Source organism: Bradyrhizobium sp. ISRA430, assembly GCF_029909975.1.
In the GTDB taxonomy this organism is placed as follows: Bacteria; Pseudomonadota; Alphaproteobacteria; order Rhizobiales; family Xanthobacteraceae; genus Bradyrhizobium.
In genome coordinates, this window is the sequence record NZ_CP094516.1 from 1,396,186 (window position 1) to 1,618,755 (window position 222,570).

226 protein-coding genes and 6 pseudogenes (2 of these 232 cut by a window edge) are annotated in these 222,570 nt (G+C 64.2%); 120 read left to right on the top strand and 112 right to left on the bottom strand.

Going from position 1 to position 222,570, the window contains the following annotated elements; all coding sequences use genetic code 11:
• On the top strand, window positions 1-1,079 hold the 3' portion of the coding sequence (locus MTX21_RS07170) for a glycosyltransferase family 1 protein (RefSeq protein ID WP_280964119.1). The gene continues 301 nt to the left of window position 1, outside the view; 1,079 of the gene's 1,380 nt are visible here — the last part of the coding sequence; the start codon falls outside the window, past its left edge; its stop codon occupies window positions 1,077-1,079.
• A gap of 10 nt (window positions 1,080-1,089) precedes the next feature.
• On the top strand, window positions 1,090-2,433 hold the full coding sequence (locus MTX21_RS07175) for an O-antigen ligase family protein (RefSeq protein ID WP_280964120.1): 1,344 nt from the start codon (window positions 1,090-1,092) through the stop codon (window positions 2,431-2,433).
• Here the strand turns inward: MTX21_RS07175 and MTX21_RS07180 are convergent.
• The 7 genes from MTX21_RS07180 to MTX21_RS07210 form a co-directional block, all read right to left on the bottom strand.
• The gene (locus MTX21_RS07180) at window positions 2,370-3,608 is read right to left on the bottom strand and encodes an ABC transporter substrate-binding protein (RefSeq protein ID WP_280964121.1); all 1,239 of its coding nucleotides are present in this window, start codon (window positions 3,606-3,608) and stop codon (window positions 2,370-2,372) included. The genes MTX21_RS07175 and MTX21_RS07180 overlap by 64 nt on opposite strands.
• A gap of 112 nt (window positions 3,609-3,720) precedes the next feature.
• Window positions 3,721-4,632, bottom strand: a complete 912-nt coding sequence (locus MTX21_RS07185) for a DMT family transporter (RefSeq protein WP_280964122.1) — start codon at window positions 4,630-4,632, stop codon at window positions 3,721-3,723.
• Window positions 4,633-4,749: 117 nt separating this feature from the next.
• The gene (locus MTX21_RS07190; protein ID WP_280964123.1) at window positions 4,750-5,637 is read right to left on the bottom strand and encodes an NAD(P)-dependent oxidoreductase; all 888 of its coding nucleotides are present in this window, start codon (window positions 5,635-5,637) and stop codon (window positions 4,750-4,752) included.
• A gap of 2 nt (window positions 5,638-5,639) precedes the next feature.
• Window positions 5,640-6,771 (bottom strand): peptide chain release factor 2 gene (gene prfB, locus MTX21_RS07195; protein WP_280964124.1). Its coding sequence is split into 2 segments (ribosomal slippage): window positions 5,640-6,701 and window positions 6,703-6,771, totalling 1,131 coding nucleotides; the frame shifts between segments, so codons are not numbered across the junction.
• A 115-nt stretch (window positions 6,772-6,886) separates the two neighbouring features.
• The gene (locus MTX21_RS07200) at window positions 6,887-9,382 is read right to left on the bottom strand and encodes a penicillin-binding protein 1A (RefSeq protein ID WP_280964125.1); all 2,496 of its coding nucleotides are present in this window, start codon (window positions 9,380-9,382) and stop codon (window positions 6,887-6,889) included.
• A 220-nt stretch (window positions 9,383-9,602) separates the two neighbouring features.
• Window positions 9,603-10,895, bottom strand: a complete 1,293-nt coding sequence (locus tag MTX21_RS07205; RefSeq protein WP_280964126.1) for an N-acetylmuramoyl-L-alanine amidase — start codon at window positions 10,893-10,895, stop codon at window positions 9,603-9,605.
• A gap of 619 nt (window positions 10,896-11,514) precedes the next feature.
• On the bottom strand, window positions 11,515-12,603 hold the full coding sequence (locus MTX21_RS07210) for a hypothetical protein (protein WP_280964127.1): 1,089 nt from the start codon (window positions 12,601-12,603) through the stop codon (window positions 11,515-11,517).
• Between MTX21_RS07210 and MTX21_RS07215 the strand changes: the two genes are divergently transcribed.
• Window positions 12,559-14,703 carry an Rne/Rng family ribonuclease gene (locus MTX21_RS07215; protein WP_280964128.1) on the top strand — a complete coding sequence of 715 codons (2,145 nt, stop codon included), beginning with the start codon at window positions 12,559-12,561 and terminating at the stop codon, window positions 14,701-14,703. The genes MTX21_RS07210 and MTX21_RS07215 overlap by 45 nt on opposite strands.
• 65 nt (window positions 14,704-14,768) lie before the next feature.
• Window positions 14,769-16,001, top strand: coding sequence for an FAD-dependent oxidoreductase (locus MTX21_RS07220; protein WP_280964129.1), 1,233 nt, complete (start codon window positions 14,769-14,771; stop codon window positions 15,999-16,001).
• A gap of 94 nt (window positions 16,002-16,095) precedes the next feature.
• Here the strand turns inward: MTX21_RS07220 and MTX21_RS07225 are convergent, their stop codons facing one another.
• The 3 genes from MTX21_RS07225 to MTX21_RS07235 all read right to left on the bottom strand — a co-directional run bounded on the left by MTX21_RS07225 (window position 16,096) and on the right by MTX21_RS07235 (window position 19,339).
• Window positions 16,096-17,427, bottom strand: a complete 1,332-nt coding sequence (locus MTX21_RS07225; protein WP_280964130.1) for a dicarboxylate/amino acid:cation symporter — start codon at window positions 17,425-17,427, stop codon at window positions 16,096-16,098.
• Between the two features lie 84 nt (window positions 17,428-17,511).
• Window positions 17,512-18,069 carry a biotin transporter BioY gene (locus MTX21_RS07230; RefSeq protein ID WP_280970992.1) on the bottom strand — a complete coding sequence of 186 codons (558 nt, stop codon included), beginning with the start codon at window positions 18,067-18,069 and terminating at the stop codon, window positions 17,512-17,514.
• An 82-nt stretch (window positions 18,070-18,151) separates the two neighbouring features.
• Window positions 18,152-19,339 carry an aminotransferase class I/II-fold pyridoxal phosphate-dependent enzyme gene (locus MTX21_RS07235; RefSeq protein ID WP_280964131.1) on the bottom strand — a complete coding sequence of 396 codons (1,188 nt, stop codon included), beginning with the start codon at window positions 19,337-19,339 and terminating at the stop codon, window positions 18,152-18,154.
• A 190-nt stretch (window positions 19,340-19,529) separates the two neighbouring features.
• Between MTX21_RS07235 and MTX21_RS07240 the strand changes: the two genes are divergently transcribed.
• From MTX21_RS07240 to aat, 10 genes are all read left to right on the top strand, one after another.
• Window positions 19,530-20,933, top strand: coding sequence for a M48 family metalloprotease (locus MTX21_RS07240; RefSeq protein ID WP_280964132.1), 1,404 nt, complete (start codon window positions 19,530-19,532; stop codon window positions 20,931-20,933).
• 100 nt (window positions 20,934-21,033) lie between these two features.
• Complete coding sequence (locus MTX21_RS07245) at window positions 21,034-21,804, top strand: DsbA family protein (protein ID WP_280964133.1); 771 nt, start codon at window positions 21,034-21,036, stop codon at window positions 21,802-21,804.
• 220 nt (window positions 21,805-22,024) lie between these two features.
• Window positions 22,025-22,894, top strand: a complete 870-nt coding sequence (locus MTX21_RS07250; RefSeq protein ID WP_280964134.1) for a DUF1236 domain-containing protein — start codon at window positions 22,025-22,027, stop codon at window positions 22,892-22,894.
• Between the two features lie 231 nt (window positions 22,895-23,125).
• Window positions 23,126-23,593 (top strand): type II 3-dehydroquinate dehydratase, encoded by a 468-nt coding sequence (aroQ, locus tag MTX21_RS07255; RefSeq protein WP_280964135.1) that lies wholly within the window; start codon window positions 23,126-23,128, stop codon window positions 23,591-23,593.
• A gap of 36 nt (window positions 23,594-23,629) precedes the next feature.
• Window positions 23,630-24,124, top strand: coding sequence for an acetyl-CoA carboxylase biotin carboxyl carrier protein (gene accB / locus MTX21_RS07260; RefSeq protein WP_280964136.1), 495 nt, complete (start codon window positions 23,630-23,632; stop codon window positions 24,122-24,124).
• An 82-nt stretch (window positions 24,125-24,206) separates the two neighbouring features.
• Complete coding sequence (accC, locus tag MTX21_RS07265; protein ID WP_280964137.1) at window positions 24,207-25,565, top strand: acetyl-CoA carboxylase biotin carboxylase subunit; 1,359 nt, start codon at window positions 24,207-24,209, stop codon at window positions 25,563-25,565.
• Between the two features lie 107 nt (window positions 25,566-25,672).
• The gene (locus tag MTX21_RS07270) at window positions 25,673-27,199 is read left to right on the top strand and encodes a CHASE3 domain-containing protein (RefSeq protein WP_280964138.1); all 1,527 of its coding nucleotides are present in this window, start codon (window positions 25,673-25,675) and stop codon (window positions 27,197-27,199) included.
• A complete protein-coding gene (locus tag MTX21_RS07275) occupies window positions 27,196-27,636 on the top strand; it encodes a response regulator (RefSeq protein WP_280964139.1) in 441 nt (146 codons plus the stop codon). Before MTX21_RS07270 ends, MTX21_RS07275 begins: the two co-directional genes overlap by 4 nt.
• Complete coding sequence (locus MTX21_RS07280) at window positions 27,633-28,736, top strand: histidine kinase dimerization/phosphoacceptor domain -containing protein (RefSeq protein WP_280964140.1); 1,104 nt, start codon at window positions 27,633-27,635, stop codon at window positions 28,734-28,736. The genes MTX21_RS07275 and MTX21_RS07280 overlap by 4 nt, the downstream gene beginning before the upstream one ends.
• 51 nt (window positions 28,737-28,787) lie before the next feature.
• Window positions 28,788-29,468 (top strand): leucyl/phenylalanyl-tRNA--protein transferase, encoded by a 681-nt coding sequence (gene aat, locus MTX21_RS07285; protein ID WP_280964141.1) that lies wholly within the window; start codon window positions 28,788-28,790, stop codon window positions 29,466-29,468.
• Between the two features lie 13 nt (window positions 29,469-29,481).
• Here aat and MTX21_RS07290 read toward each other — a convergent pair whose 3' ends face one another.
• On the bottom strand, window positions 29,482-30,510 hold the full coding sequence (locus tag MTX21_RS07290; protein ID WP_280964142.1) for a DUF2155 domain-containing protein: 1,029 nt from the start codon (window positions 30,508-30,510) through the stop codon (window positions 29,482-29,484).
• A gap of 189 nt (window positions 30,511-30,699) precedes the next feature.
• Between MTX21_RS07290 and MTX21_RS07295 the strand changes: the two genes are divergently transcribed.
• Both MTX21_RS07295 and MTX21_RS07300 read left to right on the top strand, forming a co-directional pair.
• Complete coding sequence (locus tag MTX21_RS07295) at window positions 30,700-31,647, top strand: alpha/beta hydrolase (protein ID WP_280964143.1); 948 nt, start codon at window positions 30,700-30,702, stop codon at window positions 31,645-31,647.
• Between the two features lie 122 nt (window positions 31,648-31,769).
• Window positions 31,770-32,777 (top strand): Na+-dependent transporter, encoded by a 1,008-nt coding sequence (locus tag MTX21_RS07300; protein WP_280964144.1) that lies wholly within the window; start codon window positions 31,770-31,772, stop codon window positions 32,775-32,777.
• Between the two features lie 47 nt (window positions 32,778-32,824).
• On the opposite strand, the gene MTX21_RS07305 is transcribed toward MTX21_RS07300, so the two are convergent.
• On the bottom strand, window positions 32,825-33,727 hold the full coding sequence (locus MTX21_RS07305) for a LysR family transcriptional regulator (RefSeq protein ID WP_280964145.1): 903 nt from the start codon (window positions 33,725-33,727) through the stop codon (window positions 32,825-32,827).
• Between the two features lie 100 nt (window positions 33,728-33,827).
• Here MTX21_RS07305 and bla point away from each other — a divergent pair, with 100 nt between their 5' ends.
• Window positions 33,828-34,712 carry a class A beta-lactamase gene (gene bla, locus MTX21_RS07310; RefSeq protein ID WP_280964146.1) on the top strand — a complete coding sequence of 295 codons (885 nt, stop codon included), beginning with the start codon at window positions 33,828-33,830 and terminating at the stop codon, window positions 34,710-34,712.
• 34 nt (window positions 34,713-34,746) lie between these two features.
• Here the strand turns inward: bla and MTX21_RS07315 are convergent, their stop codons facing one another.
• Window positions 34,747-35,685 (bottom strand): GlxA family transcriptional regulator, encoded by a 939-nt coding sequence (locus MTX21_RS07315; RefSeq protein WP_280964147.1) that lies wholly within the window; start codon window positions 35,683-35,685, stop codon window positions 34,747-34,749.
• A gap of 95 nt (window positions 35,686-35,780) precedes the next feature.
• On the opposite strand from MTX21_RS07315, the pseudogene MTX21_RS07320 reads away from it, so the two are divergent.
• Window positions 35,781-36,466, top strand: a pseudogene (locus MTX21_RS07320) (DJ-1/PfpI family protein).
• Between the two features lie 81 nt (window positions 36,467-36,547).
• Complete coding sequence (locus tag MTX21_RS07325; RefSeq protein ID WP_280964148.1) at window positions 36,548-37,267, top strand: DUF899 family protein; 720 nt, start codon at window positions 36,548-36,550, stop codon at window positions 37,265-37,267.
• Between the two features lie 352 nt (window positions 37,268-37,619).
• On the opposite strand, the gene MTX21_RS07330 is transcribed toward MTX21_RS07325, so the two are convergent.
• A complete protein-coding gene (locus MTX21_RS07330) occupies window positions 37,620-38,027 on the bottom strand; it encodes an NADH:ubiquinone oxidoreductase subunit NDUFA12 (RefSeq protein ID WP_280964149.1) in 408 nt (135 codons plus the stop codon).
• Between the two features lie 242 nt (window positions 38,028-38,269).
• Between MTX21_RS07330 and MTX21_RS07335 the strand changes: the two genes are divergently transcribed.
• The 3 genes from MTX21_RS07335 (at window position 38,270) to MTX21_RS07345 (ending at window position 41,855) form a co-directional block, all read left to right on the top strand.
• Window positions 38,270-38,959 carry a BA14K family protein gene (locus MTX21_RS07335; RefSeq protein WP_280964150.1) on the top strand — a complete coding sequence of 230 codons (690 nt, stop codon included), beginning with the start codon at window positions 38,270-38,272 and terminating at the stop codon, window positions 38,957-38,959.
• A 218-nt stretch (window positions 38,960-39,177) separates the two neighbouring features.
• Entirely contained in the window at window positions 39,178-39,600 is a 423-nt protein-coding gene (locus MTX21_RS07340) for a response regulator (protein ID WP_280964151.1), read from the top strand.
• Window positions 39,597-41,855 (top strand): CHASE3 domain-containing protein, encoded by a 2,259-nt coding sequence (locus MTX21_RS07345; protein ID WP_280964152.1) that lies wholly within the window; start codon window positions 39,597-39,599, stop codon window positions 41,853-41,855. The genes MTX21_RS07340 and MTX21_RS07345 overlap by 4 nt, the downstream gene beginning before the upstream one ends.
• Here the strand turns inward: MTX21_RS07345 and MTX21_RS07350 are convergent.
• On the bottom strand, window positions 41,852-42,748 hold the full coding sequence (locus tag MTX21_RS07350; protein ID WP_280964153.1) for a DMT family transporter: 897 nt from the start codon (window positions 42,746-42,748) through the stop codon (window positions 41,852-41,854). The two genes, MTX21_RS07345 and MTX21_RS07350, sit on opposite strands and share 4 nt — an antisense overlap.
• Before the next feature lie 769 nt (window positions 42,749-43,517).
• On the opposite strand from MTX21_RS07350, the gene MTX21_RS07355 reads away from it, so the two are divergent.
• The 6 genes and pseudogenes from MTX21_RS07355 to MTX21_RS07380 all read left to right on the top strand — a co-directional run bounded on the left by MTX21_RS07355 (window position 43,518) and on the right by MTX21_RS07380 (window position 51,224).
• Window positions 43,518-47,288 carry a vitamin B12-dependent ribonucleotide reductase gene (locus tag MTX21_RS07355; protein ID WP_280964154.1) on the top strand — a complete coding sequence of 1,257 codons (3,771 nt, stop codon included), beginning with the start codon at window positions 43,518-43,520 and terminating at the stop codon, window positions 47,286-47,288.
• A gap of 414 nt (window positions 47,289-47,702) precedes the next feature.
• The gene (locus MTX21_RS07360) at window positions 47,703-48,032 is read left to right on the top strand and encodes a hypothetical protein (RefSeq protein WP_280964155.1); all 330 of its coding nucleotides are present in this window, start codon (window positions 47,703-47,705) and stop codon (window positions 48,030-48,032) included.
• A 410-nt stretch (window positions 48,033-48,442) separates the two neighbouring features.
• A complete protein-coding gene (locus MTX21_RS07365) occupies window positions 48,443-49,240 on the top strand; it encodes a transglycosylase SLT domain-containing protein (protein WP_280964156.1) in 798 nt (265 codons plus the stop codon).
• Window positions 49,241-49,407: 167 nt separating this feature from the next.
• Complete coding sequence (locus tag MTX21_RS07370; protein ID WP_280964157.1) at window positions 49,408-50,196, top strand: class I SAM-dependent methyltransferase; 789 nt, start codon at window positions 49,408-49,410, stop codon at window positions 50,194-50,196.
• A gap of 70 nt (window positions 50,197-50,266) precedes the next feature.
• Window positions 50,267-50,437 (top strand): annotated as a pseudogene (locus MTX21_RS07375) (lytic transglycosylase domain-containing protein); the annotation flags it as partial.
• Window positions 50,438-51,050: 613 nt separating this feature from the next.
• Window positions 51,051-51,224 (top strand): hypothetical protein, encoded by a 174-nt coding sequence (locus tag MTX21_RS07380; protein WP_018644642.1) that lies wholly within the window; start codon window positions 51,051-51,053, stop codon window positions 51,222-51,224.
• Window positions 51,225-51,443: 219 nt separating this feature from the next.
• Here MTX21_RS07380 and MTX21_RS07385 read toward each other — a convergent pair whose 3' ends face one another.
• Window positions 51,444-51,641 carry a hypothetical protein gene (locus MTX21_RS07385; protein ID WP_280964158.1) on the bottom strand — a complete coding sequence of 66 codons (198 nt, stop codon included), beginning with the start codon at window positions 51,639-51,641 and terminating at the stop codon, window positions 51,444-51,446.
• A 92-nt stretch (window positions 51,642-51,733) separates the two neighbouring features.
• Window positions 51,734-52,030: a cytosolic protein gene (locus tag MTX21_RS07390; protein ID WP_280964159.1), complete on the bottom strand. Its 297-nt coding sequence runs from the start codon at window positions 52,028-52,030 to the stop codon at window positions 51,734-51,736.
• Window positions 52,031-52,317: 287 nt separating this feature from the next.
• Here MTX21_RS07390 and MTX21_RS07395 point away from each other — a divergent pair, with 287 nt between their 5' ends.
• The gene (locus MTX21_RS07395) at window positions 52,318-52,902 is read left to right on the top strand and encodes a hypothetical protein (protein ID WP_280964160.1); all 585 of its coding nucleotides are present in this window, start codon (window positions 52,318-52,320) and stop codon (window positions 52,900-52,902) included.
• Window positions 52,903-53,123: 221 nt separating this feature from the next.
• Here MTX21_RS07395 and MTX21_RS07400 read toward each other — a convergent pair whose 3' ends face one another.
• Complete coding sequence (locus tag MTX21_RS07400) at window positions 53,124-53,309, bottom strand: hypothetical protein (protein ID WP_280964161.1); 186 nt, start codon at window positions 53,307-53,309, stop codon at window positions 53,124-53,126.
• Window positions 53,310-53,620: 311 nt separating this feature from the next.
• On the opposite strand from MTX21_RS07400, the gene MTX21_RS07405 reads away from it, so the two are divergent.
• Entirely contained in the window at window positions 53,621-54,538 is a 918-nt protein-coding gene (locus MTX21_RS07405) for a hypothetical protein (RefSeq protein WP_280964162.1), read from the top strand.
• A 14-nt stretch (window positions 54,539-54,552) separates the two neighbouring features.
• On the opposite strand, the gene MTX21_RS07410 is transcribed toward MTX21_RS07405, so the two are convergent.
• Together MTX21_RS07410 and MTX21_RS07415 are read right to left on the bottom strand one after the other, a co-directional pair.
• Entirely contained in the window at window positions 54,553-54,954 is a 402-nt protein-coding gene (locus MTX21_RS07410; RefSeq protein WP_280964163.1) for a VOC family protein, read from the bottom strand.
• 158 nt (window positions 54,955-55,112) lie between these two features.
• Window positions 55,113-55,586 carry a hypothetical protein gene (locus MTX21_RS07415; RefSeq protein WP_280964164.1) on the bottom strand — a complete coding sequence of 158 codons (474 nt, stop codon included), beginning with the start codon at window positions 55,584-55,586 and terminating at the stop codon, window positions 55,113-55,115.
• A gap of 328 nt (window positions 55,587-55,914) precedes the next feature.
• On the opposite strand from MTX21_RS07415, the gene MTX21_RS07420 reads away from it, so the two are divergent.
• Window positions 55,915-56,505, top strand: a complete 591-nt coding sequence (locus MTX21_RS07420; protein WP_280964165.1) for a phasin family protein — start codon at window positions 55,915-55,917, stop codon at window positions 56,503-56,505.
• Between the two features lie 582 nt (window positions 56,506-57,087).
• Here MTX21_RS07420 and MTX21_RS07425 read toward each other — a convergent pair.
• The gene (locus MTX21_RS07425; RefSeq protein WP_280964166.1) at window positions 57,088-58,494 is read right to left on the bottom strand and encodes an adenylate/guanylate cyclase domain-containing protein; all 1,407 of its coding nucleotides are present in this window, start codon (window positions 58,492-58,494) and stop codon (window positions 57,088-57,090) included.
• 270 nt (window positions 58,495-58,764) lie between these two features.
• On the opposite strand from MTX21_RS07425, the gene MTX21_RS07430 reads away from it, so the two are divergent.
• Entirely contained in the window at window positions 58,765-59,115 is a 351-nt protein-coding gene (locus MTX21_RS07430; RefSeq protein WP_280964167.1) for a zinc ribbon domain-containing protein YjdM, read from the top strand.
• A gap of 91 nt (window positions 59,116-59,206) precedes the next feature.
• Here MTX21_RS07430 and MTX21_RS07435 read toward each other — a convergent pair whose 3' ends face one another.
• The 3 genes from MTX21_RS07435 to MTX21_RS07445 form a co-directional block, all read right to left on the bottom strand.
• The gene (locus tag MTX21_RS07435; protein WP_280964168.1) at window positions 59,207-59,410 is read right to left on the bottom strand and encodes a hypothetical protein; all 204 of its coding nucleotides are present in this window, start codon (window positions 59,408-59,410) and stop codon (window positions 59,207-59,209) included.
• 82 nt (window positions 59,411-59,492) lie between these two features.
• The gene (locus MTX21_RS07440; protein ID WP_280964169.1) at window positions 59,493-59,657 is read right to left on the bottom strand and encodes a Flp family type IVb pilin; all 165 of its coding nucleotides are present in this window, start codon (window positions 59,655-59,657) and stop codon (window positions 59,493-59,495) included.
• Between the two features lie 177 nt (window positions 59,658-59,834).
• Window positions 59,835-60,104, bottom strand: coding sequence for a hypothetical protein (locus tag MTX21_RS07445; protein WP_280964170.1), 270 nt, complete (start codon window positions 60,102-60,104; stop codon window positions 59,835-59,837).
• 294 nt (window positions 60,105-60,398) lie between these two features.
• Here MTX21_RS07445 and MTX21_RS07450 point away from each other — a divergent pair, with 294 nt between their 5' ends.
• Window positions 60,399-61,721 (top strand): hypothetical protein, encoded by a 1,323-nt coding sequence (locus MTX21_RS07450; protein WP_280964171.1) that lies wholly within the window; start codon window positions 60,399-60,401, stop codon window positions 61,719-61,721.
• Window positions 61,722-61,739: 18 nt separating this feature from the next.
• Here MTX21_RS07450 and pdxY read toward each other — a convergent pair whose 3' ends face one another.
• Complete coding sequence (pdxY, locus tag MTX21_RS07455; RefSeq protein WP_280970993.1) at window positions 61,740-62,558, bottom strand: pyridoxal kinase; 819 nt, start codon at window positions 62,556-62,558, stop codon at window positions 61,740-61,742.
• Window positions 62,559-62,723: 165 nt separating this feature from the next.
• Here pdxY and MTX21_RS07460 point away from each other — a divergent pair, with 165 nt between their 5' ends.
• Together MTX21_RS07460 and MTX21_RS07465 are read left to right on the top strand one after the other, a co-directional pair.
• On the top strand, window positions 62,724-63,068 hold the full coding sequence (locus tag MTX21_RS07460) for a multidrug efflux SMR transporter (protein WP_280964172.1): 345 nt from the start codon (window positions 62,724-62,726) through the stop codon (window positions 63,066-63,068).
• Window positions 63,068-63,637, top strand: coding sequence for a TetR family transcriptional regulator (locus MTX21_RS07465; RefSeq protein WP_280964173.1), 570 nt, complete (start codon window positions 63,068-63,070; stop codon window positions 63,635-63,637). Before MTX21_RS07460 ends, MTX21_RS07465 begins: the two co-directional genes overlap by 1 nt.
• A gap of 117 nt (window positions 63,638-63,754) precedes the next feature.
• Here the strand turns inward: MTX21_RS07465 and MTX21_RS07470 are convergent, their stop codons facing one another.
• The 5 genes from MTX21_RS07470 to MTX21_RS07490 all read right to left on the bottom strand — a co-directional run bounded on the left by MTX21_RS07470 (window position 63,755) and on the right by MTX21_RS07490 (window position 68,131).
• The gene (locus MTX21_RS07470) at window positions 63,755-64,072 is read right to left on the bottom strand and encodes a hypothetical protein (protein WP_280970994.1); all 318 of its coding nucleotides are present in this window, start codon (window positions 64,070-64,072) and stop codon (window positions 63,755-63,757) included.
• Window positions 64,073-64,143: 71 nt separating this feature from the next.
• Complete coding sequence (locus MTX21_RS07475; RefSeq protein WP_341510384.1) at window positions 64,144-64,350, bottom strand: hypothetical protein; 207 nt, start codon at window positions 64,348-64,350, stop codon at window positions 64,144-64,146.
• Between the two features lie 208 nt (window positions 64,351-64,558).
• Window positions 64,559-64,837, bottom strand: coding sequence for a hypothetical protein (locus MTX21_RS07480; RefSeq protein ID WP_280964175.1), 279 nt, complete (start codon window positions 64,835-64,837; stop codon window positions 64,559-64,561).
• Window positions 64,838-64,999: 162 nt separating this feature from the next.
• Window positions 65,000-66,046, bottom strand: coding sequence for an SH3 domain-containing protein (locus MTX21_RS07485; protein ID WP_280964176.1), 1,047 nt, complete (start codon window positions 66,044-66,046; stop codon window positions 65,000-65,002).
• 162 nt (window positions 66,047-66,208) lie between these two features.
• The gene (locus MTX21_RS07490) at window positions 66,209-68,131 is read right to left on the bottom strand and encodes an FAD-binding monooxygenase (protein WP_280964177.1); all 1,923 of its coding nucleotides are present in this window, start codon (window positions 68,129-68,131) and stop codon (window positions 66,209-66,211) included.
• A gap of 101 nt (window positions 68,132-68,232) precedes the next feature.
• Between MTX21_RS07490 and MTX21_RS07495 the strand changes: the two genes are divergently transcribed.
• Together MTX21_RS07495 and MTX21_RS07500 are read left to right on the top strand one after the other, a co-directional pair.
• Window positions 68,233-68,697 (top strand): MarR family winged helix-turn-helix transcriptional regulator, encoded by a 465-nt coding sequence (locus tag MTX21_RS07495; protein ID WP_280964178.1) that lies wholly within the window; start codon window positions 68,233-68,235, stop codon window positions 68,695-68,697.
• A gap of 118 nt (window positions 68,698-68,815) precedes the next feature.
• Window positions 68,816-69,250, top strand: a complete 435-nt coding sequence (locus tag MTX21_RS07500) for a hypothetical protein (RefSeq protein ID WP_280964179.1) — start codon at window positions 68,816-68,818, stop codon at window positions 69,248-69,250.
• Between the two features lie 26 nt (window positions 69,251-69,276).
• Here the strand turns inward: MTX21_RS07500 and MTX21_RS07505 are convergent, their stop codons facing one another.
• From MTX21_RS07505 to MTX21_RS07520, 4 genes are all read right to left on the bottom strand, one after another.
• Window positions 69,277-69,474, bottom strand: a complete 198-nt coding sequence (locus MTX21_RS07505; RefSeq protein ID WP_280964180.1) for a hypothetical protein — start codon at window positions 69,472-69,474, stop codon at window positions 69,277-69,279.
• A gap of 92 nt (window positions 69,475-69,566) precedes the next feature.
• Window positions 69,567-69,731: a hypothetical protein gene (locus tag MTX21_RS07510; RefSeq protein ID WP_280964181.1), complete on the bottom strand. Its 165-nt coding sequence runs from the start codon at window positions 69,729-69,731 to the stop codon at window positions 69,567-69,569.
• 16 nt (window positions 69,732-69,747) lie between these two features.
• Entirely contained in the window at window positions 69,748-70,746 is a 999-nt protein-coding gene (locus MTX21_RS07515; RefSeq protein WP_280964182.1) for a hypothetical protein, read from the bottom strand.
• Between the two features lie 104 nt (window positions 70,747-70,850).
• A complete protein-coding gene (locus MTX21_RS07520) occupies window positions 70,851-71,504 on the bottom strand; it encodes a L,D-transpeptidase (RefSeq protein WP_280964183.1) in 654 nt (217 codons plus the stop codon).
• A gap of 285 nt (window positions 71,505-71,789) precedes the next feature.
• Between MTX21_RS07520 and MTX21_RS07525 the strand changes: the two genes are divergently transcribed.
• Window positions 71,790-72,830 carry a hypothetical protein gene (locus MTX21_RS07525; protein WP_280964184.1) on the top strand — a complete coding sequence of 347 codons (1,041 nt, stop codon included), beginning with the start codon at window positions 71,790-71,792 and terminating at the stop codon, window positions 72,828-72,830.
• A 379-nt stretch (window positions 72,831-73,209) separates the two neighbouring features.
• Window positions 73,210-73,440, top strand: coding sequence for a hypothetical protein (locus MTX21_RS07530; protein ID WP_280964185.1), 231 nt, complete (start codon window positions 73,210-73,212; stop codon window positions 73,438-73,440).
• Here the strand turns inward: MTX21_RS07530 and MTX21_RS07535 are convergent, their stop codons facing one another.
• Window positions 73,441-74,226, bottom strand: a complete 786-nt coding sequence (locus MTX21_RS07535) for an SDR family oxidoreductase (RefSeq protein WP_280964186.1) — start codon at window positions 74,224-74,226, stop codon at window positions 73,441-73,443.
• A gap of 130 nt (window positions 74,227-74,356) precedes the next feature.
• Here MTX21_RS07535 and MTX21_RS07540 point away from each other — a divergent pair, with 130 nt between their 5' ends.
• The 3 genes from MTX21_RS07540 (at window position 74,357) to MTX21_RS07550 (ending at window position 75,723) form a co-directional block, all read left to right on the top strand.
• Window positions 74,357-74,737: a hypothetical protein gene (locus MTX21_RS07540; protein WP_280964187.1), complete on the top strand. Its 381-nt coding sequence runs from the start codon at window positions 74,357-74,359 to the stop codon at window positions 74,735-74,737.
• Window positions 74,738-74,846: 109 nt separating this feature from the next.
• Window positions 74,847-75,374: a hypothetical protein gene (locus tag MTX21_RS07545; protein ID WP_280964188.1), complete on the top strand. Its 528-nt coding sequence runs from the start codon at window positions 74,847-74,849 to the stop codon at window positions 75,372-75,374.
• 103 nt (window positions 75,375-75,477) lie between these two features.
• Entirely contained in the window at window positions 75,478-75,723 is a 246-nt protein-coding gene (locus tag MTX21_RS07550) for a hypothetical protein (protein WP_280964189.1), read from the top strand.
• Window positions 75,724-75,745: 22 nt separating this feature from the next.
• Here MTX21_RS07550 and MTX21_RS07555 read toward each other — a convergent pair whose 3' ends face one another.
• From MTX21_RS07555 to MTX21_RS07580, 6 genes are all read right to left on the bottom strand, one after another.
• Window positions 75,746-75,931, bottom strand: a complete 186-nt coding sequence (locus tag MTX21_RS07555) for a hypothetical protein (protein WP_027572193.1) — start codon at window positions 75,929-75,931, stop codon at window positions 75,746-75,748.
• 99 nt (window positions 75,932-76,030) lie between these two features.
• Window positions 76,031-77,104 (bottom strand): linear amide C-N hydrolase, encoded by a 1,074-nt coding sequence (locus MTX21_RS07560; RefSeq protein WP_280964190.1) that lies wholly within the window; start codon window positions 77,102-77,104, stop codon window positions 76,031-76,033.
• Window positions 77,105-77,244: 140 nt separating this feature from the next.
• A complete protein-coding gene (minE, locus tag MTX21_RS07565; protein ID WP_280964191.1) occupies window positions 77,245-77,523 on the bottom strand; it encodes a cell division topological specificity factor MinE in 279 nt (92 codons plus the stop codon).
• Window positions 77,520-78,335, bottom strand: coding sequence for a septum site-determining protein MinD (gene minD, locus MTX21_RS07570; protein ID WP_280964192.1), 816 nt, complete (start codon window positions 78,333-78,335; stop codon window positions 77,520-77,522). The genes minE and minD overlap by 4 nt, the downstream gene beginning before the upstream one ends.
• Before the next feature lie 21 nt (window positions 78,336-78,356).
• A complete protein-coding gene (minC, locus tag MTX21_RS07575; RefSeq protein WP_280964193.1) occupies window positions 78,357-79,046 on the bottom strand; it encodes a septum site-determining protein MinC in 690 nt (229 codons plus the stop codon).
• A gap of 343 nt (window positions 79,047-79,389) precedes the next feature.
• Window positions 79,390-80,409 (bottom strand): ABC transporter substrate-binding protein, encoded by a 1,020-nt coding sequence (locus MTX21_RS07580; protein WP_280964194.1) that lies wholly within the window; start codon window positions 80,407-80,409, stop codon window positions 79,390-79,392.
• A gap of 98 nt (window positions 80,410-80,507) precedes the next feature.
• Here MTX21_RS07580 and MTX21_RS07585 point away from each other — a divergent pair, with 98 nt between their 5' ends.
• The 6 genes from MTX21_RS07585 (at window position 80,508) to MTX21_RS07610 (ending at window position 85,705) form a co-directional block, all read left to right on the top strand.
• On the top strand, window positions 80,508-81,155 hold the full coding sequence (locus tag MTX21_RS07585) for a TetR/AcrR family transcriptional regulator (protein WP_341510358.1): 648 nt from the start codon (window positions 80,508-80,510) through the stop codon (window positions 81,153-81,155).
• Between the two features lie 83 nt (window positions 81,156-81,238).
• Window positions 81,239-82,006: an ABC transporter permease gene (locus tag MTX21_RS07590; RefSeq protein WP_280964196.1), complete on the top strand. Its 768-nt coding sequence runs from the start codon at window positions 81,239-81,241 to the stop codon at window positions 82,004-82,006.
• Window positions 82,007-82,027: 21 nt separating this feature from the next.
• A complete protein-coding gene (locus MTX21_RS07595) occupies window positions 82,028-83,065 on the top strand; it encodes an NAD(P)-dependent oxidoreductase (protein WP_280964197.1) in 1,038 nt (345 codons plus the stop codon).
• Window positions 83,052-83,873, top strand: coding sequence for a GNAT family N-acetyltransferase (locus MTX21_RS07600; RefSeq protein ID WP_280964198.1), 822 nt, complete (start codon window positions 83,052-83,054; stop codon window positions 83,871-83,873). Before MTX21_RS07595 ends, MTX21_RS07600 begins: the two co-directional genes overlap by 14 nt.
• 6 nt (window positions 83,874-83,879) lie before the next feature.
• On the top strand, window positions 83,880-84,935 hold the full coding sequence (locus tag MTX21_RS07605; RefSeq protein ID WP_280964199.1) for a dihydrodipicolinate synthase family protein: 1,056 nt from the start codon (window positions 83,880-83,882) through the stop codon (window positions 84,933-84,935).
• Window positions 84,923-85,705, top strand: a complete 783-nt coding sequence (locus tag MTX21_RS07610; RefSeq protein ID WP_280964200.1) for an ABC transporter ATP-binding protein — start codon at window positions 84,923-84,925, stop codon at window positions 85,703-85,705. The genes MTX21_RS07605 and MTX21_RS07610 overlap by 13 nt, the downstream gene beginning before the upstream one ends.
• Window positions 85,706-85,762: 57 nt before the next feature.
• Here the strand turns inward: MTX21_RS07610 and MTX21_RS07615 are convergent, their stop codons facing one another.
• Window positions 85,763-86,020, bottom strand: a complete 258-nt coding sequence (locus MTX21_RS07615; RefSeq protein ID WP_280964201.1) for a hypothetical protein — start codon at window positions 86,018-86,020, stop codon at window positions 85,763-85,765.
• A 74-nt stretch (window positions 86,021-86,094) separates the two neighbouring features.
• Window positions 86,095-87,045, bottom strand: coding sequence for a DUF2778 domain-containing protein (locus MTX21_RS07620; protein ID WP_280964202.1), 951 nt, complete (start codon window positions 87,043-87,045; stop codon window positions 86,095-86,097).
• A 181-nt stretch (window positions 87,046-87,226) separates the two neighbouring features.
• On the opposite strand from MTX21_RS07620, the gene MTX21_RS07625 reads away from it, so the two are divergent.
• Together MTX21_RS07625 and MTX21_RS07630 are read left to right on the top strand one after the other, a co-directional pair.
• On the top strand, window positions 87,227-87,667 hold the full coding sequence (locus MTX21_RS07625; protein WP_280964203.1) for a DUF1810 domain-containing protein: 441 nt from the start codon (window positions 87,227-87,229) through the stop codon (window positions 87,665-87,667).
• 97 nt (window positions 87,668-87,764) lie between these two features.
• Window positions 87,765-89,846, top strand: a complete 2,082-nt coding sequence (locus MTX21_RS07630; RefSeq protein ID WP_280964204.1) for a HAMP domain-containing methyl-accepting chemotaxis protein — start codon at window positions 87,765-87,767, stop codon at window positions 89,844-89,846.
• Window positions 89,847-89,959: 113 nt separating this feature from the next.
• Here MTX21_RS07630 and MTX21_RS07635 read toward each other — a convergent pair whose 3' ends face one another.
• On the bottom strand, window positions 89,960-90,550 hold the full coding sequence (locus tag MTX21_RS07635; protein ID WP_280964205.1) for an NADPH-dependent FMN reductase: 591 nt from the start codon (window positions 90,548-90,550) through the stop codon (window positions 89,960-89,962).
• Between the two features lie 63 nt (window positions 90,551-90,613).
• Window positions 90,614-91,561: an AraC family transcriptional regulator gene (locus tag MTX21_RS07640; protein WP_280970995.1), complete on the bottom strand. Its 948-nt coding sequence runs from the start codon at window positions 91,559-91,561 to the stop codon at window positions 90,614-90,616.
• Window positions 91,562-91,858: 297 nt separating this feature from the next.
• On the opposite strand from MTX21_RS07640, the gene MTX21_RS07645 reads away from it, so the two are divergent.
• The 3 genes from MTX21_RS07645 (at window position 91,859) to MTX21_RS07655 (ending at window position 94,478) form a co-directional block, all read left to right on the top strand.
• Window positions 91,859-92,980, top strand: coding sequence for a DUF2336 domain-containing protein (locus MTX21_RS07645; RefSeq protein ID WP_280964206.1), 1,122 nt, complete (start codon window positions 91,859-91,861; stop codon window positions 92,978-92,980).
• On the top strand, window positions 92,977-93,309 hold the full coding sequence (locus tag MTX21_RS07650) for a PilZ domain-containing protein (protein ID WP_280964207.1): 333 nt from the start codon (window positions 92,977-92,979) through the stop codon (window positions 93,307-93,309). The genes MTX21_RS07645 and MTX21_RS07650 overlap by 4 nt, the downstream gene beginning before the upstream one ends.
• Before the next feature lie 125 nt (window positions 93,310-93,434).
• Window positions 93,435-94,478 (top strand): HD domain-containing phosphohydrolase, encoded by a 1,044-nt coding sequence (locus MTX21_RS07655; RefSeq protein WP_280964208.1) that lies wholly within the window; start codon window positions 93,435-93,437, stop codon window positions 94,476-94,478.
• Between the two features lie 397 nt (window positions 94,479-94,875).
• On the opposite strand, the gene MTX21_RS07660 is transcribed toward MTX21_RS07655, so the two are convergent.
• Window positions 94,876-95,553 carry a nitroreductase gene (locus MTX21_RS07660; protein WP_280964209.1) on the bottom strand — a complete coding sequence of 226 codons (678 nt, stop codon included), beginning with the start codon at window positions 95,551-95,553 and terminating at the stop codon, window positions 94,876-94,878.
• A 121-nt stretch (window positions 95,554-95,674) separates the two neighbouring features.
• Between MTX21_RS07660 and MTX21_RS07665 the strand changes: the two genes are divergently transcribed.
• The gene (locus MTX21_RS07665) at window positions 95,675-96,646 is read left to right on the top strand and encodes an alpha/beta hydrolase (RefSeq protein ID WP_280964210.1); all 972 of its coding nucleotides are present in this window, start codon (window positions 95,675-95,677) and stop codon (window positions 96,644-96,646) included.
• Here the strand turns inward: MTX21_RS07665 and MTX21_RS07670 are convergent.
• Window positions 96,643-97,101, bottom strand: a complete 459-nt coding sequence (locus MTX21_RS07670) for a cupin domain-containing protein (RefSeq protein ID WP_280964211.1) — start codon at window positions 97,099-97,101, stop codon at window positions 96,643-96,645. The genes MTX21_RS07665 and MTX21_RS07670 overlap by 4 nt on opposite strands.
• A gap of 216 nt (window positions 97,102-97,317) precedes the next feature.
• Here MTX21_RS07670 and MTX21_RS07675 point away from each other — a divergent pair, with 216 nt between their 5' ends.
• The gene (locus MTX21_RS07675) at window positions 97,318-97,563 is read left to right on the top strand and encodes a hypothetical protein (protein WP_280964212.1); all 246 of its coding nucleotides are present in this window, start codon (window positions 97,318-97,320) and stop codon (window positions 97,561-97,563) included.
• 203 nt (window positions 97,564-97,766) lie between these two features.
• Here MTX21_RS07675 and MTX21_RS07680 read toward each other — a convergent pair whose 3' ends face one another.
• The 5 genes from MTX21_RS07680 to MTX21_RS07700 all read right to left on the bottom strand — a co-directional run bounded on the left by MTX21_RS07680 (window position 97,767) and on the right by MTX21_RS07700 (window position 103,079).
• Entirely contained in the window at window positions 97,767-98,642 is an 876-nt protein-coding gene (locus MTX21_RS07680; protein ID WP_280964213.1) for an MBL fold metallo-hydrolase, read from the bottom strand.
• Window positions 98,643-98,660: 18 nt separating this feature from the next.
• On the bottom strand, window positions 98,661-99,596 hold the full coding sequence (locus MTX21_RS07685; protein WP_280964214.1) for a GTP-binding protein: 936 nt from the start codon (window positions 99,594-99,596) through the stop codon (window positions 98,661-98,663).
• A gap of 3 nt (window positions 99,597-99,599) precedes the next feature.
• On the bottom strand, window positions 99,600-101,090 hold the full coding sequence (locus tag MTX21_RS07690; protein ID WP_280964215.1) for an amidohydrolase family protein: 1,491 nt from the start codon (window positions 101,088-101,090) through the stop codon (window positions 99,600-99,602).
• A 112-nt stretch (window positions 101,091-101,202) separates the two neighbouring features.
• Window positions 101,203-102,825: an ABC-F family ATP-binding cassette domain-containing protein gene (locus MTX21_RS07695; protein ID WP_280970996.1), complete on the bottom strand. Its 1,623-nt coding sequence runs from the start codon at window positions 102,823-102,825 to the stop codon at window positions 101,203-101,205.
• Window positions 102,826-102,944: 119 nt separating this feature from the next.
• Window positions 102,945-103,079 carry a multicopper oxidase domain-containing protein gene (locus MTX21_RS07700; RefSeq protein WP_280964216.1) on the bottom strand — a complete coding sequence of 45 codons (135 nt, stop codon included), beginning with the start codon at window positions 103,077-103,079 and terminating at the stop codon, window positions 102,945-102,947.
• 11 nt (window positions 103,080-103,090) lie between these two features.
• On the opposite strand from MTX21_RS07700, the pseudogene MTX21_RS07705 reads away from it, so the two are divergent.
• From MTX21_RS07705 to MTX21_RS07720, 4 genes and pseudogenes are all read left to right on the top strand, one after another.
• Window positions 103,091-103,189: pseudogene (locus MTX21_RS07705) on the top strand (Isoquinoline 1-oxidoreductase subunit); the annotation flags it as partial.
• Between the two features lie 141 nt (window positions 103,190-103,330).
• Window positions 103,331-104,323, top strand: a complete 993-nt coding sequence (locus MTX21_RS07710) for an ABC transporter substrate-binding protein (RefSeq protein ID WP_280964217.1) — start codon at window positions 103,331-103,333, stop codon at window positions 104,321-104,323.
• Between the two features lie 466 nt (window positions 104,324-104,789).
• Window positions 104,790-105,776, top strand: coding sequence for an aldo/keto reductase (locus MTX21_RS07715; RefSeq protein WP_280964218.1), 987 nt, complete (start codon window positions 104,790-104,792; stop codon window positions 105,774-105,776).
• A 37-nt stretch (window positions 105,777-105,813) separates the two neighbouring features.
• Window positions 105,814-106,578 (top strand): SDR family oxidoreductase, encoded by a 765-nt coding sequence (locus MTX21_RS07720; protein ID WP_280964219.1) that lies wholly within the window; start codon window positions 105,814-105,816, stop codon window positions 106,576-106,578.
• Window positions 106,579-106,972: 394 nt separating this feature from the next.
• Here the strand turns inward: MTX21_RS07720 and MTX21_RS07725 are convergent, their stop codons facing one another.
• The 3 genes from MTX21_RS07725 to MTX21_RS07735 form a co-directional block, all read right to left on the bottom strand.
• A complete protein-coding gene (locus MTX21_RS07725) occupies window positions 106,973-108,934 on the bottom strand; it encodes an adenylate/guanylate cyclase domain-containing protein (protein WP_280964220.1) in 1,962 nt (653 codons plus the stop codon).
• Between the two features lie 478 nt (window positions 108,935-109,412).
• On the bottom strand, window positions 109,413-109,874 hold the full coding sequence (locus MTX21_RS07730) for a GNAT family N-acetyltransferase (protein WP_280964221.1): 462 nt from the start codon (window positions 109,872-109,874) through the stop codon (window positions 109,413-109,415).
• 186 nt (window positions 109,875-110,060) lie between these two features.
• Entirely contained in the window at window positions 110,061-110,351 is a 291-nt protein-coding gene (locus tag MTX21_RS07735) for a DUF1127 domain-containing protein (RefSeq protein WP_341510355.1), read from the bottom strand.
• 650 nt (window positions 110,352-111,001) lie between these two features.
• Here MTX21_RS07735 and MTX21_RS40045 point away from each other — a divergent pair.
• Window positions 111,002-111,190, top strand: a pseudogene (locus MTX21_RS40045) (hydrolase); the annotation flags it as partial.
• Window positions 111,191-111,352: 162 nt separating this feature from the next.
• Here MTX21_RS40045 and MTX21_RS07745 read toward each other — a convergent pair.
• Both MTX21_RS07745 and MTX21_RS07750 read right to left on the bottom strand, forming a co-directional pair.
• Complete coding sequence (locus tag MTX21_RS07745; RefSeq protein ID WP_280964222.1) at window positions 111,353-111,550, bottom strand: DUF1127 domain-containing protein; 198 nt, start codon at window positions 111,548-111,550, stop codon at window positions 111,353-111,355.
• Between the two features lie 41 nt (window positions 111,551-111,591).
• Entirely contained in the window at window positions 111,592-113,001 is a 1,410-nt protein-coding gene (locus tag MTX21_RS07750) for an MFS transporter (protein WP_280964223.1), read from the bottom strand.
• A gap of 249 nt (window positions 113,002-113,250) precedes the next feature.
• Here MTX21_RS07750 and MTX21_RS07755 point away from each other — a divergent pair, with 249 nt between their 5' ends.
• From MTX21_RS07755 to MTX21_RS07765, 3 genes and pseudogenes are all read left to right on the top strand, one after another.
• On the top strand, window positions 113,251-114,030 hold the full coding sequence (locus tag MTX21_RS07755; RefSeq protein ID WP_280964224.1) for a helix-turn-helix transcriptional regulator: 780 nt from the start codon (window positions 113,251-113,253) through the stop codon (window positions 114,028-114,030).
• Between the two features lie 148 nt (window positions 114,031-114,178).
• Window positions 114,179-114,685: pseudogene (locus MTX21_RS07760) on the top strand (IS5 family transposase); the annotation flags it as partial.
• Between the two features lie 19 nt (window positions 114,686-114,704).
• Entirely contained in the window at window positions 114,705-114,893 is a 189-nt protein-coding gene (locus MTX21_RS07765; RefSeq protein WP_280970997.1) for a transposase, read from the top strand.
• A 10-nt stretch (window positions 114,894-114,903) separates the two neighbouring features.
• Here the strand turns inward: MTX21_RS07765 and MTX21_RS07770 are convergent, their stop codons facing one another.
• Entirely contained in the window at window positions 114,904-116,013 is a 1,110-nt protein-coding gene (locus MTX21_RS07770) for an IS630 family transposase (protein WP_280964225.1), read from the bottom strand.
• Between the two features lie 140 nt (window positions 116,014-116,153).
• On the opposite strand from MTX21_RS07770, the gene MTX21_RS07775 reads away from it, so the two are divergent.
• Window positions 116,154-116,720, top strand: a complete 567-nt coding sequence (locus MTX21_RS07775; protein WP_280964226.1) for a hypothetical protein — start codon at window positions 116,154-116,156, stop codon at window positions 116,718-116,720.
• A gap of 135 nt (window positions 116,721-116,855) precedes the next feature.
• Here MTX21_RS07775 and MTX21_RS07780 read toward each other — a convergent pair whose 3' ends face one another.
• From MTX21_RS07780 to MTX21_RS07800, 5 genes are all read right to left on the bottom strand, one after another.
• Window positions 116,856-117,560: a GrlR family regulatory protein gene (locus MTX21_RS07780; RefSeq protein ID WP_280970998.1), complete on the bottom strand. Its 705-nt coding sequence runs from the start codon at window positions 117,558-117,560 to the stop codon at window positions 116,856-116,858.
• A gap of 250 nt (window positions 117,561-117,810) precedes the next feature.
• Entirely contained in the window at window positions 117,811-117,960 is a 150-nt protein-coding gene (locus MTX21_RS07785; RefSeq protein WP_007609497.1) for a hypothetical protein, read from the bottom strand.
• A 96-nt stretch (window positions 117,961-118,056) separates the two neighbouring features.
• Window positions 118,057-118,743 carry a substrate-binding domain-containing protein gene (locus tag MTX21_RS07790; RefSeq protein ID WP_280964227.1) on the bottom strand — a complete coding sequence of 229 codons (687 nt, stop codon included), beginning with the start codon at window positions 118,741-118,743 and terminating at the stop codon, window positions 118,057-118,059.
• Between the two features lie 20 nt (window positions 118,744-118,763).
• On the bottom strand, window positions 118,764-119,465 hold the full coding sequence (locus MTX21_RS07795) for a GrlR family regulatory protein (RefSeq protein WP_280964228.1): 702 nt from the start codon (window positions 119,463-119,465) through the stop codon (window positions 118,764-118,766).
• 199 nt (window positions 119,466-119,664) lie between these two features.
• Window positions 119,665-120,699, bottom strand: coding sequence for a glutamine synthetase beta-grasp domain-containing protein (locus tag MTX21_RS07800; RefSeq protein WP_280964229.1), 1,035 nt, complete (start codon window positions 120,697-120,699; stop codon window positions 119,665-119,667).
• Window positions 120,700-121,235: 536 nt separating this feature from the next.
• Between MTX21_RS07800 and MTX21_RS07805 the strand changes: the two genes are divergently transcribed.
• The gene (locus MTX21_RS07805; protein WP_280964230.1) at window positions 121,236-121,439 is read left to right on the top strand and encodes a DUF2735 domain-containing protein; all 204 of its coding nucleotides are present in this window, start codon (window positions 121,236-121,238) and stop codon (window positions 121,437-121,439) included.
• A 123-nt stretch (window positions 121,440-121,562) separates the two neighbouring features.
• On the opposite strand, the gene MTX21_RS07810 is transcribed toward MTX21_RS07805, so the two are convergent.
• Window positions 121,563-121,874: an MliC family protein gene (locus MTX21_RS07810; protein WP_280964231.1), complete on the bottom strand. Its 312-nt coding sequence runs from the start codon at window positions 121,872-121,874 to the stop codon at window positions 121,563-121,565.
• Between the two features lie 86 nt (window positions 121,875-121,960).
• Here MTX21_RS07810 and MTX21_RS07815 point away from each other — a divergent pair, with 86 nt between their 5' ends.
• The 4 genes from MTX21_RS07815 to MTX21_RS07830 all read left to right on the top strand — a co-directional run bounded on the left by MTX21_RS07815 (window position 121,961) and on the right by MTX21_RS07830 (window position 124,728).
• On the top strand, window positions 121,961-122,704 hold the full coding sequence (locus tag MTX21_RS07815; protein WP_280964232.1) for a tyrosine-protein phosphatase: 744 nt from the start codon (window positions 121,961-121,963) through the stop codon (window positions 122,702-122,704).
• 24 nt (window positions 122,705-122,728) lie between these two features.
• Window positions 122,729-123,409, top strand: coding sequence for an SDR family oxidoreductase (locus MTX21_RS07820; protein WP_280964233.1), 681 nt, complete (start codon window positions 122,729-122,731; stop codon window positions 123,407-123,409).
• 222 nt (window positions 123,410-123,631) lie between these two features.
• A complete protein-coding gene (locus MTX21_RS07825) occupies window positions 123,632-124,318 on the top strand; it encodes a DUF2161 family putative PD-(D/E)XK-type phosphodiesterase (protein ID WP_280964234.1) in 687 nt (228 codons plus the stop codon).
• Window positions 124,319-124,422: 104 nt separating this feature from the next.
• Window positions 124,423-124,728: a hypothetical protein gene (locus MTX21_RS07830; RefSeq protein ID WP_279370234.1), complete on the top strand. Its 306-nt coding sequence runs from the start codon at window positions 124,423-124,425 to the stop codon at window positions 124,726-124,728.
• Between the two features lie 74 nt (window positions 124,729-124,802).
• Here MTX21_RS07830 and MTX21_RS07835 read toward each other — a convergent pair whose 3' ends face one another.
• Both MTX21_RS07835 and MTX21_RS07840 read right to left on the bottom strand, forming a co-directional pair.
• Window positions 124,803-125,408, bottom strand: a complete 606-nt coding sequence (locus MTX21_RS07835; RefSeq protein WP_280964235.1) for a GNAT family N-acetyltransferase — start codon at window positions 125,406-125,408, stop codon at window positions 124,803-124,805.
• Window positions 125,409-125,558: 150 nt separating this feature from the next.
• Window positions 125,559-125,960, bottom strand: coding sequence for a PaaI family thioesterase (locus MTX21_RS07840; RefSeq protein ID WP_280964236.1), 402 nt, complete (start codon window positions 125,958-125,960; stop codon window positions 125,559-125,561).
• A gap of 119 nt (window positions 125,961-126,079) precedes the next feature.
• On the opposite strand from MTX21_RS07840, the gene MTX21_RS07845 reads away from it, so the two are divergent.
• Window positions 126,080-126,868 carry a cobalamin-binding protein gene (locus MTX21_RS07845; RefSeq protein WP_280964237.1) on the top strand — a complete coding sequence of 263 codons (789 nt, stop codon included), beginning with the start codon at window positions 126,080-126,082 and terminating at the stop codon, window positions 126,866-126,868.
• A 164-nt stretch (window positions 126,869-127,032) separates the two neighbouring features.
• On the opposite strand, the gene kynU is transcribed toward MTX21_RS07845, so the two are convergent.
• The 5 genes from kynU to MTX21_RS07870 all read right to left on the bottom strand — a co-directional run bounded on the left by kynU (window position 127,033) and on the right by MTX21_RS07870 (window position 132,386).
• A complete protein-coding gene (kynU, locus tag MTX21_RS07850; RefSeq protein WP_280964238.1) occupies window positions 127,033-128,241 on the bottom strand; it encodes a kynureninase in 1,209 nt (402 codons plus the stop codon).
• An 8-nt stretch (window positions 128,242-128,249) separates the two neighbouring features.
• Window positions 128,250-129,089, bottom strand: a complete 840-nt coding sequence (gene kynA, locus MTX21_RS07855; RefSeq protein ID WP_280964239.1) for a tryptophan 2,3-dioxygenase — start codon at window positions 129,087-129,089, stop codon at window positions 128,250-128,252.
• Between the two features lie 31 nt (window positions 129,090-129,120).
• Window positions 129,121-129,930: an alpha/beta hydrolase gene (locus tag MTX21_RS07860; RefSeq protein ID WP_280964240.1), complete on the bottom strand. Its 810-nt coding sequence runs from the start codon at window positions 129,928-129,930 to the stop codon at window positions 129,121-129,123.
• Between the two features lie 385 nt (window positions 129,931-130,315).
• Window positions 130,316-131,593 carry an ArgE/DapE family deacylase gene (locus tag MTX21_RS07865; RefSeq protein ID WP_280964241.1) on the bottom strand — a complete coding sequence of 426 codons (1,278 nt, stop codon included), beginning with the start codon at window positions 131,591-131,593 and terminating at the stop codon, window positions 130,316-130,318.
• A gap of 52 nt (window positions 131,594-131,645) precedes the next feature.
• Window positions 131,646-132,386 carry a pyridoxamine 5'-phosphate oxidase family protein gene (locus MTX21_RS07870; protein WP_280964242.1) on the bottom strand — a complete coding sequence of 247 codons (741 nt, stop codon included), beginning with the start codon at window positions 132,384-132,386 and terminating at the stop codon, window positions 131,646-131,648.
• Between the two features lie 74 nt (window positions 132,387-132,460).
• Here MTX21_RS07870 and MTX21_RS07875 point away from each other — a divergent pair, with 74 nt between their 5' ends.
• Together MTX21_RS07875 and MTX21_RS07880 are read left to right on the top strand one after the other, a co-directional pair.
• Window positions 132,461-133,930 (top strand): PLP-dependent aminotransferase family protein, encoded by a 1,470-nt coding sequence (locus MTX21_RS07875; RefSeq protein WP_280964243.1) that lies wholly within the window; start codon window positions 132,461-132,463, stop codon window positions 133,928-133,930.
• 67 nt (window positions 133,931-133,997) lie between these two features.
• Window positions 133,998-134,243: a DUF6719 family protein gene (locus MTX21_RS07880; RefSeq protein WP_280970999.1), complete on the top strand. Its 246-nt coding sequence runs from the start codon at window positions 133,998-134,000 to the stop codon at window positions 134,241-134,243.
• 79 nt (window positions 134,244-134,322) lie between these two features.
• On the opposite strand, the gene MTX21_RS07885 is transcribed toward MTX21_RS07880, so the two are convergent.
• From MTX21_RS07885 to MTX21_RS07895, 3 genes are all read right to left on the bottom strand, one after another.
• Complete coding sequence (locus tag MTX21_RS07885) at window positions 134,323-134,685, bottom strand: hypothetical protein (RefSeq protein ID WP_280964244.1); 363 nt, start codon at window positions 134,683-134,685, stop codon at window positions 134,323-134,325.
• A 29-nt stretch (window positions 134,686-134,714) separates the two neighbouring features.
• Window positions 134,715-134,876, bottom strand: a complete 162-nt coding sequence (locus MTX21_RS07890) for a hypothetical protein (protein WP_280964245.1) — start codon at window positions 134,874-134,876, stop codon at window positions 134,715-134,717.
• A gap of 408 nt (window positions 134,877-135,284) precedes the next feature.
• A complete protein-coding gene (locus MTX21_RS07895) occupies window positions 135,285-135,833 on the bottom strand; it encodes a CreA family protein (protein ID WP_280964246.1) in 549 nt (182 codons plus the stop codon).
• 207 nt (window positions 135,834-136,040) lie between these two features.
• Here MTX21_RS07895 and MTX21_RS07900 point away from each other — a divergent pair, with 207 nt between their 5' ends.
• The 4 genes from MTX21_RS07900 to MTX21_RS07915 all read left to right on the top strand — a co-directional run bounded on the left by MTX21_RS07900 (window position 136,041) and on the right by MTX21_RS07915 (window position 140,131).
• Window positions 136,041-137,693 (top strand): L,D-transpeptidase, encoded by a 1,653-nt coding sequence (locus MTX21_RS07900; protein ID WP_280964247.1) that lies wholly within the window; start codon window positions 136,041-136,043, stop codon window positions 137,691-137,693.
• Between the two features lie 134 nt (window positions 137,694-137,827).
• Entirely contained in the window at window positions 137,828-138,397 is a 570-nt protein-coding gene (locus tag MTX21_RS07905) for a glutathione peroxidase (RefSeq protein ID WP_280964248.1), read from the top strand.
• Window positions 138,398-138,565: 168 nt separating this feature from the next.
• Complete coding sequence (locus MTX21_RS07910; protein WP_280964249.1) at window positions 138,566-139,567, top strand: polysaccharide deacetylase family protein; 1,002 nt, start codon at window positions 138,566-138,568, stop codon at window positions 139,565-139,567.
• A gap of 9 nt (window positions 139,568-139,576) precedes the next feature.
• Window positions 139,577-140,131, top strand: coding sequence for a dihydrofolate reductase (locus tag MTX21_RS07915; protein WP_280964250.1), 555 nt, complete (start codon window positions 139,577-139,579; stop codon window positions 140,129-140,131).
• Window positions 140,132-140,240: 109 nt separating this feature from the next.
• On the opposite strand, the gene MTX21_RS07920 is transcribed toward MTX21_RS07915, so the two are convergent.
• Together MTX21_RS07920 and MTX21_RS07925 are read right to left on the bottom strand one after the other, a co-directional pair.
• Complete coding sequence (locus tag MTX21_RS07920; RefSeq protein ID WP_280964251.1) at window positions 140,241-140,693, bottom strand: DoxX family membrane protein; 453 nt, start codon at window positions 140,691-140,693, stop codon at window positions 140,241-140,243.
• Between the two features lie 317 nt (window positions 140,694-141,010).
• Window positions 141,011-143,320, bottom strand: a complete 2,310-nt coding sequence (locus MTX21_RS07925) for an NADP-dependent malic enzyme (protein WP_280964252.1) — start codon at window positions 143,318-143,320, stop codon at window positions 141,011-141,013.
• A 252-nt stretch (window positions 143,321-143,572) separates the two neighbouring features.
• Between MTX21_RS07925 and MTX21_RS07930 the strand changes: the two genes are divergently transcribed.
• Complete coding sequence (locus MTX21_RS07930) at window positions 143,573-145,543, top strand: hypothetical protein (protein ID WP_280964253.1); 1,971 nt, start codon at window positions 143,573-143,575, stop codon at window positions 145,541-145,543.
• 232 nt (window positions 145,544-145,775) lie between these two features.
• Here the strand turns inward: MTX21_RS07930 and aspS are convergent, their stop codons facing one another.
• Window positions 145,776-147,548 (bottom strand): aspartate--tRNA ligase, encoded by a 1,773-nt coding sequence (gene aspS, locus MTX21_RS07935; RefSeq protein ID WP_280964254.1) that lies wholly within the window; start codon window positions 147,546-147,548, stop codon window positions 145,776-145,778.
• A 194-nt stretch (window positions 147,549-147,742) separates the two neighbouring features.
• Here aspS and MTX21_RS07940 point away from each other — a divergent pair, with 194 nt between their 5' ends.
• From MTX21_RS07940 to MTX21_RS07960, 5 genes are all read left to right on the top strand, one after another.
• The gene (locus MTX21_RS07940; protein ID WP_280964255.1) at window positions 147,743-149,221 is read left to right on the top strand and encodes a protein adenylyltransferase SelO; all 1,479 of its coding nucleotides are present in this window, start codon (window positions 147,743-147,745) and stop codon (window positions 149,219-149,221) included.
• Between the two features lie 227 nt (window positions 149,222-149,448).
• Window positions 149,449-150,297, top strand: coding sequence for a phosphodiesterase (locus MTX21_RS07945; protein WP_280964256.1), 849 nt, complete (start codon window positions 149,449-149,451; stop codon window positions 150,295-150,297).
• A gap of 1 nt (window position 150,298) precedes the next feature.
• The gene (locus MTX21_RS07950; RefSeq protein WP_280964257.1) at window positions 150,299-151,249 is read left to right on the top strand and encodes a sugar ABC transporter permease; all 951 of its coding nucleotides are present in this window, start codon (window positions 150,299-150,301) and stop codon (window positions 151,247-151,249) included.
• Window positions 151,246-152,115: a carbohydrate ABC transporter permease gene (locus MTX21_RS07955; protein WP_280964258.1), complete on the top strand. Its 870-nt coding sequence runs from the start codon at window positions 151,246-151,248 to the stop codon at window positions 152,113-152,115. The genes MTX21_RS07950 and MTX21_RS07955 overlap by 4 nt, the downstream gene beginning before the upstream one ends.
• An 11-nt stretch (window positions 152,116-152,126) precedes the next feature.
• Window positions 152,127-153,446, top strand: a complete 1,320-nt coding sequence (locus MTX21_RS07960) for an ABC transporter substrate-binding protein (RefSeq protein ID WP_280964259.1) — start codon at window positions 152,127-152,129, stop codon at window positions 153,444-153,446.
• Between the two features lie 77 nt (window positions 153,447-153,523).
• Here the strand turns inward: MTX21_RS07960 and MTX21_RS07965 are convergent, their stop codons facing one another.
• Window positions 153,524-154,513: a zinc-dependent alcohol dehydrogenase family protein gene (locus MTX21_RS07965; protein ID WP_280964260.1), complete on the bottom strand. Its 990-nt coding sequence runs from the start codon at window positions 154,511-154,513 to the stop codon at window positions 153,524-153,526.
• Between the two features lie 104 nt (window positions 154,514-154,617).
• On the opposite strand from MTX21_RS07965, the gene MTX21_RS07970 reads away from it, so the two are divergent.
• Both MTX21_RS07970 and rnd read left to right on the top strand, forming a co-directional pair.
• Entirely contained in the window at window positions 154,618-155,517 is a 900-nt protein-coding gene (locus MTX21_RS07970; RefSeq protein WP_280964261.1) for a LysR family transcriptional regulator, read from the top strand.
• A 355-nt stretch (window positions 155,518-155,872) separates the two neighbouring features.
• Window positions 155,873-157,021, top strand: coding sequence for a ribonuclease D (gene rnd, locus MTX21_RS07975; RefSeq protein WP_280964262.1), 1,149 nt, complete (start codon window positions 155,873-155,875; stop codon window positions 157,019-157,021).
• Window positions 157,022-157,096: 75 nt separating this feature from the next.
• Here the strand turns inward: rnd and MTX21_RS07980 are convergent, their stop codons facing one another.
• From MTX21_RS07980 to MTX21_RS08000, 5 genes are all read right to left on the bottom strand, one after another.
• A complete protein-coding gene (locus MTX21_RS07980; RefSeq protein ID WP_280964263.1) occupies window positions 157,097-158,479 on the bottom strand; it encodes an aspartate aminotransferase family protein in 1,383 nt (460 codons plus the stop codon).
• 139 nt (window positions 158,480-158,618) lie between these two features.
• On the bottom strand, window positions 158,619-158,789 hold the full coding sequence (locus MTX21_RS07985) for a hypothetical protein (protein WP_280964264.1): 171 nt from the start codon (window positions 158,787-158,789) through the stop codon (window positions 158,619-158,621).
• A gap of 28 nt (window positions 158,790-158,817) precedes the next feature.
• Window positions 158,818-159,399, bottom strand: a complete 582-nt coding sequence (locus MTX21_RS07990) for an isochorismatase family protein (RefSeq protein ID WP_280964265.1) — start codon at window positions 159,397-159,399, stop codon at window positions 158,818-158,820.
• 25 nt (window positions 159,400-159,424) lie between these two features.
• Complete coding sequence (locus MTX21_RS07995; protein ID WP_280964266.1) at window positions 159,425-160,045, bottom strand: GNAT family N-acetyltransferase; 621 nt, start codon at window positions 160,043-160,045, stop codon at window positions 159,425-159,427.
• Window positions 160,032-160,649, bottom strand: coding sequence for a hypothetical protein (locus MTX21_RS08000; protein WP_280964267.1), 618 nt, complete (start codon window positions 160,647-160,649; stop codon window positions 160,032-160,034). The genes MTX21_RS07995 and MTX21_RS08000 overlap by 14 nt, the downstream gene beginning before the upstream one ends.
• A gap of 71 nt (window positions 160,650-160,720) precedes the next feature.
• Between MTX21_RS08000 and MTX21_RS08005 the strand changes: the two genes are divergently transcribed.
• Entirely contained in the window at window positions 160,721-161,761 is a 1,041-nt protein-coding gene (locus MTX21_RS08005) for a LysR family transcriptional regulator (RefSeq protein WP_280964268.1), read from the top strand.
• A gap of 19 nt (window positions 161,762-161,780) precedes the next feature.
• Here MTX21_RS08005 and MTX21_RS08010 read toward each other — a convergent pair whose 3' ends face one another.
• The gene (locus tag MTX21_RS08010) at window positions 161,781-162,941 is read right to left on the bottom strand and encodes an autotransporter outer membrane beta-barrel domain-containing protein (RefSeq protein WP_280964269.1); all 1,161 of its coding nucleotides are present in this window, start codon (window positions 162,939-162,941) and stop codon (window positions 161,781-161,783) included.
• 382 nt (window positions 162,942-163,323) lie between these two features.
• Between MTX21_RS08010 and MTX21_RS08015 the strand changes: the two genes are divergently transcribed.
• Window positions 163,324-163,527 carry a cold-shock protein gene (locus MTX21_RS08015; RefSeq protein ID WP_279370272.1) on the top strand — a complete coding sequence of 68 codons (204 nt, stop codon included), beginning with the start codon at window positions 163,324-163,326 and terminating at the stop codon, window positions 163,525-163,527.
• Between the two features lie 93 nt (window positions 163,528-163,620).
• On the opposite strand, the gene purN is transcribed toward MTX21_RS08015, so the two are convergent.
• Window positions 163,621-164,274: a phosphoribosylglycinamide formyltransferase gene (gene purN / locus MTX21_RS08020; protein WP_280964270.1), complete on the bottom strand. Its 654-nt coding sequence runs from the start codon at window positions 164,272-164,274 to the stop codon at window positions 163,621-163,623.
• A 4-nt stretch (window positions 164,275-164,278) separates the two neighbouring features.
• Complete coding sequence (gene purM / locus MTX21_RS08025) at window positions 164,279-165,352, bottom strand: phosphoribosylformylglycinamidine cyclo-ligase (RefSeq protein ID WP_280964271.1); 1,074 nt, start codon at window positions 165,350-165,352, stop codon at window positions 164,279-164,281.
• A gap of 153 nt (window positions 165,353-165,505) precedes the next feature.
• Between purM and MTX21_RS08030 the strand changes: the two genes are divergently transcribed.
• The 4 genes from MTX21_RS08030 (at window position 165,506) to ppx (ending at window position 170,769) form a co-directional block, all read left to right on the top strand.
• Window positions 165,506-166,048: a CDP-alcohol phosphatidyltransferase family protein gene (locus tag MTX21_RS08030; protein WP_280964272.1), complete on the top strand. Its 543-nt coding sequence runs from the start codon at window positions 165,506-165,508 to the stop codon at window positions 166,046-166,048.
• A 111-nt stretch (window positions 166,049-166,159) separates the two neighbouring features.
• A complete protein-coding gene (locus MTX21_RS08035) occupies window positions 166,160-166,837 on the top strand; it encodes a DnaA/Hda family protein (RefSeq protein WP_280964273.1) in 678 nt (225 codons plus the stop codon).
• A gap of 227 nt (window positions 166,838-167,064) precedes the next feature.
• Entirely contained in the window at window positions 167,065-169,254 is a 2,190-nt protein-coding gene (locus MTX21_RS08040; protein ID WP_280971000.1) for an RNA degradosome polyphosphate kinase, read from the top strand.
• A 12-nt stretch (window positions 169,255-169,266) separates the two neighbouring features.
• On the top strand, window positions 169,267-170,769 hold the full coding sequence (gene ppx / locus MTX21_RS08045) for an exopolyphosphatase (protein ID WP_280964274.1): 1,503 nt from the start codon (window positions 169,267-169,269) through the stop codon (window positions 170,767-170,769).
• Between the two features lie 4 nt (window positions 170,770-170,773).
• Here ppx and MTX21_RS08050 read toward each other — a convergent pair whose 3' ends face one another.
• Window positions 170,774-171,634 (bottom strand): TerC family protein, encoded by an 861-nt coding sequence (locus MTX21_RS08050; protein ID WP_280964275.1) that lies wholly within the window; start codon window positions 171,632-171,634, stop codon window positions 170,774-170,776.
• A gap of 130 nt (window positions 171,635-171,764) precedes the next feature.
• Complete coding sequence (ndk, locus tag MTX21_RS08055; RefSeq protein ID WP_280964276.1) at window positions 171,765-172,187, bottom strand: nucleoside-diphosphate kinase; 423 nt, start codon at window positions 172,185-172,187, stop codon at window positions 171,765-171,767.
• Window positions 172,188-172,494: 307 nt separating this feature from the next.
• On the opposite strand from ndk, the gene MTX21_RS08060 reads away from it, so the two are divergent.
• From MTX21_RS08060 to MTX21_RS08070, 3 genes are all read left to right on the top strand, one after another.
• Window positions 172,495-172,749 (top strand): sulfur globule protein precursor, encoded by a 255-nt coding sequence (locus tag MTX21_RS08060; RefSeq protein WP_280964277.1) that lies wholly within the window; start codon window positions 172,495-172,497, stop codon window positions 172,747-172,749.
• A gap of 217 nt (window positions 172,750-172,966) precedes the next feature.
• On the top strand, window positions 172,967-173,146 hold the full coding sequence (locus MTX21_RS08065) for a hypothetical protein (RefSeq protein ID WP_280964278.1): 180 nt from the start codon (window positions 172,967-172,969) through the stop codon (window positions 173,144-173,146).
• A 56-nt stretch (window positions 173,147-173,202) separates the two neighbouring features.
• The gene (locus MTX21_RS08070; RefSeq protein ID WP_280964279.1) at window positions 173,203-175,062 is read left to right on the top strand and encodes an ABC-F family ATP-binding cassette domain-containing protein; all 1,860 of its coding nucleotides are present in this window, start codon (window positions 173,203-173,205) and stop codon (window positions 175,060-175,062) included.
• A 142-nt stretch (window positions 175,063-175,204) separates the two neighbouring features.
• On the opposite strand, the gene MTX21_RS08075 is transcribed toward MTX21_RS08070, so the two are convergent.
• The 3 genes from MTX21_RS08075 to MTX21_RS08085 form a co-directional block, all read right to left on the bottom strand.
• A complete protein-coding gene (locus MTX21_RS08075; protein ID WP_280964280.1) occupies window positions 175,205-175,738 on the bottom strand; it encodes a hypothetical protein in 534 nt (177 codons plus the stop codon).
• Window positions 175,739-175,865: 127 nt separating this feature from the next.
• Entirely contained in the window at window positions 175,866-176,318 is a 453-nt protein-coding gene (locus MTX21_RS08080; protein WP_280964281.1) for a DNA polymerase III subunit chi, read from the bottom strand.
• Window positions 176,315-177,826, bottom strand: a complete 1,512-nt coding sequence (locus MTX21_RS08085; RefSeq protein ID WP_280964282.1) for a leucyl aminopeptidase — start codon at window positions 177,824-177,826, stop codon at window positions 176,315-176,317. Before MTX21_RS08085 ends, MTX21_RS08080 begins: the two co-directional genes overlap by 4 nt.
• A gap of 337 nt (window positions 177,827-178,163) precedes the next feature.
• Here MTX21_RS08085 and lptF point away from each other — a divergent pair, with 337 nt between their 5' ends.
• The 8 genes from lptF (at window position 178,164) to MTX21_RS08125 (ending at window position 187,270) form a co-directional block, all read left to right on the top strand.
• A complete protein-coding gene (gene lptF, locus MTX21_RS08090) occupies window positions 178,164-179,333 on the top strand; it encodes an LPS export ABC transporter permease LptF (protein ID WP_280964283.1) in 1,170 nt (389 codons plus the stop codon).
• Entirely contained in the window at window positions 179,330-180,427 is a 1,098-nt protein-coding gene (gene lptG / locus MTX21_RS08095; RefSeq protein WP_280964284.1) for an LPS export ABC transporter permease LptG, read from the top strand. Before lptF ends, lptG begins: the two co-directional genes overlap by 4 nt.
• Complete coding sequence (locus tag MTX21_RS08100) at window positions 180,427-182,919, top strand: LPS-assembly protein LptD (RefSeq protein WP_280964285.1); 2,493 nt, start codon at window positions 180,427-180,429, stop codon at window positions 182,917-182,919. Before lptG ends, MTX21_RS08100 begins: the two co-directional genes overlap by 1 nt.
• A gap of 71 nt (window positions 182,920-182,990) precedes the next feature.
• Window positions 182,991-183,932, top strand: a complete 942-nt coding sequence (locus MTX21_RS08105) for a SurA N-terminal domain-containing protein (RefSeq protein WP_280964286.1) — start codon at window positions 182,991-182,993, stop codon at window positions 183,930-183,932.
• Window positions 183,932-184,945 carry a 4-hydroxythreonine-4-phosphate dehydrogenase PdxA gene (gene pdxA, locus MTX21_RS08110; RefSeq protein ID WP_280964287.1) on the top strand — a complete coding sequence of 338 codons (1,014 nt, stop codon included), beginning with the start codon at window positions 183,932-183,934 and terminating at the stop codon, window positions 184,943-184,945. The genes MTX21_RS08105 and pdxA overlap by 1 nt, the downstream gene beginning before the upstream one ends.
• Window positions 184,945-185,799 carry a 16S rRNA (adenine(1518)-N(6)/adenine(1519)-N(6))-dimethyltransferase RsmA gene (rsmA, locus tag MTX21_RS08115; protein ID WP_280964288.1) on the top strand — a complete coding sequence of 285 codons (855 nt, stop codon included), beginning with the start codon at window positions 184,945-184,947 and terminating at the stop codon, window positions 185,797-185,799. The genes pdxA and rsmA overlap by 1 nt, the downstream gene beginning before the upstream one ends.
• Window positions 185,800-185,824: 25 nt before the next feature.
• Window positions 185,825-186,883 carry an alcohol dehydrogenase gene (locus MTX21_RS08120; RefSeq protein WP_280964289.1) on the top strand — a complete coding sequence of 353 codons (1,059 nt, stop codon included), beginning with the start codon at window positions 185,825-185,827 and terminating at the stop codon, window positions 186,881-186,883.
• A gap of 150 nt (window positions 186,884-187,033) precedes the next feature.
• The gene (locus tag MTX21_RS08125; RefSeq protein ID WP_280964290.1) at window positions 187,034-187,270 is read left to right on the top strand and encodes a hypothetical protein; all 237 of its coding nucleotides are present in this window, start codon (window positions 187,034-187,036) and stop codon (window positions 187,268-187,270) included.
• A 48-nt stretch (window positions 187,271-187,318) separates the two neighbouring features.
• Here MTX21_RS08125 and MTX21_RS08130 read toward each other — a convergent pair whose 3' ends face one another.
• The 4 genes and pseudogenes from MTX21_RS08130 to MTX21_RS08145 form a co-directional block, all read right to left on the bottom strand.
• Complete coding sequence (locus tag MTX21_RS08130; RefSeq protein ID WP_280964291.1) at window positions 187,319-187,573, bottom strand: hypothetical protein; 255 nt, start codon at window positions 187,571-187,573, stop codon at window positions 187,319-187,321.
• Window positions 187,574-187,630: 57 nt separating this feature from the next.
• Window positions 187,631-187,771 (bottom strand): annotated as a pseudogene (locus MTX21_RS08135) (LysR family transcriptional regulator); the annotation flags it as partial.
• Between the two features lie 192 nt (window positions 187,772-187,963).
• On the bottom strand, window positions 187,964-188,692 hold the full coding sequence (locus tag MTX21_RS08140) for a class I SAM-dependent methyltransferase (protein WP_280964292.1): 729 nt from the start codon (window positions 188,690-188,692) through the stop codon (window positions 187,964-187,966).
• Window positions 188,693-188,894: 202 nt separating this feature from the next.
• Window positions 188,895-189,845 (bottom strand): NADP-dependent oxidoreductase, encoded by a 951-nt coding sequence (locus MTX21_RS08145; protein WP_280971001.1) that lies wholly within the window; start codon window positions 189,843-189,845, stop codon window positions 188,895-188,897.
• A 522-nt stretch (window positions 189,846-190,367) separates the two neighbouring features.
• Between MTX21_RS08145 and MTX21_RS08150 the strand changes: the two genes are divergently transcribed.
• The gene (locus MTX21_RS08150) at window positions 190,368-191,006 is read left to right on the top strand and encodes an HD domain-containing protein (RefSeq protein WP_280964293.1); all 639 of its coding nucleotides are present in this window, start codon (window positions 190,368-190,370) and stop codon (window positions 191,004-191,006) included.
• Window positions 191,007-191,120: 114 nt separating this feature from the next.
• On the opposite strand, the gene MTX21_RS08155 is transcribed toward MTX21_RS08150, so the two are convergent.
• Entirely contained in the window at window positions 191,121-191,420 is a 300-nt protein-coding gene (locus tag MTX21_RS08155; RefSeq protein ID WP_280964294.1) for a hypothetical protein, read from the bottom strand.
• A gap of 721 nt (window positions 191,421-192,141) precedes the next feature.
• On the opposite strand from MTX21_RS08155, the gene MTX21_RS08160 reads away from it, so the two are divergent.
• Window positions 192,142-193,482, top strand: coding sequence for a hypothetical protein (locus MTX21_RS08160; RefSeq protein WP_280964295.1), 1,341 nt, complete (start codon window positions 192,142-192,144; stop codon window positions 193,480-193,482).
• Here the strand turns inward: MTX21_RS08160 and gmk are convergent.
• The 9 genes from gmk to MTX21_RS08205 form a co-directional block, all read right to left on the bottom strand.
• Entirely contained in the window at window positions 193,415-194,074 is a 660-nt protein-coding gene (gene gmk / locus MTX21_RS08165) for a guanylate kinase (RefSeq protein ID WP_280964296.1), read from the bottom strand. The genes MTX21_RS08160 and gmk overlap by 68 nt on opposite strands.
• A gap of 3 nt (window positions 194,075-194,077) precedes the next feature.
• Window positions 194,078-194,965 (bottom strand): YicC/YloC family endoribonuclease, encoded by an 888-nt coding sequence (locus MTX21_RS08170; RefSeq protein ID WP_280964297.1) that lies wholly within the window; start codon window positions 194,963-194,965, stop codon window positions 194,078-194,080.
• 114 nt (window positions 194,966-195,079) lie between these two features.
• Window positions 195,080-196,348 (bottom strand): endolytic transglycosylase MltG, encoded by a 1,269-nt coding sequence (mltG, locus tag MTX21_RS08175; RefSeq protein ID WP_280964298.1) that lies wholly within the window; start codon window positions 196,346-196,348, stop codon window positions 195,080-195,082.
• 126 nt (window positions 196,349-196,474) lie between these two features.
• Window positions 196,475-197,740, bottom strand: a complete 1,266-nt coding sequence (gene fabF, locus MTX21_RS08180; RefSeq protein WP_280964299.1) for a beta-ketoacyl-ACP synthase II — start codon at window positions 197,738-197,740, stop codon at window positions 196,475-196,477.
• A gap of 105 nt (window positions 197,741-197,845) precedes the next feature.
• The gene (locus MTX21_RS08185) at window positions 197,846-198,085 is read right to left on the bottom strand and encodes an acyl carrier protein (RefSeq protein ID WP_008551805.1); all 240 of its coding nucleotides are present in this window, start codon (window positions 198,083-198,085) and stop codon (window positions 197,846-197,848) included.
• A 314-nt stretch (window positions 198,086-198,399) separates the two neighbouring features.
• Window positions 198,400-199,137, bottom strand: a complete 738-nt coding sequence (fabG, locus tag MTX21_RS08190; protein WP_280964300.1) for a 3-oxoacyl-[acyl-carrier-protein] reductase — start codon at window positions 199,135-199,137, stop codon at window positions 198,400-198,402.
• A gap of 11 nt (window positions 199,138-199,148) precedes the next feature.
• Complete coding sequence (fabD, locus tag MTX21_RS08195) at window positions 199,149-200,108, bottom strand: ACP S-malonyltransferase (protein ID WP_280964301.1); 960 nt, start codon at window positions 200,106-200,108, stop codon at window positions 199,149-199,151.
• A 323-nt stretch (window positions 200,109-200,431) separates the two neighbouring features.
• Complete coding sequence (locus MTX21_RS08200) at window positions 200,432-201,457, bottom strand: fatty acid desaturase family protein (protein WP_280964302.1); 1,026 nt, start codon at window positions 201,455-201,457, stop codon at window positions 200,432-200,434.
• Between the two features lie 3 nt (window positions 201,458-201,460).
• Window positions 201,461-202,165 carry a TetR/AcrR family transcriptional regulator C-terminal domain-containing protein gene (locus MTX21_RS08205; RefSeq protein WP_280964303.1) on the bottom strand — a complete coding sequence of 235 codons (705 nt, stop codon included), beginning with the start codon at window positions 202,163-202,165 and terminating at the stop codon, window positions 201,461-201,463.
• A gap of 333 nt (window positions 202,166-202,498) precedes the next feature.
• On the opposite strand from MTX21_RS08205, the gene rpsF reads away from it, so the two are divergent.
• The 4 genes from rpsF (at window position 202,499) to rplI (ending at window position 204,975) form a co-directional block, all read left to right on the top strand.
• The gene (gene rpsF, locus MTX21_RS08210) at window positions 202,499-202,969 is read left to right on the top strand and encodes a 30S ribosomal protein S6 (RefSeq protein WP_280964304.1); all 471 of its coding nucleotides are present in this window, start codon (window positions 202,499-202,501) and stop codon (window positions 202,967-202,969) included.
• A 5-nt stretch (window positions 202,970-202,974) separates the two neighbouring features.
• Window positions 202,975-203,214: a 30S ribosomal protein S18 gene (rpsR, locus tag MTX21_RS08215; RefSeq protein ID WP_011441353.1), complete on the top strand. Its 240-nt coding sequence runs from the start codon at window positions 202,975-202,977 to the stop codon at window positions 203,212-203,214.
• 134 nt (window positions 203,215-203,348) lie between these two features.
• Window positions 203,349-204,320, top strand: coding sequence for a DUF2232 domain-containing protein (locus MTX21_RS08220; RefSeq protein ID WP_280964305.1), 972 nt, complete (start codon window positions 203,349-203,351; stop codon window positions 204,318-204,320).
• Between the two features lie 49 nt (window positions 204,321-204,369).
• The gene (gene rplI, locus MTX21_RS08225) at window positions 204,370-204,975 is read left to right on the top strand and encodes a 50S ribosomal protein L9 (RefSeq protein ID WP_280964306.1); all 606 of its coding nucleotides are present in this window, start codon (window positions 204,370-204,372) and stop codon (window positions 204,973-204,975) included.
• A gap of 121 nt (window positions 204,976-205,096) precedes the next feature.
• Here rplI and MTX21_RS08230 read toward each other — a convergent pair whose 3' ends face one another.
• The 3 genes from MTX21_RS08230 to MTX21_RS08240 form a co-directional block, all read right to left on the bottom strand.
• Complete coding sequence (locus MTX21_RS08230; protein ID WP_280971002.1) at window positions 205,097-205,564, bottom strand: PaaI family thioesterase; 468 nt, start codon at window positions 205,562-205,564, stop codon at window positions 205,097-205,099.
• 14 nt (window positions 205,565-205,578) lie between these two features.
• Entirely contained in the window at window positions 205,579-206,175 is a 597-nt protein-coding gene (locus MTX21_RS08235) for a TetR/AcrR family transcriptional regulator (protein WP_280964307.1), read from the bottom strand.
• Window positions 206,176-206,277: 102 nt separating this feature from the next.
• Window positions 206,278-207,288: a hypothetical protein gene (locus MTX21_RS08240; protein ID WP_280964308.1), complete on the bottom strand. Its 1,011-nt coding sequence runs from the start codon at window positions 207,286-207,288 to the stop codon at window positions 206,278-206,280.
• Between the two features lie 278 nt (window positions 207,289-207,566).
• Between MTX21_RS08240 and MTX21_RS08245 the strand changes: the two genes are divergently transcribed.
• Together MTX21_RS08245 and MTX21_RS08250 are read left to right on the top strand one after the other, a co-directional pair.
• Window positions 207,567-208,817: a cyclopropane-fatty-acyl-phospholipid synthase family protein gene (locus MTX21_RS08245; RefSeq protein WP_280964309.1), complete on the top strand. Its 1,251-nt coding sequence runs from the start codon at window positions 207,567-207,569 to the stop codon at window positions 208,815-208,817.
• Between the two features lie 130 nt (window positions 208,818-208,947).
• A complete protein-coding gene (locus tag MTX21_RS08250; RefSeq protein WP_280964310.1) occupies window positions 208,948-209,121 on the top strand; it encodes a hypothetical protein in 174 nt (57 codons plus the stop codon).
• A gap of 661 nt (window positions 209,122-209,782) precedes the next feature.
• Here the strand turns inward: MTX21_RS08250 and MTX21_RS08255 are convergent.
• A complete protein-coding gene (locus MTX21_RS08255) occupies window positions 209,783-210,964 on the bottom strand; it encodes an IS91 family transposase (RefSeq protein ID WP_280970930.1) in 1,182 nt (393 codons plus the stop codon).
• 6 nt (window positions 210,965-210,970) lie between these two features.
• Complete coding sequence (locus MTX21_RS08260; RefSeq protein ID WP_128943944.1) at window positions 210,971-211,831, bottom strand: site-specific integrase; 861 nt, start codon at window positions 211,829-211,831, stop codon at window positions 210,971-210,973.
• Between the two features lie 319 nt (window positions 211,832-212,150).
• Between MTX21_RS08260 and MTX21_RS08265 the strand changes: the two genes are divergently transcribed.
• Both MTX21_RS08265 and alr read left to right on the top strand, forming a co-directional pair.
• Window positions 212,151-213,656: a replicative DNA helicase gene (locus MTX21_RS08265; RefSeq protein WP_280964311.1), complete on the top strand. Its 1,506-nt coding sequence runs from the start codon at window positions 212,151-212,153 to the stop codon at window positions 213,654-213,656.
• Between the two features lie 46 nt (window positions 213,657-213,702).
• Window positions 213,703-214,953: an alanine racemase gene (alr, locus tag MTX21_RS08270; protein WP_280971003.1), complete on the top strand. Its 1,251-nt coding sequence runs from the start codon at window positions 213,703-213,705 to the stop codon at window positions 214,951-214,953.
• A 12-nt stretch (window positions 214,954-214,965) separates the two neighbouring features.
• On the opposite strand, the gene MTX21_RS08275 is transcribed toward alr, so the two are convergent.
• Window positions 214,966-215,184 carry a cysteine rich repeat-containing protein gene (locus MTX21_RS08275; RefSeq protein ID WP_280964312.1) on the bottom strand — a complete coding sequence of 73 codons (219 nt, stop codon included), beginning with the start codon at window positions 215,182-215,184 and terminating at the stop codon, window positions 214,966-214,968.
• Window positions 215,185-215,229: 45 nt separating this feature from the next.
• Here MTX21_RS08275 and MTX21_RS08280 point away from each other — a divergent pair, with 45 nt between their 5' ends.
• On the top strand, window positions 215,230-216,000 hold the full coding sequence (locus MTX21_RS08280; RefSeq protein ID WP_280964313.1) for an exodeoxyribonuclease III: 771 nt from the start codon (window positions 215,230-215,232) through the stop codon (window positions 215,998-216,000).
• 7 nt (window positions 216,001-216,007) lie between these two features.
• Here MTX21_RS08280 and MTX21_RS08285 read toward each other — a convergent pair whose 3' ends face one another.
• Window positions 216,008-216,376, bottom strand: coding sequence for a GFA family protein (locus MTX21_RS08285; protein ID WP_280964314.1), 369 nt, complete (start codon window positions 216,374-216,376; stop codon window positions 216,008-216,010).
• A gap of 270 nt (window positions 216,377-216,646) precedes the next feature.
• Here MTX21_RS08285 and MTX21_RS08290 point away from each other — a divergent pair, with 270 nt between their 5' ends.
• The 8 genes from MTX21_RS08290 to MTX21_RS08325 form a co-directional block, all read left to right on the top strand.
• Window positions 216,647-217,387: a FadR/GntR family transcriptional regulator gene (locus MTX21_RS08290; RefSeq protein WP_279370326.1), complete on the top strand. Its 741-nt coding sequence runs from the start codon at window positions 216,647-216,649 to the stop codon at window positions 217,385-217,387.
• A gap of 40 nt (window positions 217,388-217,427) precedes the next feature.
• Window positions 217,428-218,327 (top strand): NAD(P)-dependent oxidoreductase, encoded by a 900-nt coding sequence (locus MTX21_RS08295; RefSeq protein ID WP_280964315.1) that lies wholly within the window; start codon window positions 217,428-217,430, stop codon window positions 218,325-218,327.
• Between the two features lie 9 nt (window positions 218,328-218,336).
• On the top strand, window positions 218,337-219,020 hold the full coding sequence (locus tag MTX21_RS08300; RefSeq protein ID WP_280964316.1) for an amino acid ABC transporter permease: 684 nt from the start codon (window positions 218,337-218,339) through the stop codon (window positions 219,018-219,020).
• A 7-nt stretch (window positions 219,021-219,027) separates the two neighbouring features.
• The gene (locus tag MTX21_RS08305) at window positions 219,028-219,696 is read left to right on the top strand and encodes an amino acid ABC transporter permease (RefSeq protein ID WP_280964317.1); all 669 of its coding nucleotides are present in this window, start codon (window positions 219,028-219,030) and stop codon (window positions 219,694-219,696) included.
• Between the two features lies 1 nt (window position 219,697).
• Window positions 219,698-220,456 (top strand): amino acid ABC transporter ATP-binding protein, encoded by a 759-nt coding sequence (locus MTX21_RS08310; protein WP_280971004.1) that lies wholly within the window; start codon window positions 219,698-219,700, stop codon window positions 220,454-220,456.
• Window positions 220,457-220,475: 19 nt separating this feature from the next.
• On the top strand, window positions 220,476-221,270 hold the full coding sequence (locus MTX21_RS08315) for a transporter substrate-binding domain-containing protein (protein WP_280964318.1): 795 nt from the start codon (window positions 220,476-220,478) through the stop codon (window positions 221,268-221,270).
• A gap of 66 nt (window positions 221,271-221,336) precedes the next feature.
• Window positions 221,337-221,783 carry a ribose 5-phosphate isomerase B gene (rpiB, locus tag MTX21_RS08320; RefSeq protein WP_063699988.1) on the top strand — a complete coding sequence of 149 codons (447 nt, stop codon included), beginning with the start codon at window positions 221,337-221,339 and terminating at the stop codon, window positions 221,781-221,783.
• A 20-nt stretch (window positions 221,784-221,803) separates the two neighbouring features.
• Window positions 221,804-222,570, top strand: partial view of a ribokinase gene (locus MTX21_RS08325; RefSeq protein WP_280964319.1) — the 5' portion only. It continues 151 nt past the right edge of the window; the window shows 767 of its 918 coding nt (coding positions 1-767); its start codon is at window positions 221,804-221,806; its stop codon lies beyond the right edge, outside the window.

Genomic DNA, 222,570 nt, shown 5'->3' on the forward strand with positions numbered 1-222,570 from the left:
ATCGCCTCACCATGTCGGTATCGTGGGAATACACGGCCTGCTTCCTGCGCGCGATCGGCATGCGGGCCTTGCGCGCGCGGCTGATCGAGAACCGGACCGCGGCGCTCGAATACATCCCGCCGGACCTGCGCCACCTCGAATTGTTCCGCGACTTCCAGCTCGAGCCCGGGTTCTACAGCTACCAGGACTCCTCGGCCTTCTTCCTGCTGCCGCCGCCCCGGATCGATGCGCGCAACTATGACGTCATCGTGGTGGACACGCCGACCCGCGTCGCGATCAGGCGCAGGCCGGAGGCCAAAGTGATCTGTGTCGTCCACGACCTGTTGCCGCTGACCGACCTCAAGCTGAGCGACGTCGCAACGCGGCTGTTCCTGTCGCGGCTCCTCACCAGCCTGCGTCAGGCCGACGAGCTCGCCTTCGTCTCAAACTACAGCATGATGCGGTTCAGGGAACTGTTGCCGCAATTTGCGCACCTACCGGCGCGGGTGGTGTATCCCCGCACCCGGTTCGACGCCCCGGATGTCCTGCACCTGCCAGCCCCGTCGGGGCGTCCGGGGCGGCCGAGCTTTGTCGTGATCGTCTCGAACGAGCCGCGCAAGAACGTCGCCACCGTCATTCGCGCCTTCCGCAACGTGCCTCAAGCCGATCTGGTGGTGATCGGCTATGCCGGTCATATCAGCCGGATGCGCAACCTTCCGCCGAACGTCCGCTTCGCCGGTTATGTCGACGAGCACGAAAAGGCCGCCCTGATCGCCGAGGCGCACGGCCTGATCATGCCGAGCTTCGCGGAAGGCTTTGGCGTGCCGATCATCGAGGCGCTGGCTGCGAACACGCCGGTGCTGTGCTCCGATATCGCCGTGTTCCGCGAGGTCGCAGGCGACCTCGCGGACTATTTCGATCCATTCTCGACCGAGTCGATTGCCGCCTCCGTGATCCGCATGCTGGCACGGCAGGAGGAATGTCGCGGCAAGATCCGGGCACAGCGCAGCGAGCTTGCAGAGCGCTTCGGCTACCAGACCCAGGCCCGCGACTTCCTCGGCCAGTACGTGCCCGCGGAGAGCCTTATGGCGGCGCAATAGGTCCCTCGCCATGACCGCCGAATCCGCGGCACGGACTGACCCTGCCGATTCATGGCCATGGCGCAGCCGATGGCGGGCCTGGCGCAGCCCGGACGCGCTGATCCGGACCGCCGACCTGCTCGCCGCCATGATCGCGGCCTCGCTCCCATGGTCGACCACGGCGCCGTCGATCTTTGTCGGGCTCTGGCTGCTCGCGGTGACGCCGAGCATCGGCTGGCGCGATTACGCGCGCAGTCTCGCCGAGCCGGCACTTGCCCTGCCCTTTGCGATCCTGCTGCTCGCCCTCGTCGGCATCCTGTGGTCGGACGGCGCATGGGCGGACCGGCTGCATGCAATCAAGCCTGTGGCGAAACTCGTGCTGATCCCGCCACTGCTCTATCACTTCAGGCGATCGGAGCACGGGATGTGGGTGTGCGTCGCCTTTCTTGTCTCCTGCGCCCTGCTTGCGGTCTTCTCCTGGATCGTGCTGCTCCATCCCGCCTGGAAGATCAGCGCGACCGCATCGGCCGGCGTACCCGTCAAGAACTACATCGACCAGAGCCAGGAGTTCACGCTGTGCGCCTTTGCGCTCGCGTTGCCCGCGCTGAGATTCTGGCGGGCGCGGCAAGTCGGAGCGACGATCGCCTGCCTGGCGCTGATCCTGCTGTTCGTCACCAACATGGTGTTCGTCGCGTCAGCGCGCACGGCGCTGCTCTGCATCGTGGTGCTGCTCGGGCTGTTCGCCTGGCGCCATCTGAGCCGGCGGGCAGCCCTATTCCTGCTCACTGGCGCCGTTGCCGCGAGCGCGCTCGCCTGGACGGCATCGCCCTATCTGCGCCAGCGCATCACCGACATTTCAGTCGAATATCAGCACGGCCATGAGGACATCAGCCACGCCTCGACCGCCCAACGCCTGACCTATTGGCGCAAGTCAGCCCTCGCCTTCACCGAAGCGCCGCTGCTCGGGCATGGCACAGGCTCGATCAAGCGGCAGTTCGAGCGCGCCGCCACAGGCCGAAGTGACCTCGACGTCGAGATCGTGAACAACCCGCACAACCAGACGCTCAATGTCGCCGTGCAGTGGGGCCTGGTTGGCGTCGCCCTGCTCTACGCGATGTGGCTCACCCATCTTCGCCTGTTCGCAGACGAAGAGCTTGCGGCCTGGATCGGCCTTGTCGTCGTCGTGCAGAACATCGCGAGCTCGCTCCTGAACTCGCATCTGTTCGATTTCCACGAGGGCTGGATGTATGTCCTCGGGGTCGGCGTTGCCGGCGGCATGGCGCTGCGCGCGAGAACGCCGGCCGGCGATGACTACTGGCTGCGCTCGTGGCCAACCTCGCCGGTGATGACGTCGCCGAACAGCTCCCAGGCCTGACCGTTGAAGCGCATCAACTGCATCTGCTCGATCGGGAAATAATCGTCGGGCGAGGTGTTGACCATGATACCGGGCAGCATCAGATCGGTGTGGAAGTTTTTCAGGTTGGCAGCCTGCTTCATGACGTTCTCGCGCGTAAGATTATCGCCGCATTGTTTCAGGACCTGCGCCATCGCTTCGGCCTGCACATAGCCGTAGATGTTGTTAGCGTTGGCCTTGTCGCCCTCGGGATAATATTTGTCCATGAATTCACGCCATTTCACCACGGCGAGGTCTTTGTCCCAGGTCGGATCGGTTGGGTCTTTCAGATAGACGGTCGAGATGATGTCCTTGGCATATTCGAGACCGGCGGGCTTCAGCACTGATGCAACCGATGTCGCGGTGTTGGCGAGGAAGAATTTGGGCTTCCAGCCGAGCTCGCCGACCTTCCGGATCGCCTGCGCCGAGCCCTTTGGGGCGGCCCAGGAGAAGAAGATATCGGCACCGGAATCGTGCAAGGCCACGATCTGCGAGTCGATCGAGGGATCGCTCACCTCGTAGGACTGGTCGGCGATGATCATGCTGGCCTTGTCGCCGAGCCCGTCCTTCAGGCCCTTGAACTGGTCCTTGCCGGCATCGTCGTTCTGCCAGAACACTGCGATCTTGCCGTTCGGGAAGTGATCGCGAATGTATTTTGCGTAGATCCGCCCCTCGCTCTGGTAGTTCGGCTGGAAGCCCATGGTCCATGGGAAATTCTTCGGGTCCCCGAACTTGGTGCCGCCGGAGGCGACGAAGAGCTGCGGCACTTTCTTCGCGTTCATGTATTTCATGATCGCGGAATTCGAGGGCGTGCCGAGCGGCTGGAAGATCAACAAGACCTCGTCGCTCTCGACAAGCTTGCGTGCCTGCTCGATTGCCTTTGGCGGCGAATACGCATCGTCATAGCTGATGAAATTGATCTTGCGGCCGTTGATGCCGCCCTGATCGTTGATCATCCGGAAGAACGCGGCCTCGGTCTTGCCGATCACGCCATAGGAGGACGCGGGCCCGCTATAGGGCATGATGTTGCCGATCTTGATTTCGGCGTCGGTGGCGCCGGGGTCGTATTTCTTTTGCGCCGAGGCCGGTGAGGCGGCCAACATTCCCGCAGCAATGAGCGTGGCGAGGGCAGCAAGGCTGTTGCGACGACCCGGCATCGTTCTCTCCCCTATTTGTAGTCTTGTTTTGCAGGAAGTGTCGCAAGCAGGCCTGCGGCTGGCAAGCCTCTCCATTTTCCGCGACATGAAACGGCTCGCCGAAATCGGGAACCTACGCAGCGCGCCGCGGCAAACCCGGCACGCGCCCGTCTATCACGAGCAATGCGCTGCCGATGACCATCGCACCTGCGATTTCTCGCGCTGAGATTGGCTCGCCGAGCACCAGCCATCCCAGAAGAATGGCGGTCACAGGGATGAGCGGCGTCACCAGCATGACATTGGTCGCGCCCGAGCGGCGCAGGATCTGAAAGAAAACGATGTAGGCCAATGCCGTCGAAAGACCCGCAAGACCAAGCACCGCAAGCCACGTCGCCACACCCGGCAGCGGCAGCCGCCATGGCTTCTCGATCGCGCCGACGACAATCGCCATCAAAAACGTCGAGGCCATGAGTTGAAACGTTGCCGTCCCGAGCGGAGGCGAGTCCTTCAACAATCGCCGCGCCGCCAGCGCCGCGAGGCCATAGCTGAAGGCGCCGCCAAGGCAGAGTAGGATGCCAAGTGCCTGCCCCGCTCTCGCGTCGGCGCCCCATCCTCTCAGGACAATCACGCCGACGAGCCCCAGCGCGACGCCGGCTACGCGACGCATCTGCAACATCTCTTCGCCCGCAGCCGCCATCACGATCACCGTGAACAGCGGCGTCGTGGCATTGAGGATCGACGCCAGACCGCTCGGAATGAAGGTCTGACCGAGCACGATCAGCGAGAACGGCGCGACGTTGTTGAGCAGTCCGATCGCAAGGAATGCTCGCCAGCCGGCAAAGCCGTTGGGAAATGCGATCCCCTGCGCGCGCAGCAGCGGCAGCAGAATGATCGCGCCAAGAGCGACGCGCAGGAACACCAATGTCAAAGCCGGCAGTTCGCGCAGCGCCGCCCCATTGAAGAAGAACGAGCCGCCCCAGAGGACCGAGAGCACGCAAAGCAGCGACCAATCTCGCGCATCGATCCGGTTGTCGTTGAGCGGCATGGCGTCTCACATGGGCGGCCGAACCTGCCGCTTAGTCGGCCGCCACCGAGATTTCCACCCGATTTCCGAAACGAGCACCGCCAACGAGGCGTTCAGGACCCATGTCAGCTCAACCGGCTAGGAAGTGTTCCTCTTCTTCGGCCTCGACACGAGCTCGATCATCCTGCCTTCATCGTCGTCCGGCATCGCGGCTTTGGCTCGCGCGTAGGACTCGACCGCGGCGCGCGCGACGAGCGGCTTGTCGGCCAGCAAGGTCTCGGCAAGCTTCACGGCATAGGCGGCATCCTTGTGCCGCAGCGCCGATGTAAAAGTTGCGCCGCTGAAGTCGCGGGCGACCATCCGCTTGGAGTGGCGCTGCACCTGGGGACTGGCGGCAACGCCGGCCTGGATCGACTCCAGCACCAGGTTCATGTCGAGCCCGGCCTGCTCGGCAATCGCAAGCCCCTCGGCAAGCCCTGCGATCTGGATCGCGCCCATCAGATTGTTGATGAGCTTGTAGACCGTGCCGGAGCCGACTGCGCCGAAATGGCGGATGGTCGAACCGATCGGCTCCAGATAAGGCCGCGCGCGATCGAGATCGGCGGGGTCGGCCCCGACCAAAAGTGTCAGCTTTCCGCTAGCTGCCGCATCCGGCAATCCGGTGACCGGGCAATCGATGTAGGTGAGGCCGCGGCCGTTCAGCTCGCGGGCCATCTCGCGCGCATGATCATAGGAGACCGTGGAGCATTCGATCGCGATCGTTCCGGCCTTTGCGGTCTTGGCCGCGCCCTTGAGCCCGAGCCAGACCGCACGCGAGGCTTCGTCGTCCGCGACCATGGTGACGACGGCGTCGGCATCGATCGCGGCGTCCTCCGGCGAGGTCGCCCAAAGCGCACCACGCGCGATCAGGTCTTCGGCTTTGGCCTTGCTGCGATTCCACAGCGTCACCGTGAAGCCGGCATCGAGATATCGGCCGGCCATGCCGTGGCCCATCCGCCCCAATCCGATGAAGGCGACGCGGGCCATGATCAGTCCACGTCCTCGATCTCGCCGGTCGTGGTGCCGAAGGCGCGCTGCGCCAGCGTCGCAGCCATGAACTCGTCGAGGTCGCCGCCGAGCACGCCTGACGTGTCGGAGGTCTGCACGCCCGTGCGCAGGTCCTTCACCATCTGGTAGGGCTGCAGCACGTAGGAGCGGATCTGATGGCCCCAGCCGATATCGGTCTTGGCGGCCTGGTCTGCGGCGGCCTTCTCCTCGCGCTTCTTCAGCTCGCTCTCGTAAAGCCGCGCGCGCAGCATGTCCCAGGCCTGCGCCCGGTTCTTGTGCTGGGAGCGGCCGGCCTGGCAGACCACCGCGATGCCGCTCGGAATATGCGTCAGTCGCACCGCGGATTCGGTCTTGTTGACGTGCTGGCCGCCGGCACCGCCCGAACGCATGGTGTCGACGCGGACATCCGATTCCTTGATGTCGATCTTGATGCTGTCGTCGATGACCGGGAAAACCTGCACGCTCGAGAACGAGGTGTGCCGGCGTGCGTTGGAATCGAACGGCGAGATGCGGACCAGCCGGTGCACGCCGGCCTCCGTCTTCAACCAGCCGTAGGCGTTGTGGCCGGAGACCTGGATGGTCGCCGACTTGATGCCGGCCTCTTCGCCGTCGGACTCCTCCAACACCTCGACCTTGAAGCCGTGGGTTTCGGCCCAGCGTGTGTACATGCGCAGCAGCATCTGCGCCCAGTCCTGGCTCTCGGTGCCACCGGCGCCGGCATGGACCTCGAGATAGGAATCGAAGCGATCGGCCTCGCCGGACAGCAACGCTTCGAGCTCGCGCCGTGCGACTTCCTTCTTCAGGTTCTTGAGCGCAGCTTCCGCTTCGGCGACGACGCCCTCATCGCCCTCGGCCTCGCCGAGTTCGATCATGCCGACGTCGTCCTCGAGCTCCTGCTCGACTTTGCCGATACCCGACAGCGCATCCTCGAGCGAGGTGCGTTCCTGCATCAGCTTCTGGGCCTTCTGGGGATCGTTCCAGAGGTTGGGATCTTCAGCGAGCTTGTTCAGCTCAGCAAGGCGCGCCGTCGATTTCTCGACGTCAAAGATGCCTCCTCAGCAGCCCGACTGACTGCTTGATCTCTTCTACCAACCGTTCGATTTCGGCGCGCATGTCGTTCTCTGATCTCGCGGAATTGTTCCCGCGTGCAATTGCAATGGGGATGTAGCGGCGGCGGCTGCAAAGCGCAACCGCCGGAGCTTCAGATCGCGGATCTTATCCTAAGGCCCTAGTACAGCCCGCCGGTGCCCGGACGCATGAAGAAGCCGGTATCGGGCGGCGCCTGCTGCGGCACGCGCCCGTCGGCGTCGGCAACGCCGATGACCGAGTAGTTGTCCGGCGGCGCCGTACCCGGCTTGAAGGCTTCGAGGATGGTTCCACCGGTCTCACCCGGGCCGGCACGCATGCCGGTCTTGGCAACGACGCGGATCAGCTTGATGCCGGCCGGCACCTTGAACGGGACCGCTTGCTTGTCGGCGAGCGCGAGCTTCAGGAAGTCGCGCGCGATGGGCGCTGCCAGATGGCCGCCGGTGGCGGCGTTGCCTCTGCCGAGCGGCCGCGGCTTGTCGTAGCCCATATAGATTGCGACGGCGACGTCGGGCGAGAAGCCGACGAACCAGGCATCCTTGGCCTCGTTGGTCGTGCCCGTCTTGCCGGCGATCGGCTTGCCGACCTCCTTGACGACAGTCGCGGTGCCGGCCTGCACGACGCCTTCCATCAGCTCGGTGATCTGATAGGCCGTCATGGAGTCCAGCACCTGCTCGCGGCGGTCGATCAACAGCGGCTCGTTCTGGTTCTTCCAGCCGCCCGGCGCGTCGCAGCCGCGGCATTCGCGCTGGTCGTGCTTGAAGATGGTGTGGCCGTAGCGGTCCTGGATGCGATCGATCAGCGTCGGCTTCACGCGTCGGCCGCCATTGGCGATCATCGAATAGGCCGTCACCATGCGCATCGCCGTCGTTTCGCCGGCGCCGAGCGCGTAGGAGAGATAGTTCGGCAGCTCGTCATAGACGCCGAAGCGGCGAGCGTATTCGCCGATCAAGGGCATGCCGATGTCCTGTGCGAGCCGCACCGTGACGGTGTTGAGCGACTGCCGCAGCGCGTTGCGCAGCGTCACCGGTCCCTGGAATTTTCCCGAGGAGAAGTTCTCCGGGCGCCACACGCCGGCGCCTTGCCCCTGGTCGATTTCGATCGGCGCGTCGAGCACGACAGTCGAGGGCGTATAGCCATTGTCGAGCGCCGCGGAATAGACGATCGGCTTGAACGACGAACCCGGCTGCCGGTAGGCCTGCGTGGCGCGGTTGAACTGGCTCTGGTCGAACGAGAAGCCGCCGACCATCGCGAGCACGCGGCCGGTCCACGGATCCATCACCACCATGGCGCCGGATACTTCGGGGATCTGCCGCAGGCGGTATTGGCCCTCGACGGGCTGTCCGTCCTTGTAGAGTGGATCGGCATAGATCACGTCGCCGGGCTGGAGCACCTGGGACACCGCAGTCGGCGTCTTGCCTTTGGTACCGCCCTGCGCGGCCCGCGCCCAGCGCACGCCGTCGAGCGTGACGATGCCGGTCTCGCGCTGCTTGCTCACGGCGCCGCCGAGCTCGCGGCTCGGCTGGAAGCCGATGCGTGCCGACTGGTCGCTGGTTTCCAGCACCACCGCCATGCGCCACGGCGAGATGTCGGAGAGCGACTTGATCTCGGCAAGCTTCACGCCCCAGTCGCCTGACGTATCGAGCTTGCTGATCGCGCCGCGATAGCCCTGCTGCTCGTCATAGTTCACGAGGCCCGAGACCATGGTCTTGCGCGCCATGACCTGGATCTTCGGATCGAGCGTGGTGCGGACCGACAGGCCGCCCTCATAGAGCTTCTTCTCGCCATAGCGCTCGAAGATGTCGCGGCGGACTTCCTCGGCGAAATATTCGCCGGCGAAGGTGTGGGCACCGTTGGAACGATTGGTGACGGCCAGCGGCTCCTTGCGCGCCTTGTCGGCGTCGGCCTGCTTGATCCAGCCGTTCTCCTGGAGACGGTCGATCACGTAGTTGCGGCGCTCGATGGCGCGGTCGCGGTTACGCACCGGATGCAGCGTTGCCGGCATCTTCGGCAGCGCCGCCAGATAAGCGGCTTCCGCGATCGTCAGCTCGTTCACCGACTTGTCGAAATAGACCAGCGAAGCCGCCGCGATGCCGTAGGCGCCGAGGCCGAGATAGATTTCGTTGAGGTACAGTTCGAGGATCTTGTCCTTGGAGTAGGTCTTCTCGATCCGCATCGCCAGCAAGGCTTCCTTGATCTTGCGCGAGAACGAGACCTCGTTGGTCAGGAGGAAGTTCTTGGCGACCTGCTGGGTGATCGTCGAAGCACCCTGCGGGCGGCGGTTGGAGCCGTAGTTCTGCAGATAGAGCAATCCGGCGCGGGCCATGCCGGTGTAGTCGATGCCCCCGTGCTCGTAGAAATTCTTGTCCTCGGCCGCCAGGAAGGCGTTGATCACGAGCTTCGGCACCGCCTGGATCGGCAGATAGAGCCGGCGCTCCTTGGCGTATTCGCCGAGCAGCGAACCGTCGACCGCGTGCACGCGGGTCATCACCGGCGGTTCGTAATCCTGAAGCTGAGAGTAATCGGGCAAGTCCTTGGAGAAATGCCAGATCAGGCCTGCCACGGCACCGACACCAACAAGGAACATCACCGTTCCCGCGGCGAACAGGAAGCCCATGAACCGCACCAGCAAGCGCATTATCTGTTTATCCGTTCAATCCCTGGATCAGCCCTTGGCGCCGCCAACAGGCGTCGTCCTTACGTCGCGAATTCACCGGCCTACTCAAATACATCGGCGCCGGGCCTAAAGGCGCTTGCCGAGCGGGATTCTCGTCGATTCCGGAACCCCCTGCGGCTTTTTTATAAAGCGCCCGCTGTGGCCAAACTAGGGCTTAACGGCGGGCTGGAAACTTCCCTCATCAATTCGCAGACCCCGCGGTTGCCATCCGCTTGGCCAGAAATCCGTCGATCGCCTGCGCCATCGAGCCCACGGCACGGGACCGCCAGCCCTCGGAGACGAGGTGCTCGAGGTCTCCCTTGTTGGAGACGTAACCGATCTCGACCAGCACCGACGGCACGTCGGGCGCCTTCAGCACCCGGAAGCCCGCAGACTTCAGGGGATGCTTGTGCATCCGCACCGTAGACTTCATTTCGCCCATCAGCAAACGGGCGAAACGGTTTGAAAACGTGCGTGTTTCCCGCTGAGTGAGGTCGATCAGGATGTCCGCGACATCGGTCGGCTCCTCCGCGAGGTTGAAGCCGGCGATCGCGTCCGCCCGATTTTCCGCGTCCGCCAGGCGCTCGGCTTCGGCGTCGGATGCCTTGTCGGACAGAGTGTAGATCGTGGCGCCTTGCGCATCGCCCTCCGCGCGCGGCAAGGCGTCGGCATGGATCGAGACGAACAGGGCGGCCTTGAGGTTGCGGGCGATTTTGACCCGGTCGTTGAGGGGGATGAAGGTGTCGTCGTCCCGCGTCATCACCACGCGATATTTGCCGCTCTTTTCCAGCCGGTCCCGCAACGCGAGGCCAAAGGCCAGCACCAGGTTCTTTTCGCTCTCGCCGCTCGATTGCGTTCCGTTGTCGATGCCGCCGTGACCGGGATCGATCACCACCACGGCGCGCTCATCCGCCGGCTTCTGCTGCGCCGGCTCCGGAGCCGTGGCCGGAACGGTCGCGGGCGGCGCGTCGGCAATCGCGGGCCGCAGCTCGGGGCGGCTATTCGGGCTGAGCGATTGCACGAAGGAGGCGCGATCGACCTCCTCCAGCTCGAGTACGAGCCGAGCCGGCTGGCCGTTCGCCGCTTCGAGCACGTACGAATTGGCGATCTTGGCCGGTCCCGCCAGGTCGAACACGATTCGCGATCCGCCGGGCATCACGAGCCCATAACGGAAAGCCTTGATCAGGCCACGTCCCACGCCGGTGCCGGACGGAAGCTGGAAATTGATCTGGGGCACATCGACCACGACCCGGTAGGGGTCGGCCAGGGTGAAGGCGCGGAAGGTGACGGTCTGATCGAGGTCGAGAATGAAGCGGGTCTGCTTGGCATCGCCGGCAAGCCGCGCAGCCGAAGCGACCGGGAAATTCGCCGTCGCGACAGCCACTCGCGGCGGGCTTTCGGCGGCACTCAGACGGGAGGAATCGGCACATGGCAATGCTGCGGCGCACAACAGCGCACACCCCAGCAAAACCCGTTGATTTGCGCGGCTCGCCACCGAATCCCGTGCCTCCGAGCAGCTTCCTTATCGCAATAGAACTGCAGGGTTAATCAGGTCTTAATGACAAAAGGCGCGAAACTCGACGACTGTGACCGACGTGCGACGCTCCCTTGCACCGCTGGTCCATTCCTCGTATGTACAGACTGCTGACGGCCAATATATTCGGTTGTGTCGCATTCAGCGCCCGGTGCAGCGCCGGAACTCTCAAGCTTTGGGAATTCCAGCGTTTTCCGTCCCCCTTTGAGGCCAGCGCGGAGCGCGGCAGCGAGGTGGAACGGGGTCGAGCCCCGGCGGCAGGCGGTCCTGGGTTACCTCTCGCGTTCCAGGGACGGTTCTGACAGCGACGTAGCCTCTCGTTACCCGATCCCTTAATCCCAGGGGAGCGGTTGTGATCCTCAGGACGCGCGTTCTCGCGCCAGACCTGGCCAGCAGCAACTGATTAAGGGGCGGCCTCGCCGCCCGAGTTTTCATACGGGCCGACGCTTGATGCGCCAGACTGTGCCGACGAAATCTGAAGGACCATTCGCGACGCTGCGGAGCGAAACTCCCGCGCGCCGCCTTGGCCCCCCAGGCTCCAGTTCGACATGGCGCGAGAGAGGACGTTTCGGCCTTCCCCTCACCCCCGAATCAGGTGGACCGTCGCGTCACCCGGCGGCGCGATTCGCGCCCACGGTGAATCGCGCCCGCCGCCGCCAAGAGCCAAGACATGCCCAACAAGATGTTGATCGATGCCACCCACCCGGAAGAGACCCGGGTCGTCGTGGTCCGCGGCAATCGCGTCGAAGAGTTTGATTTCGAGACCGCGCAACGCAAGCAACTGCGCGGAAATATCTACCTCGCCAAGGTCACCCGGGTCGAACCCTCGCTCCAGGCCGCCTTTGTGGAATATGGCGGCAACCGCCACGGCTTCCTCGCCTTCAGCGAAATCCATCCCGACTACTATCAGATCCCGGTCGCCGACCGGCAGGCGCTGATCGAGGCCGAGGAGCAGGCCCATCGCGAAGCCGAGGAGGAGAACGAGAATCGTTCCCACGGCCGCCGCCGCTCGCGCCATCGCAACGCCCGCCGCCGCGGTCATGGCGAGCGTGTCCAGAGCGACATCGTCGATGGCCTCGAGGCGGGCGCGGATCCCGTTGCCCAGCCGGTCGAGGGCGAGCTGCTGCCCGAGCGCCCCGAGGGCGTCCCGCACGAGGGCGAGCATCTGCACGCCGATGCCGAACATCCCGGTGCGTTCGAGGCCCATGACGACGACCACGATCATGACGAGCATGGGCACGACGAGCATCGTCACGATCATGAGCATCACGCGCATCATCATGACGATTATGAACCCGCGGGCGAGCACGATCAGCAGGCGCGCGACCATGATCACGACGACCAGGCGCCCGCCCCTGTCGCGGCCGTGGGAGCCGAGCCCGTTGTCGCCACCGAACTTGCCGCCCAGCCTCAGGAGCCGACGACTACCGAAGCGCCCGCGGAGGAAGCTCACGCCGAGGCCTTCGCCGAAGCCGTGACCACCGCCGCCGAGCCCGCCGACGCCGTTTATGCGGCCGGCGAGAGCGCCGAGGCGCCGCATGCCGAGGCAACCACTGACGTCGAGGATGGCGAAGACGGCGAGGAAATCGAAGACGAAGTCGTCGAATCCGTCGGCGGCGACGACGTGCTCGAGGAAGTGCCGGAGCGCACCTTCCGTCCGCGCCGCCAATACAAGATCCAGGAAGTCATCAAGCGCCGCCAGGTGATGCTGGTGCAGGTCGTCAAGGAAGAGCGCGGCAACAAGGGCGCGGCGCTGACGACTTATCTGTCGCTCGCCGGCCGCTATGCCGTCTTGATGCCGAACACTGCGCGTGGCGGCGGCATCAGCCGCAAGATCACCAGCGCGCAGGACCGCTCCCGTCTCAAGGAGGTCGTCCAGGATCTCGACGTGCCCGAGGGCATGGGCATCATCCTGCGCACCGCGGGCGCTTCCCGCACCAAGCCCGAGATCAAGCGCGACTTCGAATATCTGATCCGGATGTGGGAGACGGTGCGCGACCTGACGCTGCGGTCGCAGGCGCCGACCCTGGTCTACGAGGAAGGCTCGCTGATCAAGCGCTCGCTGCGCGACCTCTATAACAAGGAGATCGACGAGATCCAGGTCGCGGGCGAATCCGGCTACCGCGAAGCGCGCGACTTCATGAAGATGCTGATGCCGGCCAACGTCAGCGCGGTGAAGCAGTATCGCGACGGCCAGCCGCTGTTCTCGCGCATGGGTGTCGAAAGTCAGCTCGACGCGATGTTCTCGCCGACCGTGCAGTTGCGCTCCGGCGGCTACGTCGTCATCAACCAGACCGAGGCGCTGGTCTCGATCGACGTCAACTCCGGCCGCTCGACGCGCGAGCACCACATCGAGGACACCGCGCTCAAAACCAATCTGGAAGCGGCCGAAGAGGTCGCCCGCCAGCTTCGCCTGCGCGACCTCGCCGGCCTGATCGTCATCGACTTCATCGACATGGACGAGAAGCGCAACAACCGCGCGGTCGAGCGCAAGCTGTCCGATTGCCTCCGGCAGGACCGCGCGCGCATCCAGGTCGGGCGCATCTCGCATTTCGGCCTTTTGGAGATGTCGCGCCAGCGCATCCGCGCCAGCGTGCTGGAATCCTCGACCGACCCCTGCCCGCATTGCGGCGGCACCGGCCATGTCCGCTCGGTATCCTCGGTTGCGCTCCAGCTTCTGCGCGGTCTCGAAGAGATCCTGATGAAGGGCGCGACCCACAATCTGGTGGTCCGCACCCGCACCGACGTCGCGCTGTACGTGCTGAATCACAAGCGCGGCCACCTGCGCGACCTGGAGAACGCCTTCAAGGTCACGCTGTCGATCATCGCCGACGCGAGCGTCAGCGGGCCGCAGGCCTATGTCATCGACCGTGGCGAGCAGGTGCACACGCTGGAGGCCGCCAAGGCGCTGCTCGCGGCGCAGGCCGCCGCAAGCCCGCCGCCGGCGGCTGAAGAGGCCTATGACGAGGACGAGTTCGATTCGGAGCTCGAATCCGAGATCGAGACGGAAGAGACTGAAGGTCTTGCCGAGGAGCAGGCAGCCGGTGAAGGCGCGCCCGAACAGGATGGCCAGCGCCGCAGGCGGCGCCGCCGCCGGCGCGGCCGCGGTGGCCAGCGCGAGGGCGAACTTCGCGAGGACGGCGCGCCGATCGCCCCCGATGCCGCGATGGTTGCCGGTGAGGCCGACGAAGAGACCGAAGCCGCCGAGCAGGACGGCGACGAGGCCGAGGAACAGCAGGCCCGTGGCGAGCAGCAGGGCGGCGGTGAACGCCGGCGCCGGCGCGGTCGCCGCGGTGGACGCCGTCGGCGCGGTGGCGGCGGCGAGGAAGGTCTCGCCGGGTCGATCGGCGATGAGCTTGGCGCCAATCCGCCGTCGGAAGTGAGCGATGCAGTCGCCGATTTCGACCGTGGCAGCAGCGAAGCCGCGCCGTCGATCGCCGATACGGAACCCGCCGAGGCGAGCGCCGAGCTGCAGATCGCCCAGCCCGAGGTGCAGGCAGAAGCACCCAGCCAGCCCGAGCCGACCGCCTCTGCCGCAACGGACGAGCCGGCCTCCGACGACAAGGCCGCGCGACGCCGTTCCACGGTCCGCGAAAAGGTGAGCTTCCTGCTCAACAGCCAGCCCGAGCCGGCAATGCCGGCTGAGCCGGTACCGGAGCAGGCTGCCCCGCCCGCCCCGGCTCCGGAGCCCGCGCAAGAGGCCAGCGAAACGCCGGCCGCACCGCGTCGCGCCGGCTGGTGGTCGCGCCGCTTCGGCGGCGGCGAGTAAAACCAACAATCCAGACGAAACCGCCCGGTCATTCCGGGCGGTTTTGATTTGGCGGGGTCATTCGAATGCGAAGCGCGATCGTTCTCGGCGGCGGCATGGTGGGTGTGGGCGCGGCGCTGCACCTGCAGCGGCGTGGCTGGTCCGTGACCCTCGTCGACCGCAGGGAGCCGGGCCGCGAGACGAGCTATGGCAATGCCGGGATGATCCAGGCGGAAGCCGTCCGGCCCTACCCGGTGCCACGCGACCTTGCGACGCTCCTCAAGATCGCGACCGGCCGCACCAACGATGTGCGCTACAGCCTTTCTTCCCTACACCTCCACATCGAGCCCCTGCTCCGCTACTGGTGGCACTCGGCGCCGAAGCGGCATCGCGAAGCGATCGAAGCCTGGGCGCGCCTGATCGCCTACGCGACGGCAGAGCACGACATCCTCATCCGCGACGCGCATGCCGACAATCTCATCCGCCGCGCCGGCTACCGCATGCTGCATCGCGACCCCGCGTCATTCGACCTTGCGATCAAGGCCGCGGAGGAAGATCGGCACGACTTCGGCGTGAATTTTCGCGTGCTCTCGGGGAGCGAGCTTGCCAAGGCCGAGCCGATCCTGCGCGACGATCTTCCCGGCGCGATCCACTGGCTCGACACCTGGACCGTGTCCGATCCCGGTGCGCTGGTCACCGCCTATGCCAACCTGTTCGAGCGCCTCGGCGGCAGGATCGTACGCGGCGATGCCGAGACCCTGCGGCAGACCGCCACCGGCTGGTCGGTGGACACGGCCGAGGGACGCATCGATGCCGCAGACGTCGTGGTCACGCTCGGGCCGTGGTCGCCCGATCTCTTACACAAATTCGGCTACCGCATTCCGCTGGTGCGCAAGCGCGGCTACCATATGCATTACAGCGGCGGCTCTTCGCTCGATCTGCCGCTGGTCGACAAGGCCGGCGGCTACGCCATGGGCCCGATGGCCAAGGGGATCCGCATCACCACCGGCGCGGAGTTGACGGGCCCGGATGCGCTCGCAACGCCCGTTCAGCTCGCCAGCGCAGAAGCGTCGGCGCGAGAGTTGATCGATCTCGGCACCCGCGTCGAGCCGGAGCCGTGGTTCGGCACCAGGCCCTGCACCCCCGACATGCTGCCCGTGCTCGGCCCCGCGCCGCGCCATCGCGGCCTATGGATGAATTTTGGCCACGGCCACCAGGGCTTTACGCTGGGGCCTGCGACTGGACGCCTGCTCGCGGAGATGATGAACGGCGAGACGCCATCAATTGATCCCGCGCCGTACCGGCCGGACCGCTTCTAGCCGGCGAAAGAAAGAATAAGGGCTGATCGAGGATCTCGACCAGCCCTGCTATTTCAAGGTCTGACGGTACGCGCCATCAGATGCGGCTTGCAGATCAGTCCGTGGTGACGGCGGTTTCCATGTCCGTCGGGTCGATTTGCTGGCTCAGCCGCGCGGTGAGCTTGTCGCGATCGAGCTCGCCCTCCCACCAGGCGACGATCACGCAGGCAACGCCGTTGCCGCAGAGATTGGTCAGCGCGCGGCATTCGCTCATGAACTTGTCGATCCCGAGCACGATCGCCATGCCCGGCACGAGGCGCGGATCGACCACGGCGAGCGTCGCGGCGAGCGTGATGAAGCCCGCGCCGGTGATGCCGGAGGCGCCCTTCGAGGTCAGCATGGCCACGATCAGGATCGTCAACTGCTGACCCAGCGTGAGATCGAAGCCGAGCGCCTGCGCGATGAACAGCGTCGCCAGCGTCATGTAGATGTTGGTGCCGTCGAGGTTGAACGAATAGCCCGTGGGCACCACGAGGCCGACCACCGACTTGGAGCAGCCGAGCCGTTCCAGCTTCTCCATCAAGGACGGCAGCGCGCTTTCCGACGACGAGGTACCGAGCACGATCAGGAGCTCGTCCTTGATGTAGGCCAGGAACTTGAAGATCGAGAAGCCGGCGAACCGCGCGATGATGCCGAGCACGATGAAGACGAACAGCGCAGCAGTGACATAGAAGGTCGCGATCAGACCGATCAGGTTGAGGATCGCGCCGGTGCCGAACTTGCCGATGGTGTAGGCCATCGCGCCGAACGCGCCGATCGGCGCCGCGCGCATCACGATGGAGATGACGCCGAATACCGCATGCGCGGCATCGTCGATGAAGCTGCGGATGGTGTGGCCGCGCTCGCCGAGGCCCATGATGGCGAAGCCGAACAGCACCGAGAACAGCAGCACCTGGAGGATCTCGCCTTGCGCGAAGGCGCCGACCACGGTGTCGGGAATGATGTGCAGGATGAAGTCGACGGACTTCTGGCCCGCAGCCTGCTTCGCATAGTTGGCGACGGCCTGCTCGCTGGCCGCGGCATTGCCGAAGCCCGCACCGGGCCTGACGAGATTGCCTACAATGAGGCCGATCAGGAGTGCGAAGGTCGAGACGACCTCGAAATAGACCAGCGCCTTGACGCCGATGCGGCCGACCTTCTTGGCATCTTGGATATGCGCGATGCCCGAGACCACGGTGCAGAAGATGATCGGCGCGATCACCATCTTGATCAGCTTGATGAAGCCGTCGCCCATCGCCTTGATCCAGTCGTTGGTGGCGACCGACGGCCACAACCAGCCGACGATGGCGCCGAGCACGATGGCAATCAGCACCTGGACGTAGAGAATCTTGTACCACGGCTTGGCGGCCGGTGCTGTCGGCACACCCGCCATCGTTGTCGTCGTCATTTGTCCACTCCCCCTCAAAACTGCGAGCCAGCCAAGAGCAACTTGGCTGGCCCTGTCAATTGGAACTGGTCGGTGTTGCGCGCTTTACCCGCGACGGTCGACCACCCGGCGTGCGGCTGGCATCAAGGTGGCACCAAGCGCATTCTTGACCAGCGACGCGGCGATGAACGGCACGATGCCGACCTGCCAGGCCTTGGGCATGCCAAGACCGAGGCCGAAGGCCAGCCAGCCGAATCCCGCCGCCAGAATAACGATGTGACCGACGGCCATCGCAGCGAACAGCAGCACGATACTGCGATCCCAGCCGCGTTCGGCGAGATAACCCGTCACGAAAGCTGCCGCGACGAAGCCGAACAGATATCCGGCCGTTGGGCCGACCAGCGGCGCGATTCCGCCGACGGGGCCCGCGAACACCGGCAGTCCGATCGCGCCTTCGGCGAGGTAGGCGATCATGGTTGCGCTGCCAAGACGCCAGCCATAGGCCGCACCGATCATCAGCACGACAAGCGTCTGCAAGGTCATCGGCACATAGGGCAGCGGCAGGCTGACTTTCGCTGACAGCGCCATCAATGCGGTGCCGAGCGCAATCAAGACGAATGCGCGCAGCGCCCCGGCGAACTCGCCGCTTTGGACCGGCCACACAATGGCGGCGAGAGGAAAATGCGTGATGGCTGGTGATCTGTCAGACAAGTTGAACTCCGGAAGCTCTGGAAAAACTGGCGGGCTATTTAAGCCAGTGAGCGATCCGGTCAACTGCTTCCCGCATCTCGTCCGCCGATCTCGCGTAGGAGAAGCGGATGAACGAACGGCCGTGAATAGGATCGAAATCGATACCCGGCGTCGCCGCAACATGGGCCTGTTCAAGCATCTGCTTGGCGAAGTCGAAACTGTCGGCGGTGAAATCCGAGACGTCCGTATAGAGGTAGAAGGCGCCGTCGGCGGGCAGGAACCTTGTCAAGCCGGCCTCGGGCAATCCCTCGATCAGGATGCGGCGGTTCTCCTGGTAGCCATGCTTGATCGCATCCATCTCGGCCGTTCCGTCGAATGCAGCTTCGGCCGCGATCTGCGATAGCGCCGGCACCGAGATCGACAGGTTCTGCTGCAGCCGTTCGATCGGCCGCACCAAAATCTCCGGCACGACCATCCAGCCGACGCGCCAGCCCGTCATGCAAAAGTACTTCGAGAACGAGTTGATCACGAGTGCGCGCTCCGACAGCGCTGCCGCCGTCACCGCCGGAAACGCGTAGTCGAGCCCGTGATAGATCTCGTCTGAGATGAAGCGGATGCCAGCATCTTCCGCCGCCGCGATCAGGCCCGACATCGCCTCGCTCGACATCATCGTTCCCGTCGGATTGGCGGGGCTTCCGACCAGCACGCCCTTCAGCGGGGCTTTGCGATGGGCGGCGAGCAAGGCCTCGCCGGTCAAGGCGTGGCGCGTCTCACTCGTGGTCTCGATCAGCACCGGTTCGCAACCGAGCGCAGTGAGGATATGACGGTAAGGCGGATAGCCCGGCACCGTGACGGCGACACGATCGCCGGGCTCGAACATCGACAGGAAGGCCAGGATGAAGCCACCGGACGAGCCCGTTGTCACGACCACCCGCTCCGCGCTGACCGCGCAGCCATAGACGTCGCGATAATGACGCGCGATCCGCTCGCGCAGCGACGGGATGCCGAGCGCCGAAGTATAGTCGATCCGGCCGGTATCGAGCGCAGCATGGGCGGCCGCGATCGCGGTCTTGGGCGCCCCAGCCGACGGCTGGCCGACCTCCATGTGAATGACATGGCCCCCGCCCTCCTCGATTCGGGCCGCCGCGGCCATCACGTCCATCACCATAAACGGGGGAACATCGCTGCGGCGGGACGGCTCGAGCCACGGCGCCAGGCGGTTCCTCAATGTCGCATCGTGCATCGATTTCTGCTATTTCGCTGGCGGCCGGTCCGCTATCGTCCGGAGGACAGGGCGCTTGCGCCCCAGACTGGCCGCATTGTACGGCTCATAAGGGCATATCGCGTATCCGGTCCGCCGCCAATCGCCAAAACCAATCACGGAACTGCGTTCCAAGACCGCTTGACCAAGACCGTTTGACCAAGACCGCTTGATGTTGCTCCAGATCGCTTTGCGCAAGAAAGCCTCCGCCCTCACCTCGCTCGTCACGGCAGCGGCTATCGTGCTGACGCCGCTCGCGGCGGCGCGCGCACAGGCGAAGGGGCCGCCCATTCTGCGCGACACCGAGACCGAGCAGCTCCTGCGTGAATATACGCGTCCGATCCTGCGCGCGGCGGGCCTCGAGAAGCAGAACATCCAGATGGTGATCATCAACGATGCCTCGTTCAACGCGTTCGTCGCCGATGGCCGCCGCATCTTCGTCAATTATGGCGCGATCCTGCAGTCGGAGACGCCGAACCAGCTTATCGGCGTGCTCGCCCACGAGACCGGGCATCTGGCCGGCGGCCATCTCGCCAAGCTGCGCGAGCAGCTAGCAACTGCGCAGACGCAGATGATCATTGCCATGCTGCTCGGCGCTGGCGCGCTCGCCGCAGGCGCAAGCCGCGGCGGCAACTCCGGCAACAACGGTCTTGCAAATGCCGGCGCGGCCGCGATCGCCGGCCCGCAGGAGATGATCCGTCGCACGCTGCTGTCCTACCAGCGCCAGCAGGAAGAGAACGCCGACCGCGCCGGCGTGAAGTTTCTGACCGCAACCCAGCAGTCGCCGAAGGGCATGTACGAGACCTTCAAGCGCTTCACCAGCGAGAGCCTGTTCGCCGCGCGCGGCGCCGATCCCTATCTGCAATCGCATCCGATGCCTGCCGAGCGCGTCGCGGCGCTGCAGGAGTTCGCCCGCACCAGCCCTTATTGGGACAAGAAGGACGATCCGGCGCTCCAGCTTCGCCATGACATGGTCCGCGCCAAGATCTCGGCCTTCATGGAGCGGCCGGAAACCGTCTATCGCCGCTATCCGCAGACCAACGACAGCATGCCGGCACGTTACGCCCGTGCCATCAGCACCTATCTGCACGGGGACCTGCGCAGCGCGCTGGCTCAGATCGATGCGCTGATCCAGGTCCAGCCCAACAACCCGTACTTCTACGAGGTCCGCGGCCAGGCGCTGCTCGAGAGCGGAAAACCGGCAGAGGCCATCCCCGCCCTGCGCAAGGCAGTGCAGCTCTCCAGCAACTCACCGCTCATCGAGATGTTACTTGGGCAGGCTCTGGTCGGATCCGATAATAAGGCCTACACCGACGAAGCCATTCGGATTCTCCGGGCTGCGGTGGCACGCGAGCCCGAGGCGCCGCTTGGTTACACCCAGCTCGCGATGGCCTATGGCCGGAAGGGAGACTATGCCGAGGCCGATCTGGCGTCGGCCCAGGCCGCCTACTTGCGCGGCGACAACAAGACCGCCCGCGAGCTTGCCACGCGCGCGAAAACCCGTTTCGCCGTCGGCACACCCGGTTGGGTCAAGGCCGACGACATCGTGGCGGCGAAGCCGCCGCGTAACAATTGAATGCCTGACACCACAAGGCCCGATACCACGACGTCACGACGACACGCTTGAGCCCGCCGGGACGTTTTCCGAAACCTGCTTTGGATAAGAGGATTTGCCAATGCCTTCGCTGCGCCTGCTCGTTCCCGCGCTGTTTGCGCTCGCCATCGGCTGCGGCGTGACGGGGCCCGCTTCGGCCGACAGCTTCTCGGATGCCCAGCGCACCGAGATCGAGGCGATCGTCAAAAACTATCTGGTCACCCATCCCGAGGTGCTCGAGGAGGCGATGACCGAGCTCAGCAAGCGTCAGGCCGCCGCCGAAGCGCAGAAGCACGAAGCGAGCATCGCGCAGAACGCGGACGCGATCTTCAACTCGCCGCGCCAGGTCGTGCTGGGCAACAAGGACGGCGACGTCACCTTCGTCGAGTTCTTCGACTACAATTGCGGCTATTGCAAACGCGCGATGGCCGACATGCTCGACCTCATCAAGACCGATCCGAAGCTGAAGGTCGTGCTGAAGGAATTCCCGGTCCTGAGCCAAGGTTCGGTCGAAGCCGCGCAAGTCGCGGTCGCCGTGCGCATGCAAGATCCCACCGGCAAGAAGTATCTCGACTTCCACCAGAAGCTACTCGGTGGTCGCGGCCAGGCCGACAAGGCGCACGCGCTTGCCGCGGCCAAGGAGGCCGGCCTCGACGTCGCGAAGATCGAGAAGGACATTGCGAATCCGGAAGTGCGCGCCACCATCGAGGAGAATTTCAAGCTCGCCGAAGCGATGGGCATGAACGGCACGCCGAGCTACGTGATCGGCAAGCAGATCGTCGTCGGCGCCATCGGCCTCGAGGGGTTGAAGGAGAAGATCGGCGTTGCGCGCTGCGGCAAGGCGACCTGCTGACGCAGCTCTCGTTGTTCCGTTCCACATAGCAAGGCCGGCTGAAAAGCCGACCTTTTGCTTTGCGTTTTGCGACCTCGATCGTGTCGCAGTCCCGACGCACGCATTCATTCGGCATTCAACAAACAAATGCCGCGGAACCGGCGGAGTTCCGGAACAACTCAAATCTCCTTTCGTTGTCGGCGCGGGCAATGACGCAAAGAAACACGTGAGGAGAAGTTCAATGTCTAACCGCTTCATGATCTCGGTTGCTGCGCTCGCGTTGATCGCCGGCACCGGACTGGCGAACGCACAGGGCTATAACCGCGAGGGCGGCGGCGGTGCCGGCTCGCAACAGCAACAGATGCAGCACTCGCAGTCGGGCGGCGCGGCTGAGCATGGCGGCACCACGGGCAAGGACTCCATGGGCAAGGAAAAGGGCACCGTTGGACAGGCCGGTGGCTCCATGAAGTCCGGCGCCGAAGAGAAATCCTCGGGCGCTATGAAGGACGAGAAATCCGGCGCCATGAACAAGGATTCGACGGGCAAGGAAAAGGGCACCGTGGGACAATCCAAGTCCGGCGCTGAAGAGAAGTCTTCAGGTGCAATGAAGGACGAGAAGTCCTCGGGCACGATGCACAAGAATCCGACGGCTGAGGAGAAGTCAGGTGCAACAAAGGGGCAGCGCACCGACGAACGCGCCCAAGGCCAGCAGGACAAGTCGAAGGGCATGAGCTCGGAGAGCCAGAGCAAGGCCGGCACGACCACAGGCGAGAGCCGCCAGGGCCAGGGCGGCACTAACGTACAGGGCCAGGCTGGTACCTCGACCCAGACCACCGGTCAGGCCGGCGCCGGCGCCAAGCTCTCGACCGAGCAGCGCACCCAGATCACCTCGGTGATCCACGAGCAGCGCGTCGCCCCGGTGACCAACGTGAACTTCTCGATCTCGGTCGGAACCCGCATTCCGCGCCAAGGCATCGAGCTGCACGCGCTGCCGCCGCGGGTCGCGACGATCTATCCGGAGTGGCGGACTTACAAGTTCATCCTGGTCCGCGAGGAGATCGTGATCATCAATCCGGACACCTACGAGATCGTGGCGGTTCTCAACGCCTAACTAAGGCCGGATCACGGCAACCTTCCGGGGGCGGGCAGCGATGCCCGCCCCTTGGTGTACGGCCGGCAGCCATGCTTTGGCCTGGTTAACAAGCAATTTCCGTAGTTTCCGCACAGGTTTTTGCAAGCCGGATGAGGTGCCTCAAGGCCCCCGGGAGGTCCTTCAAGGCTTCCCCTAAGGCCCTTTGTTACCTATAACCCCCGCCACGCCGAAGCACCTGCCGGGACAAGAATGGCCGAACCAGCAACCGACACGATCCTCGTACTCAACGGGCCGAACCTCAACATGCTGGGGACGCGCGAACCGGAGAAGTACGGCCACGCGACCTTGACCGACGTCGAGAAGCTGTGCCGGGAGACGGTGGCGCAGTTCGGTCTCAAGGCCGACTGCCGGCAGTCCAACCGCGAAGGCGAGCTGATCGACTTCATCCACGAGGCGCACGCCCGCAAGATGAAGGGCATCATCATCAATGCCGGCGGCTATTCTCACACCTCGATCGCGCTGCACGACGCGCTGCTCGCGGTGCAGATCCCGACCGTGGAAGTGCATGTGACCAACATCCACGCGCGCGAGAGTTTTCGCCACCATTCCTACACCGCACGCGCGGCCTTCGCTTCGCTGTGCGGCTTCGGCGTCGAGGGCTACCGCCTCGCGATCCTCGGCCTTGCCGCCAAACTCGGGCTCGAGCCCAAAGCCTGACGCACCCTCATCACACAGAATATTCGGATCAGAATCATGGCGCGCCAGCCAGACGACAAAGCAGCCGCAAAGTTTTCCAGCGACGATTCGGCGCTCGTGCGCGAGCTCGCGCTGCTGCTCGATGAGACCAGCCTCACCGAGATCGAGATCGAGCGCGCAGGCTTCCGCCTGCGCGTCGCGCGCAACATCAGCGTCGCTGCGACCATGCCGATGCCGGTGGCAGCCGCCGCCCCCGCAGTGCCCGTCGCCGCCGCGGCCGTTGCACCTGCGGCCAGTGCGCCGGACATGTCAAAACACCCGGGCGCCGTCATCTCGCCGATGGTCGGCACCGCCTATTGGGCACCCGAGCCGGGCGCCAAGCCTTTCATCGAGGTCGGCACCAAGGTCTCCATCGGGCAGACTCTGTTGATCATCGAAGCGATGAAGACAATGAACCAGATCCCCTCGCCGCGCGCCGGTACCGTGACGCAGATCCTGGTCGAGGACGGCCAGCCGGTCGAGTACGGCGAGCCGCTGGTGATTATTGAATGAGCGAGTGGCGAAAGGCGAGCGGCGAATGGTTACTGTCTTACCATTCACCATTCGCTACTCGCTATTCGCCCGCTGAGGCGCCATGTTCGACAAGATCCTCATAGCCAATCGCGGCGAGATCGCCCTTCGCATCCTCAGGGCCTGCAAGGAGCTCGGGATCGCGACCGTTGCCGTGCATTCGACCGCCGATGCCGACGCCATGCATGTGCGGCTGTCGGACGAGAGCGTGTGCATCGGCCCGCCGCCCTCGAAGGACAGCTATCTCAACGTCCCCAACCTGCTCGCAGCCTGCGAGATCACCGGCGCTGACGCGGTGCATCCCGGCTACGGTTTCCTATCGGAGAATGCGCGCTTCGCCGAAATCCTCGCCGAGCACAATCTGCACTTCATCGGTCCCAAGGCTGAGCACATCCGCCTGATGGGCGACAAGATCGAGGCCAAGAAAACCGCCAAGCGGCTCGGCATCCCCGTGGTGCCCGGCTCCGACGGCGCGGTCGGGCCTGATGACGATGCGATGGCGATCGCCAGGAAGATCGGCTTCCCCGTGTTGGTCAAGGCCGCTGCCGGCGGCGGCGGCCGCGGCATGAAGGTGGCGCATAGCGAGGCTGACCTTCAGGTGGCGCTGTCGACCGCGGCCAACGAGGCGAAATCCGCCTTCGGCGATGCGTCCGTCTACCTCGAAAAATATCTCCAGAAGCCACGCCACATCGAAATCCAGATCCTCGGCGACGGCCGCGGCGGCGCGATCCACCTTGGCGAACGCGATTGCTCGCTGCAGCGTCGTCACCAGAAGGTCTGGGAGGAAGGCCCCTCGCCCGTCCTCACCGCAGCGGCGCGCGCCAAGATCGGTGAGACCTGCGCCAAGGCGATGCGCGAGATGAAGTATCTCGGCGTCGGCACCATCGAGTTCCTCTACGAGGACGGCGAGTTCTACTTCATCGAGATGAATACTCGCATCCAGGTCGAGCATCCCGTCACCGAGAGCATCACCGATATCGACCTCGTGCTGGAGCAGATCCGCATCGCCGCCGGAGGCGACTTGCCGGCGCGGCAGGACGAAGTGCAGATCATCGGCCATGCCATCGAGTGCCGCATCAATGCCGAGAACCCGCAGACCTTCCGGCCCTCGCCCGGTCGCATCTCGCAATTTCATCCGCCCGGCGGGCTCGGCGTAAGAATCGATTCGGCAGTCTATCAGGGCTACACGATCCCGCCCTATTACGACTCCCTGGTCGGCAAGCTGATCGTCCACGGCAAGACCCGCGGCGAGTGCCTGATGCGCCTGCGCCGGGCTCTCGACGAGATGGTGGTCGACGGCATCGAGACCACACTGCCTTTGTTCCGCGCCCTGGTGCGGGAGCCCGCCATCATTGACGGCGACTACCACATCCACTGGCTGGAACAGTACCTGGCCGGCCAGATGGAGCCCGCCACCAAATAAATTTCCGGCCTCCCGGGGAACCCTCTGCCTGCACGGGCGTTTTGAGCCGTTGGTCTGCTCAAAGGGGGCTCCTTGCACTCCATTGTCTTGTATGAGGCGAGACCGTCGTGACGGCTAAGGCGCAGCGGCGGCGCGCATTTTGGCAGATCCTGCTGTTCGCAGCGGGGTTGCTGGTGCTGACCGTGATCAGCGCTGGCTCGGTGTATCTGGTCAACAAGGCCCGCAGCGACAGCAAATGGGTGCTTCACACCATCGAGGTGGAGAACCAAGTCAATGCGCTCCTGCTCGAAGTCCGGCGCGCCGAGAGCGGAGCCCGCGGCTACCTCCTGACCCGGGAGACGGATTTCAAGACCGACCATGACAAGGCCGTGGCTGCCATCATTCCCGCGCTCGACAGGCTCACGCGCCTGAGCACCGACAATCCATCGCAACGCGACAACGTCGAAAAGCTGAGCGTCGCGATCGAGACGCGGCTCGACCAGTTCGCGCGCGAGATGGAGTTCGTCCGGCAAGGCCAGCCGGAGAAGGCAACGGCGCTGGTCAACGAAGCGGCCGCAGGCAATACCACGACCACGATCACCAGCATCGCATACGCGATGATCCGGGAAGAGGAACGCCTGTTCCATCTCCGCTCGGTCAACGCGGACCTCAGCCAGACGCTGGCCGCGTCGATGACCGGCATCGGCTCGGGCCTCGTGGTCGTGCTCGCGCTGATCTCGGTCTGGCTGGTGCGGCGCTCGGCGCGGATCCGCGACGACGCCGAGGCGCGCTTGCGCGACGCGTACGTCAATCTCGAGGCCCTCGTCGACGAACGCACCGCAGACCTGCGCGAAGCCAACAACGAGATCCAGCGCTTTGCCTATATCGTCAGCCACGATCTGCGCTCGCCGCTCGTCAACATCATGGGCTTCACCAGCGAGCTCGATGAGCTTGGCGGCGACATTTTCCGCCGCATCGAGAGCCTCACCCATGTCCCGGCCGACGGTCCGCCGCTGGCGCCCGGCGCGGGTCGCGAGATCGTGCTCGAGGGTCCGGACAAGCAGCTTTCGGAGGATTTTTCCGAGGCACTCGGCTTCATCAAGTCCTCGATCGCCAAGATGGACCGGCTGATCTCGGCAATCCTCAACCTCACCCGCGAGGGCCGGCGCGAATTCGAGCCGAGGCGGATCGACACACGCGAGCTGATCGAGGCCATAGCGTCGACGCTGGCGCATCAGGCGGCTGAAGCGCAGGCCGAAATCCACGTCGAGCCCCTGCCGAATATCGTCAGCGATCGCCTGGCGCTCGAGCAGATATTCTCCAATCTGATCGACAACGCCATCAAATATCTCAGGACCGGCGTCCCCGGGGAAATCAGAATCCGCGGGCGGACCAAGCTCGGATACGCTATTTTCGAGATCATGGATAACGGCCGCGGCATCGATCCGAAGGATCATCAGCGAATTTTCGACCTGTTCCGCCGCGCGGGAACCCAGGACAAGCCCGGCCAGGGCATCGGTCTCGCACACGTGCGTGCACTTGTGCGTCGTCTCGGTGGTACGATGTCGGTATCGTCGGAACTGAACGCAGGCAGTACATTCACGATCACGCTGCCAATGAACTGGAACGCCAGCAATCGGAAAGCCGATCAATGACCCAGCCTGTCACCATCATCATGATCGAGGACGACGAGGGACATGCGCGCCTGATCGAGCGCAACATCCGCCGGTCCGGCGTCAACAACGAGATCGTCGCGTTCGCCAACGGCACCGAAGCCATGAAGCATCTGTTCGGCGCTGACGGTAGCGGTCTCACGCAGAAGGGCAACGCCCTCCTGATCCTGCTCGACCTCAACCTGCCGGACATGACCGGCATCGACATTCTGAAGCAGATCAAGGAGAACAAGTACCTGAAGGCTTCGCCCGTGGTGGTGCTGACCACCACCGACGACTCCCAGGAGATCAAGCGCTGCTACGAGCTCGGCTGCAACGTCTACATCACCAAGCCCGTCAACTACGAGAACTTCGCCAACGCCATCCGGCAGCTCGGTCTGTTCTTCTCGGTCATCCAGGTCCCGCCCGCCGCCACATGAATCAGAGAACGCCGACACTGCTCTATATCGACGACGATGACGCGCTGGCCCGCCTCGTCGAGCGCGGACTCATGCGCCGCGGCTACAAGGTCATTCATGCCGCGAGCGGCGAGGAAGGCCTTGAGCGTATCCGTAGCGCGGGTCCCGGCGGCTGTATCGATGTCGTGGCGCTCGACCAGTACATGCCGGGCCTCGACGGGCTCGAGACGCTCGAACAGATCATGGCGATCCCGGATGCGCCGCCGGTGGTGTTCGTCACCGCCTCGCAGGATTCCAGCATCGCAGTCACCGCGCTGAAGGCAGGCGCGGCCGACTATCTGGTCAAGGACGTGAAAGGAGACTTCATCCCGCTGCTGCATGTCGCGGCCGACGGAGCGCTGCGCCAGGCCGAGATGCAGAAGGCGCGCGAGGAGGCCGAGGCCGAGGTCCATGCCTCGCGCGACCGCTACGCCGCGCTTGCCGCCGAGCGCGAGCTGTTGCTGCGTGAAGTCAATCACCGCGTCGGCAATTCGCTCCAGATCATCGCCTCGCTCCTGCACTTGCAGGCGAGCACTGCCGCGCAGGAGGAGGTCAAGGCTGCCCTGACCAACGCGATGGGCCGCGTCGCCGCTGTCGCCCAGGTCCACCGCCGCCTTTACACCTCACAGGATCTGAAGAGCGTGATCCTGAGCCAGTATCTGGACTCGCTGCTCGAAGACCTGCGCCGTTCGGCCGAAGGTAACCGGATGTCGCGCCTGACGCTGAAGGCCGAGCCGATCGAGATCGATCCGGATCGCGCGGTCGCTGTCGGCATCATCGTCAACGAGCTGGTAATGAATGCGGTAAAATACGCCTATCCCGACGGTGCCGGCCCCATTCATGTCGAGCTGACCTCGAAAGGAGAGGATCTCCTGCTGTCGATCGCCGACGACGGCGTCGGCGACAATGCCAAGGCCGATCCGCACTCGACCGGCATGGGCCAGCGCATCGTCGCCGCCATGGCCTCCAAGCTCGACGCTTCCGTGGAGCGCGATCCCGACCATGCCGGAACCCGCATCGTCCTGAAATTCAGCCGGACTGCCGCGGCGCCCGCTAAGGCAAGCAACGCCGCGGCGAGTTGATCCGCGCCACCCATCGCAAGCCCGTCGCAATCCTGCTATTGTCGAGGGGTCATGACTTCGCGCGAATCCGCTTCGTCTGAAATCACGCCGGCTGTGCTCTTGCGCGCCTATGCCTGCGGCATCTTTCCAATGGCCGAGAGCGCCGATGATCCGACCCTGTTCTGGGTCGAGCCGGAGATGCGGGGCGTCATTCCGCTCGATGGGTTCCGCGTTGCCTCGCGTCTCGCACGGACCGTGCGCTCGGATGCGCTTCGTGTCACCGTCAACACCGCGTTCAAGGCGACCATCGCCGGCTGCGCTGCGCCGCAGACCGGACGCGAGGACACCTGGATCAACAAGCGCATCCGCGATCTCTATGGCGGCCTGCACGAGCTCGGCCATTGCCACAGCGTCGAGGCCTGGCAAGGCGACGATCTCGTCGGCGGCCTCTACGGCGTGAGCCTCGGGCGCGCCTTCTTCGGTGAGAGCATGTTCCACACCGCGCGCGATGCCTCCAAGGTGGCGTTGGTGCATCTGGTTGCGCGCCTCATCTACGGCGGCTTCGAGCTGCTCGACACGCAATATGTCACCGAGCATCTGAAGAGCTTTGGCGCGGTCGAGATTTCACGGCGGCGCTACACCGGCCTGCTCGACAGGGCGCTGGCCGGCGAGCCGGCCGATTTCCTGAAGCTGTCTGCGGGAGAAGCAATCCCGGGCGCACGCGCGCTCGAGATCATCGCGTCACGGCAATAGTCGATGATTGCGACTAGCGACTAAATCCGGGGAAATTGAACAGGCCCGGTTGCTGCTGCGGCGGCGGTGCAGCCGGCTGCGGCTGCTGCGGAGGCGGCAATGGCTGTGGCGGACGCTGCTGCACCTGCTTCGGCGCGGCCTTCTTCTGCGCAGGTGGCGGCGGCTTTGCGGCGGCGGGGTCGGGTGCCGCGGTCGCGATGGTCTGCTGCGGCTCTTTGCAATCGGTGAGCCAGATGTCGTAGATCGGGTGCTCGACGCCGTGCAGGCCCGGGCTGGCCGCGAACATCCAGCCCGAGAAAATCCGCTTCACCTCGCCCTGCAAGGTGATCTCGTCGACCTCGACGAAAGCGTCGGTGTTGGCCGCTTCCGTCGCCGGCCGCGTGTAGCAGGCGTCGGTCTTAACGCGCAGCGCGCCGAACTGCACGGTCTCACCGACGTCCTCGTCGAAATTGATGATGCGGCCCGTGATCTTGTCGAGGCCCGAGAAGGTCGCCTTCTTGTTCACGATCTTCTGCGCCGGCGGCTCGGTGACGACCTCATCGCCCGGCTGGAGGCTCGCTGGCGCCTGCGGCACGCCGCCCTTCTGCTGGGGCTGGCGCTGGCCAGGTGCCGCGCCCGGCTGCGGCGCTCCTTGCGGATTGGGCGGGGCGACCGCCACGGACGGCGGCTGGTTCTGCGGAGCAACGGTGGTGCCCGGCGGCGGCGCCAGGGGCTGGGTCTCGACCGGCCCGGGCAGCGCGTTGCCCTGAATGTTGCCTTGAGGATTGCTTTGACGCGGCATCGGGCGCGACGGCAGCACACGGCCTTGCGGCGGCAGCTCCGGCACCTCCTCGTCGTCATCAGGGATCTGCGGCTGCGGCTGGCCGCGCGGAATGCTGCCCGGCGGCCGCGGCGGCGGGTCGGAGAAGATCGTGCCGATCTGCGCCTGCGCAGGCGGCGCAAGCGTCATCGCCGAGGCGGCCAGCAGCGCCGCAAGTCCTGTCAGGGTAAGGGTTCGAAACATCTCGCGCGGCTTCAACAGCGAATCGGGCTTGTTGGACATTCTACAGGGGATACCGCCGCTCGCAGGCCACCCGGTTAACACGCCGAATACGGCGGGGAAAGGGCGGCATTCCTGCCCTCCTCTGCCAGCCGCCGACTGGCCAGACCCGTCTTGGGATGGAATAGTCGGCCAGGGCCCGCCGGAGGGTCCAAGCGTCTCCGGGCCAACCGGAGCAGGACAAGACCGCCCATGCCCGTCGTACTCGATCCCGATGCCGCCGCCGTCTACAGGGCGTTCCAGGAGGCCGGCCGCCCCGCCTATGAGAGCCTAACCGCGCCGGAAGCGCGCGCCTATTATTCGCAGGCGCGCTTTGCCACCAATCCGGACGCACCGGAGCTGGCGCGCATCGCGGAGCTGGCGATCCCGGCGTCGCACGGCGCGATCCCGGCGCGCATCTATGTTCCCGCCGAGCTGCGACGGCGCGACGGATTGTCGCCTGCGCTGGTGTTCTTCCACGGCGGCGGCTGGGTGATCGGCGATCTCGAGACCCATGATGTCGCCTGCCGCAAGCTCGCGATCGAAGGCGCGCTGATCGTGATCTCGGTAGACTACCGCCTCGCGCCCGAGCACAAGTTTCCCGCCGCCGTCGACGATGCGATCGCCGCGACCAAATGGGTTGCGGCCAACGCGCGCAATCTCGGCATCGACGCCGCGCGCCTCTCGGTCGGCGGCGACAGCGCCGGCGGCAATCTCGCAGCCGTCGTCGCGCTCGCCGCGCGCGACGGCAACGGTCCTGCGATCGCAGGTCAGGTCTTGATCTATCCGGCGATCGATTTCGCCATGACGCATGGCTCTCACAGCGAGCCCGAGACCAGCGTGCTGCTCACGCATTCGGTGATCCGCTGGTTCCGCGATCATTATCTCAACGGCGTCGCCGACATCCAGGACTGGCGCGCTTCGCCGGCACGCGCCGCGACGCTTCTCGGCCTGCCGCCGGCCTATGTGCTCACCGCCGGCGCCGATCCGCTCCGCGATGAAGGCGAAGAGTACGCCGCGCGTCTGAAGCGGGCCGGCGTGAGCGTCACCTCCAGGCACTTTCCCGGGCAGTTCCACGGCTTCTTCACCATGGGCAAGCTGCTCCCGCAGGCAAACGTTGCCGCGAGCGAGATCGGCGCATGGCTGAAAGGCTTGGGCTAGCGAAAGCGTTGTAGCCCGCATGAGCGAAGCGACATGCGGGACACTTTATCCACCGGAAGCACCTGCCCCGGATATCGCTTCGCTCATCCGGGCTACAAATCCATCGATACTGAAAAACCCGGATGTCTATCAGCCTTCGAACCATCTTCGCCGTTCCCCTGCGCGGGCTCACCTGGCTCGGCGACCAGGGCACGCGCGCGGTGGCGGCGCTGGTGTTCATCGCGATTGCGGTGCCGCCGATCGGGGCGCTGCTGCGCCCCTACGTCACCGAGGCGATCTTCTGCCTGCTCTGCATCTCCTTCATGCGCGTCGATCTGGCCGCGCTCTACGGCCATTTGCGCCGGCCCGGGCTGGTCGCGGCCGCCACGGCGTGGACCACGATCGGCGTGCCCATGCTCGTCGGGCTGCTCGCCTGGTCGACCGGGTTCGACAGCCGCTCGCCCGGCCTCTTCCTCGCGCTGATGCTGCAAGGCATGGCCTCGCCGATGATGGCCTCACCCGCGCTCGCCGCGATGATCGGCCTCGACGCCACGCTGGTGCTGGTCACACTGGTGACCTCGACCGCGCTCGTGCCTTTCACCGCCTCGCTGTTCGCAAGCCTGTTCCTCGGCGCCAGCCTCAGCATCACGCCGCTCACGCTCGGCTTGAAGCTGCTCGGCCTGCTTGCCGGATCGCTGCTCGCCGCGACTGTCATCCGCCGTGCCGTCGGCACTGATGCGATCCACCGCCACAGGCGGCCGATCGACGGCATCAACATCATCATCCTGCTGGTGTTCGCGTCGGCGGTGATGGGCGATGTGGCGAGCGACCTCGTGACCGATCCGGTCTTCACGATCGGCGTCGCGCTGATGGCGTTTGCGGTCTATTTCACGCTGTTGGCGGTCACGACGCTGCTCTTCCGCCGCGTCGGGTACGAGCGCGCGCTGGCGCTCGGGCTGATGGTGTCACAGCGCAATCTGGGGCTGATGCTGGCTGCGACCGCGGGCGCGCTGCCGCCGACGACCTGGCTCTACTTTGCGCTCACCCAGTTTCCGATCCACCTCGCTCCCTACATGCTGACGCCGATCGCGCGCCGCTTGATGGCCCGCGTGCACGCGTCCGGCGCAGCGGCCGCAGGCAGCCCGACCTAGCGTACGCACTCACAAGCCTCCGCGGCAGCCGGGGCGCATATGAGGGATCATCTCTCGTGCCGTCTCTTTTTCTTGCACTCTTCCAATATCCAGCCCCGGAACGCTTGCATGGCGTGTGAAAAACGCTTCGATTTCAGGGACGTGAGCCAATACGATCCGAGATAGACCTGACTGTCATAAGGACAGACCAGCCGTTTGCGCGACACGTCATCCGAAAACAAGACGACGGGCAACAGCGCGACTCCGGCGCCTTGGGCTGCCGCATGCGCCAACGAGACCGATGAATCAAAGGTCGGGCCGGCCATACGAGGCTGCCGGCACTTCACCGCTTCGAACCACTGCGCCCACTCGCCCGTCCGATAAGACCGCAACAGCACCTCTTGGTGGAGGTCGACCGGGGTTTCGAGCCGCTTCGCAATGGTTGGCGCGCACATCGGCGTGAAGTGCGCATCGACCAGACGCTCGGCATTCGTTCCGTGCCACGCGCCATCGCCGAAACGAATGGCGTAGTCCAATCCTTCGCCACCGAGGTCCACGCGATTATTGTTCGCAAAGATTCTGATGTCGATGTGCGGATGCCTGGCCGTGAAGCTCTTGAGGCGCGGAAGGAGCCAGCCGGACGCGAACGTACCGACCACACCAATCGTCAGGATCTCGCGCATTCGACCGTTCTCAAACCGGTCCAGCACCTGGTTGATTCGACTGAAGGCGTCGGAGATCGCAGGCTGCAGCGCTTCACCTTCTTCGGTAAGGGCAAGCCCACGTGTCAATCGCCTGAAGAGCTTTACGCGCAGGCTCTCTTCGAGGATCCGCACCTGCTGGCTCACAGCGGCCTGCGACACGCGAAGTTCGAGGCCGGCCTTGGTGAAGCTGAGATGACGCGCTGCCGCCTCGAATGAACGGAGCGCATTGAGCGGCAGGCCGGAAACGGTGGGCGGACGGCGGGTCACGTCTGATCCAAGTTTTGCTTATGGATGGCCTTACGAACCATCGTTTGTCAATCGATAGAGCGCGAAGCAAAAGCCTGTGCACGATTTACGGGAGTTTACGATGCTTACGCGACGTCAGTTCGGCTCATCAGCACTTGCGTTCGCAGGAAGTGCCTTCCTGCCCAAGATTTCGAGTGCGGCGCCAGCCGGAACAGCACGACTGATCGAGGCCATTACAGAGCTGGAACTGAAGAGCGGAGGCCGGCTCGGCGTTTCCGTGCTCGACACGAAAACGGGAGCACTGATTCATCACAAGGGAGATGAACGCTTTCCCATGTGCAGCACATTCAAGGTGCTTGCGTCCGCAGCAATCCTCAAAGGCGCAGGCGGCAGGCTGGACCGCCTCGAACGGCGCGTTCGCGTTGAGCAAGCCGACATCGTGGAGAACTCGCCCGTGAGCCGTGAGCATGTTGGCGGCGAAGGAATGTCGCTCCTTGAGGTCTGCGACGCTGCCATTACCAGGAGCGACAACACCGCCGGAAACCTGCTTTTGAAAAATATCGGCGGCACGACCGGGCTGACCAGCTTTGCGCGGAGCCTCGGCGACAAGGTGACGCGATTGGACCGGATCGAACCCGCACTGAACGAGGCGGCGCCGGGCGATCCGCGCGACACCACGACACCAAATGCAATGGCCGCAAACTTCAGGCGCTTGCTGCTCGGCAACGTGCTCCTGCCGGAAGCTCGCGATCAGCTCGCGAAATGGCTGATCGCGAACAAGACCGGAGATAGCCGATTGCGCGCCGGCCTGCCGCAAGGCTGGCGCGTGGGCGACAAGACCGGAGCGGGCGAACACGGCACCACCAACGACGTAGCGATCGTATGGCCGCCCGAGCACCCGCCGCTGATCATCGCAGTTTACCTCACCGGATCCGCGCTCGACCCGAATGGGCGAAATGACATCATCGCATCTGTAGGACGTGAGATCGGCAAGACTCTTGGCTGACTAGAAGAGGCTTGGCTGACCGGAAGTATACGCCCTAGCCGGCCCGCGCCGCGCGCCGCAGCGCCTGCGGCGGCTGGCCGAAGGCGCGGATGAAGGCGCGTCGCATCCGCTCGGGATCGCGAAAGCCGGTCGCCTCCGCGACGAGCTCGATCGCCTCGCGCGAGGACTGCACGCGCTCGCGCGCGACCTCGACACGCAGCCGCTCGATCGCCTTGGACGGCGTCGTGCCGGTCTCGGCGGCAAAGGCGCGGGCGAAATGCCGCGCGCTCATGCCGGCGCGGTCGGCGAGATCTTCCACCGTCAGCGGTGCGTCGAGATTTTCGCGCGCCCATGACAACAGCCCGCCGAATCGGCCGTTCGGCGCCTTCAATTCCAGCAGCGAGGAGAATTGCGACTGGCCGCCGCTGCGGCGGTGGTAGAGCACGAGCTGCCGCGCGGTCTGCTGTGCCACCTCCTCGCCGTGATCCTCGGTGACCATCGCCAGCGCAAGGTCGATGCCGGCGCTGATGCCGGCCGAGGTCCACACATTGCCGTCGCGGGTGAAGATCTGGTCTGGCTCGAACTTCACCTTCGGATAGCGCGCGACGAAGTCGCGCGTGCGCCCCCAATGCGTGGTGGCGCGGCGGCCGTCGAGCAGTCCGGCCTCGGCCAGCACGTAGGCGCCCGAGCAGACGCTCGCGACCCGCACGCCGCGCCGCGCAAGCCGCTGCACGAAGGCCAGCGTGGCGGGGCAGCGTGCCGCCGCAGCCACGCCCTCACCGCCGGCAACGACAAGGGTCGTAATTGCATTGGCTGATTTGAAATCACGCGCGACCATCTCGACGCCGGACGAACTGCGCACCGGGCCTGCATTGACGGCGAGCACGCGGATCGCGAGCGGCTTGGCGGCGTAGCGCGCGCCGATCTCGAAGGCCGAGATGGGACCTGCCGCATCGAGCAACTGGAAATCCGGGAAGATCAGGATGCCGATCATCGCTTAGTCCGAAAAAGAGGGAAATGCGCCATTCCGGACGCGAGGGCACCATGCCATCCTGCCGACGTCAAGCTGATTTTTCGGGAGGTTCTTCGATGTCGTCGCCGTTACAGATCGGGCTCTTGGTGTTCCCACGCGTCACCCAGCTCGACTTCACCGGTCCCTTGCAGGTGTTCTCCTCCGTGCCGGGGGCGACGGTGCACTTGATCTGGAAAACCCTGGATCCGATGCCGAGCGATTCCGTGCTGATGCTGACGCCGACCGTGACGTTCGCCGATTGCCCGCAGCTCGACGTCATCTGCGTGCCCGGCGGCTCTGGGATCGATGCTCTCGTCAATGACGAGGAGACCCTCGACTTCCTGCGCAGGCAGGCCGAGGGCGCCAAGTACGTCACCTCGGTCTGCACGGGATCGCTGGTGCTGGGTGCAGCCGCCCTGTTGAAGGGTTATCGCGCCGCGACCCATTGGAGCGCGATGGAGATGCTCAGCCATTTCGGCGCGATGCCGACGAAGACGCGCGTGTGCATCGATCGCAACCGCATCACCGGCGGCGGCGTCACCGCGGGCATCGATTTCGCGCTGACGCTGGTATCGATGCTGGTCGATCGCACCACGGCGGAGGCGATCCAGCTCCGCCTCGAATACAATCCGGCCCCCCGTTCAATGCGGGCTCGCCCGATACGGCGCCTGCCGAGGTGCTTGCTTTTCTCAGGGAACGCGGCGCGCAAAACCAGGCCCGTCGTATCGAGGCCGTCAAGCGCGCGGCAGCGCGGGTGATGTAGGCATTCCATGTTGGGGCGGAACTGACGTTTTGGGGGTGAGTTAAGCCCGCACCAAAATTCACAGCGTCCAGGAGATCAGGCATGGAGCATCTCCACTACCCCAACGAAAGCACTGAATATCGCGCCGCGCGAAATGCGTTGCTGGACGAGGAGATCGCCCTCCGGGCGCAGATTGAAACCGTGGCCGCCAAGCGTCGCGCGCTGCCGCTCGGCGGCGAGGTGCTGCAGGACTATGTCTTCGAGCGGATCGGCAAAACGAGCATGCCGGAACAGGTCAGGATGTCGGATCTGTTCGGCCCGCACGATACGCTGATCCTGTACAGCTTCATGTATGGGCCGGAACGCGAGCTGCCCTGCCCCGGCTGCACCCATCTGCTTGACGGGCTCGACGGCGCCGCACGACATATCGGCAAGCGCGCAGCCTTCCACATCGTCGCCAAATCGCCGATCGCGCGGCTCGCCGCTTGGGCCCACGAACGCGGCTGGGAGCACCTGTCGCTGCTGTCCACCGCCGGCAACAGCTACGATGCCGATTACTTCGGCGATACGTCGAAATTCTCCAGGGGGATGCGCGCCCAGCATCATGTTCCGGACGGACAGAACTGGGACGAGACGATCTTCAACGTCTTCAAGAAGGCGAGCGGCAAGATCAGGCACTTCTGGGGGTCGGAGATGAGCTTTGCGCCGCCCGCGCCGAAGCAACACCATCGCGCGGGCGATCTGGTCGATCCGCTCTGGGGCCTGCTCGACATGACGCCCGAGGGGCGCGGCGACTTCTTCCCCAAGGTGCGCTACGACTGAAGCGCTGGCGCAACGCGATCAAAGAAAAAGGCCGCTCGGTTTCCCAAGCGGCCTTTCCTGTCTTACGGCGGCTGCACATTCCATCGGGCGATTTCGGACCTAGCAGACCGGGGGCCTATGTCCCGGTCGAGTCCTCGTCGGCGGCCGCTGCATATCGGGACAGTCGCGAGCTGTTGCCCGAACCGAACGCGATGGTCTCCCATCTCCGTAAGATGGGATCATTGAGCCGCATTGCTCGTCTCAGCGCAACGGATGCGCAAGCGGCGTCCCCGCTGTTCCCATTGTCCACAACGGCTGCAGCGGATGCGGATGCATCCAAAAGCAGTGAAGGACGATTCGGTCGGCCGGGTGATTAGCCTGGCGTCCAGGGTTGATAGTCGCCGGTCGCCTTTGGCCGCTTGCCGCTGGCGAGCGTCGAACCGGCCGGCCGGTAGGCTCTCGGCGTGCCCGTCAGGTTCGGCTGGTGCGGCTTTTCCCATTCGCGTGGCTGGTAGTTGATCTCGGTCGGCGGCACGTCGACGACGTGATGCAGCCAGCCATGCCAGTCCGGCGGAACGCGGCTCGCTTCCGCATAGCCGTTATAGATTACCCAGCGCCGCTCGAATCCGAGCGCCGGGTCGATCGCCCCGCCGCGGGTGCGATAGTAGCGGTTGCCCTGCTCGTCCTGGCCGACCAGTTCCCCGAACCGCCAGGTCCAGAGTTGGGTGCCAAAGGTCTGGCCATTCCACCAGGTGAAGAGCTTGAGGAAGAATTGTTTCATGCGGCAAGGGCCCTGCTTTCCGGGGTCCTGATGCCATCCGGGCGGCGAAATGTCCAGTTCGGCAGGTGCGAACGTGACCCACGCACAGGCCATGGCGGTGGCACTGCCGCCGCCGCAATGCCCCGTCTCGATCCGTTCATGCCGGTACGGGTGGCGGGTGGAAGCCCGCCTCGATCGCCAGACGTGTGATCCAGGAACCACAGCCGCCTCAACGGGTTTGCTTCCGGGAAAAGGAGTTGCACATGAACAGTCTGAAAGTTTTGGGCGCAGCCGCAGCGCTGGCGCTGGTTCTGCCGATGGCGTCGCCGAGCTTTGCACAGGGGCGCGGCCACGGCGGTGGTGGTGGAGGCGCCCACTTCGGCAGCGGAGGCGGCGGCGGTGCTCACTTCGGTGGAGGCGGCGCGCGCATGGGTGGCGGCGGCTTCAGTGGCGGCGCGGCGATGCGCGGTGGCGGCGGCAATTTCGCAGCGAACGCCGCAGCACGTCCGGGCGGCGCTTCGCCGTCCTTCAGCACAGGCGGCCGCAGCTTCGCAGCCGGTGCCGCGATGCGTCCGGGCGTAACCTCGCCGTCCGTCACGACCGGCGGCACACGCTTCGCAGCCGCAGGAACCGGCGGTACCTGGCGCGGCGGTAACTGGCGCGGTGGCGATTGGCGCGGTGGCTACTGGCGTCATCGCGGCGGCTTCTGGCCGGGCGTGGCGGCAGGTGCGACAATCGGCGCGCTGGGCTCATACGCCTATTATGGCGGCGGCCCGTACTACGATGACTCCTACTATTATGGTGACACCTATTACGACGAAGAGCCGTCCGTGGCCGTGGTGCCTGACGGCGGCGGCGACTCCGCAGCCTACTGCGCTCAGCGCTACAGGTCGTATGATCCGGCGTCCGGCACATATCTCGGCTATGACGGACAGCGGCATCCCTGCCCGTAAGCGCATCAAGATCATTTGAACCCAAAGGGCGTCGCAGCGATGCGACGCCCTTTTCACGCGCATCGCGTGCGCTGGCGACGTCTTGTACGCACCGTTGCAAATGGACCCTTAATCACCCCACCGTGCATATCTACCCTGATCCAATCCAAAATTGACCGGGCGCACGATTCGCTTATATCACCAACCGCTGTGGGGACTTCGATCTACTGGGAAGTGTCATGCCGCGTATCCTCGTGGTTGATGACGATCCGATGGTCGGCGCGACCATCGAGGTCCTCCTCCAACGTCAGGGCTTCGACGTCACGCTGACTGACGGCGGCGAAACAGGGCTTGCTGCGCTCGAGGCACAGACCTTTGATGTCATGCTAGTCGACATCTTCATGCCGCACATGCGCGGCTTCGAATCCATCCGCATCTTTCACGAGCGCGCCCCGACGATTCCGCTGATCGCGATGTCCGGTTACGCCTTCGCTTCGTCCGCCTCGCCCTCTCCCGATTTCTTGCGCATGGCGCTGGAGCTCGGCGCGATGCGCTGCCTGCGCAAGCCGTTCACGCCGGAAGCGCTGCTGACCACGATCAAGGAATGCCTCGCCGGCCCCGGCGAGACCACACCGCTGAAGGACAAGAAAGAAGCCCCTTGATCCCCTCGCAGCGCGTCATTCTCGGTGCCGGACTTGCCATCCTCCTGATCATCACCGCCGCCTCGATCGGACTTGACGTCAAGTCGCGGTCCGATGCGGCCTGGGTCAATCACACCATCGACGTCCTTAAGAAAATCTCGGACCTGCGCGTCCAGATCCGCCGCGCCGAGAGCGCAGCGCGCGGCTACGAGATCTATCTCACTCCCGGGTTCAACGACGATTTCCAGGCCGCACGCAGCAACATCGCGCCGGCGCTGGCCGAGCTCAAGCGCGCCCTCCGCGACAATTCCGACCAGGTCGCCCTGCTCGAGGACACCGGGCCGCTGATCCAGCGCCGGCTCGAGATCGCGGCCGAAGCGATGCGGTTGCGCGCCGAGAATGACCGCGCCGGCATTGCCGCGCTCCAGGGCAGGGCCGAGGGCCGCGGCCTCATGGAAACGGTGATGGCCAATCTCGACCGCCTGAGCACGCAAGAAGACGCACTGCTCGCCGCGCGCACGTCGGATTCACGTCGCACCGGCATCGTTCTACTCGGCATCGATGTCGCCGGGGCTGCGCTGATCCTGCTCCTGGTCGCGCTTCTGATGCGCGAGACCCGGCGCGCCCGGGTCCAGCTCCAAAGCTCGCTGCACGAGACGCAGGCCGCCAAGGAGCTACTCGAGGCTGCCGTCGCCGAGCGCACCGAGCATCTCGTCACCGCCCACGACGAGCTCCGCCTCTCCGTCAACGTGCTCCAGAGCACGTTCCGCAGCATGGCGGAGGCGGTGCTGGTCATCGACAATGAGGGTGACGTCCTCCTGTCCAATCCGGCCGCCGAGCGCATGCTGCTCCATCGCGCCGGCATGAACCTGCGCAACCTGCGGGCGCTGTCCGACGTCTTTCAGGGCGATGGCGTTACGCCGCTCAAGCCGGACGAGCTGCCGTCGACGCGCGTGCTACGCGGCGATGCGTTCGAAGAGCTGGAGATGGTCGTACGCCCGCACAGCGGCAATCCTCCGCGGCACCTCATGATCAGCGGCCGGCCGATGCGCGACGCGCAAGGCAATATCTCCGGCGCGGTGCTGGTCTATCACGATGCCACCACCTCGCGCGAAACCGAGCGGCAGCTCCACCAGTCGCAGAAGCTGGACGCCATCGGCAAGCTCACCGGCGGCGTCGCCCACGACTTCAACAACATGCTGACGGTGATCTCCGGCAACACCGAGACGCTGGTCGCGAGCCTGGAGCAGCAGCCCGAGCTCCAGCGCGTGGCGCGGCTGATCGACGATGCCGCCGAGCGCTGCGCCGAGCTGATCCAGCATCTGCTCGCGTTTGCGCGCAAGCAGCCGCTCAAGCCGCGCGACGTCGAGATCAACGCCGCGATCACCGATATCGCAAAGCTCCTGCGCCCCACCCTCGGCGAGCAGATCCAGATCGAGACCGCGCTGGAACAGGGGCCGATGACCTCGCACATCGATCCGTCGCGGCTCACCAACGCCGTGCTCAACATGGCGATCAACGCGCGCGACGCCATGCCGAACGGCGGCAAGCTCCTGCTCGAGACCCACCGGGTCACGCTGGACGAGGCCTATGCGCAGGCCAATCCGGACGTCCGGCCCGGTCCCTACGTGATGCTCGCGGTCAGCGATAACGGCACCGGCATGCCGCCCGAAGTCCAGGAGAAGGCGTTCGAGCCGTTCTTCACCACCAAGGAGGTCGGCAAGGGCTCCGGCCTTGGCCTGTCCATGGTCTACGGCTTCGTCAAGCAGTCCGGCGGCCACATCAAGATCTACAGCGAGGAAGGCCACGGCACGACGATCAAGCTCTATCTGCCGCCGGGCGAAGGCTTGGCGGAAGCGACTGCGCCCGCTCTCCCCGCTGCCGCGGGCGGTGTCGAGACCATCCTGGTCGTCGAGGACGATACGCTGGTGCGCAACTTCGTCACCGCGCAGTTGCAGAGTCTCGGCTACCGGACCATCGCCGCCGCCGACAGCAAGGCCGCGCTGCAATTGATCGAAGCCGGCGAGGCCTTCGATCTCCTGTTCACCGACATCGTCATCCCCGGCGGCATCAGCGGCCGTGAGCTTGCCGAGAAGGCGGCAAAGATCCGCCCCGGGCTGAAAGTGCTCTACACGTCGGGCTATACCGACGACGCCGTCGTACATCACGGCAAGCTCGACGACGGCGTGATGCTGCTGACGAAACCCTACCGCCGCAACCAGCTCGCCGAGATGATCCGCCTGGCGCTGAGCGGGGGCGGAAGATCTCCGCGCTAGCGCGTCGCCAGCACGACGCCTGCGAGCGTGAAGATCAGCGCCGCGATCTGCCCCGCCCCTAACGGCTCGCCCAGCGCGAGCGCCGAGGCGACGACGCCGATCACCGGCACCGCCATGGTGCCGATCGCCGCAACCGAGGCCGGCAGGCGCGACAGCGCGGCGAACCAGCTCACATAGGCGATGCAGAACTGCACCACGGTCGAATAGACCAGCAGCGCCCAGCCAATCGGCGTCACCAGTGAAAGATGCGTGGTCTCGAGGAGAAGGCCCGCGATCGCGACCGGCAGGCAGCCGACGCCGATCTGCCAGGCCGCCGCCGTGATCGGCGGCAGATGGATCGGGTATTTCTTCAGAAGCACCGTGCCGAGCGCAAAGCCGATCGACCCGATGAGCGCCATGACGATGCCGGGCAGCTTGGCCTCGCTCGCCGCAAAGCCGTTGCCGCCCATGATCGCGGCAAGGCCCGCAAAGGCCATCACCAGCGCAATGGTTCGCAGCAGCGTCGGCCGCTCGCCGAGCACCGGCCAGGCGATGATCGAGGCCCAGACCGGCATGGTGTAGGCGATCAGCGCCGCCTCGCTCGCCGGCAGCCACAGCAGCGCGAGCCCCATCAGCACCATCCAGCCGGTCACGTTGAGCACGCCCGCAATCAGCAGGCGCGGCCAGATCTCGGGCTGGACCCTCAGGCTGTCGCGCCGGACGAGGGCGAGCGCAGCCAGAAGCACGGCGCCGAGCACGCCGGTCACCCCGCGCAGGGTCAAGGGCGGCAGCTCGGCGAGCAGGAATTTGGTCGCCGGCCAGTTGAAGCCCCAGCCGATCGAGGTGATGGCGAGGAACATCAGGCCGGCCGGGGCGATGCGCGGCCGCATAGCCCGGCGAGTCGAATCATGCATGTGGGGTACCCGGCAGAAACGCCCGTCAGCTTGACGCGGATTCGGCGGCTTCACCACCACCTTCGCGGGCATGCCTGCCCCAAGTTCCGTGGCACTACGTGAGTCTTGCTGACGCAATCCCATCCGCCCAAAAATATAGCTGCCCTGTGAACAGCGGGACGAAGGGTGCGCATCCACACCGGATGCAAATTTTTTCGGTTGGGAATCCCTGAGGACTCACTGATACTTGCCCCCACAACAGGCGCGGCCGAGACCCCTGTTATCCCCCGCTTTCCACCATATTTAGTATTTGATTCAGGAACTCGCACTAGTTCTTGACGGGCGCAACGGAGAGTCCTAGCTTTCGATCCGTTCGGCGCGAGTGAGTTTGCGTCCCGCCGGCACTCCCCCAAAGGGTCCCGCAAATGACCACTCCGCCGGCCAGACCAAGGCAGCGGGGCAAGGGCTTGTCTGCCCTTCAAACGCGGACTTTTCGGGCGCCAGAACGGGCCGGCAACAGGCTCGGATGGCATCGGTAGAAGACGTGGCGTTGGGGCGTTGAACGCATGTCGGGCACATCCCCTTGGGGGCGGATGGGCCTGGACATGCCGGCGGATGCGAGGTGTGCGCACCGAACCATCGCGTCGGGAGAAACTGGGCCGGATTCCACCGGCTGAACTGCGAAGCCTTTAGGCCGGTCCGGCCCTTGGAGGAATCGCGAACTCGAGAAATGCGACCCGGCACGCCCACACGAAGGCGGTCCGGTCAGAGAAAAGGACGGGGCAAGACGATGCGGATTGAGCGGCGCCACACCACGCAAGGACAGTCACCTTACGCCGGGATCGAATTCCGGCTGACCACGTCGGAGATCAGGAATCCCGACGGCTCGGTCGTGTTCAAACTCGACAACGTCGAAGTGCCGGCCGAGTGGTCGCAGGTCGCTTCCGACGTCCTCGCGCAGAAATATTTCCGCAAAGCGGGCGTTGCCGCGCGCCTGAAGAAGGTCGAGGAAGAATCCGTCCCCTCCTTCCTGTGGCGTTCCGTGCCCGACACGGAGGCGCTGGCCGCTCTGCCCGAGAAGGAGCGCTATGTCAGCGAGCTCAGCGCAAAACAGGTGTTCGACCGCCTCGCCGGCTGCTGGACCTATTGGGGCTGGAAGGGCGGCTACTTCTCCTCGGACGAGGACGCCCAGGCCTTCTATGACGAGCTCCGCTACATGCTCGCCATGCAGATGGTCGCGCCGAACTCGCCGCAATGGTTCAACACCGGCCTGCACTGGGCCTATGGCATCGACGGCCCCGGCCAGGGCCACTATTACGTCGACCCCTTCACCGGCAAGCTGACCAAGTCCAAGTCCGCCTACGAGCATCCGCAGCCGCACGCCTGCTTCATCCAGGGCGTCGGCGACGACCTCGTCAACGAGGGCGGCATCATGGACCTCTGGGTGCGCGAGGCGCGCCTGTTCAAATACGGCTCCGGCACCGGCTCCAACTTCTCGCGCCTGCGCGGCGAGGGTGAAAAACTCTCGGGCGGCGGCCGCTCGTCCGGCCTGATGAGCTTCCTCAAGATCGGCGACCGCGCGGCTGGCGCAATCAAGTCGGGCGGCACCACGCGCCGCGCCGCCAAGATGGTCGTGGTCGACGTCGATCACCCCGACATCGAGACCTATATCGACTGGAAGGTGAAGGAGGAGCAGAAGGTCGCAGCTCTCGTCACCGGCTCCAAGATCAACCAGAAGCACCTCAAGGCGGTGCTGAAGGCCTGCGTGAACTGCGAGGGCTCGGGCGACGACTGCTTCGATCCCGAGAAGAACCCGGCGCTCCGCCGCGAGATCAAGCTCGCGCGCCGCTCGCTCGTGCCCGACAACTACATCAAGCGCGTCATCCAGTTCGCCAAGCAGGGCTACAAGGACCTCCAGTTCGACACCTACGACACCGACTGGGATTCGGAAGCCTATCTCACGGTGTCCGGCCAGAACTCCAACAACTCGGTCTCGCTGAAGGACGATTTCTTGCGTGCCGTCGAGACCGACGGCGACTGGAACCTCGTCGCCCGCACCTCGAAGAAGGTCACGAAGACACTTCGTGCGCGCGACCTCTGGGAGAAGATCGGCTACGCCGCCTGGGCGTCGGCCGACCCCGGCCTGCACTTCAACACCACGATGAACGACTGGCACACCTGCAAGGCGTCCGGCGACATCCGCGCGTCCAATCCGTGCTCGGAATACATGTTCCTGGACGACACGGCCTGCAACCTCGCCTCCGCCAATCTGCTGACGTTCTACAACACGACCACGAAGCACTTCGACGTCGAGGGCTACGAGCACCTCTGCCGGCTCTGGACCTTGGTGCTCGAAATCTCCGTGATGATGGCGCAGTTCCCGTCGAAGGCGATCGCCGAGCTCTCCTACGAGTTCCGCACGCTCGGCCTCGGCTACGCCAATATCGGCGGTCTCCTGATGACCATGGGCCTGTCCTATGACTCCAGGGAAGGCCGTGCGCTCTGCGGCGCCCTGACCGCGGTGATGACCGGCATCACCTACAAGACCTCCGCGGAGATCGCGGCCGAGCTCGGCACCTTCCCCGGCTACAAGAAGAATGCCGCGCACATGCTGCGCGTGATCCGCAACCACCGCCGCGCCGCGCATGGCGAGGTCTCCGGCTACGAGGCGCTCTCGGTCAACCCGGTGCCGCTCGACCACGCCTCCTGCCCGCAAGCCGACCTCGTCGCGCATGCGCAGGCTGCCTGGGATGCGGCGCTCGAGCTCGGCGAGAAGCACGGCTACCGCAACGCCCAGACCACGGTCATCGCGCCGACCGGCACGATCGGCCTCGTCATGGACTGCGACACCACCGGCATCGAGCCGGACTTCGCGCTCGTGAAGTTCAAGAAGCTCGCCGGCGGCGGCTACTTCAAGATCATCAACCGCGCGGTCCCCGAAGCGCTGCGCGCGCTCGGCTATCGCGAGAGCGAGATCGCCGAGATCGAGGCCTATGCCGTCGGCCACGGCTCGCTGTCCAACGCGCCGGGCATCAATGCCGCGACGCTGAAGGCCAAGGGCTTCACGGATGAAGCGATCGCGAAGGTCGAAAAGGCCTTGCCGACCGCCTTCGACATCAAGTTCGCCTTCAACAAGTGGACTTTTGGCGAGGATTTCATCCGCGACCAGCTCGGCATCGGCTCGGAAGCGATCGCGGCCCCCGGCTTCGACCTGCTCCAGGCCGTCGGCTTCACCAAGCGCGAGATCGAGGCGGCCAACGTCCACATCTGCGGCGCGATGACCGTGGAAGGTGCTCCGCACCTCAAGGCCGAGCACTATCCGGTGTTCGACTGCGCCAATCCATGCGGCAAGGTCGGCAAGCGCTATTTGTCGGTCGAGAGCCACATCCGCATGATGGCGGCGGCGCAGCCCTTCATCTCGGGCGCGATCTCCAAGACCATCAACATGCCGAATGACGCGACGGTGGAGGATTGCAAGTCCGCCTACATGCTGTCGTGGAAGCTGGCGCTGAAGGCCAACGCGCTCTATCGCGACGGCTCCAAGCTCTCCCAGCCGCTCAACTCCCAGCTCATCAGCGACGATGAGGACGAGGACGATGCGGTCGAGCAGCTCTACGAGAAGCCGCTTGCGGCGCGCGCGGCCCAGGTCTCCGAGAAGGTGGTCGAAAAGCTCGTCGAGCGCATCATCGTGATGCGCGAGCGCGAGAAGATGCCGGATCGCCGCAAGGGTTACACCCAGAAGGCGGTCGTCGGCGGCCACAAGGTGTACTTGCGCACCGGCGAGTATGACGATGGCCGTCTCGGCGAGATCTTCATCGACATGCACAAGGAAGGCGCGGCGCTGCGCTCCTTCATCAACAACTTCGCCATCGCCGTGTCGCTCGGTCTGCAATACGGCGTGCCGCTCGATGAATATGTCGACGCGTTCACCTTCACCCGCTTCGAGCCGGCGGGCCCCGTGCAGGGCAACGACAGCATCAAGTACGCGACCTCGATCCTCGACTACGTCTTCCGCGAGCTCGCGGTGAGCTACCTCTCCCGCTTCGACCTCGCCCACGTCGATCCCAACGAGACCGGCTTCGACGCGCTCGGCAAGGGCGTCGAGGAAGGCAAGGAGCCGGACGAGGAGCCGAGCCACCACGCGACCAAGCTGGTCTCGCGCGGCCTCACCCGCTCCCGCACCGACAATCTGGTCGTGATGCGCGGCGGCTCCACCGCCGTCGCCTCCGGCAACGACAGTGCCCCCGCCGGCGGCAGCAAGGTCACGGCGCTGGCCTCGCACGGCGCTTCGGCCCGCACCAGTGACGCGGTCGAAGGCGCCGTCGCCCTGAAGCAGGAAGCCAGCCACGACCTCTCGCCCACCGAGAAGCTCGAGCAGATGCAATGGAGCAAGGCCGGCACCGCGCAAACGCTGGTGCCAACCAAGGCCGAGCGCCGCGCGGAAGCGAAAGCCAAGGGCTACGAAGGCGAGATGTGCTCCGAGTGCGGCAACTTCACGCTGGTGCGGAACGGCACGTGCATGAAGTGCGATACGTGCGGCAGCACGACGGGGTGTTCGTGAGGCGGTAGCCCGCCCGCGATGATCGTCATGCCCGGGCGTCCAGAAAAAAAGGCGGCCGCAAGGCCGCCTCTTTACTGGAGCTGCGACGAGCATCTTCCATTGACAGCGTTCCCTTTATGTTCTTACCTAGGATAGGAGTCGATGAGTGCTCGTCGTCGGCCAAGAGATTCCTCCGAGGTGACGCTTGGCGTAAATATCCCGTCATGCGATTGCCAAGGCTAAAGCCGGAAACGCCGCACTCCAGAGAACTCCTCGACCCATCGTTGCGGGTAGCTGTTGTGGCGTCTGCCCTTCTTGCTGGCTGAAGGCCATAGCCCGCCTACATAGCTAACCCGGGTCAGAAGATCGTATCGCTTACCTAAGTTGCGGCTCTTTGATACTAGACCGTAACGCGTACTGGTTCTCGGGGACTGCATGACAATAGAGATTGTTGTAACGACAGATCGGTATCGAACCGATCCGGCTTCCCGCGACTTTGTCGAACACGTCAGGGCGCGAGAGGCGGACTTGGGCTTGACCCAGGCCGTGCTCTATTACGATTTTCCTGCTTATGCGGATTACGAAGCAGAGGTCAACAGACCCGACATTCTGCTGTTCTCTCCACTTCACGGTTTTTTTGCGATTCGATTTGTTTCCGATTCGATGTTTCGCCGTTCGAAAGAGACGGCATCTGCAGTGGACGTGGGCCTTACTAACACCGCTTTGCTTTGCGTTGATTGTGTTTCAGCAATTTCACTCCAATGACTGGCGTGGCGCGCCCAGCTTGACGATATTCGGCAAAACTCAATCGCCATGGGCATTTCTCGCGTGGGAGAAGCTCAATTGCAGGGTACTTTCTGACGAACTATTCTCGCCTAAAGAAAAGGAGCTCTTTTCGTTCGCGTGACGAAATCATCGGCCGGACGCGAGCCGAGCCGACGCATTTCGCAAGCCTTCCAAAACCAAGGCGTACCCCTCCTCACTAAACGCCAACAGCGCGCAGGATGGGTGGAGCCAGGCGATACCTATCAATGCCCGACGCCAAGTAGAGCTCAATCCATCCTACGAGTTCCCTGCCAAGCCCGTAGGTCGGATTAGCGCAGCACAATCCGCGACTAGGGATCGTCAGCGCAATATGCTTCCGCTATGCTCCCTATCCCGCTCCCCCAAAACCCATGCCAAGAAAAAGCAGTCGCCTCCTCCCCCGCCTTCGCAACTTCCGGCGGGGCGCGCGGTGGACGCGAAAGAGGTTCGCGCGGACACCGCGGATGGTTCGGATCGCGGGCAGCGTGGCGATCCTGCTTGCGGCCGCGGCGCTCATGAACATCGTCTATCACGTGATCCGCAAGCCGACCGAGCTGTTCTTCCTTGTCGGCAACTCCCTCGACAAGGAGCCGGCCGAGACTTGGCGGCAATACGGGCCGCTCTTCCGCAAGCATTCCACCGATACGATCACGCCGGAATTGCTGGCCGCGCTGGCGCAGGTCGAGAGCTCGGGCAATCCGGTGGCGCGCACCTATTGGCGCTGGCGATTGAGCCTCAATCCCCTCGCGATCTACCGGCCCGCCTCCAGCGCCGTCGGCCTTTACCAGATGACCGACCCAGCCTACGCCGAAGCCGCACGGTTCTGTGTCCGCGAAAACGCGATCACGGACACCGGCTGCGGGTTCACCAGCTTCTATATCCGCGCGATCCCGAGCCACGCCATCGAGCTGGCATCCGTGTATCTGGACCGCAATGTGGCTGATGTTCTCGCGCGCGCCGGCGATGTGAAGGCCAGCGCACAGCAGAAGCAGGATCTGGCCGCCTTCATCCATCTCTGCGGCGCAGGTCCCGCCACCGCCTACGCGCGCCGCCACTTTCAGATGACGACCGGCGAGCGGTGCGGCGACCACCTCGTCGCAAGCTATATCTCGGCGGTCAACGCGATGAAGCGGCGATTTCTGCGGCTTGCGGCGGATGACGGCGATTAGCTCGTCCACCCCTCCCAATCAATCTTTTCCGGCGGAATGCGCGCGGCGCCGCTGAGTGCCGCAGCGGCGACGGATTGCAGCGCGCTTTGCCGCAGCGGATCCGCCGTTCCCGCCCGCGCGTTGACAGGCTACACTCGCTTGACCCGCCACGCGCCATGGAGCCGTGCATGCCCGAAATTCGCTTCGACGACGGTGCCGCCTATGAGCAGATGATGGGGGTCTGGAGCCGGCTTGCCGGCGAGGTCTTTCTCGACTGGCTTAAACCTGCGCAAGGCCTGCTCTGGATCGACGTGGGCTGCCGCAACGGCGCCTTCACCGAGCTGGTGCTGTCGCGCTGCGCCCCTGCCGAGGTGCAGGGCATCGACCCCTCCGAGGGACAGCTCGCCTTTGCGCGCATGCGACCCGGGGCACGCGGCGCTCATTTCCAGCAAGGCGATGCGATGGAGCTACCGTTCGCGACGGACAGCTTCGATGCCGCGGTGATGGCATTGGTGCTGGTCTTCGTGCCCGATCCCGCGAAGGGCATTGCGGAATTGGTGCGGGTGGCTCGGCCGGGCGGCCTCGTCGCAACCTATATCTGGGACATGCTGGACGGCGGCTTCCCGCTCGATCCGATCCTTGCGGAGATCAGCGCGATGGGACTTTCGCCGACACGCCCGCCTCGCATGGAGGCGTCGCGCCTCGATGCATTGAGCGCATTCTGGATCGCAGCGGGCTTGACGCAGATCGAGACCCGAGAAATCGCCGTGCAGCGGACGTTTGGCGATTTCGAGGAGTTTTGGCAGGTGGAGACGAAAGCCCCATCGATCGCCCCAATGATCGCCGAGATGCCGCTGGCCGACGTCGCCACACTGAGGCAGCGCGTGCAGGCGCGCCTGCCCGCTAGCGCCGACGGCCGCATCGCCTATCGCGCCCGCGCCCACGCGATCAAGGGATGCAAGCCGCAGCCCGCATAGCCACAGTCAGCCCATACACTGTCAGCCCATACGATGAGTGGAGCGACCTGTCCGCTGTAGCTCGCAGAGCGCCGCCTTCATCCATCTCTGCGGCGCAGGTCCCGCCACGGCCTACGCACGCCGCCACTTTCAGATGATCGCCGGCGAGCGGTGCGGCGACCACCTCGTCGCAAGCTATATCTCGGGGGTCAACGCGATGAAGCGGCGATTTCTGCGCCTTGCGGCGGATGACGGCAATTAACTAGCTCTTGTAGCTAGCTCCTGGCCGTCGCACCGGTGCCACCCGATTTACCACCAGTATGGCCACCGCCACCCCTCATAGCGGACCCACGACGACACATAGGGCGGGCCGTATGGATCGACCCGGTCGTCTTCAGGGCGATAACGATATCGTGGAACAATATAATAATCCCAGGGCGTTGGCCTCAACACGGGCGGCGGCGTAACAACAAGCCTCTGCCGTGGGACATCAACGACTTGGACCTTCCGCGTCCGGGCTTCAGCACCAGACGTCCCAAGGTTGCACAGCACCAGAGCCGTTCCGAGAGTGCACGCGACGGTCATTTTCTTCATGCGTTGGCCTCCTTGCCAAGAGAGTGCAAAAGGACTCAAAGCAAGGCAAGCTAATTCGCTCTCGAGTTGCTTGAAATGACGCTCTCGGCCTGGCGAACTTCGGCCGCCGCCCGCACCAAGCCAGCTTGTGGCCCGAAACGAATACTTGGGACGCGAAGCCCGATCCGCCCTACCCACTCCCTCAAGACCCATGCCAAGAAAGAGCAAGAGCATCGGTTCACGGCAATGATAGATCTCGCACACGTTCACCCCAACCGACGCAGTCTGCTGGAAGGATCATCATGAACGGCAATCGTTACTACGGCGTCCGCGTCGAGGGCGCGAAATACGGCGTGGGGTTCGGCTCGGCGCTCGCCATCGCGATCTCCTACACCAACAACCATTCGATCCTGTGGGCGATCATCCATGGGATCCTGGGCTGGCTCTACGTGATCTTTGTCGCGCTGTTTCGCTGATGACCGACGCCGCCTGGATGTTGCTGCAGCCACAGCATTGGCTAGACTTACTGCATCACGAGATCCTCATGGTGAGGATCACGGACGCGCGTCTCCGGACGATGCTTTGCATCGCCGGGCGAACCATGAAGGCCCGGCTCTCGCGTACGGCCATCCTTCGAGACGCCCGCTTGCCGCGGGCTCCTCAGGATCAGGCCGGGGCCTTGTGATGCAGTAGGGCTAGCCGGTTTTCCTGGCCCGCAACGCTTCGTGCGGGTGGCGACGATCGCCACGCTGATTTGACTTGCGAACGTAGGTGACGAGTGCCTCGGGGTTCTCGAGCTTGATCTTCAGCGCCGCGACCAATGCGTCCTCGGCTTCGATCGTGAGCGCCTTGGCACGCGCCCCGAGCTTCAACCCGACGGTATACGACGTCATGGCAGACTCCTCAGGTCCAGGCTTCCACCGTACCTCAATCGGCGTCGCTTCGGAACGGCCCTGCTCGCCCCATCGCTCTCGCCGCCGCGGGATCACGACTGTTCCTTCAGGTTCGGTGCGCCCAGCTCATCGAAACGAAAGAGCTGGAAGATGCGCTGGCCGTCGAAATCGAGGACCCTCAAATCATCGGTCTCCTGCAGATTGCTTTCGACCGCCTGAAAGTGCCCGCCGTAGCGCGCTCTCGCAAGTGACAAGGGAACCTCGAACGCGACGAACTTGCCGATCCCCTTGCCCCTGAGCACCTCAAGGAGCTTCTGGTCGTGCAGGGACTCGTGGGATGTAAGAATGAGCATCGGACCGCTCGCCGTGAGCAGCAACAGCGACTTCATCGGATCCTCCTTTGCAGAGGCGTAGCCCGGATGGAGCGCAGCGTAATCCGGGGATGGTACCGCAGGTGCCTGTCCCGGATTGCGCTTCACTCCATCCCGGCTACGCACGAACTCTTAGCCGTCGCACCGGCGCCACGATGCCATAATGCTCCTGTTTTGCCCGACGCGTCAAACGCTATTCGGTATCGCCGAAATCAAAATCCGTAGTGATTTCTACTTTGCATGGGGTTGTTTTCGATATTTTTGTCGGACGCGCTGTGCCGTCAATCAACCGTGACGCGAGAACCATGAGTTTCGCAACAGCACAACGCTGCACCGATCACGTCGGCCGCAATGTCGCCGCCAAATTCCCACGCTCCAATCCCCTTTGCTCCGATTTTCGTCGTCGTCGCCCACCACAAGAGCCGCGCAATGAAAAAGGGATCAACAGTTACTTCACTAGAGGGGACCAAAAGTGCCAGGCCGGTGCTTCGCTGCTTGGAGGACTCGTCACCCAGGACGAGTTGAACAATCTTTCGATCCCGCACGCCCTTGGGATCGAGCTCGACACGCATCAGTTGGCAGCCGCAACCGGACCGAACCATGCCGGTCAGTTTACCTTTCCGGCTGTATCTGCCGACGGCGACAGTGCCGCATCGTACACGGGAACGATACCGATGGGCGCGCACTTCGCACTCCCGCCGAACATTGATCTTGCGGCCGCGGGTCTCACCCCCGAAGGATTGGCGCTTGCAAAGGCCTATCAGACATACGGCGGCTATGTCGTCGACATGGCTGGCCACACAACGGCCCTGGCCCAGGTCGAGGCCACGCCGGAACAGCAAGCCACCTGTTTGCCGATATCAACTGGATACGCGACCACCTCGTCATGACGGTCGACCACGGCTCGGGAGCATCCAGCACAGCGCCACAGACCGATCCCGTCGCGCAGTCCGACACCGCACAGTCCGACACCGTCCAGACCGACACCGGCCAGGCGGCCGTTCCTGCCGATGCCGCAGGCGCCACAAGCCCCGCTCCGGCCGATACCGGCTCTGACGTTGCCACGACCCAGGACGCATCGGATCAGCCTGCAACGGCGGATGCCGCTACCTCAGTGGATCGGCCTCCGTCCGAACCAGCCGGGGCAACCGATCAAACTGCCCTCAACGGCGATGTCACGAATGCACACCACCACGCCGGCCGAGGCATGGGCGCGGCGCTCGCCTCGCTCGTTGAAGGCATCGGCAAAGCCGATCCAAATCAGATCTCGCTCCCGCATGCCCAGGCCATCGAACATGCCGCGCATCATTTCGCAGCAGATGGCGGCGGCGCCCCCTCCGCGGGTCCGATGCCAACGGGAGCGGACGCTGCATTCGCCCATCACCACGCGTTTTGGCACGCCTGGTGATTGCCCACCGATAGACGCGCTACAGGCCCCGGTCGCTCCGGGGCCTTTTTTTGTTAGCAAGCATAGATGGGGTAGCGAGGTCGCCACAATTTTTCCCTCGCGCCCGCGTTGTTTTGGAACGCGGCGAGAACTATCCTCTTTGGTGATCTCGGATTGCCGCGCTCATTCCGTTGACGCCAGACTGAATGGAGGTCGCATCGGTGCCTGAGACGCACGACCCGAAGCCGCAAGACCCGAAGCCAGACGCCCCGAAGCCGGACGCGCCGCGCGCCGATGGCGAGCTGGCGCGGGCTTATGAACGGATCAAGAGCGCCGAACAGGATCTTGCGCGGCTGGACCAGTTGGTTTCCGGATTGGAACGCGGCGACAGCCCGCCGACCCGCCCGATCAAGGCCGATGCGGAACGAAGCAACGTTCCCCCGGATAAGGCGCCAGCACCGGAAGGCAAGGTTCGCCATCAAGGCCTGAAAGGGGATCGGCCCATGCTGCGGGCCTTCGTCGCGGTGTTGTTGGCGATAGGCATCCTTGGCGCTGCGTTCGCCTCGCAATATCGCGATGAGGCGAAAGCGATCATGGCGCGATGGGCCCCGCCGGTCCCGACTCCGTCCCCGAAGGCGTCCGAAATTCACAGCTCGGCGCAGCCGCCAACAGTTCAGCTCGCGGCTGCGGATGAGCCGCCGTCCCTCCCCGCACCGCCGGCTCACAAGGAAGCGGAAAGCGCTCCGCCAGCCGGCGCGCCGTCGCCCGACCAGAGTTCCGCCGAGCTGGCGCAATCGCTCAAGACCATCACGCAGGAACTTGCGAGCATCAACGAGAAGCTCGAGCAACAGAAGAGCCGCAACGAGCAAACGCTTCGCGAGCAGGCCGACGCCATTCAGCAACTCAAGACGGCGCGGGAGCAAAGTGCCGGGGACAATGCGCGCCTCGCCGCTCAGGTCCAGGCACTGCAAGCGCAGCTTACCGCCCAATCCGCGAAATCCGCCACGCGGAGCGCGACGAACGATACAGTTGTGCGGCAGCAGCACTCGCCTGCAGCCGCACCTCCGCGGCCCAGGCGGCCGCGAGCCCCCTGGATGCCCCCGCCCTATATGGGCGATCCTTACGATCCGTATTGGTGAGTCCGGTAGGCGAACTACTCGCCGAGCAACGCGTCATACCCCGCCGCACTGAACGCCAGCAGACAAAAACCGTGCCCGAACGGATCGGCCAGCATGGCGATCCGGCCGTAGGGTGCCTCGCGCGCGGGCGCCTCCAAGATCGCGCCGGCGCGCAGGGCGCGCTCGACTGCGGCGTCGACATCGTCGACGACAACGTCGATGTGCAGCGGCGTCCAGTGCCGGTCGTAGCGGCGGCGGTCGTCGCCGGCACCTAACGTGCCCGCCTGTTTGGTCAGGAGATAGACCGGCGCCGGCCAGCCCAACAGCTCGACGAAGTCGGTGCCGAAGCGGCGGCCGACCGACAGGCCGAACGCGGCGGTGTAGAACGCCGCCGCCGTCTCGACATCGGGCACGTCGATATTGAGCAGGAAGGTCATTGCGGACTGGTCTCCCCGAAATAGCCCGTAGGATGAGTCGAGCCATGCGAGCCCATCATCGCTGCGCGCGACGATGACGCGGCTTCGCAAGCGATCAACCCATCCTACGAGTTATCACCCCAAAGAGACCAGACGTCTTAAGGCTGCGCCCCCTAAGACTATGCGCGTTCCGCCTCGCGCTCTTCCACAAGTTCCGGCTCGGAGGGCTCGTCGACCGAGACGTCCTTCATTCTGCGCTTGACCTGTTCGCATGTCTTGCGGACGTCTTCCGTGAAGAGCGCGCATTCTTCGATGCGCTTGAAGATCTTCCGCCCCTCTTCGCGATAGCCCGCTGCCGTTTCGCGCATGAAGGCAATCGCATCATGGACCTGGGCTGTCAGCGCCTCGCACTTTTGCGCGGCGTCGATCAGCTCCCTGCCCATGGCCTCGATCTCTTTTGCAGCGGATTCATAGTCGCGGATGACCGCCTCTGCACTGAGCGCGCCGACGCGTGTGACACCCTCGGTGTGTTCGACGTACTCCGGCAAAGCAATCGACGCGATTGAAGTTCCCGGGCGAACCGATGAAATGTCCGCCTCGAGTTGAACAAGGTTCACACCGTCCCGTCTGCGCAATTGTTCAACACCTGCCATGGTGATCTCCCAAATGAACGCTCCCGAACCCCAAAGAGCATTCAGTGTATTACGGGGGTAAGCGGTGTTCTAACCCCATATGTCGTTGACAGCCCCAGCTTTGCCATCTTTTCCCAATCGCCAACGCGGCACGCTGGGATAATGATGTCAGGGGTGCACAACCTCACCGAAAGGCGGGCCTTTTCCTCGCCAAGAACGTGAGCCACACCTCCCCTGCCCCTTCCAAATCTCTCCACACACCCGCCATCCCGATGACAAGGCGCAACCGCGATTCCGGCGAGAACGGAACGGAATCTGGCGGCTCAATTTTTATTGGGAGTATCGTTTCATGTTGAGTGCGGACGGGAACAAGCCGATGGGCAAGTCGAGCCAGCGCAAAGGCCGAAAGAAGGCCGGGGAGCGAACGAAAGCCGGCGAGCAGCAGCTCGCCAGGACTGACGAAATGCGGGCGGCGGAGGTTGGCCAAGAGATCGGCCAAGAGCATGAGATCGGCCAAGAGATTGGTCAGGAGATTGGTCAGGCGATCGGTCAAGAGACGAGCCCGGACATCAGTCCACCGGTCGCGTCGAATCCGCCCCCGGCTTTGCCGACGCAGACCCCGGCGAATGCACCGATCACCCCACTGGAACTCGCTGCGGTGAGCCCCCAGACGATCGCAACTGCCTACACCGACTACACCCTGAAGGCGCTCGAACAGAGCTGGGCGTTCGTCGGGAAGCTCGCGACCGCGCGGTCACCCGCCGAGGCTTTCGCATTTCAGATGGAGTTTGCGAGGGAAGCCCTCGAAACCTTCGTCGCGCAGTCGCGGAAGATTGGCGACCTGCAGGAGGAATTGGTCAAACAGCGTGTCATGAATTTCGAGGGCTGGGTGGCGAGGGTCACCCAAACCACGGTCGAGTTGCGCGCGACGCGTCACTAGCGCTAGCCTGCGCGGAACGGCCTGTCCGCCGTAGCTCGCGGAGCGAAGGCGGAAGCGAGACCCATCATTGCGGTTCGCGAAGATGGGTTTTCGCAAGAGCTCAACCCGTCCTACTCACTGCGCCTTGACGTCAGCCCGCTGGCCGCGCGCGGGCCGCCTTGCACCGGCGGCGTTCTCGGCCATGGGCTCTAGTGCTATCCTGGACGGAGGTCCGGCCGGCAGGCCCCCGGCCAATTCTGTGCGACGTTCAGACGCGCCTCGGCATGAAGGAGCGAGCGCATGACCAGCCACCTTCCACGCGTCCTGTTGGCCTGTACTGCCCCTGTGATGCTTCTGTTTGCGGTCTGCACAGCCAACGCCGCAGACGGCTGCGGTCCCGGCTGCCACGCCACCGTTTATGGCGCGTGTGTGGTCGATGGCTGGGGTACGGGGGCGCGTGTCTGGAATGAATGTCCGGCCACGTCTCGTGCACGTCCGCCTTGCGGCGGTTCGGATTATGTCTGGAGCTCTGGCAAGCGGGCTTGTTTCCCGAAGGTGAAGGACTGGGTTTGGAGTCCGGACGCCGCCTCGTGATTTTTCCCCTCACAGGATCTCGTAGACCGATACCTTGTCCGCGATTCCGCTCAGCGCCACGCTGCGGCGGGCTGGGTTGAGGCCGCTCGCCTCGAGCAGGGTGCGGGCCTCGGCATTGTCCACGACCGCTTCCGTGACCACGATCGCGCGCGAGGCAGCAAGGCCCTGGACGCGCGAGGCGATGTTCACGGTCTGCCCAAAATAATCCTGCTGGCCGTTGAGGGTGACCGCGAGGCAGGATCCTTCATGGATGCCCATCTTCAAAAGCAACCCCTGCTGCTGGCGCTGGGCCCCTAACTCGCTCATGGCCTCGCGCATGCGGATTGCGGCGGCGATCGCGCGGTCGGGGGTCTCGAAGGTGGCCATCACGGCATCGCCGATGGTCTTGACCACGGCGCCCTGCTCGGCCGCGATGATCTCCTGCAACAGGCGGAAATGCTCGTTGACGAGATCGAAGGCGACGAGGTCGCCGACATGCTCGTAGAGCCCGGTGGAGTCCTTGAGGTCCGAGAACAGGAACGTCAGGCTCAGGATCTTCAGGCGCTGGCCGATCGCGAGCGTGTCGGTACGATAGAGGTCGCGAAAGGTCTGGTTGGTGAGGAGGCGCTTGGCGGTGAGGCTCGGCTTGCGCCGCGTCAGGAGGTCGTCGAGCCGTTGGTTGGCGACCCATACCGCCGGTAGCACGCGCACGTCGGTACGATTCTCCAGGGCGAGCCGCAGCGAGCCCGGGCACAGGCTCACGGAATCGACGGGGACATCGGCTTTGTTGAAGATCAGCGACAGGTTCTGGCGCTCGCTGGTCTCCTCGCCCTTGACCTCGAGGAACTGCGCCGTATGCGTCACCGGATCGAACACGATCAACATGCCGGCCGGCACTTGCAGGGACAGGATCGCCCGCTCGCCCGGCGGCAGGTCGACAGTTTCCAGCGTGAGTTCGCGCAGGAGCCCGTCGAGGTCGGCGGGAAGATCGATGGCCGAGCTCCAGAACACCTGGCGATAATATTCGGCGAGCGACAGTTCGTCGGCATTGTGGGCCGCGATCTTGCGCACGCGCGGGCTGACGGCGAAGGTCACCTCGACCAGATTGTCGAGCGTCGTCTCGTAGCCCGCGGCGCAGAACGCGCAGTGATATTGCGGGCTGTTCACCGTCTTCAGGCTCTTGTTGGCGGACAGGACCCCGGCGCAGCTCGGGCAGATCACGCTCCAGGTCATCTCCAGTATGCCGAGCCCGACCGCATGCAACAACCCCGCGATCACCTGCTCCTCGCCGAGGCCGGCGCGGCCGGCGAGATCCAACGCATTCATCTTGCTCAAGGCGTGGTCCGGCGCCTCCCGCAGCATGCGCTCGAGCAGGTCGACGACCCCTTCGTCGGCCGACTGACGCAGGACACCAAACAAGGTCTCGATTTCGCTCATGCGTTGGTCTTAGCTGAAAGGGGGCCAGACGGAATCCGCTTCCCGTCAGGTATGCCCGGGAAGGCGAGGCACAACCCGTAGCAGCCGATTGCTGCGTCACGATGATGCGAGTTCAGTGGTCGTACGAACCGCCCCGGGCGTAGCCTGCCTACTTCAGAGGTAATTGCCGCCTCGAATAACAATCGCGGCAGGCGGGCCGGAAGTTTCGCTTGATTTGCGCGAATACGAACCTACGGTGCGGCGCGCCCAAAGGCGGGCGGGGAGCGAGCGATGAACGACGCGATGAAATGCCCGACGTGCAATTCCGAGCACGCCTATCAGGATCGCGATCTCTGGGTTTGCCCGGAATGCGGCCATGAATGGAGCGCTGCGGCGGACGCGGCCCCGCAGACCTCGCATGAGACCGGTGTGCGCGATGCGAACGGCAATCTGCTTGCCGATGGCGACAGCGTAGTCGTGATCAAGGACCTCAAGATCAAGGGATCGTCGTCGGTCGTCAAAGGCGGCACCAAAGTCAGGAACATCCGCTTGCAGGACGCGACCGACGGGCACAACATCGCCTGCAAGATCGACGGAATCGGCGCGATGAACCTGAAGTCGGAGTTCGTGAAGAAGGCGTAGATTCGTAGGGAGCCGCTCACGCGAACCTGTTCGCTGCCTCATTCCGAATCATCGGTGCGCGATCGTTCCCGCAGGCCGTCGCAGGCGACGCTCATCCGCCGAGCACGTGGCCCCAGCCGTCAAACACGAATCCCTTCCATGCAACGCTGCCATCGCCGAGCGGCCTGCTCGCACGGCGATAGTCGTCAGCTTCCTCAGCAGTCCAGGTGATGATCGTGTCCGATGGGCGGTCGTGCAGAATGGCGGGCTCGGCAGGATCGAAATCCCGCATGGGGCGGAGCGAAGAATGCGTCATGGACGACTAACGCCCCGGCTTGCGCTGGGTTGCATGCGAGCTGCACTTCTCAAGGCTGAGGAGCGATCGACCGAGCAACGATCTACTTCAACGCCGTGGCGAGCGAGGTGAGTTTTGCGACGAGGTTGATGCCGAGCGCATAGATCACTTCGATGATGGCAAGCGCGATGCCGGCAGCGATCAGGCCGTACTCGATGGCGGTGGCGCCGCTTTCATCGGCGATGAACCTGGTGATGATGCCCTTCAATGTCAGTTCCTTCCCACTTCAGTCGTAGGTTGTCGGTGCGGGGAGGAATGCCGGACTACAATCCAAGATTGAGTAAATGTCACTTGATCAATTTGACGGGAAATCGCGCGGAAGCCATGCCAAACAAAAAAGCCCGCGACGATGTCGCGGGCTTCTGCAATTCGAAAGCGCCTGATCTCAGCGCGCGCGGCCTTCGGTCTGGCCCGGCACAGCGGCGGCAGTCGACAGCTTGCGGGGCGTCAGAACCTTGAGCTGATGCGGCGTGGCGGCATTGCCCGAGGCCTGCGCCTGCCCCTGGACGTGGGAGCCGCCGAGTACAGCAACCTGAACCGGCGAGATCGGCAGCCCGGCCGCCTCATAGGTCGGCAGCTCGGCGGAAAAGCTGGCCGTGACGCCGGCGAGCGAGAGGGCAGCGACGGCTGCAATGGTATACGAAATTCTCTTCACACCGATTCTCCTGGGTAGTGCGTTGAGAACGTGACCTAGTCAGCATTGTTGCGCCGCACCAGTCACCATGTTGCATTGCAACAATGCAGATTTCACGGATCACGTTTGAGGCAATCCCTCAGCGATCCCGCCGAAAAAGTTCCCATTCGTTGCCCCGCGGGCACAGTTTTCCAAAAAACGCCCGCCCTCCCCCTCCTGCGCCATTGCGCGGCCACATCTCGCCCCGAACAATCAAGGTTGCCGCGTGGCTAGCTGTGCAAACCGGCTCGGACAGAGCCTTTGGAGGCTGGGGTCATGGACGATCGGCGATCTCTCCTGGTGGCGGTCTCATGCCCATCGGCCGTTGTCGTGGGCTGGCTTGCACTTTCGCTGTCCGCCTATGCGCCGGCCCTCATCGAGAGCAGCGGTGCCGACGCCGCCGCCGAAATCCGCGCAAAGTCCTCCGCTGCCAACGTTGAGCGTGCCGATGTTCCACAGGCTGCGGTGATCGACGCCCCTGCCGCCGCAAGCGCCGACGTCGCGGTCGCCCTGCCTCCGCCGCCGAGCACAGAGACCGCCGCAACGGAGACTGCGACGACGCCCGATACCGCCGAGCCGGCCGTGAAGCTTGCCTCGGCCGACCCGGCGCAGATCCTGCCGGCGGAAGCGCCGCCTCCTGCGGTTGCAGACATCCCGGCCCAAGCGAGCAGCGAATCCGCGCCGGCTCAAGCGAGCAACGAAGCGGTCCCTGCCGAAGCGCCTGCGATCAAGCTCGCATCCTCAGATCCCACGGAAATCGTGCCGGACGGCGCGCCGCTATCACCCGCGGCCATCGAGAGCGCGCCGGCTGCGAGCGAGAGCAAGGCAACGCCTCCTGCCGACACCGTCGCGGTCCTTGACGAATGCTTCGTCATCGACGCCTGCATCGACCGCTATCTGTGGGCGCTCTATCAGCGCACGCCCAAGGAGGATTCGATCAAGGTGCAAGAGCGCCGGGCCGTCAGCGTTAAACGCAGGGGCAAGACAGTCACGGTGATGCGGTCCTTCACCAAGCTCGTCGACGAGGATTTCGCCTGGAAGGATCCGAAGGCGGCCGACCATGCCGGCATGTCGATGATGGACTACGTGATCGGCGGCATGGATCGCAGCTTCAAGCGCAAGCTGTTTCGCGCGCTGCTTGCGGCCGAAGCCGCCGGCCTGTCACCCGGCATCACCAGCGCGTTCCGCGACGACTATCGTCAGTCAATCGCCAGCGGCCTCAAGGCGGCTTCCGACCGGTCGTATCACGGCGGCAGCTTCCGCGGCGGCTACGGTCATGGGCTCGCGGCTGACGTCGTGAGTACCAAGGGTGACAACCGCGCGCAGCGCTGGACCTCGACCGAGGTGCTGTGGAAATGGATCGATGCCAACGGCAAGGCGCTCGGCATCGGCCGTCCCTATCTCGACCGCGATCCCCCGCATGTCGGTCCCATCGACGGCCAGGAATACATCTCGCGCCGTGGCACGGGCGAGCGCCAAATCGCCGCGAACGCGAAGGCCCACGCGGCGTCGAAGAAGGCGAAGATGCACAGCGCGCGTGAACGAAGCTCGGCGAAGCCGCAGAAGTCGGCTCGCGCGTCCAAGGGACGGACGATCTGAGCCGAAGCCGGGCGCGCCTTACGCGTCAGGTGGTGTCGTGGGCAGCGGAACGAGCCGCATCTCCGCTGATCCCTCCTGCTGCGTGCGCACCAGCACGGCGAACACAGTCTGCACCGCCAGACGCACGGCCTTTTCGACGGCTGCGCCCTTGGCAAGATGGGCTGCGATCAGGCCGGTCAGGAGATCGCCGGTACCGTAGGGGCGGATCGGCAGGCGCGCCGTCGCAAAGCGCGACATTTGTCCGCCCGAAGAGAGAATCGTCTCGACCTGCCCCGCTGCCGTGTCGGCGAGCTCGCAACCGGTGGCGACAACGCCGGTCCGGCCCTGCCCGGCAATCGCCGTGCTCGCGGCGCGCAAACCCTGCACATCCATCACCTTGACGCCGGAGAGCAGCTCGAGCTCGAACTGATTGGGCGTAACAAGCGTTGCAGCCGGCAACAACCGGTGACGGAGCACGTCCAGGATGCCCTCCGCCACGTAGATCCGGCCGTCATCCCCGATCACGGGGTCGCAGAGATAAGTGAGCTTCGAATTCGACCGCAACGCGCGCTCGACGAAATCGGCGATGACGGCGGCATTGGCCGGTGAGCCGAGATAACCGGTCACGAGCACGGCGGCCTGCTCGACCAGCCCGCGCTCCTCGACGCCTTTGAGCAGGTCGGCCACCAACTCGGCCTCGAGCACCCGCCCGTGCAGGCTTGGATAGCGCGGATGGTTCGACAAGAGCGTCGTCGGCACCGCGGCGACATTCACGCCCTCCGCCTGCATGGGATAGACGGCCGCGCTATTGCCGACATGGCCGTGGACCACCTGGCTCTGAATGGAGATGACGAGCATGGTGAGGTCCGTAAGGTCAATCAGGCCGCCGCGCAAGGGGGCCTGTCGTGGGCTCGTCACTCGCATGTGATATGAGCCCCTGATGTAGCCAGTCAAGCAAACGCCATATTGCGGTTAAACATACCTACCGCGCGGTATCTTTTCCGCAAAACTCCCGAATCTGTCATGACCTCCGCCTTCAACGCCTACGCAGCGCTCGCCCTCGCCATCATCTTCGAGGTCACCGCATCCGCCTTCCTGCAGCACTCCGCGCAGTTCACGCGCCCGTGGCCGACGCTGGCGATGGTGTTGTTCTACGTGGCCTCGTTTTACGCGTTGTCGGTCGCGATCCGGGTCATCCCCCTGAGCATCGCCTATGCGATATGGGGCGGCGTCGGCATCATCCTGACGGCCACGGTCTCCTTCGTGCTGTTCCGCCAGATGCTGGACGCCGCGGCCTTCGTCGGCATTGCGCTGATCGTGTCCGGGGTCGTGATCATCAACCTGTTCTCGGAGACGACGGTGCACTGATGCCGGGCAGCGCCCACACTCGCGCCAAGCAGCCAGAGCAGGTGCGGCGCGCCCTGCTCGACCGTGCGGCGGCGATCGCCATGGATCATGGCGTGTCCGGCGTCACGGTGCAGGCGGTGGCGGCGGCGGCCGGAGTTACCAAGGGCGGGTTGTTCCATCATTTCGCGAGCAAGCAGGCGCTGATCGAAGGCCTGTTCGCCGATCTCCTGGCCCGCGTCGATGCCGAGATCGACGCCGCCATCGCCGCGGATCCGAAGCCGCGCGGCAGCTTCACGCGCGCTTACGTGAACGCAGTGTTTACCGGCAAGGCCTTCGGCTTCCATACGCCCTGGGCGGCGCTGAGCATGGTCGTCGTCACCGATCCGCCACTGCGCCAGCTCTGGAACGACTGGATGAAGGCGCGCCTGAAGCGCCATCGCACAACCGACGGCGCGCCAGAACTCCACGTCGTACGCCTCGCCGCCGACGGCGCCTGGCTGTCTCACGTCACCACCGGGCAGACCCGCATGAGCGCGGACCTGCGCGCCGTGCACGGCCGGTTGCTGGCGCAAACCTATCGGCGCACGTAGCGGCTTTGCCCTCAAGGCCGTTCCGTAGGGTGGGTTAGCCGAAGGCGTAACCCACCACTTCCGTCGCCACGCGCGAAGAGGTGGGTTACGCTTCGCTACCCCACCCTACACATCTCACTAATGATCCTGCACGGGTCGAGGCGGACGCGGCGTAGAGCGCGGCGAGCGCGCCGCAGGCTTGGTTGCTGTGCGCGGGGCGGTATCGACGGATTCCAGATACGAGGCGAGCGCCTTGGCAGAGTCGGAACTGGTCGCGTAGTGGTCCTTCAGGAACCAGGTGAGCGTCAGACTGAAGCGCCCCTTTGCAAGCCCACGAGGGCTGCGATGACAGGTCGCGCAGCCGTCCGCGAAAAGCTTGGCCGGGGATTTGCCGGCGTCGAGATTTTGCGCGGATGCCACAGTCGCCGCCAGCACGACGGCGGCGGCAAGAGTCACAAGAGGCGCGATGCGATCGCGCCCCGGCCGAAATAGCGTTATCAACGTCGTCCCCTAACCCCGCCGCGCGGTCACGCCGCCAGCAATTGATCGAATTCGCTCGGCGCGTACGCCTTGCCGTCCTCATCGGTGATGACGACCCGCCATCCCTCGCTTGCCCACACCCTCGCCTTTGCCACGATCAGGAGCCGGCTCTCGCGCGCAAAACTGTACTTCTCGTTGTCGCGTTCTGCGACCATTTTGTAGGCCAATGCGCATCCCCTAGCGTTGCTCTGCACCCTGCCCGTCGTGGCAGCGGGCTTTGGCGGCAATTCGCCGGACATGTGGCAATTTGGTGCAGTCCACGGCAGCATTGTGGACCCGCGTCGGTTCAGATGGTGCGAAGGAGCAATGCGGCGCGTCACGTTACCGATTCTGCTGTTGGTCGGGCGTCAGCCCGGCCGGGTCCATCGCCGCCGCGACGGAACCGAGAACGCGGCAAACCGTTCAGTGGACGCGGATGATGTGCGGACGGCCGAGATCGATCAGGCCCTGCACGGCGGACAGACGATCGTCCAGGGCCGCGATGGTCAGGAGCAGATTGTTGCGCCGCTCATCGAGAAGGCCGATCTCGGCGCCGGACAATTTCGTGTTTGCCCGCTGCTTACGGATATCTTCGAGCGACTTGTGCAGCCCGGCAATCAGGCCGGTGAGTTGCTTGGCCTCCTTGGCCATCGAACGCTTCGCGACATTTTGGCGGCGCGTCTCCGCTTGGCTCTGTCTCATCGTCATCCTCCCGTGCCCCGCTGCCCCGAGTGGATGACTACATCTTTGGGTAGAAATATTTCGATCGATGAAAACTGTCCACGAAGAACTGTCTTAAATTGTAGGCGCCTTGCTTCCAGCCAAAGGAAAAGCCCGGCGCGAGCGCCGGGCTTTTGGATAGGCCTAATGCTTCTGATGGCCGCCAGGTCCGCCGCCCGGCGCGCCGCCGCCATGCGGTGCGGCATTGATATGCGGCGCACCACCACCACCGCCGCCACCGGCATGCGGCATCGCGGGCGCAGCCGCGCGCGGCGCCGGCATCTGCTGTGCACGCGCGTTCATCGGCGAGCCGTGGCTCACATTAGGCTGCGCCATATGCGGAGCTGGGCGGGCCGCAGGTGCGGCTGACACACGCGGAGCCTCGTGGCCGCGCGCCATCGGCTGCACACGAGCAGCGGCGCGACCCGCAGCCTGCTCATGCGTCGTCATGCGCGCTTGCGCGGCGTTCGGGTTACGACCCTGCACGGTGGCCCGCTCGTGAGCGAAACGCTCGCCACGGCGGATGCCGGCGCGCTCGTTCGCGATCGCCGCGCTGCCCCTTGCGGTCGCAATGCCTCGCCTCTCGATGCCGGCACCGCGCCTCGCGGTCGTTGCCTCGCGCGTCGCGACCGCGGCGTTGCGGCGCGCCGCGGCGGCATCGCGACCGGAGATCGCGGCGTTGCCTCTGACAGTTGTGCCGGTGCGTCCGAGTGCGATCGCGGCGTCGCGCGTCGCGGCACGACCGATGCGGGCCGCGCGCGGATCGAGCGTTACCCGCGTCGCGAAACGCTCGTGCGAGGTCCAGTAGTTATTCCAGTAGGCGTGGCGGCGATACCAGGGCCGCCCCGCGTAGTAGCTCGACCAGTACGAGCTCAGCACGAAGGGAACGACGGGCACGTCGATCTCGTCGGCAAAGTCGGGAAGATAGACGTAGTGATTCCGGTAGAGGTATTCGAGATATTGCGACGATACCCAGCCGCGATCATCGGAGAAGCTCACGTCGCACCAGGCATTGCCTCTCAGGCAGCCATGGATGTTGACGCGGGTGCCCCCAGGGATGCGATCGACCAGGGGAAAGCCCGATCCCGGCCCGGCGCGCAGTCCGGTCGAGACGGTGACGATGCCCGGCGCGGCCAACGCGGCCGTCGGTGCGAGCAGCAATGCGGCAAGCAAAACACTCTTGAGTCTCATGGCGTGTTCCTCCTCTGAAGTCGGAACGTCCAAGCGGAACGAGCGTTCCGCGCGCTGTCGTTGTATCCGCCAAAAGATCGATGCGCGCGGTATGCGTGCCGCGCGCGGGTTCAATATTCATCCGCCGTTCATGGACGAAGCAAACGACAGCGACGCCACCTGTCAGTGCGCTTGCAACATGAAGGCGTCGAAGTACGACGCAAGCTCGGCAAAGCCGTCGAGCGGCAGTACATGCGCGACGTACTGGTCCGGCCGCACCACGACCATGCAGCCCGCCTTGCGATCGATACCGCGCATGGCAAAAACGTCGTGGCCGCTCTTGAGGTCGGCACAGAACATCTTCTCGTAGTCGATCAGGCCGTAGCGGCTCTTGCGCGGAAGAAGCAGCGCGGGCATGGCCCCGATCGCGAGGTCGCGGTGATCCTGTTGAAACACCGCACGCAGATCGATCACGGCATCGATGTCGGCACCCGCCGGCGTAAACTTGCGGACCGGCGACTCCGGCGCCTCCATCAGGAAGCTGCACAACGCACGAATGGCAGAGCCGACCGCAGCCGGATCTTCAGCGCGCGAAAACGCATAGATGCGGAAACGGCCATCCGCCCGCGCCGCATGGCCGAGATGAACCGGCTTTGCGTCGGCAAGGCGGATCACCGGCGCGGAGTGGAAGCGCTTGCCGATGACGAGACCTTCGGCGAGGTTCTGGTGGGACGTCGCGCCGGTGATGATCGACGGACGGTAATGCGTCGCGGTTCCGGCCGTGTAACGACCGTGCCTCACGAAATAGTCTTGCGTCTCGGCCGCATCGGCCCCGCCGGCCTTGGCCGCCGAAGCGAGAATGCCCGCCCATTCGCGATCGAAATCGATGAGCTCTTTCGCGACAGCCTGACGTTCTGCCGAGTAGGAGTGCAACAGCGATGGAGCGCATTGCTTTCCGAGGACCGCGGCAAGCTTCCAGCCGAGATTGAAGGCATCCTGCATCGAGACGTTCATGCCTTGCCCCGCCTTGGGACTATGGGTGTGGCAGGCATCGCCGGCGATGAAGACGCGCGGCAGGCGCGTCGTAACCTCGGCCTCCGGCACGTCGTCGAACTTGTCGGTGAGGCGCTGACCGATCTCGTAGACCGACCACCAGGCGATCTCCTTCACCTCGAGCTTGTGCGGATTGAGGATCCGCTGCGCCTTGGCGATCACGTCGTCGGCGGTGATGTTGCGGTTGGCAACGCGTTCGCCGACATCGAGCTTGGCAAGCTCGACATAGATGCGAACCATGTAGCCGCCTTCACGCGGAATGATGAGAAGGCTGCCGTCCTTGGCCGACTGAATCAGCGCCTTGAAGCGAATGTCCGGAAAATCGGTCACCGCCAGGACGTCCATGACACCCCAGGCGTGGTTGGCGGAATCGCCGTGCAGCTCGCGGCCGATCGATTTGCGCACCGTGCTGCGCGCCCCGTCGCAACCGACGACGTAGCGCGCCCTGATCGTCTCGACCTCGCCTTCGTGCTCGGAATCGACCCGGGCAAGACGGACGGTCACCGCGTGGTCGGCGGCACCGGCGGCAGGATCGACCTGAAGGTCGAGCAGACGCCGGCTGTAATAGGGCTCGAGCTTAGCCGGCGATTTGCGCATGACGTCGAGAAAGCCGTCGTGCACGCGCGCCTGGTTCAGGATGACGTGCGGGAATTCCGACAACCCATCCTCGACGTCCTGCACCCTGCCGCTACGGACGATGGTTTCCGAGGTCCGCGCGTCCGGCTTCCAGAACGTCGTCTCGTTGACCCAATAGGCTTCCTTCAGCACACGCTCGCTGAAACCGTAGGCGTGAAACATTTCCATGGTGCGGCAGGCAATGCCGTCGGCCTGGCCGACCAGCAGCCGGCCCGGTTTCTGCTCGACGATGCAGGTCTTGATGTCAGGGAATTGGGCGAGCTGGGCGGCGAGCGTCAGGCCGGCCGGACCACACCCGACGATGAGCACATCGACCTCTGACGGAACGGCTCCTGCTGCGCCCGGGGGCTGAACGCGCTCGGCGGGATCGGCGATTTCGGGATCGCCCGGCTGAAATCCATTGAGATGGAATTGCATGAGCACTTCTCCCGGTCACGTTCTGTTTGGATATTGCTCAGTATGCTGACTATCAGTATACTTGTCAACGATCCACCCTTCCCCGCGCTGAGGAGAATTCGGTGAAAGACAACAATGACATGCCCGGGCATCTGGCGCGCCGGTTCCAGCAGATTGCCGTGGCGGTGTTCCTGGCCGAAGTCGAGGATGCCGGCTTCGACCTGACGCCGGTGCAATACGCGGCGCTCGCGACCATCAAGGCCAATCCGGGGCTCGACCAGGTGACCCTGGCCGGACTGATCGCCTATGACCGTACCACGATCACCGGTGTGGTCGACCGCCTCGTGCAGAAAGGTCTCGCCGAGCGCCGCGCCTCTAGCCGTGACCGCCGTGCACGCGAGCTCGAGATTACCGACGAGGGCCGCCGCACCCTGCGCAAGATCACGCCCGCCGTCGAATCCGCGCAGCGCATCATGCTGCGCGGCCTCACCGCCAAGGAGGGCGAGGAGCTGATGCGGCTCTTGCGCAAGGCCATCGCCGCCGGAAACGACCTCAGCCGCGCGCCGCTGCGCGACGTGCAGGCATAGCCCGTATTCTGACCGTATTTGTCGCAGGGTCGCGAAACCAGGAGCTAACCTTCGGCTGCTAGCGTCGGCGCTATTCGGCGCTTAGCGCGCGATTAACTTTGCTGGTCGGGGGCTTTCGATGTTCAGGTTCGTCATTGCTGCCGCGGCGGTCGCGCTCGCGACCGGCCCTGCGTTCGCCAACGGCCATGGCGGCGGTGACGCCCCTCCGCCGCCGAAGCCCGAGACGACGACTGCGCCGGCTCGCGTCGTTCTGACCAAGCAAGGCCCCAAGCTCGTCGATCTTAAGGGCATGACGCTTTACTATTACGAGCGCGATACGAGCGGCAAGTCGTCGAGCTGCGACGGCAAATGCACCGAGAGCTGGACGCCACTGGCCGCGCCCACCGACGCCAAGGCTATCGGCGACTTCACCGTCATCACACGCAATGACGGTAGCAAGATGTGGGCCTATCGCTATCGCCCGCTCTACACCTCGCCTGCCGACAAAACGCCGGGCGATACCAACGGCAACGCAACAACCCTGCAGTGGCGCATAGCGCGGCCAGAGCAGTAAGGCGCGAAATCAAACCACACGCGGTCTCAATGCCGTGAAGGGCTTACGATCTTCACATGCGCCGTGGAGTCAGCAGAGGCGTAATTCACCTCCGGATTCCAGTGCAACGCCATGTAAAGGACCATTCCGGCCAGGATCGATCCATAAAAGCCGAGCGTGGCCAATCGCCACTTCCGCGCAATCCGGCGGTCGCTTTCATTCAATTGATAAAGGAATTTCTGCATGATGCCTCCAATGGCAACGAGCCATTGAGACATAGCGCAGCGGGTACGAATCCGCTGTGAAGCAATTCACCTTTTTTGGTTCCAACAGGCGCCTATTTGGTCCGCGCATTCGGCGATAACGGGCTGAATGTCGGCGCGTCCGCGCTCGCCTGGAGCGGCCTGATTTCCTGTTTCACCAGGACGGGCTTGGTCGTGAACCAGAGCGCCGCCACTGCCGCGATCAGCAGACCTGCGCCGAGCGCCGCAAGCTCCTTCACGATCCCTCCTCGGCAGTCAGTTGCTGAGGATCACGCCGTGCTGGCGTCGCGACGGATGATCGGCACCGACGAGTGTGTTGGAATCGGTTGCGATCACGGCCTCCGGCAACGGCAAGGGCTCGATGCCGGCGAAGCGTCGGTAGAGTGCGCCCATCACGGCCGCGCAGAACGCAGCCGGCACCAACAGGACGGTGAGGAGCGGCACCATGAGCGCGAGCAGCAGCATGCATGCGAACGCTATCGCGGCTCCGATCGCCGCATATTCCCAGGCACGGCACCGGCCCATCGCCCGCGCGATGTGATGCACGCAAAGCATGAAGATGGTCGACGGGATCACCGTGACGACCAGCATTGTCAGGAAGGTCTGTGCCGGGATCACGGCCGCGAAGATGTGCGCGGTGCTCTTGTCCTCGAAGCCGTGCATGAGCAGCGGCAGCAGGGTGTAGGGCAGAATCGTTGCCAGCGTCGCAGGCATGACTGCGGCGATCGCTATCCCTGCGATCGAGGTGCGGACCTGGACCGGGCCGTCGAACACGAGCGGTGCAGCCAGGCATTCCGACCCACCCGCGGCGGCTTCACCGGACGCGACGCGCGCTGCGCCCGCGACCGGGCTCAGGCCGGCAAACTGGCCGTAGAGAAATCCGCCGATCATTCCGGCGATCGTCGGCAGCAGTCCAATCGTCACGACCGTGCCGTCGCCCGGCGCTGCAAGCTGAATGTGATTGCGCATCGCAATGCCGCAGCTCACGGCCGCCATGACGCCGCCCATGAGACCGTAAGCGAGCCGGCTCGAGATCGTCCACTGCCGCAGCATGATATGACCGGCAAACAGCAGGGCCGCGTTCATGGCCATGCGCCCGGCATAGAACGCGACGATCTGATCCGGTGCCGGCACGCCGGCGGGATCCGTCACCTGTCCGCCGGCAATCGCGAACACCATCAGCACGGCTTCCACGATAGCGAGCGGAATCAGCGCAGCGAACAGCGCACGCGGAGAATTCTTGACGAGATACATGCGAGCAACCCCTTGCGGGCTGCACGCTAGACGCGAAGTATTACAGACGCCGCAAGAGAATGACTAAAATTGTCCGCAAACGCTGGGCGCTCCTGACGACGCGCTCACCCGCGCCAGCTCGCTCCCGTCTCCGCTTGCGCGCTCTGCCCGGGCGGCAGCACCACCACCGTTGAGCCGAGCTTCACCCGGTCGAACAAATCGATCACGTCCTCATTGCGCATCCGGATGCAGCCCGACGAGATCGCCTGCCCGATATATTCAGGCTGGTTGGTGCCATGGATACGGTAGAGCGTGTCCTTGTTACCGGCGTAGAGATAGAGCGCCCGCGCGCCAAGCGGATTGGCTGGGCCGCCTGCAACGCGCGACGGATACGGCCCGAGGCGCGCCTGAATTTCAGGTGTCGGAATCCAGTCCGGCCACTCCGCCATCCGGCCGACCCGCGCCACGCCGGAAAACGCCATGGCTTCTTCGCCGACTGCAACGCCGTAGCGGATCGCCTTACCGTTCGGCAGCACGTAATAGAGATAACGCGCGTTCGTATCGACCAGGATCGTTCCGGGCTGCTCCTTGCGGGAGTAGTCGACGATGTGGCGGAGATATTGCTCAGGCACGTTCGCCTGCGCGTAAGGTGTGTGCGCCAGCAACTGCCGGTCGCGCGGCGTCATGCTCGCATCGGTCGATGGCGAAAGGGTCGCTTGCATGCAGCCGCCGAGCGGAAGCAAGGCAGCAACGAAAAGAGCGATTAAGGATCTTGGCACCGCCTGCCCCCCTAGCGGATCAATTAACGCCCCCAGCAGCACTAGATGCCGCCCAAATCGTGCTGAAAAGAAGGCAGCATGGAACACGTCCGCGTGTTTTTTGCCCCGGGTTCCATCACCGCAAACGGCGGGAGACCGCCGCACTGTCTCCATCCCGCCGCCTTGCTTTGGTCAAACCCGACTGGACTCGTGCGCATCAGGGCTTGGGGTGGCTGGACTCAATCAATCGGCTCGCGCAAATGCGGACGACCAAGGCTTCAACGACAAGGCTGCAAAGGAGCTGCGATGCTCGCGACGCTGAACAGCAAGCAAATCGTCGATGAAATCGTGAAGGACACGATCAAGGACAACGATCCCCACGATGCGCTGCAGATTTCGCCCGACGTGATTATGGCCTCGCGTCCCGGCAACGACGCGCCGACCTTGGCCCCGGAGGTTGCGAAGACGCCGGAGGCTGCGAGCCGTCCGGAGCCCAAGATCACTCCCAAGATCAACTTGGCCGCCGCAGCACTGGCGGCAGCGCCGTCCGTCGATACGGCCGTTCGCGCGGCCGCCGGCGATCTGCCGAACAGGCGTAAGCGATCGTCCGTCAGCAAATGGCTCGGTGGCGCGTTCGTCACGTTGCTGTTTGCCGCGGGCAGCGCCGCGGCCACCGTCGCCTGGGAAAAGCACGGGGATACCGCAATACAGATGATCGCCGAATGGGTGCCCGCGCTGACGTCCTCGCTCACGTCTGCGACGCCTCAGGCGACGCCGGCAGTTGCTGAGCAAGCCGCACAACCCGTTCCTCAGGCGCCAGCGGACCAGGTCGCCGATCAGCCGGCAACACCGCCCACTGTCGAGACGACGCCACCGGCAGCTCAGGCGACGCCGCCCGCAGCTCAAGCAACGCCGCCTGCGGCTCAGAACAGCACTGCGGCAGCCGCGCCTGATCCAGTGCAATCGGCGCAAGCGATGACGCGCGACATCGCCGCGATGGCGCAGCAGATCGAGCAACTCAAGACAAACATTGCCGAGCTGAAGGCTGGACAGGAGCAGATGGCGCGCGAAATGGCGAAGGCAACCGCGCCGAAGCCGGCCGAGGCGAAGCCCGCCGAGCCGCCGCGTGCAAGAGTCTCCGCACTGCCGGCGCGGCCAGCAGCAGTGCCACCGGTGCGCAGGCCGAAGCCGGTCGCGACACCGGCCTACGTGCCGACATATGCGCCCGCGCCTCCGCCGCCATCGCAAGCCGCCGCCGTTCCGCCGCCGTCAGTCGCACCCATGTCTTCGCAGGCCGTCGCTGACGATGACGGACCTGTCGTGCGTCCGCCGATGCCGGTGCGCTGAACTAACACGCGCGCGACTCAAACGCCAAGGCACGCATGTGCATGCGTGCGCACGACGCTGACCGAGTCGATGTGACGGTTTAAGTCCGGACGACTACGGTGACCGATATTGCGGTCGCCTGTGAAAGAGAAAAGGCCGTCGGGATCTATGCCGCCGGCCTTCTCTTGCAACTGCCGGTTCCCGGAGCCCGGTTCTGTTGCAATTCCATGGCGTGATCATCGCGCCGACATGTTTAATAAAATCTTAACTCACTCACATGTTGCACATGATTTTTGCGCCATAAGCACAGAGATTGCGCGCGAGCTTCATTCGGGAAAGATCGACTCAGTGGTACCATCCGAGCCGGGTTGAGACGTGTCGTGACACAGGGGGATTTAAGATGCCCTACTACTATTTCGACCTTGTGGTTGGTGAAGAGTTCAAGAACCAGGGCAGTATCATCCTCGAAGATCTCGAGGTGGCATCTGATCGCGCCGATCAATTGGCGTGCGAGTTGTCGCAGGTGAAGCCCGAGCTCCAGAAGAAGGGTTGCTCGGTGCGCGTCACCGATCGCGATCACAAGGAACTTTATCGTACTCCGCTCGATCCGGTGCCGGCCTGGCGACGCTAGCTAGGCGTCCAGAATCGGCGCCTCGAACCAGTTCGTCAGCGACAGTCCGCCATCGACCACGATGGCAGCGCCGGTGACGTAGCCTGATACCTTGTTCGACAGCACTGCCAGCGCCATCGGCGCAAGATCTTCGGCTTGACCAAGCCGACCGAGCGGGATGTGTCTTGCGAGCGAGGCATCCGCCACGAAGCCGCCGGCCGCGATGGCGCCGGGCACCAGCGCGTTGACGCGGATGTTGTGGCGACCGAAGCTTTTGGCCAGCTCCCGGACGAGCATCGCCATTCCAGCCTTCGCCGTCGAATAATGCGGCAAGTTGCGCGGCGTGCCCGCGTGCAGAGAGGTGAGGAACAGGAACGAACCCGCACGCTTGGCAATGATGAGCCGTTTGGCGATTTCGCGCGCCAGATGAAATCCAGCATCGAGATTGACGGCGTGCATCTCCTGCCAGGTCTTGCGATCGACGGCGAAGGCGTGATCGGCCTCGCGCCGCGGTGGGGATGCACTGTGGACGAAGTGCGTCACCTCGCCCAATGCTGCTAAGGCCGCGGCAAGGAGCGCATCGCAAGCTTGTAAATTGGCGAGATCGCCGACCCATGGCACCGCGAGGTCAGGCCTGCTGCTCGCGCCGATTGCGGCAGTCACCCGCTCCGCGCTGACGTCGGCAAACACGGTACGCACGCCCTCGCCGACCAGGGCCAAGGCGATCGCACGGCCGATGCCGTTACCCGCGCCGGTGACGACCGCCGTGTCATGGACGGGATCAAATGGCGTGCTCAAGAGGCTCATGTCGCTCTCCCTGACCAGGATGACGTTCACGATAGCGTAGCGCCTGGACGGTCGACAATTACGCCCCGGCACCATTGCGGATCGCGGCCATGGACGCTAGCCTTCCCGGAAAATCGGGGAGGTACCAAGGATGCGCTATGGTTTTCTGATCGCGGGCCTGTTGCTGATCGCAGCGCCGGCCCAGGCTGAGCCGCGGTCGGTCTATGTGACGATGGTCTTGCAGGCCTTCGCGGCCAAGGTCGAATGTCCCAACACCGATGTGGTCTATCAGGACCTGGTGCAGAAGGCGCAGCAGATGCACCTTCCCGATGACACCACCGAGAAGGTGCGCAAGGCGATTGCCTACATGCACACCGGCGGCAAGATGGGCGAGAAGCAGGACGACGCGCTCATGTCGGAAGTGGCGGTGGCGACCCAGAGCACCGATCTCGACCAGCGCCGTCTCGGCCTGCCGGGCTGGTGCGAGGCCCAAAAGGCCAATCTCGCCGGCTTCATCCGCAGCAAGAGCTAGCGGGCCGGCGACGCAGCTCGAGGTATTTGTGAACCTCAGGCCCTTCTCTCGCGTCCAATCCTCGAGCTGAGGACAACGCGCGAGGGGCCATGCCCGCGAGTCATATGCATTGGAAGCGCCGGACAGCGGCGCTTGCGGCGCTCGTGGCCGCGAATTTGGCGCTGCCCGCGCTTGCCGCGACCGCGGACAAGCCTGTCGCGGGCCGGCAGGTGCGGCTTTCCGCAGGGAACGTGGAGCGCCCTGCCTGCTCATCCGCCGCCACTATCTCCTCGGCACGGACAAGCCCTCGCGTCGTCTCGGCATCTTCCTGATCGTGGGCCGCGCAAAGGGGCTGATCTTGATGCTGAAGGATTCCAAGCTCAAGCTGCCGGAAGGCGAAGCCCTCGAGGCGACGCTGAAGATCGCCGATGAGCCGTTCGGCGCGTTCTCCGCGCAGGTCGAGGGATCCGATGAAATCGGCATCTTCCCGCAGCATGACGCTGTACTGGCTGCAGCAATCGAGAAGGGTTCAGTGGTGGCTGTGAAGGCCAAGGTGGTCGAGGACAATTACGAGTTTTCGGTGCATCCGGGCGTCATCGGCTGGCTGCGCGCCTGCGCCCGCCGCAACGAGATGGCCATCGAACCCGCTGGGCAGTGAACGTTCGCGCCAGGGTTAAGCATGCCGCCACGGAACCGCCACATCGGCAAACAATCGTCACAATCCTCGCCAGCATGCGGGCATCTTCGAACAGGAGAACCTCATGCGGATTGTTCATGCCGTTCTTGTCGGCGCGTTCGCCGCCGCGGTGCTGACGGTGCCGTCGCTGGCGAGGAATTCCGAGGCCCAAAAGGGCGAGGATAAGGCAGCCACGTCAACTTGCAGCGCCTATCAGCAGGCGCCGGACGGATCGTGGGAGCAGCTTCCCTGCAAGGAGACGGGCGAGCGCGGCCAAGCGCAAACTCAGCACCGAACTCCGGCGCAAGGGACCGATCGCGAGGAGCGCTGAGCGCGTTCGCAGTTTCCGCGAGTCAGCTCTGATGCGGCCCGCGCATGATCTTCATGGCATCGACGATGTGACGCCATTCCTTGGCTTCCTCCGCCTCGCCGCGGCCCTCGCAGGCCTGCGCCTGTTCCGCCGCCTTTGCAATCGCAGCGAAGCCGTGCTGTTCCAGCATCTGCCGCGCGACGGTGTGGACCTGGACCTCGGACATCATGGGCACTCTCCCGTATGGCGAAGCCGCGGTGATCGCTCTGTTCTCCCCGCGGGTTCCTCACAACGATTGAGGCACCGGTCCCGTTCCGCCCGACGCCGATCACATCGGCAGGCCCAGGAATTTGAACGGCGCGGCTTCGTGGAAGCTGGCTGTGGCATCGCCGGCATAGGTGTGGTCCTGGTCGGGACCGAGATCGAGCTTTTTCACCTTGCCGCCTTGGGGCGAGAAATCGATCTTCTGAAGGTCGACCCAGAACGTGTTCGGCGTCAGCGCGGATTCGAAGAAATAGAGCTTTCGTTGCTGATCGGCGACCGTGCGCCAGCGCGTCGAGGAGATGTTCGGCTCGTTCGGCGTTGTGATGCCGAAGGGAACCGAGACGTTACGGATGACGCTGAAGACGCTCGCGACCGCGCGGTTGGGATTCTCGTCCTTCGGGATCGCGTTGACGTAGAATTTCGCGCGCGAGAAACGATCCGACGCACGGTTCGTGCCGGGCATGAACACAGTACCGCCGATTTGCTCCCAATAGGCGTTGAGCGCGAGTTGCTCGTCGAACACCGGCGAATTGGTCATTACCTGATACTTGCGATCGTGATGGATGACCTGCTTGCCGCCAATGTATTCGACGATGGCGCTATCGCCGGTCGCATCCGAGATCGACAGATGCAGCGTCGCAAGCCGCTTCTCACCCGGCACGTTGTCGGTGACGATGATGAACGGCTCCTTCGCGAGCGCATCGACTGGCTCTTGCACCGTCGCGAAATTGTCCAGCATATATTGCGCCCAGGCTGCGATCGTCAGCCCCGGCCTGCTCTGGTCGAACTTTGGATATTCTGACTCCACGAGCCACAGCACGTTGGCGACGAGGCCCGCCTCGTTCAGCCCATCGGTCGTCGAGATGTCGTAGCCCGAGGCGATCACGCTGCCGTATTTCGACGTCCATTTCAGCGAATTCGGCCCGACCTCGCCGTTGCGCGCCATGCCGCGCGGGAAGATCCACAAATTGGTCGCGACGTCGCTCCTCCAGTCCATCGTCCGTGCGGTGATCACCTGGCCATTGACCCCGTGATAGACCAGACGCGTGCAGGCCGATGCGACCGCGGGCGTGGCCGCAAGCAGCGCGGCGAGGCCAGCCGACAATGCGCGCTGGCGAACGAAGTGTCTCTGCAGCATGGCGAATACCCATTCGACAAGCTGAGAGCGCAACATGGCTTGATGGCAATCTAGCGGCGAAGCCGGATATGAAGGCAGCCCGCTGCGGCCAGCGGACTGCCTGTCTTCCACCCCAAAGTCAGACGACCCCGGCCGGACCCCTATCCGACCGCCCGTTTGCGTTCGATGTCGTTGGGCACCTCGATGTCGACCTCGAGCGTCGACACTTCGTCGCCGCGCTCGAGCCGCACGATCACCTTGGTCGGATCGAGCGTAACGTGTTTCGACACAACGGCGAGAATTTCCTCGCGCAGCACGCCGAGCAGATCGGGTTGGCCGCGCAGTCCACGCTCATGCGCAAGCAGGATCTGCAACCGTTCGCGGGCGACGGGAGCGGAAGCCTTGTTGCCGCGGAGAAGCCGAAGGAGACCCATGCTCATGCAGCCCTCCGTCGCAGCAGGCGGTCCATCAGACCTCTGCGCTCGGCCGGAACGTGCATCGCAACGTTCTCGCCGCAGAGGCGCTTGGCCGCGTCGATATAGGCGCGCGCCGGGGCACCGTCGGTATTCGCCAGCGTCACGGGCGTGCCGACGTTGGATGCCTTCAGAACGTCCTGGCTCTCCGGGATGATGCCGAGCAGCGGCGTCGCCAGGATCTCGAGGATGTCGTCGATGCTGAGCATCTCGCCGCGCGAAGCGCGCGAGGAATCGTAGCGCGTGATCAGGATGTGCTTGGTGACGCGCTCACCCTTCTCGGCTCGCACCGTCTTGGAATCGAGCATGCCGATGATACGGTCGGAGTCGCGCACCGAGGAGACCTCGGGATTGGTGACGATCACCGCCTCGTCGGCAAACCGCATCGCCATGGAGGCGCCGCGCTCGATGCCGGCCGGGCTGTCGCAGATCACCCAGTCGAACCGGCTGCGCAAATCGGCGATGACGTTGCCCACGCCTTGCTCGGTCAGCGCGTCCTTGTCGCGGGTTTGCGAGGCCGGCAGCAGCCAGAGATTTTCCAACCGTTTGTCGCGAATCAGTGCTTGCGGCAGTTTGGCGACGCCCTGCACCACGTTGATGAGGTCGAACACGACGCGGCGTTCGGCGCCCATCACGAGGTCGAGATTGCGCAAGCCGACGTCGAAGTCGACGACAACGACCTTGTCGCCGCGTTGCGCCAGTGCGGCGCCCAGCGCGGCGGTCGTCGTGGTCTTGCCGACCCCGCCCTTGCCTGATGTCACGACCAGTACCTTACTCATCTGAAATGTCTCCTTTGCTGGTCAGTTCAGTGCTGTAATTCGCATGGTATTCCCCTGCAGCCAGGCCTGCGCCGGCTTGCCGCGCAAGGCGGCGTCGATGTCGTCCGCAGTCTGGTAAAACCCATCGATTGCAAGCAGTTCGGCTTCGATCTTCTGACAATAGATGCGCGCGCTCGTGTGCCCGTTGACGCCGGCCATGGCGCGGCCGCGCAGCGCGCCGTAGACGTGAATCGATCCCCCCGCGACGACCTCCGCGCCGGAGCCGACCGAACCGAGAATGGTGATGTCGCCTTCGGGGAAGATCACGGTCTGGCCCGAACGCACGGGGTGATCGAGCAGCAGCGAGGTCGGCTGCTTGGTCTCCGGCTTCTTGGGCGCGGTCGGCTCGATCACGCAATGGCGCCCGCCGGTGAGCAGCGGCGGCATGGCCGGGGTCAACCGCGCCTCCTCCACGCCCTCGATGCCGAGCACGCGGATGTTGCGGTCCTGAAGGCTCGCAAGCAGGTGGCTGATACCAGACTGGCTGAGATCGACCGAAGACAGGTCGATCACCACGGGCCGACCGGCAAAGAAGCCCGGCGAGCGCGTGATGGTGGCGTCGATCTCCTGGAGCCAGTCCTGGATCGGCACCGTCGGCACGAACACGAAGGCCACGTAGGATCGCCCGCGCAGGCGCACCATCTGGCGTTGAGGTTTTGCTGCTGCCGTCATGGCGGCCGACTCGTCCCCGTTATTGAATGGTTAACGATGCGGCGGATTTGGTTAACGGCCGGTTAATTATGTCCGTGGAGTTACGTGGGGTGACCGGCAATGGCCCGGCGGGCACGGGCAAGCGACCCCATCTCCGGTGTCCCGGCGAAGGCCGGGACGACCTTAGGAAACGGAGCTTTCCCAACCTCGTCATTGCGAGCGCAGCGAAGCAATCCAGACTATCCCAGCGGAAAGACTCTGGATTGCTTCGCTGCGCTCGCAATGACTGAAGGCGACGACGCAGCTAACCTCCGTGCTCCGGACGCGCTGCACTGCCCCGACAGTCGACGAGAGCAAACCGCCTCTACTTCTTCACCTTGCTCGCATCCATCTTGATGGCGGGATCAAGCATCTTGGTCGTGAAGGAAGTGGTGACGTCGAACGGCTTCTCCATGCCGAGATAGGTCTGCACCAGTTCGTAGTCCTTCTTCATCCGATCGCCGTCGATCCAGCCGAGCGACTTCGTCGTCGTGAACTCGTCTGTCATCAGATATTTGATGCGCTCCCACTGGCGCTCCTGATTCTCCTTGTCGAGGCCGGAGACCTGGTCGAGCAGCGCCTTCAGGCACGGCGCGACGTCGGCAACACAGGTTGCGAAGGCCTTTTGCGAGATGCGCACGAAGTCTTCGACGAGCTTCGGGTTCTTCTGGAGATAGGCGCCGTTGACGATCAGCGAATTGCCGTAAGGATTGAGCCCGATGTCTTTCCAGTTGACGTAGCCGAGGTCGCCGCCGAACTCGATCACCTTGAGATCGTGCTCATTGTAGAAATCGCTGATGATGTCGACGGTGTGGCTCTTTAGCGCTGCGATCTTCGCCGTCGGCCCGATGTTGACGAAGCTGACGGAGTCGGGCGCGATGCCTGCGGCCTTGGCGAAAGCCGGCCACATCACCCGCGACGCATCCCCCGGCGGATTGCCGATCTTGTGGTTCGGGAAATCCTTTACGCCGTTCACGCCGTAGCTCTTCAGCCAGTAGAAGGTTTGGCCGGTGTTGGCATAGATGCTCATCACGGCGACGTCGTCGGCGCCTTTGCCCTTCGCCACCAGCATGGTGGCGAGATCGGCGATGCCGAAGGGCGAGCCGCCGGAGCCGACCTTGGCGGCGGAGACGCCGGAGCCCTTGCCGGTCTCGATCGTGAGATCGATGCCGGCCTTCTCGTACCAGCCTTGCGCCTTGGCGTAGTAGAACGGTGAGTGGTCGGCCGTCGGCGTCCAGTTCAGGGTCAGGTTGACCGCCTCTCCGGCACTTGCCGGCAGACCGAGCATCAGGGCCAAGATCGGGGCCAGGACCAGAGCCGAGCCCGCCGTCTGCAAACGCTTCATCGCATCTCTCCTCGTTCCGCGACCGGCTTGTCGCTCTCCCCATGTGAGGCTACCAATGCAACAGGCCCCTCCTCGAATTGTCAACTGTCTGGTTGGAAATGCCCTCGAAACGATCTGGCGACTCTGTGCCGCAGCGGCGCGATCCCGCCGCCACCCGCAAAAAGCTGCTGACCGCGGCGCGCCTGGAGTTCGCCCGGCACGGTTTCGCGGGCGCCCGCGTCGACGAGATCGCGGAGCGCGCGGGCGTCAACAAGCAGCTCGTCTACCACCATTTCGGCGATAAGGACGCGCTCTATCTCGCCGTGCTCGAATGGGTTTACGCCGATATTCGCGAGCAGGAACGCCAGCTCAACCTCGAAGGCCTGGCGCCGGAAAAGGCGATCCGGAAACTGATCGAGGCTTCATTCGACTACCTCGCAACAAACCCTGATTTCATCGTGCTTTTGAACGACGAGAACCGCGGCGGCGCGCGCCACGTCCGCGGCTCGACGCGCCTCGAGGCAATGCATTCGCCATTGATCCGAAGCGTCTCCCACATTCTCAACGAGGGGGTCCGCGGCGGCGCGTTCCGCAAGGGGATCGACCCTGTTCAGCTCTACATCTCGATTGCGGGGCTTAGTTACTTCTATCTCTCGAACACGCCGACGCTGTCGGCGATCTTCGGCAAGGACCTGTCGAGCCGCGCCGCGCGGCGCGCCCGCCGCAGGCATGTCGTCGATCTGGTGCTGCAGTCGCTCCGGCCATAATCAACCAACTGGTTGAAAGTCGCTCCGGACGAGGCTAGGCTTACGGTCGCGGCGCGGGTGGCCGCGCCAACAGGGAGCAGTCGGTGACAGGTGACGGCGGAGGCACTGCGCGCAGCTTTGCGATCGTCCTGATCGTGCATCTGGCCGTGCTCGTGCTCTGGCAGGTGCTGGTCGACGCCTTCCACGTGCCGAAATTCATCCTGCCCTCCCCGCTCGCGACGGTGCAGACGCTGGGAACAGCAAGCTATGCCTGGGGCGCCAACACGCTGGTAACAGCCATCGAGATCCTCGGCGGCTTCGCGCTCGGCGCCGTCGTCGGGATCGCGCTGGCCGTGATCTTTAGCTGGGCGCCGCTGCTGAGCCTGCTCCTGCTGCCGCTGTTCGTGACGCTGAACATGATCCCGAAGGTGGCGCTCGGGCCGCTCTTCATCGTGTGGTTCTCCTACGGCATCGTGCCCAACATCCTGATCGCATTCAGCATCTGCTTCTTTCCGATCCTGCTCACCACGGCGCGCGGCCTGCGCGAGGTCGAGCCCGACCTGCTCGATCTCGTCAAATCCCTCCGCGGCTCGCGCTGGACGCTGTTCCGCAAGATCCAGCTCCCGGGATCGCTGCCTTACGTGTTCTCCGGCATGAAGGTCGGCGCCATCCTGGCCGTGGCCGGCGCCATCGTCGGCGAGTTCATCGCTTCGGAGCGCGGGCTCGGCTATCTCATGATCCAGGTGCAGTCGGCGCTCGATACGCCCGCGATGGTGATGGCCGTCGTGCTGCTGACACTGCTCGGGGTCGCCCTTTACGGCCTGGTGCTGGCCCTCGAACGGATGTTCGTGGTCGGCGGCGCAAGGCTGTGACTTATCGACAAGGAACCACCCATGCTGCTCACCCGCCAGACGCTGCCGACAACGATCCCGGACGTCGCCGCGCTCGACGATCTCCTGTGCCGACCGACCCAGGCGCTGATCGACGATCTCAAAAGGGTCGACGGCGACATCATGATCCTCGGCGTCGGCGGCAAGATGGGACCGACACTGGCCGGCCTCGCCAAGGCGGCCGCACCCGAGCGCCGCGTCATCGGCGTCGCCCGGTTCAGCGACGCGAGCGTCAAGGACTGGCTGCACGCACGCGGCATTGAGACGATCAACTGCGATCTGATGGACGAGCGCGCGATTGATGCGCTGCCGAAGGCATCCAACATCGTCTTCATGGCTGGCCGCAAGTTCGGCGCCGAGGGCGACCTGTCGCTGACCTGGGCGATGAACGCCCATGTCCCGGCGCTGGTCGCGCAAGCCTTCCCCGCCTCGCGGATCGTGGCGTTCTCGACCGGCTGCGTCTATCCCTTCGTCCCGGTCGACGGTAAAGGTTCGAGCGAGGACATGGCGCCCAATCCGCCCGGCGAATACGCCCAGTCCTGCGTCGGCCGCGAGCGCATGTTCGAGTATTTCTCGCGCAAATTCGGAACGCCGGGGCGGCTGTTCCGGCTCAACTACGCCATCGACATGCGCTATGGCGTACTCCACGACATCGCGACCAAGGTGCTCACGGGCACGCCGATCGACGTCAGCATCAGTCACGTCAATTTCATCTGGCAAGGCGATGCATCGTCGCAGGCGCTGCGCTGCCTTGCGCATTGCACGACGCCGACCTCGCCGATCAATGTCAGCGGCCGCGAGATTTTAGCGGTGCGCGATCTCGCGGCGAAGTTCGGTGCGAGGTTCGGCCGCGCACCGGTGCTGGTCGGCAAGGAAGAGCCGACGGCGTGGCTGACCGACACGTCAAAGGCGGTCGAACTGTTCGGGCTGCCGGTCGTCGATACCGAGCAATTGATCGCCTGGACGGCGGACTGGGTCGGCCGCGCCATGCCGAGCCTCGGCAAGCCCACCAAGTATGAGGTGCGCGATGGCCGCTATTGACGACGTTCCTGTCGTTCAGCTCGACGTCGCAGATGCAGCGGCCGCCCTGATGCTGTCGACGGAAGCGCACTGGAACCAGAACGAGGACGACTGGCGCTTCTTCCTGCGCGAGGGCGTCGTGTTCGGCGTTCGCGACAACGCTCGGCTCGTCGCAACGGCAGCGCTGCTGCCCTACTCCGGCAATAACGCCTGGATCAGCATGGTTCTGGTCACGGCAAGTCACCGCCGGCGCGGCCTTGCGACGCGTCTCGTCGACGCCTGTCTGGAGACGGCGAGGAAGCGCGGCCTGACGAGCTGGCTCGACGCGACGCCCGATGGCGCCGCGGTCTATGGTCCCCTCGGCTTCACGCCGACACTGCAGTTGCGCCGGCTGAAGTTGGAAAAATCCTCGCAAGGCGCGGCGCCGCCGCCTGCGCCAGCGACATTGGATGCACTTTGCGCGCGCGACAAACGAGCCACCGGCTTCGATCGAACCGCCCTTCTCACCGCGTTCGCGCAGCGCTCCGGTTCGCGCATCGCCGCAGCGAACGGGTCCATCGCACTGGTCCGCGATGGGCGAACCGCACGCCACATCGGCCCGTTGTTTGCAAATGATGCCGCGACCGCGCTGACGCTGGTCGATGCGATCGCGCGGTCCGAGAGTGGACCGCTCCTGATCGACGCGGTCGCGTCGCAGAAGGAGTTTCTGCAAGGATTGACCACCGCCGGCTGGACGACCGAGCGGCCGTTCCAGCGCATGCGGTTCGGCCCTGCCACCAAGGTTGGCAACGAAACGCCGTTCGCCGTCGCCGGCCCTGAATTCGGATAGGACATCATGCATCACAGCCAGATCAACAGCGACGTCCGCAAGCTGATCGCCGACGGAACCGTGCTGCCAGCCCATCCCCTCGCGCTCACTTCCGAGCGTAAGTTCGACAAGACGCATCAGCGCGCGCTGACGCGGTACTACATCGATGCCGGCGCCGGCGGCCTTGCGGTCGGAGTTCACACCACGCAGTTCGCGATCCGCGACGTCGGCCTCTACCGGCCGGTGCTGGAGCTCGCCGCCGAGACCGCCGCGACCTGGACCAAACGTCCGCTGGCTATGGTCGCGGGGCTTGTCGGCCCGACCAAGCAGGCAACGAGCGAAGCCCGGACGGCACGCGACATCGGTTACCACGCCGGGCTGCTCAGCCTCGCTGCGATGAAGAGCGCCTCCGAGGACGAGATCATCGCGCACTGCTCCTCGGTTGCTGCGGAAATTCCACTGGTCGGCTTCTATCTCCAGCCGGCTGTCGGCGGCGTCGTCCTGTCGAGCCGCTTTTGGCAGCGCTTTGCCGCGATCGACAATGTGGTCGCGATCAAGATCGCGCCGTTCAATCGCTACAAGACGCTCGACGTGCTGCGCGGTGTGGCGGCGGCCGGCGCGCTCGATCGCGTCGCGCTCTACACGGGCAATGACGATCACATCCTGCTCGATCTCACGTTGCCGTTCGATCTGCGCGACAAGGGCGTCACGACACGGACCTACTTCAAGGGTGGGCTGCTCGGACACTGGTCGGTCTGGACTGCGAGCGCGATCAAGCAGTTCGAGCGCTGCAAGGCGGCGCGGCACAAGGACACCGTGCCGGCCGATCTGCTCGCGCTCGATGCACGCGTCACCGACTGCAACAGCGCGTTCTTCGACGTCGCCAACAATTTCCATGGCTGCATTGCCGGCTGCCACGAAGTGCTGCGGCGTCAGGGCCTGATTCAGGGCCTGTGGTGCCTCGATCCAAGCGAGGGCCTGAGCCCCGGGCAGAAAGAGGAGATCGACCGCGTCTGCCGCGAGCACGCCGACCTCAGCGACGATGCGTTCGTCGCGGCCAACCTGGACAAATGGCTGGCATGACGGCTGAGCCCTTCATCAGCCTGCGCGGCGTCCGCAAGGTCTATCGCAGCGGCGGAGCCGAATTTCTCGCCGTCTCCGACGTCACGATGGACGTGCAGGAAGGTGAGCTGGTGTCGCTGGTCGGACCGTCCGGCTGCGGCAAGACCACGGTGATGAAGATTTTGGCCGGCCTGCATGGCGCGGACGGCGGCACCGTCAAGATCGGCAATGCCGGGAGCCCGTTCGATCCGACCCGCGACATCGGCATGGTGTTCCAGCAAGCGCTGCTGTTGAAATGGCGGACCATTTTGGACAACGTGCTGCTGCCGGCCGAGATCGTCGGCTTGCCGATGAAGGCTGCGCGCGAACGGGCGCGCGACCTGCTCAACCTCGTCGGACTCGCCGGCTACGAAGACAAATACCCGCAGCAGCTCTCGGGCGGCATGCAGCAGCGCACCGCAATCGCGCGCGCGTTCGTGCACGATCCCAAGCTGATCCTGATGGACGAACCGTTCGGCGCGCTGGATGCGCTGACGCGCGAGCAGATGAACCTCGAGATGCTGCGGATCTGGCGCGAGAGCGGCAAGACCATCATCTTCGTGACGCACTCGATTCAGGAAGCAGTCTTCCTGTCCTCGCACTGCGCCGTGCTCACGGCGGGACCGGCGAAGATGGCCGATTACTTCGCGATCGATCTGCCCTTCCCGCGCGCGCTTCCGCTCAAGACGACCGACGCATTCGGCGCCTATGCGCGCCGCATCTATGCCAAGCTGGGCCTGGGCGCGGCGTGAACATCGCGCCCAGGCGTAGCCGCTAGCCGCTTTATCCCGGCTACGATGTGCTGGTGCTCAGAGCAGCTTTGCGCTGACGAACAGCGCACGCACAGCGTTGGTGGCCTGCACCGCGAGCATCGCGTTGTCGGCCGCACCTTCCAGCGCCGCGACGGCGTCCTCATGCAGGGTGCGGAATTCCATCCACTCGACGGAATTGTAATTTGTGAGGAATTGATAGGCCTGGCCGACGGTCGCGATCGCCAGCGTGTCGCCGTTCAGGCGGATCTTGAACGTCGTGCGCAGCGGGGTGTCGGAACTTGAAGGATCGGTCATGGGCTGCTTCTGGAAGAGAACGGCTTAACGAAGGGGAAACGGCAGCCCTGCCGTAGCAGGCAAATATGCAAATATCAGGAGTCGGTGGTTGCGCGCTGCGAGGCGGTCGCCGACCCCTTCAGGCTCGGCACGACAACCAGACGGTTGAACTCGCCATTGTCGTAGGCCTTCAGGAAGCGATCATAGTCCTTGATCGAGACGCAGCCGTTGGAGTCGCCGCGCGGCCCGAGCATGTAACTGTGGGTGAGAAGACCGACGCGACCGAGCGCCGTGGTGCCTTCGGCCGGAGTCATGCGCAGCGCGCGGATGCCATGGAACAGCTTTTCGCGCGGCTTCAGATCGTAAGTGGCGGGCGGGGTCGCTCCGACCATGCGCTGGTCGACATGATCCGGGTCGTCCATAAGCGCGCCCATGCCCGAATGCGCTTCCAGTGTCACACCGCTCGGCAGATAGAGCGCCTTCGCCGAGATGTCATAGACCGCCGTTCGCGAATCGTAGCCGAGCGCGGCGAGATCAGGTCCCTTGCGGAACAGGCCGCTGTCCGGTGTCAGCGAGGCCAGCTTGATCTTGTCGGTGAACTTCTCGAAGAAGCTGCGGTTGTCGACTTTGGGCGTCGTTTCGGCGTAGGCTTGGCTGGAGGCGACCTGGGCGGCGAGGTCCGCCTGGACCGGGCGCGAGCGCGGCATCGGAACGGCATCGGCGCGCTGCGAGGGCGCCGGGTCGTCGGCCACGGCGGGGTCGTCGTCGGTCAGGGTCGACCGCCAGTCGCCGCCCTGGAGCTGCTGGGCGAGCAGCGCCCTGGCGTCACGGAGCTTGAGCTGGACCGCGTTCAAGGCGGAGCGCTCGAGCGGGCGCAGGCCAAGGTCGCGAGCGGGCTGGTCACCTGAAAGCGACGTGAAGCGCTCGTTGAAAGACAGAGAATTGGCTGGCGGCAGGGCGGCGGAGGCCAGCGGGGCCGAATCACCGATGTCCACGATCCACGCGGCAGCACCGAGCGAGAGCGCGATCGCAGCGAGAGACAGCATGATTGTCTCGGCCCGCCCAATACGGCGGCGCGACAATAGCCTCTCGGCTTGTGCGGCGTCGGAAACCATCAGATCCCCAAATCGACCCCCGGGGGTGCCCAACCCCCACCCGGGAGACTCTATACCAGCTACCATATCAGGAGCCAAAAGTTAGGCATAATCGCGGCCGGTGAGGTACCCCATGACCGATCCTTTCGATCTAGAGCGGTTTGTTAGGGCCCAGGACCCGGTTTATCACGACGTCCTGGCGGAGCTGTCCCGAGGCCACAAGCAGAGCCACTGGATGTGGTTCATCTTCCCGCAGGTGGCGGGCCTCGGCTTCAGCGCCATGTCGCAACGCTACGCGATCGGCTCGCGCGAGGAGGCAACGGCCTACCTCGCCCACCCTGCCCTGGGCCCGCGCCTTGCGGAATGCACGAGCCTCGTGCTTGCCGTCGAGGGGCAGACCATCAACGCGATTCTGGGCGCGCCCGACGATGCCAAATTCCGCTCGTCGATGACGCTGTTCGGCGCGGTGTCGGACGCGCCGATCTTCGGCCAGGCGCTCGCCAAATATTTCGGCGGCGAGCACGACCGCGCGACGCTGGAGATTTTGGCCAAATGCGATCGGGCACCCGACTGACCCGTCCGCCAGTGAGCCAGCGTAAACCCGGGATTAACAAGGGCAACCTATCGTCCGTGGAAAATAATTCTCCGAGCATTGATTACCCGGACTGCCCATGAAAATCGGAACGCTTCTGACCACCGCCATCGTCTCCCTCTCGACCGTCGGCGGCGGCCTCGCCGTCTACGTCGCCATCACGAAATACCAGACCATGGACAGGATCGCGGAAGCGCAGGGCCGGCTCGCGATCGTCCGCGCCGTCAGCGACATCCCGCGCTATCTCAATCCCGAGCGCGGCTTCTCCACCAATATCCTTTACGGGCCAGCCACCGTCGATCCGGCGCAGCTCACCGAGCAGGACAGGCTGCGCAAGCAGACCGACGGCGCCCGCGAAAGGATGACCGCGCTGCGCAAGGAGCTGCCCGGCTCCTTCGACGACGGCAACACCATCGGCAGCAATATCGACGCCATCAATTCGAAATTTTCCGCGCTGCGCGAGGCCATCGACAAGGCGATCGCCGGCCCCGCGGAGGCGCGGAAGGACGCCGCCAAGAAGATCGTCGCCGACAATGCCGTGCTGAATGGTGGCGTCACCGCCCTTCTCAATGAGCAGGTCCGCCGCATGGCGATTCTGAACGGCGACGCCTACCGCCAGGCCAACAACGCCAACATCGCCATGACGCTGCGCGACATCGGCGGCTTCAATGCCAGCGTGCACAAGAACCTCGTCGGCGGAAAAAAGGTCGCGACCGATGCGGAGAAGGCCGAGGTCAGCCGCTCGCAGGGCCGCAACGACCAGCTCGTGATGTCGCTGATGGAGTTGCGCGGCAATCCGGCAACGCCTGCGAACGTCGCCGCCGCCCTGGAGAAGATGAACGCGGTCTATGTCGAGGAATTCGGCCGCGAGCTCAAGCTCGCCAAGGACGGCGCCGTCAGCGGCAAGTACGAGCACGACGTCGAAACCTACTATGCCGCCTCGCAGCGCGGCCTCGGCACGATCATCGGGGTCCGCGACGCCTTCTATGACAATGCCGAGCAGATCCTCGCCGGTGCGTCCACCGCCGCGCGCACGAGCTTTGGCATCGCGCTGGCCGGCCTCGCCGCCGTGCTGATCGCGAGCATCGGGCTTGTCGTGATGGTGCGCCGCCGTGTCTGCGCGCCGATCGTCAGCCTGACGACACGGATGTCGCGGCTCGCCGAGGGTAACGTCACCGAAGCGATCCCCGGCGCCGAGCGCTCCGACGAGATCGGGGCGATGGCCGCCGCCGTGCAGGTCTTCAAGGACAACATGATCCGGGCCGACCGGCTCGCGGCCGAGAAGCAGGCCGAGAACGATGGCAAGATGCGCCGCGCCCAGGTGCTCGACGAGCTCACGCGCGCGTTCGAGGCCAAGGTCACCGAGCTCGTCGGTGGCCTGTCCCGGGCCTCCACTGCAATGGAGAGCACGGCGCAGTCGATGACCTCGACCGCGGCTCAGACCAACAGTCAGGCCGCAGTGGTGGCGGCGGCATCAGAGCAGACCTCGACCAACGTGCAGACGGTTGCGAGCGCCACGGAGGAGCTAACCTCCTCGATCGCGGAGATCGGCCGCCAGGTCGCCCAGTCCACGGAGATTGCGGCCCGTGCCGTCGACAACGCGCGCCGCACCGGCGACACCGCCCGCGCACTCGCCGAGGGCGCGCAGAAGATCGGCGATGTCGTCACGCTGATCCAGAGCATCGCGGAGCAGACCAATCTTCTGGCGCTCAACGCGACCATCGAGGCCGCCCGCGCCGGTGATGCCGGCCGCGGCTTTGCCGTGGTTGCCTCCGAAGTGAAGTCGCTGGCCGGCCAGACCGCCAAGGCCACGACAGAAATCTCCGAGCAAATTTCGGCGATCCAGGCCGCGAGCGACGAGACCGTGAACGCGATCCGCAACGTCGCCGACGTCATCGCCGAGATCGATCAGATCGGCACCGCGATTGCGGCCGCGATCGAGGAACAGGGCTCGGCGACCAAGGAGATCGCCCGCAGCGTCCAGGAAGCCGCTCGTGGCACGCAGGAGGTCAACGCCAACATCAGCGGCGTGCAGCGCGCCGCCGACGACACCGGTGCGGCAGCAAGCGAGGTGCTTGGCGCGGCCGAGCAACTCTCAACGCAATCGCGTGATCTCGCCGGACAGTTCAACCGCTTCCTGAGCGAAGTCAGGGCGGCCTAAAGCATGATCCGGAAAAGTGCGAGAGCGGCTTTCCGAAAAGATCATGCTTAAACAACAACCTAAAGCGCGATGACGATTCATTCCAATCTCATCGCGCTTTAGAGCACCGTCTCTCAGTAAGGCGGCGCCTTCCGCGCGCGCTGCTCCTTGGCGGCTTCGATCCACCACAGGAGGTCGTCGGCAAAGCGCGGGAACGACCGTTCCAGCGCCTTGCCGCCCTCGCCGATCGGCTCGCCGTCGGCCGACAGAGTCTGCGCGATCGGGCCGACACCGATGGTGCTCGACACCACCACCATACCCATCTCCGATAGCGTACCATGCCAGGCAGTCGCGGCACGCGCGCCGGACAGTCGGCCGGCGGAATAGCTCGCGATCGCAGCCGGACGCCAGAACCATTCTTCCAGGAAATGGTCGGTGAGGTTCTTCAGCCCGGGCTGAATGCCCCAATTGTACTCGCCGGTGACGAAGACGAACCCGTCGGCACCGCGGATCTGCCCGGCCAGCTTCTCGAGCGCCTCGGGCACCGAGCCCTTGGGATATTCCTTGTACATGCGGTCGAGCATCGGCAGTCCGACCGCCTTGGCGTCGATGAACTCGACATCTTCGCCGCGGCCGCGCAGGCGATCGGTGATGAAGTTCGCAAGGCGAATGCCCATGCGATCGGAGCGGTAGGAACCGTAGAGGACGAGGATGCGATTGCTCATGCCGGCAGGCTAGCATGAAACTGCAGCCCGGGCCCAATCTACTTCTTGACCAAGCCTCAAGCGTCAGGCCTTGCGGCCGCGCTCGAGCGTTTCCGACGGCGATTCGCCAAATTGATCGCGATAACTCCCGGAAAAGTCGCTCAAGTGCCAGAAGCCGAAAGCAAGTGCCGCGGCCTTCACGCTGTCGGCGCCCGCAAGCAGGCGCTTGCGTACCAGCCATAGCCGGCGCAGGCGCAGATAGCGGTGCAGGCTCATGCCACGATAGCGCCGGACGATGTCGTGCATGGTGCGAACCGACATCCCGAGCTTGCGGGCGATCTCTTCGCTGTAGATGGGTTGGGAGAGATCGTCCGACAGCAAGGCCCGAATGTCCTGGAAGATCCTGAAGTGCCGCTCGTCGTTCGGCCGCACCGTCCAGCGCGCGGAAACCACATTCTCGAAGGCTTCATCGACGGCAGCGAGCAGGGACTCCTTCATGGCGGAGGCCTTTAGCGGCACTTCGGCGGGATCGGTCGGAACCGAAGCGGCGGCTATTACCTCCGTGACCACCCTCCGCAGCCGATGCAGGGCCGGAATACTCGTCTCGAAGATCCTGAAGTTTGACCTCGTCTCCGGCCAACCACGATCCGTTACCTCCGGTCTGAAGACGACTGAGGCAATGTGCCGCTGCACCTCCTCGATGGCATTATAGGCTGAGCCGTTGCTGCCGATGACAACGACCGCACGATCCCGCTGTGCACCATTGAAGCGAATGGGGACGTCGTGATCGTCCATCGCAAAGCCGATCGCCGTGCAGTTCGCGACGAGCTGCCCATCCACCACGCGCGGGAACGTCCGCGTCACGTTCACGTCACAGCCTGGCAGGTGCAGTATGAGCTGCTCGGCAGCGATCCTTCGCACGAACGGCGTGAATTCGACGTTCAAGCCACGGATCGAACTGCGAAATTCATCGACGTCTGAAAAGCGAAATACCCTTGGCGCCAATCCGGGCGTTTCATCAATATTGTTCATGGCAAATTGAAATCGCGCCGGGAAACGACGCGTGTCCGGCACTTACCGGTCTGATTTCCCCCTTTCGGTTGTCCCGCTCGACCGAAAGAATCATCCTGGATCCTTTCAACCAGTTGGCGAGTCCCCGGCTCGGAGGACAAGACGGCGGATCGATGCCTGCCAAATTTCGATATCGTTTCCAGTGGTTGCGACGGTGCGGCAATACCCCGGCCATCAAGGTCTAAAATTCAAATTAACAACTCTGCGGCGAAATCAATCTCATTGAATAGCTGAAGTGTTTTCAATTCAGGCCCTGCCATGATGGCAATTTCGCCTGCGCAAATTCTTGCTGAATTGGAAGAGGCGGTCGCGACCTGCCCGCCCGAGCGATGTGCGCGTATCGTTTCCGGCATTGTTCACCTGCTCTCTGCCTCCGGCGACCGCCCGCACGAGCTGCTTGTCAACGTCGTCGATGGCATTCTCCTTCGTCTGACCGAACGGGTCACTCCAAAAACGCTGCTCCAGCTCAGCATAGCTATTTCCGAGCTGACAGTGGCGCCGAAGGAGACGTTGCAACGGCTGGCACGGCATGAGGATCCCGCCATTGCGAGCCCGGTACTGCTCAGATCGCAGGCACTCGCCCCGACTGATCTTGAAATGGTCGCGACGTCCGGTGGCGACCTTCACCTTCTCGCGATCTCGGCTCGAGAAAAAATCGAACCCGCCGTAACCGAGATGGTGGTGAAGCGCGGCAGCAGCACGGTCTGTCTTGCGGTCATCAAGAACCCGGGAGCCAGGTTTTCCGATGCGGCCTACGCGATACTGATTGATCGGGGCGAGCAGGACGGCGAGATTACGAAGGCGCTGGCACTCAGGCCGGGCACGCCCGACGTGATCGTGCGCAAGCTGCTCACTCCCTCATCGCGGCAGACACCGGCCGCGAAGCCGAATGACTCCTACGCGCCGCCGGGTACCGCATCGGGTCCCAAGCCCGCTCCGATCAGCTTGAAGCGCCCCTGCGCCGCCGATTACGAACGTGCAAGGCCCGAGATCGTCGCACTGAGTCGCGTCGGCAAGCTGAGCGACTCGACGGTCAACCGTTTCGCCATACGCGGCGAGATCGCCAACCTTCACATAGCGCTGTCGGTGCTCGCGGGAGTTCCGATCGAGCTCATCGAGCACGTCATGACCGCCCCCGATTGCGAAGGGCTGGTCATGGCCTGCCGAGCCTCACGACTGAACTGGCAGACGACGCTTGCCATCCTCAGCAACCGGGGCGGCATGCGGCTCTCCTTTGCAGAACGGGAGCGAGCGCAGCAGATCTTCGAAACACTTCTTTTGTCGACCAGCCAATGGACGGTTCGTTGGGGCGAAATGACGGCAAACGCCAACATCAGCGATCCGGGTCATCGTGACGCAAAAACGGGGGTGAGCCGATGAAATTCGACAGTCGCAAGGCGCTTCGCGTGCGGATGGATCACAGGCAGTCCGTCAACCTGATGGGCTCGGACGGCACATGGCGACGAAGCTGCGTCCTGCTCGACGTGTCGCAAACGGGCGCCAAGATCGAGGTGGAGGGAACGCTCGATGTCCTGCAAGCCAAGGAATTCTTCATGCTGCTGTCGTCCACGGGACTGGCGTACCGGCGGTGCGAGTTGGTCTGGATCGACGGAACCATGGCCGGTGTTCATTTTGTCACCGCTGAGAGCAGGAAGAAGACAACGAAGGGACAAAAGGCGGCCGCGCTGAGGCCGGGTGAAGCCAAGTAGGCCCTGAAGCATCGCCCAGAGCATCAAAACATAAGGGTCATTCAGCGGTGCAGAACGCGCGAACCATACCCAGCTCCGACGAATTCGCCGGAAGTCCCCGCGAGGCCCACGCGGCTCCCAGATTCGTGCATGTGCTGGCCGATTCCTCCGAGAAACTCGTAGGCGTTTGCTCGATCCTCGAAAAGCAATTCACCGTCGCGGGTGAACGACTCGACGCCGAAGCCAGGCTCCCGCAAGTGCCTTTCGCCGTGGTCATCCGCGCGGACCTGCGTGCTCTCGAAAACATCGCAGCGATCAAGAAGCGGGCAGCCAAGCTGGCAAAGGCCAAGAAGCGCATCTTTTTGGTCGAGGACACGTCCCACATCTGCATCTCGCAGGCTTACGCCCTCGGGGCGACGCTCGTCCTTCCCGGAACGACCAACAAAGCAAAACTGCTGACGGTACTGGCTGATCGCGCCGAACCAGCGGCCGCGGCGTCAGGCGATGCGTCGCAACCGGACAATGCCGTCGAAAGTGCGGCGACCACCATCGCCTCGATGTTCACCGCCGTGACACTCGGCCAGCCGATCGACATGGATGGAGCGAAAGAAGCCGGCGGAAAGATCGCCAATCGCATTGCCGAACACGGGCTATCCGAATGGCTTACCACGGTGCGGCGTCATCACGAGGGCACCTACCAGCACTGTCTGCTCGTAACCGGCGTAGCAATCGACTTCGGATTGAGCCTCGGCGTCAGGCGGAGCGATCTCGAGCGGCTCTATTCGGCCGCCATGTTCCACGACATCGGCAAGGCCCGGATTCCGCTGACGATCCTGGACAAGCCCGGGCGTCTGGATGCCGAGGAAAGGTCCCTGATCGAGACTCATCCGGCTGCGGGCTATGATTTCCTGAAGGACCACAAGGATATTTCGCCCGAGATCCTCGATGCCGTGCGGCATCATCACGAATACCTCGACGGCAGCGGCTATCCCGATGCGCTCTGCGGCGAGAGCATCAGCGACGTCGTTCGCATCCTCACGATTTCGGACATCTTCGCAGCGCTGATCGAACATCGGCACTACAAGCCGACGATGCCGCGCGAAGAGGCTTACAACATTCTGTGCGGAATGAGGGGAAAGCTGGAAAAGGCGCTCCTCACCTCGTTCAAGAACGTCGCGCTCACAAGGTGAGCGTGTGCACTCGATCAGCCTGCTAAGGGCACGAGCGTTGCGAGACGGGCCTAGTGTGTGGCCCGGTATCTGGCGCGGCGCGGAATCGACCGGCACGCCAATCCTTCCGCGAGCCGCTTCATATCCTGGCGTTTGCCGCTGCGGATCAGCCGGCCGAACTCTTCGGGTGTAAAAGGAAGACTTGGATCATCATCAACGGGGGGCCGCACTCGCGGACCAAAGAACCGTCGAACCAGGCTAGCCAGCCGCCGCATATCAATTCCCTCGCGCCAGCAACAAACCTTTCACGTCCGATATTGTTCCTCCCGCGCAATCGAGATTGCAAGAGCCGACAAGTTGTCCGCATCAAAAATTTCCTGCGGAGAATAATCTCCTCCGCCGCGGGCGGCGCACTCTCTCAGTCGGCGAAGCCGACGAACCGCACGAACTCGCCATTGCGCTCGCGATCCGAGCGCACTGCGTTCGCAGCAAATGTGTCATCCGGATATCCCATTGCGACACAGGTCATGATGACTTCATCATGCGGAATCCTGGCGACCTCGCGCACGATGTCGGAGCGCATGATACCCTGCCCGTTGATCACGGAGCCGATGCCGCGATCCCAGGCCGCGAGCACGATGCCGTAGCAGAGCGCGCCGAGATCGAAATGGCAGACGGCGCCGGGGTCGAGCACGCGGTCATAGGTCAGCACCAGCGAGACCGGCGCGTCGAATTGGCGAAAGCCACGTAACACCCAGTCCTGTCGCATCGGTTTGTCGTCGCGCGCGATCCCCATCGCGCCGAACAGTTTCTTTGCGATGTCGACCTGCCGCGTGCGATGAACGCCCTGATACTCGCCATGGCTGACGATGTCGCGGTTGACCTTGGCGCCGGCCATCATCTCTTCCATGTTGCGGCGGCGCACCTGTTCCAGCGGCGCGCCGGTGAGCACGTGGATATGCCAAGGCTGGGTGTTCATCGATGACGGCGCGCGCTTGGCCGTTTCGATGATCGCCTCGATCACGGCGCGCGGCACCGGCTCATTTTTGAAGCCACGCACGCTGCGGCGCGACTGGACCAGCGTTTCAAATTCCACCTGACGAAACCTCCCCTGCCCGTTCTTTTGCGGCATCGCAACGGAGCTCCGGTTGCCGATGCGGCGCGCAAAATCTATGCTACCCGACAAGCAAGACCAAGAACCCCTGTGAGGACCCGCCATGGCAGCGCCGCTCGATCCCGTCATCGCCCAGATCATTCCGATGCTGCCGCTGCGCGATCCCGCAACGATGACGCCACAAAGCGCCCGCGATTCCTTGCGCGCATTGGCTGCTGCACGCGCCGCGGTGCCCCCGCCACCGGTCGATACCGTGCAGGATATCAAGGTTAAGGGCGGCGCCGGTCAGCTCGATGCGCGCGTTTATCGGATCGGCTCGGGCCCCACGCCGACCGTGGTCTTCTTTCACGGCGGCGGATGGGTCGCGGGCGATCTGGAAACCCACGACAGGCAGGCGCGATGGCTGGCGATCGAGACCGGCGCGGTCGTGGTGTCCGTGGACTATCGGCGGCCGCCCGAGACGCGCTTTCCCGGCGCGTTCGAGGACGCCTTTGCCGCGGCGCGCGACGTATTCGACCGCGTCACGGAATTTGGCGGAGATCCGAAGCGGCTCGGCGTCGCCGGCGACAGCGCCGGCGGCAATCTCGCGGCGACGACTGCGATCGCCTGCCGCGATGCCGGCATCAAGCTCGCTGCACAGCTCTTGGTCTATCCCGTGACCGACGTCGTCGGTAGCTACGCCGATGCGCGGGAGAACACGCGATTTCCGTCGCGCGCAGAGAATGCGGAAGGCTATTTCCTGTCGCGCGCCGTGATGGAATGGTTTTGCGGCCACTATCTCGCCGATCCCGGCCACGCCGCGGACTGGCGGGTCTCGCCGCTGCGCGCGGCGTCTCTTGCCGGCGTCGCGCCCGCGATCGTGACGACAGCCTGGTTCGATCCGCTGCGCGACGAAGGGACGGCCTATGCACGGGCGCTGGAGGCGGCCGGCGTGCGGGTGAAGCATCACGAAGGCGCCGGCCTGATCCACGGCTATTTCGGCCTTGGTGATGCGTCCGAGGTCGCCCGCACTGAGGCGCAGCGTGCACGCACCGACTTCAAGGCACTGCTAGCCCGCGGCGTTCGAAGCGGCTAAGCGCGAGGCGCCCGCTGCGGAGCCGTATGGCCCCAGGCCTCGTCCCAATCCTGGCCGGACGCATCGACCGCCCGACCATCGGCCTCGAAGAACTTGTTGGGCACCTGGAAGATCGCAAGGATCAGTGCGCCCTCCGGGCACCAGGCGGCATGACGGCTGCCCGCCTCGCGCCAGATGAATTCGCCGGCCTTGCAGGCGATGCCCTTGGCAGGTCCCTCCTTGTCGACGAGCGCGCCTTCGATCACATAGCTCTGCTCGATGCCGACATGCTCATGATCAGGCAGCACCGCCCCCGGCGCAAAGCGCATCAGGGCTGTCATCAAACCCGTGCTGCGATCGAACAGCAACGTCTTAGCCTCGCACCCCGGAAAGCGCGTTTGCTGCCAGTCCATGATTTGGGGCTGAACGAGATGGGAATGCTGGTCGGTGGTTTGCGGGCCTGTCACGGCATCCATCGCAATGCTCCCTTCCTGCTGGAATGGGCTGAGGCTAACAGGTTTGTGGTGACCGGTCAGCGCGCAGTGCAGCACGTGCCCGGCGAGGCGATGGCAATCTCCGCACATCGGAAAAATTGAGGCGGATACCAAGAGCGAGCGCTGATCCTGCTTGATTGCGCCATGATTCCGAGTTCCAATTCGGACAGGCCATTTTGGTCTAGGGAGACACCCATCATGAAGCGGATTTTTCTGGCTGCCATCATCGCCACCTTCGCGGCCGGCTCGGCCTTCGCGGAGGACACCTGCGAGAGCAAGGCCGTGGGCAAGGACGGCAAGCCGCTCGCCGGCGCTGCCAAGACGTCGTTCCTGAAGAAGTGCAAGCAGGAGGTCTGCGCGCCCAAGGCCGTCGGCTCCGACGGCAAGCCGCTCGCCGGCGCGGCCAAGAACAGCTTCATGAAGAAGTGCGAGGTCAGCGCCTAAGGCGCGCCACGGCGACACTCTGCTCCCTCGCCCCGTACCTACGGGGAGAGGGTTGGGGTGAGGCGCTGCATCCACAATCACGGTGACAGTCGGACCAGCGGAAGGCCCCTCACCCGAATTCGATCTACGATCGAATTCGAGCTCTCCCCCGCAAGCGGGGCGAGGTAAGGCGGCGGCATCGGTTCAAGCCCGTTCAACAGTCCCTACTCCCGCTTGAAGCGGTAGTCGAAAGCGCTCCCGAGCGGCTTGATCCACCCTGCCGTCGGCGCCGGAAAATGGATCGGCAGGATCAGCGTATCGGTATCGGCGACGGAGGCGAAGAACTTTCGCCGTGACACTGCCGACTGCCTGGGATCCCAATCCGGCTTCGCCGACCAGTCCGGCTCGCGGCACTGGATCTGGTGATGCATGAGGTCGCCGGCGACCACCGCGCGCTGCCCCTTCGAAAATATGTTCACGCAGCAATGGCAGGGCGAATGCCCTGGCGTCGGCGTCAGTGTGACGGTGTCGTCGAGCGCGTAGTCGTCGTCGACCAGGAGCGCCTGCCCGGCCTCGACGATCGGCAGGCAGTTGTCGCGGAAGACGGTGCCGGGCGGATTGTTGCCCTTGGCGTGCTCCGCCTCCCAGGCGGCATACTCGCCTCTGTGGAAGACATATTTCGCGTTGGGGAACGTCGGCACCCAGCGGCCGTCGCGCAGCATCGTGTTCCAGCCGGTGTGATCGATGTGGAGATGGGTACAGAAGACGTAGTCTATGTGCCCGAAGCTGATGCCGAGCGCAAACAACTCGTTGCGCCAGCGCTCCTTGCCGGGAAAGTCGAACGGCGGCGGATGACCCTTGTCCTCCCCGGTGCAGGTGTCGACCAAAATGGTGTAGCGCGGCGTGCGCACGACGAAGGTCTGGTAGGTGATGACCATCATGCCGCGCGAGGGGTCGAAGACTTCAGGCTCCATCGTCGGCAGATGGCGCTCGAACACGCCTTCGTCATAGGCCGGGAAGAAATCCTGCGGTCGCCGCCATGGCCCTTCCCGCTCGATCACCGCATCGATGGTGATGTCGCCGATCCTGAGCTGGTTCATCGTCGCGTTGCTCCCGTCTCAAGCGGTGCCGGTCTCAATGCACCCTTCCATGATGCCGTCGATCTCATCGCGCGAGAGAACGCCGATCTCGGCAACGAAGACAATCCGCGTCCGCGGCATCCCCTCGGCCCTTGTCCCGCCCGCAGCCAGCGTCGCCCGCCCGCCGGCGAGTTGGAACACCATCAGCCGCCCGGGCTGCTCGACAGTCTCGAACAATCCCTTCGCCCGCGCGATTTTTGGCGCGAGCCGGCTGATCACGGCTTGCAACCGCCGTAGCGACACCGGCTTGTCCGACGACCAGCTCATGGACTCGAACCGCTCGGCGGCCGGCCGTCTCGGCCCCGGCTCGCGCGGCGCCGGCAGGCGATCGACGTCAGGCGGAAAGAGCAGCGCAGCGGGCACGTCGCCATTGACCGCATCGACCAGGACGGCTGCAGGGCGCATCGCACGGACGGCGTCACGAAACTGCGCACAAGCAGTCGCATCGGCGAGGTCCACCTTGCTCAGCGCGATGATATCGGCGGCCCGTATCTGGGATCGCAGCAGCGCGTCGTCCAGCATGTCGACCGGCATCGCCGCATCGACCACGCACAGCACGATTTCCAGCGGCGCTTCGCGAAAGATCACGGGGTCCATCAGGTTGCGCACGACGTCCGCCGGATCGGCGACGCCGCTGGTTTCGATCACGATGACGTCGGGCTTCGGATCACGCCGAAGCAGCGCGGCGAGCGTGCGCAACAAATCGCCTTCCAGCGTGCAGCAGATGCAGCCGTTGCTGAGGCTCACGACGCCATCGGCAGCGCCCGTGATCAGCTCGGCATCGATATTGATCGCGCCGAAATCGTTGACCACGGCTGCGATCCGCCGCCCTTCGGCGTGCGCCAGGAGATGGTTCACGACCGTGGTCTTGCCCGCCCCGAGGAAGCCAGCCACGAGCAGAACCGGGACGGACACACCCTAGCCCTCGCCGGCGGGCCGGCGCACCGGTCGGCCCGGTCTTGCCGCCACATCCAGCACACCGTCCGCGATCAGCGGATGACCGCTGACGATGAGATGGCGCACGCCCTCCGACGGACGATTCATCGCCGAGAACTCCGCCCGGTCGGTCAGCGTGTTGTAGTCGAACACCACGATGTCGGCATCGGCGCCAGGTGAGAGCCTGCCCTTGGCACGCATCGCGGGCGTGCTGTGCTGGAGGATCTGGGCTGGGATCAGCGAGCATTTGCGGATGCCTTCCAGCAGCGACACCGTCCGCCGCTCCCGCACCCACTCTCGGATGAAGCGCGTGAAGCAGCCGGCCGAGCGCGGATGCGACGTGGCATCCTTGGGCAGCGGCCAGGCATCGCCGGTGTAGACGCTGCCATCGGAGAGCGTCCAGGGCATCGCGTCGGACGCAATCGCGCCGCCGGGATAGAGCACCGAGATGTCGAGGAGATCGCGATGATGCGCATTGTTCTCGAGATCCAGGATGTGCCAGAGCACCAGCGTGGAAGGTTCGGCAGCCTGCGCCGCAAGCAGCTCCTCGCGGTCGCGGAAGCGCCGGCCGTCGGCAACGCGCTGCACCGAGTCATAGCCGGTGCCGTTGCGCGCCTCGAATTCAGGGTCGCTGAAGAACGCCGCCGCGAGCACCGTCGAACCGGTGCCATAGGGGTAGGCCTCGACCGTGATCGGAAGTCCCTGCGCCTGCGCCTTGGCCACCAGCTTTGCACAACGCTCGATATCGGTCTTGCTGGAGGAGTTGAAATGGCAGATGTGCATGTGCGCGCCGGTGGCACCGGCATAGCCGATGAGGCGGATGTAGGCCTCGGCGGCGCTTTCCGGATCGATGCGGGACATGAAGGCGACGTGGGTGAAGGTCGGCACGTCATGCGTGGCCGCCAATTGGCAAACCGCTGTGAGCTCCTGCACGCCGGCGCCCGGGGCATAGGCATTGAGGATGCCGATGCCGATGCCGCCCTCGTTCAGCCCTTCGGCCAGACGATCGAGGATGCCGGCGACCTCCGCATCGCTCGCCACGTTGTCGATCCAGCGGCGATCGCGCATGGCATTGCCGAACGCCTCCAGCGAGCTCTCGGAGTTGGAGCCAGTCATCGCGCCGATGCGCGCGAAAGCCCAGTTGGCGGCGGCGCCGTAGTTCAGCACGCGTCCCTTCGCCGCCTGCTTCCGGTACCATGCCGCGACCGGCAGCACTCCGGCCTCGAGGTCGAGCGTCGTCGTCACGCCGTCGAATGCCTGCATGCGGTCGGCGGGGATCGACTGGCCATGCGCATGCAGGTCGATGAATCCGGGCGCCACGACCAGCCCGGTCGCGTCGATGGTCCGCTCGGCGCCGCCGAGGGAGGTCCCGACCGCGGCGATCCGGCCATCCATCACCGCGACGTCGCCGACGGCGTCCATCCCGCTGGCCGGATCGACCACCCGACCGCCCGTGATCACCAAGCCGCCCATCTCGCAACTCCCGCATCCCAAAAGCCGGCCCCTCCAAGCCCGCAATCAGCTCGGAAGGTGCGCAGAGGAGCGTAACGAGAGGTATCAACGCGTCAAGGCGCGCTCAGGAATGCTAGCTCCGCAATCCCGGCGCTTCCTGGCCGGTGCGGGCGACATATTCGGTGTAGCCGCCGCCATATTGGTGGATGCCTTCGGGCGTCAGCTCCAGCACGCGGTTCGACAGAGTCGCCAAGAAATGCCGGTCGTGCGAGACGAACAGCATGGTGCCCTCGAAATCCGACAGCGCCGTGATCAGCATCTCCTTGGTCGCGAGATCGAGATGGTTGGTCGGCTCGTCCAGCACGAGAAAGTTCGGCGGGTCGAACAGCATCTTCGCCATCACGAGGCGCGCCTTCTCGCCGCCCGAGAGCACCCGGCAGCGCTTCTCGACGTCGTCGCCGGAGAAGCCGAAACAACCGGCGAGCGCGCGCAGACTTCCCTGCCCCGCGGTCGGGAACGCGTCCTCGAGCGACTGGAACACGGTGCGCTCGCCGTCGAGCAGGTCCATCGCATGCTGGGCGAAATAGCCCATCTTGACGCTGCCGCCCAATGCCACCGTGCCTTGATCCGGCTCGCTCGCGCCGGCGACGAGCTTGAGCAGCGTCGACTTGCCCGCACCGTTGACGCCCATCACGCACCAGCGCTCGCGGCGGCGGATCATGAAATCGAGGCCGTCATAGATGCGCTTGGCTCCGTAGCCCTTGTGCACGTTCTTCAAGGCGACGACGTCCTCGCCCGAGCGCGGCGCCGGCGGAAAGTCGAACGCGACGCTCTGGCGGCGGCGCGGCGGCTCGACCCGCTCGATCTTGTCGAGCTTCTTCACCCGGCTCTGCACCTGCGCGGCATGAGACGCGCGCGCCTTGAAGCGCTCGATGAACTTGATCTCCTTGGCGAGCATCGCCTGCTGGCGTTCGAACTGCGCCTGCTGCTGCTTCTCATTCAGCGCACGCTGCTGCTCGTAGAACTCGTAGTCGCCGGAGTAAGTCGTGAGCGAGCCGGAATCGATCTCGACCACCTTGGAGATCACGCGGTTGATGAACTCGCGGTCGTGCGAGGTCATCAGCAGCGTGCCTTCGTAATCGTGCAGGAACTTCTCCAGCCAGATCAGGCTTTCGAGATCGAGGTGGTTACTCGGCTCGTCGAGCAGCATGACATCGGGACGCATCAGGAGAATGCGCGCGAGCGCGACGCGCATCTTCCAGCCGCCGGAGAGCGCGCCGACGTCGCCGTCCATCATCTCCTGACTGAAGCCGAGGCCGGACAGCGCTTCGCGCGCCCGTCCGTCGAGCGCGTAGCCGTCGAGGTCCTCGAAACGGTGCTGCACCTCGCCATAGCGCGCGATGATCTCGTCCATCTCGTCGGCCTTGTCCGGATCGGCCATCGCGGCCTCGAGCTCGCGCAGCTCAGCCGCGACCTCGCTCACCGGGCCCGCGCCATCCATGACCTCCGCCACGGCGCTGCGGCCGGACATTTCGCCGACATCCTGGCTGAAATAACCAATGGTGATGCCGCGATCGATCGAGACCTGTCCTTCGTCAGGCAGCTCCTGTCCCGCGATCATGCGGAACAGCGTCGTCTTGCCGGCGCCGTTCGGGCCGACAAGGCCGATCTTCTCGCCCTTGTTGAGCGCCGCGGAGGCTTCGATGAACAGGATCTGGTGGCCGGCTTGCTTGCTGACGTTGTCGAGGCGGATCATGGGGTTTTTGGGGGATTTTTGCGTTGCAGCGTAATAGGCCATGCCGGCCGCCAGGGGAAGCCCCGGCCGCACCCGGATTCCCCCGTCAAACGCGAAATTCCCGTAATCTGCCCCGAGGCTTACGGCTTATAGACCTCGACCGTCTGCATCATGCCCATCTCCTCATGGTTCATCATGTGGCAGTGGAGCATGAAGACGCCGGGGAAATCGAGGAAGCGGGAGCGGAACACGACCTGGCCGCCCTTGCGCTCCACGATCACGGAGTCCCGGCAACGGCCGCTCACCGGTGCCGGGCACGCAGGCGCAGGCCGGTGCGCTCGTCGAAGCCTGGGTGAAGACCGGAGCCGCCTGCCCGGCGCCGTGACGAGGCGCTGGGGCGAGTACTCGTAGACGTCAGCTTCCGAGAGAAAAGCGGAGGTCGCCCGCTCGTCACCGATGGCTGGGCGCATACGCGCCGTGATGATATTATTTCATTTGTGGGCAACGCCATCCAATGGGTTTCCCGATGTCGGTCCAGATCGGCAGACGGACATTCCTCGGCGCGTTATCCGGCGCGGCGGTCACGTGGCCGGTATGGGCGCAAGGCTTGGGAAAGGAGCGGCCGCGTGTCGCTTGGCTATCGGGATCAGCAAGCAGGTTGGCCAAGTTCTTTGCAGATGATCTCGTGGCCGGCATGCGGGACTTCGGTTATATCGAGAGCCGCGACTTCGAGTTTGTACCTCGTTACGCCGAGGGATTTCAGGATCGGCTCACGGCACTCGCCCAGGAGATCGTTGCTCTCAAACCCTCTGTAATCGTAGCTGCTGCCGTTAACGCCGCAGTTCCAGCACGCGCCGCGTCACAGGTAATCCCCATTGTCTGTCCGGCGCTGGCCGATGCCGTCCACCTCGGCTTGATCGCGAGCGAAGCAAGGCCGGGCGGCAATGTCACGGGGATCGAACCCTATGTCACCGGATTGCCGGCCAAGCAGTTGGAGGTCGCCCGCGAGGTCGTGCCAGGGGCAAGACGAATCGGTCTTCTCACCAATCTCAAGGATCCGAAAGCTCCGCCGCAGCGACAGGAATTGGCAGGGGCGGCAAAGGCGATGGGATTGGCAATCGCGGAAGCCGATATCAGCAGTCCGGTAGAAATCGAACGCGCTATGCAGGCGCTGGCAAGCCTCCAGGTCGATGCCGTCATCGTCCTGCAGACCGGGCTCTTGTTGAGTGTGGGACCGCAAATTGCCCAACTGGCCGCGACGAAACGGCTGCCGACAATTTACGGCTATCGAGAACACGTGATGGACGGCGGGCTGATCAGCTACGGCGTGGATTTGCGCTGGTGCTATCACCGAGCCGCCTATTTCGTGGACAAGATTTTGCACGGCACTCCGCCAGGCGAACTCCCGGTGGAATTTCCAACCAAAATGACCTTGTCGATCAATCTCAAAGCGGCGAAAGCGCTCGGCTTAACATTGCCGCCAACCTTGTTGAGCTTTGCCGACGAAGTGATCGAATAGAGATCCTATTGGTGCAGCGCATGAGTCCGAGTTTGGCCCAAGCCGAGCGGTATTTAAAGGATCGTGCTGTCGGCCATCGGCGGCAATCCGGACGCCGGGTTGCACTTGCCTCAACCGCCGCTTCTGACCCCAAAGCGGAATTCGGCCAGAAGCCGGGCGGCTTCTGTCGGGCTCCGTAGCGCGTAATCCCGATCACCGAGATTTCGTACGCTCATGGATGGCAGGTCGGCTTCAGATGCGGTTGTTGCCGCCAAAGCGCGGCTTCGCGTGAAGTTGCGCTCTCTCGCTACGGCGACGAAGGCAAGTCAATCACTGGCGTCGCCCCGATTGATTCATCAACCTACCTTATAAGTCCAATCATAATTTATCATCTAATCGCATGAGAGGAAACGCCTTAGGGTTTGACCTGTGTCTTTCCAGATTGCGTCCGGCCGTGATCGCTCGGAAACGCACAGGAGAATAAACAATGCAGACTCGTGCGGTTGGCAACTGCGGACTTGCGGTCTCGGCTATCGGCCTCGGCTGCATGGGCCTGAATTACCATCGCGGTCCGGCCCCGGACCGCAATGAGATGATTGCGTTCGTGCGCGCGGCAGTGGAGCGCGGTGTCACCTTCTTTGACACGGCCGAGGTCTATGGCCCGCTCACGAACGAAGAACTCGTAGGTGAGGCTTTGGAGCCATTCGGCCAGGAGGTCGTCATCGCCACCAAGTTCGGCCACGATTTAAGTCAGACGAGGCCGAGCGGCCTGGACAGCCGCCCCGAGACCATCCGAAAGGCGGTGGAAGGTTCGCTGAAACGGCTGCGCGTCGAGATGATCGATCTCTATTATCAGCACCGGGTCGATCCCGACATGCCGATCGAGGACGTCGCCGGCGCGGTGAAAGATCTCATCGTACAAGGCAAAGTCAAGCATTTTGGGCTCAGTGAGGCGGCCGCCTCGACCATCCGCCGTGCGCACGCGGTTCAGCCGGTCGCGGCGATCCAGAGTGAATACTCCCTGTGGTGGCGCGAGCCCGAAGCAGAGGTGCTGCCGGTTTGCGCGGAGCTTGGGATCGGTTTCGTCCCCTATAGCCCGCTTGGGAGGGGATTCCTCACCGGCAAGATCGACGAGACGACCACCTTCGGCGGCAACGATAACCGCACGAGCCTGCCGCGCTTCGCGCCAGAGGCTCTCAGGGCGAACCGTCCCGTGGTCGAATTACTGGAGACGATTGGAAAGCGGAAGCACGCGACGCCGGCGCAGATCGCGCTCGCCTGGCTGCTGGCGCAGAAGCCCTGGATCGTCCCGATTCCAGGCACCACGAAGCGCAACCGGCTCGATGAGAACATTGGCGCGGCCGCAGTCGAGCTCACGCCCGACGATTTGCGGCAGATCGAGGAGGCCGCCGCCAGGATCACCATACAAGGCGACCGCTATCCCCCGGCAGAATCCGTGCGCACGGAGCGCTGACGGCATGGACGCCGCAACCACTAAAGGAGATAGCGACATGAACATTTCATTCGAAGGTAAGGTCGCTCTGGTGACCGGCGCAGCTTCCGGTATCGGTCTCGCAACCGCAAGAGCTTTCGCAGAATCGGGGGCGTCTGTCGCGCTCGCGGACTGGAACGAGAATACGGCACGCGCTGCCGTCGACGAGCTCACTGCTCGAGGTCACAAAGCGATCAGCATCCGTTGCAATGTGGCCGATGATGCTGAGGTCGAAGCCATGGTCTCAAAGACGGTCGAAACTTTCGGTCGGCTCGATGCCGCCTACAACAACGCCGGCGTCCAGAATGTGCTCGCAGAAACCGCTGACACTAACCGCGAGGATTATGATCGTGTCATGGGAGTCAATCTGCGCGGCATATGGAGCTGCATGAAGTTCGAATTGCAGCAGATGCGCAAGCAGGGCAGCGGCGCCATCGTCAATTGCTCGTCTCTCGGCGGTCTCGTCGGAGGTGTAGAACGCGGGATCTATCACGCCGCCAAGCACGGTATCCATGGGTTCACTAAAAGCGCAGCGCTCGAATATGGAACGCGGGGCATCCGCGTTAATGCCGTTTGCCCGGGATTGATATGGACACCGATGGTGGACCAGATGGTGGCCGGCGGGCAAGGCGATGCGCTCAAGGCCATGGAAAAAAGCATTCCGATGGGGCGTGTCGGACGCCCCGAGGAAATCGCGAATGCGGTTCTGTGGCTATGCAGCGAGGCCGCGAGCTATGTGACCGGCCAGTCCATCTCGGTGGACGGCGGCTTCGTCATGCGTTGATCGAACTGTCGAGCAGGTGAGCCCGTCAAGTGTTTCGAAAAACATAACGCAATTCGCAACCGACGTTGACACGACATTCAGCGATCGGCTTCGTCATTGTCGCTGCGCGGCCTCGGTAAGGTCTGGCGCTGAGCGTATTGCCCTCGCGCGTCGCCTAAGTCCCGCTTTTTGGCCCAAGGCCGACATGCAGACGCATCGGCTTCAACGTCGCCTTGTAACAGCAAAAGCGGACGCGGCGACGACTATATGAGACGCCCTAGGCCCGCCGCATCAGCTTGAGCGAAGCGGCAAGGCGCAGGCTGCGCTTGCCTGCGAGGCCGCGGATCAGGAGTAGCTGCCAGGTTCACAATATAACTTTCTTCGGACCAGATTGGCGCTGTCTCGTTAGCTGCTGTCATTCTTCGGGCAATCCCGCCTTCCTAAGTCCTTCGACGATCCGCTGATACTGGGCGACAAAAACCGGATTGTCCGAATAACCCTCATTGGCCCATTTCTTCACCGTGTAATTCGGCATTAGCCTGTTCAGATCGGCCATCGCGGCACGCGCGTTATCCTTTTGCCCTTTCCAGCCATAGGCAGAGATCAGGTCAATATAGGCATACCAAAGAAGCGGATTAGCGGCGATCGACTTGCTACACCAATCGATCGCTTCGTCGTCGTGACCGAGATGCGTATGTGCGTGACAGATAAAGTATAGCCAACCGCTCAGGAGCGGGTCGCGCGGACTCAGCCGGATGGCGGTTTCGACCGGCGCGAACAACTGCTCCGCGCGCCCTGCAAATAGCTTGGTAAGGCCACCTGCCGCATAGGCGTTCGCGAGATTTCGGTCCAGATTGATAGCTGTCTCGTATTCCGCGATCGACTGCTCAAACTGTTTCCGCACCCGCAAGATCTGGCCTTTGGTATCGTGTACCAGAGCATTGTCGGGCGCGCTCAAGAGTACCTGCCTCAGCGCTTCATCAGCGCGGGCGAGGTCAGCGGCGGGGGCATCGCTAAAACGATTTGCCACATCATTCACAAGCGTGCGCGCCAGGCCGTGCAGCGCCTCCGGAGATTGCGGATTGATGCGTAGTGCCCGCTCAAACAGCATCCGCGCTTCGGCCGACTGCTGACGAGATCGCGGTCTGTTAAAGGCGGCCCAGCCTCGCATGGCAAGTTCGGCCGCATCAGGGTTGTCCGGATGCTCACGCTCTGCACGCTGGCTTTCGGCCCTGATCAGTTCCAGGTTCAGGGTCCCGGCGATGCGAGCGGTGACCTCGTTCTGCAGTTTGAAGATGTCTGTGCGATCCTTGTCGAACCGATCAGCCCAAATGTGTGCGCCGGTTTCCGCGTTGATGAGCTGCGTATTTACTCGGACTTGGTCTCCGTCCCGCCGCACGCTGCCCTCTAGAGCGTATCGCACATTCAACTCGCGGCCGACCTGTTTGATGTCTACCGCCTTCCCCTTGAAGGTAAACGCAGTGTTGCGGGCGATCACGAAGCTACCTGAGATGCGTGACAAGTCGGTCGTCAGATCGTCGGTAATCCCGTCCGCGAAGTATTCTTGATCTGGATCGCTGCTCAAGTTCGCGAAGGGCAACACAACAATCGAGAAGCGTGGCGCGGGGCTTGCGTGAGAAATCGCGGCAACGCTCTTGGCGCTGTTCGTAGCAATAGAGGCCGATGAGGGGGTGCCAGGGTTCGATCGAAACCACCAAGCGGCTACTGTGACACCGCCGACGAGTGCCAGGACGATCGCGGCGCTAGTCCAAAGAAATCTCCGTGGCGTCGACCTTGGGGCGGCAGGCGCCTCCGGAGGAGCCGGCAGACTAGCCAGAACATCGGGCTGCAAGGCGAAGACGTGCACGGGGTGAGCGATATTTTTAAGGTTCTGCTCGCCCAGATCGGCGAACTCGACGCCCACCTTGCCCCGCACTTGATCGTAGGCAGAGGACGAGACGCAAATGCCGCCTGGTTCTGCGATGCTCTCAAGCCGCGCCGCTATGTTGACGCCATCTCCAAATATGTCGTGCGGCTCGATGATCACGTCGCCGATATTGACGCCGACGCGGAAAGCAATGCGTGCCCCTTCCGCCTCGCTGATCGCAAGTTCTTTTACACGGGTCTGGAATTGTATAGCAGCTCGAACAGCTTCGACCGCGCTCGGAAATTCCGCCAAGAACCCATCGCCGGTTTTCTTCACGATCCGGCCGCCGTGTTCGGCAACCGCGGGCGTGATGCTCTCCGTGAGAAGTCCGGCCAACTTGGCGTGGGTGACCTCTTCGTTTTCGTGCATGAGTCGCGAATAGCCAGCGACGTCGGCGGCTAGGATCGCCGACAACCTGCGCTCGACCCGGCTTGGCCGCTCCTGCAACATGGCCCGCAGTCCAACTCAGTTACATTTGTACGATGGATCACGCGGCAGCGCCAACGCGCTTTGATGAGATGTCCGCCCAGGGGATCATGTCGATCGTCTGAAATGTCAGCCGCGCTGACCGACATCCGCTCCGGATGGGTGAACAGACATTTGGAAGCGGATGTCGCTTTTTTGACCTCGAAGGAGACTGTCCTGGCCGCCGTGGAAATAGTGCCAGATTAAATCGGCTTTCCACGAGGGGTCGCGGGCATGGGTGTCGGATGAGACGTTCCATGAGGAATTCGTCTTCGCGGCGAAAGGTTAGTCCCCGCTCGATTGATGACGGTTCAGCAGCGCGGTGCCAGCGCAGCTCTCTGCGGTGCCGCAAATCCGGTTCTGGGCCCTTAGCCGAAGGTGTCACTGACCATCGGCACATCGGTTCGTTGAGGTAGACCAGACGTCGTTCAGTTCGGCCATCATTGGCAACTTTTGGCCCGGACTACCAAGGGGCATTGAGCGATCGCTCCATGACGATCGTGCGTTCGTCACCATAGTAGCTGTCGCGCACGGCCTTGAACCCAAGCCGCGCGTAAAAGGGCTCGGCGGTGACCGACGAAGGGACGGTCAACGAAGAGATGTTTCGTTCACGCGCTGTGCGCTCAATCTCAGCCATCAGGAGCCTGCCAATCCCCTGTGCGTGAACATCGGGAGCCACGAAGACCGTACGGACTACGCTTCCGTCAAGGCTTGCTGTTCCAACGAGGCGGCTGTCAATCGTAGCAACAAAGACGGTGCGCTTGCCGATCAGTTGCAGCACGGCGCTCGGGCTGAAGCTACGCTCGACCCTTTCGATGATCTCGTCTGAATAGTCCTTCGCATTTGCTTCGCGCAGCGCGCGTAAAATGACCGCGCTTATTTCGTCGGCGTCGTCTTCGAGGGCTGGGCGGATCGCGCATTCCATTGATCCCTCCCACCGTTAACTCGAATGATGATCGATTGAATCGAACTTGCAGTGTCGATGCAGGCGATTCATCCGGACGTCCCTTTTCCGACTTGGCGAGAGCGATGGGGCCAGAGGTTCAAAAGCGGAAGCGGCCATGATTGGCCGCAAACCGCATTTTCCGCATATGACCATTGATCCGTTACATCACACCACGGCCCCATAGATACCGCGTGCTATCTCTAAGCGTATCGATAGCTCGTTGACCTGTGTGTAATCGATCTCGGCGCGCGTCAAGCCGATGTCCATCAGCTCCCTGTCACTCAGGTCCTGCAAGCTGGCTCGCAAGCTCTGGCGTTGGCGCCGCTCCTGAAACGCACGCCAATATCGCTGGAGCAAGGCTCGGACGCTCCGCGGCGATGCGATGGATACGTCGAGACCAAGCCCTGCGGCATCGCGCTCGGTCTCGGAACTGATGTTCGTCTGTTGGGGTGGCATCGGATGCTCCTGCTGTTGCGCCGGCAGGGAGCGTGGCCAAACAAAAGGCCCCGTCCGATGCCGGCGGGGCCTGGTGAAAAGATGTCGTCGTCGAACTCCTAGCGCGCGACTCCTTCCACGGCCCAGCCGAAGCGGGTCATGTGAATGCTGTTGAAGTTGCGCACTGATTTGTTCATCACGTGCTGATACCACGACGATCGTCTAAAATCAAGGGATGTGAGGAAGCCCGTTACATCCTGGAGGCGAGTCGCCTCGGCCCAGCGAAATTCTGTGCAGGGTAACCGATAGGTTGCCGCTGGCCTCAACGTCCGCCTTTGGCCCCAGCGAAGCGACGCGCATCTGATGGAGATCCGCCTAGTGGGGCATGGCGGACTAGATTTGCTGAGCTTGAGTTCTTTGCATTTTGTCCCGATTGCAGACATCGCCTCCGCCGGGCACGTGCAAAGAATCTCGACACAATCCTATGGTGAGCCGTTGTTGTACTACATCTACCAGTTAGGAGGTAGTTTTGGGGCTCAAAAAGATATTTTGCACACGCCGTGATCCTTAATTGCCTGGCGTTTCCTGTTCGGGCGGCCGGCATCCAGTTGCTGGAATCTCCGTCGCTCGCCGGCGCTATTTGGTATCCATGCGCAGCTAAGCCGCAGGGTGTGCCACTTGGCAGCCTCGCGGTACCCTTTACGAATTCCCTTGAAGGCGCGAAGGATTGTCCGGTCACTGGCGCAAAGCTGCCTCTGGTGGTCTTCTCCCACGGTCGCGGCGGCTGGTTCGGTCTCCATCATGACACGGCAGAGGTGTTGGCTGACGCCGGCTTTGTCGTCGCAGCCATTAGGCTGTGTACTCATAAACCGGCGGCTAAGTCCGCTTCGCTCCGATACCAACCTCCTTTGCCAACCGCGACAAATGTCGCGATGGGCCAAAAGCAGAAGAATTTAGTCGGACAAAGGCCCGCCTTCTTTGGCCGGCCTCGTCGTGCAAGAGGCAGCCTGCTCAAGTACTATTCAAGCCCGCCAGAAGGGTTTTTTGATTTCCAGAGCGATGTCGGACCAGGACAACCCGACATCATGCAAGTCGTGGTCAGTCCATTGCGCCAATTCGCGGCGCTGCCGAACCCGCTCGCGCCAAATTTGCAGTGTGCCAAACGCGCGCTTCACTGCATAAGAAAGCTCCGAGCCGCCCGGCCCCACGGTCTTCGACATCCGGGCACCATACGAGGTCGATCCGCCCCTCCCCTTCATCGTCAGTCCTTTGCTCGGCCAAGCCAGATCGCGACCGCACCGGCGAGCAACACAGCGGCCGAAATGAGCAGCGAGGCATGTGCGCCCGCAATGAACACGTTGTTGCCTCCGACCAGCGAGCCGAATAGGGCAACGCCAAGCACGCTGCCGGTCTGCCGCGTTGCGTTCAGCACGCCCGCGGCGATGCCGGATCGCGACTTCTCGACACTGCCGAGCAGCGTCGAGGTCAAGGACGGCACGAGCAGGCCGAGCCCGCCGCCGAGGACCATAAGCTGAGTGCCGATCGCCCCGTAGCTGGTGCCTGAGGCCACAGGCAGCAGCGCAACGCAGCCCGCGGCAGTGATCACACAAGCCAGTGCAATGGTTTGCGGCGCGCCGAGGCGCTCGCTCACCGATGCGGTGACGAGGTTGGCGGGCAGCACCATGCCCATCATGGGCACGAAGGCGAGTCCTGTTGCGAACGGCGACCAGCCGTTGACCTCCTGGAAGTAGAGACTGAGCACGAAGATCAGGCCGTAGAAGGCGATGTTGAAGAGGAGCCCGACCAGAGCGGTCAGCGCAAACATGCGGTGGCGGAACAGCGAGAGTGGCAGCATCGGTTGTGGCGCGCGCGCCTCGCGCCATACGAACAGGACTCCGATCACGGCCGATGCCACGAAGCCCATGATGACGCGCGGATGGCTCCAGCCGAGCACGCCGCCTTCGATCAGGGCGCCGGCCAGCGTGCCGAGGGTTGCAATCGCCGTGATCTGTCCCGGCAGATCGATCTCGCGCTGCGCGAGCCGCGGCGTCTCCTCGGCATAACGCCAGGCAAGCCAGAGGCCGGCGGCGCCAATCGGCAGGTTGACGAGAAAGATCGCGCGCCAGCCGACTAGCGCGATCAGCGCGCCGCCGACGAACGGCCCCGAAGTCAGTGCGACGCTCGCACCTGCGGCCCAGAAGCCGACCGCGCGGCCGCGCGCCTTCGGATCGGTATAGGTATGATTGAGCAGCGTCAGCGAGTTCGGCACCAGGATCGCTGCTGCCAGGCCCTGCACGGAGCGTGCGGCGATCAGGAATATCGCCGACGGCGCCAGCGCGCAGGCGAGCGAAGCCAACGTGAAGATCGCAAAGCCCGCGATGAATATCCGTTTGGCGCCAATGCGGTCACCGAGCGCGCCGGAGGTCAAAATGAAGGCCGCGAATGCGATGGTGTAAGCGGTCACGACCCATTGCAGCTCGGCCACGCTACCGCCGAGCGAGGTGCCGATGCTGCTCAGCGCAGTATTGACGATGGTGATATCGAGCTGCACTACGCCAAGGCCGAGGCTCGTGGCAGCAAGTGCCAGCGCCGTCGCGAGAGGCGAACGGGATGACGTGTTGTCGGAGTGGGCTAGTTCCGGCTGCCTTGTATTGAACGAAGTTGTTTGCATTGATCACACTCAGTTTCCTGTAAGAATTTGACGGCCCAGATCAGCCCGCTTTGCGATGGTCATTCGATACCAATCGAATATTCGGAGCCGCGGGATGATCTTTCGCCTCATCGCGGGACTTCCTTCACCGGGCCTGTTGGCGTCCAGGCAACCTATGTCTCGTGATCGAACCAGTCTCGCGGAAACACTACGGTCTTGACCGAAGTATTCGTGCTTGGCACTGCGTCCTTATCGGCGTACGAGAAGGGCATGGACACGGGACCCAAAATCGCCCAAGTCGCAGCACTCATCGGCGACCCGGCGCGCGCCAACATGCTGAGCGCGCTAATGGACGGCCAAACGTTGACCGCCTCGGAGCTCGCGTATGTGTCTGGCGTGGCGCCGCAGACAGCGAGTGGCCATCTTGCGAAACTCAGCGACGCGGGATTGCTCGCGCTCGCAAAGCGGGGCCGACGACGATATTTCCGCCTGGCCTCTCCGCACGTCGCGCGCGTGCTGGAAGGTCTCATGGTCGTGGCGCAGGACGGCCCCGCCCGGCAGCGCAATCTCTGGCGCGGTGGAGAAACGCTCCGGTACGCTCGCACGTGCTATGACCACATGGCCGGCCGCATCGCCGTCGCAATCGCCGACCGGCTGGTCCAACAGTCGTTTATTCTGCTCGACGAGGATGGCGGGCAACTCACCGATGCCGGCCGGTTATTCTTCAATGAGTTGGGCGTCGATCTTCGCCTCGCCTCCAAGCGCCGGGTGTTCTGTCGTCCCTGTCTCGACTGGAGCGAGCGCCGGCCGCATCTGGCCGGGGCGGTCGGCGCCGCCATTCTTGATCACGCTCTCCAGCACAATTGGGTCGAGCACGTCAGGGATAGCCGAGCGCTCGTCGTAACCCCAGTTGGCGTTAGAGAGCTCGCCGCAACGTTCGGCATCGAGGGCGCACCCCCGATGGACGGTCACGATGGGCGTGTTGGATCAGTCTCCGGAGGCCGGGTATCAGCTATAGCGGTCGAATCAGCGTCCCTCGGACGGAGGTAGTAGCGCGATTAGCCACTTTCGGCGGTGGGGACCGGAGCTGAGCGCGAAGTGTTGCGATTGGCCAGACCCCTGTGATTCAAGCTCCCAAACTGGGGCTCGAATCATGCGCTACGAACTCGCTGATCATGAATGGGTTGCCATCAAGCCCATGCTGCCCAATAAGCCTCGTGGCGTTCCTCGGGTAAACGGCCGACGTGTGCTCAACGGCATCTTCTGGGTCTTGCGATCCGGGGCACCTTGGCGCGATTTGCCGGATCATTTTGGCCCGTACACGACCTGCTACAACCGTTTCGTCCGCTGGCGACGAGCTGGTGTCTGGGGCCGCATCATTGACGCACTTGCCGTAGCCCACGATGCCGCTGTCCAGATGATCGACACCTCCATTGTCCGCGTGCATCAGCATGGAGCCTGCATCACACGAAACAAGCGCCAATCGATGGGGAGGTCACGCGGCGGCTTGACGAGCAAAATTCATGCGGTGGTAGATAGCAATGGTCTGCCGGTACGGCTGGCGTTGAGCCCCGGCGAGGCGCACGACGTTCGACTTGCGGGAAAGCTGCTGTCTCGCCTCAAATCTGGGTCAATGCTGCTGGCCGACCGCCGCTATGACGCGGACTGGATCAGAGAGCTCGCCATGAAGAAGGGCGCGTGGGCCAACATCCCGCCGAGAAGGAATCGGAGCGATCCGATCTGCTTCAGCCCCTATCTCTATCGCTCGCAACCAAGTCGAGCGGTTCTTCAACAGGATCAAACAATGTCGTCGGGTGGCGACGCGCTACGACAGGCTCGCTGCCAACTATCTTGCCTTCGTTCAACTCGCGTCAATCAGGCTATGGCTGCGTCTTTATGAGTCCGCGTCCTAGTCACGTGAATCTAAAGTTCACCACATAAAGTCTGGTGGGCTTTGTGGCAGAAGCGTTTGACGGAAGCCAAGATCTGGTCAGCAGACTTGGTCCATTTGAAGGGCTTCGGATTTTTGTTGTGCAGGTCGATGAAGGTACGGATGTCGGCCTCGAGCTGCTTGACGGAGGTGTGAACACCTCGCTGGATTTGCTTTCTGGTGAGTTCAGCGAACCAGCGCTCGACCTGATTGATCCAGGACGCAGAAGTCGGCGTGAAGTGGACATGATAGTGCGGCCGGCGAGCGAGCCACGCTTTGATCTTGGACGTCTTGTGGGTGGCGTAGTTGTCCATGACGATATGGACAGCGAGCCCCTCAGGGATTTGAGCGTCGATCTCTTTGAGGAACCTCAAGAACTCGACTGCCCGATGGCGCTTGTAGCATTTGCCGATGACGAACCCCGAGGCGACATCGAGCGCTGCAAACAGCGTGGTCGTGCCATGCCGCACGTAGCTGTGCGTGCGACGTTCCGGCACGCCAGGCATCATCGGCAAGACCGGCTGCTCGCGATCGAGGGCCTGAATCTGGCTTTTCTCGTCGATGCTGAGGACAAGGGCTCGGTTCGGTGGGGATAGATAAAGGCCGACGATATCGCGTACCTTGTCGACGAACAGCGGATCGCTCGACAACTTGAATGTCTGGCTACGGTGCGGCTGCAAGCCGAACGCCGACCACATTCGGCGGATGGTGGTGTGGGAAAAGCCAGTTTCCGCCGCCATCGAGCGGATCGACCAGTGCGTCGCGTCGGTCGGCGTCGTCCGCAGCGTCCGCTCGATCACGGCGGCAACCTGATCGTCGTCGATGGTGCGAGGGCGGCCAGGGCGGGCTTCGTCAAGCAGGCCATCACAGCGATCCTTCAAGAATCGGCGGCGCCACTTGCCAACGGTGTGTTCGTGAAGGCCGAGTTCGGCAGCTACAGACTTGCTGGGCAATCCATCCGCGCATCGCAGGATCGCGCGGCACCGCTCAGATAGCGACCGGGCAACACGATGACGACGAACTTGCCTCTCCAAGTACGTCCGCTCCTGCGGACTAAGCACCAACGGCGCAATCGGCCGGCCTCGCACACCTGCATTCGCCACTGGCGCTCTCCTCTCTAGAGATTCGAGCAATCAACTAATGCGACGAATTTGCGTTCCAGACGACTAGTCATCCGGGCGACAACGGCAACGATACCTCGCAAAGCGAAACCCTGTCAGTCTGGGCTTCACGGCCGGTCGACATGGTTCGCTTACTCGATTTCATGTTGAAGGATTGGAAGGACAGAGAGGCTATTGACCCGTCCAGGATTGGGTTCTTCGGCTTTTCGAAGGGCGGCTATACGGGGCTGGTGCTCGAAGGTGCCACTTTCGATTTCCAGCGCACTGCATCCTACTGCACCGACAACTCTCGATTTTGCCAGCAGGTTCGGAGCGGCGACGTCCTGCAAAACCTGCCGAGCGACATTCGGATCAGAGCTGCCGTGCTGGCCGATCCTGCACCGACCGTGGCTTTCACGAAGAATACCTTGTCACCCATCCACATCCCGTTACAGGTCTGGCGATCTGAAATAGGAGCGAAAGATCGGGGAGTTGATCCGGAAGGCGTTGCGCGTGTCCTCAATGCCTTGCCGGGCCAACCCCAGGTTCATATCGTGCCAGCCGGCCACTTCGCGTTCTTGCCGCCATGCTCACCGGAGCTTGCCGCAAACTTGCCGCGCTTCTGCACCGATCCGGCGGGCTTTGATCGGGCAGCCTTTCACCGTGATTTCAACGCAAGCGTTCTAAGATTCTTTCGAGAGCATCTCTGAGCGATGGTGGAATCCGCTCAGGCGGTTTGGTCGGTACCCTCGAAAGGACCGCTTTTGGGCCGACGGCCGACATGCAGACGTCTCGGCTTCAACGTCGCCTGCAAAGCGGACGCGACGAATTCATGAGCGCGCGCCTCAAGCCCGCCGCATCAGCTTGAGCGAAGCGGCAAGGCGCAGGCTGCGCTTGCCTGCGAGCGCGATGCCTTCGAGTTCACCGCTGTCCGCCGTACAGCTTCCGGAGAAACCGATCCCGACCTCATAGCCGCCGAAGACGGGATTCTCTTCCTTCGCCGGCGTATGTTCCTGGTTGAGGATCTCACCCTTCCAGCGGCCATCCGCAGACGAATAGGAGCCGAGGTAGTAGAAGAATGCATCGCCGCCGAGGATGCGGCCGTCCATCAGCAGCATGACGCCGGAGAGCCCGGCATCGACACCGTCGAGCGCGCGGATGTGGATGGAGTACAGCCCGTTCGCAATGCCATCAGGCCCGACCGTGCCGCGCGGCGGCAGCGCCGCATCGTCGAGCGGCGCAAGGTTTGCCCAGAACACGCCGTCGGGCATCGGATCCGCCTTGCCTTCGAACAGGATTGTCGATCCCTCCGTCCTGCCGCGCACCTTGATCGCAGCGACGTCGGCGCCCATCAGCGGCTTGAAGTCGGGATCATCATTGTGACGCTCGGTGATCACCTCGCCGATGATCTCGCCATCGCGCTCCTGATATGTGCCGAGATGCGCGAAGGCTGAATTGCCGCCCAGCAGCTTGCCCTCGTGCATGCACATGATGCTGCGGCCGAACGCGCCGTTGATGCCGTACTCAACCTTGTAGAGACCGTCCAGCAATGAAATGGCCCGCAAATGCAATATCGAATCGCCGGCTACCTAGCATTGTCCGACGGCCGTTGCCATCGGGCTTTTCCGCGCAGGAACCGTTGGCCTTCCGCTGCGATGATGCCATCGTCCCGGTGTTTTGCCCGACGCGTCAATCGATTTCGCTAAATCCGCATACCGCCATCCCGGCCTCCCGGCTACTTTGCATGGGGTTGTTTTCGATATTTTTTGTAGGCCGGTCCGGGACGGCATTCACCACGCGCTAGTGCCGCTTGAAATATTGCACCTCGCGCTCGTGCTTTTCGGCCGCCGCACGGCTCTTGAAGGTGCCGAGATTGCGGCGCTTGCCGGTCTTGGGATTCACCTTGCGTGAATAGAGACGATATTCGCCGGATGCCAGTTTGCGGATCATGATCGCGCCTCCCGTTCGTCCAGGACTCAACGACGGGCTTGCGGGCGAGGTTCCCCAAGCAAGCCGCGGCAGAGGCATCCGCAGCAACCTCGCCCATTAGGGCTCTAGCCCGGACTGCCGCAGGACGGGCACCACCTCGCGTGAAGCCAGATAGCGCAGCAGGCGGTCGGCGGCTGCGGCATGCTTCGCATCCGCCATGCGGGCGGCGGAAAACACCGCCGGCGTTTGCAAGGTGTGCGGGATCGGTCCTACCACCTCGATGCCGTCGATCTGCTTCAACTCGCTGACCTGCTGCACGGCGAGATCGGCCTCGCCGGTCACGAGCCGCTCTGCCGTAAAACCTTGCTGCACGATGGTGGCCCCGGCATTGATCTCGGCCGCAATCCCCATCCGCTCGATCAATTCCGCGAAGTAGATTCCGCTCGCGCCGAGTCGTGAATAGGCGACGGATCGCGCGGCCAGCAGCGTCTGGCGCAGCGCACCTTCGGTGACGATATCGGGATGCGCGTGCCCTGCCCTGACGGCAATACCGACATAGGAGCGCGCCAGGTCGACGGCGCTGTCCGCGGCCACGCGGCCTTCGCCGATGACCTCGTCGAGCCCTTCGCGCGTGAGGATCACGAGATCGGCGGCCTCGCCATCGCGCAACCGCTTGAGCAGTGCCTGGGTCGGCGCGAAGTCCGCGTCGATCCGGATACCGGTGGCCGCCTCAAAGGCCGACGAGAGCTGACGCATCGCCCCTAACAGGCCAAGCGTCGAGAGCGTGCGGACGGTATTTTCCATGTGTGATTCCGGGATAGTGATCAGACGCGATGCATCAGCTTGAGCGCGGCGGTCAGGCGCAGGCTGCGCTTGCCGGCGAACGCGGTTGCCTCCAGCACCGCGTGCTCCCCGTCATAGGTGCCGGAGAAACCGATCCCGACCTCATGACCGCCGAAGATCGGATCGTCCTTCGCCGGCGTGTGCTCCTGGTTCAGGATCTGGCCCTTCCAGCGGCCCTTCGCCGCTGTGTAGGTGCCGAGGTAATAGAACGATGCATCGCCGCCGAGGATGCGGCCCCGGTTCAGCAGCATCACGCCGGTGAGGCCGCCATCGACGCCATCGAGCATGCGCAGGTGAACCGAGTAGAGTCCGTCGACGATGCCGCCCTCGCCGGCGCCGCCTGCGATCGGCACCTCGTCCTCCGTGATCGGCGTCATCACCGACTGGAAGGGCACGCCGGGCAACTCCTTCAGCTCCCCCCTGAAGCGATAGAGATCGCCGTCCGGCGTCCCCTTCGCAATCAAGGTCGCATCGTCAGTGCCGGCCATGGCGCGGTAATTTGGATCCGGGTTGTGGCGGACAGTCTTGATTATGACGTCGACGCCGTCGTCCGTCTTCTCGTAGGTGCCGATGTGGGCGAAGGCCGAATTGCCGCCGAGCATCTTGCCGTTGCCGGCATGCATCACGCTCCTGCCGACCGCGTCGCCAAGCTGAAATCGCACCTTGTAAAACCCTTCGAACACCAGCCGCGTCCCCGGCCCTGCGCGCATCCGAGCGCAGTCTATCCCGCTTTCGCCGGCGATGGACAAATTTAGGGCCCGGCATGGCCGCCAGACCGCAGCGGAGATCGTCATCAAAATGCAAAAATCCGCCAGAGCCTTTCGACTCTGGCGGATTGAAAGCAACCCGGACCAGCCCCCCCTGGCCCGGGCCGGGAGGATCTTAGGCCGCGGCCTTCTTGTCGGTCGGCACGGACGAGATCGTCTTCAGGATCTGCGAAGCGATCTGGTATGGGTCGCCCTGCGAGTTCGGACGGCGGTCTTCCAGATAGCCCTTGTAGCCGTTGTTGACGAAGGAGTGCGGAACGCGGATCGAGGCACCGCGGTCGGCCACGCCATAGCTGAACTTGTTCCAGGGCGCGGTCTCGTGCTTGCCGGTCAGACGCTTGTCGTTGTCCGGGCCGTAGACGGCGATATGGTCCATGAGGTTCTTCTCGAAGGCGGCCATCAGCGCCTCGAAGTACTCCTTGCCGCCGACTTCACGCATGTAGGCGGTCGAGAAGTTGGCGTGCATGCCCGAGCCGTTCCAATCGGTGTCGCCGAGCGGCTTGCAGTGGAATTCGATGTCGATGCCGTACTTCTCGGTGAGGCGCAGCATCAGGTAGCGGGCCATCCACATCTGGTCGGCAGCGGTCTTGGAGCCCTTGCCGAAGATCTGGAATTCCCACTGGCCCTTCGCGACTTCCGCGTTGATGCCTTCATGGTTGATGCCGGCCGCGAGACAGAGGTCGAGATGCTCCTCGACGATCTTGCGGGCGACGTCGCCGACGTTCGAATAGCCGACGCCGGTGTAGTACGGACCCTGCGGGGCCGGATAGCCGGACGACGGGAAGCCGAGCGGACGGCCGTCCTTGTAGAAGAAATATTCCTGCTCGAAGCCGAACCAGGCGCCGGCGTCGTCGAGGATGGTGGCGCGCTTGTTGGACGGATGCGGGGTCTTGCCATCGGGCATCATGACTTCGCACATCACCAGCACGCCATTGGTGCGGGCGCCGTCCGGGAAAACTGCAACCGGCTTCAGCACGCAGTCCGAGCTGTGGCCTTCGGCCTGCTGCGTGGAGGAGCCATCGAAGCCCCAGAGCGGAAGCTGCTCGAGCGTCGGGAACGACGCGAATTCCTTGATCTGAGTCTTGCCGCGCAAATTCGGTGTCGGCGTATATCCGTCGAGCCAGATGTACTCGAGCTTGTACTTGGTCATTGAGCCTCTCTGTAGATGATGCGAAAGGTGGGAACCGAGAGTTCCCGCACATTGTACCCGGCCATCATCGGCCGCCCGGTTACAAGCATTTTACGTGCCAAAAGACCGTACTGCTGACCTTTATCCACCGGTGCCGGTCCACGCCGGCAGGCCCGCCGGAGGTCCCCAAATCCGTGCGTCACAGCAGCGCACCTTTCCGTGAAGCTGCACTGCAAAAATCCCGCGGAAAACGCTCGATTCTAATGCAGCCTAGCGCTGCAGTGCCGCTACCGATGAAAGGCGCAGCACCGTCCCGCAATTTTCGCAAAGTCGCCGGCCCGCCTCTCGCAACCTTCGCAATGGCCCAGGCGTTTGGTCACTCGTCCGATGCCTTGGAGGAAGCAAAACATCGGCAGCCCAAGAAATAGGCAGGAAGTGATCTGCTTTTGGGCACTTTGCATTCCCGCATGCTCGGCCAATATCGAGATTCCAGTAACCACAATCGAACGAGTCAGGCGCAGCTTGGAGGCCAAGCGCTTCGACCAAGGAGATATCGAATGATCAACAATGGTCTGAGTGAGGGATCTGCAAAGATCTACCAATTCCCCGTCGGCGGCCGCGCCGCTCTCGGGGGGCGCCGCTATGGCGAGACCCGCCTTCCTGCCGATCACGTTTCGCGTCCCGTGAGCGAATCGATCTGCAGCGATAGCTGGTATCATCAGGAGGCGATCGACGAAGCCAAGCCGAAATGGGACCGATGATGCCCGCCTTCGGTTCGGGACTGCCGTGCTCGCTCGAATCCGGGCGGCAATTCGAAAAAGGGTCGAAACAACGTCGTTTCGACCCTTTTTGATTCTTGGGACCTTGTTGTTGGGACCAGGTTCTCAGATCACCGCACAGGTGGTGACAGGCCGCTTGAGATGCTTGACCGTGGTGGTGCCTGTCTTGCCGAATTTCAGCGTGATGCCCGCCCCTGAATAGCGTGCGCCCGAGACCGTCAGCCGCTTGGCGAGAGTGATCGGCTCGCCGTCGATCTGGACGAAGGCGCGCTTGTCGTAGTCATAAAACCCAACGATGAACTGCGTACCATCGGCACAACGATAGGTCTGGAACGTCTGCGCGCTCGCCGGCCGCGCCTGGAAGGTTCCGCCTGCAAGAAGTCCGAAAGCCAAAATAATGGCCTTGTGCCGGCCCATGATCGCCCCCTGTAATAGACCTCAAGAAAAAACCCGAAGGACGCCTGCTACGCGCGCCCGCCGGTAACATAGCCCAAGCTGATCCCATGTCAGACTCCCCTGCCCGCCACCTCAAGCTGCAAGGCGCCAGCAATTTTCGCGATCTCGGCGGCTATCCGACTGCCGACGGCCGCACGACGCGTTGGCGCCACATCTTCCGCTCCAACCATCTCGGCCAGCTCACTGCGGCCGATGTCGACATCGTCCGCGCGCTCGGCGTAAGGAGCGCGTTCGACTTTCGCGGGGTTGAGGAGCGCGCCGCCGGCGTCTGCGTGGTCAATGAGATCACTGTCCACTCGCTGCCGATCGAACCGACCGTGGTGGCTGCGCTGCGCGCCGAGCTCGCCAGGGGCACGCTGACCGCGCCGGTTGCGCTGGAGATCATGCGCGAGTCCTACCGCAACTATGTCCGCTACAACACGCACAGCTTCCGGACGCTGTTCGGGCACTTGTTGGAGGACCGCGCGCCGCTCGTCATCCACTGCACTGCCGGCAAGGACCGCACCGGCTTTGCCAGCGCGCTGATCCTGCACGCGCTCGGCGTGGCGGACGGCATCATCGCCGAAGATTACCTGCTGACCAACCAGCTCTACCGCCGTGACGCCACGAGCGCGGTCGATCTTCCCGCCGATGTGCTCGACGCCATCGGAAGCGTCGAGGCCTCCTATCTCGATGCCGGCTTCGAGGCCGTGCGCGCCGAATATGGCGATCTCGAATCCTACTTGCGCGATGGGCTCAAGCTCGGCACACCGGAGCGGACCGCGCTGAAGGCGCGCTATTTGCAATTCTAAGCGCCGTGTGCCCGGAGGTCGATGATGCAAGGTAAGGTTCTGATCGTCACCGGCGTGCTCGGCGCGCTCGGCAAGATGGTGGCCGAGGTTGCGCGGGCGCGAGGCGCGCGCATTGCCGGCATCGACTACGCCCCCTCGCAGATGCCGGCGACGGCCGACCGCATCGAGATCGGCGGCGTCGATCTGACCGATGCGGCACAGGCGAAGACGGCGGTCGATACGGCGGCACAGCACTTCGGCAAGCTGGACGCGCTGATCAACGTCGCTGGCGGCTTCGCCTTCGAGACGGTCGGCGACGGCGACATCAAGACATGGCAGCGCATGTATGCGCTCAATGTGCTGACCGCGCTCAACACCTCGCGCGCGGCGCTGCCGCATCTCGCCGCCTCCAAGGCCGGCCGCATAGTCAACATCGGCGCGATGGGCGCGCTACAGGCCGGGGGCGGCATGGGCCCCTACGCAGCCTCCAAGGCCGGCGTGCATCGCCTCACCGAGGCACTGGCCAACGAGTGGAAAGGCAAGGTCACCGTGAACGCGGTGCTGCCGTCGATCATCGACACCAAGGCCAACCGCGCGGACATGCCGAAAGCGGATTTCTCCAAATGGGTGACGCCGCAGGAGCTCGCTGAGGTGATCCTGTTCCTCGCCAGCGACGCCGCGAGCGGCGTCACGGGTGCCCTGATCCCGGTGAGTGGACGCGTCTAGTCCGGCACCCCGATTTGCCGCCCTGCACGCCGTCCAGCATCTCGATCCGGATGTGGTACAGCCCATTCCCGATTGTCATCTTCGCGAACGCCCGACTGTCCCCGCGTGCAGGATAGCCGCACCATCGATTCCCGATCAAATGGCGCAGAGGCCTAGGTCCGATCCGGGCTAGACTGCCCGGAACTGATTCTCGAAACGGAACGCAAAGCCTCGGAAGCTTTCTTGGAAACCTCCCTTTATCTGCCCGTCAAACGCTTCCTCGAAGAGCTCGGCTTCACGGTCAAGGGCGAGATCGGCGGCTGCGATCTCGTAGGCTTGAGCGCCGGCGATCCGCCGGTCGTGGTGATCGGCGAGCTCAAGCTCTCCTTCAATCTCGAGCTGATCCTGCAGGCCGTCGACCGCGCGCCGGCCGGCGACGAGATCTGGATCGCCGCAAAGATGTCGGCGCGCGGCAAGGGACGCGAGAGCGATGCGCGCTACCGCAACCTCTGCCGTCGGCTCGGCTTCGGCATGTTAGGGGTGACCGATCGCGGCCAAGTCGAGGTGCTGGTGAAGCCGCCGACGGCAGCCCCGCGCCGCGAGCCGAAGACACGCTCCCGCCTCGTCGCTGAGCATCAGCGCCGCCACGGCGATCCCGTGCTCGGCGGCAGCACGCGGGCGCCGATCATGACCGCCTATCGGCAGCAAGCGCTCGCCTGCGCGGCGGCGCTCGCCGACGGGCCGCGGCGCGTCCGCGAGCTGCGCGAACGTTGTCCGGACGCCGGCAAGATCCTCCTGCACAACGTCTATGGCTGGTTCAAGCGCGCCGAGCGCGGAATCTATGGCCTCACTGAGGCCGGCCAGGCGGCCCTGAAACGCTGGCCGCAGCAACGGGTTAACGTCGATGCCGGTGTCGCCTCTCCGTCCTGACATTGGATCGATGCAAGCCGTGAATAGCTGAGATGCCACATCAAAATCATATTGCAATGCAACATAGGCGGCACTAGGTATCCCGGGATCGAAATGAGGCCCCCATGAGTGCAGACTGGAATACCAAATATGGCACGCGGCGCGTCCGCCACGATCCGCCGACCCTGGACGAGGCGATTTTCGCCGCCGTCGGCATCACCGACGATCAGGACGCGCAGGCCGAGATCGCTGCCGCGCTGATGGGAATGCCGCTCGATGTCGTGCAGGCCGAAGTGAAGAAGCAGGCCCGTACCAACACCCGCATTTCGGCAACCCGCGTCATCGCCGGCGAACAGGGCGCACAACGTTCGGTCGTGGTCGAACGCCGCGTCGTGCGCCGTTTCGGCAACGACAAGCGCACCGGGACCTGAGCGCTTTTTCATTCCCCCAAATACGAAAGCGGACCGGCCTTGCCGGTCCGCTTTTTTGATTCCGGGCAACGCCCCTAAGCGGCGCGATTGCCGTACATGCTGGAGATGAGCTTCCAGCAGGTCGAGTTGAAGCTGAGGATCGCGCGGCCGGCCGTAAACGGCGCTGCCGCGAGATCAGCAAGCTCGGCCTCGGGCGTCTTGGCGAGATCGATCGTGCCTGTCGATTCGCCATGCCGGAATTGCAGATGCGCGCCGAACTTCTTCGCAAGTCCGCGCATAGCGTGATTCTCGGCTCCCGTCGTGATGCGCAGGCGCTTGTAGCCTTTCCAGCGCGCCTCGGCGATCAGGCGGCGGAACAGCACGGTGCCGACGCCTTGGCGGCGCGCCGAGGCTTCCACGCTGAACGCGACCTCAGGCAACGAATCGCCTTCCGGCGGATGCAACTCGGCGGCACCGCGGACCACCCCGTCGACGATATAGGCGACGATCACTGTACCGTCCTCGGCACAGCGGGCGGCATAACGCTCGATGAAGCTGTCGTCGAGAAAACCGTTGAATCGGTCGTGCCGGCTTTCAGGATCGAGCCTCAGAAGGTGATCACGCAGAAGCGGCAGCTCTTCCTGCTGGATCAGTGTCCGCACATAGCCCTGAGCGGTACGGACGGTCTCTTCAATTGCCACGTCAAAACTCCTCTTGGTGTCCCTCGAGGAGGCGTTCGAATCCCTAGGCGCCCAATATTGTGCGTCGCAGCATATTTTTCAAGATGGGAACCTGCCCAAGTTAGAGGCATGGCAAACGACCAATTCGTTAACAGAATCAAGTCCCCATAATCATCCGAGGACGAGCTGCGTCTGGGTCACCACGGCCACCAGCTTGCCGTCCTCGGTCTCCAGCCGGGTCGTCCAGACCTGGGTTCGACGGCCCCGGTGGACGGGTGTTGCCGTGGCGACCAGGGTGGTTCCTTCCTTGGCCCCACCGATGAAATTGGTCTTGCTCTCCAGCGTGGTCGTGCCCTTGGCGTCCTCAGGCAGGTTGATCACGGTCGCAGCCGCCCCGACCGAATCGGCCAGCGCCATCACGGCGCCGCCATGCGCGATGTGGCCGAGCGTGCAGAGATCGGGCCTGACCGTCATCCGTGCCACCACGCGATCCTTCTCGGCTTCGACGAATTCGACACCCTTGAGTTCGGCAAATGGCATCTTCATCGCTTTAAGTTTCTCAAGCGGCGTCATCGAGTCTTCTCCCAATTCGTTGTGTTCTCAACGTGAATGGCTTTGATCAGCAAAGCAATGACGTCCGAGGTAAGGGCCCTGCTGACATCTTTGCCGGCATTTGCGCATATGCTCCTCCCATGCGCCACTTCCCGCCCCGCCGCATCGTCTGCCTGACCGAGGAAACGGTCGAAACGCTCTATCTTCTCGGCGAGCAGGACCGCATCGTCGGCGTCTCCGGTTACGCGGTGCGCCCACCACAAGTGCGCCGCGAGAAGCCGCGGGTGTCGGCATTCGTTTCGGCGGACATTCCAAAAATCCTGGCGCTGGAGCCGGACATCGTGCTGGCCTTCTCCGACCTTCAGGCGGGCATTGTCGCCGACCTCGTGCGAGCCGGTATCGCCGTCCACGTCTTCAATCAGCGCGACGTCGCCGGCATTTTGGCAATGATCCGCACGCTAGGCTCGCTCGTGGGCGCGGCAGGACGCGCAGAGGACCTCGCGCAAGGCTTCGAATGCCGCCTCGCCACGATCGTCGCAACACCCCGCCCCTTGCCGCGGCCAAAGGTCTATTTCGAGGAGTGGGACGATCCGTTGATCTCGGGCATCGGTTGGGTCTCAGAGCTGATCGAGATCGCCGGCGGCGAGGATGTGTTTCCGGAGTTGCGGCATCGGCACGCCGCGAAGGACCGCATCGTCACGGCGGAGGCGGTGCGCGACGCCGCGCCCGATGTCATCCTCGCCTCCTGGTGCGGCAAGAAAGTCGTGCCCGCGCGCATCCGCCAGCGCGATAGCTGGAGCGAGATTCCGGCAGTGCGTGATGACCGCATCGTCGAGATCAAGTCGACGATCATACTGCAACCGGGGCCGGCCGCGCTGACGGATGGACTGGATGCGATCGTGAAGGCCTTGTGGGGCGAGCGCGAATAACTTCCCCGTCGAGCATCTCGTGTGCCGGACGCGCCGCGACGCGCCAGCATTGCGGTGCTGAGGCGGGACCCATCTCGCAACGAATTCCCGCGTAGCATGGGCCCCGCTCTGCAGCGCACCGCTGAAGAAGCGCTGCGCTGCGTCCGGGGCACAGCAGAGCGGGCTCACGTCACCGCATTTACCACCTGATACTCCGGCCGCCGCCACACCTCGTCTATGATCACCTCCTCGATGATCTCGGCCGCCTTCAGCACCTCGGCCTCGCCGACATAGAGCGGCGTGATGCCGAACCGCATGATATCCGGCGCACGAAAATCGCCGATCACGCCCCGCGCGATCAGCGCCTGCATGGCGGCGTAGCCGCCATCGAAGGCGAAGGAAACTTGCGAGCCGCGGCGTTCGTGGGCGCGCGGGGTGACGAGCTTGAGCTGCGGGCAGCGGCGCTCGACCTCGGCGATCAGCAGATCGCCCAGCGCCAGCGAGCGTGCGCGCACTTCGCCGATGTCGACGCGGTCCCAGATGTCGAGCGAGGCCTCGAGCGCCGCCATCGCCAGCACCGGCGGAGTGCCGACGCGCATGCGCTCGACGCCGCCGGCAGGCGCATAGCCGAGATCGAAGGCAAAGGGCTTTGCGTGTCCCATCCACCCCGACAGCGCCGCCCATGCGCGATCGGCGTGGCACGGCGCGACATAGAAGAAGGCCGGCGCGCCGGGGCCCGCGTTGAGATATTTGTAGGTGCACCCCGCAGCGAAATCGGCGCCGCATCCGGCGAGATCGACCGGCAAGGCGCCGGCCGAGTGTGCGAGATCCCAGACGGTGACGATGCCGAGCGCATGCGCTTTCGCGGTGAGCATCGACATGTCGTGGCGGCGGCCGGTACGGTAGTCGACTTCGGTGATGTAGAGGACCGCGATCTCCTCCGACAACGAGGCCTCGATCTCCTCCGGCGCCACCAGGCGCAATTGGTGCCCACGCCCGAGCGTCGCGATCAGGCCTTCGGCCATGTAGAGATCGGTTGGGAAATTGCCGGTGTCGGACAAGACGACCTTGCGTTCCCGCTTCATGTCGAGCGCGGCGGCGAGCGCCTGATAGACCTTCAGTGACAGCGTATCGCCCATCATCACGGAGCCGGCCTCCGCACCGATCAGCCGCGCAATGCGATCGCCGACGCGGCGCGGCTGCACATACCATCCGGCCGTGTTCCAAGCGCGGATCAGCTCGTTGCCCCACTCGGCCGTGATGACGCTGCCCACGCGCTCGGCCACGCCAAGCGGCAGCGCCCCCAGCGAATTGCCGTCGAGATAGATTACGCCCTCCGGCAAATGGAAGAGCGCCCTGGTGTCATCATAGACGCGCAACTGACTGTCGGTCATGGACACCTCTAGAGGATGGTACGGACGCGCCAAAGTTCGGGGAACAGCTCGACCTCCAGCATGCGCTTGAGGTAGCTGACGCCGCCGGTGCCGCCGGTGCCGCGTTTGAAGCCGATGACGCGCTCGACCGTCGTCACGTGGTTGAAGCGCCAACGGCGGAAATAATCCTCGAAGTCGACCAGTTTCTCGGCGAGCTCGTAGAGCATCCAGTGCGTCTCGGGCGCCTCGTAGACCTCGCGCCAGGCCTGAAGCACCCCCTCATGGAGGCTGTGGGTCTCGCGCACGTCGCGCGACAATACCGAGGCCGGCATTTTGAGCCCGTGGCGGTCGGCGAGCCGCAACACCTCGTCATAGAGGCTCGGTGTCGCAAGCTCGGCTTCCAGGAGTTTCGTCACTTCCGCGTCATGCGCGTGCGGCTTGAGCATGGCGTGATTGCGGTTGCCGAGCAGATATTCGATCAGCCGGTACTGGCGCGACTGGAAGCCCGAGGACTGGCCGAGCTTGGAGCGGAAGCGCGTGTATTCGCTGGGCGTCATAGTCCGCAGCACGTCCCAGGCACTGTTGAGCTGCTCGAAGATGCGCGACACCCGCGCCAGCATCTTCATTGCCGGTGCCACGTCGTCCCGCGCGATCGCACGGCGTGCGGCGCTGAGCTCGTGGATGGCAAGCCGCATCCACAATTCCGTGGTTTGATGCTGTATGATGAACAACATTTCGTCATGCGCCTCCGACAGCGGATGCTGCGCGGTGAGGATCGCGTCCAGCGCCAGATAATCGCCATAGGACATCCGCCGGGCAAAATCGGTCTCGGCGCCTTCGTTGGTGGGATCGTAATCGCTGGACGTCATGACAAGGCCCTCTCGATTATCCCCTCTTTTGTCAGTCGAGGCCGACGAGGCGCGCGGTGATCGGCGACGACGGATCCTTCAGCCCGTCGATCACCGTGAAGTGGTTGAGCCCCGGCTCGATGGTAAGGCGCGTCGGCACATCAAAACCGGTCCAGACATTCGCCATCAGCTCGGACTGGCGGATGAACTCGGGGCGTTCGGCGCCGCCGACCCAGGCCGTGACCGGTGCCTGTCCGCGCGGCAGATGCAGCGCAGCGCTCTCCAGCGTCGCTTCCTCCGTGGTCATGTGCAGCGTCTGGTTCATTTTCGTCTTCAAGAGCGGACGCAGATCGTGCAGACCGCTGATCGAGAGCGTCGCGGCGATGCGATCGTAGATGGCAGGCTCGAGCCGGCTGTCGTCACACAGCATCCGCGTGACGAGATGGCCGCCAGCAGAGTGGCCGGCGAGCCGGATCGGGCCCGAAACGAGCGAAGCCGCCTTGGCGATGGCGGCGGCGATCTCGACGGTGATGTCAGAAATGCGGGCGGCCGGCGCCAGCGTGTAGCTCGGCAACGCGACAGTCCAGCCGTGGTGCCGCGCGCCTTCGGCGAGATCGGTCCAATCCGACTTGGCGAAGCGCATCCAATAGCCGCCGTGGACGAAGACGACGAGGCCTTTGCTTTCGCCGTCGGGCAGAATCAGGTCGAGCCGCTGGCGCTGGCCGGGGCCATAGGCAATGTCGGGACGAAGACCGTTGAGCCCGGCACGATAAGCCGCCCCCCGCTCCGCCCACAGCGCGGGCAACTTGTCCGAGCCCGGCACATGGGCCGAATTGGCATAGGCATCATCCCAGTCGCGCATTGTCACTCCCTGACGGACTCGGCCTGCGATGGGGCCCAGTCTGCCACCGGCACGGCCGGCATCCTAGCCTTTATTTGAAGCTTAAAGCATTTGGCGGCGTCTGTGTTTCGGGCAGCAAGCCGTACCGGCAAGGTGTCTCCCCTCACCCTGAGGAGCCGCGCAGCGGCGCCGCGAAGGGCGAGGCCACCGACCGGGCCTTCATCCTTCGAGACGCTTGTCACAAGCTCCTCAGGATGAGGGACCACCAATTCGTCATTGCGAGGAGCGTAGCGACAAAGCAATCCAGACTGCCTCCGCGGCGGGATTCTGGACTGCTTCGCGGAGCCTGTCATCGGGCCGCGCTTCGCGCGGACCCGTTGGCTCGCAATGACGGCGGAGAAAGAAACTACGCCTTCTCCAGCCCGCACCATTCCGCGATGAACAGCGCCATGGCCTTGGTCGCTTTCTTCAGCGACTCCAGATCGACATATTCGTTGAAGCCGTGCATCTCGCCGCCGCTCGGACCGAAGCAGAGGCTCGGGATGCCGTAGTTGAGACCGTAGAAGCGGGTGTCGGTGAGCGCGGTGAAGACGAGGTCTTCGACCGCACCGCCATAGGTCCTATCGAAGGCCTTCGCGAAGGCGGCTTCCGGCGCGGCGGCGTCGGTCAGCTCATAGCCTTCCGACAGGAAGCCCGACCATTCGATCTGCGGCGGGTTGTTGGCGAGGAACCGATGGTTGCGCGCGGCGGCGGCGACACAGGCCACAATCTCCTTCTGGTGATCGGCGATCGACCAGCCCGGCAGCACCGCGATACGGCAGTCGACGTCGCACCAGGCCGGCACGCTGGAAGCCCAGTCGCCGCCCTTGATGATGCCTGGATTGAAGTTGATGGGATGGTTCAGCGTCTTGAAATAACGATCGCTCTTCGCCCGCTCGTTCCACTCGATCTCGAGCTTTTGCAGCGCCTGGATCAAATGATACGCCGCCATGATCGCGTTGGCGCCTGAGCCCGCACGTGCGACGTGGACGGGATGGCCTTTCACCCGCAGACGAAACCAGATCACGCCGACCTGCGATCGCACCATCTTGCCGCCGGTCGGCTCTGGAATGAAGCAGGCATCGGCGCGATAGCCGCGCTGAAGCGTCGAGAGTGCGCCGACGCCGGTGCTCTCTTCCTCGATCACGGACTGGAAATGGATCCGCGCCGTCGGCCGAAAGCCCGCAGCCTTGATCGCGTCCAGCGCATAGAGCGCGCCGATGGTGCCGGACTTCATGTCGCAGGCGCCTCGGCCGAACATCTTGCCGTCCTTCATGACAGGCGAGAATGGCGGCGTGTCCCACAATTCCAGGGGACCGGCAGGCACGACGTCGCAGTGCCCCTGGAGGATTAGCGATTTGCCGCCGTTCGTTTGAGGGCGATAGGTGCCCACCACCGTGCGCGCCTTGGAGAAGTCATGCTCGATCGGACCGAAGCCGCGCAGGTCCTTCAAGTCGTCGACATTGATGTGCCAGTCGTCGATCTCGTAGCCGCGTTCGCGCAGGAGGTCGCCGATCATGTCCTGACACGGCCCCTCCGCGCCGCGGGTCGAGGGGATCGCGACGAAATCGCGGGTGGTCCCAAGCTGGGCTTCGAAACCGGCGTCGACGGCGTCAACAATCCTCTGCTGCGTATCGGCATTCATCAGGCAACTCCAGGCATTCCAATCATCCAGGGAGCGCGCAAGCTAGCCGATTTCAGCCGTTCGGGTACTGTGCAAAATAGGCATCCCGCAATGCATCTTCGAGCAATCGGCCTTCGGAATAGCCATTCAGCTTCGCAGGGCGCGTCACGCCGTCGCGCAGACGCGGGCACGGCTCCGGCGCACCGAGCACGGTGCGCACGGGAATGCGCTCGGCATAGATCGGCAACGCGTAGTCTTCATCGTCGTCGGCTACGCCCTTGGCGCGGACTTTTGCCGACGCTTCCTCGATCTCCATCGCAATGAAGGACGTCGCCTTGATCTCCTGCGTGTTGCTCTGGCGCAGGCCCGCGGTACGGTCAGGGAAGAAGCGATCGACCATGGCAACCAGCGCGCGCTCCTTCTCCTCGGGATCGGTGACGAGATAGGCGGTGCCGAACGCCATCACGGCGCGGTAGTCGGCGGAGTGATTGAAGCCGCAGCGCGCCAGCACCAGGCTGTCGAGATGGGCGACCGTCAGGCATACCCGCTCGCCCTTTGACTGGTTGCGCAGCATGCGGCTCGCGCTCGAGCCGTGCCAATAGAGCTTCGTCCCCTCGCGCCAGAAGAAGGTCGGTGTGCAATAAGGCTGGCCGTCGATCACATAGGAGACGTGACAGAGCATCGAGGAGTCCAGGATGCGGTGGACGGTGGCGTGATCGTAGAAGCCGCGGTCGTGGCGGCGCTTCACCTGGCTGCGCGCCGACGTCGGATAGGAATTTGGGGTCTCGCCATTTTGGACCTGGTCCTGGTTCACGGCCGCTCCTGTCGGAATTGGAAGAATTCCAGGGAGTTGTACCGGCGAATTTGGTCTGCGATAGTGCCAATTCCATGCAAAAAATTCCGACCAATTTCGCCGCCTCGCCCAGGTCCGAGCTACCGCTCGACCTCGCCGGCCCGCACGTCACGGCCGGCGCGTCCGCGGCGCACCGGCTGTACCAGGCGCTGTGTGAGATGATCGTCGCCGGGCTGGTAAAGCCGGGCGAGCCGCTGCCGCCGTCGCGGACCCTGGCAAAGCAAACGGGATTTCGGCGCAACGCCGTCGTCACCGCCTATGAGCGCCTGATCGCCGACGGCTTCGCCGAGGCGACAGTCGGCTCCGGCACCTTCGTCGCCGCTCGCATCCCGGCACACGCGGCCGAGCCGAAGAAGCCGAAAGTCGCCGTCGAGGCGCCGCGGCAAGGTGCCTTCTCACTCGGCTGCACCCATATCGACGAGCGCGCGGTGCAGCGCTTCCGCGCTTTCGTCGGCCGGCGCATGCGCGCGTTTGGCGCCGAGCATCTCCACTATGGCGATCCGCGCGGGAGCCGCGAACTGCGCGCCGCGATCGCCGACCACCTCTTGTCGGCGCGAGGCCTGCGCTGCGATCCCGACCAGATCATGTTGACCTCGGGTACGCTGCATGCGCTGCGGATCGTTCTCAGCGCGATTCTGAAGCCGAATGATCAGGTCTGGTGCGAGGATCCCGGCTATCCCGCCGCCCACAGGACCATTGCGCATTGTGGGTATCGCGCGGTGTCGGTTCCTGTCGACGAGCACGGCATGCGCATCGCCAAGGGCCGTGCGGCCGCACCCTCCGCGCGCGCGGCCTATGTGACGCCGTCGCATCAGTTTCCACTGGGCGTGCAGATGTCGATGTCGCGGCGACTCGAGCTGCTGGACTGGGCGAAGACGGCCGGCGCCTTCGTGTTCGAGGACGACTACGACAGCGAGTTCCGCTATGACGGCGCGCCGCTGATGTCGCTCGCCGGCATCGATCGTCTCCAGCGCGTGATCTACATGGGCACGTTTGCCAAAACCCTGTTTCCGGGCTTGCGCATCGGCTATTGCGCTCTGCCCGAGCGCCTCATCGCCGACGTGACCGCCGCACGCGCCGCGCTCGACCGTTTTCCCGGCACGCTGATGGAGGGCGCGGTCGCCGACATGCTCAATTCGGGAGCCTTCGCCGCAAACCTGAAGCGTGTGCGAAAACTCTATCGCGAGGCGCGCGATGTACTGGCCGCGACGCTTGAAGCCGCGTCCGACGGGACACTCTCGGTGCCGGTGCCGTCACAAGGCCTGCATCTGGTCGCACGATTCGATCCGTCCATCGACCTTGCAGTCGCGGCACAGGCGAAGCAGGCGGCCGGCGCGGAAGGCTGGCTGTTGGCTGACACCTACTCACGCACGCGCCCCCTTCCCGGCTTCGTGCTGGGATTTTCGGGACACGCGGTTCCACAACTCATCGCATCCGCCGATCGGCTCGCGCGGGAATCGCTTGCCGCCTTGCGTGCGAACCACAAAGCGGCCCGCCGGACGTGACGAAGGTTCACTATCAGAATCGCGCGCTGCTCCCTACATTGCGCCATCAATGCCGGGACCTCTGATGATGCTGCTGCGCCGCGCGACTTGCCTCTCGCTCCTGATCTCCACCGCGATGGCGACGGTAGCCCACGCGGCCACCGTCGGGCGCGAACAGGACATCGTCGATCTCAAGCTTGGCCAGCGCGTGCTCGTGGACGACGGAACGTGTCCAGCCGGACAGGTCAAGGAAGTGCGCGGCGCGAAGATGACCGACAAGGGGGTCTCGCGCACCAGTGCCTGCGTGCCACGGTTCGGTCCGAAATCGAAATGATGGGCTAGAGCATCATCCGCACCCGAAGGGCCGCGTTAGCGCAAAGTGTGCGGCGGTTTTACGGAAAGAAAAACGAGGCTTACTTCGCCGGGTCGAACATGCACTGCAAGGTCGGCTTGGCGATCTTGGTGAAGGTCGGACCGATCTCGCTCTGCTTGGATGCCGGGACCCAGTCGGTTTCGATCGTCGGCACGCCGGTCTCGCTGATGCCGCGCAGCAATGCTTCGCGCAGATCACGATCTTCGACGACGGCAGCGGCATGGTCGTGCAGGCAGCCGCAAACGTCCTCGGGATGCTCCCAGCGGCCGAGCATATGCGGCGCGCACAGCCGCACGAACTCGCTGCGTGGATCCGGCAATCTGTTGGGAGAGCGCACCTGCGCCTGGGCCGCGCTGATCGTTGCGAGAGAGATGAACGCTGCGGCGCAGAGACGAAGCATCATGGTGCTGCCGGCTGAGTTTCTCTTAACGATCAGAAGCGCGCCGCGACCGCGATCGGCTGGGACGCCGGGGTGATCGGCGAGCCACTGTACTCGAAGGTGCCGACGCCCGGCAGATTGCCATTGGCCGAACCTGCGACGGACGAGCCAGCGAGCACGAGGCCGAACGCGAGGATGAGGCTGAGCGCGCGCATTCACTGTCTCCAGGATCTAATCCGTCGGCCGGTGCACCGTTTCGTTGCGGACCTGATAACCATGCGTCGTTTCGTCCGTGATGCGCCAAAAGCGCAAAATGGTTTCGTGTTCGTGAGAATTGTTTCGTCGACCGCGGTGCGACGAAACAATTCTCGGAAAACATCAATCATTTCAGATGGGCGTGTGACGGCGCGGTCATCCGGCCGAGACCTGCCCTTCGCATGCGTTTTGCATTTTTCTGCTGAAGAGAAGCACAAACGAAGGTCGATCCAATCGAACCGAGGATTCTTTTGGGGCCATGGCGCTGCAGTCGAGCCTTGGCTACGAGGCCGTGCCGCAGATGTTCGTGCGGCTGACGGGCTCACACCTCATCAAGCCGCGCGCGCCGCATCAGGATTGAGGCGTCGTCACTGGGTGAAGAAGTCGCCGCACTTCTCGATATTCGTATCCGACGTCCCCCAAGGCATGATCGGCACCGTCGAGGTCGAGTTCTTCGGCGAGCCCTCGATGAGCTTGTCGGAATAAACCATGTAGACCAGCACGTTGCGCTTGGCATCACAGCCGCGCACAATCTGCATCTTCTTGAAGAACAGCGAGCGGCGCCGGCGGAACATGTCATCGCCCTGCTCGAGCTTGTTCTTGAACTTGATGGGGCCGACCTGGCGGCAGGCCAGCGAGACGTCCGAGACCTCCTCGGCCAGCCCCAGCCAGCCCTTAAATCCGCCTCTTTCCGGCACGGTAAAATGGCAGGCGATGCCCTCCACCTCGGGATCGTCGACACCGTAGGTTGCAAGCTTGTCGTTGGGGCTCACCCATTTGAACACGGTGGAGCGGCGGAAGATCAGATCCGGCTCGTCGGCAGCTAAGGCGGAGGTCGCGGACAAGATCAGCAGCAGGAGGAATAAAGCGAAGTCTTTCAAGCGGATGCCGGAAAAACCGGGGAAACGGGATGACATGAAGTTCTCCGGTAGCGAGTCCCGCAACGTAGGCATTCGGCAGCCGATCAGGAAGGCGCCCGGCGCCAGAGGTTGCCGCTGTTTACTGCTCTGTGAGGCTTTTTTGCTACGGCTCGGACAAATGTAGCGGACCGCAGAACCGCCATGCTGGTGAACGCATATACCCTCTGAGAGACTAAATACTAACCTGGAATTGTGGATTCGAGGATGAACAGCGTGAAGGGGTCCAGTTCTATCGCCGCATCGGCGCGGTTCTGGCACGTCGCCGTTTTGACGGCGGCGGGTGCGATCGGCACGACAAGGCACGCGGAAGCAGCGTTTTATTATTGGACGGATTATTCCGACGGCTCCTATTTCGCCCGGCAGGAGCGCCGTCCGGAATTGCTGCGACAGAAGCCGCAGAAGCGCAGCGCGACCGGCAAGAAGGACATCGTCGCCGAGAAGGAGGTCGGCGCCAAGCCGCAAGGACCGCTCGTCATCGTCGTCTCGATCGACCGGCAGAAAGTGACGATCTACGATTCCAATGGGGTGTTTGCGGAATCGCCGGTGTCGACCGGCATGAAAGGCCATTCCACGCCTATGGGCGTGTTCAGCGTCATCCAGAAGCACAAATTCCACCACTCCAACATCTATAGCAATGCGCCGATGCCGTACATGCAGCGGATCACTTGGTCCGGCGTCGCCATGCATGCCGGCGTGCTACCCGGCTACCCGGCCTCGCACGGCTGCATCCGCATGCCGACGCCATTTGCCGTGAAGATGTGGAACTGGACCAAGATGGGCGCGCGCGTGATCGTCACGCCGGGACAGATGACGCCGCGAAGCTTCTCGCATCCGCTGCTCGCCTCCGTGCGCGTTGCGCCGCAGCCCGCAGCCAGCCTCGAGCCACAGACCAATGCCGGCGACAAGGCGGACAGGGATGCAACCGAGACCAAGACCGCCGAAGCGACCGTCGGAGAAGCCAAGCCGGCCGAGACGAAGACGGCCAACGCACACGCCGTGCTCGAGCTGCGCTCGACGGTCGGTCACGCCGTGATGTCGGACCTGCCGATCGGTGACGCGCCGGCCCACGACGAAGCCGTCGCATCGGCGGACAGGACCGTGGCAACCGAGACCAAGACCGCCGAAGTGTCCGAGCCGGCCGAGGTGGCGAACGCGGCGGCCAAGCCTGACCTGGTGGCAGCCGATGCTTCCAAGGATGCACCCAAGGCCACGGCAACAACCGATGCCAAGCCCGCCGAGAAGGTCGGAGCAACCAAGACCGAGACGGCCGAGTCTTCCAAGACGCCGGATGCAGCGGTGACGGCCACCGCGCCCGCGCAGTCCGGTTCACCGGATGTGAGTAAGGACCAGGGCCGCCTCGCTGATCCTGCGCCCTCAGCAAAGGTGGAAGCGCCGAAGCGCGCCGGCCAGATCGCCGTGTTCATCAGCCGCAAGGACTCCAAGCTCTATGTGCGGCAGAACTTTGCGGCGCTGTTCGAGGTACCCGTAACGATCGCGGCGAGCGACCGGCCGCTCGGCACACATGTCTTCACGGCCGAGGTCGACAAGACCGACACCAATGTGCTGCACTGGTCTGTGGTGTCGCTGCCCATCTCCATCAGGTCCGCCGAGCGCGAGGATGGCGGCCGCAAGAACCACCGCCAGCGCATGGCCGCAGCCGTGATCCCGGTTACAGCAAAGCCTGTGATCACGCCGGACGGCCCGGCCGAGGCGCTCGACCGCATCTCGATCCCCGCCGACACCATGGCGAAGATCAACGAGATGCTGACCACCGGCAGCTCGATTATCGTATCGGACCAGGGCATCAACCAGGGTGAGACCGGCGAAGGCACGGACTTCATCGTCCGCCTGCGCTGAGCCGCGCGCTCGGTTCACCGCTCCCGCCTGGGGAGGAGGAAGCACAGTCCAACTGCGGCGGCGTAACGCGATGGTGAGCATCGCGCGGGCCCCGGTGAATTAAGATGCGTCCGGATCACGTCGGGGACGTCGCCATGCCGAACCGCAGGACCATCCTGACCGCGGCGCTTGCCGCGACCGCCGCGTCTGCAACGCGCGCGCTGGCCGACGGCGGCATGAGCGGCATCTCGGCCTACGCCTTCGCCTTCCCGGCCCTTTCGGGCGACGACATCCGACTCGCCGCCTTCACCGGCCGGCCGCTGCTGATCGTGAACACTGCCTCGCTCTGCGGCTACACTCCGCAATATGCTGGATTGCAGGAGCTCTGGAGCGAGTTTCGCGAGCGCGGGCTGACCATCATCGGCGTGCCCTCGAACGATTTCGGCGGCCAGGAGCCCGGCGGCGCGAGCGAAATCTCGGAGACCGCGCACCATCAATACGGCGTTACCTTCCCGATCGCGGCCAAGGTCGTTGTGGTCGGAGCGAAGGCGCATCCCTTCTACAAATGGGCGGCAGAGGCGCGGCCGAAGGAGGTTCCGCGCTGGAACTTCCACAAGTATCTGATCGGCCGCGACGGCTATATCGCCGAGGTGTTCGCGTCTGCGGTCGAGCCGACCGACACGCGGGTGAAGACAGCGGTCGCGAAAGCACTGGCTGATAGCTGACGCGCCGCACTTCAAGACGGTTGGGCACAATTGTGGCGAAGCGTCAAAGAGCCGTTGCAATGGCGACGGCGCACCATCTAGGTTAGGATTATCTGGGGCAAGGAAAGGGTTTTGCCGGAGGCGAAAAGCCGCGGTGGAACAACGGGATCAATCTCGAGGGACAACACCATGCGTGTGGCGGCAAGACTGATTTTGGCAAGCGCAATGTCTGTCGCGATGGCAGGCGCTGCGTGGTCACAAACCCCGGCAGCGAAGCCCGCGGCCGCGACGCAAGCCGCACCGGCTGCCGCAGCGCCTGCAGCCGCACCCGCTGCGGCAGCCGCACAGCCCGCCTTCGTCAATCCGCCTGCGCCGAAACAAGCGGCGCAGCCGGCGCGGGCCGCCTGCAACAATCCAGATGCACTCGGCGTCGCCCGCACTGTCGAAATCGACACCACCGGCGGACCCGGCTTCGGCTTCGAGCACTTCAAGGAGCTCGACTTCCTGCGCGACCACGAGGTGGTTCTCACTTTCGACGACGGTCCCTGGCCGCACAACACGCCCGCGGTGCTGAAGGCACTCGCCGATCAGTGCACCACCGGGATCTTCTTCCCGATCGGCAAGCACGCGACCTATGAGCCGGAGCTCCTGAAGCAGGTCTACGCGGCCGGCCATACCATCGGCACGCACACCTGGTCGCATGCAAATCTCAACAACAAGAAGCTCAACGAGCAGCAGAGGAAGGATGAGATCGAGAAAGGCTTTAGCGCTGTGAAATGGGCGCTCGGAGGCATCTCGCCCTCGCCGTTCTTCCGCTTCCCGGCGCTCCAGCATCCGCCGGAGATGGTCACCTATCTCGGCAACCGCAACATCGCGATCTTCTCCTGCGATCTCGACTCCTTCGACTTCAAGGCCTCCAAGCCCGAGAAGGTGATCGAGACCGTGATGAAGAAGCTCGACAAGCTCGGCAAGGGCATCATCCTGATGCACGACTTCCAGAAGCACACGGCGGAAGCCCTGCCCGAGCTCTTGAACCGCCTCAAGGCCGGCGGCTACAAGGTGGTGGCGATGCGCGCGAAGGCGCCGGTCTCGACGCTGCCCGAATACGACCAGGAGCTGCTCAAGGACGTCAAGCTGCCGACGGTGAGCCAGCGCCCTGTCAACAGCGTGGTGACGACCGTTTCCGAATAGCCGCCACCATTGTCTTTCCGGTTCGAAGGTTACGTCATCGTCTCCGCGGATGGCATGCTTGCCGACGCGGGCCATGTTATGCCTGACGTCTTGAAGTTCGAGGGCGACAAGCTGTTCTTCGAGCAGGCGCTCGATCGCGCCGCGCTGATCGTGCACGGCCGGCACTCGCATGAGGGGCAGCCGAATTCGCCCAAGCGCAAGCGGCTGATCCTGACCCGCAGGATCAAGGCGCTCACCGTCGATCCGGAAATGCCGAACGCGACCCTGTGGAATCCGGCGCACGCGAGCTTCGAAGAAGCCTGCGCCTTCGCCGACGTCGTCTCCGGCACAGTCGCGATCATCGGCGGTCCCGACGTGTTCGACATGTTCATGGACCGCTATGACACGTTCTGGCTGTCGGAAGCGCCGCACGTGCGGCTGCCCGGCGGCGAAGGCTGCTTCGTGGGCGTGCCGGAACGGACACCGCACGAGTTGCTGGCCGCACACGGGATGAAGCCGGGCGCGCCGTTTACGCTCGATGCCGAGCATGAAGTCACTGTCACGCCCTGGCGCAGAACGGGCTAGCGTCAGCGTAACCCACCGCTTCTCCAACAACACGAGGGGGTTACGCCTTCCGCCTTCGCTCGTTGAGCTACGGCGGACGTGGTCGGCGAACCCACACTACGAACCGGCTCTACACGTCGCCGTAGGCCGCCTCGACCGGGCGCGTGGCGCGACCGTAGCCGATGATCATGAACAGCGCGCCGATGATCGACAGGTTCTTGAGCGCGTCGACCAGCATCTTGGCGTTGTCTGGCGGCACCTGGTTCCAGAAATCGTAGAACAGCACGGTTGCGACCGCGACGTAGATGATCAGCAGCATCGCGAAGAAGCGCGCGCCGAAGTTCAGTGCGATCATCAGTCCTGCGATGATTTCGAGCGCACCGACCGCAATCGCGAGGAGCTGCGGTGTGGTCATCGCGGTCGCCTGCTCGACCTGCTTTGCGTATGGCGCGATCGCCTCGGGCACCGCGACCTTGGTGGCGATGAAATCGGCTGTCGCCTGGATGGCGAACAGCTTGGTCGCGCCCGTGTAGATGAACAGCACGGCGAACAGGATCCGCCCGAAAGTCACGAACGCTGGCATGGTCGGCCTCATGGGCAAAGCTCTAGAGCACGGGACGCAGACGGGATTATGAAGAGTCCGTGTGAGCTTTTCAAACGGGGAAATGGCGAACCGTTTTGAAAAGATTGAGCTGCCGAGGCTCCGGGCGTGTGCTCCCCTCTCCCAGTTCTTACGGGGCGCAACGAGCTTCGCTCGCGCTGGGAGGCTTGGGGTAACGGGCCGCCTCCGCGATTACGGTGGCAGTTGGAATCGCGGAAGCTCCCCCCTCACCCGAATTCGAGCTACGCTCGAATTCGGCCTCTCCCCGCAAGCGGGGTGAGGTGAAGAAGCGGCGCCGCCTACGTGAACAAAGTCGGCTGCTGCCGCGCTGCACGCTCCTGCGCTTCAACCACGGCAACCGCGGTCATGTTGAGGATGCCGCGCGCGGTGACACCCGGCGTGAGGATGTGCGCCGGGCGCGCCGGGCCGATCAGGATCGGGCCGACGGGAAGCGCGTCGGCCAGAACCTTGATGGTCTGGTAGGCGATGTTGGCCGCGTCGAGCGTCGGCATGACCAGGACGTTGGCCTCGCCTTCCAGATTCGAGTGCGGCAGCACAAGCTTGCGTGCCGCCCCTGACAGCGCGGTGTCGGCCTGCATCTCGCCGTCGGCTTCGATCTCCGGATGCCTCTCCTTCAGGAGCTGGGTGGCGCGGCGCATCTTGCGCGAGGACTCGGTGTCGTAGCCGCCGAAATCGGAGTGCGACACGAAGGCGATCTTGGGCTTGATGTTGAAGCGCTGGACGTGGACTGCCGCGAGCGAGGCGATCTCGGCGAGCTCTTCCGCGCCCGGATTGGGCCGCACCTGGGTATCGGCGATGAAAAAGGCGCCCTTGCTGGTGATCAGCAACGCCAGCGCGGCGTAGTCGCTGATCCCCGGCGAGAAGCCGATGATCTCGCGGACATGGCGCAGATGGCTCATGTAGCGGCCTTCGACGCCGCAGAGCATGGCATCCGCCTCCCCACGCACCACGGCGAGCGCCGCGATCACCGTGTTGTTCGTGCGTACCACCGTGCGCGCCGCATCCGGCGTCACGCCGCGGCGACCGGCGACCTCGACATAGGACTGCACATAGGAGCGGTAGCGCGGATCGTCCTCGGGGTTGACGAGGTCAAAATCCTTGCCCGCCCTGATCGACAGGCCAAAGCGCTTGATGCGCGCCTCGACCACCGAGGGACGGCCGACCAGGATCGGCCGCGCCAGCTTCTCCTCCAGCACGACTTGCGTTGCGCGCAGCACGCGCTCGTCCTCGCCCTCGGCATAGATCACACGGACCGGCTGGGTCTTGGCCTTCGCGAACATCGGCTTCATGACGAGGCCGGAGCGGAAGGCGAAGCGCTCGAGCAGCGCCGTGTATTCGTCGAAATTGGTAATGGGACGTGTCGCGACGCCGGATTCCATCGCCGCCTTCGCCACAGCCGGCGCGATGCGCAGGATCAGCCGCGGATCGAACGGGCTCGGGATCAGCGAGCCCGGGCCAAACCCTTGCGTCTCGCCGGTGTCAAACCCCTGCGCCACCGCATCCGACGGCGCCTCGCGCGCAAGCTGCGCGATGGCCTCGACCGCGGCGTGCTTCATCTCCTCGTTGATCGCGGTGGCGCCGACGTCGAGCGCGCCGCGGAAAATGAAGGGAAAGCACAGGACGTTGTTGACCTGGTTCGGATAGTCGGAGCGCCCGGTGCAGATCATGGCGTCGGGGCGCGCTTTGCGCGCCTCCTCCGGCATGATCTCCGGCACGGGATTGGCGAGCGCCATGATCAGCGGCTGCTCGGCCATCGCCTTGGCCATCTCGGGCTTGAGCACGTTCGGCGCCGACAGACCAATAAAGATGTCGGCGCCGCCGATGACATCGGCGAGCGTGCGCTTGTCGGTTTTCTGCGCATAGACCGCCTTCCAGCGGTCCATCGAGGTGTTGCGCCCCTCGTGCACGAGACCGTCGATGTCGCAGACCCAGATGTTCTTGCGCTGCGCGCCCATCGACACCAGAAGGTTGAGCGTCGCGATTGCCGCGGCGCCCGCCCCCGATGCCACGATCTTGACGTCGGACAGCTTCTTGCCGTTCAGCCGAAGGCCATTGGTGATGGCGGCGGCGACGATGATCGCAGTGCCGTGCTGGTCGTCATGGAAGACCGGGATCTTCATGCGCTCCTTCAGGCGCGCCTCGATCTCAAAACACTCCGGCCCGCGGATGTCCTCGAGATTGATTCCGCCGAAGGTCGGCTCCAGCGCCGCAACGGTCTCGACCACGCGTTCGATGGTCTCGGCGGCGATTTCGATGTCGAAGACGTCGATGCCGGCGAACTTCTTGAACAGGACCGCCTTGCCCTCCATGACCGGCTTCGAGGCCAGCGGACCGATATTGCCGAGGCCCAGCACCGCGGTGCCGTTCGAGACCACGGCGACCAGGTTGGCGCGGGTCGTGAGCGAGGCGGCTTCGGCCGGGCTCTTAGCGATCTCGGTGCAGGCGGCGGCAACGCCCGGAGAATAGGCAAGCGCGAGATCGCGCTGGTTGGCGAGCGGCTTGCTCGCCTGGATCTCGAGCTTTCCGGGGCGCGGCAGGCGGTGATAGGCCAGGGCCGCCGAATGGAGATCTTCAGAATGGGACGACATACGGTGTTTCGCCTCGCGTTATGCGGCCTCAAAAGTGCATTGTCCTGACCAGTTCACCGCGGTGCACGCGGTATTCCGGCGCATGGAAACCGGGATGAAGCACAGCCGACGGCTCGGTGGCAACATCCGATTACAACCCCGTCAACAGGGCGCTCGGTCAAATATTTGAAAACCATAGCTTTCCCTGGACCGCCCCACGTTTCGCGAATATGGCAGGTTGTGCTGCGCACGATCGACCACTGGAGCTGACGCATGAGACGAATCCTGATCGGCCTGATCGCCCTCGCCGTGCTGGCCGCAGGCGGATGGCTCGGTTTCAATCTCTACGTCCAGCACCGCGCCACGGCCGAGGTCGAGGCGATGTTTGATCAGATCCGCGCCCGCGGGGCTAAGGCGAGCCACGGCAGAATGGCGTTCGACCTCGCGACGCGGACGCTCACGATCGAGGACATCGCCATCGAGCCCGGTCAGCAGCCGCAGGCCCATGTCAGGATCGCGAGCCTCAGGGGCACCGGCGTCCGCCGGATCGACGAGACGCGCGTCTCCGCGGACAGTATCGAGATCGCCGGCCTGGACGTCGCGCTGGAGGATTTCGGCGCAGCGAAGCTGAAGGCGACCTACAAGATACCTCAAATCACGCTGCGGGATTATTCCGGCCCCGTTCGCGTCCAAGGTGCACCGGCGTCGGACTCACTCGTCGACATGTACCGGTTTGTGCTCGAGCAATATGCAGCCATTACGGCGTCCTCGGTCGTCGCCCCCACCCTCACCGTCTCTGTCGATGCCGGCAACGGCGCGGGCGGCAGCGGCGACATCGTCTATTCGGGCCTGGAAATCCAGAACCTCGGCGAGGGCAAGATCGATGCGATGAAGGCGGACCATGCGACCTTCACGTTCAACGTGCCGCAGCCGGGCAAGCAGAACAAGCTGACCGGCGAGCTCTCAACCATCCTCATCAATGATTTCGACTCGACGGCGATCGCCGCGGCACTCGATCCGCAGAAGACAAGTGACGACAGCTATCATCGCGTCTACCGGCAAGTCTCGACCGGTCCCTATGTGGTGACGTCGACCCAGGGCGTGCGGATGCAGATCGACGGGGTCGCCGTCGACGACATCGCGGTCCAGCCGTCGAAATTCCGGCCGGCCGAGATCTTCGCTTTGGTGTCGGCCGATCGGTCGACCCCGCCCACGCCGGCGCAGTCGCGCGACATGCTGGAGAAGCTCGCTGGCTTCTATGAGGGCCTTCGGGTCGGCAAGATCGAGATCGGCAACCTGTCGATGGCGACGCCGCAGGGGACGCCGAAGATCAAGACGATCAGATACCAGCAGGGCGAGCTCGCGATCGAGGGCGTCGATACGCCGTCCCCGCAGGGGCAGTTCAAGATGGAGCGCTTCGCGCTCAAATCGTTCAGTGCGGCTAATCTGATGCGCTGGGCGGCGAACGTCGCCAATCCGGGACAAGCGCCCTCGCCGGACCAGATGCTGGCCCTGTTCTGGGTGCTCGAAGGCGCCGAGATCAAGGGCGTGGTCTCGCCCTACAAGAACGCGCGGCAGCTCGTCACCATCGATACGATCAGCCTGAACTGGGGGCACTTGATCGGATCGATCCCGAGCAAGGCCAATCTGGTCGTGAAGATGGTCGCTCCGACCGATCCGGCCAACCCAAGGCAGATGCCGCTGACCATGGCCGGCATCGACAAGCTCGCGATAGACCTCGATGTCGGCGCCGCCTGGACAGAAACTTCAAGCAGTTTCGCTCTCGCGCCGGCCACCATCGATCTCGGCAACCTCGCCAAGGCGCAGGCCCGCGTCGCGCTCGGCAACGTGCCACGCAGCGTGTTCACGTCCGATCTGACGCAGGCCATAGCCCAGGCGGGCGAGATCGAGGCCGGCACGGTGGAGTTCAGCTTGCACGACAATGGCATCGTCGATCTCGCGGTCGCGCAATTCGCGCGCACGCAAAATGTCGGCCGCGACGCCGCGCGGCAGGCGATCATCGACGGTATCAAGGCGCAGCGCGGACAGGTCGCCGCCGCCAACCCCGATGCAGGCGCGGCGGTGGACGCGATCGCGAGCTTCGTCCAGACGCCCGGCCAGACGCTTGCGCTCAAGCTGACGCCGCTCGGCAAGGTGCCAGTGCTTCAGCTCATCGAGCTCCTGAAGACCGAGCCGATCGTCGCGCTGGCGCAATTCCGGATCGAGGCGTCGACGGGGATGTGAGCTACAACGGCGGTGCGCTTGCTCCCTCGCTCCGCTCTTACGGGCAGAGGGTTGGGCCGCCCTGCAAATTCGATGAGAGTTGGACTCGCGAACGGTCCTCGTTCTCTGTCATTGCGAGCGCAGCGAAGCAATCCAGAATCTTTCCGCGGAGAGACTCTGGATTGCTTCGCTGCGCTCGCAATGACGATGTGGATGCGGCCTCTCCCCGCACGCGGGGAAAGGCGAAGCAACGTCACTTCTGCGGCAGGTTGACCCGGATGTGCAGTTCGCGGAGCTGCTTGGTCGTGGCTTCCGAGGGCGCGCCCATCAGGAGGTCCATGGCCTGCTGGTTCATCGGGAACAGCGAGATCTCGCGCAGGTTCGTGGTGCCGCACAGTAGCATGACGATGCGATCGACGCCCGCCGCCATGCCACCATGCGGCGGCGCGCCATACTGGAAGGCGCGGTACATGCCGCCGAAGCGATCGACCACTTCCTGCTCGCCATAGCCGGCGATCTCGAACGCCTTCACCATCGCTTCCGGCACGTGGTTGCGGATACCGCCCGAGGCGATCTCGTAGCCGTTGCAGGTGATGTCGTACTGGAACGCCTTGATGGTCAGCGGGTCCTGGCCCTTCAGCGCTTGCAGACCGCCTTGCGGCATCGAGAACGGGTTGTGGGAGAAATCGACCTTCTTATCGTCCTCGTTGTACTCGTACATCGGGAAGTCGACGATCCAGGCGAGCTCGAACCGCTCCTTGTCGGTGAGGTTCAGCTCTTCGCCGACCTTGTTGCGGGCAAGGCCTGAAAACTTCCAGAACTTGTCGGGATCGCCGGCGACGAAGAAGGCGGCATCGCCTTCCTTGACGCCGAGCTGCGCGCGAATCGCGGCCGTGCGCTCCGGCCCGATATTGTTCGCCAGGGGACCCGCACCCTCGCCGCCCTCGCGCCACATGATGTAGCCGAGGCCGGGCTGGCCCTCGCCTTGCGCCCACGAATTCATGCGGTCACAGAACGCACGCGAGCCGCCGCCCGCGGCCGGGATCGCCCAGACCTGGTTCTTGGGGTCTTCGAGCATGCGCGCAAAGACCTTGAAGCCGGAGCCGCGGAAGTGCTCGGAGACGTCCTGCATCTCGATCGGGTTGCGCAGGTCCGGCTTGTCGCTGCCGTATTTGCGCAAGGCCTCGGCGAACGGAATCCGCCGCCAGCCCTTGGTCACCGGCTTGCCCTTGGCGAACTCCTCGAACACGCCGGTGATCACCGGCTCCATCGCCGCGAAGACGTCGTCCTGCGTGACGAAGCTCATCTCCACGTCGAGCTGATAAAATTCGCCCGGCAGGCGGTCGGCGCGCGGGTCCTCGTCGCGGAAGCACGGCGCGATCTGGAAGTAGCGGTCGAAGCCGCTCATCATCAGGAGCTGCTTGTACTGCTGCGGCGCCTGCGGCAACGCGTAGAACTTACCGGGATGGATGCGCGAGGGCACCAGGAAGTCGCGCGCGCCTTCCGGCGAGGACGCGGTCAGGATCGGGGTGTTGAACTCGAAGAACCCCTGATCCTTCATGCGCCGGCGCATGGAATCGATGATCGCGACGCGCGTCATGATGTTCTGGTGCAGCTTCTCACGACGCAGGTCGAGGAAGCGGTATTTCAGCCTGATGTCCTCAGGATATTCCTGGTCGCCGAACACCGGCAGCGGCAGATCGCCGGCCGGGCCGAGCACCTCGATCTCGCTGACGTAAACTTCGACCTTGCCGGTCGCGAGGTCGTCATTGTCGGTGCCCTCGGGCCGGCGGCGAACCTTGCCGTCCATGCGCACCACGAATTCCGAGCGCAGCTTCTCGGCGAGCGAAAACGCCGGCGAGTCCGGGTCGACCACGCACTGGGTCAGGCCGTAATGGTCGCGCAGGTCGATGAACAGCACGCCGCCATGGTCGCGAACGCGATGGACCCAGCCTGAGAGGCGGATCGTCTCGCCGATGTGGCTCTCGCGGAGCGCGCCGCATGTATGTGACCGGTAGCGATGCATGGTCGTCCCAAAATCAATGTCGGAGGATCGAATCGGACGGCCAAAAGGCCGGTCCGAAGTTGCGGCAGGGTTTACCCGACGAGGCCGGGGGCGGCAACCAAGGGAACGGCCTGTTTTGGGCCCGGAACGTCCATTTTTGGCCCATCAGGGCACAAGCCTTTGCCGATCGGCGTTCCGAGCCTATCTTTAAGGCCATGACGGTGCATTTCCCCTTCCAGAATTCCTATTCGGCGCTGCCGGACACGTTCTTTGCCCGCGTCGCGCCGACGCCCGTCGCCGCGCCCCGGCTGATCAAGCTGAACCGGCCGCTGGCGGTCCAGCTCGGGCTCGATCCCGATATCCTGGAGACCCCCGAAGGCGCCGAAATCCTGGCCGGCAAGACGGTTCCACCGGGCGCCGACCCCATCGCCATGGCGTATGCCGGCCACCAGTTCGGGCAGTTCGTGCCCCAGCTCGGCGACGGAAGGGCAATCCTGCTCGGCGAGGTCATCGACAAGGACGGCGTCCGCCGCGACATCCAGCTCAAGGGGTCAGGTCCCACTCCGTTCTCCCGCCGCGGCGACGGCCGCGCCGCGCTCGGTCCGGTGCTGCGCGAGTACATCGTGAGCGAAGCCATGTTCGCGCTGGGCATTCCGACCACGCGCTCGCTTGCTGCTGTTGTCACCGGCGAGCACGTGCTGCGCGAAACCGCGCTCCCGGGCGCAGTGCTGACGCGCATTGCAGCGAGCCACATCCGCGTCGGCACCTTCCAGTTTTTTGCCGTCCGCCGCGACACCGACGCGGTCCGCAAGCTCGCCGATCACGTCATCGCCCGCCACTATCCGGAGCTGCTCGGTGCCGAGCGGCCCTATCATGCGCTGCTCGCCGGCGTCGTGGCGCGCCAGGCCGATCTCGTCGCGCGCTGGCTGCTGGTCGGCTTCATCCACGGCGTCATGAACACCGACAACACCTCGATCTCCGGCGAGACCATCGACTACGGCCCCTGCGCCTTCATGGATGCCTACGATCCCGCACAGGTGTTTTCCTCGATCGACGAGATGGGCCGCTACGCCTATGCCAACCAGCCGCGCATCGCACTGTGGAATCTGACTCGCCTGGCCGAATGCCTGCTGCCGCTGTTCTCCGACGACCAGGAGAAGGCGATCGAACAAGCGCAGGACATTCTCGGCGCGTTCCCCGACATCTTCAGCAAGGCCTATCAGGCGGGCCTGCGCAGAAAGGTCGGCCTGTTCACTGAGGGCGACGGCGACGACGCGCTCATCCAGGACCTGCTCGACGCCATGGCGAAGAACCAGGCCGACTTCACCCTCACCTTCCGCCGGCTCGGCGATGCCGCAGGTGACGAAGCCGGCCTTGCCGACGTCCGCGCGCAATTCATGGACCCGTCGGCTTTCGACGACTGGGCCAAGCGCTGGCGCGAGCGCATCGCCTTGGAGCCGCAGACACCGGCCGAGCGACAAGCCGCCATGCATGCGGTCAACCCCGCCTTTATCCCGCGCAACCACCGCGTCGAGGCCGTGATTCAGGCGGCGATGAACAACGACGATTACGCGCCGTTCGAGGAATTGGTGAAGGTGCTGGCGAAGCCGTACGGCGATCAGCCGGAGTACGCTGCCTATCAAGATCCTCCGCTGCCGGATCAGCGAGTGCTGCGGACGTTCTGCGGGACGTGAGGTTGGTTCGGCTTCGTGCGCTGCTTGAGGCTGGCGTTCGTCGCGTGCTCGCGCGATCGGCTCGATGCCGCAGCGCGAGACGACCCGGTTGACCGCATCTGCCGTTCTGCCCAACAATTTGCGGCGTCGGCAACCACTGTCATCAAACTGAAACACTCTCACTCTAACCGGCTGGCGGGCCGTCTTGCCGGAGGCGACCGTCCTCCCAGAGACCTGACACGCGCGCCATGCCCTTCAAATTCATCCACCTCACCGACACGCATCTCGCGGGCCCGGGACTGAAGCTCTATGGGCTCGACCCGCGCGCCCGGCTGGATGCCGCCATCGCCGACATCAACCAGCACCAGTCCGACGCCGCGTTTGCGGTCGTGACCGGCGACCTCACCCATTGGGGTGAGCCTGCGTCCTACGCCAATTTTGCCGAGGCGATGGCCGCGCTCAAAATTCCCTACATCGCCATGGTCGGCAATCACGACCGCCGCGTCGCCTGCCTCGACGGCCTGAAGGCGGCGCCGCGCGATCCCAACGGCTTCGTGCAGGGGACGCGGACCACCGAGCACGGCCTGTTCGTCTTCCTCGATACGCTGGACGAGACCAGCCATGCGGGCGAGATGTGCGCAAAGCGCCTGGGCTGGCTCGCGAACACGCTTGCCGCCGCGCCCGCCGACATGCCGTTCGTCGTGTTCATGCATCACCCGCCCTTCCCGGTCGGCGTGCACGCAATGGACGAGATCGCACTGGCGCAGAGCGCGGAGTTTGCCGAGGTGATCGCGCCTTATCGCGCGCGCATTCGCCACCTCTTCTTCGGCCATGTTCACCGGCCGATTTTCGGCAGCTATGGCAAGATCCCATTTTCGACGCTGCGTGGCACCAACCACCAGGTCTGGTTCGAACTCAATCCGAACGCTCCGCATCTGGCGAGCCACGAACCGCCGGCCTATGGCGTGGTGCTGATCGACCAGGAGAACGTGGTCGTGCACAGCCACGACTTCCTCGATACCAGTCTGCGCTTCCCCTTCGCCGCCCCGGCGGGAATGGAGGACCGCGACTATGCGCTCAACTTCGTGGCGCGGTGAGATGAGCCTCGCTGAACCCGCGGCTCTCCCGGTCGCGACCTCGGCGCCGCCGCGACGACATGCTCTCGGGAGACTTGCCGCCAGTCTCAAGGCCTCGCTGCCGGCGTATCTCCTGCTACTGCCGTCACTGGTCTTTCTCGCGCTGTTCACCTATGGCGCGATGGGACGCGTATTCGTCGATGCACTCTACCAGCGCACCACGCCGAAAGCGCCGGTTCGCTTCGTCGGCCTCGACAACATCAGCGCGGTGCTCGCTGATCCCTCCTTCACCGGTGCGGTCGTCAACAACCTTGTCTACGCCGTCGGCACCGCGATCCCCAGCATCGGGCTCGCATTGCTGTTCGCGCTGGCGCTCTCGCGCACCAACGCGGTGACCAGCGCACTGCGCGTCGCGCTGTTCCTGCCGGTGCTGATCCCGATGGTTGCGGCGTCGGCGCTGTTCCTGTTCATCTTCCTGCCCAATGTCGGGCTGCTCGACTACTACATCGGCCGCCTGCTTCCGGTGCTGCCGAACTGGCTCGGCGATCCCGACATCGCGCTCTACGCGATCATGATCATCACCATCTGGAAGAACGCCGGCTACTACATGCTGTTCTTCCTCGCCGGCCTGCAGGCGGTGCCCGAGGACGTCATGGAGGCGGCGCATCTCGACGGCGCCGGTCCGTTCATGCGCCTGCGCTACATCATCCTGCCGGAGCTGCGCCCGACCTTCCTGTTCGTCACGGTGATCGCCACGCTCAATGCGGTGACACAGGTCGACCACGTCTTCGTCATGACCAAGGGCGGCCCATCGAACGCGACCAATCTCGTGCTGTTCTACATCTACCAGCAGGCGGTGGAGCATTACGACATCGGCAAGGCTTCCGCGGCGACGCTGCTGACGCTCGCCGCGCTGATGGCGCTGACCGCGCTGTCCTTCCGGACGCTTGCGAACCGGGAGGGCGGGCCATGAAGCTGTTCAAGGGTTTGTTCGAGGACGCCCCGCTCGCCACCCGCCGGGAGATCACGCCGAAGCTCGGCTTCGCACTGACGGTGCTGTTCGCGATCGTCTGGCTGATCCCGTTCCTGTGGATGGTCGTGGCGACGCTGCGCCCCGCTTCCGAGGGCATCAACGCGATGGCCGAGCTGATGCCGAGCGTGAAGCCGACGCTGGACAACATCGGGGATGCCTGGGAGATCGGCGATTTCCCGCGCTACTTCCTCAACACCACCTTCATCTGCACCGGCATCCTCTTGGTGCAGTTCGTCACGATCACGCTGGCAGGCTTCGCGTTTGCGCGCCTCGCCTTCGCCGGCAAGACGCTGATCTTCTATCTGTTCCTGATGCAGCTCATGCTCGTGCCGGTGCTGCTGATCGTGCCGAACTTGAGGCTCGTGGCGCAGCTCGGCCTCTACGACACGCTCACCGGCGTGATGATGCCGTTCTTCGCCTCGGCCTTCGGCACCTTCCTGATGCGACAGGCCTTTGAAGCGATCCCGACCGAGCTCGAGGACGCCGCGCTGATCGACGGCGCCGGTCTGCTCCAGCGCATCCGCCACATCTACGTGCCGCTGTCGCTGCCGAGCTTCTCCGCCTTCGCCATCATCTCCGTGACCAGCCACTGGAACGACTTCCTGTGGCCGCTGATGGTGATCAATTCGCCGGACAAGCGGCCGCTCACGGTCGGACTGTCCGTCTTCACCGCCACGGCCGAAGGCACCCAGGCCTGGGGCACGATCGCCGCGGGCACGCTGATGGTGATCGCGCCGCTGCTCATCACCTTCCTGATCTTTCAGAAGCGTTTCATCAGCTCTTTCGTCACCTCAGGCATCAAATAGGAGATTTTTCGATGCTGTTCTCCCGCAGGCTCATGCTCGGCCTCGCCATGGCAGGCGCCCTCGCCTTCCCGGCGCTGGCCGAAGGTCCGACCGAGATCGACCTGTTCTTCCCGGTCCCCGTCGACGGCAAGCTCGCCCGCGACATGGGCACGCTGATCAAGGAGTTCAACGAGACCCATCCGGACATCAAGGCGACCGCCGTCTACACCGGCTCCTATGACGACACGCTGATCAAGACCCGCGCCGCGATCAAGGCCGGCAAGCCGCCGGCTGCCGTGATCATGTCGGCCAATTTCCTGCTCGACATGCAGATCGAGAACGAGCTCACCAATCTCGATTCCCTGATTGCTGCCGACGGCACCACCAAGGAGCAGTTCCTGGGCCAGTTCTTCCCGGCGCTGCAGGGCAACGCAGTGATCAATCGCTCGGTCTACGGCGTGCCATTCCACAACTCGACGCCGCTGCTCTACATCAACGCCGAGCAGGCCAAGGAAGCCGGGCTCGACCCGAACAAGCCGCCGCAGACCTGGGCGGAGCTGACCGACTGGGCCAAGAAGCTCACCAGGCGCGAAGGCGACAAGGTCACGCGCTGGGGCATCGCCATCCCTTGCGCCTATGATTATTGCGGCTGGATGATGGAAACGCTCACCATGTCCAATGGCGGGCGCTACTACAACGAGGAGTTCGGCGGCGAAGTCTATTACGATACGCCCTCGATGCTCGGCGCGCTCACCTGGTGGAACGACCTCGTCACCAAGCACAAGGTGCATGCGCCGGGTGCCACGCCCGGTCCGGCCGTAAGCACCTCCTTCATCTCCGGCAATGCCGCGATGATGATGCTGTCGACGGGCTCGCTGACCTACGTGCGCGACAACGCCAAGTTCGCCTACAAGGTTGCCTTCATCCCGCGCAACGTCCGCAACGCGGTGCCGATCGGCGGCGCCTCGCTGATCATTCCGGCGGGCCTCGAGGCCGACAAGCAGAAGGCTGCCTGGACGCTGATCAAGTGGATGACCTCGCCCGAAAAGAGCGCCTGGTGGAGCCGCGCCACCGGCTATTTCGCGCCCAACATGGCCGCCTACAAGACGCCCGATATGATCGACTTCCTCAGCAAGAACCCGGACGCCAAGACCGCCGTCGAGCAGCTCGATGTCGCAAAGCCCTGGTTCGCGACCTACAAGACGGTGCCGGTGCGCAAGACGCTGGAGGATGAGGTGATGCTCGTTCTGAACGGCAAGAAGCAGCCGAAGGAGGCCCTCGCCGCCGCCCAGAAGGCCGCCGACGAGCTGCTCAAGCCGTACAACGCCGAGACCTCGCTGAAGCTTCCCTGAGGCCGGTCACATCGCGCAAGCAAGCTTCGGCGCCCCGTCATGCGGGGCGCCGAATGCGTTTTCGGGAACGCGCCCGCTCAGATCGTCACAACGATCTTGCCGAACTGCGTGTTCGACTCCAGGAAACGGTGCGCCTCGACGATTTCCTCGAATGGAAACGTCCTTGCGATGATCGGCTTCAATGAGCCGTCCGATAGTCCTTCGAGGATGAACGCCTTTGCCCGCGCGAGCCGCGCGGGATCGCGGATAATCTCGTGCACCAGGTAGCCGCGCAGTGTCAGGCTCTTGCTGAGAACGTTGAAGAGCGGAAACGGCGTCGGCTCGGGGCTCAGCCCGCCGTACTCGATCAGGATCCCGCCCGGCGCCATGGCCGCGGTCAGCGGCTCGAACGTTGGGCCGCCGACCGCGTCGAACACCACCCGGACGCCCTTTGAACCGGCGATGTCTGCGAGCCGCGATCGAATGTCCTCTTCGGTCGACGCGATCACGTCGGCGGCTCCCGCATCAAGCAAGGCCTGTCGCTTGTTCGAGCTTCGCGTCAGGGCGACCGGAACTGCGCCGATGCGGTTCGCGATCTGAATTGCAGCAAGCCCGACACTGCTCGATGCGGCCGTAATGGCGACGACCTCGCCGCGATCGAGCCCGGCGATGTCGATGATCGCGCCAAACGCCGTGAGATACTGCATCCACACAGCAGCCGCCGCCTCGAAGGCAAGCACGGGCGGATGCTTCACGACGAGCTCTGCAGGGAACGTCACGAGCTCGCCATAAGCCGGCCACCGCACCATCGACACGGGCGGCACGATGCTGACGGCATCGCCGTGGGCAAAGCCGCTCACGTCTTCACCGATGGCTTCGACGGTGCCTGCGGCCTCGAGACCAAGGCCCGAGGGAAACGTCGCCGGCTCGATATAGGTCCCGGATCGCAGCAGCGCTTCGGCACGGTTCAACCCCAGTGCCCTGACCCGGATCTGAACCTCGCCGCGTGCCGGCGGCGGGATATCGACGGTCTCGATACGCAACACTTCGGGGCCGCCATGCCGGTGAAAACGAACGACTCGCGCCATGGGCACAACTCCAAAACAATTGAATCGAATGGAGCTATGGCAACCGCGTCGGAGCGGATAAATCGTCTTGAACGCCAAACAGTCGAAATCAAGAGTTTGCAATCATGGACCGCCTGACCAGCATGGCCGCGTTCGTCAAGGCCGTCGACCTCGGCTCGTTCGCGGCCGCGGCCGATGCTTTGGAGATGTCCGGCCCCATGGTCGGCAAGCATGTCCGCTTCCTTGAAGAGCGGCTCGGCATTCGTCTCCTGAACCGGACCACGCGACGCCAGAGCCTGACCGATGCCGGCCAGGCCTATTATGAGCGTTGCCGCGCCGTGCTCACGGAAGCAGAGGCCGCCGACGCCGTCGCTTCTGGCCAGCAGAGCGAACCGCGCGGCAGACTGCGCGTGACCATGCCGGCCCTGCTGGGGCGGCATTGCATCGCCCCCTTGCTGCTCAAGCTCGCGCGGAAATACCCGGCGCTGGAGCTCGATCTCTCATTTGGAGATCCGATCGCGAACCTCATCGAGGCCGGTTACGATCTCGCGATCCGGACCGGCGATCTCGACGACCAGTCCGGCCTGATCGCGCGGCGTATCGCCCGCCAGCGCATGGTGGTTTGCGGTGCGCGGTCCTACCTCCGCGCCCACGGCAGGCCGAAATCGATCGACGATCTGGCGCGGCATCAGGCGATCATCTATCGCCGCTCCGGGCGCGTCCGCCCGTGGCTGTTTCCGTGCGAGGGCCAGCCCCCGCGCGAGGTCGTACCGACCGGCAGGCTGAGGCTCGACGATCTCGAAGCCATCGCCGATGCCGCGACACGCGGAATGGGGCTCGTCTGGCTGCCCTACTGGCTCGTCCGCGAACGCCTCCAAGCCGGCGCCCTCGTCCGACTCTTCGAAGGCCGGGCGGAATTCCTCTACGATTGCCACGCGCTGTGGCCGCGCTCGCCTCAGATGCCGCCGAAGGTCCGCGCTGCCGTGGATACGTTGGCTGCCGCCCTGCCGAAGCTCACGACGTGACGGTGGGGCTCTCGCCCCAGTTAACCTCTCGTCCACCATTCGACCCGTCCAGCCGCCGGTAACCACGAGAATTAACAGACCCTCAACACCGCCCCGACAAGTCTAACGGTTCCTTCGGGGGATTTTGCCGTGGATCTGTTGGTTTTCGAGTTCCTGGGACTGGCGCTGGTCGCAATGTGCGTGGTCGTGGTGGCGCTGCCGTGTGCCCGCAAACCCTCGCAGCGGATCCGCTACGAGTAGGATTTTCGGCCGGCTCGAGCGATTCCGGTCCAATGCAAGGCTCGAATTCGCTACGAGCCCCTTGACATCACAGCACTTTCGGCAGAACGGCTGATATACGTCTCATGGGCCGTTCATGGATCTGATTACCACCACCGCTGACCTCGCGGCTGCCTGCAGCCGGCTGGCGAAGCACCCCGTCATAACAGTCGATACCGAGTTCCTGCGCGAGACCACCTATTACCCGCTGCTGTGCGTGGTGCAGATGGCAAGCGCCGAGGAGGCCGTGGTCATCGACGCCCTGGCCGAGGGCATCGACCTCAAGCCGTTCTTCGAGCTGATGGCCAACGAGAACGTGCTGAAGGTGTTTCATGCCGCCCGCCAGGACATCGAGATCATCTGGCACCAGGCCAACATCATCCCGCATCCGGTGTTCGACACCCAGGTCGCCGCCATGGTGCTCGGCTATGGCGACAGCATTGCCTACGACCAGCTCGTCGAGAAGGTCACCGGCCACCGGCCGGACAAGACCCACCGTTTCACCGACTGGTCGCGCCGGCCGCTGACGAAGGAGCAGATGCATTACGCGGTGTCCGACGTCACGCATCTGCGCGACGTGTTCGCAGCGCTCGACGCCGACCTCAAGAAGCGCCGCCGCAGCGAATGGGTCTCGATCGAGATGGAGATCCTGACCTCGCCCCGCACCTACGACTTCCACCCCGAGCGCGCCTGGGAGCGGCTGAAGACGCGGGTGCGCAAGCCCAAGGACCTTGCGGTGCTGATGGAGGTCGCGGCCTGGCGCGAGCAGGAGGCGCAGAGCCGCGACGTGCCGCGCGGCCGCGTGCTGCGCGACGAGGCGATTAGCGACATCGCAACGCACGCGCCGACCTCTCTGGAGAAGCTCGCTCATCTGCGTTCGGTGCCGAAGGGTTTTGAGAAATCCAAATGGGGCGCGGACATCGTCGCCGCCGTCGAGCGTGGGCTGGCGCGAGATTTTTCCACGCTGCCGAAGCTAGAGAAGCCGCGCAACAACGCCAATGGCGCGGCAATCGTCGAGCTGTTGAAGGTGCTGTTGCGCATGACCGCGGAGCGCCACGCGGTGGCCAGCAAGGTGATCGCAACCGTGGATGAGCTCGAGCAGATCGCCGCCGACGATGAAGCCGACGTGCCCGCCCTGCACGGCTGGCGCCGCGAGCTGTTCGGCGAAGCCGCATTGAAACTCAAGCGCGGCGAGCTGGCGCTGGCGATCGAGAAAGGCCGCGTGATCGGCGTCAAGCGGGCGTAGGCCGAGATCCCCCCGATGTCGTCCTGGCCAAGGCCAGGACCCATACCGCGTGATCTATCGATAGATGCGCCGACTTTACGCCGGCGTGAGCTTCGCCGCCTCCGCCTTCATATCATCCAGCACGCCGGCGATCGTGGTGACGAGCTCGTCGATCTGGCCCTTGTTGACGATCAGCGGCGGGCAGATGGCGATGGCGTCGAGCATGTTGCGCGAGATCACGCCGCGCTCCTGGAGCATACGGCTGGCGATGCCGCCGACGGCACCGGGCGTGGCTGCGGCGGTCTTGCGCCGCTTGTCCAGCACGAGCTCGAGCGCGGCGATCATGCCGACGCCGCGGACCTCGCCGACCAGCGGATGGCCGGCGAGCTCGCGCAGCTTGCCTTGCAGATAGACGCCCGTCTCGGCCGCATGCGCGACCAGGCCGCGCTCCTCGATGATCTTGAGGTTCTCCAGCGCCACGGCCGAGCCGACGGGATGGCCGCCGGCGGTGAAGCCGTGGCCGAGTACGCCGATCTTGTTGCTCTCGTCCGCGATCGGCTCGAACATGCGGTCGTTCAGGATGATCGCCGACAGCGGGAAATAGCTCGAGGTGATCTGCTTGGAGACCACCATCGCGTCGGGCTTGATGCCGTAGGTCTCGCAGCCGAACATCTTGCCGGTGCGGCCGAAGCCGCAGATGACCTCGTCGGCGACCAGCAGGATGTCGTATTTGTTCAGGACCTTCTGGATCTTGTCCCAGTATGTCGCCGGCGGCACGATGACGCCGCCCGCGCCCATCACTGGCTCACCGAAGAAGGCTGCAATCGTCTCCGGGCCTTCCTTGATGATGAGTGCCTCCAGCTCCTCGGCCCGCCGCGTCGCAAAGGCTTCCTCGCTCTCGCCCGGCGCGCTGTCCTTGTAGAAGTGCGGCGAGCCCGTGTGCAGGATGTTCGGCAGCGGCAGGTCGAAGGACCGATGGTTGTTCGGAAGGCCCGTGAGGCTTGCGGAAGCGATCGTGACGCCGTGATAGGCACGCAGGCGGCTGATCACCTTCTTGCGCTGCGGCTGGCCGAGCGTGTTGGAGCGATAGGCGATCAGCTTCAGGACGGTGTCGTTGGCTTCCGAGCCGGAATTTGTGAAGAACACCTTGCTCATCGGCACCGGCGCGAGCGCGACCAGCTTCTCGGCGAGATCGATCGAGGGCCCATGCGATTTCGCGGAGAACGTATGATAGAACGGCAGGGCCTGCATTTGGCGGTACGCGGCCTCGACCAGCCGCGTCTCATTGAAGCCGAGCCCGACGCTCCATAGCCCCGCCATCGCCTCGAAATAGCGCTTGCCCGTCGCGTCAAAGACGTAAGGCCCCTCGCCGCGCTCGATCACCAGCGGACCTGCCTGCTGATGGGTGCGCGCATTGGTATAGGGATGGAGCTGATAGGCCACATCCCGGGCCTCTTGCGAATTGGGCAGCATCGACATTTTCGGAGATCCTCAGGGCTTCACATCACCGGCGCGGCCAGCGTCATCACTTGGCTATTGCGACACTACAGAAGTTGCAACGCCATTTCGTCAGCAGCAAATGCCCGGCAGCGATGCAGAAAGCAGTGCCGTGCCACGTTCAGGCCGCTCCGTCATCATCATCGCCATCGGCGGCCTCAGTGGCCTCCTTCACCTCGACGAGCGCCATCGAGAGAAGATAGACGGTCGTGGGCAGGCTGAGCCGGCGCGCCTTCTCGGCAGCGCGCGACAGCTCGCCCACCAGCTCCCTCAGCTCGTCCCCACGCGACAACGTCTTAGTCCACCTGGTCTTGGTTCGCCTATCCGGTCGCGCCCGCCTGGGTCGCGATGGCGCCGCTGGTCCTGATCAGTTCGGCGCTCGTCCGGATTGTAGCAAAATTGCCGATGACATTCACCACCGCTTGCTTGTAGGCGGCGGCATCGCCGGCGCCCGGCTGTCGGCAGGCCACGGCGTCACCGACCACCTGGTAGCGATGGCTGCGGTGAAAACCGTCGACGACGGTCGCCAGTATGGTCTCGTCCAGGGAAAAACCGAACAGCACGCACCGGGCCGAGCGGATATTGGACATGTAGTCGACAAATCGTGACGAGCTGTAGGCCGAGGGCAGCGGGTGCTCGAATGTCATCTCTCCGGGCCGCGGCTTCGCCTCCGCAATCCAATCGGTCAGCTTGGATGCCGGATTGAACCAGGCCGCCTGCGCGATGCGCTTCAGGTGCATCACCGGCCAGAGATTGTCACGCCACAGTGTCAAGAGCTCCAGGCAACGCGACATGGCGGCGTCGCCGTCGAGGATGACGTGGCGGCGCCCCTGGGTGAGATATTCGACCTGGAGATCCGCGCAGACCAGGATCGGCGGATCGTCGTGGACGGAATCCTGCATTTTTTTGCTTGCGGCTGTCTCAATTTCAACGATCGCCCAGCGCGAGATCACGCAACGGCGAGGTCACCGCTCGCCCGGCCGAGGCATCGAGCACGCCCGGCCGGTCCCAGTCGCCCTCGGGGCGAATAATCACATAGGGATCGCTATCGAGCGTGATCGCGTCCGGCCCGGGCTCGATCTCGAGCACCATCTCGGTGTAGGAGAAATCGGAGAACGTGATCTTGCGGTTGTGACCCAGCGGCTTGGCGCCGAAGTGGGCCCAGAAATCAACCAGCCGGTCCTGCGCCTGGCCGTAGATCTTGCGAAACCCCTTGCGCTTCACATAGTCGACGCTCGCCTGCACCAGCTTGAACGAGACGCGCGAGCGCCGATATTGGTGACGGACAGCGAGCCGCTCGACCTTGGCGAATTCGCCGAAGAAGCGCACCCGCAGGCAACCCGCCGGCTCGTTTCCGACGAAGCCGATGAAGTGTGCCGCTACCAGATCGTTGCCGTCGAACTCCTCCTCGAAGGGACAGTCCTGCTCGGCGAGATAAACCGCGGAACGGATCGAAGTGACGAGCATGAGATCGCTGGGATCGCGCGCGATCCTGACCGTGATGGCGCGGGAGTCCGGTTTGGCGAGAGGAATCCTAGTGCCGTGCATCTGCAAAACTCCTTGCTTGGATGATCGAGCCCGGCATGCGCAGCGGCTGCCTGTTCCAGGGCCGCTCGTAACACCAGAGATCGGGCTGGAAGCTGGCGACAGGTTCGAAGCCCGTCGCCTTCATGATGTCGCGTCCTGCGACAGTCGACGGCTGAGCGTAGCAATCCGCACTACGAAACCGCTGCTGACGCAGATGCGCCGCGGCCTTGCCGAGACCAGCGATGCCGCGGCCTGTGGCCGCAATCGCCCAGATATAGATGGCAGACACCTCCTCGTCGGCAGCGGCGAGGTGGCGCGTGTCGGGCGCGGTCAAGCAGATTTCATCGAGCAACAGCGCATCGTGCCCACGGTCGTTGAGAAACAGGAAGGCGATGCCGCCAAGCAGGCGCCCCTTCCGGCTGAAGGTCAGGAGGCTCTGGGGATCGAAAGCGAAGTAGCGTGCGAGCTCCGCTGCCCCGATCCGAACGCCCGGCACCTGCCGGCGCGCCATCTCAGAAAGCGTCGCAATTTCCGAGAATTGCGCACAACGGACATCGATCTCCGGGCTCAGGGCCAGCGAGTCAAAATCGTGCCTTGCGGCGAACGAGCCCCTTTCCATACCCATGTCGCCCCTCTATCGTTCGTCGTTTTCGTGCCCCGCTATGACAACGAGCTTAGCGGTTGGGGATCAGGAGTATGCAGCAACTATTGCACCGGGGTGCTGCGATGACGCAGCACCGTGAAGAAGTCCTGGATGCGTCTTGGGACGATTTGAAACTGTTTTTAGCGTGCGCAAAGTTTAAAAGTTTTCGCAACGCGGCCGAGGAACTCGGCCTGACGTCCACTACGCTGATGCGCCGGATCGACCGGCTTGAAGAGAGCATCGGCTGCAAGCTGTTCCTGCGTGATCAGAGCGGGCTCACGCTCAGCGACGAAGGCACCGCAATGATTGCCGACGTCGCCCACATGGAACGTCACGCCTTCAACGTATTTCGCCGCGCCTCGCGTTCGTCGAACGATACGGCCGGCACCGTGCGCGTCGCGGTGACTGAGGGCCCTGGCAATTTCTGGATCCTGCCGCGCCTGATCGATTTCCAGAAGACCTATCGCAAGATCACCGTCGAACTGCGCTGCGCGATGGAGCAGGCAGATGTCGCGCGGCTGGAATCCGACATCGCGATCCAGCTCGAGCCGCCGACCAATCCCGACCTGATCGTCACCAAGCTCGGCCGGCTGCACATCTATCCCTTCGTCTCGAAGGACTATCAGAGCCTCTATGGCGTGCCCGCGACGCTCGCCGAATTGATGAATCACCGGATCATCAAGCAGAGCGCGCCGCAGGTCGACGATGGTGCCTACGCCCGCGTGCTCGGACTGACATCGCTGGAGGGCATCGTCGGGATCAAGACCAACTCTTCGGTCGGGGTGCTCTATGCTGTGGAGCGCGGCGCGGGCATCGGCTTCCTGCCGACGGTCTCGATCGCGCTCGGTGCATCGCTCGTCGCCGTCGATCTCGGTGTCAGCCACCACGCCGATCTCTGGCTCACCTATCACAAGGAGTTCCGCACCTCGGAGCGGCACAAAATCGTGGTCGACTGGTTGAAGAAGATTTTTGATCCCAGGACCTATCCCTGTTTCCGGGATGAATTCATCCATCCGAACGCGCTGGTTCCGATGATGGCGACCGCACGCGAGGGGTTTGGCCTGACCGGCTACGTCGCGGCGACGCCGACGTAAGAGTGCGCGAGGCCGCACCTCACCATCTGTATTCGAAGCCGGCCGTGCCCTGGTGCGACATGAGCTCGTTGCGGAACTTGCCATCGTAGTTGATGTAAAGCCGCGCGACGTTGGTCAGGCTCAACGAGACAGAAGCGCCTGCATCCATGCCGTAACGGCTCTCGCCGATTCCGGGCACGATGATGCTCTCCGTCCCCAGGCTGACCTGGACCGAGCCGAGGTTCTGATAGAAGTTGTCGACGAACTTGCCGTAGGCCGACAGGTCGAGGATCTTCCTGTCGAGGATGAAATAGCGTCCGATCTCGGCCCCGATCATGACGCGCGCCCGCGAGATCGCCGTCGAGCCGACATTGAGCGGGTCCAGTCCACCGGCTTCCTGGAATGAAGCGCTGGTGGCGCGGACATATTCGAGTGCGCCCTTTGGCACGACCCGCATCTCATCCTTCGTCCAATAGTAGCTGATCTCGGTCAGCGCGCCGTCGACCGCGGCGCGGTAGCCCGCGGTCGCAAGGCCAAGCCCGGTGTCCCGGCTGGAATGGACCTTGCCAAAGCCGTGCACTACTGCGAAGGCCCAGGTCCAGGGGCCCTTGTCGACGGAGCCGTTGAAGCCGAGCTGGGTCAGGTCGAGCGTCGCGGACTGGAGCGCGAGCGGCACGTCGATGTCGGTGTGACTCTGATCGACCGAGAAGCCGAGATTAACACCCGGCGCGAGCCGCGCACCGAAACCAGCGACGCCGCCGAAAGTCTTGCGCTTGTCGCCGACGAAATCGCCCTGCGCGTCGGTCCGGAGCGAGATGCCATAGCCTTCGAACCAGGTGCGATAGCGCGGATCCTCCGTGCTCTCCGACGCGCCGCCCCCGCCGGGGTTGGTGCGGAGGGAGCGGTTGAAGCCGCCCGAAGCCTGATTGCCGAGCCGTTCCAGGAACCACGATCCGAGATTGAGCGTGGTGTTGCCGGCCGACTGGTCGTAGTACGTCGCGGTCGGCACCGGGATCGGGGTCGGTGACGGCGTGGGCGTTGGTGTTGGCGTCGGGGTGGGCGTCGGACTTTGCGCGTGGGCCGACGTAGCCGCAATCATCACAACGAATGCAATGGCCATCACAATCGTAGCCGCGATCCGGCGGACACGGTCCAGCCCGATCATCTGCCGTGTCCCGGAGAGCTGCGACGTGCAGCACATGGCGATAAATCCCGAAAGCAAATGGCAGCGCGCAAAAATGCAACACACGCCGCAGCGTATGCGGCGATTTGTGCTGAACTGCCACGGAGGGTCAATCGGTTGCGGGGCTCGACCAGGGGTGATTGCTTCCGATTGTGGTTCCGTTGCCACAGGTCGGAAATAGCGGACGTGGAGATCCGGTCCGGACTTGAAATTCGCGCGCTGCTTGCTAACGTGCGAATTTCGTGTTGCAATATCCAGCACAATCGGATTTGGCCGCTCGGCTGTGCGTTTCGCGACTTTGAGACTCAAGACTCGAACAGACTTCCGGAAGCCCGTTTGTGGCGTGGCACGCGCAAAAGCGTGGCCGCGTCTTTTTTATGTCTAGAGGAGGAGACTGGCGATGCAAAAGGGCACCGTCAAATGGTTCAACCCGACCAAGGGCTATGGCTTCATTCGACCGAACGGCGGCGATAAGGACGTCTTCGTCCACATCTCCGCCGTCGAGCGCGCGGGCCTCACGACCCTCAATGAAAACCAGGTGGTTGAATACGACCTCGTGGAGAACCGCGGCAAAACATCCGCGGAGAACCTCAAGGTCTCCTGATCTCTCCCGCGACTTTCGCAAGGGATCACGACGTTGCCCCCGGCTCTGCCGGGGGATCTTGTTTGTGAGTTCGGCAAGTCCCGCGACAGCGGCTCAGTTCACCACCGGCGAAATCAGGAAATTCTCCGAAGGTCCGCTTCCCGCCGTCTTGCACACGTCGCCCTCGATGCGGACCTTGCCGGTCGCAAGCAGCCGCAGCGCTTCGGGATAGATGCGGTGCTCGACTTCGAGGATGCGTTCGGAGAGCGTGTCCGCCGTGTCGTTGTCGCTGACAGGGACCGCGCCCTGCATCACGATCGGCCCGGCGTCAGTCGCGGGGATGACGAAGTGCACTGTTGCGCCAGACAGTTTCACCCCCGCACGCAAGGCCTGGCCATGCGGATCGAGGCCGGGGAAGGACGGCAGGAGCGACGGGTGGATGTTGAGCATCCGTCCGTACCAGCTTTGGGTGAACTCGGCCGTGAACAGGCGCATGAAGCCGCCGAGACAGATCAACTCGATGCCATGCTGGTCGAGGGCGGCCTGTAGCACCGCCTCAAAGCCGGCGCGGTCCTTGCCAAAGGGTTTGCTCTCGATCACCAGCGTCGGCACGCCACTCGCCTTTGCGCGCTCCAGCCCGAGCGCATCGGCCTTGTTCGAGATGACGAGCGCGATTTCCGCCGGAAAATCCAGCGCGGCCGCGGCCTTGATCAGCGCGGCCATGTTCGAGCCCCGGCCGGAAATCAGAATGGCAACACGGCGCTTCATCGGTTCACAGCGCGAGATCAAGGTGGCCGCTATAGACGACGCGGTGCTCGCCTTCGGCCGCGATCACCCGACCGAGCTGCGCCACCGTCTCGCCGGCATCGGTGAACACTTGCACCACCTTGTCGACCGCATCCGGCTCGACGATCGCGATCATCCCTATGCCGCAGTTGAACGTGCGCAGCATTTCGAGCTCGGCGATGCCGGCTTGCGCGGCCAGCCATTTGAACACCGGCAGCACCGGCAGGCGCTCCAGATCGATGCCGACACCGAGATGCTTCGGCAGCACACGCGGAATGTTGTCGGTGAACCCGCCGCCGGTGATGTGGGCAAGCCCCTTCACCGCGCCGGTCTCGCGGATCGCGCGCAGACAGGATTTGACGTAGAGCCGCGTCGGCGTCAGCAACGCGCCGCCGAGCGTCATCACCGGCGAAAACGGCGCCTTGGCCTCGAAGCCGAGGCCGGACTGCTCGACGATCTTGCGCACTAGCGAGAAGCCGTTGGAATGCACGCCGGAGGACGCAAGGCCGATCACGGCATCGCCGGCGGCAATGTCCTTGCGCGGCAGCAGCGTGCCGCGCTCGGCGGCGCCGACGGCAAAGCCGCCGAGATCGTAGTCGCCGTCCTTGTAGAGGCCCGGCATCTCGGCGGTCTCGCCCCCGATCAGGGCGCAGCCGGATTCCCGGCAGCCCTCGGCAACGCCGGCAACGATCGCGGCCGTAGCCTCCGGATCGAGCTTGCCGCAGGCAAAATAGTCGAGGAAGAACAGCGGCTCGGCGCCCTGCACCACGAGGTCGTTGACGCTCATGGCGACGAGGTCGATGCCGATCCCGCCATGCAGGCCGGTCTCGATCGCGATCTTGACCTTGGTGCCGACGCCGTCGGTGGCGGCAACCAGGACCGGATCCTTGAAGCCGGCTGCCTTGAGGTCGAACAGGCCGCCGAAACCGCCGATTTCGGCGTCGGCGCCGGGGCGCGCGGTGGCGCGCACCATCGGCTTGATCAGGTCGACCAGGCGGTTGCCCGCGTCGATGTCGACACCTGAATCGGCGTAAGTGAGGCCGTTTTTGCGGTCGGTCATGCCCGATTTCCAGTGGGTTTGCGGCTGGTTACGTCGAATTCCGGGGACGCGCAATGGCAAGCATGGCGCGCTGCCCTATACTATGTAGATATCAACCGGTTCAGCCTTCAAAGGGCCGGATTTGAGGTCAGACAGGGTGCCGGGAAGCGCCGCGTGAGTATTCCGAACATCATTACCCTGGGCCGGATCATGCTGGTCCCGATCATCGTCTGGGCCATCGTATCGAGCCAAATGGAGGTGGCGTTCGCGGTGTTCCTGATCGCCGGCATCAGCGACGCCGTCGACGGCTTCCTGGCCAAGCGCTTCAACATGACGAGCGAGCTCGGCGCCCTGCTCGACCCGCTCGCCGACAAGGCCCTGCTGGTGTCGATCTATCTGGCGCTTGGCATCTGGGGCGACATTCCGCGCTGGATCGTGATCCTGGTGGTATCACGCGACATCATGATCGTAACTGCCGTGATCGTGTCCTGGCTGTTCGACAAGCCGGTCGAGATGAAGCCGTCGATGGTATCCAAGCTCAACACGGCAGCCCAGGTGGCCTACGCAGCCTTGGTGCTGGCCGCCCTCGCCTTCGGCTTCAAGCCGGCACCCTATGATATTATCCTGATGGGCTTCGTGACGGTCTTCACGCTGTCCTCGGTGTCGCTGTATCTCATCGAATGGCTGCGGCACATGAGCACCATCGACGCCAAGTGAGCCAAGCAAGTGCAGGCCCCGCAAAAGGCCAAGTCGGGCTGACTCGCTCGCGCTCGATATGTCAGATCTCTTCACGTGAGGCCGGCACGTCCGGCATGGAGCAAAGTTAGCGTGGCAGGCCGCGTTCACCCCCGACAATTGGCGTTTTCGCTTCCGCATGCGGAGAGCCTGAGCCGGGACAATTTTCTCGAAGGCCCTGCCAACGCGGCCGGGCTTGCCCTGATCGATGGCTGGCCGGAGTGGCCACACCGGATCATGTGGCTGGCCGGCCCGGAAGGGTCGGGAAAGAGCCATCTCGCGGCGATCTGGGCCGAGCAGGCCGGCGCCCGTTCGACCACGGCCAATGCACTGACCGCAGCCACCGTGCCGGGGGCGCTGGCGACCGGCGCGCTGGTGGTTGAGGATCTCAGGGCCAAGGACTTCGACGAGCGCGCCCTCTTCCACCTCATGAACCTCGCCCGCGAGGACGGCGCCTATGTCCTCTTCACCGGACGCGAAGTTCCGGCCGCGCTCGACATCGAGCTACGCGACCTGCGCTCTCGCCTGCGCACGGTGCCGGCGATCTCGCTTCTGCCGCCGGACGACCAGTTGTTTCGCGGCCTGATCGTGAAGTTTTGTGCCGACCGCCAGCTCACGGTCGACGAGAGCGTGGTCAGCTATCTCGCCACGCGCCTGGAGCGCTCCTCGGCCGGTGCCCGGCGGGCGGTGGAGCTCCTGGACAGCGAGGCCCTGCGGCTCGGCCGGCCCGTGACCCGGGCGCTGGCCGCTGACCTCCTCCGCGATGCCTGACCAGGTCCCGCCTCGAGGTCGCTTGACGCGACGGAACTGCGGAACATCAATGTCATCGAAATGATTGCGCCTGTAGCATTACAGCCGACGAAGCCAAATCGTCCTGTTGGACGGCTGGCGCGTTACGCTAAAGGCAACGTCATCGAAACGTCATCGGACTAACACATGCTCTGGCCGGTTTTGCGCGTAGGTGCAAGGTAAGGCGAGACAAGATGGACCGACTTCTGATGGAATCCGTGCAAGCCGTTGAAATCAAGGAAAAAATTCAAGAAGTCGAAGGTCAGCCGGCGATCGCCACGAGCCCCGAGCGATTCATCAACCGCGAACTCTCCTGGCTGCATTTCAACCGCCGCGTCCTCGAAGAATCGGTCAATGCCCACCATCCGGTGCTGGAGCGGGTCCGATTCCTGTCAATTTCGGCGAATAACCTCGACGAATTCTTCATGGTCCGCGTGGCCGGCATCAAGGCCCAGGTGCGCGAGGGCATTCCCGAGCGCAGTCCCGACGGCCTGACGCCGTCCGAGCAGCTCGCGCTGATCAACCGCACCGTCTCCCAGCTTGCCAGCGACCAGCAGTCAATCTGGCGCGACCTGCGTGGCACGCTGGCCGACGTCGGCATCGTGCTGGTCGACGGCAAGGACGTCACCAAGGCGGAGCGAGCCTGGATCGAGGACTACTTCCTCAACAACGTGTTCCCATTGCTGACGCCGCTGGCGATCGACCCGGCGCATCCCTTCCCGTTCATTCCAAGCCTCGGCTTCACCATCGCCCTGCAACTGACGCGCGCCGCCGACGGCAAGCAGATGAACGCGCTGATCCGCATGCCCGGCAAGATCGACCGCTTCATCCGCATGCCGAGCGATGGCAAGGTCCGGCTGATCTCGCTGGAACAGGCCACCGCCCTGTTCATCAATCGCCTGTTCCCCGGTTACAATGTCCACGGTCAGGGCGCGTTCCGCATCATCCGCGACTCCGAAATGGAGATCGAGGAAGAGGCCGAAGACCTCGTCCGCGTGTTCGAGACCGCGCTGAAGCGCCGCCGCCGCGGGTCGGTGATCCGCCTCGAGATCGACGCCAAGACCCCGGAGGAGCTGCGCAGCTTCGTGCAGCACGCGCTGTCGGCCGCCGACGACGAGGTCTTCCTGGTGGATGGCGTGCTCGCGATGAACGAACTGTCGCAGCTCACCCGCCTCGACCGGCCCGACCTCGAATTCACCCCTTACGTGCCGCGCCATCCCGAGCGCGTGCGCGAGCATGGCGGCGACATCTTTGCCGCGATCCGGCAGAAGGACCTGATCGTCCATCACCCTTACGAATCCTTCGACGTGGTGGTGCAGTTCCTGCAGCAGGCCGCGCGCGACCCCGATGTCGTCGCAATCAAGCAGACGCTCTACCGCACCTCCATCAACTCGCCGATCGTGCGCGCGCTTGCGGAAGCCGCCGAGGCCGGCAAGTCCGTCACCGCACTGATCGAGCTGAAGGCGCGCTTCGACGAGGAGGCCAACATCCGCTGGGCGCGCGACCTCGAGCGCGCCGGCGTACAGGTTGTCTACGGTTTCCTCGAACTCAAGACGCACGCCAAGCTGTCGATGGTGGTGCGCCGCGAGGGCGGCAGCCTCACCACCTATGTGCACACCGGCACCGGCAACTACCATCCGGTCACCGCGCGCATCTATACCGACCTCTCGTACTTCACCTCGGATCCGACCATCGGCCGCGACGCCGCGCGCGTGTTCAACTTCATCACCGGCTATGCCGCGCCGAGCGATCTGGAAAAGATGGCAGTGTCGCCGCTGACGCTGCGCGCACGCATCATCGAGCACATCCAGGCCGAGACCGCGCATGCGCGGCACGGCCGGCACGGCGCGGTCTGGATGAAGATGAATGCGCTGGTCGATCCTGACATCATCGACGCGCTCTACGAGGCCTCGCAGGCCGGCGTCCAAGTCGAGCTCGTGGTGCGCGGTATCTGCTGCCTGCGCCCCGGCATCCCCGGCCTGTCGGAGAACATCCGCGTCAAATCCATCATCGGACGCTTCCTGGAACACGGCAGAATCTACTGCTTCGGCATGGGCCAGGGCCTGCCGAGCGCCAAGGCGGCTGTGTATATCTCGTCAGCCGACATGATGCCGCGCAACCTCGACCGCCGCGTCGAAGTGCTGTGCCCGTTGCAAAATCCGACGGTGCATCAGCAGGTTCTCGAACAAATCATGGTCGCGAATCTGAAGGACAATGAGCAAAGCTGGCAATTGTTGCCCGACGGGTCCTCAACGCGTATGAAGACCGCGAAGGGCGAGGAGCCTTTCAACGTCCACAACTACTTCATGACAAATCCGAGTCTGTCTGGCCGTGGAAAGTCGCTCAAGGAATCCTCGCCGCGCCGGCTCACGCGCCGGAACGAACGCCATCAGTCCTGATCGGAGTTTGTCGTGAAGCGGCCGCGCAAGCGCAGCGCGAGCGTCGCCGTCATCGACATCGGATCCAACTCGGTCCGTCTCGTCGTCTACGAGGGGCTGACGCGCAGCCTCATTCCGATCTTCAACGAGAAGACACTATGCGGCCTCGGGCGCGAGGTGCAGAGCACGGGCCTGCTCGCGCCCGATGCCGTCGACAAGGCGTTGACCTCTCTCAAGCGGTTTCGGGCGCTGTGCCGGGTGATGCAGGTCGGTCGCGTGTTTGCGATCGCCACCGCCGCCTGCCGCGACGCTTCCAACGGTCCCGACTTCATCGCGAAAGCCGAGCGCATCTGCGCCGTGAAGATCGAGATCCTGTCTGGACCGCGAGAGGCGCGGCTGTCGGCGCTAGGCGTGATCTCGGGCATCCATCTTCCCGACGGCATCGTTGGCGACCTCGGCGGCGGCTCGCTCGAATTGATCGACGTGCGCCGCAACAGCGTGCGCAGCGGCGTGACACTGCCGCTCGGCGGCCTCGCGCTGCAGGACCTCGCGCACAAATCGCTCAAGCGCGCCGATCGCATCGTGCGCGAGGAGATCGACGAGGTGCCGCAGCTCACCGCAGGCCACGGCCGCACCTTCTACGCGGTCGGCGGTACCTGGCGCGCGCTCGCGCGCATCCACATCATCCAGAGCGGCTATCCGCTCCAGGTGATGCACGGCTATTCCATTCCCGCGGCGGAGGCCCTCGACTTCGCACGCCGGCTGCGGCGCCTTGCGGCGGCCGACATGCTTGCCGACATCGAGGTCGTCGCCGATGCCCGGCGTCCCCTCCTCACCTATGCAGCGCTGGTGCTCGAGCACATCATCCGCGTCGCGAAGCCGAAGACCATCGTGTTCTCGACCTTCGGCGTGCGCGAGGGCCTGCTGCATGAGAAGCTGTCGGAAGCCGAGCGCAGCAAGGACGGCCTGATCTGCGCGGCTGAAGAACTCAACGAGCTGCTGTCGCGCTCGGCCCGCCATGCCCGCGAGCTGATCGCCTGGAGCGACCGCCTGGCGCGCGTGGTGAAGCTGCGCGAAACCGAGGAGGACCGCCGCTTACGCCACACCGCGTGCCTGCTCTCGGACATCGGCTGGCGCGTGCATCCCGACCATCGCGGCGAGCAGACGCTGAGCCTCGTCGTCAACGGCAATTTCGGCGCGATCAATCACCAGGAGCGCGCCTTCGTCGGTTTGTCGGTGTTCTACCGCTACGCAGGCCTCAGTGAAGAAAACCAGCCGCCGATGACGATGCAGGAGCTGCTGACGCCGACCCAGCTCGAACGCGCCCGTTTGCTCGGCGCCGCCTTTCGCGTCGCGCATCTGATCTCGGCGGCGCGGCCCGGCGTGCTGCCAGCGACGCATTTCCGCAACGAGGGACGCAAGCTGATGCTCGTGTTCGAGCACAAGCTCGGCGACCTCGTCGCCGATCGCGTCGGCGGCCGTTTCCGCCAGCTCGCGCGCCTGATCGGCCGCTCCGGCTCGATCGTCCGCCGCTAGAGAATTACTCCGCCGACACCTTGGCGTGACGCTCGGAGGCGTCAAGCGCGACCGCGCTCAGGCTGCGCCGGCGCCAGATGTAGCCGACGACCAGCACGACGATGACGCCGAGTGCGGCGCAGAGATATTCGCCGCCTCCGCCACCATGGGCGAATTGCGGCGGGATGCGCAGGGTTGCGAGGATCGAATCCAGCGAGGCGCCTAACGGACCATCGAACAGCGCGTGCAGGTTCGGCTCGACGCCGGGATCGGTCGCGATCACCTCGCCGGCGATCCAGCCGAGCAGTGCCGCACCCGCCCAGACCAGGACCGGCAGTTTCGCCAGGAGCGCCATAATCAGCGCAGCGCCGGCGACGATCAGCGGCACGCTGATGGCAAGGCCGAGGATCAACAGCGGCACGCTGCCATTGGCGGCGGCGGCGACCGCGATGACGTTGTCGAGACTCATGACGATGTCGGCGATGACGACGATCTGCACGGCCTGCCAGAGATGCGAAGCGGACTCGACGCCCTCCTCGTCCTCCGCCTCCGGAACCAGGAGCTTGGCAGCGATCACGATCAGCGCCAGACCGCCGACCAGCTTCAGGTACGGCAGCGCCATCAGGCTCGCGACGATGCCGGTGAAGATGATCCGCAGCAGCACCGCAGCGCCGGCGCCCAGCACCATGCCCCACAGCCGGTGCCTCGGATTCAGGCCGCGGCAGGCGAGCGCGATCACCAGCGCGTTGTCGCCGGACAGGAGGATGTTGATCCAGATGATCTTGCCGACCGCAATCCAGAAGGTCGGTTCGGCCATCTCATTGCGGAACTGGGTGAAAACAGACCCGATAGTGGCGGGATCGAAGATCTGCCAAAGCCAGTTCACAATACGTCCTTTCGCCCCGTCAACAAGGCATGATCCGGAAAAGTGCGCCGCGGTTTTCCGAGAAGATCATGCTTAAACAATAAACTAAAGCGCGATGAGATTCATCGCGCTTTAGCGCGCCAGCTGAAGATCAGCCGACGATCTCGTTGCCCGAAAAGAACTGCGCGATCTCGATCACGGCAGTCTCCGGCGCGTCCGAGCCGTGCACCGAGTTCTCGCCGATCGACTTCGCGTAGAGCTTGCGGATGGTGCCGTCAGCCGCCTTCGACGGATCGGTCGCGCCCATTACCTCGCGATATTTGGCGATCGCGCCCTCGCCTTCCAGCACCTGCACCACGACCGGACCCGAGGTCATGAAATCGACGAGCTCGCCGAAAAACGGGCGCGCCTTGTGGATGGCATAGAAGGTCTCGGCCTGGCCCTTGGTCATGCAGATGCGCTTCTGGGCGACGATGCGCAGGCCCGCCTTCTCGATCACGGCATTGACCGCGCCGGTCAGGTTACGCTCGGTCGCGTCGGGCTTGATGATCGAGAAGGTGCGTTCAATCGCCATGATCTTGTCCTTGAGGAAAAGCGGTGTGTGGAGTTGCGGGGCTTATATCGACGCCTTTGCGGAACGGCAAGCGACCGCCGAAGGGCCCGCGCGGGCGCTTCGCCGCAGGACCGGGGCCGAACATTCCGGCGTGGATTACAACAATTTCACCCAGATGAACCGAATCTGCAGATCCCGTCAGGATTCGGTTCAGCCTCCCTGCCCTAGGCTCTTCTCCATCGAAACCGAGCCTCATTTCGAGGCAGACCGTTTCGGCGGCCTTTCCATCGACGCGCAGGCCCGCGCCGGCAGTTTTGAGGAGATCACCATGTTGAGGAAACTTTCGCTTGCCGCAGTCGCCGCGGTCGCGCTGGGTGCCGCGCTGGCGCCGACCTCCGCCTCCGCACACTGGCACGGCGGCTGGGGCTGGCATGGCGGCGGCTGGCACCACGGCTGGGGCTGGGGTGCACCGCGCTTCTATGTCGGCGGCCCCGTCTCCTACGGCTATGGCGGCTGCTATGTACGCCGGCTGGTCCCGACTCCCTGGGGCCCCCGCTGGCGGCTGATCAACCGCTGCTACTAACTAAGTCCGACAGCACCTTCCCAAGGTACCACCCCCCAGGTACCTTCCAAGAGAAGCCCCGGCGTCGTCCCCCGCGCCGGGGCTTTGCATTTGCGGTGGCGCGACCATTAATACAATTTTTACTAGAATACCCGGCAGTCCCGGCACGGGCGAAACAAATTTGCGGTCAGTGACTTGGTAGAGTGTCGTTATTACTTTGAAACAACGGAACTCTGCTATGGCTGGTGTTTCCGCCAATAACAGCGAACAGATTGATCGGCGCACCAGCCGCGCGATTTGCGATGCCGTGGGCGAGCGGCTGCGGCAGAACCTTCGCCCCGAGCCCCGACTGACGTCGCATCTCGAGCATCTTTTGGACGAGCTGAAGAAGCGAGACCGAGAGGACAGCTCGCACTAACGGGCAGGTCTAGAAAAACGGGTTGCGTTCGCGCCGCCTTGCGGTGACAAGGCCGCATGCTTTCCATCACCGACCTCTCGGTCCGGCTCGCCGGGCGCCTCCTGATCGACCAGAGTTCCGTGCAGATCACGCCCGGCGCGCGCGTTGGTCTGGTCGGACGCAATGGGACCGGCAAGTCGACGCTGTTCAAGGTGATTCGCGGCGAGCTCGCCGCCGAACATGGAACGGTGACATTGCCGCCGCGCTGGCGCGTCGGCAGCCTCGCACAGGAGGCGCCGAACGGTCCGGAGAGCCTGATCGAGGTCGTGCTCAGGGCCGATCTCGAACGCGATGCGCTGCTCTCCGAGGCCGAGAGCGCCAGCGATCCGCACCGGATCGCGGAGATCCAGACCCGGCTCGTCGATATTGACGCACATTCGGCGCCGAGCAGAGCCGCCGCGATTCTCTCCGGCCTCGGCTTTTCAGCCGCCGACCAAGCGCGTCCCTGCGCCGAATTCTCCGGTGGCTGGCGCATGCGCGTTGCGCTGGCCGCGACCCTGTTTGCAGCCCCTGACCTGCTTCTGCTCGACGAGCCCACCAACTATCTCGATCTCGAAGGCACGCTGTGGCTGGAGGATCACCTTGCGCATTATCCGCGCACGGTGATCGTGATCAGCCACGACCGCGACCTGCTCGAAAGCTCCGTCGACCAGATCCTGCATCTGGAGCGCGGCAAGCTCACGCTCTATCGCGGCTCCTATTCCTCCTTCGAGGAGCAGCGTGCCGCGCGCGAGCTGCTCGATGCCAAGCAGGTCAAGCGCCAGGAGGCCGAACGTGCGCGCCTGCAGGCTTTCGTCGACCGCTTCAAGGCCAAGGCGTCGAAGGCGCGCCAGGCGCAGTCGCGCGTCAAGATGCTCGAACGGCTGAAGCCGATCACGGCGCTGGTCACCGAGGACGTGCGCGAAATCAGCTTTCCCGCGCCGGAGAAAATCCTGTCTCCGCCGATCATCGCGGTCGACAACGTCTCGGTCGGCTACGATCCGGCAACGCCAGTGCTCGGCCGCGTCACCTTGCGCATCGATAATGACGACCGCATCGCGCTTCTTGGCGCCAACGGCAACGGCAAGTCGACGCTGGTCAAGCTGCTCGCCGGCCGCCTCGCGCCGTTCTCGGGCAAAGTCACGCGCGCGGACAAGCTGTCGATCGCCTATTTCGCGCAGCATCAGCTCGACGAGCTGAACGAGGACGCCTCCGCCTACGATCACGTCCGCAAGCTGATGGGCGATGCGCCGGAGGCCAAGGTACGGGCGCGCGCCGGCGCGATCGGCTTTTCCGGCAAGGCGGCGGACACCAAGGCAGGAAAACTGTCGGGCGGCGAGAAGGCGCGGCTGCTGCTGGGCCTTGCGACCTTCTTCGGCCCCAACATGATCATCCTGGACGAGCCGACCAACCATCTCGACATCGACAGCCGCGCCGCGCTCGCCGAGGCCATCAACGATTTTCCCGGCGCGGTCATCATGGTGTCGCACGATCGCTACCTGATCGAAGCCTGCGCCGAACGGCTCTGGATCGTCGCCGATCGCACCGTGACGAACTACGACGGCGATCTCGACGAATACCGCCGCATGGTGCTGTCATCGCGCAACGCGGACGCCTCGCCGCGCGAACGCAGCGCCGCGAGCGAGAAGCCTCAGCGCGCTAGAAACGACAATCGCGGCTCGCTCAAGAAGCGCATCGCGGAGGCCGAAGCCGAGATCGCCCGCATCGGTGAGATCATCACGAAAATCGACACTGCACTGGCGCTCCCCGACATCTTCACCCGCGATCCCAATCAGGCCGCGCAACTCTCCAAGGCGCGCGCGAATGCCGCGGACGCGTTGGCGCGCGCGGAAGAACAATGGCTCGAAGCCAGCGCGCAGTTTGAAGCGGCGGGTTAGCTAGCGTCGCTCTCGCGCCCCGGACGCTGCGCAGCACGATAGTGATGCGCTGCTGAGCCGGGGCCCATCATCATGACAAACTGCGTCCCGGCTCAGTGTCGCGTCATTCATGCCGCGCCGCGTCCGGGACACGAGCTTTCAATCAGGTCGCGGTCTTCTTTCTTGCCTTCGGCTTGGCCGTCTTCGGCGCGGCCGGCGGCTCGGGCGTACCTTCGATCGAGGACAGGCGGCCCGAAGTGAAGGTGTAGATGCCGGCGCGCGGACCGGTAGTCCACGTGACCACAACGATGCGCCTGCCGCCGGCATCATTGGAGATGTTGACGCTCGATGGCGCGCCGATGCCGCGCACCACGTCGCATTCGGTATGACCGAGAGCGACCGTTCCGCCCGCCGGCGCGGACGGTTCGCTCGACGCATTGGCATCGGCGGGCGCGCCAACAGGCGTCATGCCCGGACACGCGCCATCGGCGCTGACCAGTTCGTCGGGCCTTACCGGCTTGTCGGGGGTCAGCGGCGGCGATTCGATCGAGATGTTCTTGATGCTCAGACGGCCGGCCCTGGAGAACCACTCGGCGTCCTTCGAAAACAGATCGCTCCCGCCGGAGCAGCCCGCGATCAGCGGTGCGACGGCGGCCAACGCAACTATGAGCGACTTTGGAAGCTTTTGATGTCGCACGATAAACTAAATTCCCCGGGTGAAGGACCAGCCCTAAGCGATTGTCCCAACATCACTTTGCGGCACGAAGGTGGCCAAAACCAGCATCGCCCGAAAAGTGCAAATTATCATTAATAGCGATCCACCGCTAATTCCGCCGCTGCCACCGGCCGCGTTCGTCGGCCTGCCAGTAGGTCACCTCGAATCCCCGCGTCTTGCAATCCGTCCAGGCGCCGCGCGCCTGGGCCAGCGCCTCCGGATCGTCGCCGTTGAACAACAGCACCATGCGCTCGTAGCTCTGCGCGTCCTGAGGCAGCGTGGCATTGTCGATCAGGAAGCGGACGTTGGCCCCGTTCGGATTGTCCTCCTCGATCGCCAGCACGATCGGCTGGTCGGCCGCATCGTTCACGCGCCACGTCGCATGAGGCAGGAAAGAATCGTCCCGATAGGTCCACAGATGCGCATCGAGCGCGTCGGCGCGTTCCGGCGAGGTCGACTGCACCACGACCCGCCAGCCGCGTTCCAGCGACTTCTCAAGAAGCGGCGGCAAGACGTTCTCAACCGATATGTCTTGCAGATGGTAGAACAGGACTTCGGTCATTTGCTCTCGTAATGATCTGCCACCAGCCGGTCGAGCAGCCGTACGCCATAGCCGGAGCCCCAGCTCTGGTTGATGTCGGTCTTCGGCGCGCCCATCGCGGTACCGGCGATATCGAGATGCGCCCAGGGCGTACCGTCGACGAAACGCTGCAGGAACTGCGCCGCCGTGATCGAGCCGCCATGGCGGCCGCCGGTGTTCTTCATGTCGGCGAACTGCGAATCGATCAGCTTGTCGTATTCGGGCCCGAGCGGCATGCGCCAGACCTTTTCACCGCTTTCGAGCCCGGCGGTCAGCAGCCGTTCGGCGAGTTCGTCATCGTTGGAGAACATGCCGGCATGCTCGGTACCGAGCGCGACCATGATCGCGCCGGTGAGCGTGGCCAGATCGACCATGAACTTCGGTTTCACCTTCTTGGCGACGTACCAGAGTACGTCGGCGAGCACGAGGCGCCCCTCCGCGTCGGTGTTGATGATCTCGATGGTCTGGCCCGACATCGAGGTGACGATGTCGCCCGGACGCTGGGCGTTGCCGTCGGGCATGTTCTCGACGAGGCCGATGGCGCCGACGGCGTTGACCTTGGCTTTGCGCGCCGCGAGCGCATGCATCAGCCCGACGACGCAGGCCGCGCCGCCCATGTCGCCCTTCATGTCCTCCATGCTGCCGGCGGGCTTGATCGAAATGCCGCCGGTGTCGAAGCAGACGCCCTTGCCGATAAAGGCCACCGGCGCGGTGCCCTTCTTGCCGCCGTCCCAGCGCATGATCACCGTGCGACTCGGCCGCACCGAGCCCTGGCCGACGCCGAGCAACGCGCCCATGCCGAGCTTCTGCATGGCCTTGACGTCGAGCACCTCGATCTTGACGCCGAGCTTGCGGAGCTGACTTGCCCTGCGCGCGAACTCCTCGGGAAACAGCACATTCGGAGGCTCGTTGACGAGGTCGCGCGCGATGATCACACCGTCGACGACATGGCCCGCCGACACGAAGGCCTTCTTCGCCGCCGCCGCATCGGCAACCGCGAGCGAGACGTCAGCGCGCAGGGCGCCGCCCTCCTCGCCGTCCTTCTTCTTCGTCTTATAGCGATCGAATTTGTAGGCGCGCAGGCGCAAGCCCGAGGCGATCGCGACCGCCTGCTCGCTCGTCATCGCGCCATCGGGCAATTCCGCCATGATTGTCATGATTGTCATGGCACCGCCCCCGGCCTGGAGCTTGCTCGCCGCCCCGCCGCCGAATTTGAGGAAGTCGCTCGCCTTCAGCGCCGAAGTCTTGCCGGCGCCGATCACGATCAGGCGGGTGGCCTTCAATCCCTCGGGCGCCAGGATGTCCAGCGCCGCACCGCTCTTGCCCTTGAAGGCGGCGGCCGCGGCCGCCCGCTTCACGACTTCGTTGGCGGCGCCGAGCGCCTTGGCGGTCGCCGGGCCCACCTTCAGACTGTCGTCGCAGAAGACGACCAGGATGCCACGCGGCGCGGCGGCAAGCGGGACGAAGCCGACCTTGATGGCATCGGACATGGGTAACTCCTCCAAAACATGGGGCTTTTAGCCATTCAGCGGGACCGGCCGAGGGCCGGCGCTGAACCGCGATTCACTGGACTTTCCGCACTATGGGCGAAAGGCCCGGCCGATGCCAAGCTCGGCCGTGGCCCGAACGCCACAAGAGCGAAATATTAACCATATATTGACGGTGCCACGGGGCAGCCATTTTGTTGACGGATCAAAGGGATGGTAGTGAGAGATTAGCCGGCGGAAGAAGTGGCGGCGCGACCCTTGGGGATCCCTTTGCGGGGATGGGTCGGCGGCCAGGTTCCGGACCTGCAGTGGGGCCTTGGTGGGAATCGTGCGGTAGCGCATGGGGTCGATCGATAGGTATATTTTCCGCACGACGCTGGCGTCGTTTGCGCTCGTCCTGGTCAGCCTCACCGGCGTGATCTGGATTACGCAGGCGTTGCGCGGCATCGACCTGATGACGAGCCAGGGCCAAACCATCCTTACTTTCCTCGGCATCACCAGCCTCGTCATTCCGGCGCTGATCCTGATCATCTCGCCAATCGCGCTGATGATCGCGATCTCGCACACGCTGAACAAGCTCGCGACCGATTCCGAGATCATCGTGATGAATGCCGCCGGCTTCTCGCCGTTCCGGCTGTTCTATCCGTTCTTCTACGCCACCTGCGTGGTGGCGCTGCTGGTCGCCTTCATCGCGGCCTATCTCGCCCCCGACGGCATGCGACGGATCAAGCAGTGGGACGCTGAGATCACCGCCGACGTCCTCACCAACATCCTGCAGCCCGGCCGCTTCGCCCAGCTCGACAAGAATCTCACGATCCGGATCCGCGAACGCCAGCCGGGCGGCATCCTTGCCGGCATCTTCATCGACGATCGCCGCGATCCGAATGAGCGCGTCTCGATCGTCGCCGAGCACGGCGAGGTCGTGAAGAACGGCAACGGATCGTTCCTGGTGCTCAAGGACGGCAATCTGCAGCGCTTCGAGGCCGGCAAGCGCGATCCGGCGCTGGTGGCGTTCGGCCGCTACGGCTTCGACATGTCGAAGTTCTCCAACCAGGGCCATGACGTCACCCTCGGCATCCGCGAGCGCTATCTCTGGGAGCTGTTCTCGCCGGAGGAGGACGACCCGGTCTACAAGGCGGTGCCCGGCCAGTTCCGTGCCGAGCTGCATGACCGCATCATGGCGCCGCTCTACCCGTTTGCATTTGCGGCGCTCACCTTCGCCTTCCTCGGTGCGCCGCGCACCACGCGCCAGAGCCGCAACTTCTCGATCGGCGGCTCGGTGCTCGCCGTGTTCGGCCTGCGCATGGCGGGATTCGCCTGCTCGGTGATGGCGGTGAAGTCGCCGTTTGCCCCGTTGATCCAGTACGCGATGCTGGCGGCTGCGATCGGCGGCGGGCTGTGGATGATCGTCGGCGGCATCGTGGTCGAACCGCCGCCCGCCCTGCTCGAAGCCATCAACAGATCGAACGCGCGGATCGCGCGTCTGTTCGGACGTCCGGCCGCTGCATGAGCATGCTCACCAACACGCTCGGGCGCTATTTCGCCGGCCGCTTCGTCATCTCGGCGCTCGGCGTGTTCGCGAGCATCTTCCTGCTGCTCGTCCTCGTCGACTACATCGAGATGGTGCGCAAAACCTCGGGGCTGGCGTCGGCCTCCGCGATCATGGTCGCCGAGACCTCGCTGTTCCGCGTGCCGCAGCTTCTGGAGAAGCTGACGCCGTTCTGCATGCTGATCGGCGCCATGACCTGCTATCTCGCCCTCTCCCGCCGGCTCGAGCTCGTGGTCGCCCGCGCCGCCGGCATCTCGGCGTGGCAGTTCATCTCGCCGGCGCTCGGCAGCGCGCTCCTGATCGGGGTGATTGCCACTGTTGCCTACAATCCGATGTCGGCGAACTTACGCGAACTCTCCAAGCGCATGGAGGCGGAGCTGTTCGGCTCGGCGCCGGGCGGCGGCATCCAGGACGCCTCGGGCTTCTGGCTCAACCAGGTCACCAATGACGGCCAGGTCATTATCAACGCGGCGCGCAGCGAGCAGCAGGGCGTGCGGCTGACCGGGCTGACGCTGTTCCGGTTCGATACAGACTGGCATTTCAAGGAGCGGATCGAGGCGCGCGAGGCAACGCTCGAGGACGGTCACTGGCTGTTCAAGACGGTGCGCCGGTTCTCGCTGGACGCCCCACCCGTCGACCAGGCGCGGCTGGAAATTCCGACGACGCTGACCGAGGCCCAGGTCCGCAACAGCTTTTCCACACCCGAGACTGTGTCCTTTTGGCAACTACCGAACTACATCCGCTCATCCGAGAGCTCAGGCTTCGCGACAGCCGGATATCGACTCCAGTATCACAAGCTTCTGGCACAGCCGTTTTTGCTCGCCGCAATGGTGATGCTTGCGGCCTCCGTGTCGTTGCGCTTCTTCCGGATGGGTGGCGTACAGAAGATGGTTTTGAGTGGCGTGGGCGCGGGCTTTCTGCTCTACGTCCTGTCGAAAGTAACTGAGGACTTGAGCAAGGCTGAGTTGATGCATCCGATCGCTGCGGCGTGGTTGCCCGTTGTGGTGGGCGGCCTCACCGGCTTCTTGGCCTTGCTTTATCAGGAGGACGGATAGTGACTGCCGTCCGCCGAGGACTCGTGTCTTGTTTGACGCGGCGCACCGTGGTGCGCGCGAACGGGATCGGCTTGCCCGTGCGCAAGGTCCTTCTTACCCTCATCGCTGCCGCGTCGTTTGCGGGCCTGATCGATGTCGCCACGGTAACGCCGGCGCACGCGCAGAGCTTCACCTACAATCCGCTGCCGCCGCGTCCCAAGCCGCCCAAAGTCGCCAACGACAACCAGATGCTCGTGCAGGCGACCGAGGTCGACTACGACTACAATAACTCGCGCGTCTCCGCGGTCGGCAACGTGCAGCTCTTCTACAACGGCACCAGCGTCGAGGCCGACAAGGTCATCTACGACCAGAAGACCAAGCGGCTCCATGCCGAAGGCAACATCCGCATGACGGATGCCGACGGCAAGATCACCTATGCCGAGATCATGGACCTGTCCGACGACTACCGCGACGGGTTCGTCGATTCGCTGCGGGTGGACACCGCCGACCAGACTCGCATGGCCGCGACCCGCGCCGACCGCTCCAGCGGCAACTACACGGTATTCGAGAACGGCGTCTACACGGCCTGCGCGCCGTGTAAGGACGATCCGAAGAAGCCGCCGCTGTGGCAGGTCAAGGGTGCACGCATCATCCACGACCAGCAGGAGAAGATGCTGTATTTCGAGACGGCGCAGCTCGAATTCTTCGGCGTGCCGCTGGCCTACATGCCGTACTTCTCGACGCCCGACCCGACCGTGAAGCGCAAGACCGGCTTCCTGATGCCGGGCTTCACCTCCTACACCGCGTTCGGCTACGGCGTCGAAGTCCCGTTCTACTGGGCGATCGCGCCGGATATGGACGCAACCTTCAGCCCGCGCATCACGTCCAAGCAGGGCGTGCTGTTCCAGGCCGAATTCCGTCAGCGCCTGATGGACGGCGCCTATCAGATCCGCGTCTACGGCATCGACCAGCTCGATCCCGGCCAGTTCGCCGGCCAGCCCGGCGACCGTCAGTTCCGCGGCGGCGTCGAGACCAAGGGCCAGTTCGCGCTCAACGACAAATGGACCTGGGGCTGGGACGGCGTCCTGCTCTCCGATTACTACTTCATGTCGGACTACCGCCTGGCGCAGTACCGCGATCCGCTCGGATCGTTCCTGAACCTGCCGACGGACGCGCTCTCGCAGCTCTATCTGACTGGCGTCGGCAACCGCAGCTACTTCGACGCGCGCACGATGTACTGGCTGAGCTTCTCGGGCAACCAGAGCAATGTGCCGGTGGTCTATCCTGTGATCGACTACTCGAACGTGCTCAACTATCCAGTCTTCGGCGGCGAGTTCAGCTACAAGACCAACTTCCTGAACCTGTCGCGTGAGACCGCGGTATTCGATCCGATCACGACGCTCGCCAACACCGCCGGCCTGTGCACGACGGCGTCGGCCGATCCGCTGGCGCGCATCCCCTCGCAGTGCCTGTTGCGCGGCTTCCCCGGCACCTACACCCGGCTGACCGCGGAAGCGCAATGGCGGAAGTCGTTCACCGATCCGTTCGGCCAGATCTGGACGCCGTTCGCCAGCCTTCGCGCGGATGCGATCAACTCCTCGGTCTCCAACCAGCCGGGCGTATCGAACTACCTGCCCGTCGGCGACACCCAGGCGGTGCGCCTGATGCCGACCGTCGGTCTCGAGTACCGTTATCCCTTCATCAACGTTCAGCCGTGGGGTTCGACCACCGTCGAGCCGATCGCGCAGATCATCATCCGCCCGAACGAGCCCTATGCCGGCAAGTTTCCCAACGAGGACGCGCAGAGCATGGTGTTCGACACCTCGAACCTGTTCAGCGTCGACAAGTTCTCCGGCTACGATCGCGTCGAGGGCGGCGGCCGCGCCAATGTCGGCGTGCAGGCCACGACGCAGTTCGACCAGGGCGGCGCCGTCAAGGCGCTGTTCGGGCAGTCCTACCAGCTCTTCGGCCTGAACTCCTACGCGGTCCAGGATGCCATCAATACCGGCCTCGATTCCGGTCTCGACAAGCCGCGGTCCGATTACGTGGCAAGCCTCGCTTATTCGCCGAACCGGACCTATACGTTCAGCGTCCGCAGCCGGATGGACGAGCAGACCTGGAACGTCCAGCGCTTCGAGGCCGAAGGCCGCGCCAATTTCGACCGCTGGTCGGTCAGCATGATCTACGGCAACTATGCGCCGCAGCCCGAGCTCGGCTATCTGACGCGCCGCGAGGGCATCTTGACGTCCGGCTCGCTGAAGGTCGCATCCAACTGGGTGGTGACGGGCTCGGCGCGCTGGGATCTCGAGGCCAACAAGATCAACCAATATGTGGTCGGTGCCGGCTATGTCGACGATTGCTTCGTGCTGGCGGCGAACTATGTAACTTCGTATAGCTACTCTGCTGGCACCACGCCGCCCGTGCTGAGCCACGCGTTCATGTTCCAGATCGGCTTGCGTACACTGGCGACTACGTCGACGACCAGCACCTCCGGTCTCTCCGGCTATCAGTGAACCGTCTGAAGTGCCGGCCGCGTTTTCAAAAGGATCGCAGGTTCAGCGCGGCTGACATGCGAGCGACAATCATGACGATGATCCCATTGTCCCTTCTTCGCCTCGTCCTTCCCGTCTTTGCTACGGGGCTGATCCTCATCGGCACGCCGGCGCCGTCGCAGGCGCAGAACATCGTTGTCATGGTCAATGGCGACCCCATCACTGATTTCGACATCGAGCAGCGCACCAAGCTCGACCAGTTGACGACGCAGAAGACCCCGAGCCGTCAGGAGGTCATCAACGAGCTGATCGACGACAAGGTGAAGATCAAGGAAGGCAAGAAATACGGCGTCGATCCCGGCGCCTCCGATATCGAGCAGTCCTACGCCGGCATGGCCCAGCGCATGCGCGTCGCGCCGGAGCAGCTCACCAAGTCGCTCGAGGTCAAGGGCGTCCGGCCGGAGACCCTGAAGAGCCGCATGAGGGCCGAGATGGTTTGGACGAGCCTGGTGCGCGGCCGCTACAAGGAGCGCCTGCAGGTTGGCGAGAAGGACGTCGCCGACAAGGTGCGGTCCGAGGGGGGCGAGAAGCTTCAGATCGAGGGCACCGAATACAAGATGCAGCCGATCGTCCTGATCGTGCCACGCGGATCGTCCCAGGCCTTCCTGGAACAGCGGCACAAGGAGGCCGAGACCTATCGCGGACGCGTCGGAAGCTGCGAGGAAGCCAATTCGCTGTTCCGCTCGACGCCGAACGCCGCGATCCGCGAGACCGTCACGAAGACGACCGCGGAGCTACCCGAGGCGCTGCGCAAAGTGCTCGACGACACGCCGATCGGCCACCTGACCCCGCCGGAGATGACCAAACAGGGCATCGAGATGGTCGTCCTCTGCTCCCGCAAGCCGACCATGATCGACACGCCGAAGAAGCGCGAGATTCGCGAGAAGATGTACGCCGAGAAATACGAGAAGACCTCGAAGGCGTATCTCGAGGAGATCCGCAAGGCGGCGATGATCGAATATCGCAAGCGCTGATGGCCAAGCTTTTCGCAAAGCCTCTGGCCCTGACCCTCGGAGAACCCGCCGGCATCGGCCCCGACATCGCGATCGCAGCTTGGCTGAAGCGCCGTGAACTGAACCTTCCCGCCTTCTACCTGCTCGGCGACGAGGCACTGGTCGCGCGGCGCGCCAAGGCGCTCGGCGCCGACATCGAAATCGCCGCGATGCGCGCGGACGAAGCCGAAGCAGCCTTCGCCGACGCGCTGCCCGTCGTCGCAACCGGCGCGATCGCGACGGCCAGCCCCGGCAAGCCGGACGATTCCAGCGCGCCTGCCGTGCTCGCCTCGATCCGCCAGGCCGTTGCCGACGTCCGCGATGGCCGCGCCGCCGCCGTGGTCACCAATCCGATCGCCAAGAGCGTGCTCTATCGCGCCGGCTTCCGTCATCCCGGACACACCGAATTCCTCGCCGAGCTCGCAGCAACGGGCGGCCGCGTACCTCAGCCGGTGATGATGCTGTGGTCGCCGCGGCTGGCCGTGGTGCCGGTGACCATCCATGTCTCGCTGCGCGACGCGCTCGCCGAGCTCACGAGCGAGCTGATCGTCTCCACAGTGCGTATCGTCGCGGCCGAGCTGACATCCCGCTTCGGCATCGCGCGCCCGCGCATCGCCATCTCCGGCCTTAATCCGCATGCCGGCGAGGACGGCTCGCTCGGCCACGAGGAGCAGACCGTCATCACACCCGCCGTCAAGGTGCTGCGCAACGAGGGCATCGAGGTGAAGGGGCCGGTGCCTGCCGACACCATGTTCCACGACGCCGCGCGCAGCACCTATGACTGCGCCGTCTGCATGTATCACGACCAGGCGCTGATCCCGATCAAGACGATCGCCTTCGACGACGCGGTCAACGTCACGCTCGGCCTGCCCTTCATCCGCACCTCGCCGGATCACGGCACCGCGTTCGACATCGCAGGCACCGGCAAGGCCAATCCGGCGAGCTTGATCGCTGCTGTTCGGCTGGCGAGCCGCATGGCGGCTGCGACAGCCTGATGAGCGCGATCGACGACCTCCCGCCGCTTCGCGAGGTCATTCGCCAGCATGCCCTGTCGGCTCGCAAATCGCTCGGCCAGAACTTCCTCCTCGACCTCAATCTGACCGCGCGCATCGCGCGTGCGGCCGCGCCGCTGGAAGAGGCGACCATCGTCGAGATCGGCCCAGGCCCGGGCGGGCTGACGCGCGCCCTGCTCGCGCTCGGCGCCGCCCGCGTCATCTCAATCGAGCATGACGAGCGCGCGCTCCCGGCGCTTGCAGATATCTCCGCACGCTATCCCGGCCGGCTCGAGATCGTGCATGGCGATGCCATGACCTTCGACCCGCGGCCGCTGCTCGATGGCGCCAAGGCCAAGATCGTCGCCAACCTGCCGTACAACATTGCGACCCAGCTCCTGATCAACTGGCTCACGATCGAGCCCTGGCCGCCCTGGTACGAGATGATGGTGTTGATGTTCCAGCGCGAGGTTGGCGAACGCATCGTCGCGCGCGAGAACGAGGAGGCCTATGGCCGCCTCGGCGTGCTCGCCAACTGGCGCGCGGAGACGAAGATCCTGTTCGACATCTCGCCCGCGGCCTTCGTGCCGCCGCCGAAGGTCACCTCCTCTGTCGTACGCCTCGTACCGCGCGAAAATCCCTTGCCTTGCGATCGCCGGCTGCTCGAGCAAGTCGCGGCCGCGGCGTTCGGGCAGCGCCGCAAGATGCTGCGTCAAAGCCTGAAATCGCTCGGGGCCGATCCGGCGCGGCTCGCGAGCGCCGCCGGCATCGATGCGACGCGGCGCGCGGAGACCGTTCCGATCTCGGGCTTTGTTGCCATGGCCCGTGAATTGGCCGATATACGCAGCGACGCCTGACAACAACAATTTCGGAGGAAGGAATATGGCGCTGATGCGTCGGCAGTCCCTGGTCAAGTTCGATGCGCCGCTGTGCGAGACCATCATCGACACGCCCAAGCCGCAAGGCCGCGAGGTGCTGGTGCGCATCGAACGTTGCGGCCTCTGTCATTCCGACCTGCACATCCAGGACGGCTACGCCGATCTCGGCGGCGGCAAGAAGCTCGACACCACGCGCGGCATGACGCTGCCCTTCACGCTCGGCCACGAGATCGCCGGCGTCGTCGAGGAAGTCGGTCCCGACGTGCCAGCCGGCCTCGTCGGCGCGAAGAAGGCGGTGTTTCCGTGGATCGGCTGCGGCCAGTGCCGCGACTGCCAGAACGGCGACGAGAACCTCTGCGCCAAGCAGCGCTTCCTCGGCGTCTCCATCGACGGCGGCTTTGCCAGCCACGTGCTGGTGCCCGACGCAAAATACCTGCTCGATTACGATCCCCTGCCGGTCAACCAGGCCGCGACGCTGATGTGCTCGGGCGTGACCGCCTACGGCGCGCTCAAGCGCCTGGTCGACCGCCCGCGCCAGCGCAACCTCTTGCTGATCGGTCTCGGCGGCGTCGGCATGATGGGCCTATCGTTCGCGCAGGCCATGTTCAAGCAGCCGATCACGGTCGCCGATCTCAGCCCGGCTGCGCGCGAGACCGCGCTGAAGAACGGCGCGGCGGTCGCCTACGATCCGGCCGAACCCGACGTCATCAAGCGCATCCTGAAGGAGACCGACGGCGGCTTCGACGAGATCGTCGATTTTGCCGGCAACGAGAAGTCGATGGCGTTCGCGGTTGCTGTCGCCGCGCGCGGCGGCAAGATCGTGGTGTCCGGCCTGATGGGCGGCCAGTTTACGCTGCCGATGGTGCAATGGGTCTACAAGCGCATGACCATCGAAGGCTTCATGGTCGGCACGCTCACTGAGGCCCACGAGCTGATGGCGCTCGCGCGTGCCGGCAAGATCAAGCCGACACCGATGCGCGAAGAGCCGATGGCCGACGTCCAGAAGTGGATCGACAGCTTGCGCGCCGGCAAGGTGGTCGGCCGCATCGTGCTGAAGAACTGAATTTTCGCGCGGCGGCGGGAACACGTCGCCGCGCACGCCTTTCATTGATCCGACCAGCGCGTCGCTGACGTCAACGCGAGAAACCGCAAACTCGTTCGGAGCAAAACCGCGCACGCGGAACGGCGGCCGCTCGAACCGCGTTGGCAACGCATGTCCATTCGCTGCGTCGTCGAAAGCGCATTCTTCATTGCCTGGAGCTTTCTGGAGAAAAGCGGAGAGCTCGGCGAGCCCGAGGCGTCTGCCAATGTCATTCTCGACTCCATCGAGGCGCAGCTCAGGACCGGTGAGCGCCGGCAGTTGATGCTCGCCAACAAGGCGATCACCGCCTACCGCGAGCATAACGCGCGAACTCGCGTCTCAGGCGACCGCGAGTTGCGTTCCCGATGATGCTCTGTGCGTGCGCAAGGTGAGCGGTCCTGTTCGAGCGGCGCGGCCTCAGGGCTTCTCCACCTCGATTATTGCCGAGACACGCAGCACCGGGCCCGCAGCGTCTCTCACCTCGATTGCAAGTTCTCCCAGCACGTTGCGAGACGCGCCGTCCAGAATAGCCTGCCCCAGCGATTCCCACGCCAGCCGCCGGGCGGCGAGCCCATCGGAGAGATCGTACCCGCCGTTGTCGACGATGGTCCCGCTGCAGTCATGGTAGTCGAAATAAAATCGTGGCATGAGTTGGAATTCGGCGGTCGCCACTACAGTTCCTATTTGTCCCGACCCCCGGGGTACCCGCATATTGCGCTTGGCGTGCATTCAGCCCCGATAGCGCAGGGTCTCGACGAGCAGGGTGAATGCGGGCGTCGGTTGCCGCTGGCTGGGATAATAGAGGTGATAGCCCGGAAACGGCTCGCACCAGTTCGCCAGCACCCGCACCAGCTCGCCTGATGCAATATAGGGGCGTCATAGGGGCGTCGAGCTTGTGGATTTCGCCCTGCGCCAAAGCAGCGAATACGCGAGCCCCGCCAGCTCGTGACGCAGAGGCGCCGGCAAGCGGATGATCGCCACTGCCTCGCGGCCATTCCGGAGTATGTGCGCAGCCCGCAGGCCCCGGAACTCTATCGCACCGCGTGCGCCATGGCGCCGCACCTACCGCTGAGCTGACACAATAAGCATCATTGGGCGCTCGACTTCGTCCGCCAGATCCGGCTGGACAGCGAGCTGTTCAGCGGTGGGCGCCCACTCCTGAACGTGGCGCACCACGAACCCTGCGCCTATCAACGTGTTCAATGTCGTTCCGATCGTGCGATGCTGTTTCAGCACACCCTTTGCGAACCAATCCGTGCTCCGAGATCCTTCGACGGAATAGCGGTTGATGGGCCAGGTCCTGCAGCCGTCTTCATCGACCGACCAGCCAGGCCGCATCGGGGCCATATAGATCGGATGCTCTATGCTGAAAATGAAGCGTCCGCCGGGGCGCAGCGACCGGTGCACGTGACCGATCAATCTTGCGAAATCCTCGATGTAGTGAAGAGCGAGCGAGCTATACGCCAAGTCAAACTCTGCTTCGGGCAATTCCACCCGTTCCAGATCGGCGATGACATAGCGAATATTCTCATCATCAGTCGATGCCGTGGCACGTGCGATCATGCGTTCGGAGACATCGAGCCCCAGCACGGACTCTGCTCCATGTTGCCTTGCCCAACGGGCAAACCAACCAAAACCACAGCCAAGGTCAATGACACGCTTGCCGTGAAGATCAGGCAGCAGCGCGCGGATGGACGGCCACTCCGGCGCACCATCAAGCCCGCAGACCGAACGCGCAAGCTGGCTATACCCGGCAAAGAACTCAGAATTGTCGTAGATGTTCTGCGCCATTTCCTCGTACTGACTCCTTGGCCCCGGCCACCCACGTAAGGAAGAGCTCGGCTTATGGCAATGCGACGCTTGGGCTGACGCACTGCTCGTCCCATTGCCGCACGTCAGCCGCCCGTCGGCCGTGTTGGCTTTCGGACGACTGCGACCGACCGCGTTGCGCCAGAGCCCCCTCGCTGCCGCACCGCTCCTGGTTAGCCCGAACTCACACAGGCGCCGTGACTTCGCCCTCTAGATTGAGAACTATCTTCCCTTTCGGAAGCGGTCTTTGACCTTCCAGCATCATGTGCACATCTCGCGCACTGGTGAGAGGGAGGACTGCACCCACACGCGCCTTCAGTTCGCCGCGATCAATGAGTTCGGCGATCGTGCACAGCCGCGCAGTGGTGACTTCCACCAAGAAGAATGCCGCTGTGACACCATGGTCCTTTGCGCGATGTTGATCAGGCTGGGACACGGCAGAGATCAGCTTGCCACCCCGGCGAAGAACCCCAAAGGAACGCAATTGCGTTTCGCCCCCGACCAGATCGAACACCGCGTCGGCATCCTTCACCTCATCCTCGAACCGTTGGGTATGATAGTCCAGCACCTTGTCGGCACCGAGTGAGCGAACGTAATCGACATCCTTCGCTCCCACCGTGGCGACCGAACGCAGGCGAGCGCGACGAGCGAGCTGAACTGCGTAGGCGCCCACGCTCCCCGCAGCTCCGTGAATGACGACCGTCTGACCGGCTTCGAGGCGAGCATGGTCGAATAGACCCTGCCACGCCGTAACGGCGACGACGGGAACGGAAGCCGCTTCGGCATAGCTCAGCGACCTCGGCTTCTTCGCGAGCATCCCGGCGGAGGCCACGGCATATTCCGCGTAGGCGCCCAGGAACTGAGTGTTAGTCACACCGAAAACTTGATCTCCGACAGCCAATCCGGAAACGTCGGACCCCAAGGCCACGACCGTTCCGGACAAATCGGAGCCGAGCGTAAGAGGAAGAGGCTGCGGCAAGGCGCTCTTGCCGGCCCTGATCCAGCCATCCCAGGGACCGACTCCTGCTGCGTGAACACGGATCAGGACCTGCCCCAAAGCAGCCTCTGGGCGGGCGATCCTCTCCAGCTTCATCACCTCCGGCGGTCCAAACTCATGGACGCGCCATGCCAACATACACAGGTCAGAACCGTCGTTCGTATTGCCAGCGAAGACATTTGCCATTTTGGAGTTCCTGTATCGCTCTGTGCTCCACGCCTGAGTCAATCCAAAACGCCAGGCGTCTGTGAGAGATGAAGACCCGTCTATGTGCGGATATCAAATGCCCAAAGGCGACGTTGACATCAGCTCCTCATAGCCAGCTCTCCATCGGACATTTTGACACGCTGTCGCTGTTTGTCGGAAGTGATGCTCCTGCAGCTTGGGAATGAGCATCCCGCACATTGGCTTTGAGTTCTGTCCGGAGTCCCGTTCGATGGAAACCGCCCTGGAGCACCTTGGCCAAATGCCTCGTAAGATAGGCTGCGCAGGAGCGACAGGACTGATCGAGATGCTGCACCAGTCTCAATATCTCACTGCAACATCTTCATACCGCGAGGTACTTACAGTTCTGATTTTGCGACCCATCTGGTGGGCAACTGTTCCCACAGCCCCACTAAGAATTTGCGATGCTGTATTCAGCGCAAATAGGAGTTAGAAATGACCGACTTGATTTCCGGCGTCAAAATTCCAGACAGCAAGATCGCCCGGGAGGCCGCCGAATTGGTGCGGCAACACGAAACTGAGATGTTGTTCAATCACTCGGTCCGCGTGTTCATATTCGGCGCGATGAAGGGACTCCGCCAGAACCTGAAATTTGACTCTGAGCTGTTGTATATTGCTGCACTCTTTCACGACCTCGGCCTTGTCGACCCTTATCATACCGAGGCCAAGCGTTTCGAAGTCGACGGCGCCGATGCGGCGCGAGAATTTCTCAGAAGCCATGGCATCCCTGAACCGAAAGCGGATCTGGTGTGGGAAGCGATCGCGCTACATACCACGCCGGGCATCCCCCAATACATGCGGCCGGAAATCGCGCTCACGAACGCGGGTGTTCTGGTGGACGTGGTCGGGATTGGCTACGACGACTATACGCCCGAGCAACGCGAGCGGGTCATTGCTGCGTTTCCGCGCGGTGATTTCAAGAATGAGTTCATTCGGGTTCAGACGTGTTCGGCGCTGAGGAAGCCTCAGACCACATACGGCACAGTTAACGTCGATTATATCGAAGATCACGACCCCGCATTTCGCAAGCCAAACGCTTGCACTCGAATCCGCAATACTCCATGGCATAGCTGAGCCGTCGTTCCGCAAACGGTGACGACTTGCGAAAACATCAGAGTGTTGGGGCGGCTACTTCGAGCGCCGCGCGGTCGGACCAAAGGGATCGCTAACGGTTCTGTCTCGGATCACCTATCTGCCCGAACCGGTGGTCTGCCCACTTCCCGGTTGACCCGGAGGATGCGCGGAAGCGCCCGGCTTGTCTTGGTCGGCCACGTAGCCAGACTGTCCGGAGTTGCGCGTCTTGATGCCTTTGTCTGCATCCCGTTGCATCTGCTCGTTCGGCTCGCTGGTCTTGAGCCCTTTGTCTACATCACGCTGCATCTCCATCTTGTTTTGCTCACTGGGCGCGGCCTGTTGCTGCTGTGCCGTTGCCGGGAAGGCAATCGCGCTTGTGGCGAAGACAATCATCACGAGGGTTGCGGTTCGCATACACTTCTCCTCTTGTGCGCTCCGGCCGGTAACGCGCGAACTTCCAAACATTTCCCAGTTCCTATTGCCGCCTTCAAAAGATGCTTCCCTTCCCTCGTCTCCTAGGGCGATCGCGTATGGACCTTTAGAGGCTGCGAACTACGCGGCCTGATAGTTCGAGACGCGCCGTAGGGCGGCGCTCCTCACCATGAGGGTCTTGGATTTCGCCGCAAAAAAGAGGACCTCAATCCTGAGGAGCCCGCCAAAAGCGGGCGTCTCGAAGGATGGGCCGCAAGGAGGCTGCCTGCCAAACTCTCTTTCATATGCAATCGCCCTCCCCTCATCTCCCAAGGCCAAGCCTCAATGCCGTCGAATGCCCTTCGCAGACGTGCAGCTCCGGCAGAATGTCCGCTCTTGCGCTCGAGGCGGTCGTGAACCGCGAAAGTCCATTTGGCAGCATGCCGCGTCGCCCCGAGCGGTGCTCCAACTCTTCTGGGCCATGCCCTACCCGCCTCGGCCCATGTGTAGTTATGGCCTCTCGGGGCGCTCGGGACCCTTCCGGTTGCTCGGGGACCTCGATCAAGCAGTAATCGCGGCCGAAAGGTGTTCGATTTCGGGGCGGGATGAACACGGCGCGAGCCCGATTTAAGCCTCATCCTCTCCGGATTTGCGGCTCATTGCGACCCAACTCTTTGACGAGAAAGGGTTGCTAACAAGTTGCTTGCGTAACCGGGAGACCAGGATGGGCAACCGATCCGCGAAATTCGTATCCACGCTCGTCGCGAGCATCATCGCGGGCGTGCCATTGGCAGCCGTATCGCAGACGCAGAACGCGCCAAGCACGTCGCAGAGCGCGGCGGCGGCGCAGAGCACGCCGAGCGCGGCGACCACGGCCGACGATTGCCTCGCCTCGCCCAAAGCCACCGCACCACAGGGACAGCACTGGTTCTATCGCATCGATCGCAGCAAGCGGAAGTGCTGGTATCTGCGTGCCGAAGGCGACAAGGCGGCCCGGACGTCGACCACACAGAACGCGCAGACCGCGACTAGCACGACAAGCACGGAGCCGGCAGCGCCGCACTCGGTCCAGGACGCGCGCGCCGAATATGTGACGGCACAGGCTGGAACCGCATCAAATGTGACCGCACCGGCGCCGCAGCAGTCGCCCCCAGCCTCCGCTGACAGCAATGCGCCGCAGCAAGCAGCGGTCACCACCCGCTGGCCCGACACCTCAACGACATCAGTGGCGCCCGAGCCGCAGTCGGAGGCCCCGACGGTCACAGCCGAAGCGCAGCCGAGCGCGACGCCGGCTCAATCTCCCGCCCCACAATCGCCTGCGCCGGTGACGCCGGCCGCGGCCGATGCCCCGGCCAAGCCAACCGGCTCGCTGCCGACGCTGCTGCTCGTGATCGGCTGCGCACTCGCGCTCGCGGGCGTCATCGGCAGCGTGATCTATCGATTCGCCGGCTCCCGTATCCGCGTCCAGGCCGCCGACGGCCCTCGCCGCGTGAATTGGGACAACTGGGAGCAACAGGACCAGGACCACAGCCGTGCGCCCTGGCGCGATGCAGGACCTGCACCAAGCGTGCAGCGCCCCCGCCCGGTCGATTTCGACCTCGTGCGTCCCATGGCCTCAAGCCCCGTGGCCCCGAGACCCTTGCCCCCCAGACCCTCGGCCCCAAGACCGCTGTTCGCAAGACCAAGACCCATTTCGATCGTCGACAATCGCGACGCGTCCCAGGCGCATGAGAAGGCCGTGGAGGACGAGCACGACCGCAGCGAAGTCGAGGCATTTGAGGCCAAGACGCACGCGCCGCAGCTCGCGGCAATCGATGCCCATATCGAAGAGGCTCCTCCCGAGGAGGCGAAGGCCGAAGAGACGCAAATCGAACAGGTCGAAGTCGAAGAGGCTCATGTCGAAGAGCCTGACGACTTCAATGCCGACGCAGTCGATATCGACGTCATCACCCAGATGCTGGAACGGCTGGCGAAGGAAGGCCCGCGGTTGATGCAGCCTAGCCCTGAAGCTGACCTTGCAGACTTCGCACAAAACCGACGAGGCCAACGCGCCGCTCGCGCTTGAGGCGCTCGGCCTTCAGGATCGACTGCACCTCGGCGAAGGCCTCATCGACGTCGTGGTTGATGACGATGTAATCGTACTCAGCCCAGTGGCTCATCTCGTGGCTGGCGCGGCTCATCCGCTTGCGGATGACCTCGTCCGAATCCTGCGCGCGCGAGTGTAGGCGTTTCTCGAGATCGGCCGCCGAGGGCGGCAGGATGAAAACGCTGACCACGTCGGCGCGCGCCTTCTCGCGCAGTTGCTGCGTGCCCTGCCAGTCGATGTCGAACAGCACGTCCTGTCCCGCCGACAGCGCCGCCTCGACCGGGCCGCGCGGCGTGCCGTAGCGGTTGTCGAACACTGTCGCCCATTCCAGAAGCTCGTCGCCCTTCACCATCGCTTCGAACCTGGGCTTGTCGACGAACAGATAGTCGCGGCCGTCGACCTCGCCGGGCCGCATCGCCCGCGTCGTCGCGGAGACCGACATTCTCAATCCCGGCATCCGCTCGATCAACAACCGCGACAGCGTCGTCTTGCCCGCGCCTGACGGCGAGGACAGCACGAACATCAGCCCGCGCCGCTCGACACCATCAGTTCCGTGACCGCCCGTCGTCATCGATCACTCCAGATTCTGGACCTGCTCGCGGAACTGCTCGACCACGTTCTTCATGGCGAGTCCCGTGTTGGTCAGCTCGATATCGTTCGACTTCGAGCAGCAGGTGTTGACCTCGCGGTGGAACTCCTGGGCCAGGAAATCGAGCTTGCGCCCGATCGGGCCGCCCTTGCCGATGAGTTCGCGCGCCTGCGCGACGTGAGAGGCGATGCGGTCGAGCTCCTCGCGTATGTCGGCCTTGGTCGCGATCAGGATCGCTTCCTGCATCAGGCGGTCGGCATCGAATCGATCGGAGGTGTCGAGCAGCGCCGCAATCTGCTCGGCAAGCTTGGCCTTGATCGCGTCCGGCTTGCGGCCAGGCGCGGCCTCCGCCTGCTTCGCCAGCGCTTCGATCTCATCCACGCGCTGAGTCAGGATCTGCCCGAGTGAGGTGCCCTCGCGCTTGCGCATCTCGGCGAGATCGGCGAGCGCCTTGTCGAAGGCCTCGGCCGCCGCAATGCGCGCCGCCTTGTCCTCGTCCTCGTCGCCTTCGGGCTCGGCGACCTCGATCACGCCCTTGATGGCTAGGAGGCCGTCTATGCTCGGCGCTACCGCGTCGACCTTGCCGGCGATCTGGGCGGCGGCCTTCAGCACGGCGGCGAGCACGTCCTCATTGATGCGGACGGAGGCCTCGGCGTTGGTGCGCTTGACGTTGAGATTGGCGTAGACGGTGCCGCGCGAGAGCACCTCGCCCGCGCGCTTCTTGGCATGGGCCTCGAGTTCGTCGAACCCCTGCGGCAGCCGTACCCGCAGGTCAAACCCCTTGGCGTTCACCGACTTCAATTCCCATTCGAACGTATACGGCCCGCTTGCGCCGTGGCTTCGGGCAAAGCCGGTCATGGACGACAGCGCCATCGGGTAAGTTTCTCCGGACAGGTAAGATTCGTGAGGCCATCAAGGCACGCGAATCTTAAGACTATTTTGCAGGAAAGTGGAATCCGCAAAGTCTCGTAAGGCGGGCCAGCGATCCTAGCGCTGGACCACCGGCGGCGAAGCGGGCCACACCGAGCCCTGCCGCGCAGGCGCGGGATTTGCGGGCCGCGCCGGCGGCTTTTTCTGCTGGGTCGGCTTGGGCGGCGTGGTCGCGGTCGGGGTGTCGGCGGGCGCTCCGGCGGCAGGCGCCTGCGCATCGTCGGCCGGCTCGACCGTGTCGTTCTGGATCTGCTTCTCCATCGCGCGCAGCTTCGCAACGTTCTTCTGATGCGCGTCGTAGGTCTCGGTGAAGGCGTGCCCGCCGGAACCGTCGGCGACGAAATAGAGATCGCGGGTGCGCGCCGGATTGGCGGCGGCCTCGAGCGAGGCGCGGCCGGGATTGGAGATCGGGCCCGGCGGCAGGCCGTCGATCACGTAGGTGTTGTAGGGCGAGGGCTGCGTGATCTCGCTGCGCTTGATCGGGCGACCGAGCGTGCCCTTGCCGCCGACGAGGCCGTAGATGATCGTGGGATCGGACTGCAGCTTAATCTTCTGCTTGAGCCGGTTGACGAACACGGCGGCAACGCGGCTGCGCTCGTCCGGCTTGCCGGTCTCCTTCTCTACAATCGAGGCGAGCGTCACGAGCTGTTCCGGCGTCTTGACCGGAAGATCCTGGCTGCGGCGCTCCCAGATCTCGGCGAGCACGCGCTTGTGCGCCTGCTGCATGCGCTGGATCACTTGCTCGCGCGTGGTCCCGCGCGGGAACTTGTAGGTCTCAGGCAGCAGCGTGCCTTCGCGCGGCAGCTCGCGCACACCGCCGGTGAAGATGTCGTTGTCGGAGAGCCGCGCCACGATCTGCTCGGAGGTCAGGCCTTCCGGAATCGTGACGGCATGCTGCACCACCTTGCCCTCGACGATGGTGGCGATCACGTCGCGCAAGGAGGCGTTCTTCTGGAACGAATATTCACCCGGCTTCAGATCCGAGCTCGCCTTCAGCGCTGCTACGCTGGCGATGAACACCCAGGGATTGACGTCGGTGACGCCTTCCCTGTTCAGCGTGTCCGCAATGTCGCGCTTGCCGGCGCGTGAGGGAATGTTGACGATCTTGTCTTCCTGGAGTGGTCCCGGCGCCTCCAGCACCTGGCGGCCGTAGTAATAGACGGCGCCGGCGCCCAGCATGCTGATCAGCAGGAGGGTGATGATGGCATTGCCGACCACCACGAAGGGGTTGCGCGCCCGGTCCGATCGCTTCGGCGGCGGCGGGACCTGCTCGGGCTCCAGCGCGGCCCGCGGGCTCCGGGGCGAAATGGGCGGCCTTTCACTCATCGAAGCAACCTGGATCCTGCCGGTTCAATCACGGCCTGACAATCGCTTGTCCGGCCAAATGCACGCGCCCACAAGTATGACTATCGCCGATAAAAGGCAAAACGGTGGATTCGTCTCAAACGCAAGCTAATGAGCCAGTCGGCGGACGATCACCGACGCATTGGTACCGCCAAAACCAAAAGAATTCGACAACGCGACATTGATCTCGCGCTTCTTCGCCGTGCGCGGCACGAGATCGATCGCGGTCTGGACCGACGGATGGTCCAGGTTGATGGTCGGCGGCGCGACATTATCGCGAATCGCCAGGATCGCGAAGATCGCCTCGATCGCGCCGGCCGCACCGAGGAGATGGCCCGTCGACGATTTGGTCGAGGACATCGCGACCTTGGACGCGGCGTTGCCGAGCAGCCGCTCCACCGCGCCGAGCTCGATCTCGTCGCCAAGCGGCGTCGAGGTGCCGTGCGCGTTGATGTAGTCGAGATCGGACGGCGAAAGGCCTGCGCGCTTGAGCGCCGCCGACATGCTGCGGAAGCCGCCATCGCCATCGGGTGACGGCGACGTGATGTGATAGGCATCGCCCGACAGGCCGTAGCCGATCACTTCGGCATAGATCTTGGCGCCACGACGCCTGGCGTGCTCGAGCTCCTCAAGGACCACGACGCCGGCGCCCTCACCCATCACGAAACCGTCGCGATCCTTGTCATAGGGACGCGAGGCCTTCTCGGGCGTCTCGTTGAATCCGGTCGACAGCGCACGCGCGGCGTTGAAGCCGGCAATACCGATGCGGCTGATCGGCGATTCGGCACCGCCGGCGACCATGACGTCGGCATCGCCGAGCGCGATCAGGCGGGCGGCATCGCCGATCGCGTGTGCGCCGGTTGAGCAGGCCGTCACCACGGAATGGTTCGGTCCCTTCAGCCCATGCTCGATCGAGACATAGCCGGAGGCGAGATTGATCAGGCGGCCGGGAATGAAGAAAGGCGACACCCGGCGCGGCCCGCGCTCCTTCAGGAGGATAGCGGTGTCGGCGATGCCGTTGAGGCCGCCGATGCCCGATCCGATCATGGTCCCGGTCGCGCACTTGTCCTCTTCGGACTCCGGATGCCAGTTGGCGTCGTCGAGCGCCTGCTTGGCGGCCGCCATGCCGAAGATGATGAAGTCGTCGACCTTGCGCTGGTCCTTCGGCTCCATCCACTGGTCGGCATTGAAGCTGCCGCCAGAGCCGTCGCCGCGCGGCACGACGCAGGCGATCTTGGTCTGGAGATCCGAGACGTCGAAGCTCTCGATCCGGCGCGCACCACTCTCGCCGTTGAGGATGCGCTTCCAGGTCGGCTCGACGCCACAGCCGAGTGGCGTAACCATGCCGAGGCCCGTGACGACAACCCGCCTCATATCGCAAATCTCCGCTTTGAAAGATTCACGGCCGATAACAAGAAACCGGCTGACCGCCGAAAGCGGCCCGTCCGGTTTCAATGTTGTCCCGCGAAATGAAGAGCCTTAGCTCTTCGCGTTCTTCTCGAGAAACTTGGTGGCGTCGCCGACGGTGAGAATCGTCTCCGCGGCGTCGTCCGGAATCTCGCAACCGAATTCTTCTTCGAACGCCATCACCAGCTCGACGGTGTCCAGACTGTCGGCGCCGAGGTCGTCGATGAAGCTCGCGTTGTCGACAACCTTCTCGGGTTCAACACCAAGGTGTTCGACCACGATCTTCTTAACCCGCTCGCCAATGTCACTCATTGCTTAACCTCGTGTTGTTCCCTGTAGACCCGACCCCCCGGGACGATACGAGCCGTCGTGGTCGTTGACTGCCTTCGCTTACGAACTTTGATTTGGCCCCATCCTAGCCGATGCAGGGCCCGGCGAACGACGGCCAAGGCTCCGCATCGCCAATATACAGGGTTTCAAAAACCTGCAATGGCGTTCTTCGCCCATCCGTTGAAGGTCCGGTTATCATACTTCAACTGCCTTGACTACAAGCCTCAATTCGCTCCGGAAACGGCCGTTTGCCGCATCCCCGCACCGCACTCTTTGAGCAGTGCGGAACGAGGGCCTCAGATCATGGCCATGCCGCCGTTGACGTGGATGGTCTGGCCGGTGACATAGGCTGCTTCGTTCGAACTCAGGTACACGGCGGCCGCCGCGATGTCCTCGGGCGTGCCCAGGCGCGCGGCCGGAACCTTGGTCAGAATCGTCTCGCGCTGCTTGTCGTTCAGCGCATCCGTCATCGGTGTCTTGATGAAGCCGGGCGCGATGCAGTTCGCGGTGACCCCGCGCTTGGCGTACTCGGCCCCGAGCGTCTTGATCATGCCGATCAGGCCGGCCTTCGACGCGGTGTAATTGCCCTGCCCGGGATTGCCGGTGACGCCGACCACTGAGGTAATGGCGATGATGCGACCGAAGCGCTTACGCATCATCAGTTTGGTGGCGGCGCGCGCGAGTCGGAACGTCGCGGTCAGGTTGACGTTGATGACCTCGTCCCAGTCCTCGTCGCGGAGTTGGACGAAGAGATTGTCGCGGGTGATGCCGGCATTGGCGATGAGAATGTCGACCTGCCCCATCGCCTGCTCGGCAGCAGGCACCAGCGCCTCGACCTCGTCGGCCTTGGATAGATTGCAGGGCAGCACGTGGGTGCGCTCGCCGAGCTTGCCCGCAAGCTCATCCAGCACTTCCTTCCGCGTTCCAGAAATGGCGACCGTGGCACCTTGCGCGTGCAGGGCCTGCGCGATCGCGCCGCCGATGCCGCCGGTCGCGCCGGTGACGAGCGCCTTCCTGCCAGTCAGATCGAACATCGATAACTCCTCTAGGCCTGCTTCGCAGCGGCCAATGCATCCTTGGCAGCAGCAATGTCGTTCGGCCCGCCGACCGCAACCCCGACGGCGCCGTCCGCAATACGCTTGACGAGACCGGTGAGCACCTTGCCCGCACCGATCTCGAAGAAGCGGGTGACGCCCTGCCCTGCCATATAGGCAACCGACTCGCGCCAGCGCACGGTGCCGGTGACCTGTTCGACCAGGCGGCGGCGGATCTCGTCGGGATCTGTGATGGCGCTCGCCAGCACGTTCGACACCAGTGGCGCCGCCGGCGCCTTGATCGTCACCTTCGATAGCGCCTCGGCCATGGCATCGGCTGCCGGCTGCATCAACTTGCAGTGGAACGGTGCGGATACCGGCAGCAGCATCGCGCGCTTGGCGCCCTTGCCCTTGGCGATCTCGACGGCGCGATCGACCGCGGTCTTGTCGCCGGAGACCACTACTTGCCCACCGCCATTATCATTGGCCGCTTGGCAGACCTGGCCCTGCGCCGCCTCGTTGGCGACTTCCATCGCGGCCTCATAATCGAGCCCGAGCAGCGCAGCCATGGCACCTACGCCGACCGGGACGGCTTTTTGCATTGCGAGACCGCGAGTGCGAAGAAGACGCGCAGTATCGGAAATCGTCAGGCTGCCGGCCGCCGCCAAGGCCGAATATTCGCCGAGCGAGTGGCCGGCAACAAAGGTTGCGTCCCGCCCGACGGAAAAACCGGCCTCACTCTCCAGCACGCGCAGGGTGGCGACAGAGACCGCCATCAGCGCCGGCTGGGCGTTTTCGGTGAGTTGGAGGGTTTCGGCCGGGCCATCCCAAATGGTGGCCGTCAGCTTCTCGCCGAGGGCCGCATCGACCTCGTCGAACACGGCGCGCGCCGCCGGAAAGGCGTCGGCCAGGGCCTTGCCCATGCCGACCGCCTGGGACCCCTGCCCCGGAAATGTGAATGCTGCCGTCATCGGCGCTCCCTGCTTGTCGAGCGTGATACCTTCGAGAACCGGCAGCCGATTAAGCGCGACCTTTTGCCCTGGTTCCGGATCATGCTCCAAAGGGGGCCGTAGACACTGACCGAGGCCGGCATGTCAAGCTGCGATGGGCAACCGACCGGTGGTCCTTCCACTTATTCGGTGTCGTCCCCGCGGGCTCATGACCCCAGGATTGAGTTTGGGGCGAACTCGGAGTTGTCAGTCTTCGTCAAACTGCTCCCTTTGGTTATGGGTCCCGGGCCCGCGCTGCGCACGCCCGGGGACGACGAGGAAAGAATGTTGGGGAGTGTCGCCCCTCAAAACCCGCCGGCCGTCTGGTTGGCGTCGACCTCCGCGCCCGCCCGCGCGCGGCGCGCGCTGTTCACGAGCTGGCCGGGACGATCCTCATGGTCGGGCTTTGCCGTGGCAAGCCGCAGCACAGCGGCGTAATTCGGCTGCACCTCCATGCGGCCGGCATGCCGGCTCTCGCTCAGCAGGCGATGCACCTTCGGCAGGTTGTAGCAGGGCACATAGAACAAGAGATGGTGCTCGAGGTGATAGTTCACGTAGTACGGGGCGATGAACAGACGCTCGAGAAAATTCGCATGCGTGGTGCGGGTGTTGCGCAGGGGATCGCTGCTATCAGGAACGACAGCGTGCTCGGCGATGTTGCGGATGCGGGTGATGACCATCATCCAGGTCAAAAGCGGCACCAGCCATAGCAGCGGATAGGCCCACCATACGCCGGCCGCGGCAAGCGCCGCGAATATCGCGGCATTGACGACACATTGCGGCCCGAGCTTCTCCCAGAAATGCGCGGCGCGTTGGCGCCACGGCCAGTCCTTCGGGCCGAGCGCGTTGAGCAATTGTGCCTTGCGCTGCTGGTAGCCGGTCTGCCCGGTGATGTCGCGAATGAACTTGCGGCGATAGCTCAGCCTGGTGATCGGAAACGGCGCCGACAGCACGAGATCGGGATCATCCTCCTGCTGGGTGCGCGCGTGATGCTGAAGGTGATAGCGGCGATATCTGCGCGTCTCTGCAAAGAGCGGATAGGCGCAGAACCACTGGCTCAGTGCGAGGTTGGTCTTCTCGTCGGCGGACAGGCAGCCATGCGCGCCGTCATGCATGAGGATCGCAAGCCCGAGCTGGCGCGAGCCGATGATGGCGACCGCGAAAACATAAGTCAGTGGATTGGGCCACCAGGCGACGAGCGCGATCGCGCCGAGAATCAGCGCCCAGGCGTGCGCGATCAGCGCAACTCCTTTCCAGGTGACACGCTGGCGCACATCGACGAGCTGGTCCTCGGTGAGGAAATCGCGGGCACGCATGCGAAGCGCGGTCATGGCCTAACTCTCCTCGTCCTGAGAGGTTGAAGCGCCGCCGTCGTCGACGAGGCGCAGGCGCGCGGCATCGTCTGTCGATTTCGCCTGCTCGCCGAGGACGCGCAGCATCTCGCCGCAGAGCTGTTCGGGTGAGCGGCCCATGGCGTAACCTTCGAGGACGACGCCGATCGCGACGGCCCAGAATCGCCGGGAGCTTTCGTCCGGTGCGCGCAGGGAGCGCCAGCCATGCCGCGCCACCTGCCCCGCATAGGCGCGCGCACCCTCGGCATGCAGGCGTTCGATGGTGCGTTCGACCAGCGGCGCGAGATCCTGGCGCCGCCGCGTCAACGTCAGCGCCTCGGCGAAGAAGGCAACCGAATCGCTCGCCGTGACCGTTTCCGCTAGCGCATGGGTGTACTCCCGAGGCGAGCGCGCCCTCAGCGCCGCCTGCTCGGTCGCGCGCGCGAGATAAAGAAGATCGCGGCAGGCGCATTCGACGAACAGCGCCTCTTTGGTGCGAAAGTAATAGGTGATCTGGCTCGGGAAGGCGTTTGCGGCGGTTGCAATGTCGGCGATCGAAGTACCGGACAGCCCCCGCTCCTTGAACAGCGGGCTCGCCGCGTCGAGCAGTAGCGAGCGCATCTTGCGACCAGCCGAGCGCGTGGCACGCGCAGCGTGCTTTGGGTCGCCGGCCGTTTCAAACGGGGCTTGGACGGATTTTCCCGCCATTGAATCCTCCCAGATTTATTTGTATGATATACAAACAAATAAATCAACCCGGTTCGGCCTGTTTTGAGCGCCCACACCGGGACCATCCGGGTCGAAACTGGCCCTCGCAACCTTGCAAAGTCGGCCAAAATCCGTATAAAGCGCGCCATCCGCAGACCCCGGCCGGGAGCTGAACGGACGGTCTCAGCAAATTCCTTCGTGATTTTGGTGTGGCAGGGCCAGTCGGCCCGTCGTCCCGTGTTTCCGCCTTCTGAGCTTAATCCCAGAGTCCTTTCCGAAGGTCTCTTAAGGGCTTGACGCCGGGTGAAGCGCCAACATGAGGAAAGGACATCCATGCCTCTTTATGAGCATGTTTTTCTCGCGCGTCAGGACGCGAGCCCGCAGCAGGTGGAAGAGCTGACCACGCAGATGACCGGGATCGTCGAAGGTCTCGGCGGCAAGGTCACCAAGACCGAGAACTGGGGCGTGCGCTCCCTCACCTACCGCATGAACAAGAACCGCAAGGCGCACTTCGTGCTGCTCAACATCGACGCGCCGTCGGCGGCGATCGCCGAGATCGAGCGCCAGGAGCGCATCAGTGAAGACGTGATCCGCTATCTCAGCATCCGCGTCGAGGAGCTCGAGGAAGGCCCGTCCGCGATGATGCGCAAGGCTGATCGCGATCGCGAGCGCGACGACCGTGGCGGCGGCTTCCGCGGCGAGCGTGAAGGCGGCTTCCGTGGCGACCGTGAGGGTGGCTTCCGCGGTGACCGCGGTCCGCGCCGCCCCCGCGAGGAAGCCGAAACCACGACGGATGAGGAGTAAGAAACATGGCTGAAGCTGGCGCCCGCCGTCCGTTTTTCCGTCGCCGCAAGACCTGCCCGTTCACGGGTCCGAACGCGCCGAAGATCGACTACAAGGATTCTAAGCTGTTGATGCGCTACGTTTCCGAGCGCGGCAAGATCGTGCCGAGCCGCATCACGGCGGTTTCCGCGAAGAAGCAGCGTGAACTCGCCCGCGCCATCAAGCGCGCGCGATTCCTGGGCCTTCTGCCCTACGTGATCCGCTGATACGACCGACTTCGACCGGCGGCGACGACGCCGCCGGTCGCGACGTTATGAACTCATAAGGCTTCCGGGTCGTCCGGTTGCCGATGGTTGGGGCAAACAATGCCTCTAACCGCTCGGAAGGGGCGGGACAGCTAATGATGACCTTTGGACTGATAGCCCTGATCGCCGGCGCTGCGTCGGCCCTAATGTTCGCCTCGATCGTTTCGGGCGCGCTGATCTCGCTGGTCCTGTTCTATCTTGCACCATTGCCGCTGATGGTCGTCGCGATTGGCTGGGGACCGCTTTGCGCGAGCCTTGGCGGTATCGCGGCCGCGATCGGCCTCGGCGCACTGTTCGGCCTTCCCTATTGCATCGCCTTCGCCGTCACCGTCGCACTGCCGGCCTGGTGGCTTGGCCACCTCGTCTTGCTCGGCCGACACGTGGGCGCACCTCCCGACGCCACCGAGTCGCCGGCCGAACCCGAGATCGAATGGTACCCGGTCGGCCGCATCCTGCTGTGGATAGCGGGGTTTGCCACACTGACCGCGATGGCCGCCCTCCTCACGCTCGGCACCGACGCCGACACCATCACCAGCACGTTGCGCCGCGGCCTGATGCGCATCCTCCATACCGCCGATCCGCAGACCACTGGTGAAGCTGACCAGTTCATCGACGCCCTGGTGCGGATCGCACCGGCCGCCGCCGCCATTATCTCGATGATGACGCTCACCCTCAACCTCTGGCTCAGCGCCAAGGTGACCGCGACCTCCGGCCGGCTGCGCCGCCCCTGGCCGAACCTGATGACCGCGGAATTGCCGACCATGACGCTCGTAGTGCTGTGCGTCGCGCTCGCGTTCTGCTTTACCGGCGGGCTGCTCGCAATCGTCGCACAGATCACGACGGCGGCGCTGATGATGGCCTACGCGCTGGCTGGGTTTGCCGTGCTGCACACGCTGACGCTCGCGCTGAAGAGCCGCGCCTTCTGGCTCGGCTCGGCCTACGCCGTCGTCGTCGTGTTCGGATGGCCGGTGATCGCGATGGTGATCCTCGGTCTCGCCGATGCCGTGTTCGGCGTTCGCGAGCGTTTCCTGCGCAACAGGCAACCGCCGCCGCTGCCAACCCCTTAAGTCCAACCCTGAAAACTAAGACTCGCACAACACTTCAAAGGAGAACGTTATGGAAGTCATTCTGCTCGAACGCGTGAACAAGCTCGGCCAGATGGGCGAAGTCGTGAAGGTTCGCGACGGCTATGCCCGCAATTTCCTGCTCAAGCGCGGCAAGGCGCTGCGCGCGACCGCCGACAACCGCGCCAAGTATGACGGCATGAAGGCCGAGCTCGAGGCGCGCAATCTCCAGGCCAAGGGCGAGGCGTCCAAGGTCGCCGAGAAGATCGAAGGCAAGAACATCATCGTGATCCGCCAGGCCTCCGAAGCCGGCCAGCTCTTCGGCTCGGTCACCGTGCGCGACATCGTTGCCGCGTTCGAGGCCGACGGCGTGCACCTCGACCGTCCGCAGGTGCAGCTCGACGCGCCGATCAAGACCATCGGCAAGCACACGCTGACCGTCGCGGTTCACCCAGAGGTCGAAGTCGAGATCACCGTGACGGTCGCGCGCAGCCAGGACGAGGCCGATCGCATCAACCGCGGCGAGGACATCTCGACCCGCAACGAGGACCGCGATGCGGCCGCCGAGGCGATCGCCGCCGCCGGCGAGTTCTTCGATCCGGAAGCCCAGCACGAGGAGCTCGCGCCGGCGCCGGCTGCGGAAGAGACCGAGAAGTAAGCCACGAATACAACACGTCATGCGCGGGCTTGACCCGCGCATCCATCACATAAGGGCTTCTCGCTGAAAGATGGATTGCCGGGTCAAGTCCGGCAATGACGAGAGAACTAGCCCGGCCGCCTTACGCGGCCGGGCTTTTCGTTTTCGCGGCAACGTCCTCGGTCAGCATCGCGATCGAGGCCAGTGCCGTCGCCGTGTGCTTCTCCACGCCGTCGGTGAGGCAGAACACGTCGGCCGCAACGACCGCGACCTGGCGGCCCGGCTTGATCACCCGCGCCCGGCAGATCAACTTTTCGCCGACCGCGGGCGCCAGCAGATTGAGCTTGTATTCCGCGGTCAGCGCCGGCTGGCCGCGCGAGGTCGCCGCCGCAATCGTCGTGGCGTTGTCGACGAGGAAGGCGGTGACGCCGCCATGAAAGAAGCCGTGCTGCTGCAGCAGCTCGGGCCGGCGTTCCACCGCAATCGTGCAGGTGCCGCGCGACAGCTCTGACAATTCAGCGCCGACCAGGTTCATGAAGCCCTGCCGACCGACATTGGCGTGGATGCGCTCCGCTACGGCTGCGAAATCGGGATCTGCCTCGGTTCCTATCATGACGCCGCTCCTCATTTTCTGTTGATACCCTCGGGCGGCAGCAACGCGCGGATAGCGCAGGTGATCAAAGTATCGGCCTCGCTGCGCGGATCGATCCGATCGCGCCCGGAGAGAAAGGCGCGGCAAAATATCTGCGCCGGGCCGATGAGCTGGCTGATGAACATCACGGGCGTCATCGGCAGGAGATCCCCGCGCGCAACGAGCGGCGCGCGCCAGCGCTCGATGCCTTCGGCAAGACGCGCGTTCTGCGCGCGCTGGGCGTCGCGGACGTCCTCGCTCCATTCTCTGCGGGAGATCTCGAACAGATAGCGCGCCTCGCGCCGGCTCAACACGACCCAGTCGAGATGCGCGCGGATCAGGCGATCTATGCCCTGCCCGGCATCCGGCAGGGGATCGAGCGCTTTGAGCATCGCGGCGTGATAATGGCGCAGCACTTCGAGGAACAGCGCGCCGGCGAGCTGCTTCTTCGATCCGAAGGCATGGAAGAAGCTGCCGTTCGAGGCGCGCGCGCGGGCGCGGATCGCCGCCACCGTCGCAGCCTCGAAGCCGACGCGATCGAACACCGCGAGCCCCGCTGCCAACAAGTCGTCACGCACGCCGGATGACATTGGCCTCCTAGAGCATAACTCTAGAGCAACACTCTAATCACCGTCAAGACGATGCGGAGGCCGCGATCGACGCGACCTCCGTGGCCTTGAGCTGACGATTTGCTATCGCGAGATCGGCGGGGTCGGCAGGCCGGACGGCTCCGTCGCTGCCGGTGGAGGTGCCGCGGCGGTCGGGGTTGATGGCGGCTCCTGCGGCTTTGCCGCCGGCTCAGAGCTGCCGCCGGTCGTCGTCTCGGCCGGTTTGGACGCGGCCGCTTCGGTCGGCGCGGCGGACTCGGCCGGCTTCGCAGCGGCGTCCGGCGGGGCCGGCGTCGCCGGCTCAGGCCGCGGCGCTGGAGTCTCGCCGCCGCTCGGCTCGACCTTGACGCTGTCCGGCTTCAGTTCAGCGGGCTTCTCGGGCGCCTTCGCGTTATCCGGCTTGGCTTCATCGCGCCCGGCATCCACCTTGGCGCTCTCGCTCTTGGGTTCGGCCTTCGGCTCAGATTTGGCTTCACCCTTGTTGTCGTCGGCCGGTGCCGCGGCGTCGACCTTCGGCGCCTCTTCGCGCTCCGGCCTGCCGCGCTTGCTCATGCGTTTGGATTTGCGGCCTTCGTGAGTGCGCTCGTTGGCGGCCTCCGGCTTGGCACCTTCCTTGGCGCCCTCCTCGCTCGGTCGTGCCATGCGCTTCTGGCGTGCGCCCTCAGGCGCCGGAGCCGCGCCCTCGCCCTCCGGCTTCGCCGCTTCCTGCGAGCGCTGGCGGCGCCCCTGATGTTCAGGCGCCTGCGCGGGATTGGTATTGGCGTCCTTCTCTTTGGCGCCGTCCTTCTTGTCCTTGCCGTCCTTGGCCTGATAGCGAGTGTCGGTGGCACCGTTGGAGACAAGGTAGGAGGCGAGAATGCCCGCCATGTCCGGGCTCGTGGTGTAGTGCTGGCGCAGGAAGCCCGGTAGCGACCCCGGCGCGACCGTCCTCAAGAGTCCCCGCGGGCTCTTATGGCAGGCGTTGCAGGTCTGCGCGAAAAGCTGCGACGGGCTTTTGCCGGCTTCGAGATTGGTGGCCTGCGCAAAAACGGCGTCGGTCGCGCCAAAGCCGATCAGAAGCAATACCGTCGCGAGGCTGAGCGCTCGGCTCGACATTCCCATCATCTCCGTTGAAAAAACTGCAAACACAGCCGTCATCCCGCGCGGCGGTCACCTTTTAGCCGATTGTGGCATGAATGGAAGGCGGCTCATCGCGCAAGGATGTGATTACGCGATTTTCGAATATCGGCTTTGTACACAATGCAATAGCGGGTCGGAACAAGCTCCACTACATTTAGATGCAAACGCATAGGAACCGATCCGGTCCCTGGGCGTCAGAACAGAAGGCCGGGTTAGTCGCATCTTTTCGGGTTCGCTCGGGAGGTAGGGTGGCGATGGACCGTTTGTTGCGTAAATTCCTGTCTCAATTCATCCGCCGCGGGTCGATGACGGTGACCACCGCGAGCGGGATGAAATTCGCCGTCGGCGATGGCTCCGGCGAGCCGGTGGAAGTCCGCTTCGTCACCACGGATGCGCAGCGACGGATCCTCATCAATCCCGAACTCGGGCTTGGCGAGGCCTATATGGATGGCGAATTCATCGTCGAGCGCGGCACGATAGCTGATGTCCTCGCGATCCTGCTCGATCAACCCGACGTATTGCCGCAATGGGCAAAACCGTGGTGGCACCTGCGCTACCTGACGCGGCACCTCAAACAGTTCAATCCGCGCTCGCGCTCGCGCAGCAACGTCGCCCATCACTATGATCTCGACGGCCGGCTCTATTCGCTCTTCCTCGATGCCGACAAGCAGTACAGTTGCGCCTATTTCGAGACGCCGGAGACCTCGCTTGACGATGCGCAGCTCGCCAAGAAGCGGCACATCGCGGCAAAGCTCCTGGTCAAGGGCGGGCAACGCGTGCTCGACATCGGCTCGGGCTGGGGCGGGCTTGGCCTCTACCTCGCCGAAATCGCGGGCGCCGACGTCACCGGCGTCACGCTGTCGACAGAACAGTTGCAGGTCTCCAACGCGCGCGCGGCCGAGAAGGGCCTGACCGGATCGGCGCGCTTCCTGCTGGAGGATTATCGCGACATCGACGGGCCATTCGACCGCATCGTCTCGGTCGGAATGTTCGAGCATGTCGGCGTGAAGTTCTATGACACCTATTTCAAGCGCTGCGCCGAGCTGCTAAGCGAGGACGGCGTGATGCTGCTGCACTCGATCGGCCGGTCGCAGGGCCCCGACTCCACCAATCCCTGGATCGCCAAATACATATTCCCCGGCGGTTATATCCCGGCCCTGTCGGAGGTGTTTCCTGCGATCGAGCGAGCTGGGCTCCTGGTCTGCGACATCGAGATCCTGCGCCTGCACTATGCCGAGACGCTCAAGGCCTGGCGGGAGCGGTTCATGGCGCGGCGCGAGGAGGCCGTGCAGCTCTACGACGAGCGTTTCGCGCTGATGTGGGAATTCTATCTCGCAGCCTGCGAGATGACCTTCCGCAAACAGGGCATGATGAACTTCCAGATCCAGCTCACCCGCCGCCAGGGTGTGGTGCCGGTTACGCGGGACTATATCGGACATGAAGAGGCCAGGCTGCGCGGCCTCGAAGGCGGCACCAAGCCCAGACTGAGGCTCGCAGGCGAATAAGGGTTAGTGACGCAGCGCTGATGCCCGATGGGGCCCGAAAGAGGCCGGGAGCGCCAATTGTACGCGCACTCGGGCGAGCGTCTCGGCCGGGACCGGCTCTCGCCGCAGTTCCGGCCGCGCGGCATCCTCCATGGCGGCGATCAGCGCCGACAGCCAACGCCGGCTGCCTGCCTCGCTTCGCCAAATCTGGGGCCGCCGTTCTGGCCGCATCGATTGCCTCGTCTTTCTGACGACGGGTTTCAGCGGACAAACCTCCTGCCCGCTTTCCCGTTCCGCCACCCCGAAAGAATCCGGGAAGATGTGAACTGGTTCACATAAATCTGGTCCGCCCTGGCCTATTCCGTCGCCATGAGCGAAGAGACCCGAACCTCCTTCGACGTGCAGGACGACCTCCGCACCGACTACGCCCTGATCGCCACAGGCGTCGGAGCGGCCCTGGTTGCGCTGGTCTACCTCCTGCTGGTCTGAGCCCGAGCCGAAAGCTGGCCAGCGTGCCGACTCGTGCGCGCTCTCATGGATGGGTCGGCGCGCCGACATATAAGGTTCACGTCATCCGGATTTTTCCGCGGCAGATCACCTTGTCGGAATCAGGCTAAGTTCCGTTCAAGAATCTTGAGGGTTCTGTGAGGTCGCGTGGCAGGCGCGAGCCGCGCGCTCTGTCGTGCGTGCGACCTCATAGAAGCCGGATTGAACGAAGCTGCGGAGTTGTGGGCGCTATGGGAATAGTGCAGCGGGTGCGGCTGCTGGGAAGGCGCTCCTGTGGTCGCCGCGCGTCGGCGAGACATTCATCGGATGTGAGCAGCCCGTTTGATAGGGCCAAGGGCGCGATCCAGCGAGCGACTTGCTGCGCTGGGATGCGTTGCCGAACGATTGGCGTGGTGTTCGGTGACGAGCGCGGCCGCGGCGACTTCGGACGTTGCCACCGCGAAGGTGATCACAGAGGAGGTGGATGGTGCAGGCGCTGGTCATGACGTATCACAACGAAACGGATGGTCGCGGGCGCAGGCTCGCGGGACGACATCGACGCGCCGCATGGTGCCGCCACAATGCGGGCAGACGGGGATCTTCCATTTGGTGAGGGGATCGTCGCCGGCTTCTTGATCAGTCGGAGGGTTGCGGACAGTAAGGAGTTGACGGCAGAAGGCGATTTTATCGCTGCGTCCGCCATTGGCGAGGAAACCATAGTGGCGGATGCGGTGGAAGCCGTCCGGCAGGGTGTGCAGGAGAAAGCGACGAATGAACTCATCGGCATTAAGCGTCATCACTTTGGCTTTGCGATTCTGCCGATAGTCCTTCCAGGAAAAGCTGACCTTGCCGTCGGCAAGCGAGATCAGCCGGCTGTTGGCGATGGCGACGCGATGCGTATAGCGGCCGAGATAAGCCAGCACCTGTTCGGGGCCGCCGAATGGCGGCTTGGCATAGACGACCCAGTCGGTCCGTCGGAGTTGAGCGAGGCGTTGGGTGAACGCGGCGGGATCCGCCAGATGCGCGAGATCGCCAAAGAAACCCAACTGGCCAGCCGCGAAGGCAGCTTGCAGCTCTTGCAGAAACAGGCGGCGGAACAACCGGGAGAGGACGCGTACTGGCAGGAAGAAGCCGGGCCGGCAAGCGACCCAGCGTGTGCCGTCGAGCGAGGGTCCACCGCCGGGCACGACGCAGTGGAGATGCGGATGGTGTTGCAGGGTCTGGCCCCAGGTGTGGAGGACGGCGGTCACGCCGAGCTGAGCGCCGAGATGCTTGGGGTCGGCCGCGATGGTGGCGAGCGTCTCGGCCGCGCAGCGGAACAGGATGGCGTAGACGACGGCCTTGTTCTGGAAGGCGATCTCTCCGGCGGGGGCCGGCAGGGTGAAGACGACGTGGAAATACGGTACGGGAAGGAGTTCGGCTTGCCGTTCGGCGAGCCATTGCGCGCGCGCCGCGCCCTGGCACTTCGGGCAATGCCGATTGCGACAGGAGTTGTAGGCAATGCGTGTGGCGCCGCAGTCATCGCACTGCTCGACGTGGCCGCCGAGCACAGCCGTCCGGCATGCCGTGATCGCGCCCATGACGCGCCGCTCGACGCGGCCCAGATGCTCGGCACGGGCTTGCCGAAACGCTTCGCCGTGGCGGCGGAAGATATCCGCCACTTCCAGAACCGGAGCCATCAGGTCCGCTCAGCCGGGCGGCACGACCTCCAGGCGGAGCCGGTCAAGCGGACTTGGCGTATTGCTGATGGTCTTGGTGGCGACTTGGGTATAGCGCGCCGTGCTGGCCAGACTGGCATGACCGAGCAGCACCTGGATGATGCGCACGTCGGCCCCGTTCTCCAGGAGATGGGTCGCGAATGTGTGCCGCAGCGTATGCACTGTCACCGACTTGCTCAAGCCGGCCGCAGCGCAGGCTGAACGGCAGGCGGCGTGCAGCACGTTGGGGACGAGCGGACGCTCGTCGTCTCGGCCGGGAAACAGCCATCGCTTTGGCCGAGTGAGCCGCCAATACGTCCGCAGAATCCTCAAAAGCTGCGGCGAGAGCATAACGTAACGGTCCTTGCCGCCCTTGCCGTGCTCGACCCGGATCAACATCCGTTGGCTATCAATGTCGACAACCTTCAAGAGGACCACTTCCGATACGCGCAAGCCTGCGGCATAGACGGTGGTCAGCGCGGTACGGCTCTTGAGGCTTGGGATTGCTTCCAGGAAGCGCACGACCTCGTCGGCGCTCAGCACGACCGGCAGTTTGCGCGGTTTACGCGCATAGGCGATGCGCTCCGGAACGGTGTCATGACCAAGGGTCACACCGTAGAAGAACCGCAGTGCGCAAACGATCTGGTTCAGCGCCGGCCAGGACATCCCCGTCGCAACCAGATGAACCTGGAAGGCACGGATATCCTCCAGGTCGAGGCGGTCAGGAGAACGACCGAAATATCGGCTCAACTTCGCTACGGCGTTGAGGTAGGATTGCTGCGTCGCCGGTGACAGATTGCGGACCGTCATGTCCTCGATCATGCGGCGGCGAAGTGGGCTGATCTCAGCCATCGGAAAACCTCCTGTCTAAAGGGTTGGGCTTCGAAAACCCGCAATCCTCTCAGACAGGAGGCAATCCTTGCTACGCCTCCCTACATGCCGCGCCAGCGGCTTCGTTCAATTCCCTAATCATCTCAAGCGCGCACGGTCGCAACGCTTAAGCAGCGCCTCGCCTCGCGCCGCGATTCCAGCGTCAAGACGTTGACAGGACGTGACGCGAGGATTCACACACCGGATTGTGTGAATCGGGCATAAGGCACGGGAGTGCTTTCTCTGTGGCGGAGAGAAGCGCTTTATCCCCGACCCGCGCTCCCAATGACAAGCACGAACTATGGCTCTGACTGATTCCACCGTCCTCAAACTCGCGCCCGATCCCGGAACTCCCGCCTATCGGAGCGCGCCGCATAACATCGAGGCGGAACAGAGCCTTCTCGGCGCGATCCTGGTCAACAACGACGCTTTTTATCGCGTCTCCGACTTCCTGGAGCCGAAGCACTTCTTCGAGCCGCTGCACCAGACCATTTTCGAAACCGCCGGCAGCCTGATCCGGATGGGCAAGATCGCCACGCCGGTGACGCTGAAGACGTTCCTGCCCGCCGATACCGACGTCGGTGGCATGACGATCGGGCAGTATCTGGCGCGCCTCGCCGCGGAAGCGACCACCATCATCAACGCCCAGGACTACGGCCGCACTGTCTACGACCTGTCGCTTCGGCGCGACCTGATCGGCATCGGCGAGGACATGGTCAATGTCGCCTATGACGCGCCGGTCGATTTCCAGCCGCGGGCGCAGATCGAGGACGCCGAGCGGCGTCTCTACGAACTCGCCGAGTCCGGACGCTATGACGGTGGCTTCCAGAAGTTCTCGCAGGCGCTGACGGTTGCGGTCGATCTCGCGGCGAAAGCCTTCCAGCGCGATGGGAAGCTGTCGGGCATCTCGACGGGCCTGCGCGACCTCGACACCAAGATGGGCGGCCTGCAGCACTCCGACCTCATCATCGTGGCGGGCCGTCCCGGCATGGGCAAGACCTCGCTTGCGACCAACATCGCCTACAACGTCGCGCAAGCCTACGTTCCAGAACTCCAGGCCGACGGCACCATGAAGGCCGCCAATGGCGGCGTGATTGGCTTCTTCTCCTGCGAAATGTCGGCCGACCAGCTCGCCACGCGTATCGTGGCCGAGCGCACCGGCATTCCCTCCTCCCACATCCGCCGTGGCGGCATCTCGGAAGCCGATTTCGAGAAGATCCGCCAGGTTTCGATCGAGCTGCAGTCGCTGCCTTTCTATGTCGACGCAACGGGCGGTCTGTCGATCGCGCAGCTCATGGCGCGCGCGCGCCGTCTCAAGCGGCAGAAGGGCCTCGATCTGCTCGTGATCGACTACATCCAGCTTCTGTCCGGCTCGGGCAAGCGCGCCAGCGACAGCCGCGTGCAGGAAATCACCGAGATCACGACCAGCCTGAAGGCGCTGGCAAAGGAGCTCAACGTACCCGTGATCGCGTTGTCGCAGCTCTCGCGTCAGGTCGAATCGCGCGACGACAAACGGCCGCAGCTCTCGGACCTGCGTGAATCCGGCTCGATCGAGCAGGACGCCGACGTCGTGCTGTTCGTGTTCCGCGAGGAATATTACCTCGCCATGAAGGAGCCGCGTCCCGGCACCGAGGAACACGCCAAATGGCAGGCCGACATGGAGCGCACGGTCGGCCGGGCCGAAGTCATTATCGGCAAGCAGCGCCATGGTCCGACCGGCACGGTCGAACTGCACTTCGATTCCTCGGTCACGCGCTTCGGCGACCTTGCCCATGATGGTCAGTTGCCGGACCGCAGCGACTACTGAGTTCCTTGAACAGCGCCTGCCTCTTGCGTAAAACGATGCCATGACAGTGGCGTCGGACCCGAAAATGATCCTGCAGACCGGCCTCCTTTCCGCGGAGGCCAACCAGGCCGCTGCGCTTGCAGCCTTCGGCGGCGTGCTCACCGTCGATCTCGATGCCATCATCGCCAATTGGCGCAAGCTCGAGAAAACCGCCGTTCCGGCCGAATGCTCGGCGGTGGTCAAGGCCGACGCGTATGGCTGCGGCGCCGCGCAGGTCGCGCGCGCGCTGAGCAAGGCCGGCTGCAAGACCTTCTTCGTCGCCACCATCGAGGAGGCACGCACTGTGCGCGCCGCGGTGCCCGAGGCGACGATCTACGTGCTCGGCGGCTATTTCCAGAACACCGGCGAGCACTACGCCAACATCAATTGCCGGCCGGTGATCGGCGATCTCAACGAGCTCGCCGAATGGGATGTGTTCTGCCGCCGTACCGGCTGGACCGGCGGGGCCGCCATCCACGTCGACACCGGCATGAATCGGCTCGGGCTGACGCTCGCGGAGGCGCAGGCCATCATCCCCCGCATCCATGCCGGCGATCACGGCATCACGCTCGTGATGAGCCATCTGGTCTCGGGTGAGCAGGTCAACAGCCCCGTCAACGCCAAACAGCTCGCCGCCTTCCGCAGCATCGCCAGCGCGTTCGCGGGCGTGCCGGCCGCGCTCGCCAATTCCTCCGGCATCTTCCTGGGCGCCCATTTCCAGTTCGACATGGTGCGGCCGGGTGCGGCGCTCTACGGCGTCAACCCGACGCCGGAGGCCGACAATCCGATGCAGCAGGTCGTCGATCTCAAGGCGCGCATCGTGCAGACCCGCAATCTCGAGCGCGGTGAGACCGTCGGCTATGGCGGCACCTGGACCGCGCGGCGGCCGACGAAGCTCGCGATCGTCGCGGTTGGTTACGCCGACGGCTATTTCCGCGCCGCCAGCTCCAATGACGGCACCCGCGGTGCCGAGGTGATCGTGGCGGGCAAGCGCTGCCCGGTGGCCGGCCGCGTCTCCATGGACCTGATCGCGATCGACATCACCGAACTGCCGCCGAATGCGGCGCGGCGCGGCCACATGGCGACGCTGCTCGGCGAAGGCATCACCGTCGACGAGCTCGCACATCATTTCGGCACCATCGGCTACGAGGTGCTGACCAGTCTCGGCCGCCGCTACGCCCGCGTCTACAAGGGCGGGAACGTGGTAGAGCCGATCGCAAAGCCGGCACCTGCACCGGCCGCCGAGCAGCCGGCGAGCCCGCCGCCGCTGCCAACCTGAGCGGCTCGTCCCTTACTTCTTCCGGCTATCGAGCGCCGCCTTGCAAGTCGCGGTGAGCTGGTCGCGCTTGGCGTTGAGGCAGGCGACGATGCGGCCGGTGCCGGGCGCGATGCCGGCGCAGAATTTGTCGTAGTCGGTCTTGCACGCGCCGCGCGTATCGGTCGATTGTGCCAGCGCGGCCCCGGAGAACATGACGGCAAAGGCGACGGCAGCGAAGTTCAACTTGGACATGGTCTCTCCGGCTCGGATCGTAACGAACAAGGCCGCCATCTCTACATGAAGATCGCGACATTCAACATCAACAACGTCAACCGCCGCCTGCCCAATTTGCTGGCGTGGATGCGCGCGGCGAAGCCCGACGTCGTCGCCCTCCAGGAGCTGAAGGCGACCGACGCCGAATTCCCGATCGCGGCGATCGAGAAAGCCGGCTACGGCGCGGTGTGGCGCGGACAGAAAACCTGGAACGGCGTCGCCATCCTCGCCCGCAACACCGAACCCGTGCTGACTCGCGACCGATTACCCGGCGATCGTGACGATCACGAGGCACGCTACATCGAGGCCGCAATCCGCGGCATCATCGTTACCAGCATCTACCTGCCCAACGGCAATCCGCAGCCCGGGCCGAAATTCGACTACAAGCTCGCCTGGTTCGCGCGGCTCCAGCGCCACGCCAAAACATTCCTCGATCAGGACCTGCCGGTTGTGCTCGCCGGCGACTACAACGTCGCGCCGACCGCGATCGACATCTATCCGACACGCTCGTGGGACAACGACGCGCTGATCCAGCCGAAAAGCCGCAGAGCCTTTGCTTCACTGGTCGCACAGGGCTGGTGCGATGCGATCCGCAAGCTGCATCCGGAGAAAGGCATCTACACCTTCTGGGACTACAAGCGGAACCGCTGGCCGCGCGATGCGGGCCTGCGGCTCGATCATTTGCTGCTCAGCCCGAAGCTATCTCCGCGCCTCATCAAGGCAGGCGTCGACAAAACGACTCGCGGCGAGGACGGCGCCAGCGATCATGCGCCGGCGTGGCTGGTGCTGCGCTGACAGCGCCTCACCACAGGTTCTTCCCGTCGATGACATTCACAGGCACCGCATCGAGATCGAAATCGTCGAACAGACGCGCATTGACCGCGACCTTGGGATTGTCGAAGTCCGGCTTGCCGGTCGACCAATCCGGGGACTCCGAGTAGGTCCCGCAGCCGCAGCTCGCACAGAAATGATGTTTGACCGTCCGGCTGCCCCAGAGATAGGTCGCGACATTGTCGGCGGGCGACAGCAGGCGGAATTGCGCCGGCTTGTAATAGGCCCACAATGCGCCGCGCTTGGCGCAGAGTGAACAAGTGCAGCGCGTCACGCTCGAAGGCACCTCGGTCACCTCGAACACCGTCTCACCGCAATGACAGCTTGCCTCGATCGGCATGACCGCTCCCTCTCTCAATGGCAGGAGACGGTCGTATCCCGCCCCTGCTGCCAACATGCTGTCAGCAGCATGGCACGTCGCGGCCCCTAGTTCGCGGAAGGGCGCGCGCGGGCTGCGGTGATCGGTTCGCCACTAAAATTCGCAAAACAACCCCATGCAAAGTAGCCGGTTGTGCCCTGCCTGGTTCAAAGCCGCTAGCTCCAGCCCCCTTGACGGCATACTCTGGTCATCCTACTGGTCTAACCAAGGTCATATCAAGACGAGACGGGGATGGAGCTCAAGCGGGCCGCCGAAGGCGAAAAGGGATTCGAGAAGGTCTTTGCCTTCTTGCGCGAGCGCCTGCTTGCAGGCTCGCTCAAGCCCGGCGACCGCCTGATCTCGGAACGCGAGCTTGCGAGCCTCCTCGGCGTCAGCCGTCCGATCGTCCGGGAGGCGCTGCGCGCCCTTACCGTGCTCGGCATCGTCGAGATCCGCGACCGCATCGGCACCGTGGTGACCCGGCCGGACGTGTCGGTCCTGAATGACTTCTTCACCTTTGCGCTGGCCCAGCAGGCCGACATGCTCGACGACGTCATGCAGGCGCGCGTCGCGATCGAATGTCAGGCGATCCGGCTCGCCTGCGAACGCGCCGGCATTGCCGATTTCGAGCGCCTGCAGCGCGCGCTTGCGAAGATCGAGGAGACGATCGACGAGGCGGATGCGGGCGGCATGGCCGATTTCGAATTCCATCGCGCGATCGTCGTGGCCTCACGTTCCGAGACACTGACCGTCCTGCATAATTCGATGGCGGGTCTGCTGACGCATTCGCATCGCAGCCGCCGCGAGCTGGTGCAGGCCTTCCCGTCGATGAAGACGTATCTGATCGACGACCACCGGCGCATCTTCGAGGCGGTCGTCGCGCGCGACCCAGAGCGGGCGGATGCAACGCTGCGCAAGCACTTTGCCATCGGCGATGAATACCGGCGGCGGGCCGTCGTCGGCGAGACGGACAGAAGCAGCGCCTCACGCTGACTGGCTGGCAGACCTGCGAAACAAGAAACGGACGAGCGACATGGGACGGGATGACAAGGGCAGCGTCGGCTTCATCGGCATCGGCACGATGGGCCGGGAAATGGTGCGCAATCTCCTGAAGGCCGGGCACGCGGTTCGCGCTTTCGATCTCAATGGGGCTCCGGTCGCCGACGTCGTGAAGGAAGGCGCGGCCCGCGCGCAAAATCCCGCTGATGCCGCGCGCGGCGCGGACGTCGTCGTCACCATGCTGCCCGATACGCCCCATGTCGAGGCGACCATTTACGGCGAGGATGGCCTTCTGAAATCGCCACCGCCCGGCAAGCTTATCGTGGACATGAGCACGATCTCGCCGGTCGCCGTCCGCCGTATCCATGCCGATTTGAAGCAGACAGGCGTCAGCTTCATCGATGCACCGGTCTCGGGCGGACCGCTGGGCGCGAAGAACGCCGCGCTCTCGATCATGGCGGGCGGCGATACCGACGCCTTTGCCCAGGCCGAACCGTTCTTCCGCGCGATGGGCACAACGATCACGCATGTCGGCGCGTCCGGCGCGGGCCAGACCGTCAAGCTCTGCAATCAGCTCATCTGCGGCATCAACATTCAGGCGATCTGCGAAGCGCTCGCGCTGGGACGCGCCTCCGGCGTCGATCTCAACCTGCTGCGCCGGGTGCTGCTCGGCGGCTCAGCCGCCTCCTGGATGCTCGACAAGCTCGGCCCCGCCATGATCGAGGGCGATGTCGGCGCCGGCTTCCGCATCGATCTAATGCTCAAGGACCTCCGCCTGGTGCAGGAACACGCGCAGGCGCTGAACGTGCCGCTGCCCGGCACCGCACTCGTCACCAGCCAGTATGTCGATGCGCGGGCACATGGCGAGGGCACAAACGGCAACCAGGCGCTGTTCCGCGTCTATGACCGCATGACGAACCAGGTCACGGGCTAACCGGGCGCGATGAGCATTCAACTCGACTTTCCTGCGGTGCTGGAGCGCTGGCCGAGCTTCCTTGGCGGCGCCGCCCTCACCCTGGAGCTCGCGGCCCTCGCGACCGTGTTCGGCGCCCTGCTCGGCACGCTTGCCGCGGTCGGCCGCGGAACGCACAAACCGCTGATCGCAACCGCCTGCAGGATCTATGTCGAAGCCATCCGCAACACGCCGCTGCTGGTCCAGATCTTCCTGGTCTATTTCGGGCTTGCCAGCCTCGGCCTGAAATTCTCCGCCTTCACCGTGGCGGTCGCGGCGCTGACCATCAATGTCGGCGCCTATACCGCCGAGATCATGCGCGCCGGCTTCGAAGCAATCCCGCGCGGACAGATCGAGGCGGCAGAGGGGCTGGCTCTGTCGCGCGTGCAGATCTACTGGCACATCATCCTGTTGCCCGCGGTCGAGCGGGTCTATCCCGCGCTCACCAGCCAGTTCGTGCTCTTGATGCTGGCCTCCTCGGTCTGCTCGCAGATCTCGGCCGAGGAGCTCACCGCGATCGCCAACTACATCCAGTCGGACACTTATCGTGCGTTCGAAACTTACATCATCGTCGCCGTCCTCTACGTCATCCTATCGCTGGTGATGCGCGCCGGCTTCTGGGGCCTCGGCCTGGTGCTGTTTCCCCGCCGGCGCCGGCGCGGCACGCCGTTGTGAGATGATCATGGGCGGACATCTCAACATCAACCACCTGATCTTCCTTGGCCACGGCGCGCTGTGGACCGTCGGACTGTCCGTGATCGCACTGATCGGCGGCGGCATCGTCGGCTTCATGATTGCGCTGGCGCGGATATCGCCGCTCAAATCGGTGCGGATCGCCAGCGCCGCCTATGTCCAGCTCGTCCAGGGCACACCACTGCTTGTCATCCTGTTCCTCGGCTATTTCGGCCTGGCCGCAATCGGCCTCCAGGTCTCGCCGCTCGTGGCCGCCTCGGCCTCGCTCACGCTCTATGTCGCCGCCTATCTCGGCGAGATCTGGCGTGGCTCCATCCAATCCGTGCCCAAGCCGCAATGGGAGGCGGCCGAAGGCCTCGCCCTGAGCCGGACCCAGCGCATGCTGAAGGTGATCTTGCCGCAGGCGATCCGCATTGCGACGCCCCCCACCGTCGGGTTCATGGTGCAGATCATCAAGAACACTTCGCTCGCCTCGGTGGTCGGGTTCGTCGAGCTGATGCGCTCGGGCCAGATCGTCAACAACTCGCTGTTCGAACCCTTCGTCATCTACGCGATCATCGCCGTCGTCTACTTCGCCATGTGCTACCCGCTATCGCTGTTCAGCCAAAGGCTGGAACGGCGCATGGGACGTGGCAAGGTCAACCTCGCTCCAGCCTGACATGCAGCAGAACCTCTCCTCCTCCGAACCGATCGTGTCGCTCCGCGACGTGCAGAAGAGCTTTGGTCCGCTCAAGGTGCTCGACGGCGTCAGCTTCGCCGTCGATCGCGGCGAGGTGCTCGCCATCATCGGCCGGTCCGGCTCCGGCAAGAGTACAGCGCTGCGCTGCATCGACCGCTTCGAGAAGGTCGATGGCGGTGAGATCGTGGTCTGCGGGCACCGGGTCGACAGGCCGGACGTGGATTTGCGCGCTTTGCGCCAGGACGTCGGCATCGTGTTCCAAAGCTACAATCTGTTCCCGCATCTCACGATCGAACAGAACATCACGCTGGCGCCCTGCGCCGTGAAGAAAATCGCTGCCAACCAGGCGAAGGACCTGGCACGCAAGGTCCTCGCGCAGGTCGGGCTCGAGGAGAAGCTTCACGCCTATCCCGAGCAGCTATCCGGCGGCCAGCAGCAGCGCGCCGCAATCGCCCGCTCGCTGGCGATGCAGCCCAAGGTCATGCTGTTCGACGAGGTCACCTCTGCGCTCGATCCCGAGCTCACCGGCGAAGTGCTGAAGGTGATCGAGCAACTGGCGGCGGATGGCATGACCATGGTGATGGTCACCCACGAGATGGGGTTCGCCAAGAGCATCGCCGACAGGATCGTGTTCATGCATCGCGGCAAGGTCCACGAAACCGGGCCTGCCTCGATCCTGACATCGCCAACGACCCCCGAGCTGATGCAGTTCGTCGGCACGGGCAATCTAAAATCATGACAGGAGAGGAGAACCAAGGATGACTAACAGGAAATTGCTGGGCGCGGCCGTCTCGTTGTGCTGCTTCGTGATGACGGCGGCGACACCGGCATCTGCCGACCTGCTCGACGACATCATGAAGGCGAAGAAGATCCGCATCTCGACCGACCTCGCCATTCCGCCCTCGGGCATGATGGACTCCAGCATGAAGCCGACCGGGTCGGATGTCGAAGTGGCGCAGATGCTCGCCAAGGACTGGGGGCTCGAGCTGGAATTCGTCCAGACCACCGGCGCGACCCGCATCCCCAACGTCCTGACCGGCAAGGCCGACATCATCATCTCGACGCTGTCTGTAACGCCGGACCGCGCCAAGGTGATCGACTTCACCAATCGCTACGCGACGCTGCAATCGGACGTCGGCTGCCTGAAGTCGTCGAGCGTCAAGGACTGGCCCGACGTCAAGGACAAGTCGATCGGCGTCTCGCGCGGCACGACGCAGGATACGACCCTGTCCAACATGAAGGACAAGGACCTGAAGATCGCCCGCTACGACGATGACGCCACCATGGTGACGGCCGCCGTCTCCGGCCAGGTCGACTGCGTCGGCTCCTCGGCGACGATCATCAACCAGATCGGTGTGAAGAATCCCGTGCGCGTCTTCGAGTCCCGCATCCCGCTCGCGACCTTCGATCTCGCCATCGGCCTGAAGAAGGGCGAGCCGCGGCTGATGGAGAAGCTTAACGCCTGGATCAGCGAAAACGTCAAGAACGGCAAGCTGAACGCCATCTACAAGAAATTCCACGGTGTCGAGCTGCCGCCCGACATGCGTGGCTGAACGAGACCAGATCGTGACAGCCGTCCGCGGCCGTCACGATCAAAAGACCATCGAAAAGGAAATCACATGCGCCTTGTCATCGGATCCGACCACGCCGGCTGGCCGCTCAAGCAAACCGTCATCGACCACATCCGCAGCCTCGGCCACGACGTCGTCGACGTCGGCTCCTATGACGACAAGCCGGTCGACTTCCCCGATATCGCACGGGCCGTGGCGCAGAAGGTGACTTCGGGCGAGGCCGCCCGCGGCATCATGGTGTGCGGTACCGGCGTCGGCGCCTCGATCGCCGCCAACAAGATGAAGGGCATCCGCGCTGCGGTCTGCCACGACGTTCATTCGGCCCATCAGAGCGTCGAGCATGACGACGTGAACGTGATGTGCATCGGCGCGCAGATTGTCGGTGCCTGGCTCGCGGTGGATCTCGTCTCCTCCTATCTTTCCGCCGAATTCTCCACCGACGAGGATTTCCGCCGCCGCGTCGAGAAGCTTCGCGTCATGGACGAGGAAGGCTGACCTCCCGGGGGCCACGTGCCATGATCCTGGTGTTCGGATCGCTCAATATCGATCTGGTCGCCCTGGTGCCGGTCATTCCCGGCCCGGGCAGGACGGTGCTTGCGCCGTCCTATCAGACGCACTTCGGCGGCAAGGGCGCCAACCAGGCCGTTGCCTCCGCGCGGATCGCAGGCCCGGGATGCGTTCGGATGGCGGGCCGTGTGGGGCGAGATGCGTTCGGTGATCGCGTGCTCGAAAATCTCGCCGGGAATGGTGTCGACACCGATCTCATCGTCGGCGCCGACGAGCCAACGGGCTGCGCCTTCATCACCGTCGATTCCGCCGGCGAAAATGCGATCACGGTGGCAAGCGGCGCCAACATGATGGCCATCGCCGCTGATGTACCGGCCCGCCAATTCGCCGCCGACACCATCCTGGTGCTGCAGATGGAGGTGCCGTTCGCGCAGTCGCTTGCGACCGCGCGCCGGGCGAAATCGGCGTCGGGCACCGTGGTCTGGAATCTCGCACCGGTCCCGGAGAAGATGACGACGGCGATGGTCACGGACCTGCTCGCCGTGACCGACTACCTCCTCGTCAACGAGCATGAGGCGCGCGATGCCGCCGCAGCCATCGGCTTTGGCTCACCCGATTACGAGACCGCAGCCGGGCATCTGGCGAAGGCGGGCAACCTTACCTGCATCGTCACCGCGGGCGCGCAAGGAGCGTTCGCCGCGATGGCTGACGGCACGTACCTTCGGGTGCCTGCTCCGCGCATCATGCCCGTCGACACGACCGGCGCAGGCGACAC

What these genes read in the sequence shown, in the direction of transcription:
- MTX21_RS07245 (WP_280964133.1), top strand. Translation starts at nt 21,034, where the DNA reads ATGCCTTCGCTGCGCCTGCTCGTTCCCGCGCTGTTTGCGCTCGCCATC.
- MTX21_RS07995 (WP_280964266.1), bottom strand. Translation starts at nt 160,045, where the DNA reads ATGCACGGCACTAGGATTCCTCTCGCCAAACCGGACTCCCGCGCCATC.
- MTX21_RS07725 (WP_280964220.1), bottom strand. Translation starts at nt 108,934, where the DNA reads ATGTTGCAGGAGCGGCCAAGCCGGGTCGAGCGCAGGTTGTCGGCGATC.
- MTX21_RS07670 (WP_280964211.1), bottom strand. Translation starts at nt 97,101, where the DNA reads ATGGATGCCGTGACAGGCCCGCAAACCACCGACCAGCATTCCCATCTC.
- MTX21_RS07595 (WP_280964197.1), top strand. Translation starts at nt 82,028, where the DNA reads ATGCTGCTCACCCGCCAGACGCTGCCGACAACGATCCCGGACGTCGCC.
- MTX21_RS07465 (WP_280964173.1), top strand. Translation starts at nt 63,068, where the DNA reads ATGCCGGGCAGCGCCCACACTCGCGCCAAGCAGCCAGAGCAGGTGCGG.
- MTX21_RS07695 (WP_280970996.1), bottom strand. Translation starts at nt 102,825, where the DNA reads ATGATCCGCCTCGACAACGTCAGCAAGCAAGCCGGCCACCAGATCCTG.
- MTX21_RS07895 (WP_280964246.1), bottom strand. Translation starts at nt 135,833, where the DNA reads ATGTCATCCCGTTTCCCCGGTTTTTCCGGCATCCGCTTGAAAGACTTC.
- MTX21_RS07805 (WP_280964230.1), top strand. Translation starts at nt 121,236, where the DNA reads ATGATCAACAATGGTCTGAGTGAGGGATCTGCAAAGATCTACCAATTC.
- MTX21_RS07800 (WP_280964229.1), bottom strand. Translation starts at nt 120,699, where the DNA reads ATGACCAAGTACAAGCTCGAGTACATCTGGCTCGACGGATATACGCCG.
- MTX21_RS07500 (WP_280964179.1), top strand. Translation starts at nt 68,816, where the DNA reads ATGTTCAGGTTCGTCATTGCTGCCGCGGCGGTCGCGCTCGCGACCGGC.
- MTX21_RS07460 (WP_280964172.1), top strand. Translation starts at nt 62,724, where the DNA reads ATGACCTCCGCCTTCAACGCCTACGCAGCGCTCGCCCTCGCCATCATC.
- MTX21_RS07715 (WP_280964218.1), top strand. Translation starts at nt 104,790, where the DNA reads ATGCAGACTCGTGCGGTTGGCAACTGCGGACTTGCGGTCTCGGCTATC.
- MTX21_RS08065 (WP_280964278.1), top strand. Translation starts at nt 172,967, where the DNA reads ATGGCTGGTGTTTCCGCCAATAACAGCGAACAGATTGATCGGCGCACC.
- MTX21_RS07360 (WP_280964155.1), top strand. Translation starts at nt 47,703, where the DNA reads ATGACAATAGAGATTGTTGTAACGACAGATCGGTATCGAACCGATCCG.
- MTX21_RS07485 (WP_280964176.1), bottom strand. Translation starts at nt 66,046, where the DNA reads ATGAGACTCAAGAGTGTTTTGCTTGCCGCATTGCTGCTCGCACCGACG.
- MTX21_RS07295 (WP_280964143.1), top strand. Translation starts at nt 30,700, where the DNA reads ATGCCCGTCGTACTCGATCCCGATGCCGCCGCCGTCTACAGGGCGTTC.
- MTX21_RS07535 (WP_280964186.1), bottom strand. Translation starts at nt 74,226, where the DNA reads ATGAGCCTCTTGAGCACGCCATTTGATCCCGTCCATGACACGGCGGTC.
- MTX21_RS07450 (WP_280964171.1), top strand. Translation starts at nt 60,399, where the DNA reads ATGGACGATCGGCGATCTCTCCTGGTGGCGGTCTCATGCCCATCGGCC.
- MTX21_RS07735 (WP_341510355.1), bottom strand. Translation starts at nt 110,351, where the DNA reads ATGCCACCCCAACAGACGAACATCAGTTCCGAGACCGAGCGCGATGCC.
- MTX21_RS07745 (WP_280964222.1), bottom strand. Translation starts at nt 111,550, where the DNA reads ATGTCGAAGACCGTGGGGCCGGGCGGCTCGGAGCTTTCTTATGCAGTG.
- MTX21_RS07630 (WP_280964204.1), top strand. Translation starts at nt 87,765, where the DNA reads ATGAAAATCGGAACGCTTCTGACCACCGCCATCGTCTCCCTCTCGACC.
- MTX21_RS07690 (WP_280964215.1), bottom strand. Translation starts at nt 101,090, where the DNA reads ATGGGCGGCTTGGTGATCACGGGCGGTCGGGTGGTCGATCCGGCCAGC.
- MTX21_RS08205 (WP_280964303.1), bottom strand. Translation starts at nt 202,165, where the DNA reads ATGGCGGGAAAATCCGTCCAAGCCCCGTTTGAAACGGCCGGCGACCCA.
- MTX21_RS07395 (WP_280964160.1), top strand. Translation starts at nt 52,318, where the DNA reads ATGAGTTTCGCAACAGCACAACGCTGCACCGATCACGTCGGCCGCAAT.
- MTX21_RS07810 (WP_280964231.1), bottom strand. Translation starts at nt 121,874, where the DNA reads ATGGGCCGGCACAAGGCCATTATTTTGGCTTTCGGACTTCTTGCAGGC.
- MTX21_RS07350 (WP_280964153.1), bottom strand. Translation starts at nt 42,748, where the DNA reads ATGCATGATTCGACTCGCCGGGCTATGCGGCCGCGCATCGCCCCGGCC.
- MTX21_RS07965 (WP_280964260.1), bottom strand. Translation starts at nt 154,513, where the DNA reads ATGGCGCGAGTCGTTCGTTTTCACCGGCATGGCGGCCCCGAAGTGTTG.
- MTX21_RS07710 (WP_280964217.1), top strand. Translation starts at nt 103,331, where the DNA reads ATGTCGGTCCAGATCGGCAGACGGACATTCCTCGGCGCGTTATCCGGC.
- MTX21_RS08155 (WP_280964294.1), bottom strand. Translation starts at nt 191,420, where the DNA reads ATGCGAACCGCAACCCTCGTGATGATTGTCTTCGCCACAAGCGCGATT.
- MTX21_RS07550 (WP_280964189.1), top strand. Translation starts at nt 75,478, where the DNA reads ATGCGGATTGTTCATGCCGTTCTTGTCGGCGCGTTCGCCGCCGCGGTG.
- MTX21_RS08150 (WP_280964293.1), top strand. Translation starts at nt 190,368, where the DNA reads ATGACCGACTTGATTTCCGGCGTCAAAATTCCAGACAGCAAGATCGCC.
- bla (WP_280964146.1), top strand. Translation starts at nt 33,828, where the DNA reads ATGCTTACGCGACGTCAGTTCGGCTCATCAGCACTTGCGTTCGCAGGA.
- MTX21_RS07560 (WP_280964190.1), bottom strand. Translation starts at nt 77,104, where the DNA reads ATGCTGCAGAGACACTTCGTTCGCCAGCGCGCATTGTCGGCTGGCCTC.
- MTX21_RS07920 (WP_280964251.1), bottom strand. Translation starts at nt 140,693, where the DNA reads ATGCCAGCGTTCGTGACTTTCGGGCGGATCCTGTTCGCCGTGCTGTTC.
- MTX21_RS07300 (WP_280964144.1), top strand. Translation starts at nt 31,770, where the DNA reads ATGTCTATCAGCCTTCGAACCATCTTCGCCGTTCCCCTGCGCGGGCTC.
- MTX21_RS07955 (WP_280964258.1), top strand. Translation starts at nt 151,246, where the DNA reads ATGAAGCTGTTCAAGGGTTTGTTCGAGGACGCCCCGCTCGCCACCCGC.
- fabG (WP_280964300.1), bottom strand. Translation starts at nt 199,137, where the DNA reads ATGTTCGATCTGACTGGCAGGAAGGCGCTCGTCACCGGCGCGACCGGC.
- MTX21_RS08105 (WP_280964286.1), top strand. Translation starts at nt 182,991, where the DNA reads ATGACGATGATCCCATTGTCCCTTCTTCGCCTCGTCCTTCCCGTCTTT.
- aroQ (WP_280964135.1), top strand. Translation starts at nt 23,126, where the DNA reads ATGGCCGAACCAGCAACCGACACGATCCTCGTACTCAACGGGCCGAAC.
- MTX21_RS07875 (WP_280964243.1), top strand. Translation starts at nt 132,461, where the DNA reads ATGCAAAAAATTCCGACCAATTTCGCCGCCTCGCCCAGGTCCGAGCTA.
- MTX21_RS08285 (WP_280964314.1), bottom strand. Translation starts at nt 216,376, where the DNA reads ATGCCGATCGAGGCAAGCTGTCATTGCGGTGAGACGGTGTTCGAGGTG.
- MTX21_RS07940 (WP_280964255.1), top strand. Translation starts at nt 147,743, where the DNA reads ATGACGGTGCATTTCCCCTTCCAGAATTCCTATTCGGCGCTGCCGGAC.
- MTX21_RS08140 (WP_280964292.1), bottom strand. Translation starts at nt 188,692, where the DNA reads ATGGCGCAGAACATCTACGACAATTCTGAGTTCTTTGCCGGGTATAGC.
- MTX21_RS07925 (WP_280964252.1), bottom strand. Translation starts at nt 143,320, where the DNA reads ATGTCGTCCCATTCTGAAGATCTCCATTCGGCGGCCCTGGCCTATCAC.
- MTX21_RS08265 (WP_280964311.1), top strand. Translation starts at nt 212,151, where the DNA reads ATGGCTCTGACTGATTCCACCGTCCTCAAACTCGCGCCCGATCCCGGA.
- MTX21_RS08125 (WP_280964290.1), top strand. Translation starts at nt 187,034, where the DNA reads ATGTCCATTCGCTGCGTCGTCGAAAGCGCATTCTTCATTGCCTGGAGC.
- MTX21_RS07480 (WP_280964175.1), bottom strand. Translation starts at nt 64,837, where the DNA reads ATGAGACAGAGCCAAGCGGAGACGCGCCGCCAAAATGTCGCGAAGCGT.
- rpsF (WP_280964304.1), top strand. Translation starts at nt 202,499, where the DNA reads ATGCCTCTTTATGAGCATGTTTTTCTCGCGCGTCAGGACGCGAGCCCG.
- MTX21_RS07370 (WP_280964157.1), top strand. Translation starts at nt 49,408, where the DNA reads ATGCCCGAAATTCGCTTCGACGACGGTGCCGCCTATGAGCAGATGATG.
- rsmA (WP_280964288.1), top strand. Translation starts at nt 184,945, where the DNA reads ATGAGCGCGATCGACGACCTCCCGCCGCTTCGCGAGGTCATTCGCCAG.
- minC (WP_280964193.1), bottom strand. Translation starts at nt 79,046, where the DNA reads ATGACGGCAGCAGCAAAACCTCAACGCCAGATGGTGCGCCTGCGCGGG.
- MTX21_RS07220 (WP_280964129.1), top strand. Translation starts at nt 14,769, where the DNA reads ATGCGAAGCGCGATCGTTCTCGGCGGCGGCATGGTGGGTGTGGGCGCG.
- lptF (WP_280964283.1), top strand. Translation starts at nt 178,164, where the DNA reads ATGGGGTCGATCGATAGGTATATTTTCCGCACGACGCTGGCGTCGTTT.
- MTX21_RS07515 (WP_280964182.1), bottom strand. Translation starts at nt 70,746, where the DNA reads ATGTATCTCGTCAAGAATTCTCCGCGTGCGCTGTTCGCTGCGCTGATT.
- MTX21_RS08060 (WP_280964277.1), top strand. Translation starts at nt 172,495, where the DNA reads ATGTTGAGGAAACTTTCGCTTGCCGCAGTCGCCGCGGTCGCGCTGGGT.
- MTX21_RS07290 (WP_280964142.1), bottom strand. Translation starts at nt 30,510, where the DNA reads ATGTCCAACAAGCCCGATTCGCTGTTGAAGCCGCGCGAGATGTTTCGA.
- MTX21_RS07720 (WP_280964219.1), top strand. Translation starts at nt 105,814, where the DNA reads ATGAACATTTCATTCGAAGGTAAGGTCGCTCTGGTGACCGGCGCAGCT.
- accC (WP_280964137.1), top strand. Translation starts at nt 24,207, where the DNA reads ATGTTCGACAAGATCCTCATAGCCAATCGCGGCGAGATCGCCCTTCGC.
- MTX21_RS07785 (WP_007609497.1), bottom strand. Translation starts at nt 117,960, where the DNA reads ATGATCCGCAAACTGGCATCCGGCGAATATCGTCTCTATTCACGCAAG.
- fabF (WP_280964299.1), bottom strand. Translation starts at nt 197,740, where the DNA reads ATGAGGCGGGTTGTCGTCACGGGCCTCGGCATGGTTACGCCACTCGGC.
- MTX21_RS08280 (WP_280964313.1), top strand. Translation starts at nt 215,230, where the DNA reads ATGAAGATCGCGACATTCAACATCAACAACGTCAACCGCCGCCTGCCC.
- MTX21_RS07380 (WP_018644642.1), top strand. Translation starts at nt 51,051, where the DNA reads ATGAACGGCAATCGTTACTACGGCGTCCGCGTCGAGGGCGCGAAATAC.
- MTX21_RS07600 (WP_280964198.1), top strand. Translation starts at nt 83,052, where the DNA reads ATGGCCGCTATTGACGACGTTCCTGTCGTTCAGCTCGACGTCGCAGAT.
- MTX21_RS07235 (WP_280964131.1), bottom strand. Translation starts at nt 19,339, where the DNA reads ATGCACGATGCGACATTGAGGAACCGCCTGGCGCCGTGGCTCGAGCCG.
- MTX21_RS07200 (WP_280964125.1), bottom strand. Translation starts at nt 9,382, where the DNA reads ATGCGCTTGCTGGTGCGGTTCATGGGCTTCCTGTTCGCCGCGGGAACG.
- MTX21_RS07420 (WP_280964165.1), top strand. Translation starts at nt 55,915, where the DNA reads ATGTTGAGTGCGGACGGGAACAAGCCGATGGGCAAGTCGAGCCAGCGC.
- MTX21_RS07910 (WP_280964249.1), top strand. Translation starts at nt 138,566, where the DNA reads ATGCGTGTGGCGGCAAGACTGATTTTGGCAAGCGCAATGTCTGTCGCG.
- ndk (WP_280964276.1), bottom strand. Translation starts at nt 172,187, where the DNA reads ATGGCGATTGAACGCACCTTCTCGATCATCAAGCCCGACGCGACCGAG.
- MTX21_RS07950 (WP_280964257.1), top strand. Translation starts at nt 150,299, where the DNA reads ATGAGCCTCGCTGAACCCGCGGCTCTCCCGGTCGCGACCTCGGCGCCG.
- MTX21_RS07605 (WP_280964199.1), top strand. Translation starts at nt 83,880, where the DNA reads ATGCATCACAGCCAGATCAACAGCGACGTCCGCAAGCTGATCGCCGAC.
- MTX21_RS08245 (WP_280964309.1), top strand. Translation starts at nt 207,567, where the DNA reads ATGGACCGTTTGTTGCGTAAATTCCTGTCTCAATTCATCCGCCGCGGG.
- MTX21_RS07890 (WP_280964245.1), bottom strand. Translation starts at nt 134,876, where the DNA reads ATGCGCGCGCTCAGCCTCATCCTCGCGTTCGGCCTCGTGCTCGCTGGC.
- pdxA (WP_280964287.1), top strand. Translation starts at nt 183,932, where the DNA reads ATGGCCAAGCTTTTCGCAAAGCCTCTGGCCCTGACCCTCGGAGAACCC.
- MTX21_RS08185 (WP_008551805.1), bottom strand. Translation starts at nt 198,085, where the DNA reads ATGAGTGACATTGGCGAGCGGGTTAAGAAGATCGTGGTCGAACACCTT.
- MTX21_RS07175 (WP_280964120.1), top strand. Translation starts at nt 1,090, where the DNA reads ATGACCGCCGAATCCGCGGCACGGACTGACCCTGCCGATTCATGGCCA.
- MTX21_RS07415 (WP_280964164.1), bottom strand. Translation starts at nt 55,586, where the DNA reads ATGGCAGGTGTTGAACAATTGCGCAGACGGGACGGTGTGAACCTTGTT.
- MTX21_RS07845 (WP_280964237.1), top strand. Translation starts at nt 126,080, where the DNA reads ATGCGCCACTTCCCGCCCCGCCGCATCGTCTGCCTGACCGAGGAAACG.
- MTX21_RS07490 (WP_280964177.1), bottom strand. Translation starts at nt 68,131, where the DNA reads ATGCAATTCCATCTCAATGGATTTCAGCCGGGCGATCCCGAAATCGCC.
- MTX21_RS07775 (WP_280964226.1), top strand. Translation starts at nt 116,154, where the DNA reads ATGGTTCGCTTACTCGATTTCATGTTGAAGGATTGGAAGGACAGAGAG.
- MTX21_RS07505 (WP_280964180.1), bottom strand. Translation starts at nt 69,474, where the DNA reads ATGCAGAAATTCCTTTATCAATTGAATGAAAGCGACCGCCGGATTGCG.
- MTX21_RS07625 (WP_280964203.1), top strand. Translation starts at nt 87,227, where the DNA reads ATGACCGATCCTTTCGATCTAGAGCGGTTTGTTAGGGCCCAGGACCCG.
- MTX21_RS07325 (WP_280964148.1), top strand. Translation starts at nt 36,548, where the DNA reads ATGGAGCATCTCCACTACCCCAACGAAAGCACTGAATATCGCGCCGCG.
- minD (WP_280964192.1), bottom strand. Translation starts at nt 78,335, where the DNA reads ATGAGTAAGGTACTGGTCGTGACATCAGGCAAGGGCGGGGTCGGCAAG.
- MTX21_RS07335 (WP_280964150.1), top strand. Translation starts at nt 38,270, where the DNA reads ATGAACAGTCTGAAAGTTTTGGGCGCAGCCGCAGCGCTGGCGCTGGTT.
- MTX21_RS08070 (WP_280964279.1), top strand. Translation starts at nt 173,203, where the DNA reads ATGCTTTCCATCACCGACCTCTCGGTCCGGCTCGCCGGGCGCCTCCTG.
- MTX21_RS08000 (WP_280964267.1), bottom strand. Translation starts at nt 160,649, where the DNA reads ATGGGTATGGAAAGGGGCTCGTTCGCCGCAAGGCACGATTTTGACTCG.
- MTX21_RS07180 (WP_280964121.1), bottom strand. Translation starts at nt 3,608, where the DNA reads ATGCCGGGTCGTCGCAACAGCCTTGCTGCCCTCGCCACGCTCATTGCT.
- MTX21_RS08250 (WP_280964310.1), top strand. Translation starts at nt 208,948, where the DNA reads ATGGCGGCGATCAGCGCCGACAGCCAACGCCGGCTGCCTGCCTCGCTT.
- MTX21_RS07355 (WP_280964154.1), top strand. Translation starts at nt 43,518, where the DNA reads ATGCGGATTGAGCGGCGCCACACCACGCAAGGACAGTCACCTTACGCC.
- MTX21_RS07905 (WP_280964248.1), top strand. Translation starts at nt 137,828, where the DNA reads ATGCCGAACCGCAGGACCATCCTGACCGCGGCGCTTGCCGCGACCGCC.
- MTX21_RS08315 (WP_280964318.1), top strand. Translation starts at nt 220,476, where the DNA reads ATGACTAACAGGAAATTGCTGGGCGCGGCCGTCTCGTTGTGCTGCTTC.
- MTX21_RS08145 (WP_280971001.1), bottom strand. Translation starts at nt 189,845, where the DNA reads ATGTTGGCATGGCGCGTCCATGAGTTTGGACCGCCGGAGGTGATGAAG.
- MTX21_RS07365 (WP_280964156.1), top strand. Translation starts at nt 48,443, where the DNA reads ATGCCAAGAAAAAGCAGTCGCCTCCTCCCCCGCCTTCGCAACTTCCGG.
- MTX21_RS07755 (WP_280964224.1), top strand. Translation starts at nt 113,251, where the DNA reads ATGGACACGGGACCCAAAATCGCCCAAGTCGCAGCACTCATCGGCGAC.
- MTX21_RS07620 (WP_280964202.1), bottom strand. Translation starts at nt 87,045, where the DNA reads ATGCTGTCTCTCGCTGCGATCGCGCTCTCGCTCGGTGCTGCCGCGTGG.
- MTX21_RS08015 (WP_279370272.1), top strand. Translation starts at nt 163,324, where the DNA reads ATGCAAAAGGGCACCGTCAAATGGTTCAACCCGACCAAGGGCTATGGC.
- MTX21_RS07250 (WP_280964134.1), top strand. Translation starts at nt 22,025, where the DNA reads ATGTCTAACCGCTTCATGATCTCGGTTGCTGCGCTCGCGTTGATCGCC.
- MTX21_RS07435 (WP_280964168.1), bottom strand. Translation starts at nt 59,410, where the DNA reads ATGACGCATTCTTCGCTCCGCCCCATGCGGGATTTCGATCCTGCCGAG.
- fabD (WP_280964301.1), bottom strand. Translation starts at nt 200,108, where the DNA reads ATGACGGCAGCATTCACATTTCCGGGGCAGGGGTCCCAGGCGGTCGGC.
- rpiB (WP_063699988.1), top strand. Translation starts at nt 221,337, where the DNA reads ATGCGCCTTGTCATCGGATCCGACCACGCCGGCTGGCCGCTCAAGCAA.
- MTX21_RS07970 (WP_280964261.1), top strand. Translation starts at nt 154,618, where the DNA reads ATGGACCGCCTGACCAGCATGGCCGCGTTCGTCAAGGCCGTCGACCTC.
- MTX21_RS07680 (WP_280964213.1), bottom strand. Translation starts at nt 98,642, where the DNA reads ATGAACCAGCTCAGGATCGGCGACATCACCATCGATGCGGTGATCGAG.
- kynA (WP_280964239.1), bottom strand. Translation starts at nt 129,089, where the DNA reads ATGACGTCCAGCGATTACGATCCCACCAACGAAGGCGCCGAGACCGAT.
- rpsR (WP_011441353.1), top strand. Translation starts at nt 202,975, where the DNA reads ATGGCTGAAGCTGGCGCCCGCCGTCCGTTTTTCCGTCGCCGCAAGACC.
- MTX21_RS08260 (WP_128943944.1), bottom strand. Translation starts at nt 211,831, where the DNA reads ATGGCTGAGATCAGCCCACTTCGCCGCCGCATGATCGAGGACATGACG.
- MTX21_RS07880 (WP_280970999.1), top strand. Translation starts at nt 133,998, where the DNA reads ATGCTGCTGCGCCGCGCGACTTGCCTCTCGCTCCTGATCTCCACCGCG.
- MTX21_RS07315 (WP_280964147.1), bottom strand. Translation starts at nt 35,685, where the DNA reads ATGATCGGCATCCTGATCTTCCCGGATTTCCAGTTGCTCGATGCGGCA.
- MTX21_RS07665 (WP_280964210.1), top strand. Translation starts at nt 95,675, where the DNA reads ATGGCAGCGCCGCTCGATCCCGTCATCGCCCAGATCATTCCGATGCTG.
- MTX21_RS08010 (WP_280964269.1), bottom strand. Translation starts at nt 162,941, where the DNA reads ATGTGCTGCACGTCGCAGCTCTCCGGGACACGGCAGATGATCGGGCTG.
- MTX21_RS07425 (WP_280964166.1), bottom strand. Translation starts at nt 58,494, where the DNA reads ATGAGCGAAATCGAGACCTTGTTTGGTGTCCTGCGTCAGTCGGCCGAC.
- MTX21_RS07960 (WP_280964259.1), top strand. Translation starts at nt 152,127, where the DNA reads ATGCTGTTCTCCCGCAGGCTCATGCTCGGCCTCGCCATGGCAGGCGCC.
- MTX21_RS08275 (WP_280964312.1), bottom strand. Translation starts at nt 215,184, where the DNA reads ATGTCCAAGTTGAACTTCGCTGCCGTCGCCTTTGCCGTCATGTTCTCC.
- MTX21_RS07275 (WP_280964139.1), top strand. Translation starts at nt 27,196, where the DNA reads ATGACCCAGCCTGTCACCATCATCATGATCGAGGACGACGAGGGACAT.
- gmk (WP_280964296.1), bottom strand. Translation starts at nt 194,074, where the DNA reads ATGACGACGGGCGGTCACGGAACTGATGGTGTCGAGCGGCGCGGGCTG.
- MTX21_RS07990 (WP_280964265.1), bottom strand. Translation starts at nt 159,399, where the DNA reads ATGCAGGATTCCGTCCACGACGATCCGCCGATCCTGGTCTGCGCGGAT.
- MTX21_RS07185 (WP_280964122.1), bottom strand. Translation starts at nt 4,632, where the DNA reads ATGCCGCTCAACGACAACCGGATCGATGCGCGAGATTGGTCGCTGCTT.
- MTX21_RS07675 (WP_280964212.1), top strand. Translation starts at nt 97,318, where the DNA reads ATGAAGCGGATTTTTCTGGCTGCCATCATCGCCACCTTCGCGGCCGGC.
- MTX21_RS07860 (WP_280964240.1), bottom strand. Translation starts at nt 129,930, where the DNA reads ATGCGCGACTGGGATGATGCCTATGCCAATTCGGCCCATGTGCCGGGC.
- MTX21_RS07400 (WP_280964161.1), bottom strand. Translation starts at nt 53,309, where the DNA reads ATGTTCGATGGCCTGGGCATGCGGGAGCGAGATCTGATTTGGATCGGC.
- MTX21_RS07280 (WP_280964140.1), top strand. Translation starts at nt 27,633, where the DNA reads ATGAATCAGAGAACGCCGACACTGCTCTATATCGACGACGATGACGCG.
- MTX21_RS07820 (WP_280964233.1), top strand. Translation starts at nt 122,729, where the DNA reads ATGCAAGGTAAGGTTCTGATCGTCACCGGCGTGCTCGGCGCGCTCGGC.
- MTX21_RS07430 (WP_280964167.1), top strand. Translation starts at nt 58,765, where the DNA reads ATGAACGACGCGATGAAATGCCCGACGTGCAATTCCGAGCACGCCTAT.
- MTX21_RS07930 (WP_280964253.1), top strand. Translation starts at nt 143,573, where the DNA reads ATGAGACGAATCCTGATCGGCCTGATCGCCCTCGCCGTGCTGGCCGCA.
- MTX21_RS07540 (WP_280964187.1), top strand. Translation starts at nt 74,357, where the DNA reads ATGCGCTATGGTTTTCTGATCGCGGGCCTGTTGCTGATCGCAGCGCCG.
- MTX21_RS08040 (WP_280971000.1), top strand. Translation starts at nt 167,065, where the DNA reads ATGGAATCCGTGCAAGCCGTTGAAATCAAGGAAAAAATTCAAGAAGTC.
- MTX21_RS08160 (WP_280964295.1), top strand. Translation starts at nt 192,142, where the DNA reads ATGGGCAACCGATCCGCGAAATTCGTATCCACGCTCGTCGCGAGCATC.
- MTX21_RS07830 (WP_279370234.1), top strand. Translation starts at nt 124,423, where the DNA reads ATGAGTGCAGACTGGAATACCAAATATGGCACGCGGCGCGTCCGCCAC.
- MTX21_RS07555 (WP_027572193.1), bottom strand. Translation starts at nt 75,931, where the DNA reads ATGATGTCCGAGGTCCAGGTCCACACCGTCGCGCGGCAGATGCTGGAA.
- MTX21_RS08305 (WP_280964317.1), top strand. Translation starts at nt 219,028, where the DNA reads ATGGGCGGACATCTCAACATCAACCACCTGATCTTCCTTGGCCACGGC.
- MTX21_RS08310 (WP_280971004.1), top strand. Translation starts at nt 219,698, where the DNA reads ATGCAGCAGAACCTCTCCTCCTCCGAACCGATCGTGTCGCTCCGCGAC.
- mltG (WP_280964298.1), bottom strand. Translation starts at nt 196,348, where the DNA reads ATGAGTGAAAGGCCGCCCATTTCGCCCCGGAGCCCGCGGGCCGCGCTG.
- MTX21_RS07815 (WP_280964232.1), top strand. Translation starts at nt 121,961, where the DNA reads ATGTCAGACTCCCCTGCCCGCCACCTCAAGCTGCAAGGCGCCAGCAAT.
- MTX21_RS08240 (WP_280964308.1), bottom strand. Translation starts at nt 207,288, where the DNA reads ATGTCGAGCCGAGCGCTCAGCCTCGCGACGGTATTGCTTCTGATCGGC.
- MTX21_RS07730 (WP_280964221.1), bottom strand. Translation starts at nt 109,874, where the DNA reads ATGGAATGCGCGATCCGCCCAGCCCTCGAAGACGACGCCGACGAAATA.
- MTX21_RS08170 (WP_280964297.1), bottom strand. Translation starts at nt 194,965, where the DNA reads ATGGCGCTGTCGTCCATGACCGGCTTTGCCCGAAGCCACGGCGCAAGC.
- MTX21_RS07885 (WP_280964244.1), bottom strand. Translation starts at nt 134,685, where the DNA reads ATGATGCTTCGTCTCTGCGCCGCAGCGTTCATCTCTCTCGCAACGATC.
- MTX21_RS07840 (WP_280964236.1), bottom strand. Translation starts at nt 125,960, where the DNA reads ATGACGCCGCTTGAGAAACTTAAAGCGATGAAGATGCCATTTGCCGAA.
- MTX21_RS07390 (WP_280964159.1), bottom strand. Translation starts at nt 52,030, where the DNA reads ATGAAGTCGCTGTTGCTGCTCACGGCGAGCGGTCCGATGCTCATTCTT.
- MTX21_RS07635 (WP_280964205.1), bottom strand. Translation starts at nt 90,550, where the DNA reads ATGAGCAATCGCATCCTCGTCCTCTACGGTTCCTACCGCTCCGATCGC.
- aat (WP_280964141.1), top strand. Translation starts at nt 28,788, where the DNA reads ATGACTTCGCGCGAATCCGCTTCGTCTGAAATCACGCCGGCTGTGCTC.
- MTX21_RS07240 (WP_280964132.1), top strand. Translation starts at nt 19,530, where the DNA reads ATGTTGCTCCAGATCGCTTTGCGCAAGAAAGCCTCCGCCCTCACCTCG.
- MTX21_RS07410 (WP_280964163.1), bottom strand. Translation starts at nt 54,954, where the DNA reads ATGACCTTCCTGCTCAATATCGACGTGCCCGATGTCGAGACGGCGGCG.
- MTX21_RS08080 (WP_280964281.1), bottom strand. Translation starts at nt 176,318, where the DNA reads ATGACCGAAGTCCTGTTCTACCATCTGCAAGACATATCGGTTGAGAAC.
- MTX21_RS08235 (WP_280964307.1), bottom strand. Translation starts at nt 206,175, where the DNA reads ATGTCATCCGGCGTGCGTGACGACTTGTTGGCAGCGGGGCTCGCGGTG.
- MTX21_RS07945 (WP_280964256.1), top strand. Translation starts at nt 149,449, where the DNA reads ATGCCCTTCAAATTCATCCACCTCACCGACACGCATCTCGCGGGCCCG.
- pdxY (WP_280970993.1), bottom strand. Translation starts at nt 62,558, where the DNA reads ATGCTCGTCATCTCCATTCAGAGCCAGGTGGTCCACGGCCATGTCGGC.
- MTX21_RS07190 (WP_280964123.1), bottom strand. Translation starts at nt 5,637, where the DNA reads ATGGCCCGCGTCGCCTTCATCGGATTGGGGCGGATGGGCCACGGCATG.
- MTX21_RS07385 (WP_280964158.1), bottom strand. Translation starts at nt 51,641, where the DNA reads ATGACGTCGTATACCGTCGGGTTGAAGCTCGGGGCGCGTGCCAAGGCG.
- MTX21_RS07645 (WP_280964206.1), top strand. Translation starts at nt 91,859, where the DNA reads ATGATGGCAATTTCGCCTGCGCAAATTCTTGCTGAATTGGAAGAGGCG.
- MTX21_RS07790 (WP_280964227.1), bottom strand. Translation starts at nt 118,743, where the DNA reads ATGGAAAATACCGTCCGCACGCTCTCGACGCTTGGCCTGTTAGGGGCG.
- MTX21_RS07640 (WP_280970995.1), bottom strand. Translation starts at nt 91,561, where the DNA reads ATGAACAATATTGATGAAACGCCCGGATTGGCGCCAAGGGTATTTCGC.
- MTX21_RS07750 (WP_280964223.1), bottom strand. Translation starts at nt 113,001, where the DNA reads ATGCAAACAACTTCGTTCAATACAAGGCAGCCGGAACTAGCCCACTCC.
- MTX21_RS07340 (WP_280964151.1), top strand. Translation starts at nt 39,178, where the DNA reads ATGCCGCGTATCCTCGTGGTTGATGACGATCCGATGGTCGGCGCGACC.
- lptG (WP_280964284.1), top strand. Translation starts at nt 179,330, where the DNA reads ATGAGCATGCTCACCAACACGCTCGGGCGCTATTTCGCCGGCCGCTTC.
- MTX21_RS08220 (WP_280964305.1), top strand. Translation starts at nt 203,349, where the DNA reads ATGATGACCTTTGGACTGATAGCCCTGATCGCCGGCGCTGCGTCGGCC.
- purN (WP_280964270.1), bottom strand. Translation starts at nt 164,274, where the DNA reads ATGAAGCGCCGTGTTGCCATTCTGATTTCCGGCCGGGGCTCGAACATG.
- MTX21_RS07980 (WP_280964263.1), bottom strand. Translation starts at nt 158,479, where the DNA reads ATGTCGATGCTGCCCAATTCGCAAGAGGCCCGGGATGTGGCCTATCAG.
- MTX21_RS08005 (WP_280964268.1), top strand. Translation starts at nt 160,721, where the DNA reads ATGCAGCAACTATTGCACCGGGGTGCTGCGATGACGCAGCACCGTGAA.
- MTX21_RS07615 (WP_280964201.1), bottom strand. Translation starts at nt 86,020, where the DNA reads ATGACCGATCCTTCAAGTTCCGACACCCCGCTGCGCACGACGTTCAAG.
- MTX21_RS08120 (WP_280964289.1), top strand. Translation starts at nt 185,825, where the DNA reads ATGGCGCTGATGCGTCGGCAGTCCCTGGTCAAGTTCGATGCGCCGCTG.
- MTX21_RS07525 (WP_280964184.1), top strand. Translation starts at nt 71,790, where the DNA reads ATGCTCGCGACGCTGAACAGCAAGCAAATCGTCGATGAAATCGTGAAG.
- minE (WP_280964191.1), bottom strand. Translation starts at nt 77,523, where the DNA reads ATGAGCATGGGTCTCCTTCGGCTTCTCCGCGGCAACAAGGCTTCCGCT.
- MTX21_RS08085 (WP_280964282.1), bottom strand. Translation starts at nt 177,826, where the DNA reads ATGTCCGATGCCATCAAGGTCGGCTTCGTCCCGCTTGCCGCCGCGCCG.
- purM (WP_280964271.1), bottom strand. Translation starts at nt 165,352, where the DNA reads ATGACCGACCGCAAAAACGGCCTCACTTACGCCGATTCAGGTGTCGAC.
- rplI (WP_280964306.1), top strand. Translation starts at nt 204,370, where the DNA reads ATGGAAGTCATTCTGCTCGAACGCGTGAACAAGCTCGGCCAGATGGGC.
- MTX21_RS07530 (WP_280964185.1), top strand. Translation starts at nt 73,210, where the DNA reads ATGCCCTACTACTATTTCGACCTTGTGGTTGGTGAAGAGTTCAAGAAC.
- MTX21_RS08290 (WP_279370326.1), top strand. Translation starts at nt 216,647, where the DNA reads ATGGAGCTCAAGCGGGCCGCCGAAGGCGAAAAGGGATTCGAGAAGGTC.
- MTX21_RS07225 (WP_280964130.1), bottom strand. Translation starts at nt 17,427, where the DNA reads ATGACGACGACAACGATGGCGGGTGTGCCGACAGCACCGGCCGCCAAG.
- rnd (WP_280964262.1), top strand. Translation starts at nt 155,873, where the DNA reads ATGGATCTGATTACCACCACCGCTGACCTCGCGGCTGCCTGCAGCCGG.
- MTX21_RS07580 (WP_280964194.1), bottom strand. Translation starts at nt 80,409, where the DNA reads ATGAAGCGTTTGCAGACGGCGGGCTCGGCTCTGGTCCTGGCCCCGATC.
- MTX21_RS08295 (WP_280964315.1), top strand. Translation starts at nt 217,428, where the DNA reads ATGGGACGGGATGACAAGGGCAGCGTCGGCTTCATCGGCATCGGCACG.
- MTX21_RS07330 (WP_280964149.1), bottom strand. Translation starts at nt 38,027, where the DNA reads ATGAAACAATTCTTCCTCAAGCTCTTCACCTGGTGGAATGGCCAGACC.
- kynU (WP_280964238.1), bottom strand. Translation starts at nt 128,241, where the DNA reads ATGACCGACAGTCAGTTGCGCGTCTATGATGACACCAGGGCGCTCTTC.
- MTX21_RS07610 (WP_280964200.1), top strand. Translation starts at nt 84,923, where the DNA reads ATGGCTGGCATGACGGCTGAGCCCTTCATCAGCCTGCGCGGCGTCCGC.
- MTX21_RS07865 (WP_280964241.1), bottom strand. Translation starts at nt 131,593, where the DNA reads ATGAATGCCGATACGCAGCAGAGGATTGTTGACGCCGTCGACGCCGGT.
- MTX21_RS07585 (WP_341510358.1), top strand. Translation starts at nt 80,508, where the DNA reads ATGCCCTCGAAACGATCTGGCGACTCTGTGCCGCAGCGGCGCGATCCC.
- accB (WP_280964136.1), top strand. Translation starts at nt 23,630, where the DNA reads ATGGCGCGCCAGCCAGACGACAAAGCAGCCGCAAAGTTTTCCAGCGAC.
- MTX21_RS08300 (WP_280964316.1), top strand. Translation starts at nt 218,337, where the DNA reads ATGAGCATTCAACTCGACTTTCCTGCGGTGCTGGAGCGCTGGCCGAGC.
- aspS (WP_280964254.1), bottom strand. Translation starts at nt 147,548, where the DNA reads ATGCATCGCTACCGGTCACATACATGCGGCGCGCTCCGCGAGAGCCAC.
- MTX21_RS08200 (WP_280964302.1), bottom strand. Translation starts at nt 201,457, where the DNA reads ATGACCGCGCTTCGCATGCGTGCCCGCGATTTCCTCACCGAGGACCAG.
- MTX21_RS07900 (WP_280964247.1), top strand. Translation starts at nt 136,041, where the DNA reads ATGAACAGCGTGAAGGGGTCCAGTTCTATCGCCGCATCGGCGCGGTTC.
- MTX21_RS07650 (WP_280964207.1), top strand. Translation starts at nt 92,977, where the DNA reads ATGAAATTCGACAGTCGCAAGGCGCTTCGCGTGCGGATGGATCACAGG.